This is a genomic window from Streptomyces sp. SID8374 (genome assembly GCF_009865135.1).
In the GTDB taxonomy this organism is placed as follows: Bacteria; Actinomycetota; Actinomycetes; order Streptomycetales; family Streptomycetaceae; genus Streptomyces.
The window spans coordinates 1,779,545-2,009,570 of the sequence record NZ_WWGH01000002.1; the positions used below are offsets into that span (position 1 = coordinate 1,779,545).

Genomic DNA, 230,026 nt, shown 5'->3' on the forward strand with positions numbered 1-230,026 from the left:
TCTACCTGCTCTTCATGGTGGCGGGTGCCGAGTAGGCCGTCAGCCCTGGTCGAGGAGCCGCTCGCGCAGCCGCTCCCGGGTCTCGGGGGAGACGTTCAGCCCTTCGGACAGATAGCGGTCCGTCGTGCCCCAGGTCTCGTCGATGGCCGCGAACGCCGCCTCCAGGTAGGAGGACTGCGCCCCGAAGAGCGGGTTGAGGAGCTCCATCACCTCGGCGGACATCCCGACCTCGGACATGTCCGTGCGCTTCACCTTGTACCGGCGGTGGGGGTCGTTGGACTTGAGGTAGTCCGCCTCGATCGCCTCGCGCTCCACACCGACCGCGAGCAGCGAGACCGCGATCGACAGCCCTGCCCGGTCCTTGCCCGCCGCGCAGTGCATCAGCGCGGGCACACTGTCCTCCGCCAGCGCGTGCAGCACCCGGCTGTGCTCGGCGGTGCGGTCCACGATGGTCGACCGGTACATGGTGATCATGCGCTCGGTGCCCTTGCCGTTGGCGAGGATGGAGCGCAGCTGCTGGATGTTCCCGTCGCGCACCAGCCGCCAGAACTCGGCTCCGTCGGCCGGGTCGGAGAGCGGAATGCTGACATTGCGGACACCGGCCAGCTCGATGTCGTACCCGTCGAGTTTGTGGTCGGCGGAGTTGCGGAAGTCGAAGACGGTGTGCAGCCCGAGCCCGCCGAGGAAGAGCGCGTCCTCGGCGGTGGCGTGCGCCAGGTGGCCGCTGCGGTAGAGCCTGCCGAAGGCGGTGCGCCGCCCGTCCGTGGTGGGGAGCCCGCCCACGTCGCGGAAGTTGCGGACTCCGGTCAGTGCGGTCTCGGTCGGCGGGACCTGCGGCACCTGCTGCGTCACGGTGGCTCCTGGAATCTCTGGCGTCGGCGCGGCTCTCCGGCGAGGGCGCTCCTGCGACGATACGACATCGGTGCACGGGGAAATCAATGGTCTGCTGACGGCGCGTCAGGGATGGCGTCCACGCCATGTCCGTATTGGTGTATTTCGCAGAACATGCCCCGCTAATGGGGGAGATGGGATTCCGCAGGTGAGCGGGATCATATCCGTGACGGACCGTGGCGGTGGCGCCCGGCCGTTTTCCCGGGATCCGTACGGAAAGCCAAGATCCGTAATCCACGGAGTGTGACGGGAAATCCGAACCGGAATTGAATCGATGTTTCCGGCGTGCAACCGACGGCTTGTTCCTGTCGTCCTGACTCGTTTACGGTCACCGTCAATCCGGACGGACCGCCTAATCCTGCCGCCGCCCGGAATTCGCACCCACCCACTCACGTGTGGCAGGAGCGGGGGAACCAGGTAAGCCGCCGGCCCGGAGCGATCCGGACCGGCTCGGGGTGAAGTCGCCATCCGGCGGCCGGGCATCTCCAGCCCGAACCCGACAGCTCACCTCGCAGGCGCCGGAGAGGAACTTCCCCATGCCCGCAAAGGGTAAGCACCGCCGTCCCAAGTCCGGCCCGATCCACCGCGGCGTCCTCGCCGCGGGCACCGGCGGCGCCGTACTCGCCCTCCCGCTGATGGGTGCCACCGGCGCCCACGCCGCGGAGAAGGCGGCCCCCGCCGTCAAGCCCGCCGCCGCGCAGAGCGCGCAGCAGCAGGCCGCACCGCAGACCGCGCCCGCCACGGCGAAGAAGGCCGCCCCGAAGACGTACTCCGTCGTCTCCGGCGACTACCTCGCCAAGATCGCGGCCGAGCACCAGGTCAAGGGCGGCTGGCAGAAGCTGTACCAGGACAACCGCTCCACCGTCGGCGGGAACCCCAGCCTGATCTTCCCGGGCATGAAGCTGACCCTCGGCGCCAAGGCGTCCGGCTCCGCCGCGCCTTCCGAGGCCAAGAAGTCCGCCCCGGCGCCCAAGGCGGCCGCCCCGAAGGCCGCGCCGAAGAAGGCCGAGCCGGCCCCGAAGGGCGACACCCTCTCGGCCGACGAGTCCGACGCCGCCGCGCAGACCGGCACCTCCGCGCAGACCGGCTCTTCGCAGTCCACCGGCTCCGGCTGGACCGCCCCGCTGGACAACCCCAACGTCACCACCCAGTACCGCGCTTCCGGCTCCAGCTGGTCCAGCGGCTACCACACCGGCTCCGACTTCCAGGCCGCCTCCGGCACCCCCGTCAAGGCCATCGGCCCGGGCACCGTGGTCTCGGCCGGCTGGAGCGGTTCGTACGGCAACGAGGTCGTCATCAAGCACGAGGACGGCATGTACTCCCAGTACGCCCACCAGTCCTCACTGAGCGTCTCCGCCGGCCAGACCGTCACCGCCGGCCAGCAGATCGGCCTCTCCGGCTCCACCGGCAACTCCACCGGCCCGCACCTCCACTTCGAGGTCCGCACCGGCCCGAGCTACGGCTCGGACGTCGACCCGGTCGCCTACCTGCGGCAGCACGGCGTCTCCCTCTGACCCGAGGGCAACACGAAGTGATCGAGGGGCGGTGCGCGGCGGCGCACCGCCCCTCCGCTTATTCCGGGTTTACCAAAACCTGACCGGGTGGTCTATCTCACCACCCGTCAACCCCATATTACGGTCGCGTAGGTCACATTGAACGGTGCAGGATAAGTGCTTGTGGCAGACGATTCGAGAACCCAGCAGCAGAACATCATCGGGTCGTACGCGGCGATCGGGGACAGTTTCACCGAGGGCGTCGGCGATCCCGGTCCCGACGGCACCTTCGTCGGCTGGGCGGACCGGTTCGCGGTTCTGCTCGCCGACCGGCTCCCGGCCCCCGACGACGCGGCGACGAACCCGGACGAGACCCGGCACGGCAATTTCCGTTACGCCAATCTCGCCGTACGCGGACGCCTCCTCGACCAGATCGTCGAGGAGCAGCTCCCCCGCGCCAAGGAGCTGGCTCCCGACCTGGTCAGCTTCTGCGCGGGCGGCAACGACATCATCCGGCCCGGCACCGACCCCGACGATCTGGCCGAGCGCTTCGAGCGGGCCGTCGCGGACCTGACCAACGCCGTCGGCACCGTCATGGTCACCACCGGGTTCGACACCCGGGGCGTCCCGGTGCTGCGCCATATGCGCGGCAAGATCGCCACGTACAACGTCCACCTGCGGGCCATCGCCGACCGCTACCAGTGCCCCGTACTCGACCTGTGGTCGCTGCGCTCGGTCCAGGACCGGCGCGCCTGGGACGCCGACCGGCTCCACCTCTCGCCCGAGGGCCACACCCGTGTCGCCCTGCGCGCCGCCCAGGTCCTCGGCCACGACGTGCCCGCCGACCCGGACCAGCCCTGGCCGCCGCAGGCCCAGCGCCGCCCCTTCGACGAGCGGCGCGACAACATCCAGTGGGCCAGGGAGTACCTGGTGCCGTGGATCGGGCGGCGGCTGCGCGGCGAGTCGTCCGGCGACCACGTCGAGGCGAAGCGGCCGGACCTGCTGCCGCTGTAGCGGTCAGGGCTCCAGCAGCGGAAGCGCACGCCGGGACGGGCCCCTGGGGATGGGCCCGGTCGGCGGCGTGCCCGCGCCGAACCCGGCGGGTATCCGCTCCAGGACACCGCCCGCGAACACGTCGTACAGCGGCAGCGTCTCCAGGTGCACATAGCCGATGTGGCAGTCGCACACGGCGAGCGGGCAAGCCCGGGGGCCGAGCGCCGCGCGGTAGCTGCCGTCGTAGAGGTTGCCCAGCTCCGCCTTGACGAAGTGGCAGCGGCGCACCGTGCCGTCACCGTCCACCGAGATCACCGACTCACCCGTCCGGCAGGGCAGCCCCGCCGAGGTGTGCGGATGTCTGCTGTAGGGGAAGAGCGGGTCCAGCTCCGTCCACCGCTCGGCCTCCTCGTCGGTGTACGTATGGCCCTCGGCGGCGTTCACCCAGAGGTAGACCTCGGAGGGCAGCGCGGCGCGCAGCCGCCGCGCCTCGTCGAGGTGCTCGTCGAACCCCACCACGCCCACGCTGTAGCGGATGCCCCGGGCGGACAGCTCCTGGCACTTCCCGAGGAACCGCTCGTACGGTGTCTGCCCCGGGTGGTACGTGCACCAGAGCGCGACCCGCTCCGGATCGGCGTCCGCCAGCCATGCGGTGCGGCCGCTGAGGTTCGTCTGGATGGCGACCCGGCCGATGTGCGGCAGATGGGAGAGCTCGGTCAGCGCGCGCCGGTACCAGGAGCGCACCAGGCCCTCGCCCCACGGCGTGAACAGCACCGAGAGCCGGTCACCGGTCTGCGCCGCCGCCCACGCGGTGAACCGCTCCAGCGCCTCCCGGTCCGCCGTCAACTGGGCCCTGCTGTCACGCCGTTTGGCGAACGGGCAGTACGGACAGTCGTAGTCGCACGAGGCCAGCGGGCCCCGGTAGAGGATGGTCAGGTCCATGGCCCGCTCACTTCCGCTCGTACGCGGCCATCGCGGCCCGCACCCCGGGGGAGAACAGCGCCGGACCCAGCGCGTCCGAGTGGGCCAGCCCCAGCGGGGAGAGCCGCAGCAGACCCTCCGGAGCCTGGCCGTCCAGCCAGCCCCGGTCCGCGAACCGCTCCAGCTCGGCGGGGAAGTCCTCCGACGGGTCCGTGCCGAAGCGGGCGCGGTAGTCGGCCACGGGCAGACCGGCTGCCTGGAGCAGCGACTGGAGGAGGTGGCGCCTGCGGGCCTCATCCGCGTCGACGTATCTGCCGACCTCGGCCCGGGAGAAGTCCTCGGTGGTGGTGAAGCGGTCGATGATGGAGCGGATCTCCCGCATCTCCACCGCGTAGTCGAAGGAGTAGTGCAGGGCCGCCGTGTAGGAACGGGCCCCGCAGCCGAGCCCGATCATGCCGTCCGTCTGGCACGCGTAGTCCTCGGGGCCGTCCTGCGACTCGCGGGGGGCGTCGGCGCGCCGGAACATCCGCATCGACACCTGCTCGTAGCCGTACGCCAGCAGATGGTCCCGGCCCACCGCGTACAGCCGCAGCCGCTGCTCGTCCCAGGCGGCCTGCTCCAGGGCCTCCGCCTCCGGGCCGCTCCCGCTTGCACCCAGACGGTGCAGACCGGTCAGCGGGCGGACGTACAGCGGGTAGAGATACAGCTCCTCGGGCCGCCAGGCCAGCGCGGCGTCCAGCGAGGTGAGCCAGGTCCGCTCGGTCTGGCCGTCGATGCCGTAGATCAGGTCGATGTTCAGCACCGGTATCCGGGCGTCCCGGATCCGGCCGAGCGCCCCCTCCACCTCTGCCCGGCGCTGCGGCCGGACGGCGGCCCGCGCCTCTTCGTCCACGAAGCTCTGTACGCCGATGCTGACCCGGGTCGTCCCCCGGTCCGCCAGCACGGCCAGCCGGTCGGCGGTCGCGGTGGACGGGGACGTCTCCACCGACAGCGGGACCGCGAGCAGGTCGGCGCCCATCCGCTTCTCCGCTATGTCGCAGAGCCGCTCCAGCTCACCCGCGGTCAGGAAGGTCGGGGTGCCGCCGCCGAACGCCGCCGCCGCGAACCGCACCGGCTCGTCGTCGCCGAGCGCGTCCCGTACGGCTGCGGCCTGCCGGTCCAGGGCGTCGAGATAGCGGGTCGTCAGCTCCTCGGGCGCGCCGATGCGGGTGAAGAGGTTGCAGAAGCCGCAGCGGACCTCGCAGAACGGTATGTGGAGGTAGAGGGAGAGGGCATCCTTGGGCTCCGCCGCCCACAGCTCGCGCAGTGCGGGCCGGTCCGCCAGGGGGCGGTAGGCGGTCTTGTGCGGGTAGGCGTAGACGTAACTCTCGTACGGCCTCACGGCGGGCGTGCCCGTCGCCGTGGCGGTGCTGGTGGTCATCAGGAGGCCCCCGGTTCGAGGAAGAAGTGGGCGTACGGCACGGTCCAGACGGCTTCGTGGCCGAGCCGGTGGCCGGTGTAGCCGTCGTCGCCGTACGTCGTGCCGTGGTCGGAGCAGACGATGGCGAAGCAGCGGCGGCGGCTGCTCGCGGCGGCGAAGAGCCGGCCGATGTGCCGGTCGACGTACTCCAGGGCGGCCGCGTGCGTGGCCCGGGAGTCGCCCGCCTCACGGGTCGCGCCCGGGGTGTGGAACCAGTTCGGCTGGTGGAGCGCGGACACGTTGACGAAGAGGAAGAGCCGCTGCTCCCGCGGAAGTTCCGCCACCACCTTCTCGGCGCGGGTCACCTGCTCCTCGAACGAGGTCGGGGAGGCGACACCGAACTCCGGCTCCCAGTGGCTCTCCTGGAACATCCCGGGCAGCACCGACCCCAGCGCCCCCTGCCGGTTGAAGAACCCGACACCGCCGATGCACACCGTGCGGTAGCCCTCGGCGGCCAGACCCGACACCAGGTCCGGGGTGTCGAAGACGAACGTGCCGTCCGCCGTCGTCTCGCTGCCCGCGAAACGCGCCGCGAACAGCCGCGGATGCGGGCCGGGGGCGGCGGGCGTCGGCAGGAACCCGGCGAACATCGCCTGGTGCGAGGCGTAGGTGAAGCTGCCCGGCGCGTGCCGCTTCTCCCAGACCCCGCCGGGGAGATGGGCGGCCAGATTGGGGATGCGCCCGGCGGCGGCCAGCTCGGCGGCGACATCGTGGCGCAGGGTGTCCAGGGTGACCAGCAGCAGGTCATGGGTGCCCACGACCTCGGCCATATCGGGGCGTGGGGGGTCAGGCAGACGTGACGGCATGGTCGTTCCTCGTTCGGTCCAGTACGGCGGCGACCTGCGCCGCATAGGTGTCCAGCCCCTCGGCACCGCTGCCCGGCAGGCCGGTGAGCCCGGGCAGCAGATCACCGAAGGCGTTGACCTCGCCGACGGCGAAGCGCCGCCAGCCGGCCGCGGGCAGCAGGTCCACGCCCACACAGAGCGTCCCGGGGAAGCAGGCGGCGGCCCGCTCGCACATCGCCAGCGCCTCGCGCCAGCAGCCGCCCACCGCCGACACGGCGGCCCGGACCTCGTCGAGATCGCCGCGGGCGCCCCCCAGGTGGAGGTTGGTCATGGGGGAGAGGCTGGTGCGCACGACGGCATGGGTGGCCCGGCCGCCGACCACCACGATCCGCAGATCGGCGGCCCGCCCCCGCTGCGACGCCTTCGGCAGCCAGCGTTCGATGTGCAGCCCGTCCGGGGCGAGCGCGTCCACGAGTGCGCCCACCTCCTGCTCCGTGGTGTACCGGCGGACCCGCAGCGAGTTGAACAGCCGCCCCTCGGCGTCCCGTTCCACCGAGGTGCTCGCCCGGACCCGGCCAGGCCCTGCCGTCTCCACCGCCAGCACCCCCGAGGCGGAGGAGCCGTGGGCGAGCTTCACGAACGCCCGGGGCATCCGGTGCTCCCGCATCAGCGCCCGTACGTCGGACCAGCCCCGCACCTCCGCCGCGTCCGGGCCGGACGTGGGCGAGGGCGGAACCGGCACCTCCGCGGCCGCCAGGAGGCCGTGGCAGAGCCGCTTGTCGAAGAGCGCGGCGAGGTCACCGGGGGAGGTGAGCACCTCGGCACCGGCCGCCGAGGCCGCCCGCGCCACCTCGCCGACCGCCGTGCGGAACCCGGCGTACCACCGTGCGGACCCCTCCACCCGGGTCGGATCGTCGACCCCGCGCAGCCGCCGCTCCACCTCCGCGTTCTCGCCGGGCGAGTCGATCCGTACGGTCTCGCCCGGCTCGAACGCCGCCTCGCCGCGCAGCACCTGGAGCCAGGGCACCACCCGGGCCGGCTCCAGCCCGGCGGCCCGCACGGCCTCCCGGAAGAAGGCGACCCGGCGGTTCTCCGGGTTGCCGACGACCGCGAAGCGCGGGGCCGCAAGGCTCCCGGGGCTACTCGCTGACGGCGACATAGCGCTCCGGTTCCTCGTCCTCGTCCTCGTAGTCCTCCTCGGCCTCGCCTGCCTCGACCACGGCCGGAGCACACGCGGCCCTGATCCGCTCCAGCACCGGGCCGGTGAGGTAGTGGTGGCGCAGGTCGAGAGCGGAGAGGTGGTTCAGGGGCTGCCCGTTCAGCAGGGCCTCCCCGCCCGCGTCGCTGAGGGTGCCCATGGAGAGCGCGAGGGTCTCCAGCTGGGCGACGACGGGCGCCGACGCCACGGCCACCGCTATCTCGTCCTGGAGCTCGCTGTTCTGCAGGCCCAGGTGGCGCAGCCGGGGGAACGTGCCGCCCGACAGGACCGGCCCGATGTCCTCGACGGTGGCGTCCGCTCCGTACCACGAGCTGCCGAACCACAGGTCCAGCCGCTCCAGCGCGGGCAGTTCACTCGCGGCGACCGCCCGCACCAGATCGCCGGGCAGCCCGCCGGACTCGAAGCGCAGCGACTTCAGCGCCGTATGGCGGACGGGCCGCAGCGCCAGCCCCTCCTGGCCGCAGCCGCGCACCGTGAACTCCTCCAGCAGTGGGAACGCTTCGAGCACCGGCGTGATGTCACACATGCGCAGCCACGACACCTCGCACTCCTCGCCCACCACATCGGCGAGGAAGAGCCCCCGCAGGGCCGGGAAGCGGTCCGCGTGGGCGACGATCAGCTCCATCACCGGGGCGAACGGCGTGTACTCCTGATGCCACCAGGGGCCGATCAGGAGCGCCCGGACCCGCGTGGTGTCGACCGTGTCGAGGAACCGCTGCCACACGGCGGCGAAGTCCGTCCGCTCGTCGTAGCCGCACCCCAGCAGCCAGGCCACCACGTCGGCGTCGGGAAGCGCCGGGGAGGTGTCCGCTCCGGACGGCGGCGCCAGGAAGTGGACCGGCAAGCCGTGGAACCGGTCGGGATGTTGGATGTGGACGGGGGTCATGACACCTCACTCCGACACGGCGGTGTAGCGGCCCTCGGCGCCGCGGTTGTCCCACGGCTCGTTCCGCTCGGAGAGGTCGACACGCACCCCGTGCGGCTCCAGGGCCGAGCGGACCCGCTGCTCCATCGCCTCGGTGAGGAAGTGGTGGTGGAGGTCCAGCAGGTCGAGATGGGTGAGCGGCTGCCCTTCGAGGAGCGCGGCCGCCCCCTCGTCCCCCAGCGTGCCGTTCGACAGGTCGAGGGTCTTGAGCTGGGCCACGACCGGGGCGGACGCGAGGGCCGCCGCGATCTCGTTCTGCACCTCGCTGTTGCGCAGGCCGAGGTGGTGCAGGCGGGGGAACCGGGTGCCCGAGAGCAGCGGTGCCAGGTCCGCCACATCGGTGTCGCCGCCGTAGGCAGAGATGCCGAGCCAGAGGTCCAGCCGCTCCAGCGCGGGCAGTTCGCTGTCCTGCACCCCGCGGACCACCTGCACGGGCAGGCCGCCCGCCTGGATGGTCAGCGACCGCAGCCGCTCGTGCTTCGTCGGCGGGAACAGCAGGTCGGTGCCGCCCCGGACCCCGAACTCGGTCAGCGCGGGGAAGGCGGCCAACAGCGCCGTCACATCGGACTGTTCGATCCAGGTGATCTCGGCCTGCTCCGCCTCCAGATCCCCGACGAACACGGCCTCCAGCGAGGTCAGCCGGTCGGCGGCGGCGATCACCAGATTGATCGGCACCGAGGAGTCCTCCTCGTACGCCTCGCCCCACTGGCCGATGATCAGTACCTTGGCCCCGGCCGGGTCGACCGCGTCCAGGAAGCCGGCGAACTCCTGCTCCCAGCTCCGGTCGTCGTCGCCGTACGGATCGACGGAGATCCGCCAGGCCACATCATCGGCGGCGGGCCGGTCGGCCGGACGGTCCTTGTGCTGGAAGTCGACGGCCGGAAGGCCGCCGAACGCTTGCAGATGCTGCGCACCGTACATCGCACTGAGCTCCTGGTCCTGGGGACGGCTGATGTCCGCAAGGTTTATCAAGCCCCACTGACAACGCCGCGACCGGGACCGCTCCGAGGCTGCCGCGGGGCCGCTGCGAACCTGCTGCGGCACCTCTCCGGACCTGCCGGAGAGGCCCGTTGTCAGACCCTGCCCGTAGCGTTTTTCCCGTGGCCGGCACAGCGGGTGCCGCGACCGAGGGGAGACGTCTGTGTACCGGCAGGGCGATGTACTGATCATGGCGCTGGAGGAGTCGGCGGTGCCCGCCCCCTTCCTCAAGGCTTCGGGCGAACTGCGCGACGGGCGGGGGCGGCTGGTGCTGGCGCTGGGTGAGGTGACCGGGCACGCGCACGCCGTGCAGGGACCCGGCCGGCTGATCCGGGAGGCGGGACCGTTCGGCCCGATGCTGCTCCATCTCCCCGAGGGCGGGCGGGTGGTGCACGAGGAGCACGCCACGATCGCGCTGCCGCAGGGCTGGTTCCGGGTGGTGCGCCAGAGGGAGTACGCGCCCGGCGCGATCCGCATCGTCGCGGACTGACGTACGTACGGACACCAGCAGCACACCGAGCACGACCAGCAGATACGAAGCAGACATGAACTGGGGACGGGACAACCGATGCAGCACGTGAATTCCTGGCGGGACGTGGCGGCGGCGACCGGTGCGGCGGACCGGGTGGCCGCCGAGGAGGGCGTACGGCGCGCCTACCGCACCGCCGGGCTCGCCGAGCCCGAGCGGATCGTCTGGGCCGAATCGCCCCGGGCGGCCGTCGAAGCCGTCGAGAAGCTGGCCGACGCCGGGCGTTCGGTGCGCGAAGAGGTCCGCACCCGGCCGTGGGCCGAGGAGCGCCGCCGGATGTACGACGAGCTGGGCCCGGCCGGCTGGTCCGCCCTCTGGTCCGCCACCGGGGCCCAGCTGTGGGAGACCACGGCCGCGCTCGCCGAGCGCATCCGGTCCGGTGTCGTCGCCGATCTGGCGCCCAGGCCGGAGGACGAGGGCGGTTTGCGGCTGGTCCTCCTCGACGCGGTGCTCGGGCAGCACGACGCCGCCTGGCTCGCCGCCTTCGACGGGCGCGGTGACCGGCTCACCGGCCTGGCCGAGGTCGCGCGGAACGCTGGCTGGTGGTGGCCGTACGAGAAGGCCGTGGTCATCAGCGAACGGCCCGAGGTCCTGCACCGCGACGAGGCGGGCAGACTCGACCACGGGGCCGGGCCCGCCCTCGCCTACCCGGACGGATTCGCCCTGTACGCCTGGCGCGGTATGCCGGTGCCCGCCGCCTTCCTGGCGGAGCTGGCGTCGCTGACCCCGCAACGCATACGGGAGGAGGAGAACGCGGAGCTGCGCCGCGTGATGCTGGAGTTCTACGGCTACGACCGCTACCTCACGGAGTCGGGGGCCGAGCCCGTCCACCGCGACGAGACGGGCATCCTCTGGCGCATCGCGCTCGAAGGCGACGAGGACGTGGTGATGGTCGAGGTGGTCAACTCCACCCCGGAACCCGACGGCACACACCGCACCTACTGGCTCCGCGTACCCCCGGCGACCCGGACCGCGAAGGACGGGGTCGCCTGGACGTTCGGACTGGACGGTGCCGCCTACGCGCCGGTACGTCAGACCTGACGCGCCGGGGCCGATCCGACGGACGCGTCAGCCGGTCAGCGCGGCGTGGTCGATGCCCAGCTCACGGGCGAGCGCGTCGTCGGTCCAGCGCAGCATCGTGGTCCGGGAGAGCGGACCGGCGTACGAGGTCATCTGCACGGCCAGGCCGTCCAGCAGGGCGGTCAGCCGCCAGGCCGCCGACTCCGGGTCCTCGCACCGGAACTCACCGGCGGCGGCGCCCTCCGCGATGACCTCGGCCAGCTCCGCCTTCCACCGCTGGTCGAGGTGGCCCGCCACCTCGCGCAGGGCGGGCTCGCGCAGGGAGGCCGCCCACCCCTCGATCCACAGCCGCCACCCCTTGGCCTGCCCGGTCGGCGCGTACCACCGCACGGCGGCCCGCAGGCGCCGTACGGCGGTGGTGCGGCGGGCCAGCAGCTTTCGCAGCTGGGCGAGGTCGGCCTCGGCCGCGTACGAGAAGGCGGCGGAGACCAGCTTCTCCTTGGTCGAGAAGTGGTAGAGCACCAGCGCGTTGCTCACCCCCAGCGCGGACGCCACATCGGCGATCCGTACGGAGGAGGCCCCGCGGATCTCGATCTGTTCGACCGTCGCCTTCAACAGCTCCTCGCGCCGTTCCGCCACGTTCAACCGGACTCTTGCCACCCGACCACCCTAGTCAATCTTCCGGTCACTGCCGGTCACCGAAGATCACGCCCTCATGGGGATGACGCGATGGGGGCACCCGTATGTGACACCTCCTGCGGGAGCCGCCGGCCCGGAATCCCTGGGGCGGCAGGCACGTTGGACCGTTCATGACGTCATTCGAACCGGCACAGGAAGCGCTGCTCCGTCTCTTCGGCGAGCACGACGGGGGAGTGCTGGTCACTCTCAAGCGGGACGGGCGGCCCCAGCTGTCCAACGTCAATCACGCCTATTACCCCGACGAGCGGGTGATCCGGGTGTCGATCACCGAGGGCCGGGCGAAGACCCGCAACCTGCGGCGTGACCCCCGCGCGAGCTACCACGTCACCAGCGACGACCGCTGGGCCTGGACCGTCGCGGACGGCACCGCCGAGCTGACCCCGCCCGCCGCCGAACGGGACGACGCCACGGTGGAGGCCCTGATCACGCTGTACCGCGATGTGAAGGGCGAGCACCCGGACTGGGAGGACTACCGGCGGGCCATGGTCGAGGACGGCAGGGTGCTGCTCACACTCCGCATCGACCACGTCTACGGACAGCCGCGTGGCTGAACCGCCACCGAACGGATCGCGGCGGGGTCCCGGTGGGGGTCCCGCCCGCCGTGTGCCGGGTTCCGGCGGCCGCGTGCCGGGTCCCGCCGTCCGGGGCGGCTGCCCCGTTCACCTTCCTCTTCTCGCCCTGTCGGACAGTCCGACGATAATGAGACGACACCGACTCCCCCAGGAGATGTTGTGACCGGCGCCGACTACTTTGTCCCCTTCCGTACGAAACTGCGTTCGATGCGCTCCGAACCCTTCGGGGCCGATCCCGCCGGAGCGCGGATGCAGCGCATCCTCAGCTCGCCGAACTTCGCCGACGGAGTGTTCCAGAACCCGCTGGGGGCCCGCACCAGGCCGTCCGGGTCCGGGCTGGAGTTCGCCAAGGTCTACTTCCAGAAGGAGCAGCGGATCCGCAGGGCGCCGGCGGGCCCTGTCCCGGTCCATGCCACCACCCTCGCGGACCTGGCCGCACCGCCCGCCACCGGGCTGCGGCTGACCTGGATGGGCCACTCCAGCGTCCTCGCCGAGATCGACGGCCGCCGGGTCCTGTTCGACCCGGTGTGGGGCGACCGGTGTTCCCCGTTCCCGTTCGCCGGACCCAAGCGCCTGCACCCGGTGCCGGTGCCGCTGGCCGCGCTCGGCTCCGTCGACGTGGTGGTGATCTCGCACGACCACTACGACCACCTCGACCTGCCGACGATCCGCGCGCTGGCGGGCACGGACACCGTCTTCGCCGTGCCGCTCGGGGTCGGCGCCCATCTGGAGCGCTGGGGAGTGGCACCCGCCCGGCTGCGCGAGCTGGACTGGAACGAGACCGCCGAGGTCAACGGCATCAGCCTCACCGCCACGCCCGCCCGCCACTTCTGCGGCCGCGGCCTGCGGAACAACCAGCACACCCTGTGGGCCTCCTGGGCGGTCTCCGGCCCGGAGCACCGGATCTACCACAGCGGCGACACCGGCTACTTCCCCGGCTTCCGGGACATCGGCGCCGAGCACGGCCCCTTCGACGCCACGATGATCCAGATCGGCGCCTATTCGGAGTACTGGCCGGACATCCACATGACCCCCGCCGAGGGGATGCGGGCGCATCTGGACCTCCAGGGCGGACGCCCGCACGGGGTGATGCTGCCGATCCACTGGGGCACCTTCAACCTCGCCCCGCACGCCTGGGCCGAGCCCGGCGAGTGGACCAAGGACGCGGCCGAGGAGGCCGAGCAGGCGGCGGCGTTCCCCCGCCCGGGCGAACCCTTCGAACCTGCCGGAACGCTCCCGGTGGAGCCCTGGTGGCGGGCCGTCTCCGCACCGATGGCCGCCCCGCAGTGGCGTACGGCGGCACCGGACGCGGTCCCGGGCGGCGCACCGGTCGCGCGGCGCGACCTCGATGTGGCCGGGGAGCGCTGACGGCGGGAGCCGGAGAGCAGTGACAGCGGGAAGCCGGGGGTGTGGTGACCGTTCGGGAGCCGGGCGGGCACCCGCCCCCGGCTCCCGAACGGACCAAGCCCTAGCCGCTCTCCGCCGGCGCAGGCTTGCGGGCCGGTTCGCGCTCGTCGGTGAGTGCGGGCGGCATGGGCGAGGGTCCGCCCGCCGAGGTGCAGGTCTCCTCGCCCCTGATCACTCCGCAGGCCCGCGCGGAAGCCGGGTAGGGCGCCTCCACCATGGGGGAGTAGGTGTCGTTCTCGTACGTCACCGAGCGCTCGTTGCGGGCTCCTCGGGGCCCCTCCACCCTGGCGGTGTCATCGACATGGGCATCGGTGATGCGGGCCCAGGCGGACCGGCAGCGAGGGCTGTAGCGCAGTTCGATGTAGGTGCGGCCCGACCAGGTCGCGGCAGCCGTCCAGGCCCCGATATGGCAGCCCGTCCGCTGGGAATCCTTGTCGCGGCATTCGAATTCCAGGCATTGGGGTTCGCCCGCCGCCTTCTCCCGGTTCTGCCCCTCCGCCTCGGTCCCGCCGAATATCCAGCCGCCGATCAGTATTCCGGCCACCAGCGCCGTGCAGGCGGAAATCGTGGAGACGAGGGTCGTTCGCGTGCCGAATGCCCGGGACCTCGGAGGCTTGTCCACCGGCGGAGCCGCCTCCGCCGACCCCTCTCGCCCTGAGGTCTCCGGCGGTACGTCCTTATCGGGGGCAGCCGTCTCACGGGTGGGCGGGGTGCTCCCCGTCTCGGGTCTCCGGCCGTCCTGCTCCTGCTCCCGCTGTCTCAACAGGGCGGCCGCGGGGACCCCGACGGCGGCCGCGAATTCGGTGATCGCCGTTGCCGGCGGGAGGGCCTTTCCGTTGAGATAACGCTCCCAGGAGGACCGGCTGTAGGAAGTGCGTTTGGCCAATGCGCTGAGGGTCAGACCGCGGCGCATACGCAGGGAACGTAACTGCGCTGCCAGGGAACCGCGGTCTCCATGCAATTCATCCATATCATGCCTGTCTGTCATGAAATTGGGCTTCCTTGCGCTCAGGAATGGTGTGGACGGAGCCCCCATTCTTTCCCGAAGGGGCGGCCGAACACGAGCGGGCCGGCGCCCCGGGGCAGGGGCGCCGGCCCGCGAGGCCGTGCTGTGAGGCCGCCCCGTCACGGAGGGGCGGCCCTGTCGAGTGTCAGACGGCCGGGGCCGGGTACGTCGGGTACTCCACGCCGGAGACGTGCTGGACGACCCGGATGACCTGGCACGAGTAGCCGAACTCGTTGTCGTACCAGAGGTAGAGGATCGCGTTGTCGCCGTCGACCTTGGTGGCGCCCGCGTCGACGATCGAGGCGTGGCGCGAGCCGATGAAGTCGCTGGAGACCGCGTCGGGGGCGCTGATGAAGTCGATCTGGCGCTTGAGCGGCGAGGCCAGCGACACGTTGCGGAGGTAGTCGAGGACCTCCTCGCGGTTGGTCTCGCGGCCCAGGCGCAGGCTCAGGATGGCGATCGAGACGTCCGGCACCGGGACGCGGATGGAGCTGCCGGTGATCGGCGCGTCCAGGTCCGGGAGTGCCTTGGCGACGGCGGAGGCCGCACCGGTCTCGGTGATGACCATGTTGAGCGCCGCCGAGCGGCCGCGCCGGTCGGAGCTGTGGTAATTGTCCAGCAGGTTCTGGTCGTTGGTGTACGAGTGGACGGTCTCCACGTGGCCGCGCAGCACGCCGTACTCGTCCGCCATCGCCTTGAGCGGCGGGACGATCGCGTTGGTGGTGCAGGACGCGCAGGACAGGATCTGCTCGTCGTCCTTGATCGTGTCGTGGTTGACCCCGTGCACGATGTTGGGGACGTCGCCCTTGCCCGGCGCCGTCAGGACGACCTTGGCGATGCCCGGGCGCAGGTGGTTCGAGAGCCCCTCGCGGTCGCGCCACCGGCCGGTGTTGTCGATCAGGATGGCGTCCTTGATCCCGTACTCGGTGTAGTCCACCGACGTCGGGTCGTCCGAGTAGATCACCTTGATCTCGTTGCCGTTGGCGACGATCTTGCTGTTCGCCTCGTCGACGGTGATCGTGCCGGAGAACTGGCCGTGGATCGAGTCGCGCCGCAGCAGTGAGGCGCGCTTGACGATGTCCTGGCCGGAGCCCTTGCGTACGACGATGGCGCGCAGCCGCAGTCCGTTGCCGGAACCGGCCTTCTCGATGAGGAGACGGGCGATGAGGCGGCCGATGCGGCCGAAGCCGTAGAGGACGACATCCCGGGAGTCGCGGCGCTCGATCTTGTTGGCGCCGGTCGCCCCGGCGACGGCCTCGGCGGTGAACTCCTCCACCGTCAGACCGCGGTCGTCGGCGCGGAACGTCGCGGCCAGCATGCCTATGTCGATCTGGGAGGGGCCGAGGTCGAGTGTCGTCAGCGCCCGCAGGAACGGCATCGTCTCGGTGACGGAGAGTTCCTCACCGGCTATCTGCCGGGCGAAGCGGTGGGTCTTGAGGATGCTGACCACCGACTTGTTCACCAGGGAGCGGCTGTGCAGCAGGACGTTCACGTCCTGCTCGCGGTGCAGCTTCCCGATGATCGGGATCATCGACTCCGCGATCTCCTCGCGGTGCATCCAGTTGGTGAACGAGTCGTCATTGACAGTCACGTGTTTATCTTTCGAGCTAGGCGGCGCTCATATGGTAGCCGCCCCGGTCTGCTCATCCTTCAGGTGGTCCCGTCCGGAGATCCGGGACGCGGACGCTCCGGTGTCAATGCGGCGTAATCGGGCGCCCGTGCGAGAGGTCATACCAGAGCGGGACGGATGGCGGGCAAGTTCCACAACTGCCCGTCGCACACAGGTCGGTGGCGACTACCGTGTGTGCTCGGTGATCAACGGGGGGCTCCCGGCTTCGGGTCCGCCCGGCCGATGCCCCCAGCCCGACCGACCACCGTAGGTGCCACCGCATGAACGCCGACAGGAACGCCGATTCCTGGTGCCCCCTGTACCGAGGACGCTGATGTCTCAACTTCGCGCACCCGCCGCGCGACCGGACCGCCGTGAGGGCGGGCGGCACGGCCGCCCCGGCGCACGCACCCACTCGGCCCCGAGCAGGCCGCGCGCCGCTCAGCCGACCCCCGAGGGGCGCATACGCCCCCAGTTGTTGCGCACCGCCCTGCTCCCCACCATCGCAGCCCTGCTCAGCGGCGCGGCAGCCGTCATCTTCACCGTCCGGGACGGCGCCGTCGACCCGTCCCCGAGCCTGTGGGCCGCGCTCGGCGGATCGGCAGCCCTGGCCGTCGCCGCCGTCGCGGCCGCCTACCTCGGCGCCCACCGCGTGGCCGGTGCCGTGCTGGACAGGGCCCTGACGCTCCGCCGCGCCAGCGCCCAGGGCCAGGCCGAACTCCAGCGGGTGGTGGAGCAGCTCCGGGCCGGGGAACCCGTCGGCCCCCGGCGGCCCCCGCCGCCGCCCACCCCCGACGGCGACGCCTTCGACCTGCTCGCCCAGGAGATGGGACGGGCCCAGGACGCCGCGGTCACCGCCGTCGTCCAGGCCTCGCAGCTCTTCAGCTCCACCGGCAACGAACAGAAGGTCGAGGTCTTCGTCAACCTCGCCCGGCGGCTCCAGTCCCTGGTCCACCGCGAGATCCAGATCCTCGACGAGCTGGAGCACGAGGTCGAGGACCCCGACCTGCTCAAGGGCCTCTTCCACGTCGACCACCTGGCCACCCGCATCCGCCGCCACGCGGAGAACCTCGCCGTCCTCGGCGGGGCCGTCTCCCGGCGCCAGTGGAGCAACCCGGTCACCATGACCGAGGTGCTGCGCTCGGCCATCGCGGAGGTGGAGCAGTACCCCCGGGTCAAGCTGGTCCCCCCGATGGAGGGCACCCTGCGCGGCCACGCCGTCGCCGATGTGATCCACCTCCTGGCCGAACTGGTCGAGAACGCCACGGTGTTCTCCGCCCCCCACACCCAGGTCCTGCTGCGCGTCCAGCGCGTCACCGCCGGACTCGCGCTGGAGGTGGAGGACCGCGGCCTCGGGATGCCGGACCACGAGCAGAACCGGATGAACGCCCTCCTCTCCGACCCGGACCAAGTCAACGTCGCCCATCTCCTCCAGGACGGCCGGATCGGCCTGTTCGTCGTCTCCGCCCTGGCCCGCCGCCACGGCATCGCGGTCCGCCTCCAGAGCAACATCTACGGCGGCACCCAGGCGGTCCTCGTCCTGCCGCAGACCCTCCTCGGAGCCGACCCGGACACCGCGACAGCGCCCGGCGCCGCCCCCGTACCGCCGCCCGGAGCCGTACACCGGCCGCCCGCCGACGGTGGACGCACGGCCCCGCCCGCACCGCCGCAGGTCCAGGCCGCCCAGCCGCAGGCCGTCCCCGGACCGCCCGCCCAGGCGCCCGCCGGCCACCCGCGCGACGCCCAGGCACCCGGCTCGCACGCGCACGCCGCACCGGAGAGCCGCGCGCCGGGACCACGCGGCGAGGCCCCGCCCCTCCCGCTGCGCGCCGAACGGGTCGACCGCCCCGCACCGCCCGCGTCCGCCCCCGACCGGCCCGCACCGGCGGCCTTCACGCCGGAGCACACGGAGCGCCCCGCCCCGGCCGCCTTCACACCGGAGCGCGCCGACCACTCCGCACCGGCCGCCTTCGTTCCCGAGCGGGTCGACCGGCCCACGCCACCCGCCGCCCGCCCCGAACTGCCCAAGCGGGCCAACCAGGAGAGCCTCGTCCCGCAGTTGCGGGAGGCCCCCGCCCCCCGGGTCGAGGACGAGCACGCCCTGCACGACCCGGGCCTCATGGCCGCCTTCCGGCGCGGTGTCGACCTCGCTGAGGCGCAGACCGCACAGGAGGAAGGGACCGGCACCGGATACGGCGATGCCATCGGTGCGCCGACCGCACTCGACGCCCCCCTGGAGACCCTCGCCCCCCTCCCCGTACGCGGAACAGGCGAAGCGCCCACGCCCGCCGGCCGCCCGCAGACCGGGCACGACACCTTCCTGCCGGGCCACGCCGTGCCGGAACCCCGTAAAGACACGACCTTCAAGGAGTAGACACGATGCCGAGCGACATGCAGGCCGGTCAGGTCTCGGACCTGGACTGGCTGCTGAGCGGACTGGTCCAACGCGTGCCCTACACGCGCAGCGCGGTGCTCCTCTCCGCCGACGGACTGGTGAAATCCGTCCACGGCATGGACCCCGACAGCGCCGACCACATGGCCGCCCTGGCCGCCGGGCTGTACTCCCTGGGCCGCAGCGCCGGTGCCCGCTTCGGGGACAACGGCGACGTCCGGCAGGTGGTCGTCGAACTCGACTCCACGCTCCTGTTCGTCTCCACCGCCGGATCCGGCACCTGTCTCGCCGTCCTCGCCGGACGCGAGGCGGACGCCGCGGTGCTCGGCTACGAGATGGCGATGCTGGTCAAGAGTGTCCGTCCCTATCTGATGACCCCGCTGCGGCAGCCGGCCGGGGCGCCGTTCACCCCGGGGCTGTGAGGATGCCGGCCCCGCAGGACGGGCCCCTGCTCGACGACGCGGCCGGCCGGCTGATCCGCCCGTACACCGTCAGCAACGGCCGCACCCGGCCGTCCACCGGATTCGACCTGCTCTCCCTGGTCATGGCCACGGGCATCGAACCCGACATCCACCTCGGCCCCGAACACACCGTGGCGCTCGGACTGTGCGAGGGCCCCATGTCCGTCGCCGAGATCGCCGCACACCTCCGGCTGCCCGCGGTCGTCACCAAGGTCCTCCTCTCCGACCTGGTCGACTGCGGAGCGGTCACCGCGCACGCCCCCGCTTTCCATGACACACCCACCGACCGATCCCTGCTGGAGGCAGTGCTCGATGGTTTACGACGACAGCTCTGACCGCACCGGAACCACCGAGTTCTTCCCCGTGGCCCTCAAGGTCCTGGTCGCGGGCGGATTCGGCGTCGGCAAGACGACCTTCGTCGGTGCGGTCAGCGAGATCGCCCCGCTGAGTACGGAGGAGCTGCTGACCCAGGTCAGCGTGGGGACCGACAACCTGGACGGCGTCGAGTCCAAGACGGCCACCACCGTCGCCATGGACTTCGGCCGCATCACCCTCTCCGAACAGCACGTCCTGTATCTGTTCGGCACGCCGGGCCAGGAGCGGTTCTGGTTCATGTGGGACGAACTCTCCCAGGGCGCGCTCGGCGCCGTGGTGCTCGCCGACACCCGGCGGCTGGCGGAGTGCTTCGCCGCCGTGGACTTCTTCGAGCGGCGCGGCATCGGATTCATCGTCGCCGTCAACGAGTTCGACGGCGCCTACCGCTACGAGCCCGACGAGGTGCGCTCCGCACTCGACCTCGGGCCCGAGGTGCCCGTCGTCCTGTGCGACGCGCGGATCGCCAGCTCCGGTACGGGAGCGCTGGTCACCCTCGTACAGCATCTGATCAACGCCACCTCCGCGCCCGCTCCGCTCCAGGCCTTCGGGGCCCACCAGTGACGTCCTTCGCCACCGGCCGGATGCTGCTCACCCCCGCCGACCGGGACGGCCCGGCCCGCGCGGAGCGGCTGCGGAGGCTGGATCTCGGTGAACGGGCCGACGCCTCGTTCGACAGCTTCGACGCCTTCGCCGACAAGGTGGCCGAAGTGACCGCATCGCCCTTCTCGATGGTCAACTTCATCGACGAGAACCGGCAGTTCTTCGCGGGGCTGCACACCCCGGCGGGCAACCGGGGCGGGCAGGAGCTCGGTGCGGTCGCGGCGGGCAGCAGTCGCAGCGCCCGCTACATGGCCCGGGACCACGGCTACTGCCCGCACGTCGTCGTGCGGCGCAAGGCGCTCGTCCTGGACGACGTCTGCGACTACCCCCGGTTCGCCGGAAATCCGGTCGTCGACGACATAGGCGTGCGCTCCTACCTCGGAGCCCCGCTCATCGACCGCACGGGCATCGCGCTGGGGACGGTCTGCGCCGTCGACACCGTGCCGCGCCCCTGGGGCCGGGCCGGCCTGGACACCATCAAGTCCCTCGCCCAGGAGCTCGTCCAGCAGATCGACCACCGGGAGGGCTACCGTCACCCCTGAGCGCCGAGAGCGGCCGCCTCAACTCCCGGGCGGAGCAGCCGTACTGCCCCGCAGCACCACCTCCCCGTCGATCCGCACCACCCGCGACCTCCCCGCCCCCGACGGTGTGCGCAGGGCCAGCGCCATCACGCGCTCGCCCATCTCGGTGAGCGGCAGCGCCACCGTGGTCAGCGGCGGCGACAACTCCCGTACGACGGGGATGTCGTCGAACCCCGCCAGCGACATGTCCTCCGGCACCCGCACCCCCGCCTCGCGCAGCGCGGCCAGCGCCCCGACCGCCATCACATCGGTCACCGCGAAGACACAGGTGGGCCGGGGGCCGCCGGACGCCAGTAACCGCTGCGCCGCCAGATGACCGCCCTCCCGGGTGAACGCCCCCCGCACCACCCGGTCGAGGACGATGCCCGCCCCGGCGAGACCCTCACGGAATCCGGCCAACCGGTCGGCCACCGTGGTCAGTTCGGGCGGCCCGGTCAGCACGGCGAACTCCCGGTGCCCGAGCGCCACCAAGGCCTTCGCCAGCTCCGCCGCCCCGGCCCGGTTCTCCGGCTGCACGGTGTCCACCCGCAGCGACCGGTGCCGGCTGACCACCGCGACCCGGCCGCCGGCGCGCACGTACGGGTCCAGCTCCGCGTCCATCGCCCGCTCCCAGGCCCGGTCCTGGAACCCGGAGCCGATCAGCAGGATGGCCCGCGCCCGCTGGGCCCGCAGCATCGAGACGTACGCGATCTCCCGGGCCGGCTCACGGAAGGTGGAGGCGAGCATCACCAGCAGGTCCTGTTCCGCCGCCGCCCGCATCACCCCGCTGGCGATGCCCGCGAAGTAGGGGTCGCTGACGTCGTGGCAGATCAGCCCCACCGTACGGTTGCCCTCGGAGCTGGCGAGGGCCTGGGCATGGGCGTTGGGGATGTAGCCGAGGAGATCGGCCGCGGCGTGGACCCGGCTGCGCAGATCGTCGCGGACCCGGGTGGTGCCGTTCAGCGCCCGGGACGCGGTGGCCAGGGAGACGCCCGCCTCGCGGGCCACGGCGTCGAGGGTCACATGGGGGGCCGGGACGCGGCGACGCGTATCGGGGTGGAGAGGTGTTTCCCGTTCACTCAACTCGACCCCCAGGGGTGCGGTGGTGGCAGGGCCCCGAAACTTCGGGACGACCTATTGACCGTGTGCGCGAACAGTCATTAGCGTGGCGGCACCTTATCAGAAAGCGCTTTCTGAAAGCGCCTTCAGCTAGCCGCCGCCAGGATCCGCCTGGATCACAGAATCGCACAGCTCGTCACAACTGCCCCCGGAGTCCAGGGAGTTCACCGTGAGTGAGAGCGCGTTGGCCAAGAGGCCCGCAGAGCCGGCGGGGGTCGCCCGCCGGGCCGGCCCCACGGCGGGGGAGCGGCTGGCCCGGGCCGCGGAACAGAGCTGGCGGCCCGTGGCGCTGCTGCTGGCCTGCTTCGCGCTCTGGTGGGTGATCGCGGCGGCCGAGCTGGTGGAGCCGTATCTCGTACCGTCGCCCGGCGCGACCCTCGACGTCCTTACGGGCAAGGCGGGTTACCTCTGGGAGCACAGCTGGGTGACGACGTACGAGACGCTCCTCGGCTTCGTCATCGCGGTCGCCGTCGGGGTGTTCGCGGCGGTGGTGATGGTGTACTCCTCCACCGTGGAGCGCACGCTCTACCCCATCCTCCTCTTCGCCCAGGTGGTGCCGAAGATCGCCATCGCCCCGCTCTTCGTGGTGTGGCTCGGCTTCGGCATCGCGCCCAAGATCCTCATCGCCGTCCTCATCGCCTTCTTCCCGGTGGTGATCTCGATGGTCACCGGGCTCAAGGCCGTCGACCCGGAGATGCTCCAACTCTCCGCCACGATGGGCGCGAAGCCCTGGCAGACCTTCCTGAAGATCCGCTTCCCGGCCTCGCTCCCGCACCTGTTCTCGGGCCTCAAGGTCGCCGTCACCCTCGCCGTGACCGGTGCCGTGGTGGGCGAGTTCGTCGGGGCGAACGAAGGCCTGGGCTTCGTCATCCTCCAGGCCAACGGCAACCTCGACACCCCGATGCTCTTCGCCGGACTGCTGGTGATGTCGCTGATCGGCGTCGTGCTCTTCGTCGTCGTCGAGATCGCCGAGAAGCTGCTGCTGCCGTGGCACGCCAGCCGCCGGGAGACCTCGGCGACCACCACGTACTGACCGCTCACGTCGCCCCACGTACCGACCCGTTGCGAGAAGGGCAAGCCCATGCACGCGCGCAGACTCCTGATCGGTGCCGTACCCCTCGTCCTGGTGGCGACCGCCTGCGGCGGCAACGATGCGTCGACCACCACCAGCGACTCCGGAAAGAAGCTGGACCGGGTCACGCTGACGCTCAACTGGTATCCGTACGGCGAACACGCCCCGTTCTACTACGGAAAGCAGCAGAAGATCTTCGAGAAGCACGGCATCGACCTGGACGTCCGGGCGGGCCAGGGCTCGCAGAAGACCGTCCAGGCGACCGCCGCCGGGCAGACCGACTTCGGCTGGGCGGACACCCCGGCGCTGCTCGCGGGGGTGGACCAGGGCGTCAAGGTCAAGAGCCTCGGTGTCTTCCTCCAGACCACGCCCGCCTCCGTGCAGTCCTTCGACGCGAAGGGCATCGACGCGCCCGGCGACCTCAAGGGCCGCACGATCGCCGGGACCGCCGGGGACGCGCTCTCCAAGACCTTCCCGATCTTCCTGAAGAAGAACGGCATCGGCGAGTCCGACGTCAAGGTCCAGAACACCGACCCGGCGGGCAAGATCGCCGCCGTGATCTCCGGGAAGACCGACGGGCTGCTCGGTTACGCCAGTGACCAGGGGCCCACCATGCAGGACAAGGCCAAGAAGCCGGTCTCGTACCTCCGGTTCTCCGAACACGGCCTGAACTTCTACTCCAACGGGCTCCTCGCCGGGCAGAAGATCCTCACCGCCAAGCCGGAGCTGGCCGAGCGCATGGTGCGGGCGGTCAGCGAGGCGTGGGCGGCAGCGGCGAAGGAGCCGGGGCCGGCGATCGAGGCGATGGAGGGCGCGTCCGAACAACTGCCGCCGAAGACCGTCCTGTCGGAGCAGTTCGCCACGACGCTCACCCTGCTGCACACGGAGGCCACCGAGGGCAAGGCACCCGGCGTCAACACCGAGGCCGACTGGCAGCAGACGATCGATGTGTTCGCCGAGGCGGGCATGGTGGCCTCGCCGAAGGCCGTGGCCGACTACTGGGACACGAAGACGGCGTTGAAGGGATGACGGCGATGTCGAAGGAGCAGACGACCACAGTGCCCTTGCCGTCCAAGGGTGTTGGTGCTGCGGCGGTCCAACTGGCTGACGTGGCCGTCCGGTTCCGCAGCAAGAAGCGCGATGTCACGGCGCTCAGCGAGGTCTCGCTGGATGTGGCGCCGGGCGAGTTCGTCGCCATCGTCGGCCCGTCGGGGTGCGGCAAGTCCACGCTGCTGAAGCTGGTCGCCGGGCTGCTCACGGCCTCCTCGGGCGAGGTCCTGCTCGGTGGCGAGCGGGTCGACGGGCCGCGCCACGACATCGGTTACGTCTTCCAGCGCGCGGCCCTGCTGGAGTGGCGCTCCGCGCTGCGCAACATCCTGCTCCAGGCCGAGATCCGCCGGATGCCGGCGGCACAAGCGCGCGGACGTGCCGACGAGCTGATCCGGATGACGGGGCTGACCGGGTTCGAGGACGCCTACCCGCACGAGCTCTCCGGCGGGATGCAGCAACGGGTCGCGCTCTGCCGGGCGTTGCTCCACGAACCGCCCGTCCTGCTGATGGACGAGCCGTTCGGCGCGCTGGACGCCCTGACCCGCGAGCAGATGAACACCGAGCTGAACCGGATCTGGCGGTCCACCGGCACCACGGTGCTGCTGGTCACCCACTCGATCTCGGAGGCCGTCTATCTGGCCGACCGGGTGGTGGTGATGAGCCCGCGTCCCGGCACCATCACGGAGATCATCGAGGTGGGGCTGCCCGCCGAGCGCGACTACAGCGAGACGCTGGGCCGCCCGGAGTTCCGCGCGGCCGCGGCCCACATCCGGGACCTGCTGGGGGCGGTGTCGGCGCAGGACTGAGGGGCGGGGTGCGCTTGCCGGATGAGGCGCACAGGGGGCGGGCCCATGGTGTGAGGCGCACAGGGGCGCGCCCATCGGAGGCGTACGGGCGCGCTCATCGACGAGGCGTACGGGGGCGGGCCCATCGTTGAGGCGTACGGCGGGCGCCCGCCCCTCCCTCACTCCAGCCCGAACGCGTCCGCCAGCATCTCCATGTGGGCGCCCAGCAGCGTGCCGCCCCGGTGCGCCATCCCGGCGAACTGACCGGCCACCTCCAGGCTCACCGAGCCGTGCAGCTGGGTCCAGGCCAGCACCGCGCCCGCCAGCGCCGAGGCCGCGCGGGGCTCCCCGGCCGGAGCGCCCGCCGCCTCCGGTGCGTACCGGGCCACCCACGCCCCCACCGTGCCGTCCGCCGCGAGCCAGGCGGTCATCTCGTCCACCGTGGACGCCACCGCGGGTCCGGGGTTCCCGGTGGCGAAGAGCGGCAGGAACGGGCCCAGCACCGCGCGGGCCCGCTCCAATGTGTCGGCCGGGGCCACATAGCCGGGCACGGGGGCGCCCTGGATCAGCAGATAGCGGTGGGGCTCGGCGATCGCCCAGGCGCGGTACGCCTCGGCCAGGTCGTGCAGCCGACCGCGTACGCCCCGAGAGCCCTTGGCCGAGCGGACCGCGGCCCGGGCCATCGCGGCCGCCGCATCGTCGTACGCGTCCCTGATCAGGGCGTTGAGCAGATCGTCGCGGCTGGTGAAGTAGCGGTAGAGGGCGGGGCCGGAGAGGCCCATCTCCTTGGCGATCCGCGTCAGCGCGAGGGCGGTGCCGCCGCCTTCGGCGAGCTGCCGCAGCGCCACGTCCTTGATCTCCGCGCGGGTCTGCTCCCGGTACCGGGCGCGCGGCCCCTGCTGGGCCCGGTCCATCACGGTCCCCTCTCGCCGGCCGAGCTCGCTTCCGTTACAGAGTCTAACAAGCGCTATTGCGATGAGCTATCGCGAGAGTTATGGTCTCTAACAGAAGTGACGAACTGTTCTGGCGGTGTGCTGGCAGCGCTGCCCGGGCGGACCCATCCCGAAGGGGCACACCATGACCACCGCACCCGCTCTCCACACCGTCCTCGGCTCCGGACCCGCCGGTACGGCCCTGGCCACGGAGCTGGTCCGCCGGGGCCACCCGGTCCGGCTCGTCGACCGGTCGGGCGGCGGACCGGAGATCGAGGGCGTCCAGCGGTACGCCGCCGATGTCGCCACCGCCGAGGGGGCCCGGGCGGCCGTGGCCGGAGCCGCCGTCGTGTACCACTGCGTCAACGTCGGCTACCACCTCCAGGTGGAGGTCATGCCGAAGATCCAGGAGGCGGTGCTCGGCGCGGCCGAGCGGGAGGGCGCCCGGCTCGTCGTCCTGGACACGCTCTACCCGTACGGCGAGACGCACGGCGCGGTGATGACCGAGGAGTCGCCGTGGAACGCGACCACCCGCAAGGGCCGGATGCGCGCCGACCTCGACGCCCGCTACCTCGCCGCCCACCGCGAGGGCCGGCTCTCCGTCGTCCTCGGCCGCTCCGCCGACTTCGTCGGGCCCGGGGTCCTCAACTCCACGCTCGGCGGCGCCGTCTTCCCCGCCGCCCTCACCGGGCAGCCGGTGCCCGCTCTCGGCGACATCGACCTGCCGCACAGCTACACGTACATCGAGGATGTCGCCACCGGCCTCGCCACCCTCGGGGAGCGCCCGGAGGGCGACGGCCGGGTCTGGCACCTGCCCACCGCCCCGGCGCGCACCACCCGCCAGATCCTCGCCCTCGTCGAGGAGCGCACCGGCCGCCCGCTGGAGCTGACCGTGATCCCCGAGCCCCGCCCTTTCGGCCCCTTCGACGAAACCTTCATGGCGGAGTACGCGGAGATGTTCTACCAGCACACCGAGGCGCAGATCCTCGACTCCTCGGCCATCGAGAAGGCCTTCGGACTCACCCCCACCCCGCTGGAGGAGGCAGTCGGTGCCACCCTCGCCTGGTACGGCGAACTCCTCACCGCGCAGCGCTGAGCGCGTTCCGGCCCGGCCGGGCCCGTGGTCCGGCCCCGGGCGCAGAACCGCACACCCGGGGCCGGACCGCACCCACCACCGCTCCGCGGCCGCCGTCAGTAGCGCAGCCTCGACAGATACCGATAACTGGTCCGGGCCGAGGCGAACGGGTCCGCCGGGGCGTCATGCTCCACCAGCCACTGCCGCACCCCGCCCTGCCGCGCGGTGTGGAACATATCGGGGAAGTCCAGCACCCCCGACCCGACGTCCGCGAAGTCCCCGTTCGGTGCCATGTCCTTCACATGGAGCGCCGGGAACCGCCCGGGATGCCGGACGAACAGCTCGCCGGGGGCGGAGGAGCCCCCCTTGGCGGCCCAGTACACATCCAGCTCGAAGCCGACCAGCTCAGGATCGGTCTCGGCGAGGAGGATGTCGTACAGGCTGACCCCGTCCACCACTTCATGGTCGCCGCCGTGGTTGTGGTAGAGCAGCTTCAGCCCGGACTCCCGGGCGGCGAGCCCCGCCCGGTTGAACTGCCGTGCCACTTCCCGGTATCCGGCCGGGGAGTGCAGGGACCCCGGCAGGCTCGGCACCACGATCCACCTGCCGCCGAGGGTGTGGACGTCCTCCAGGGCCTGCGGGAGTCCGGAGCCGGTCACGATGTCGTAGCCGACGTGTTCCAGGACGGCCTTGAGTCGCACTCTGTCCAGCATCTGCCGTATCGCGGCTGGGGAGTTGCCGTGGCGGCCGCTGACCCCGACCGTGGCGTACCCGATCTCGGCGAGCTGCTCCAGCGTCCCCGCGAAGTCCGCCGCGAGCGGTGTCCGCATCGTGTACAGGTGCATCCCGATCCCGGACGGCGGGATGCGCCGGCAGCCCCGCCGTCCGGCCGCCGAAGCCGGTGCGGCGCCGATGCCGACGGCGGCGGCCGCACCGACCGCCGTACCGAGAAAGGCTCTTCGTGTGCTCTTCACGCGCTCTCCGCCCCTCACTTCACGTCGATGCGCACGGCACCGGTGGTCGTGTCGCCCTTGTCGTCGGTGACCGTCAGATGCGCGGTGTAGGCGCCCTTGCGCTCGTAACGGTGGGTCGCTGTCGCACCTTCGGGCCCGGCCGCCTTCACGTTGTCGCCGAAGTCCCAGTGGTACGAGGTGATCGTCCGGCCTTCCGCCGGTGCGACCGTGCTGCTCAGCGCCACGGTCAACGGGGCTGTACCGGAAGCCGGTTCGGCCTTCACCGCCACCTCCGTACCGCCCGCCTTCTCCACGCCCGGCCCGTTGAAGTGCAGCCAGTCGACCGAGAGCAGGTCGGCCTTGTCGGCGCTCCACTCCGGGTTGGTGAAGACCGCGTACAGCGTGGTCGTGGAGCCGGGGTCCTTCAGCTCCGTCGTCGGTGAGACCAGCCTCTCCCAGCCGCCGGTGTTCGGAACGGTCACCGAACCGAGCAGCTCGCCGGTGGGGGAGCCGGCCCGGAACTCCACCGTGCCGCCGAGCCCGCCCGACGACGCCCCGACCGTCACGGAGTCGACCCCCTTCAGGTGCACCGGATCGAAGGTGACCCAGTCGCCGTCCTCGATCTCGATCAGCCGCTTCCCGCCCGAAGCGTCGGCCCGACTACCCACCTCCGCACCGCCGTTGCGGCCACCTGTCGCGGTGAAGTGCTCGGCCTCGCGGTAGGAGGTGCGCAGGGTCAGTGAGGTGGAACCGGTCAGCGCGGGGGCGTCCGGGGCGCCCTTGTCCTCGTACTGGGCGGTGATCCCGTAGTAGAGGTTCTGTCCCGGACCGTGGCTGTCGCCCGCGTCCGTGACGATCTCCCCTGTGCAGCCGGTGTAGTTGTCCAGCGGATGCAGATGGGTGTCATGGCCGAGCTGCGACTGCACCACGACCCGCGAGCAGTCGATCGGACCGCTCTGCCCGTCCTCCTCGTCGGTCACCTCGACCGTGAAGGGGATGGTGTCGCCGAAGCTGAACGTCCCGCCGTCCGGCGGCTGTTGGATGGTCACCTCGGGCCGGGTGTTGCCCACGGTGATGTCCTGTACCGCCAGTGCCGTCAGCTCGTCGGGTCCCGTGACGGTGAGGCGGGCCGTGTGGAGCCCCTTGGCGGTGTACGTGTGCGAAGGGTTGGCCTCGGTCGAGTCCGTGGTGCCGTCCCCGTCGAAGTCCCAGGCATAGGTGACCGGTTGGTCGCCGGGCAGCCCTGATCCCTCGCTGGAGAACTCCACCGTGAGCGGGGCCGGGCCGCTGTCCCGGTCGACGGAGAGCCTGGCGTCGGGCAGCCGGCCGTCACCCACGTAGTCGATCCGGTAGATGCCCGCACCCTCGTTGCCGCCGCCCCGCCCGGTCCCGCTGCCGAGCCCGAAGTCGATGACGTACAGCGCCCCGTCGGGACCGAAGTCCGCGTCGAAGGGCTGGTTCCACTCCATGTCCTCGAAGATGCCGTTGATGGAGTGGAGGTCACCAGCCTGCACCGGGTCGAACCGGGGGTCGGTGAAGCTCTGGTCCTCGCTCTGGAACGAGAACGTCTTGAACCACTGCCGGGTCAACTCGTAGTTGAACGCCTTCCCTTCGAAGTAGGCCGGGAACTTGGTCCGGTAGGTGTTGTTCGGGTCGTAGGCGTAGACCGGACCGGCCATCGGCCCGCCGCCCCCGGTGCCCAGCTCCGGGAACTCGGCCGAGGCGGAGTACGCGTACCAGACCGTGGCGGGCTGGGCGGGCGGCAGTTCACGCAGCCCGGTGTTGTTCGGCGAGTCGTTGACCAGTGCGGCGCAGTCGAACTTCGGGCCGGACTTCTTCGCCGCGAAGTCGTAGTCGTTGAAAGGGGTGTTGTTCCCGATGCAGTACGGCCACCCGAAGTTCCCCGCCTCGGTGATACGGGTGAACTCGACGGTCCCCTCGGGCCCCCGGTCCGCCACCGCCTCCCGCGCGTCCGGACCGTAGTCCGCGACCATCAGCGCCCCGCTGAGCGGATCGGTGGTGATCCGGAACGGGTTGCGCATCCCCATCGCGTAGATCTCCGCACGCGTCTTCTCCGTTCCCGGGGCGAAGAGGTTCCCCTCCGGAACGGTGTACGTCCCGTCGTCCTGCGGCGTGATCCGCAGGATCTTTCCCCGCAGGTCGTTCGTGTTGCCCGCGGTCATCTGCGCGTCCCAGGCGCGCCGCCCCTCGGTCTCGTCGATGGGGGTGAAGCCGTCCGAGGCGAACGGGTCGGTGTTGTCGCCGGTCGCCGCGTACAGGTTGCCGTCCTTGTCGAAGGCGAGCGAACCGGCCATGTGCGAGTTGGCCCGCCCCTCGCCGCGCAGCGTCGGAACGGTCAGCAGCCGCTTCTCGGAAGCCGGGTCGACGGTGTTGCCGTCCACGGTGAAGCGCGACAGGTTCAGCCGTTTCTCGACCTTGTCGGAGTGGAGCAGATAGAGCCAGTTGTTCTCCGCGAACCCCGGGTCCAGGGCCAGCCCCAGCAGGCCGTCGGACTGGCTGGTCATCTCCGGCGTGTACGCGAAGTCCAGCGCGGTCGACACCTTCATCGTCTCCTGGTCGATCACCTTCAGCTTCCCGGTCCGCTGGGCGAAGAAGACCCGCCGGTCGGGGGCGATCGCCAGCTCGAACGGGTCCGCCAGATCGCTCGTCGCGAGCGCCGTACGCTGGAACGAACCGGTACGGGTCGCGGTGCAGTCGCCCTCCGCCGCGCCCGCCGCCCACTGGATGCCGCCGAGGAGGTGCTGGACGAAGGCCTCCTCCTGGAAGGCCGCCTTGTCGTGCCCGCCCGCGGTGAACCAGGAACGCCCGCCGTCGTAGTTCTGGCACCAGGACCACGGGTGGTCCACGCCCTCGTCGAGGCCGGTGACCCCGTCGCGCACCTTGATCTGGGCGAGCGTGTGCACCTTGGAGGTCGGATTGGAGCGCCAGTTGTACCACTCCTCCGTCCGCTCCCAGAGGTCCGGCAGATGCTCGGTGGAGGGGTGGGCGCGGTCCAGGACCTTGACCCGGCCCGTCTGGACCTCGGGGTGCTGGTCGAAGATCGCGCCGACCAGGCCCTCGTACCAGTCCCAGTCCCGCTCACTGGCGGACGCGGCGTGCACGCCCACCCAGCCGCCGCCCGCGCGGATGAACCGCTGGAACGCGGCGCGTTCGTCGGCGGTCAGCAAGTCACCCTTCTCCGGCGTGGAGTTGGTGTTGTTGAAGACGACGGCCTGGAAGCGGCCGAGATCGGTGTCGTTGAAGACGGCGGAGTCCTCGGTCGCCTCCACCTCGAAGCCGTGCTCGGCCCCGAGCTTCTCCACCGCCTCGATCCCGGCCGGAATGGAGTCATGGGCGAAGTTCGTGACCTCGGAGTAGACGAGCACCCGGTACGGGGCCGCCGCCCGCGCCTCCGGCGGCGCCGCCACCAGCAGAGCCAGGACCAGCGCCAAAAGCGAGGTGACGGCGACGAGGGGGGACGGGGCGCCGGGGGAACGGCCGACGCGGCCGGCCCGGCGTAACGAAGGGCGTTTCATGGGGCGCTCCCTGTGCGGTAGATGCCGACTGTGGGGTGTAGAAAGCGCTTTCTGAAGTACGCCGCTCAGCGTAGGTTCACCGCTCCGACGGGGTCAATGGGTCTGCGGGGCCCACCGGTCCGGGTGCGACGGGGCTTCCGGCCGGGGGCGGATGCCGGTCCCGGGCGCTACGGCCGAATCCCGGTCCGGGCGTTACGGTCGAATCCCGGCAACGGCCGCCGGGGCGCAAGCGATCGGAGCACCGGGAATGACCGCCAGGAGCAAGGCCCCCCTCACCGCAGCCGACGTCCGCTCGGCCGCGCTGTCCCTGCCCGACACCGCCGAGAAGCTCGCGTGGGGCCGGCCCACGTTCCGGGTGGCGGGCAAGATCTTCGCCTCGCTGGGCGACGACGACACGGCGATGGGGGTGAAGTGCCCCAAGGAGGACCGGGACGAGCTGATCGCCACCGAGCCCGAGAAGTTCTTCCTCAAGGAGGGCCACGACGACAACTACGCCTGGCTCCGGGTCCGGCTGGCCGCCCTGGAGGACGCGGGGGAGCTCGCCGCCATCCTCACGGACGCCTGGCGCCAGGTCGCCCCACGCCGGCTGCTGGCCGCGCATCCGGAGCTGGAGGGGCCGGGCGAGGGGTGAGGGCGGCTGCCGCCGCCCGTCCGGTTTCCGCCCGCCTCACCCCGGCAGAAACCCGGTGATCCGCTCCCGCAGCCCCCGCGCGTCCAGCCCGTGCGCCGCCAGGTGCTCCTCCATCTGCCCGTACCGCCGGAGCTCGGCGCGCCCCACCCCCAGGCCGAGGACCCGGTGCGGCAGCTCCACGAGCGCCTCGTTCGCCCGGGCCGTCGAAGTGCCCGCCAGATAGGGCTCCACGATCACCACATCGGCACCCGGACCGGCGCCCACGGCGCGGCGCAGGCCCGCCGCGTCGAACGGCCGCACGGTGCTCGCGTACAGCACGCTCACATCCAGCCCCCCGGTCGCCGCGAGGACGTCGTCCAGCATCGGGCCGACCGCGACGACGGTCCCGCCCCGTCCCTCACGTACGACGGAGAAGCCGCCGTCACCGCCCACCGGCCGCGCCTCCCGGTTCGCCTGGAGGGAGAGGCGTACGTACACACGGTCATCCCCGTCCACCGCCCCCCGCAGCAGCGCCTCGGCCTCGTCGGGGTGGCCCGGCACATGGACCGTCCAGCCGTCCAGCGTGTCCAGGAGCGCCACATCGCCCGGCGCCATATGGGTGAAGCCCCCGGCGGGCCAGTCGTACGAGCCCCCGGCGCTGACCAGGATCCCGCCCACCCCCTGGTGGCCGAAGTCCAGCTTGACCTGCTCGAACGGCCGCTCCACCAGGAAGCTGGCGAAGGTGTGCACGATCGGCCGCATCCCGGTGAGCGCCATCCCGGCCCCGGCTCCGATGAGCAACTGCTCCCTGATGCCGACGTTGATCACCCGGTCCGGGTGGGCCCGCCGGGCGGGTGCGAAGCCGTCGGCGCTGATGTCGGCGAGCACGACGGCCAGCCGGGGCTCCTCGGCCAGGAGCTGCGAGGTGGTGGCGATGAAGCGGTCACGCATGGTGTCCATGAAGGGGTCCTCCTGGGAATCGGCCGGTCGCGGACCGGCCTGGGCTGCGGATCTACGGGGGCGGGTCAGGCCTTGGGTTCGACCCGGGCGACCACGGCCCGGGGCCGGCCGGGGTGGGGCGCCGTGAACGCCGCGTACAGGGCGTCGTGGTCGCGGCCGTCCACCGTCGCCGCCGACCACCCGGCGGCCTCGAACCGGGAGGCGATGCCGCCGGGCCAGCCGTGGGTGGCGGAGGCGTTGTCGATCACCACCGTGTGGAGCTGCTCCAGGCCGGCCGGCCCGGCGTGGGCGATGGCCTCGTGGTTGCTGCCCTCGTCCAGCTCGGCGTCGCCGACCAGCACCCAGACCCGGGGATCGGTGAGCCCCTGGGCCCGGAGCCCGAGGGCGGTCCCGACGGCCAGCGGCAGTCCGTGCCCCAGCGAGCCGCTGCCGATCTCCGCACCCGGGACGAGCAGCCGGTCCGGGTGGTGGCCGAGCGGCGAACCGTACGTTCCGAAGCCGCGCAGCAACTCCTCGTCGAAGAACCCGTGGGCCGCCAGGACGGCGTAGTAGGCCATGGGACCGTGCCCCTTGGAGAGGAGGAAGCGGTCGCGCCCGGGGTCGTCGGCGGTGGCGGGCGTCACACGCAGCACCCTGTTGTAGAGCACCCACAGCACGTCCGTCGTGGAGTGTGCGGCGGGGGCATGCTTCTCGGCGCCGGTCATCAGGGAGATCAGGCGGCCGAGGTCGTGGAAGTCGGGGGAGTGGCGGAGGCCGCGTACCGGTGCGGCGGTCGTGTTCGTCATGACACCGAGCGTTCAACATCAACCAAGGTTGAGGTCAAGCGCGGAAAGCGGTTCGTGACCACCTGCTCGAGTGCGGTATTGTTCTCATGCGCGTTCGGCCAGGGGAAACCCCAGGTCAGACGGGCACCGGGACGTGGCGCAGCTTGGTAGCGCACTTGACTGGGGGTCAAGGGGTCGCAGGTTCAAATCCTGTCGTCCCGACTCGTGAGAGTCGTGGATCAAGGGCCGGTTCGGAGAAATCCGAACCGGCCCTTGACCGTTTCCGGGGGCTGTTCGATCCCGTTACCGCCTTCGGGGAGTCCTGGGCCACATCGGGGTGAGGCCGGAATGCCCTGAGTGCGCCGGGACGTTGGCGAGGGGTGACGCATGATCCAGCCGATGAACAGGACTTGATGTGACCGACCTCGATGTGACCGCCCCCGGAACCGGCCGCGCGGCCGCCGCGCTCTCCCGCCCCTTCGCGGTCCGCGGGCTCACCTCGCCCAACCGGATCGCCATGGCCCCCATGACCAGGCAGTTCTCCCCGGACGGCGTCCCCGGCCGGGACGTGGCGGACTACTACGCCCGGCGGGCCGCGGGCGGTGTGGGGCTGATCATCACCGAGGGCACCTACATCGGCCATGACTCCGCCGGGACCAGCGACCGGGTCCCGCGCTTCCACGGCGAGGACGCGTTGGCAGGCTGGGCCGATGTGGTGGACTCCGTGCACGGGGCGGGCGGCACGATCATCCCGCAGCTGTGGCACGTGGGCGTCACCCGCACCGAGGGCGCGCCCCCGGTGGCGGACGCCGAGCCGGTCGGCCCCTCCGGCGTCGATCTGGCCGGCGAGCCCAAGGGGCGCGCGATGACGCGGCAGGACCTCGACGACGTCATCGCCGCGTTCGCCGACGGGGCGGCCGCCGCCGAGCGCCTCGGCTTCGACGGCGTCGAACTGCACGGAGCCCACGGCTACTTGATCGACCAGTTCCTGTGGGCCGGCAGCAACCGCCGTACCGACGCCTACGGCGGCGACCTGGTCGCCCGCACCCGGTTCGCCGCCGAGATCGTCGCGGCCTGCCGGGCCGCGGTCTCCGACTCGTTCCCGATCTTCTTCCGCATGTCCCAGTGGAAGATGAACGCTTACGAGGCCAAGCTCGCGCAGACGCCCGCCGAACTGGACGCCCTGCTCACGCCGTTGGCCGAGGCGGGCGTCGACGTCTTCCACGCCTCCACCCGCCGCTACTGGCTCCCGGAGTTCGACGGTTCCGATCTGAACCTCGCCGGCTGGGTGAAGAAGATCAGCGGCAGGCCGACGGTCACGGTCGGCTCGGTCGGCCTGGACGGCGACTTCTTCAGCGCCTTCGCGGGCAACGGCTCGGCCGTCACCGGCGTCGACCAGCTCCTGGACCGCATGGAGCGCGACGAGTTCGACCTGGTCGCCGTCGGCCGCGCGCTGATCGCCGACCCGGAGTGGGCGGCCAAGACCCTGGGCGGACGGACCGGGGACATCACGCCGTTCGACGCGGAGATGCTGAAGACGCTGCGCTGAGCGGGGTGTGACGGGCTCGGCGACGGCGGGCGGACGCGGACCCGCCTTTGGCGGGCCGTACCGCCCGCATTCACCGGCCCGTCACGACCCCTTCCCTTCTCCTGGGTTCTCTTGGAGCATTCTGTTCGCTTCTGTTCCCCACTCCTAGAGGCCCCCACACATGACTGAGATGAATCGGCGCAGGTTTCTCCAGATCGCCGGTGCGACCGCCGGGTTCGGTGCCCTGGCGGGCAGCATCGACCGGGCTGCCGCCATCCCCGCCCACCGGGCCAGCGGGACGATCCAGGATGTCGAGCACATCGTCGTCCTGATGCAGGAGAACCGTTCCTTCGACCACTACTTCGGGGCGATGAAAGGGGTCCGCGGGTTCGGGGACCCGCGGCCCGTGACCCTGCCGAGCGGGAAGCCGGTGTGGCACCAGGAGGACGCCGCGGGCAAGGTGACGCTGCCGTTCCACCCGACCGCCGACGACCTCGGCATGCAGTTCCTCCAGGGCCTCAACCACGACTGGCCCGGCGGCCACCGGGCGTACAACGGCGGGCGCTACGACCGGTGGATACCGGCCAAGACCCCCACGACCATGGCCTATCTGACCCGCGAGGACATCCCCTTCCACTACGCGCTCGCCGACCGCTTCACCATCTGCGACGCCTACCACTGCTCCTTCATCGGGGCCACCGACCCCAACCGCTACTACCTCTGGTCCGGTTACACCGGCAACGACGGGGCGGGCGGCGGTCCGGTGCTCGGGAACGAGGAGCAGGGGTACGGCTGGCGTACGTACCCCGAGCGGCTGGAAGCGGCGGGGGTCTCCTGGAAGATCTACCAGGACATCGGTGACGGGCTGGACGCGGCGGGCCGCTGGGGCTGGATCGACGACGCCTACCGGGGCAACTACGGCTGCAACTCGCTCCTCTACTTCCACAACTACCGCAACGCCAAGCCCGGCGACCCGCTGTACGACAAGGCGCGCACCGGCACCGACGTCTCGGCCGGCGGCGGCTACTTCGACGCGATCGCCGCCGACGTACAGGCCGGGAAGCTGCCCCAGATCTCCTGGGTCGCCGCCCCCGAGGCCTTCAGCGAGCACTCCAACTTCCCCTCCAACTACGGCGCCTGGTACATCGCCGGGCTGCTGGACGCCCTCACCTCCGACCCCGAGGTGTGGAGCCGTACCGCCCTGTTCATCACGTACGACGAGAACGACGGCTTCTTCGACCACGTCGTCCCGCCCTACCCGCCGGCCTCCGCCGCCCAGGGCCTCTCGACGGCCGACACCACCACGGAGATCTACCCGGGCGGCCCCTCGTACGGACCCGGCCCCTTCGGGCTCGGCCCGCGCGTGCCGATGTTCGTCGTCTCGCCCTGGAGCACCGGCGGCTACGCCTGCTCCGAGGTCTTCGACCACACCTCCGTACTGCGGTTCATGGAACAGCGCTTCGGCGTGCACGAGCCGAACATCTCGCCCTGGCGGCGGGCGGTCTGCGGCGACCTCACCTCCGCCTTCGACTTCGGCCGGTCCGCGCCCGCCCCCGACGACCTGCCGGACACCTCCGCGTACGAGCCACCGGACCGCGAGCGCCACCCCGACTACCGGCCCACCCCGCCGGCCGTCGGCGCCATGCCCGCCCAGGAACCGGGCAGCCGGCCCACCAGGCCGCTCCCCTACGAGCCCTACGTCGACGGTGCGGTCGACACCGGCACCGGGAAGATCGCCCTCACCTTCAGCCCGGGGACGGCGGCCGGGGCGCAGTTCTACGTCACCTCCGGCAACCGCACCGACGCCCCGTGGACGTACACCGCGGGCGCGAGCCGGACGCTCACCGACAGCTGGAACTCCGCCTACTCCGGCGGCAGCCACGACCTCACCGTGCACGGCCCGAACGGCTTCCTGCGTACGTTCCGGAGCCCGGGCGCCACGGCAGGACCCGAGGCCACCGCCCGCCACAACGCCACCAGCGGCAACCTGGACCTCACGCTCACCAACTCCGGCGCCACGGACGCCGTACTGACGATCGCCAACGCCTACGGGGGAGCGGAACAGGCCGTCACGGTACGGCCGGGTACCACGGTCTCGCGCACGGTGGACCTCCGGGCGGGCAAGCGCTGGTACGACGTGTCCGTCACCGCCGACGGAGAGCCGGGGTTCCTGCGCCGGTTCGCGGGCCACGTCGAGACGGGGGCCGCCGGGGTCAGCGATCCCGCGATCGTGACGGGCTGAGCCCTTCCCGGAAGCCGCTGAACGTGGTGGGAGCCGGGCCGGACCCATCGGTCCCGCCCGGCTCCCGTGCGTCTTTCGCCGCTGCCGTACGGGGTGGGGTCAGGCGGCTCCGCCGTTGCCCGCGCCCGCACCCGAGGCGGCCTTGATCCCCTTGACGATCTCGTCCAGGACGGACAGCTTCGGCGCGTCCTTGTTGATGTCGAAGCCGGACCGGACCACCACGAGCATGTCCTTGGAGGCGGGGGAGGGGAACACGAGCGACTCCACGTACCCGTCGTCGCCCTTCTCCGTCACCACCTTCCACCGCACCGCGTAGCCCTTCTGGCCCGCCACGGTGACCGCGGCCGACTTGATCTCCTCGTGGGAGGTGATCTTCCCGTAGGAGTCCCCGCCGTAGGACTGCTCGGCGTTGACGGCGATGTCCTTCTTGGCCGCCTCCTCCGGCGTCCCCGCAGTGATCTTCAGGGCCACCGCAGGGGCCGAGAACACCCCTCCGCGTACACACGTCTGGGCAGAGCCGCCCGGGCAGGCGTGCTCACCCGTCGTCAGACCGGCGCCGACCGGTGCGGACTTGCCCGTCCACCCCTTGGGGACCGGCAGGCTGATCCCGGCGGCCAGGTCCGTGGCGTAACCCGGCTCCGTCGGCGGGAGCTGCTCGCCGGGGCTCCGGGGGCCGCCGTCCTCGCCGTCCTTGTCGTCGCCGTTCCCGCTGTCCGGTGCGCCGGACCCGTCAGGGACGGGCGGGGTCGCGGACGGCGAGGCGACCGCGATGCCCGGGCGGCCGCCGTCGTCCTCGCGCAGCATGTACATCCCGCCCCCGATCGCGGCGAGGACCACAGCGCCTACGGTCACACCGACGCCGATACGGAGTCCACGGCGGCGTACCGCGGCGGGCGACGGGCGGACGTGGCCGGTCCACTGCGCTCCGTCCCACCAGCGTTCCTGATCGGGGCCTTTACCTGAATGCCCGGGGTCTGGGTGCCAGCCGGGCGGGGTCATCTGGGTCACGGGGGCACCTTATGCGGGCAGGGTGAGAATCACATGAACTGCCCGCCGCGCGAGGGCGAGGTGGGCGGTCACGGTTCGATCAGGCCCGCGCGGATCGCGTACCGGGTCAGCTCCAGGCGATCGCGCAGCCCGAGCTTCTGGAGCAGGTTGGCGCGGTGCCGCTCCACGGTCTTGACGCTGATGACGAGCAACTCGGCGATCTCCTTGGAGGAGTGCCCCTCGGCGACCAGCTTCAGGATCTCCTCCTCGCGCTCGGTGATCGCGCGCGCCGGAAGGTCCTCGCCGTCCTTGGCCCGGTCGAGGAAGTTCCGGATGAGGGCGGTGACCGCGCCCGGGTAGAGGAACGGCTCGTCGCGCATGGCCGCCCGGCAGGCCTCCACCAGGTCCCGGTCGGCGACCGACTTGAGGACGTATCCGGCCGCCCCCGCCTTCAACGCCTCGAAGAAATACTGCTCGTTGTCGTACATCGTCAGCATCAGGATGCGCAGGTCCGGCAGGACCCGGGACAGCTCACGCGCCGCCTGCAACCCTGTCAGCCGGGGCATCGCGATGTCCAGGATGGCCAGATCCGGCCGTTCGACGCGGGCCATCTCGATGGCCTCGGCACCGTCGCCCGCCTCGGCCACGACCGTGAGATCCGGTTCGCCGTCGAGGATCAGCCGGACCCCCCGGCGTACCAGGGCGTGATCGTCCGCCAGCAGGATCCGCGTCGGTGCGGCGGTGCCCCGGGAGGGGGACGGGGAGGAGAGGGGCATGGTCACCGGCTTCCGTTCCGGACGGGCACATCGAGTCGTACTTCGGTACCGCCCTGCGGCCCGGGGCCGAGGAACAGCTCGGCCCCGATCAGCAGGGCGCGCTCGCGCATGCCGCGCAGGCCCGCGCCCTCGGGGGTGTCGCCGAGGCCCCGGCCGTCGTCGCGGATACGCAGCTCCACCCCGCAGGGGCTGCGGAGCAAGGAGAGTTCGAGCTGTGACGCGCGGGCGTGGCGGACCGTGTTGGTGAGCGCCTCCTGCGCGATCCGGTAGATGACCAGCTCGGCCTCGGCGTCCAGTTCGGGCAGGTCCTTGCCCATCCGGCGGCGGATCGTCAGCCCGTCGGGCGTCGGCGTCTCGGTGATGAGAGCCGTGAGCGCGCTGACCAGACCCAGCTCCTCCAGCACCCCGGGGCGCAGCCGCCGGGCGATCCGGCGGATCTCGTCCAGTGAGCCACGGGTGATCTCCTGGACCTGCCGGAGCTCGCCGCGGAGCGGCTCGGGCGCGTGGTCGGCGACGCGCTTCAGTTCGAGCAGGACGGCGGTGAGGGTCTGCCCGACCTCGTCGTGGAGCTCCTGGGCCACCCGGCGGCGCTCGGCCTCCTGGGCGGAGAGCGCGCGGGCGCTGCTGGTGGCGCGTTCGGCCTCCAGCCGGTCCAGCATCGTGTTGAAGGTCTCGATCAGGGCGGCGATCTCGCCGTGCCCGGCCACCTCGGGACGCGGGCTGGGGCGCAGCAGGTCGGTCGTGGTCATCGCGCGGGTCACCCGCTGGAGAGGGAAGAGGCCGAGCCGGAGCAGGGCCGCGTTGGCCGCGAGCATGAAGGCGATCCCGCCGGTCAGGATCATCGCCTCGGTCAGCAGGACCGGGGTGGAAATGGTGATCGGGCCGAGCAGCAGCAGAGCCCCCGCGGCGACGAGCACAGCGGCGTTGAGCAGAAAGATCCGCCAGAACAGGGACAAGGGAGCACGGCCTCCATCGGGCGTCGGAACGATTGCGGGCGTCGGTGCGGGCATCGCGCGTGTTGGCGGGCGTTGACGTGGGCGTCGACAGCCTCCACTATCGTCGCTGCGCGCGGGAAACACGCCGTCGCCCCGGAGCCCCCGCCCGCCGGTGGGCGGCCGTCACGGTTCATCGCGCGTCTACATGGTGCACGCCCCCGGATATGGGTGCTGCCCCCGATAGCCCTTCCGAACGCGCCCGCCGATCATGAAATCAGGGCCCGGGGGGCCCTGCCCGTGCCGCATCACCGGGCCGGCGCCGGAGGGGCCGAGAGGCCTCCGTACCGGGAGGGAGACACCATGCCCACGTACGACGAACGGCTGCGCGCCCTTGAGGAGCAGCTGCATCGCGACGACCCCGGTTTCGCGGCGGCGATGTCCGACGGCACCCCGCGCAGCCCCCGCGAGTACCGACGCCGCAACGCCTGGCTGGCGATGGCCTTCGGCCTCACCGCCCTGGGCATGGGCATCGCCATCGGCCACGGCCTCCTGATCGCCACCGGACTCGTGGTGTCGGGAGCGGCCGCCCATCTCTTCGACCCGCAGCGCGGCCGTCTGCACGGCAAGGACATCCCGGGAACGCCCGGAAACCCACGAACCCACTGACGCGCGGCGCCCGCACCGCCGCACCCCGGCCCCTCCGCACGGGCCGACCGAGGCCCCGACCGCCGAACCGGTCGGGGCCTTGGTGTGCCTGGGGAATGGGACCTCTGTTTGATCCTACCTCTGAAGGGTGAAAGGTCCGACCACAGCGAATGTGTGACATAGGCTGAACGTCCCGGAACCGGCCGAGGCAGGGAGTGGCGGATGTCCGTCGAATGGCAGCCTGTGCAGCAGTCCCGTACGCACGAACTGGTGCTGCGCTCCATCGAGGAGCGGGTCTTCGCCGGTGAGCTGAAAGCGGGCGACCGGCTCCCGCCCGAGCGGGAACTGGCCCCCGTGCTCGGGGTGAGCCGCTCCGCCCTGCGCGAGGCGCTGCGGGTGCTGGAGACGATCGGCGTCCTGGTGGCCCAGCCCGGCCGGGGCCCGGACGCCGGGGCCCGGATCGTACGCAACCCGGACGACGCCCTGGGCCGGCTGCTGCGGCTCCACTTCGCCCTCGGCAGTTACAGCCTCCAGGACGTCCTGGAGGCCCGGGTCGTCCTGGAGCGGTCCAGCTTCGAGGCCGCCGCCGGCCACGCGTCGTCCGAGGACCTAGACGAGGCGGAGGAGCTGGTACGGGGGATGGCGGCGCCGGGCGTCGGAGTGAGCGCGTTCAACGACCTGGACACCCGCTTCCACGTGCTGATCGCCCGCAGTTCCGGCAACGCCCTGACCTCCACCCTCACCTCCGCCGTACGGGAGTCGGTGCGCCCGCTGATCCTGCGCGCCCTGGAGGGGGTCGAGGACTGGCCCGCCACCGCCGACGCTCTCAACGCGCAGCACCGCGCCCTTCTGGCGCTGGTGCGCGAGGGGCGGGGTGCCGAGGCCGCCGATCTGGTGGAGCGGCACATCCGGGGTCTGCACGGGACGCTCGTGGACGAGCCGTTCGGGGTCTAGCGGCGAGGGATGGATGGGCTCGGCGTCGGCCTGTGCGGCGTGGCCCATTCCTCCAACGGACCGAGCCTAGTATGGTCCGACCATAGAAGCATCATGGTGAACCGAGGACCTGACCGGGGAGGCCCCATGCGCATCGGACTCTTCGCCACCTGCCTGGGCGACACGCTCTTCCCCGACGCGGTGCGCTCCACCGCCATCCTGCTCACGCGGCTGGGCCACGAGGTGGTGTTCCCGCCGGGGCAGACATGCTGCGGGCAGATGCACATCAACACCGGCTACCAGCGCGAACCCGTCCCCCTGGTCCGCGACTTCGCCGAACAGTTCGGCGACACCTCCATCGAAGCGGTCGTCATGCCGTCGGGCTCGTGCGCCGGTTCGGTCCGCCACCAGCACGCGACCGTCGCCGACCGCTACGGGGACAGCGCCCTGCGCGCCGGGGTGGCCACCGTCGCGGCGAAGACGTACGAACTCTCCGAACTCCTCGTCGACGTCCTCGGAGTGACCGGGGTGGGCGCCTACTTCCCGCACCGGGTGACGTACCACCCGACCTGCCATTCACTGCGGATGCTGCGCGTCGGCGACAGACCGCTCAGGCTGCTGCGCGCCGTGGACTCCATCGACCTCGTGGAGCTGCCCGGCGCCGACTCCTGCTGCGGGTTCGGCGGTACCTTCGCCCTGAAGAACGCCGAGACCTCCACCGCGATGCTCCACGACAAGCTGGACAGCATCGCCACCACAGGGGCCGAGGTCTGCACCGCCGGTGACTCCTCCTGCCTGATGCACATCGGCGGCGGGCTCTCCCGTATCCGGTCCGGGACCCGCACCCTCCACCTCGCCCGCATCCTCGCCGCCACCCGCACCACCCCCGACGTCCTGACGGAGGCCGCCGCATGAGCACCTTCCTCGGCATGCCCGCCCGGCCGCCCCGCTCCCCGTACGGCACCGGCAACCTGCGCGGCGACGAGGCGTTCCCCCGCGCCGCCCACCACGAGCTGGGCAACGGACAACTGCGCCGCAACCTCGGCAGGGCCACGACCACCATCCGCGCCAAACGCCTCGACGTCACCGGCGAACTCCCCGACTGGGAGGCCCTGCGCGACGCCGGCTCCGCCATCAAGACCGACGCGATGAACCGGCTGCCCGAACTCCTGGAACAGCTGGAGCACAAGGTCACCGAGCACGGCGGCACCGTCCACTGGGCGCGCGACAGCGCCGAGGCGAACGAGATCGTCGCCCGGCTGGTGAAGGCCACCGGCAGCAGCGAGGTCATCAAGGTCAAGTCGATGGCCACCCAGGAGATCGGGCTCAACGAGCACCTGGAGTCGGTCGGCATCACCCCGTACGAGACCGACCTCGCCGAACTCATCGTGCAGCTCGCCCACGACAGGCCGTCCCACATCCTGGTGCCCGCGATCCACCGCAACCGGGACGAGATCCGGCAGATCTTCCTCGACCGCATCCCCGGCGTCGACCCGGAACTGGACAACGTCCCGGCCCATCTCGCGGCCGCCGCCCGGGCCTATCTGCGGCAGAAATTCATGACGACGAAGGTCGCCGTGTCCGGTGCCAACTTCGGCATCGCCGAGACCGGCACCCTCTCCGTCGTCGAGTCCGAGGGCAACGGCCGCATGTGCCTCACCCTCCCCGACACCCTGATCACGGTGATGGGCATCGAGAAGGTGCTGCCGCGCTACCAGGACCTGGAGGTGTTCCTCCAACTGCTGCCGCGCTCCTCCACAGGTGAACGCATGAACCCTTACACCTCGTTGTGGACCGGAGTGACCCCCGGCGACGGCCCCCAGGGCTTCCATCTGGTGCTGCTGGACAACGGGCGCACGGCCGCCCTCGCCGACGCGATCGGACGGGCGGCGCTCAACTGCATCCGCTGCTCGGCCTGTCTCAACGTCTGCCCGGTCTACGAGCGGACCGGCGGCCACGCCTACGGTTCGACCTATCCCGGTCCGATCGGCGCCGTCCTCACCCCGCAGCTCGCCGGGATGCATGCGGCCGCCGACGACCCCAACAGCTCGCTGCCGTACGCCTCCAGCCTCTGCGGAGCCTGCTTCGACGCCTGCCCCGTGAAGATCGACATTCCCTCGCTGCTGGTGGAGCTGCGCCACCAGCACACCGAGCAGACCGGCACCACACCGGAGAAGCTGGCGATGAAGGCGGCCGCCACCGTGATGAAGCGGCCCGCGCTCTACCGGGGCGCACAGAAGGCGGCCGGTCTCGGCCGGGCCGTCGCAGGACGCGACGGGACGATCTCCCGGCTGCCCCCGCCGTTCAGCGGCTGGAGCGACAGCCGTGACACGGCGGCCCCGCCCCGGCAGACCTTCCGCGCCTGGTTCGCCTCCGACGAAGGCCGGGCCGCGCTCCGAGCGGCCGCCGACGAACACGACCGGGGCCGGACGAGGGAAGAACCCGACCGGAGCCAGGACGAATCCGACCGGAGCCGAGCAGAAGACCACAGGAACCACGGAGAGGACGGGACGGCATGACGACTGCCCGCGACACCGTGCTCGGCCGGGTCCGCGACGCCCTGGCCCTCGCCCCGACGCCCGCCACCGTCGTACCGCGCGCCTACCGCACCGGCCGGGTCCTCCCCGACGCCGAACGCCTCGCCCTCTTCACCGACCGGCTCCTCGACTACAAGGCCGAGGTCCACCCCTGCACCGCCGACCGCACGGCGCAGGTCGTCGCCGAGGTGCTGCGCGACCGCGGCGCCCGCCGGATCGGTGTGCCGACCGGGCTGGATCCGCGCTGGGTCGATGCGTACGACGGGGAGGTGTGCCCGGACTCGGCGGACATCCCCGCACCCGAACTGGATGCCCTGGACGCGGTGGTGACCGCGTCCGCCGCCGGCTGCGCCGAGACCGGCACGATCTTCCTGGACGGCTCGCCCGACCAGGGGCGCCGCGCGCTGTCCCTCGTCCCCGATCTGCACCTCTGCGTGGTCGACCTCTCCGCCGTCGAGGCCGGGGTGCCCGAGGCGTTGGCCCGGCTCGTGCCCGAGCGGCCGACGACGCTGATCAGCGGCCCTTCGGCCACCTCGGACATCGAACTGGAACGGGTGGAGGGCGTGCACGGCCCTCGTACCTTGGTCGTGGTGATCCGTACCGACAGGTGACCGAACTGTGGTCGGACCGAAGGAACTGTGGTCGGACCGAAGCGAGCTGTGGCCGGGTCGAAACGAGTTGTGGTCGGACCAAAAGCGGTCTGTGGTCCGACCTAAAAGTGCTCCACCGCGACAGACCCCCGACCGAAGACGATCCGCGTCAGCTTCCTCGTACCGTCCTCCGCCCACCCCACCTCGACTTCGGTCTCGGCCGCGCCTGCGTCACCGTCCGGACCGGGCCGTACGTCTACCTCGTCAACGACCGGCTCCAGCGGACCGGCCCCCGGCTCCGCCGTGAGCGACGCGAGCGCCACCAGTACCACGTTCCCCGCCGCATCGGGGGCGGTCAGCCGGGGCAGCACCGCCCAGCGGGTGAACGCCGTGCCCTGCGGGGCCCGTACGTCCTCCAGGGCCTCCCAGCCGTGGAGTCCGTACAGCTGGGAGCACACAGGGCCCCCTGGCTCCGCCGCCCAGCCGGTCAGCTCGGCCCGTGCACCGTCCGGCGCCCCCAGAATCCGGTGCACCCGCAGCTCGTAGCGGCCCCGCGCCACGGTCACGCCCTCCACCCGGAGTCCCGGAACGGTGGAAGGGCCGGCAGGGAAGACGGGCAGGTGCCAGGACCCCGCCCACCCCCAGCCCTCGCCGTGTCCGGCCCCGAGCGGATGGATACGGCGCCGGGTGCTGCGTACTCCGCCGACCGTCACCGACAGGTGGTTGTCCGCGGGGTTCGCAGCCGAGGTCGGTCCGGTCGCGGTGGAGTAGGCGAGCCGGGCGTAGTGCGGGTCCGCGTCGGCCGCCGACTCGGCCTCGTCCGGGCGGACATGGTCGCTGCCGTGGTTGTGCAGCCGCACCACACCGTCCGCCCGGGTCGACTGCAACAGAAAGCCCGGGGCCGGTACGGACAGCACCCGGTCGGGGCCTTCACTCGGTGCCGCCTCCTCCACCGATGTCCACAGGGGATGCCCGGCGGGGGCCAGCAGCGCGACGAACGCCTTCGATGCCCAATAGGGCGACGCGGGACCGGAATAGGATTGCAGTGTCGCCGGGTGGGGGCCGTGCCAGCCGAGGCTCAGCAGTCCGTCGGCGCCGCTCGCGCCCCGCTCCAGGAAGTACCGCAGCGACCCGTTGACCAGCCGCCGTGACACCCCCGGCGCGAGCGGGGTGTGCCCGGAGACCGCGCCCAGGCCCACGGCCGCGCTCGCGGCGAAGCGGTAGGTGAGCGAGCGCCCGAAGTGCAGCGGGGCCCCGTCGCCGCCGAACATCAGCGAGAAGCTCTCCAGATGCTCCCGCAGCCGCGCCCCGTGGTACGCGGACGCACTGTCGTCGCCCGCCAGATGGGCGTCCAGCACCGGATACAGGTGCAGCGCCCAGCCGTTGTAGTGGTCGAAGGCGCGCCCGTCCCCGTCGGCGTACCAGCCGTCGCCCCGGTACCAGCCCTCCAGCAGCTCCAGCGCCCGCTCCCGTGCCCGGGCCGTTTCCACGTCCCCGCGCCCCACCGACTCCAGGAAACCGGCGACCGTGTACGGGAAGAGGTACCAGTTGTTGCCCGCCGGAAGGTGGCGCAACGCACCCCGGAGCCACTGCTCCACCCGGTCCTGCACCCCGGAGTCCAGCCGGTCCCAGAGCCAGGGCCGGGTCAGCCGCAGCCCGAGCGCGACGGAGGCGGACTCCACCATGGGCTGCCCTTGTACATGGTGGTCCAGGATGACGGGCCAGGACTCCGCGTCGTCCCGGCCGGGCGTACGGGTCCCGGACGCGAGCCCCCGGGCGTAACGTTCCAGCCATTCGTGCGGGTCCTTCCCCTCGGCCCCCGCGACCCGGAAGGCGGCCGCGAGGAAGGTGCGCGCGTACCCCTCGAGGCCGTCGGAGCGCACTCCGGAGTGCGAGGGGGCCCCGGGCAGGTCGAGGAGCGCCCCGCCAGGGGTGGCCCACCGCCAGGCCGCGTGCAGCAGCCCGTCGGCGGCGGCCTCCCAGTGCTCTCGGGTGTACCCGGTGAACGGGCTCGACGCCCGGTCCTCCGAGGGAAGTTCGAAGGAGGGGGAGCGGAAGGTCGACATACGGGAAGGCCAGGCCCTTCATGGGGGACACGGTCGGCACCGGAAATCCTGATCGAGTGATCGCAAGCGGTCAAGAGGTCGACCGGAAGCCCGCGAAAGCGATCAAACGATCAGGTGGGAAGCTGTTCTCGGAGTCGCCCCGCCCACACGTGAAGCCATAGGACTCAGGGGAGCAGCAGCCAGTCCGCACCGACGGCGGCCACCAGGCCGACTGCGAGCAGCCAGCTGCCGAGCCTGGTGCGGCCGTTCCTGCTCAGTTCGATCACCAGACCGCACAGGATGAGTGCGAGCCCGTAGACACCCACCACCAGCACCGACGACCGGCTCGCGATCCGCAGGGCGAGGACCACGCCCATCGCGACCATGCCCACGGAGGAGAGGACGATCCGCAGCCGCCGCGCCTGACGTGGCGTCAGTCTCCTCTCGGGGTCGGTCCCGGCCCCGGCGTAGGGGTGGGGCGCGGCCTCGGTGTCGTACGCGTCCTCGGCGGGCTCCGCCGCCGCGGCCTCGGCTATCGGGGCGTCGATGTCGGTGTCCCGGTCCCGGCTCTTGCGCTGGTCCCGGTCCTGGTCCTGGTCAGAAGTGCTCATGGAGCCGGATCGTAATGGCTGCGCGGCAGGCCCGTTCCCCGAGCCGGACGTTCCGCCCCGGGCCCGGAGCGCCGGAGCCTCACCGGCTACCCCAGGAGCCGGGGTGCCTCGGCCCCCGCGTCCACCGTGGGGTCGCTCTCCACGCGGCCGGCCAACTCCTGGGCCCAGTCGACCAGTCCGCCGATCCCGATGCCGTGCGGCCGGGCCTCGCCGTACGAGGTGAGCGCGCCCGCGCCACGGCGCAGCAGCCGCGCCCCGCCCGCCGTGTTGCCGCGCGCGGCATGGGTCAGCCCCACGGCCACCTGTGCCAGCCCCCGCCACAGCTCGCGCTCGCTCTCCGGCCCCGACTTCCAGGCGTCCTCGAAGACCTCGTGGGCGTGGAACGGCATCCCCGCGTCCAGCAGCCGCTGGGCCTCCCGGAGCGTCTCGTCCGGCGCGCGGACGACCCCCTCGGGCTGCCGTTCCACTCCGGGCGTTCCGTAGGGCAGCGGGCGCCCCAGCCCGTCCCGGGGGCGCGCATTGCGCGCCCGGCCCTCGGGGTCGCGGTCCCTGTGCGTCTCGTTCACTCCCCGATTGTGCCTCGTACCTGCGGGGAATCGGCCGAACCCTGTCGATGAGCACCCGCGCACGACTAGGCTCGTCCGTCGTCACTGCATGCCATTTGGGGAAGGGTGGGCATGAAGCCGTCCCGGCCGTTGTACGAGCGTGAACCGGAACTCGCCGCTGCCGCGAGGGCGGTGGACGATCTGTGCGGAGCGCAGGCCGTCGGCGGGCTGCTGGTCTTCAGCGGGGAGGCGGGGCTCGGGAAGACCGCCCTGCTCGCCGAGATCCGGGCGATGGCCGCCGACCGCTGCACGGTCTGGTCCGCCCGTGGCGGCGAGACCGTCACCTCCGTACCGTTCCATGTCGTACGTCAGTTGCTTCAGCCCGCACTCGACCAGTTCCCGGCCGACGAGAAGCGGTCCCTGTTCGGCGACTGGTACGACACCACGGCACCCGCACTCGGACTGGCCGAGCCCAGCGGGCCGCAGCCCGACCCGCAGGGTGTCCGGGACGGCCTCGACTACGTCGTCTCCCGGCTCGCCTCCCGCCTCAGCCACCGGCCGTTACTGCTCCTGGTCGACGACGCCCACTGGGCGGACGGCGAATCCCTCTCCTGGCTCTCCTCGTTCACGGCCCGCCTCGGCGAACTGCCGCTCCTCGTCGTCCAGGCGTACCGGCCGCAGGAGATGGCCGAGCGCAATGCGAGCTACGTCGCCGACCGCGAGGCCGAGCGTGGTTCCGACGGGCCGAGTTCGGTCACCCGGGTCGCCCTGCGGGCGCTGACCCCGGACGCCACCGCCGAACTGGCCCGCGCGGCCCTGGGTGAGCACGCCGACGACCCGTTCTGCCGCGAGGTCTGGGCCGTCACCGGCGGCAACCCGTACGAGGCCGTCGAGTTGGTCGCCAAGGTGCAGGACCAGGAGCTGGCACCGGTCGAGGAGTCGGCCGGGCAGCTGCGGGAGCTGGGCGCCTCCGCCCGGGGCAGCGGGCTCGTCGCCCGGCTGGAGCGGCTCGGCACCAACGCCAACCGGTTCGCCTGGGCGGCCGCCGTGCTCGGCACCGACATCTCCCAGGAGCTGGCCGCCACCCTCGCCGGGATGAGTTCGGCGGAGGCCGCCGACTGCACGGCCCGGCTGCGCGACGCCCGTATCGTCAGCGGCTTCGACCCGTTGGAGTTCGTCCACCCGCTGATCGCGACCGCCGTCTACCGCTCCATCCCGCCGGCCACCCGTACCGCGATGCACGGACGCGCCGCCTGGGCGATCACCCGGGCCGGCCTCGGCGCCGCGGCCGCCTCCCGGCACCTGCTGGAGGTCCACCCGGACGACGACCAGGAACTGGTCGCCCAGCTCCGCGAGGCCGCGGGCCAGCACCTCGCCGTCGGCGCCCCCGAAGCGGCCAGGCGCTGTCTGGAACGTGCCCTGGAGGAGCCGCCCCGCCCGAAGGACCGCGCGGTCCTGCTGTACGAGCTCGGCTGCGCCACCCTGCTCAGCTCCCCGCCCACCACCGTGCAGCATCTGCGGGCGGCCCTCGACATGCCCGGCCTCGACGACGGCCTGCGGGTCGACGCCACGTTCCGGCTCGCCGCCGCGCTCGCCCACAACAACCAGCTCAAGGACGCGGCGCTCTCGCTGGCCGCCGAGGCGGCCCGTACGGCACCGGGCCCCGGCCTGATGCGGCTGCAAGCCGCGCACTTCATGTGGGAGGGCATGCAGGCCACCGAGGACGACGGCCCGGCCCGCTCCCGCCGCCTCACCCGCAACGCCGACCACCTCAAGGGCCGCGACAACGCGGAGCGGGCGCTGCTCACCCTGCGGGCCTTCGACGCCATGCTGCGCGGCGAGAACGCCCAGCTCATCGTCGACCTGTGCGAACGGGCCCTGGTCGACGGCAGCCCCGCCCGGGGCCTGGGCTGGACCGACTCCGAGTGGGGCTTCGAGCTGCCCACCATGGTCGGCATCACCTACACCTTCACCGACCAGCTGGACCGGGCCGAGAGCCTCTTCGGCGAGGCGGTACGGGCCTTCGAGATCTCCGGCTGGAGCGGCGCCCACCTGGCGTTCGCACACACCCTGCTCGGCATGGTCCACCGCCGTCGCGGACGTCTCGCGGAGGCCGAGGGCTTCCTGCGCGAAGGGCTCCGGCTCGCCGACCGGGTCGGCTCCGGGCTGCCCGTCCACTGGGACGCGGCGTGCCTGCTCATCGACACGCTGCTGGCCCGCGGCCGCACCGCCGAGGCCCGCAAGATCGCCGACCGCTACAACTTCGGACCGCCCTACCCCAGCGCCATGGTGCTGCCGGACGGCCCGTGCGTCCTGGGCCGCCTGCTGCTGGCCGAAGGCCGCAAGGAGGAGGCGATCGCCGAGCTCGAAGCGGCCGGTGCCGCCCTGGAGCCCCGCGAACGCTTCAACGGCATCTGGGCACCCTGGGCCGGCGACCTCGCCCGAGCCGTGGCCCAGGACGACCCGGGCCGGGCCGCGCACCTCGCGGCCCGCGCACGGGTGCACGCCGAACGGTTCGGTACGGACACCGCGATCGGCGAAGCCCTGCGCTGCGTCGCGCTCTTCGCCCCGCCCGAGGAGGCGGAGCAGCTCCTCGCCGACGCCGTACGCCACCTGGAGAGGTCCTCCTCCGCCTACGAGCACGCGCTCGCCCGCGTCGACTACGGCATCGCGATCGGCTCGCACCGCGAACTGGCCCGGGCCCAGAAGCAGGCCATGGCCTGCGGAGCCGAAGGGCTGGCGGCCCGCGCCCAGCAGGCACGGACGTCGATCCGGTCCTCGGAGTGAGGTAATGTTTGTCCTGCGCGGCCGCCCTGGGGAACCAGGCGGAAACGCATCGGGACGTGGCGCAGCTTGGTAGCGCACTTGACTGGGGGTCAAGGGGTCGCAGGTTCAAATCCTGTCGTCCCGACTGGAAGCAGTCGCAGATCAGGGCCGGTCTCGGAGAAATCCGAGACCGGCCCTGACTTGTTGTGGCGCTCATGCCCCGGCGGGCCGGGGCATCGCCGCGAGGTAGGCGCCGAAGCCGTCCCGGGCGCGGGCCTGGAGCCGGGGCGAGGTGAGGACCGGACACCGGGCGGTGCGCAGCACGCGGTGGCCCCGGCGTTCGAGGGCCTCGACCAAGGCGTGGTCCTCGCCGGTGGCCAGGCCGGGGAAGCCGCCGACATCCAGGTAGGCGGTGGTGGCCACCCCGAGGTTGGCGCCGTGTACGTGAGGGTGCGCCCAGGGGGTTCCGGTCGGCGGGCGGGTGGCCTCGTAACGTATCCGGTGGGGTGTGGCCAGCGGTGAGGTGGACGGCAGGACGACGGTGCCGACGACCGCCTCCCAGCCTTCCCGGGCCCTGGCCAGCTGGTGGACCAGCCAGTCGTGCGGGACCACGCTGTCGGCGTCGGTCGTCGCGATCCAGGTGACCGGCGCCGCCGCGTCGGCCCGGGCCAGGGCGTGGCGGACGCCTGCGGCCCTGGCCCGGCCGGGGTTGCGGAAGCGGGTGCCGACCACGAGCGCCCCCGCGTCGCGGGCCACGGCGGACGTACGGTCGCGGCAGTCGTCCGCCACCACGACGGTCAGCACCCGCGTCCCGGCGAGCCCGGGGTGGCGGGCCGCCCGGCCGACCGCGGCGAGCGCCGCGGGCAGCAACGCCTCCTCGTCGTGGGCGGGGACGACCACGGCGACGGTCCCGGCGCTCACACCAGTCCCTCGCGGGCGGCGACACCGGCGGGCCGTTCACCGTTCGCGGTGGTCCGCCGGTGGACCTGGAGGACGAAGTCCTCCTCACGGTGGTCGGCGGCAAGGACGAGGCCGGGCTGGGCGGCGACGCGTCGTGCGATCCCGTCGCCGGTGGTCAGATGCTCCTCCACCGGGTGGTTCCAGTGGACGGTGACCAGGGTGCCCTCCGGTTCCAGGGACGACACCGTCCGCTCCAGCACCGTACCGAGTGTCATCTCGTCCAGGTAGTAGAGGAGTTCGGAGAGGACGACCAGGTCGAAGGAGCCCTCGGGCCACTCCTCGGGCAGCAGCATGTGCCGCACCGACACCTGGGGGAGTGCGGCGGTGCGCCGGCGGGCCGTCTCGACGGCGGACTCCACCCGGTCGCACGCGAGCACGGTGTCGCAGCGGTCCGCCAGACGGCGGGTGAGTTCTCCGACGGAGCAGCCGGGTTCGAAGGCCCGGCGGTAGCGCGGCAGCGGCAGGGCCGCGACGGTCAGGTCGTACTTGCGGCGCTCGTACCACCGCTCGGCCAGGCTCCAGGGGTCCTCGGCGGAGCCGTACATCGCGTCGAAGTACGTGGCCGGGGTGCGGGGACGGCTCATACGAAGACCACCTCCCAGCCGCGCAGATGGTGGGTCAGCTCATCCGGAGGCAGTACGGCCGCGTCCTGCGGAGCGGGTCCGAGCGGCCGGATCTGCGTGGCGAACCGGCTGACGGCGGCACGCTTGAGCGCCTGCGCCGCCGACGGCAGGACGACGCGGGCGGCCCGCTCCCACGGGACGCGGCTGTCACCGGGCTCGGCCCAGTGCCACATCCAGACCGGATACAGCCCGCACGGCACGGCCGTTGCCCGAGCGGCGGCCAGGGCGGCGCGTCCGGCCGCCTCGTGGTCGCCGTGCACGTCCCCGGTCCACGGCGCCAGGCACAGTGCCGCACCGGACAGCAGAGGGGTCAGTGCGCGGGCCAGTGCGTCCTCGTGCTCGCCCACCCCGGTGTCGGGCAGCCTCAGCCGCACGATCTCGGCTCCGGCCGCCCCCAGCTCGGCCAGCGCCTCCTCCAGCTCCCGGGCCCGCAGCCCGGCGAGTTCGGCGGGGGAGAGGACGAGCGAGTCCGGGTGGGAGCCCTCGCCGTCGGTGACCGACACCACGGTCACGGCGAGACCGGCCGCCGCCAGCCGGGCGATGGTGCCGCCCACGCCCAGCACCTCGTCGTCGGGATGGGCGGCGACCACCACCACCCGCCCCTCCTCCGGGAGCGTGTAGTCCGGGAGCCGGTCCCAGCCGTGCCACGCACGCCAGAGCGCCTCATCGGTGCCGGGTGCCTGGATCGCGTCCGCGTGGCCCTCGGGCGTCCGGCCCTCCACCGTGCTCATCGGCCCTCCTCCGGACCCCGTGCGACCAGCCCGCCCAGGGCCGCCAGGTCCCGTTCCGCGTGGTGCTGGCGTACATAGACGCCCAGGTCGGCGACGGCCCGGGCATGCCGCTCGTCGTGGCACAGCGGCCCCGCGCCGGTCGCCCGGCCCACATGGTCCAGGACCTCGGAGCACACCTCCGCCACCAGGGCCCGTACCCGCAGGGCACGCAGCCCGGCCTCGCCCGCCTTGTCGAGCGGGTCGAGGTCGATCTCCTCGGCCGCCCGGCGCAGCACCGTACCGGCCGTGTACAGCCGCAGGTCCACCGCACCGGCGTGGGCGTCGGTGAACGGATCGGCGCGCTGCTCCGCCCGGGTGAACAGCACGCGGGCCACCGCTCGCGCCCCGCCGTACCAGCACGCGGCGACACCGACCCCGCCGTGGTGGAAGCCGGGGCGGCGCACGTACGCCTCCACCCCGCCGACCGGGGTGGCGGGAACGTCGGTGAAGCGGACGTCGGGGCTGTCGCTGCCGGCCATGCCGATCGCGCGCCAGGTGCCCGGCACCGGCGTGCATCCCTGGCCCGCCTCGGCCGCCGGGAGGCCTTCCGGGACGCCGGTACGGACGGCGAAGAGCCGCCGGCCGTCCTCCGCCGTGGCGGTGACCAGGGCGTGGGTGCAGCTGTGCGCTCCGGAGCAGTACCGCTTGAGGCCGTTGAGCACCCAGCCGTCCGGGCCGCGCGTCGCCGTCAGCCCCGAGCCGGGCGGTTCGGCGGCCCACACGCCCCAGCGCCGGCCCGGCGCCACCGGCTCGCCGTCCAGTTCGGCCAGGATCGCCACGGCGTCGAGGTGGCCCTCCGCCAGCCGGGCGACGCACAGATCGTCCTCCGCCACCTCGGACAGCACATCGAAGCGGGTGGCGGTCCGGCCGCCGCCGGGCAGGGGCGCCTCGACGGAGCCCGCCGTCACGGCGTCGACGAAGCGGGTGAACCCGTCCGCCGTCCGGCGGACCGCGGCGGTGGTCGGACCTCCGCCGTCCGCGGGCGCTGCACCGCCGACGGAGGTCTCCACGCCCGTCGGCAGAGGGGTCGCATCATGCATCGGCGGCACTCCTTGCTCCATCGCTCGCCGGCCATCGGCTGTCAGGGGCCCACCGCCCCTGGAGAAGTCGGGGCCGGGGGTGCGCTTCCACGATCACCCTTTCCGGCGGCCCGCGCTTCTGGGTGCCCCGGGATCGCGGCACTACACCTGATGGCGGGGGCGGGCCGTCCGGAGCCCCGAGGTCAGGCGGCCGGAGGTACGCGCAGGGCGAGCAGGGCGGTGTCGTCGCTGGCCCAGCCGTCGTGGTGGTCGGCCAGGGCCGCGCCGATGGCCTTCACCGTCGCTTCCGCCTCCAGCCCGCGCGTCCCCGACAGGACGGCCGCCAGCTCGGCGTCGCCGAACACCTGCTGCCGGTCCCCGGAGGGTGTGCCGGGGCGGGGGCGGGCCTCGCAGGCGCCGTCGGTGTAGAGCAGCAGCAGATCACCGGAGACCAGCCGGAAGCGGACATCGGCGAGCCTGACGTGCTCCACGACCCCGAGCAGGGTCCCGGGTGAGCCGACCTGGTGCACGCGCCCGTCGGCCCGGCGGATCAGGGCGGGCGGGTGCCCGGCGAGGCTGACCCGGCCCGCGAGCCCGCCCGGGGTGAGCCGGAAGGAGGCGTAGACGGCCGTCAGGAACCGGGGGGCGCGCTGGGCGAGCATGGCGGTGTTCAGCCCGCCCAGGAGGGCCGCGGGGGAGAGGACCTGGGAGGCGGTGGCCCGTACGGTGTAGCGCGCCATGGCGGTGACCTTGGCGGCTTCCACGCCCTTGCCGCACACATCGCCCAGTACGGCGGCGTACGAGGACCCCCGGGTGGCGAAGAGGTCGTAGAAGTCGCCGCCGACCTCGACCCCGGAGCTGCCGCTCGCCGATGCCGGATGGTAGGAGGCGGCCACCTCCAGTCCGGGGATCGGGTGGAGGGACGGCGGGAGGAGCCCCTGCTGGAGGGAGTGGGCGAGATCGGCGGAGAGCCGGTGCGCCTGCCGGGCCGCCTCCAGCGACTGGCGCAGGTGTATCTCGGCGGAGACCGAGCGGGCCAGGGTCTCCAGCGTCGTCAGATCGGCGGCGGACCAGGTACGGGGGGAGTCGTCGATGACGCAGAAGCTCCCCAGCACCTCGCCGTCGGGTGCCAGCAGCGGAAAACCGGCCCAGGCGCCGATGCGCATCGGTCCGACCGAGGGGTGGTCGCGGGTCCGGTGGTCGGTCGCCGCGTCGTCCACGATGAAGGGGGCACCGCCCAGGCCGACCAGGAAGTAGCAGAAGCTCTCCCGTACGGGGTTCTGGCGGGCGGCGATCTCGGTGACGTCCACGCCCACGCAGGACTTCCAGAAGGAGCGGTCCTCGTCGACCAGGGTCACGAACGCCCGGCCGGAGCCGGTCACCCGCGCGGCCAGTGAGGCGAGGTCCTCGAAGACCTCCTCCGGGCCGGTGTCCAGGAGCCCGGTCGCGGCCACCGCCGCCAGCCGGGCCGGGTCCGACAGGGCAGCCGGAAGACCGTCCGCGCGGGTACCCGCGTCGAAAACCAGACCTGCTGCCACCGGGCCGCCCACTTTCCTCATGCCATTGCTCCACAAGGAAACCACGCTCGCGGACCGGCCCGCGGCCCTGTCCCGCCGGCCGCTTCCTCAGGCGAGGAGCTTGGCCTTGGCCCGCTCGTACTCCTCGGCGTTGAGCGCGCCCTTGTCCTTGAGCTCGGCGAGCTTCGCCAGATCGCTCACATGGCTGGTGGAGCCGGATGGGCCGCCGCTGTTGGCCGCCTCCCGCACGTACTGCCGGAACGCGGCTTCCGAGTCCTTGACCGCCTTGGCGTCGCGCTCGTGCATGCTGCGGCCCCGCACGATCAGGTAGATCAGCACGCCCAGGTAGGGCAGCAGGATGACGAAGATCAGCCAGCCCGCCTTGGCCCAGCCGTTCAGGGTGTGGTCGCGGAACAGGTCCGTCACCACCTTGAACAGCAGGAAGAACCACATGACCCAGAGGAACAGGTACAGCATGGTCAGGAAGAGGTTGAGGAGCGGGTAATCGTCCATGGGGGCCAACTCCGTTCGCGCGGATGGTCCCTCATTCATACGTCCGGCCCCTTTTGCCCGCATCTGCACCCGCGTACGCGCCTGGAGCGGCAGCCGTGTCAGCGGCCCGGCACCGTACGGCGTAGTCCAACGTCGCGTGAGCGGCCAACCCGGAGTCTCCTGGGTGGGACACCTCCTGAGCGCAGACCCACACCGCAGGGACGGGCCCGGTCGCCCTGCCCTCTCCTCGAATGCCGGAGCCGTTCGTGCCCGTCGCTGAACCGGACATCATCCGAAAACTGCAGAAACGCGAGCCTTTCGGCTTCCTTCTGGCCTCGGTGCGCGGGGTGGGACAGGTCGACCTCCAGCCCCTCCTCTGGACCGGCCTCCTCATCCTCGCCGCACTGTGGAGCGCCGGCTGGGAGATCGGCCTCTTCGCGACCCTGGGCACCCTGGTCTCCACGGCCACCGCCTACGCCCTGGGCGTGGACCGGTCCGGCATCGTCCTCGGCCTCCAGGGCTACAGCGGCTGCCTCACCGGCATCGCGCTGGTCACCTCGCTGGGGCACCACCCCGCCACGTACGTCCTCGCCGTCGTCGGCGCGGTCATCTGCACCCTGCTCACCGCGTCGCTGACCACGCTGCTCACCCCGTTCGGCCTGACCGCGCTCACCGCGCCCTTCTGCCTGGTGTCGGGTGTCATGGTGCTCGGCGCCCCCTCCTTCAGCCGGATCTGGAACGACGCTCCCAAGCCCGTCTCCTCGCCCACATCGGGGGACACGGCCATCTCCTGGGACGACCTCTGGCACGCCTTCTTCACCAACGTGTCGCAGGTCTTCCTGGTGGACGAGTGGTACGTCGGGCTCATCATGCTCGCCGGGCTGGCCTGCGCCGGAATGCGGGTCTTCCTGTTCGCGGCGGCCGGCAGCGTCATGGGCATCGTGGCCGGCTGGGCCCTCGGCGCTCCGACCGAGCTGATCAGGAACGGCATCTACGGATACAACGCCGTCCTGGTCGCCATCGCCCTGGGGGCCGTCTTCCTCAGCGGCACCGTCGCCAACGGCGCCTACGCGCTCTTCGGAGCCGCCGCCAGCACGGGGCTCACCGCCTCGCTGACCTCCTTCTTCAAGCCTTTCGGCGGCCACACCTTCACCTGGCCGTTCATCCTCACGACCTGGGCACTCATGGCCGCGGTCCCCCTGCTGCCACGCCTCCGCCGGAGCGACTGACCTGCCTCCCCTGCCACTCCCCCCGCCTCCCGGCACGACATCCTCAGGAAGGTACCGACGATGAACCTCGCCCCCCGCGAGATCGACAAGCTGCTGGTGTACGTGGTCGCCGACCTGGCCCGCAAGCGCCAGGGCCGTGGCCTCAAGCTCAACTACAGCGAGGCCGTCGCGCTGATCACCGAGGCGATCCTCGAAGCGGCCCGGGACGGAAAGAGCGTCGCGGACTGCATGGAGCTGGGCCGTCAGATCGTCTCCGAGGACGACACCATGCCGGGCGTACGGGAGATGCTCGGGCTGCTCCAGGTCGAGGCGTCGTTCATGGACGGCACCAAGCTGGTCTCCTGCCACGACCCCATCGGCGGCTGAGCCGTGGCCGACCGCTGCCGCCCGGTCGCCGTGTGCGGCCACGAAGCCGGTTACGGCGAAGCCCTGCGCGACCTCGTCGGCCCCGACGTGCTCGTCGTCACCGGCGGGCGCGGACTGATCCGCGCCCTGGCCCGCCTCCGGCGCTCGGGCGAACAGGCCTGCGTCGTCCCGATGACCCTCGGCCGGGACCCGGAACTCGTCGCGGACACCGCACGCACGCTCCGGGCGCTGCCCGCCGTACAGAATGCCGTGCAGACCTTCGGGACCCTGCTCGCCGAACCGTTCGGCACCGACCGCCATCTGATCGCCTGGCTGCGGGCGGCGGCGAACCGGGTCCCGGCGACGTCGGCCCTGCTCGTCACCGCCCCGGCCGGAGGGCTGTTCGAGGACGCCGAGCTGTACCGGATCGCGCGACTCGTACGGGGCCACGGCGCACATCGGCTCGTCGAGGTGGCGTTCACCGGCGGTGATCCGGACCCGGCCGAGGGGGTGCGGCGCTGCGGGCGCCTCGGCGCGACGGAAGTGGCGCTGCTGACCGCCGGGTTCGCCCCCGCCGACCCGCCCGGCGTGCCGGGCGTCACGGTGGCCTCCGTCGGCCCGACGGTCTCGCGCGCCGCCCTGGCCCGGGTCCTGGCGGAGCGGGTGGCCGACGCCCGGCAGCGGTGGAGCGAGCGCCAGGACGACGGGATCGCGGCCGGACTGACCGCCGCCGACGACCACGGCCACGGCCACACGCACCCGCCCGGTGAGGGACACGGCCACCACCACACCCACCCGCCCGGCGAGGGACACGGCCACCACCGCGGTCACCCGGCGGCCGACGAGCACGGCCACCACCACGCCCACGCGTCGGGCGAGGGGCACGAACACATCCACCTCCCGGGCGTGGGTCCCCACGACCACGGGCGCCCGCACGTCCACAGCGCGGGACACGTCATCAGGAGCACCGCATGACTTTCCGTCAGAAGTACCTGTACGGCGAGGAGCCGATCGAGATCAACGCCGGTCGCCGGACCGTCCGGCTCACGGTCGAGAACACCGGTGACCGGGCGATCCAGATCGGATCGCACTACCACTTCTTCGAGGTCAACTCCGCGTTGTCGTTCGACCGGCAGCGGGCGCTCGGCATGCACCTCAACATCCCGGCCGGCACCTCCGTACGGGTCGAACCCGGCGGCACCCGCGAGGTGGAGCTGTGCGAGTACGCCGGGACCGGGCGGCTGGTCGGCTTCAGCGGCCTGCTCAACGGCAGCCTCGTCTCCCACCCGGCCAAGGTCGAGGCGGTCCGCAAGGCGATCGAGCGGGGCTTCGCCGGTGCGCAGAACAGCGGGCAGGAAGAGACGCCGGAACGGAAGAGGCCCGCGCAGGGGAAGCCCGACCAGAAGAACCCCGAGCCGAAGAAGCCCGAGCAGAAGCGTTCCCAGCAGAAGAAGCCGAAGAGTTCCCAGAAGAAGGGGTCGCGCTGATGCCCATCCTGCCGCGCAAGCAGTACACCGACATGTTCGGCCCGACCGTCGGCGACCGTTTCCACCTGGGCGACACCAACCTCGTCGTCGAGGTCGAGAAGGACTACAGCGAGGGGCAGTACGGGGACGAGGTCCTCTACGGCGGCGGAAAGACGATGCGCGACGGCATGGCGGCGGACCCGCAGGCCACCAGCGCGCAGGGGGCACTCGACACCGTGATCACCAACGTGGTGGTCATCGACCCCGTCGTCGGCGTCGTGAAGTGCGACATCGGCATCAAGGACGGCTTCATCGTCGGCATCGGCAAGTCCGGCAACCCGCAGACCCAGGACCGGGTCGACGCGGGCCTCATCATCGGCCCGGGCACCGAGGCCATCGCGGGCGAGCACCTGGTCGCCACGGCGGGCGCCATCGACACCCACGTCCACCTCATCGCCCCGCAACAGGCCGAGCAGGCCCTCACCAACGGCATCACCACCCTCATCGGCGGCGGCACCGGCCCCTCGGACGGTTCGAACGGGACCACCTGCACCCCGGGCCCGTACAACATCTCCCGGCTCCTCCAGGCCGCGGAGAGCATCCCGGTCAACCTCGGCATCATGGCCAAGGGCAACGGGAGCCTGCCGGAGGCGCTGAACGAACAGGTCGTCGCCGGTGCCTGTGCCCTCAAGGTCCACGAGGACTGGGGGGCCACCCCCGCCGTGATCGACAACGCGCTGAACGTCGCTGACGAGCACGACGTCCAGGTCGCCATCCACACCGACAGCCTCAACGAGAGCGGGTTCTTCGAGGACACCCGCTCCGCGATCGACGGCCGCACCATCCACACCTTCCACAGCGAGGGCGCGGGCGGCGGACACGCCCCCGACATCCTCCGGGTGGCGGGCGAGCCGAACATCCTGCCGTCCTCGACCAATCCGACCCTCCCGTACACCAAGAACTCGGTGGACGAGCTGCTGGACATGGTCATGGTCTGCCACCACCTCAGCCACGACATCCCCGAGGACGTCTCCTTCGCCGACAGCCGCGTCCGCGCGGAGACCATCGCCGCCGAGACCGTGCTGCACGACCTCGGGGTGATCAGCATGTTCTCCTCCGACTCCCAGGCCATGGGGCGCGTCGGGGAGTCGTTCACCCGTGCTTTCCAGACCGCCCACCACTGCAAGGACAAGCTCGGTGTGCTGGAGGGCGACTCGGCGCGCAACGACAACCAGCGGGTGCTGCGCTACCTCGCCAAGGTGACCATCAACCCCGCCATCGCGACCGGCATCGCCGACCATGTGGGGTCGATCGAGAAGGGCAAGATCGCCGACATCGTGCTCTGGCCCATCCACTCCTTCGGCGCCAAGCCCAAGATGGTCATCAAGGGCGGCATCATCTCCTGGGCGCAGATGGGCGACCCCAACGCCTCGCTCCCCACCCCGCAACCGGTGATCTACCGCCCGATGTTCGGGCAGTACGGCAAGGCGCAGCAGGCCACGCACGTCACGTTCATGTCGCAGGCGGGCATCGCGGCGGGGGTTCCGGCCGCACTGGGCCTGGAGCGCAGGGTCCTGCCCGTCCGCCGCACCCGGACCATCGGCAAGCACAACATGGTCCGCAACGACGCGCTGCCGGACATCAAGGTCGACCCGGAGACGTTCAAGGTCACGCTCAACGGCAAGGTCGCCACCATCGACCCGGCCGAGGAACTGCCCCTCAACCACCTGTACTTCCTGGTCTAGGCGATGTACCAGGAAGAGCGGGACACCACCGGGCCCGGCACGCGGGCACCCGGCCCCGGCGTGTGGGCGGTGGCCGCCGAGCCGCCGCTCGCCCACCTGCTGGTCGGCCTCCAGCTGACCGACTCGGCCTTCCCGAGCGGCTTCTACACCCTGTCGCACAGCCTGGAGGGGTTCGCCCAGGCGCGGGCGGTGGACTCCGGGACCCTGCCCGCACTGCTGGAGTCGCTGCTGCTCCACGGGGTCGGCCCCGCCGACGCCACCGCGCTCGCGCTCGCCCACCGCGCCACCCGGGAGGGTCGGCCGGAGGCCGTGGCCGCGGTGGACGAGCACCTCTTCGCCACCAAGCTGGGGCAGGAGATGCGCCGGGCCGCCACCCGGACCGGCAGACAGCTCCTCGACCTCGCCGCCGAGGTCTACGGCCGGCCGGAGATCGAGGCGTACTTCGGCCGCGTCGTACGCCGCGAGGTGCCCGGCACCCAGGCCGTGGCCGCCGGGGTCGTCCACGCCGCGACGGGCGTGCCGGTCCGCCAGGCCGTCGCCTGCGACCTGTTCGCGTTCTGCGCGAGCTTCGCGGGGGCGGCCCTGCGGCTGCGGCTGACCGACCACCGCCGGGCCCAGACCATGCTCCACGCGGTGGCGCCCGTCATCGAGAGGACCGTCGAAGCGGCGCTGCGGCGCGAACTCGCCGACGTCGGCGCAACCGCCTTCGCCTCCGACATCATGTCGGGCCGTCACGAACGGGCCGAAGCCCGCCTCTTCGCCAGCTGAGCAGGCCTGCCCCGCCCCCCCAACCACCCGCGAGCCAGGGAGAAGAAACCATGGACGACAACGTACTGCGCATCGGTATCGGTGGACCCGTCGGATCCGGCAAGACCGCGCTCATCGAGGCGCTGGTGCCGCTGATGATCGCGGAGGGCCGCCGCCCCTGCGTCGTCACCAACGACATCTACACCCAGGAGGACGCCCAGCACATCCGGCGCACCCTGGCGGGGGTCCTGGAACCGGAGCGGATCGTGGGCGTCGAGACCGGTGCCTGCCCGCACACCGCCGTCCGCGACGACCCGACGATGAACCTCGCGGCCGGCGCCGAGCTGCTGGAGCGCTTCCCCGACACGGACACCCTCTTCTACGAGTCCGGCGGCGACAACCTCACCCTGACGTTCAGCCCGGCCCTCGCCGATGTCTTCGTCTTCGTGCTGGACACGGCGGAGGGCGAGAAGATGCCGCGCAAGCGGGGCCCGGGCATCACCGAATCGGATCTGCTCATCATCAACAAGACGGACATCGCGCAGTACGTCCGTACCGACCTCGGTGTCATGGAGTCCGACGCCCACCGGGTCCGGGAGGACCGTCCGGTGCTCCTGACCGACTGTCTGACGGGTGCCGGTGTGGCCGATGTGGCGGGCTTCCTCGAATCCCGCCGCAAGGTGCTGATCTGACATGACGGCCCTGCCGACGGCGAACGGGCCGGACCGACTCGACGAGCGGTACTACGGCATCGACCGGCTGCCTCCCGAGGTCGCGGCGCTCAGCTCCGCGCCGGACACGCTCGCCCCCGGCTCCCCGGCCAAGGTCGGCATCCTCGACCTCGGCTTCGCGGTCCGGGGCGGGCGCACCGAACTGGTCGAGCGGTACCAGAAGTCGCCGCTCCAGATCATCCGCCCGCTCTGGACCGACCCCGCCATGCCCGGCATGACGTACGTCTGCCTGATGGCCACCGGGGGCGGTGTGGCGCAGGCCGACCGCTACCGGATGGACTTCCGGTGCGGCCCCGGCACCCAGGTGCACCTGACGACCCAGGCCGCGACCAAGGTCTTCCGGATGGAACACGACTACGCCGCCCAGCGGGTCCACCTGACGGCCGAGGAGGGCTCCTACGTGGAGTACCTGCCGGACCCCCTGATCCCGTTCGAGGGGTCGCGCTTCTACCAGCGCACCGAGGTCACCGTCGCCCCCGGCGCCACCGTCGTCCTGGGCGACACCGTGACGGCCGGCCGGCTCGCGCGGGGCGAGCGGCACGCCTACCGGGTGCTCGCGGCCGATCTCCGCATCAGCCGGCCCGACGGCACGCTCCTGGCCGTGGACACCCAGCGGCTGTGTCCGGACACGGACCGGGCCGGGGTCCTCGGCCCGGCCGTGTTCGCCGGGCACGACCACGTCAGCTCGCTCTACGCCGTCACCGACCGGGCCCCGGCCGCCGAGGTCGCCGATGCCCTGCACGAGGCGGTGGCCGGCCACGGAGTCACGTACGGCGTGAGTGTGCTGCCCCGGGAGTGCGGCGCCTGGCTGCGGCTCCTGGACGACAGCCCCGTCCGGGTCGCCGCCGCGCACACGGCTGCCTGGTCCGCCGTGCACCGGCTCCTCACCGGCTGCCCGGCCCCGCCGGTGCGCAAGCCGTAGCGCGCGCCGCCATCCGCCCCCGCTCCGTCGAGACCTTCAGCGAGGTATCCCGCCGATGATCACCGCACCCGCACCGATGCCACCCGCGTACGACTCCGGCGACACGGCCTGGCTGCTCGCCGCCACGGCCATGGTGCTGCTGATGACGCCGGCACTGGCGTTCTTCTACGGCGGCATGGTACGCACCAAGCACGTCCTGATGATGATCAAGATGAGCTTCGCCGCGCTGGCCTTCGGGACGCTGGTGTGGTGGGCCGTCGGCTACACCCTGGCCTTCGGCCCCGATGTCGGGGGAGCGGGGCTCATCGGCAATCTCGACCACGCCTTCATGAACGGCATCGGGCTCACCACGCTGACCGGCTCCATCCCCACCTACGTCTACGCCACGTTCCAGATGGGGTTCGCGATCATCACCGTGGCCCTGATCAGCGGATCGATCGCCGACCGGGCCACGATGAAGGGATGGCTGGTCTTCGTCGTCCTGTGGCTGCTGATCGTCTATGTGCCGCTGGCCCACTGGGTGTTCGACGAGGACGGCTGGATCGTCAAGCACCTGGGCGCCCTGGACTTCGCGGGCGGGCTGCCGGTGGAGCTCAACTCCGGGGTCGCCGGTCTGGCCGTGGCCCTGGTGCTGCGGGCGCCGCGCGACTTCGCGCGCCGCGAGGACCGGCCCAACAACATCCCGCTGGTCGTCATCGGCGCGGGGCTCCTCTGGTTCGGCTGGTTCGGGTTCAACTCGGGCTCCGCGCTGACCGACCAGGGGACCGCCGCCGCGGCCTTCCTCAACACGCAGCTGGGCGCGGCGGGCGCCATGGTGACCTGGCCGCTGGTCGAGAAGTGGCGTACGGGCAGTGTCAGCACGATGGGCGTCGTCTCGTCCGCCATCGCGGGCATGGTGGCCATCACGCCCGCCTGCGGTGAGATCAACACCCTGGGCGCGGTCGTCACCGGCCTGGTCGTGGGCGCGGTGAGCGCCTTCGCGGTCACCCTGAAATACCGCTTCGGCGTGGATGACACCCTCGACGTGGTCGGCGTGCACGGGGTGGGCGGCTTCATCGGGCTGATCATGGTCGGCCTGTTCGCGACCGCGCGGATCAGCGGCCGGAAGGGGCTCTTCGAGGGCGGCGGCTGGGGTCTGCTGGGCAAGCAGCTCGTGGCGATCGTCGCCGTGATGGCGTTCTCGTTCGTGCTGACGTGGCTCATCGCCAAGGCCGTCGACCTGACCGTCGGATTCCGGGCCTCCGAGCAGTACGACCATGTGCCCGGCCAGGAGGCGGAGCGCGCCTACGACTTCCTGACCACCGACCGGCTCCACGACCTCGTTTCCGGGAAGGCCGCAACCGCCGCGAGCGACGAGGAGATCGTCCAGCACATCACCAAGCTGCTGCGGGACCGGGAGGCATCGCGCTGACCGGGCCGGCGGACCACGAAGCCCGTCGGCCCGAGGGTTCTTCATGGGCCCTGCGACCCTCCCTCATCGCCCCGGGCGCTCCTCAGCGGCCCCGGCGATCCGCAGCAGGTGCGCGGGCGGGTGGCTGATGCCGAGGTCCGGGCGCCAGGCCGCCAGGATCTGCGCCGACGGCTCGAACAGCGGCGTGGGCAGCTCCTCGGGGGCGGTCCACCGCCAGGCGCTGATCAGATGCGGTTCGGTGACCTCGGGGATCCCGGAGTGCAAGCGTACGAGGGCGCCCATGCTGATCCGGTTGATCCCCCCGATCACGTCGTGGAGCATCGCGAAGACGTCCACCGCGCCCTCGTCCACGGCGAGACCGGTCTCCTCGCTCAGCTCACGCGCGGCGGCCGCCGCGACCGACTCGTGCGTCGGATCGACCTTGCCGCCGGGCAGCTCCCACGTACCGCTGTGGTGCCGCCCCAGGAGCACGCGCCCCTGTCCGTCCTCGACGATCACGCCGACCCCGAGGGCCGCCTGTGCCGTGGGCGGTCGTGTGTTGCGGGCGGGGCGGGTCTCGGTGGTCATGGTGCTGGGTCTCCGCTCTCCGGGGCTTCTGCTGGGCCGGTGGTACCGCAACACCGTAACGACATCGAGGTGCCGGCCCCGCTCAGACCACCAGTCGCAGCGCGGTCGCCGAGATGCCCAGCCGTACGCTCTGACCCCAGGTCAGCTCCAGGGCGTCCGACTCCATGCCGTCCCCGAAGACCACGATCCGGTCCGACTCCACGGTGAGCCGCAGCCCTTGGCCCCGGCCCAGTTCGCCGGAGACCAGCGATGTGCCGGTGGCGGGTGAGGGCCAGGCCTCGCGGACGAACCAGAGGAGCCGGGGGTCGCTCGGCGCGGGCAGCGGGGTGGTGCTGCCGCGCTCCAGCCACAGGGAGCGCAGCCAGCCGGTGGCGCCCGTGCCCGTGCCGACCAGGACCCCGGAGGAGGCCTGTGCCTCGCCGGGGGCCGGGGCGCCGTCGGGGCCCAGGCGGTAGCGGGCCGTCTGGTGGCCGGGCGGGCCCAGGTAGATCTCGTTGAGCGCGACCAGCCGCTGGGTGTCGTCGGCGACCGCCTCGACCATGGTCAGCGCGTCGACGGTGGATCCGGTGGCCGTCGCCGCGCGGAGCAGCGCGGCCGCGTCGGCGCAGCGGTGGCGGACCAGGACGCCGGGGTTGCGCCCGGGGTCGGTGTCGATGCCCACGACCGGCTGCCCGGACAGGTACTTCGCGGCGTTGGCGACCAGCCCGTCCTGGCCGACCACGACCACCACGTCCTCCGGCGCGAAGAGGAACCGGTCCAGGTCCGCCCGCTCCACCCGGGTGGAGCGCCAGGTGAGCGGCACGGCGGCCGCCACGTCCCGTAGGGCCTGTTGCGTACGTTCGTGGCGCCGGGCCACGTCGTCGATCGCGCGGCCCCGGCTGGACAGGAAGAACGCGGCCTGCCCGTGCGTCCCGTGGCGCGCGAGCAGCTCCTCGTACTCGGTACGCCGGTGCACCAGCACCGCCCGGGGTGCCAGGCTCACGCCCCCGCCCCGCCTTCCGCACGGCCGAGCTTGGCCAGCAGCCCGGTGAGCACGTCGGGGGAGAGGGTGAGGCTCTCGATGCGCGGTACGTTCTCCGCGAGCCGGGTCGCCGCCAGGGCGTGCAGCGTGGCCGGGTCGACCTCGCCGTGCACCCGCAGCCAGGCGGCCTGCGCCTCGGCGCGCGCCGAACCCGTCTCGCGCGCCGCCTCGGCCTCCGCCCGGGCCAGACGCACCTTGCGGGACGCCTCCGCCTCCGTGCGTACGCCGTCGGCCGCGGCCTTCTCCTCCGCCTCCCGGCGGGCGTTGGTGCCGCGCTGGTCGACCAACTGCTCCTCGCGCCGGGCCAGTTCGATCTGGCTGGCCAGCTCGTTCTCGGCGATGGTGCGCTCCCGCTCCACGGCCACCGCCCGGCGCTCGTAGGTGGCCCGGTCCGCCTCCTGCTGGATCTGCTCACGCGCCGGGGTGCGCAGGGCGCGCTCCACCTCGGCCTCGGGGCGGATCGCGACGACGCGCACGGCCACCACGTCGATCCCGGTGGCGGGGAGCCTCGGCTCGGCGGCGAGACCGATGGCGACCCGTTCACGTACCGAGGCGACCCCGTCCACCAGGGCCTGCGCCAGCGGGGTGCGGGCCAGGACGTCCAGCGTGTGCTGCTGCGCGGTCTCGGTGAGCAGGGTGGCGATCTGCTCCAGGGGCGCGCCGCGCCAGCTCCCGGTGTCCGGGTCCACGGAGAAGTCCAGCCGGTCGGCCGCCAGCGCCGGGTCGCTCACCCGGTAGGTGACGGTGGCCTGCACGGTGACGTCCTGGAAGTCCGCCGTACGGGCGTGGAACGCCATGGCCAGCTCCCGGTCGTCGACCGGCACTTCGGAGAGCGCCGCCGACAGCGACCGGTACCAGAAGCTGAGCCCCCGCCCGTCGTGGGCGAGCTCGCCGCGCTTGTGGTGGCGGATGTGGGCGGTGGGCGCGGAGCGCAGATGGCGCCAGCCGAAGCGCCGGGTGATGTCGGCCATGGGGTCCCCCCTCGAACGTGATGTCGTCATGAAGACGATAAAGGGCGAGGGGCTAAATAGTCAAGGTGACGATAAGGGGGGTTGCGGGGCTCGGCGGGCCAGGTCCCTGGCCGGGATCTCCCCGCCGCCGTGCACGGCCAGGTCGGCCCCGTTGACGTACGAGGAATGCGGCCCGGCGAGCCAGAGGCAGGCGTGCGCCACGTCCGCCGGAACCGCCAGCCGCCCCATGGGGATGATGTCCGCCACCCCCGCCCCGTCGTCCTCTCCGTACAGCTCGGCGGCGCTCGCGGTGCGGATGAGTCCTGCGGTGATGTGGTTCACCCGGACCTTGGGTGCCCACTCCAGGGCCAGGGCCCGGGTGAGGCCGAGCAGGCCCGCCTTCGCCGCCGAGTAGGCGGCGGTGCCCGGTTGCGGGTCGTGGGCGGAGACGCTGCCGATGTTGATCACGCTGCCGCCCTCGGGCTGCTCCCGCATGACGAGGTTGGCGGCCTGGGCCACGTAGAAGGGGGCGAGGAGGTTGAGGGCGACGACCTTCTCGACGAAACGGGGGGAGACCGTGGCCGCGTCGGCGTCGGGGGAGCCGCCCGCGTTGTTGACGAGGACGTCGAGTCGGCCGAATCGTTCGGCCGTCGCCGCCACCAGCTGGGCCGCCGCCGTCGGGTCCCGGACGTCCGTGGGGCGGAAGGCGGCGTGCCGCGCGCCTGACGAGGGCAGCGTGGCGGGGGTGGTGCGGCCGCAGACCATGACCTCCGCGCCCGCCGCGAGGAAGGCGTCCGCGATCACGGCGCCGATGCCCTGGGTGCCGCCGGTGACGATCGCCACCCGTCCGGTGAAGTCGATCGGATTGCCCAGTTCCATGGTCCGCCTCCCGCGTGCGTGGACGCGGAATCTACCAATCGTTTGTTAGGTGCGATAGGGGCTGCGGGCGTCCGGAAACACGGGCGGCCGGTGAGCTCCGAAGAGTTCACCGGCCGGCCGGGCGTTGCGCCGCCCCCGTCCCCACGGTGCGGCGCCGGGTGGACCGTCCCCATCCGCTGGGACGGGCGGTCCACGTCTGTCAGGATCCGGGCGTGCCCGAGTCCATGTCTGTGAGGGTCACGGTGTGCCCGCGTCCCCGTCCCCGCAGGGCTCCGGCGTTCCCGCCGTGAGTCCGAGTCCGGGCAGGATCGCCTTCTCGACGAACCTGGTGAGGTATGCCGCGTCCGCGTACCGCCCCTCCAGCAGCGGCCGCGCGCGCATCACGCCCAGCAGCTGGGCCGCCACGTACTCCGCCCCCGGCAGGTCCGCCGCGATCTCGCCGCGCGCCTGGGCCCGCCGGACCATCGCGTCGATCGCCGCGATCTCCGGCACGATCAGCGCCTCGCGCAGGGCGCACAGCAGCTCGGGGCTCTGGAGCGCCGCATGGCTGAGCGCGTGCATCAGCGGGGTGTCACGCCCCGAAGCCTCACCGATCGTCCGGGCCGCCTCCAGCAGGTCCCCGGCCAGCGTCCCGGTGTCGATGTCCGGGAGCCGCATTCGCCGGGTGCCGTGCAGCGCGGCGACGACCAGCTCAGGCTTGGACCCCCACTGCCGGTACAGCGTCGACTTGCCGCAGCGGGTGCGGGCGGCGACGCCCTCCATGGTCAGCGACTCGTAACCGCTCTCCCGCAAGAGGTCCAGCACCGCCGTGTAGAGCTCCTGCGCGCGCTCCGGTGTGATCTTCGACCGGCGGGAAGCGGGGGCTGACTCCGGTACGGAATCGGGCGACGGCATGGACGGTCCCTCCTGCGGCGGTGCGGCGAGGCTCTCGATACGCCAGTGTACCGATACGCGCGTGTACCGATACGCCAACGTATCGGTACACTGGCGTATCGATTCGGCATGGGTTCGCCATGCCGTCCTGACACCGCTTCGCATCCAAGGGGGCACCGGGTGACGTACGCCCGCACCGAGCCCGCGGACCAGGAGCCGGACATACGTGCCCGACCGCCCCTCGTCCGCGAGTTCCTTCTCGTGGCCGGACTCTTCCTGGCCTACAAGTTCGGCCGCCAGGCGGCCAACGGCCATGTCGAGGAGGCGTTCCGCAACGCCGGGAACGTCTGGGACCTCGAACGGGCGCTGCACCTCCCGGGCGAAGGAGCCGTCCAGGGCGTGCTGCTGCACAGCCAGACACTGATCCACGCCGCGAACACGTACTACGCCACCGTGCACTTCCCCGCCACGGTCCTCTTCCTGGTCTGGCTCTACTGGCGCCGCCCGCTCCACTACCTCTGGTCACGGCGCGTCCTCGCCGTACTCACCGGCTCCGCCCTCGTGCTCCACCTGCTCTTCCCGCTCGCCCCGCCCCGGATGCTCCCGGCCGCCGCGCTGGTCGACACCGGCCAGGTCTACGGGCCGACGGTGTACGGGGCGACGCCCGCGACCGACACGATGGCGAACCAGTTCGCCGCGATGCCCTCGCTGCACGTCGGCTGGGCCGTGATGGTGGCCGTCGGCCTCATCGCCGCCACCCGCTCCCGGTGGCGCTGGCTCTGGCTGTTGCACCCGGCGATCACCCTCCTCGTCGTCGTGGGCACCGCCAACCACTACTGGCTGGACGCGATCGTCGTGGTGGCACTGCTGGCGGTGGCGCTCGCCGCGCTGCGGCTGCCACGCGCGGCCAGGAACGTACCGGCGCACCTGCCGTGGGCGGCGGGTGGCGGGGCGGTGCCCGGCGGGGGTGCGCGCGTACCGGCGTACGCCGTCCCGGGTGCGGACATGGCGGTGGACTCGTACGTCACCGGCGCCCCGCACCCCGCACGCACCCCCGCCGGATCCGGAGCCGGCCGATGAACGCCACGCTGATCGCCGTCGCGCTCTCCCTCGTCTCCGCCGGTGCCTACGCCTCCGCCGCCGTCGCCCAGTCCCGGCTGGCCGGGCGTACCGAACCCTCCACCGGCGTTCTGCGGCTGCTGGGCCGGGGCGCCTGGTGGTCGGCGGTCGGCCTCAACGCCGGGGGAGCGCTCCTCCATGTCGCCGCGCTCAACTACGGCCCGCTCACCCTGGTCCAGCCGCTCGGCGCTCTCACGCTCGTCGCCGCCGTACCGCTCGGGGCACGCGCCGCCGGACGCCGGGTCGGGCGCACCGAGTGGCGGGGCACGGTCCTCACCCTGCTCGGCCTCGGCGCGCTGCTCCTGACGGCGGGCGGCACCGCCCCGCACGAGACCCTCACCCTTCCCGAGGCGCTCGGCGTCGGCGCGGCCACCATGGCGGTCGTCGCCGGGCTCAGCCGGCCGGGCGCCCGCCCCGGACTGCGGCACGCGGCGGCGTCCGGCATCACGTCGGGCGTCGCCTCCGCGCTCACCCAGACCCTGACCGTCGCCGTCACCGACCACTCCGGCGGCCCGCTGTTCAGCTGGCGGCTGCTGACGGTGGCGCTCCTCGTCTCCGCCTTCGCGATGGGCGGCCTGCTGCTCTCCCAGACCGCCTACCGGGGCGGCCTCGGCGCACCGCTCGCGGTCGTCACCCTCGCCAACCCGGTGGCCGCCGCCGCGATCGGCCTGGCCCTCCTCGGCGAACGCCTCCAGGGCGGGCCGGTCAGCCTGGTCCTGGCGCTGCTCGGTACGGCGGCCGCCGTACGCGGCGTGATCCTGCTGAGCCGGGCCCAGGCACGCCGCACGGACCCGGGCGAAGCGCCTACGGCCGCCCCTGAGCCGGTGCCGGATCCGGTGCCCTCCCGGGTGGTCATCGGCAGCCCACGGCGCGCGGACGGTACGCAGCTCGGCGCGGAACCCCTCGCCGTACCGGCGGGCGGGCGGCCCCACCCGTGACGCTCGGCCGCCCCCGTAGCGAGCAGCCCCATGCCCCACCCGTGACGAGCGGCCGCCGCCGTCAAGGGTGGCCCTCGGCCCCACCCGTGCCGCAGGCCGTCGGCCCCACCTCGTACGTAACCCTCAGTCGTCCAGGTCGCCGATGGCGCGGGTCAGCCAGTCGATCCAGAACGTCTCCAAGTCGATGCCGCCGCGCAGCACCAGGTGGCGCAGCCGGTCCGCATCGGCCTCGGGCGCGGGGGTGAAGTCCCGCTCCTCGATCTCCCGGTACTCCGCCAACTGCCGCTCGTGCAGGGAAAGATGGCGGCGCAGCTCCGCCCCCATCCCGTTCACCCCGACGACCGCCGCCGCCCGCATCCGCAGCAGCAGCGGATCGCGGACCGGGCGCGGGTCCTCGGGGAGCGCCACCCAGGCCGCCAGCTCCTCGCGGCCCGCGGGCAGGACCTCGTACTCCTTCTTCTGGCCCCGGGCCGGAGCCGCCGTGGGCAGCGCCCTGATCCGTCCCGCCTGCTCCAGTTTTCCCAGCTCGCGATAGATCTGCTGGTGCGTGGAGGACCAGAAGTAGCCGATCGACCGGTCGAACCTGCGGGTCAGCTCCAGGCCCGAGGACGGCTTCTCCAGCAGAGCGGTGAGAATCGCGTGCGGCAGTGACATGACGTGCATCCTAAGGACGAGCTCACAGCGGGACAGGACGAGCTCACAGCGGGACGCGACCTACAGCGCCGCGGCCAGCTCCGTGCCCTGGCGGATCGCCCGCTTCGCGTCCAGCTCGGCCGCCACGTCCGCGCCGCCGATCAGATGGACCGGGCCGCCCGCCGCGCGCAGCTCCTCGTACAGCTCGCGGCGCGGTTCCTGGCCCGCGCAGAGCACCACGGTGTCCACCTCCAGCACCCGCCGCTCGCCGTCGACCGTGAGGTGCAGGCCCTCGTCGTCGATCAGGTCGTAGGAGGCGCCCGCGATCATCTCGACGCCCCGGTGACGCAGTTCGGTGCGGTGGATCCAGCCCGTCGTCTTGCCGAGGCCCGCGCCGACCTTCGTGGTCTTGCGCTGGATCAGGTGGACGGTACGGGGGGTCTTGGGGCGCTCGGGGGCCCGCAGGCCGCCGCGCTCCTGGTAGGCCGTGTCCACGCCCCACTGCCGGAAGAAGGTGTCCGCGTCCAGGCTCGCCGCGTCACCGCTGTCGGTGAGGAACTCCGCGACGTCGAAGCCGATGCCGCCCGCGCCCACGATCGCGACCCGGTCGCCGACCGGGGCCCCGTCGCGCAGCACGTCCAGGTAGCTGACCACGTTCGGGTGGTCGGTACCGGGGATCGCGGGGGTGCGCGGCTCCACCCCGGTGGCGAGCACGATCTCGTCGAAGCCGTCCAGCGTTCCGGCGTCCGCCCGGGTGGAGAGGCGCACCTCGACGTCCAGCTCGGCCAGTCGCGTACGGAAGTAGCGCAGGGTCTCGTTGAACTCCTCCTTGCCCGGCACCCGGCGGGCCACGTTCAGCTGCCCGCCGATCTCGTCCGCCGAGTCGAACAGCGTCACCGCGTGACCCCGCTCGGCCGCCGTCACCGAGCACGCCAGACCCGCCGGACCGGCACCGACCACGGCGACGCGTTTACGGGTCCGGGTGGGGCTCAGGACCAGCTCCGTTTCGTGGCACGCGCGCGGATTGACCAGGCAGGAGGTGATCTGGAGGCTGAAGACGTGGTCCAGGCAGGCCTGGTTGCAGCCGATGCAGGTGTTGATCGCGTCCGCCCGGCCCGCCGCCGCCTTGGCGACGAACTCCGGGTCGGCGAGGAAGGGCCGCGCCATCGAGACCATGTCCGCCCGGCCCGAGGCGAGGACCTCCTCGGCGACCTCGGGGGTGTTGATGCGGTTGCTCGTCACCAGCGGTACGGAGACGGCCCCGCGCACCTTCTCGGTCACCCAGGTGAAGGCCGCGCGGGGCACGGAGGTGGCGATGGTGGGGATGCGCGCCTCGTGCCAGCCGATGCCGGTGTTGATGATCGTCGCGCCCGCCGCCTCGATCTCCCTGGCCAGCGTCACGACCTCCTCCAGCGTGGAGCCGCCCGGCACCAGGTCCAGCATGGAGAGCCGGTAGATCAGGATGAAGTCGCTGCCGACCCGCTCGCGTACCCGGCGCACGATCTCGACGGGGAACCGGATGCGGTTCTCGTACGAGCCGCCCCAGCGGTCGGTGCGGTGGTTGGTGGCGGAGACGATGAACTCGTTGATCAGGTAGCCCTCGGAGCCCATGATCTCGACGCCGTCGTACCCGGCGAGCCGCGCCAGCTCCGCCGCCCGGACGAACTCCTCGATGGTCTCCTCGACCTCCTCGTCCGTCAGGGCGTTCGGGGTGAACCCGCTGATGGGGGCCTTGAGCGCGCTCGGTGCCACCAGGTCCGGGTGGTGTGCGTACCGGCCGAAGTGCAGGATCTGCATCGCGATCCGGCCGCCCGCCGCGTGCACCGCCGAGGTGATCTCGCGGTGCTGCTCCGCCTCGGCCTCGGTCGTCATCTTCGCCCCGCCGGGGAAGGAGCAGGCCCGCTCGCTGGGGGCGATGCCGCCGGTGACCATCAGGCCGACGCCGCCCCGGGCGCGCTCGGCGTAGAAGGCCGCCATCCGCTCGAAGCCGCGCTCGGCCTCCTCCAGGCCGATGTGCATCGACCCCATGAGGACCCGGTTGGGGAGGGTGGTGAACCCGAGGTCCAGCGGGCTCAGCAAGGTCGGGTACAGGCTCATCCGGGTCTCCTCCGCACAGGGTCGTCGCGTCCTCATCCGGGTCTCTCGGCATGGGGGCGTCGCGTCAGTTGTAGACCACCGCGAGCCACTTATGCAACAAGTTGCACAATGATCTGCATCGCATGCCCGGTCTCCGCCCGGCCTTGCGGCGCCCGGCCCGTGCCACGTACGGCGTACTCGGCCGGGCCCGCCCGGCACCGGCCGACGAGAGTGGGATCCACAGCGCGTCCCCTCATCCCGGGAGTCCCCATGGTCAGCGTCAACCGGCGTGATCTCGGCCTGCTCGCCCTGCGCGTCGGTACCGGCGCGGTGCTCGCCGCCCACGGCAGCCAGAAGCTGGCCGGATGGTTCGGCGGCGGAGGTATCCAGGGCACCACGGCCGCGATGGAGGCCATGGGCTTTCATCCGCCCAAGCACAGCGCCGTGGCCGCCGGACTCGGTGAGGCGGGCGGCGGGGTGCTGCTGGCCCTCGGGCTCGCCACCCCCGCCGCCGGTGCCGCGGCCGCCGGGGCGATGGCCGGTGCGGTGGCCGTGCACGCGCCCGCGGGCTTCTTCGCGCAGGGCGGCGGCTACGAGTACCCGGCGTTCCTCGGCTTCACCGCGGCCGCCGTCGGCCTGACCGGCCCCGGCCGCTACTCCGTGGACCACGTCACCTGCCACATCTTCGACCGGCCCTGGATGGTCGCCCTCGCCTTCGCGGGCAGCGCGGCCGCCGCCGTCGCGGTGGTCGGCAAGCGGGCCAAGGGGCAGGCGGGCGGGGAGCAGGAGACGGGGCGATGAGCGAGGACCCGCGCCTCTACGACGGTTCCTCCGGCCCCCCTCCGGTGCCCGACCCGGGGAGCGCCTGGGTCACCGGAGGAGTGCTGTTCGCCGGGGTGCTGATGCTCTGCCAGGGCGTCGTCGCGGCGCTGCAAGGCATCGCGGCCCTGGGCGACAGCGACGTCTACGGCACCGTCGGCGACTACCTCTACCGGTTCAGCCTCACCAGCTGGGGCTGGATCCACCTGGTGGTCGGCGTCTGTGCCGCGATCACCGGTGCCGGGCTCCTCAAGGGCGCCGGATGGGCCCGGGTGGCCGGTGTCGTCATCGCCTCCCTCGCCCTGTTCGCGCAGTTCCTCTTCCTGCCGTACGCGCCGGTCTGGTCGGTGCTCATGATCGGGCTGGACATCTTCGTGATCTGGGCGCTGTGCGCCTACCGGCCCGCGGCCCCCGGCGTCGCCCCGCGCTGACCGTCCCCGCTCTCGCGGCTCAGCGCACCCGGCCACCAGGCTTTCGGCCCGATGTCCCGCACCAGCGCCGGGACGAGGAGCGAGCGGACGACCAGGGTGTCCAGCAGGACACCGAAGGCGACGATGAAGGCGATCTGGACGAGGAACGCCAGCGGGATGACGCCCAGGGCGGCGAACGTGGCCGCGAGGACGACACCGGCCGACGTGATGACCCCGCCGGTCGTGGTCAGCCCGCGCAGGATGCCCTCCCGGGTGCCGTGCCGCAGGGACTCCTCGCGGACCCGGGACATCAGGAAGATGTTGTAGTCGACGCCGAGGGCGACCAGGAACACGAACCCGTACAGCGGCACCGAGGAATCCGTACCGCTGAAGCCGAACACATGGGTGAAGACCAGCGACGAGATCCCCAGCGTGGCCAGGAAGTTCAGCGCGACCGTGGTCACCAGCAGCACCGGCATCAGCAGCGACCGCAGCAGGAAGACCAGGATCACCAGGATGATCGCCAGCACCACCGGCACGATCAGCGTGCGGTCGTCCTCGGCCGTGCGCTGGGTGTCGTACTGCTGCGCCGTGTAGCCGCCGACCAGGGCGTCCGAGCCCGGCACCGTGTGCACCGCCTCGCGCAGGGCGGCGACCGTCGCCTTGGCGGCGTCGCTGTCGGCCGCGTCCTTGAGGGTCGCGTCGATCCGGACCTTGCCGTCGACGACCAGCGGTTCGCCGCCGGGCCGCCCGCCCTCGCTCACCGGCGCGACCGAGGCCACCCCGTCGGTACGGGTCGCGGCCTCGCTCACCTCGTCCAGCCTGTCGGCCGCAGCGATGATCACCGCCGGGTTGCCGGAGCCGCCGGGGAAGTGCTCGCCCAGCGTCTGCTGGGCGGCCACGGACGGGGCGTCGTTGACGAAGATCTCGTCCAGCGGCACGCCCTTGGAGGTGAGCGTGGGGGCGAAGGCGGCACAGGCGATCAGGGCGGCCAGCGTGATCGCCCAGACCTTGCGGGGCGCCCGGTCGACCAGCGCGGCGACCTTGCTCCAGATGCCGTGGCCGCCGGTCCCGTCCTCGGCCGGCCGGGGCTTCGCCGGCCAGTACGCCCTGCGGCCCAGCAGCACCAGGGCGGCGGGCAGGAAGGTGAGCGCGCTCAGGACCGAGCAGACGATGCCGATCGCGCCCACCGGACCGAGCGCCCGGTTGTTGGTGAGGTCGCTGAGCAGCAGGGCGAGCAGGCCCACGGCCACCGTCGCGGCGCTGGCCGTGATCGGGCCGAAGGACTCGCGCAGCGCGACCCGCATCGCGGCGAACCGGTCGCCCTGGACGGCGAGTTCCTCCCGGAACCGGGCGGTCAGCAGCAGCGCGTAGTCCGTCGCGGCGCCGATCACCAGGATCGACAGGATGCCCTGCACCTGGCCGTCCACCCGGACGATGTCGTGGTCGGCCAGCACATAGACGATCGCGCAGGCCAGCCCCAGGGCGAACACCGCACCCAGGATGATCAGGAAGGGCAGCAGCACACTCCGGTACACCAGCAGCAGGATGACCAGCACGGTGATCAGGGCCACCCCGAGGAGCAGCCCGTCGATGCCCGCGAAGGCGTCGGAGAGATCGGCCTGACTCGCGGCGGGACCCGCGAGCTGCACGGTCGTGTCCGGTACGCCCGCACCGGCCTTCTCGACCTCCGCCAGCACCGTCGGCAGCTCGTCCCCCAGGTCGGGGCTCAGCTGCACGATGCCCTGGAGCGCGAGGCCGTCCTCGGAAGGCAGCGCGGGGGAGGCCTTCCCCACGACGCCCTCGGTGCCCGAGAGCGAGGCCAGGGCGCCGGTGGCCGTTTCCCGCTGGGCCGCGCTCACCGGGGTGCCCTCGGTCTTCGACGTCCATACGAGGATGACCGGGAGGCTCTCGTTCTGCTGGAACGCCTTCTGCGCGTCGATGACTTGAGTGGACTCGGCGTTCTGGGGCAGGAAGGACGCCTGATCGTTGGTGGCGACCTCGCCGAGCTTGCCCGCGTACGGACCGAGCCCGCCGCCGATACCGAGCCAGGCGATCAGCAGGACGACGGGGATCAGCCGGCGGGCCGACCGTGCAGGGGTGAACATGCCTCTCCCGGGGTGCGAGAAGTGCCTCAACGATGAACAATCTCAATCGTTGAAATACATTAGCGGAGGGCTGCGGTGGGAACGGTCCGGCCCCTTCGGGGGGTGCCGGTCGGGAGCGTACGGGGAGGGCTTCGGCGGGCCATCCCCTCATGGATGCACCCGGCGGCGGAAAATCTCGGCGACGCGCTCAGTGACGCGCCGGAGGGGACCCGGGCGGCGTGCCGAAGGGGCTCAGCGGCGCGCCGCGGAAGCCTCGGACAGCTCCTCGTTCATCGCCGCGAGGAAGCGCAGAACGGTCGTGAGTTCCGCCTCGCTGAAGCGTGCCCGCGCCCGGGCCGTGGCCTCGGCGAGCGGCATGAAGTAGTCGCGGGCGGCCATCCGGGCGCTCGCCTCGTAGTGGATGTGCACCACCCGGCGATCGGCGCTCTCGCGGGCCCGCCGGATGTGGCCGGCCCGCTCCAGCCGGTCGAGGCAGGCGGTCACCGCGCCCGACGTGAGCCCCAGATGCTCGCGCAGCGCGCCCGGGGTGAGGGGGGCGGGGGCATCGAGGATGGCCGCCAGGGCGGTGACATCCGTGGGGTGGAGCTGCTGGTGAGCCGCGAAGCCGTGGGTCATCCGGTTGATCTCGCCGTTCATCCGGCGGAGCTCCACCGCGAACGCCTGGAGACCGGTCGCGGGTCCGGGGTCCGGGGCCGCGGCGGGGTCCGAGGCGCCGCTCCGGGTCGGTCGGCTGTCAGCGCTGGTCACGTACTCAGCGTATAGAACCCATGGCCGTGGCCGGTGCCCGGACCGTCACCAGGTCCGGGCACCGGCCATGTCCCGTGGGCGCCGTCACACCGGCGGCCCGGCCGCGGTCATGACGTCGGCATGAGCACCGTGTCGACCAGGTTGACCGTGGCGTTGGCCGTCGGCACATTGCCACAGACGATCTTCGAGGAGTCGTTCACCGTGAAGTCGGAACCGGACCCCTTCACCGTGAGATCGGTGCCCTGAAGGGTCTTGTAGGTGCCGTCCTCCAGCTGCTTCGTCGTCAGCTTCTCGTCCACCACGTGGTACGTCAGCACCTTGGTGAGCTCCTCCTTGTCGTTGAGGAGCGCGTTGAGGTCGGCCTGCGGGATCTTCTCGAAGGCGTCGTTCGTCGGCGCGAACACCGTGATGTTCTCGGCGTTGTTGAGCGTGTCCACCAGGCCGGCCTTCTGTATCGCGCTGACCAGGGTGGAGAGTTCGGGGTTGTTGGAGGCGGCGGTGGCGACCGGATCCTTCGCCATGCCCTCAAGGCTGCCCGCCCCCTCCTTGGGGACGGAGGCGCAAGCCGGACCGAACGGTTCCGCCGGAGCCTGCGCCTGTGCCTGCGGCGCGAAGAACGCCATGGAGGCGGGAAAGGCGAGAGCGGCGGCGGCCGCGGCGGTGCGCTGAAGGCGGGTGATGGTCATGATGTCTCCTCCGGCGGGTGGGGGGTGAGATATTCACGCCGTACGGCCATGGAGTGCCGTAGATCCAGTAGCCCATAGAAGGAGTTCCGGGTCAAATGCGGAGCCCCGAAAAGGGAATTCGGTAGGCAATTTTCCGAGACGGAAAACTGTGTGAAGGGAGGGTCGGGGGAGAGCCCCTGCTGTCGTCGCCTCGGCCCCCGACACCCGCCCCACGTGCGGTTGTGCCCGGTTTCGACGCAGAACCGACGCGGCAGGACCGGCGGGACGGCGTGTCGCAGGGTGGATACGGGAGTACGCCCTGCCGTAAGGAGAATCAATTGACCTCTGGTGCGGGAAGCCGCTGATCGATCGGCTGGTGGTCAGCCGTGAGGTTAATCGTTCGCGCATATGAATAAAAGGTGTGCGGATCGATTTTTCTGTGCCGCGCGCATTTCCTTCCCTTTCCGGGGCGCATTCCGTGAATGCGCCCCGAAGTGGCGTACACGGTCCTGCTCCCGTCGCCCGCCCCCTCCCGGCAGGAGTTGATCCGCCGGACCGGGGCAACCGGCATGACATGAATACCCGTTCAGTAGCAGCTCAGGGGCGCGGCCAGGCAAGGCGAGCCGCCAACAGCACTGCGGTGGAGGTCGGAGCCCGTGCCGGGTTCGGCGCCCGCGGAGTCATCTACGTCCTCGTGGGCGCCCTCGCCCTGCAGATCGCGCTCTCCGGAGGCGGCAAGCAGGCGGACCGGGGCGGCGCGATCGCGGAGATAGCCGAGAAGCCGTTCGGCAAGGTCGTGTTGTGGCTGCTGGGCATAGCCCTGGTGGGCATGGCGCTCTGGCGGCTGTCCGAGGCCTTCTTCGGCTCGGCGGGTCCCGACGGCGACAAGCCCACCAAGCGGGCGATGGCCGGGGGACGGTTCGTCTTCTACAGCTTCGTCGCCTACTCCGTCCTCTCCTTCGCCGCGGGTGACTCGGGCAGCGGTGGCGGCTCGTCCGACCAGCAGTCCCAGGACGTCACCGCCAAGGTGCTGGGCTGGCCCGGTGGCCAGTGGATCGTCGGCATCGGAGGCGTGGCGATCGCCTGTGCCGGTATCTGGATCGCGGTCCGGGCCATCATGCGGAAGTACCACAAGCACCTGAAGATGGCGGAGATGTCGCAGAAGGTGCGCCGCGCGGTCGACTTCACCGGGGTGTTCGGCGGCTCGGCGCGCGGTGCCGTCTTCGCCACCGCGGGCGGCTTCGCCGTCGCCGCGGCGGTCAAGCACAACCCCGATCAGTCCAAGGGGATGGACGACACCCTGCGCTCCTTCACCGATACCCCCGTCGGTCCGTGGCTCCTGGTGGTCATCGCCCTCGGCCTGGTCGCCTTCGGCGTCTTCTCCTGGTTCAACGCCCGCTACCGCAAGGTCTGACGGGCTAGCGCCAGGTCTGACCGGCGCCGCCCCCGGTGACCCGGGGCGGTCCGGCAGCCGTCGCACCCCGGCGGGCCGCGTCCTCACGGGCGGCCTGCTCGGGGTGCCTGCCGCGCCAGTACGGATTGTCGTGCGGCAGCCCGCCGGTGACCCGGCCGTACATCCCGAACGTCAGGATCAGCAGCCCCATCACGAAGCTGAAGATCACGTTGGACATGCCGAAGTCCAGGATGTTGGCGCCCTTGTCCAGGATGAAGATGTGGACGAACCCGCTCAGCAGGAAGAGTGAACCGACCGTCATGTTCACCATCGACGCGACGTTCCCGCCGATCGCCGCCCCGGCGATGAGCACCGAACCGACGACGACGGAGATCAGGCTCAGCAGGCCGTTGGTGGAGAGCCCGGCCACCTGGGAGCCGCTGGTGTCGAAGAAGCCGAGCTGGTTGGTGAAGCCGAGGATGCCGAAGACCAGAAGGATGACTCCGCAGAGCCCCGCTCCGATCCGGTACACGGTCGCGAGCCGGTGGTCCACGGGGAGTTCGTCGCTCAGTTTCATTGCCGTCTCCTGTCGGTGGCTGGTGCGGGGCCCGGGCGGGCCCTGATCGTCCGCCCCCTCTTCCTGCGGCCCCCCTCCCGTCACGCCACTCCGTCGGGACAGCCCTCCGCGACGGAGCGCCGGATGCGCAATATCGCGCGCCGGGCGTGACTCTTCACTGTGCCCAGCGGCAGGCCGGTCCGCTCGGCGATCTGGACATGGGTGAGGTCGTCGAAGAACGCCAGGCAGAGGATGTGCCGCTGGACCGGGGGCAGCTTGCGCAGCTCCTGCGTCACGAGCACACGGTCCAGCGCCGCCTCCGGCCGCTCGGCCGTTCCGGGGGCGCCGGACCCCTCGCGCGCCGCGTGGGCGGCGGCCAGCTCCGTACGCCGGGAACGGGCCGCATGCGCGTCGGCGATCTTGCGGCGGGCGATGCCGACCAGCCAGCCCGGAAGGGGGCCGCGCACCGCGTGGTAGCCGTGGCGGCCGCGCCACGCGGCGAGGAAGGTCTGCTGCGCCACGTCCTCGGCCTCCCGGGCATCCCCCAGGGACCGGGCGGCCAGCGAGTACACCAGGGCACCCCAGCGGCGGTACACCAGCGCGAAGCTGTCCTCGTCGCCGCGTACGAAGCCGGCGGCCAGCCGTTCCGACTCCACCCGGTCGTCGGACGGATTCCCGGCCCGGTCCTCGTGCCGGTTCCCGGCCGGGGCGGGCAGCGCGGCCACCGTGCCGACCGGGCTCAGGAGTGCCGTCATGTCCGTCCGTCCTCTCCGCTGCGCCGCACGTCCGCTGCTCGAACCGCGACGGCCGACGCGGGATGCCGCGCAGGGCGGGCCGTCTTCCGGGCACCCCCGTGGCCCCGCTGATCACCAGGCAACCGGGCGGTGCCGCACCGGGCAACATGCATCGTTTCTGCGTCGTATGGTGGGCCGTATGGACGATGCGGTCTCCACGCTCACCAGAGACCCCGCCGTCGGTGGCCTGACCACCGGGGCGGTGGCCCGGCTGCTGGGGGTGGCGCCGACGACGCTGCGCTCGTGGGACCGCCGTTACGGAATCGGCCCGGCCTCCCGCGAGGGCGGCCGCCACCGGCGGTGGACGGCGGCCGACATTCGGCTGCTGGAGTGCATGTGCGGCCTGACGAACGCGGGACTGCCCCCGGCCGAAGCCGCCCGCGCGGCCCTGGCGAGCGCCTCCCAGGAGGCCCCCGCACGACCGGAAGAGCACAAGAGCGGTAGCGAGCAGGAGACCCGCGACGGGCGGAACCCCCGAGGCGAGCGGAAGAGCCCCGACGGGCACCCCGCCTCCCGCGCCCCCGGGGCGCTCCCGATCGGCCGGGCCCGCCGGGAGTGCCGAGGCCTCGCCAGGGCGGCCGTCCGCCTCGACGCGCAGGCCATGGACGAACTGCTGGCCGAGGCGATCGACCGGCACGGGCTGCTCGCCGCCTGGGAGTCGGTCATCATGCCGACGCTGCACGCCGTCGGCCGTAAATGGGAGACGGCGGGGGAGCGGTACGTCGAGGTCGAACACCTCCTGTCCTGGCACGTCTCCAGCGCACTGCGCAGGGCCGCGTCGCAGCGCGCGCCCGCGGCCGGCTCCGGGGTCTCGCTCCTGGCCTGCACCCCGGGCGAGAGTCATACGCTGGCCCTGGAGGCGCTCGCCGCCGGACTGGCCCAACAGGGGCTGCCGGTAAGGATGTTCGGCGCGGCCCTGCCGGTGGAGGCGATGGAGGAGGCGGTACGGCGAACCGGGCCCGCCGCCGTCGTGCTCTGGGCCCAGTCCCGGTCCACCGCGAGCCGTGCGCTGGTGGCGCGGGTGGAATCCATCGAGTGGGGCGTACGGGGCGCCCGCCGGCGGCCGGTCGTGCTGGCCGCCGGACCGGGCTGGGCCGGGCAGCTGCCGCCCGGTGCCCGCCATCCGTCCGGTCTCGCCGAGGCGTTGGACGCCCTCGCGGCCATCAGCCGCCGCTGACCTCCGGCGGACCGCCCGCCCCTCAGCGCAGGAAGTCCGCCAGCCCCGTCAGCAGCCGCTCCACATCGTCCGTGTCGTTGTACGGGGACAGCCCCACGCGCAGGCCGCCCGCGTCGCCGAGGCCCAAGTGGCGGGAGGCTTCCAGGGCGTAGAAGGAACCGGCCGGGGCGTGGACGCCGGAACGGGCGAGGAAGCGGTACGCGTCGGAGGCGTCCCGGCCCTCGAAGGTGAGCAGCAGCGTGGGCGTCCGCTCGGCCGCCCGGGAGTGCACCGTCACCCCGCCGAGCTCGCCGAGCGCCTTCTCGGCCACCTCCAGCAGGGCGGTCTCGTGGGCCTCGATCGCCGCGTACGCGGACCGCAGCCGCTCCCGCCGCCCGCCCGCCGCGTCGCCGGAACCCAGGTCCGCGATGAAGTCGACGGCCGCGCGGGTGGCCGCCAGCGACTCGTAGGGGAGGGTGCCGAGTTCGAAGCGCTCGGGGACGGCGTCGCTGGACGGCACCAGCTTGTCGGGCCGCAGGGACTCCAGCAGCTCCGGGCGGGCGGCGAGCACACCGTGGTGGGGGCCGAAGAACTTGTACGGCGAGCAGACGAAGAAGTCGGCGCCGAGACGTTCCACATCCACGAAGTCGTGCGCCGTCAGGTGCACCCCGTCGACGTGGAACAGGGCACCGGCCCGGTGGACCAGCTCACCGATCGCGGTGACATCGGGGCGGGTGCCGATCAGGTTGGAGGCCCCGGTCACCGCGACCAGCCGGGTCCGCTCGGTCAGCAGTGAGCCGACGGCCTCCGTGGGCAGCTCACCGGTGGCCGGGTCGAACTCCGCCCACCGCACCACCGCGCCGGCCCGCTCGGCCGCCTGCACCCACGGGCGGATGTTGGCGTCGTGGTCCAGCCGGCTGACCACCACCTCGTCGCCCGGCGCCCAACTCCTCGACAGGACGCGGGAGATGTCGTACGTGAGCTGGGTGGAGCCGCGTCCGTGGACGATCCCGCCCGGGTCCGCCCCCAGCAGATCGGCCAGCGCCTGTCTGAACTCGCCGACGATCGTCTCCGCGTGCACCTCCCCGGGCAGCGTGGCGCCCCGGATCGACAGCGGCCGGCTCAGCGCCTCGGTGAAGGCCGCGATGACGGGCGCCGGGGTCTGTGTGCCGCCGGGGCCGTCGAAGTGGGCCGTACCGGCCCGGAGGGCGGGAAACTGCGCGCGCACCGTGCTGATGTCGTAACTCAAGGAGACTCCCTCGCTCGTGGGCGCCCGGCCCGGGTCACGGTCATGGCGCCGACAGTCCGTCGCCGCAGCGCCGCCCGAGGGCGGGCGCGCGGTTCGGCGCCGATCATCGCAGGGTGTCCCCACCCGTGAAAGGACGCCTCACACCGCCCCGTACGCGGGCGCACGGCCCCCGGTCAGGAGTGCGCCGCAGCGTACGCACGCACATCACGGCGCGCATTCATGCGCCCGTCACACGGCACAGGGATGATCCTATGAGGAAATTCCTCGTACAAATTGACTCACGCAGCCGTCGCGCAGGATTTCCCGCATTCTCCCCGCCCCGGTAAACGTGTTCACCGGTGGTGCGCGGCGAACGCCCGTGAAGAGGCCGTCAATTCGGTGGCGAGGTGGTGGTTAAAGCCGTGGGATTCGGAAATGAATGATCTGGGCCGATGGAGTTGGGGGGCATCGGTTCACGCCACGGTCCGTTTCGCCGGAGCCGGGTGTCCGGAATTGGTCGGTGCATGAGTGATCCGCTCGCACCCCGAGGTGCCCATCGACTTCTCGGGCTCCCTTGAGCTGCACCGATGCGATGTTCTCTCCTAGATCACATCTCCTGTGGAGGGTCGCGGATGGACGAGTGCGAACGGTCCGCCGATGGCGAGATCGATTCGGTTGGATATTCGGACGGCGGGAAGGGCCCGGTCGGAATCTCCCTGGCTTCCGTCCTCCGTGCGGTCGCCTATCCGCTCCTATTGCTGGCCGTCGTCCTTGTCGGCGCGTCAGCATTGGCCCTGCGCTGGGATCCGGCCATCGTGAGCCCGCTTTTCCTCGTCGGAACTCTCGTGTATCTGGCCGTTCTCGAACAACTGATTCCCTATGACCGGAGCTGGCATCCGGGAAAGGACGAGTGGCGCTGGTACGGCATCTACTTCCTGCTCACCATGGCCGGAAGTGGACTGGCGCAACTTCTGGTCACGGCCGCCGTGGGGTGGATCTCGGCCGACGAGCGGGGCCACCACCTCTGGGCCGAGATCCCGGGCGCCCTGCTGGCCGGATCGCTCGTCAGCTACCTGGTGCACCGCCTCGGCCACACCAGCGCCCTCCTGTGGCGGCTGCACGGGGTGCACCACGTCCCGCAGAAGGTCAACGTCGCCAACAACGGCGTCAACCACGTGCTGGACATCGTGCTCGCCCAGAGCCTCGTCCAGCTGACCCTGGCCCTGGCCGGATTCTCCCGCTCGGCCGTGCTGGTGACCGGGCTCTTCGTCGTCGCCCAGGGCTATTTCGTGCACGCCAACATCGACGTCCGCATCGGCCGCTTCAACCATCTGCTGGCCAGCCCCGAACAGCACCGCCTGCACCACAGCACCGACCTGTCCGAAGCCGGTCACTACGGCTCCGACCTCTCGTGCTGGGACCACCTCTTCGGCAGCTTCACCTGGCACCCCGGCCGCGAACCCGCCGCCGTCGGCCTCCACGACCCGGCCTCCTTCCCCGGCACCGGAGAGATCGTCGCCGGCTTCCTGCACCCGTGGCGGCGCCGGCCGGAACCGGAAACCCCGGCCGGACCGGCAGCCAACACCTGATGCTCCACCACGACTTGAGGAGTTCGACCATGGCCGACGCGAACAACCGGGCATTACGCGACAAGGTGGCGATCGTCGGGATGGGCTGCCGCCTCCCCGGTGGCGCCTCGGACCACCGGACGTTCTGGCGCAACCTGATGGCGGGCAAGGACTGCATCACGCCCACCCCGCCCGACCGGTACGACGTGACCACACTCGGCAGCCGGTTCCGGGACAAACCAGGGCGCCTCGTCGGCAGCCGCGGCGGATACATCGACGGCTTCGACGAGTTCGACCCCGCGTTCTTCGGCATCAGCCCCCGAGAGGCCGACCACATGGACCCCCAGCAGCGAAAGCTGCTGGAGGTGGCCTGGGAGACCCTGGAGGACGGCGGCCAGCGCCCCGCCGACCTGGCCGGGGAGAACGTCGCCGTGTACGTCGGCGCGTTCACCCTGGACTACAAGATCCTCCAGTTCGCGGACCTGGGCTTCACCTCGCTGGCCGCCCACACTGCGACCGGCACCATGATGACGATGGTGTCGAACCGGATCTCGTACTGCTTCGACTTCCGCGGCCCCAGCCTCTCCATCGACACCGCGTGCAGCTCCTCCCTGGTCGCCGTCCACCTCGCCTGCCAGGCCCTCGGCCGGGGCGAGACCGATCTCGCGCTCGCGGGCGGCACCCTGCTGAACCTGGCCCCGCAGTACACGATCGCCGAGACGAAGGGCGGCTTCCTGTCGCCCGAGGGCCGCTCCCGTACGTTCGACGCGGGCGCCGACGGCTATGTACGGGCCGAGGGCGTCGGCCTGGTCGCGCTGAAGCGCCTGGAGGACGCCGTCCGCGACGGGGACCGCATCCACGCGGTCATCCTCGGCAGCGGGGTCAACCAGGACGGCCACACCAACGGCATCACCGTGCCCAACCCCGACGCACAGGTCTCCCTCATCCGCCGCGTCTGCGCCGAGGCGGGCATCGCCCCCGGCGAGCTCCAGTACATGGAGGCGCACGGCACCTCCACCCCCGTCGGCGACCCGATCGAGGCGGGCGCCCTCGCCCGCGCCCTGGCCATCGGACGCAAGCCGGGCACCCGCGCCTACGTCGGCTCCGTGAAGACCAACATCGGGCACACCGAGTCCGCCGCCGGGATCGCCGGGCTGATCAAGACCGTCCTCTGCCTCAAGCACGGAACGATCCCGCCCCACATCAACCTGGAGCGCCTCAACCCCGCCATCGACCAGGCCTCACTGCCGTACGAGATCCCCACCCGGCCGACCCCCTGGCCCGACCACGACGGACCCGCCCGGGCAGGCGTCAACTCGTTCGGGTTCGGCGGCACCAACGCCCATGTCGTCCTGGAGGAGGCCCCACCGCTCCCGCAGGACAGCGCCCCTTCCACCGAACGGGCCTGGAGCATCCTGCCGTTGAGCGCCCGGCACCCGGAAGCGCTCCCGGAGCTGGCCGCCGGCATCCGCGCCGAACTGGCCGGTGAGAACGGCCCCGCCGTCGCCCTGCCCGACCTCGGCCACACCCTGGCCCACCGCCGCCAGCACCTCCCGCACCGGCTCTCCGTCGTCCACTCCTCCCGCGCCTCCCTCGACGAGGCGCTCGCCGCCCTCCAGCGCGGCGAGGCCCACCCCCGGGTCGTCCAGGACCGCGCGCGGGACGCCGAAGCGCGGCGCCTGGTCTGGGTCTTCACCGGCATGGGCCCCCAGTGGTGGGGCATGGGCCGCCAACTCCTCCACGACGAACCGGTGTTCCGCGACGCGGTCACCGCATGCGACCACGCCCTGCGGGAGTTCGCCGACTGGTCCCTGATCGAGGAGCTGACCGCCGAGGAGTCCGCCTCGCGCATGGCCGAGACCTGGCTCGCGCAGCCCGCCAACTTCGCCCTCCAGGTCGGTCTCGCCGCCCTGTGGAGGTCGTACGGCGTGCGCCCGGACGCCGTCGTCGGACACAGCACCGGCGAGATCGCCGCCTTCCACGAGGCGGGCGTCTACTCCCTCCGGGACGCGGCCCGGATCGCGGTGCACCGCAGCCGCCTCCAGCAGACCCTCGCCGGGACGGGCACCATGCTCGCGGTGAGCCTGACGGAGGAGGAGGCCGAGCGCCGGGTGCGGCCCTACCGGGACCGGGTCTCGGTCGCCGCCGTCAACAGCCCCACCTCCATCACGCTGGCCGGGGAGGCGGACGCCCTGGCGCTGCTGGCCGAGGAGTTGCGGGCCGAGCAGCTGTTCGCCAAGTTCCTCACCGTACAAGTTCCCTACCACAGCGTCGGAATGGAGCGGATCAAGGACGAACTGCTCACGGCACTGGCCCCCTTGGAGCCGCGCCCGGCTCACCTCCCGCTCTACCTCACGGGCAGCGAAGGGGTGGCCGAGGGAAGCGAGTTGGACGCCGACTACTGGTGGCGGAACGTCCGCGACCGGGTGAGGTTCCGGTCCGCCGTGGACCGCCTCGCGGGCGACGGGCACCAGGTGTTCCTGGAGATCGGCCCGCACCCGGTCCTCGGCCATGCCATCCGCGAGTGCCTGGAGGCCACCGGGGCGGCCGGGCTGACCCTGCCCTCGATCCGCCGCCAGGAGGACGAGAGCGAGCGGTTCGCGCTCTCCCTCGCCTCCCTGCACAACCTGGGCGCCGACATCGACTGGGACGTCCTCCAACCCTCCGGCCGGCCCGTCACCCTGCCCCCTCACCCCTTCCGGCGCGACCGGCACTGGACCGAGCCCCCGGCCGTCGCGAAGGTCCGCCTGGGCCGGATCGACCACCCCCTCCTCGGCCGCCGCACCGACCGCACCGAACCGGCCTGGCAGGCCCGCCTGGACACCGAGTCCCTGCCCTACCTGGCCGACCACCGCATCCAGGACACCGTGGTGTTCCCCGCCGCCGGATACATCGAGATGGCGACCCAGGCCGTCCTGCGGCTCACCGGTGGCACGGCAGCCGTCCTCGCCGACATCGACCTGCGCAAGGCGCTCTTCCTGCCCGACGGCGAGGACCGGACCGTGGAGGTGTCGCTCTCCCTGGAGGACGCGGCCTTCACGATCGCCTCGCCCGCGACCGGGGACGACGGGGAGCGGACCGTCCACGCGAGCGGCATCGTCCGCACCGGGCAGCGCCGCAGGACCGGCGCCCCTCTGGACGCCGCCGCGATCCGGGCCCGTACCGTACGCCGACTCGCCGGCCCCGACTGCTACACCGCGCTGGCCGGGCTCGGCTACCACTACGGCCCCGCCTTCCGGGCCATCGAGGAGGTGTGGATCGGCGCCGGGGAAGTCCTCGCCAGGATCCGCCCGCCCGAGGGGGTCGACGCCTCCGGCCACCACCTCCACCCGGTCCTCCTCGACGCCTGCTTCCAGGCGCTGCTGACCCCGCAACTCCTCCAGGACCCGGCACCGGGGGCAGGCATCAGGCTGCCGCTCTCGCTGGCCGAGGTCGCCCTCGGCCCCATCGGCGACCAGCCGCTCTGGGTGCACGCCACCCTGCGCCCCGCCGACGCGGACACCACGCTCGGGGACATCACCCTGTACGCCGACGACGGCACCCCGTTCGGCCGGATCGAGGGGTTCCGCGCCGCCGACGTGGAGAAGGCGGCGACCGCCGTCGCCCGGACCACCATCGACTCCTGGCTCGCGGAGACGGTCTGGACGGAGGTCCCGGAGCTGGGGGAGGAAGACCCGCTCGCGCCCGCAGGGATAGCGGCCCGGGACCACGGCTGGCTGGTCCTCGCCGACACCCAGGGCGTCGCCGACGCCTTCTCCACCCTCGCCGCCGCCCGGGGCGAGCGCTGCCACCTGGTGCGCCGGGGCGAGGCGTACGCCGGAGCGGGCCCGGACGGCTCGTTCACCGTGAACCCCGGGTCCACCGCCGACCTGGAGCGCCTCTTCGCCGACCTGGACCGGGACGGCGAGCCGTTCCGCGGGGCCGTCCTGCACCTGTGGAACCTGGACCGGCCCTCCCTCGCCGCCTGCGACCGGCAGGCCGTCCGCGACCACGCGGGCCCGGGCTCGTACTCCCTGATCGCCCTGGCCCGGACCCTGCTCGCCCGGGGCCTCGGCGGCAGGCTGCACATCGTCACCCGGGGCGCCCAGCCCGTCCTGCCCGACGAACCCGTCGAACCCCTCGGGGCCCCCGCATGGGGCGTCGGCCGCGTCCTGCGCCACCAGGAATTGACCGACCACCGGGGCAAGTTGATCGACCTCGACCCCGAGCGGCGGCCCGGTCCGGAAGGTGCCCTCGCCGAAGCGGAGGCGCTCCTGCGCGAGGTGCTGACCGACGACGAGGAGGAGATCGCCCTACGTGAGGGCGTACGCCGCACCAGCCGCCTCCGCCAGGCCGAAGGCCTGACCCGGCCGCTGCCGCTGCGGCTGCGGGCCGACGGGAGCTATCTGGTGACCGGGGCCTTCGGCGCGCTCGGCCGGCTGCTCTGCCGCACCCTCGTCCAACGCGGGGCGCGCAGGCTCATCCTGGTGGGGCGTACGCCGGTGCCCGCCCGCGAGAAGTGGGGCTCCACCGACCCCGCCACCGCCGAGGGCCGGGCGGTGGAACTGCTCCGTGAGCTGGAGACGCTCGGCGCCCAGGCCGTCCTGGCCCCCCTCGACATCACCGACGAGGACGCCCTGACCACCTGGCTGGACGCCTACCGGCGCGCCGGCTCCCCTCCCGTACGCGGGGTTTTCCATCTCGCCGGACAGGTCCGCGACACCCTGGTCACCGACCTGGACCGGCCCGCCTTCGACGCCGTCCACGACCCCAAGACCGTCGGCGCCCACCTCCTCCACCGCCACCTGCGGGACGAACCCCTCGACCACTTCGTCCTCTTCGCCTCCATCGCCTCCCTGCTCACCACCGCCGGCCAGACCAACTACGCGGCGGGCAACGCCTTCCTGGACGCGCTGGCCCACCACCGCCGGGCCCAGGGCCTGCCCGCGCTCAGCCTGGACTGGGGCCCCTGGGCCACCGGCATGATCGAGGAACTCGGCCTGGTCGACCACTACCTGCACAGCCGGGGCATGAGCTCCCTGGCCCCCGACGCGGGCATGGCCGTCCTGGAACGCGTCATCGGCCAGGACCACGCCCAACTCGTCGTCGCCACCGTCGTCAACTGGCCCACCTTCCTGGCCTGGTACCCCTCCCCGCCCCCGCTCGTCACCGCCCTCGCAGCAGCGGCCGCCCCACCCCCGGCCGCCGAGCGGGCCGGCGGCTTCCTCGACACCTTCCGTACCGCCGACGAAGCAACCCGCCGCTCCCTGGTGGCCGAGCGCTTCGCCACCCTCTCCGGCGCCGTCCTGCGCACCGGCACCGACCGCATCGACCCCGCCGAAGGCCTCGGCCAACTGGGACTCGACTCCCTGCTCGCCATGGAGCTGCGCGCCCGCATCCACGCCGAGCTCGGCGTCGCCCTGCCCGTGGTCGCCCTGCTCAGCGGGACCCCGGCCGGAGAGCTGGCCGCACAGCTCCACGACGGCCTGGCGGAACTCGCCGCGGCCGACGGCTCCCACACCACCGGCCGGGCCGTCGAACTCCACGACGACCCCGCGTGCTACCCGCTGACCCAGAACCAGAAGGCCCTCTGGTTCCTCAAGCACCTCAACCCCGACGGGTACGCCTACAACATCGGCGGAGCCGTCGAGGTGCATGTCGCCCTCGAACCGGACCTGATGTTCGAGGCCGTCCGCCGCCTCATCGCCCGCCACCCCGCTCTGCGCACCAACTTCCTGCTGGAGGACGGGCAGGCCGTGCAGCGGGTCTCCGAGGACACCGAACCGGACCTCGCTCTCTTCGACGTCCAGGGCGAGGAGTGGGAGACCATCCACGCCACCATCGTCGCCGAGTACCGCAAGCCCTACGACCTGGCCCACGACCCCCTGGTCCGCTTCCGCCTCTTCAAGCGCGGGCACGACCGCTGGGTCATCATGAAGGCCGTCCACCACATCGTCTCGGACGCCATCTCCACGTTCACCTTCATCGAGGAACTCTTCCAGGTCTACGAGGACCTGCGGCAGGGCCGGGAACCCCAACTGCCGCCCGTGGAAGCCCGCTACCTCGACTTCCTCAACCAGCAGAACACCTTCCTCGCCGGACGCGAGGCCGCCGGGATGCTGGACTACTGGCGCTCGCACCTCCCCGCCGAGGTCCCCCTCCTGGACCTCCCCACCGACAAGCCGCGCCCGGCCGTCCAGACGCACAACGGAGCCTCCGAGTTCTTCGTGCTGGACGCCGAACTCAGCGCCCGCGTGCACGCCTTGGCCCGCGCCCAGAACGTCACGCCGTTCATGGTGCTGCTGAGCGCGTACTACCTGCTGCTCCACCGCTACTCGGGTCAGGACCACATCGTCGTCGGCTCCCCGGTGACCGGCCGCACCCGGCAGGACTTCGCCTCCGTCTACGGCTACTTCGTCAACCCGCTCCCGCTCCACGCCGACCTCACCGGCGAGCCCACGGTCGCCGAACTCCTGGAGCAGGTCCGCCGGACGGTGCTCGGCGGCCTGGACAACCAGGAGTACCCGTTCGTCCTGCTCGTCGACGAGCTGGGCCTCCAGCACGACCCCAGCCGCTCGGCCGTCTTCCAGGCGATGTTCATCCTCCTCACCCACAAGGTCGCCACCGAGCAGTACGGCTACCGGCTGGAGTACATCGAACTACCGGAGGAGGAAGGCCAGTTCGACATCACCCTCTCGGCCTACGAGGACGAGGCGGAGAACCGCTTCCACTGCGTCTTCAAGTACAACACCGACCTCTTCCTCCCCCAGACCATGCGCCGCATGGCCGCCCACTACACCCGCCTCCTCGACCACATGACCCGGGCGCCCGGCGAACACCCCGCCTCACGGCTGGAGATGCTGGACGCGGAGGAACGCGAACAGCTGGTGGGGGAGTGGAGCCGCCCCGCCCTGCCTGCCGCCGCCGCGGATTCGCCGTTCACCCCGGTCCACGGGCTGATCGGCGCGGTCGCCACCGCCCACCCCTCGTCGGTCGCCGTCACCATGCCGCTCCCGGGCGGCGGCGCCCGCCGGCTGACCTACGGGGAGCTGGAGCGGCGGGCCGCCGACGTGGCCGCCCGGCTGCGCACCCTGGGCGTCACGGCCGGGTCGGTGGTCGTCGTCTGCCTGGACAAGTCGCCGGAGCTGATCGTCACCCTGCTCGCCGTGCTGAAGGCGGGCGGCGCCTATCTGCCGCTGCGGCCCGACCAGCCCGCCGACCGCATCGCCCACCTCGTCCGGGCCACCGGAGCGGGCCTCGTCATCGTCTCCGGCGAGCCCGCCCGCGAGGGAACCGCCGCGCTGCCCGTCATCACCCTGACCCTCGACGCCCTGCACGCGACCGAGCCGCACCCGGAGGGCCCCGGGCAGAACACGGCACCGGACTCGACCGCGTACGTCATCACCACCTCCGGCTCCACCGGCCGCCCCAAGGCCGTCCGGGTCAGCCACCGCAACCTCGCTTCCGCGTACGGGGCCTGGCTTCAGGAGTACCGGCTGGAGACCGACGTCCGGGTGCACCTCCAGATGGCCGAGCCGTCGTTCGACGTGTTCACCGGCGACCTGGTCCGCACGCTCTGCTCGGGCGGCAACCTCGTCCTGGCCGACCGGGACCTCCTCTTCGACACCGCACGCCTGTACCGGACGATGCGTCAGGAGCGGGTCGACTGCGCGGAGTTCGTTCCGGCGGTGGTGCGTGGGCTGATGGACCACTGCGTACGGGAGCGGCTGCGGCTGGACTTCCTGCGGCTGCTGGTGGTCGGCTCGGACGCCTGGAAGGTGGGGGAGTACCAGAGGCTGAGCGAGCTGTGCGGTCCGGCGACGCGGCTCGTCAACTCCTACGGCCTCACCGAGGCGACCATCGACAGCGCCTACTTCGAGGGGCCCGTCGACGACCTGGAACCAGGCCTGATGGTCCCGATCGGCCGCCCCCTGCCCAACAGCACCCTCCACGTCCTGGACGCCCACGGCGAACCCGTCCCGCCCGGCGTCCCCGGCGAGCTGTGGATCGGCGGCGACGGGGTCGCGCTCGGCTATGCCGGAGACCCCGAGCAGACGGCGGACCGCTTCGTCACCCGTACGCTCAGCAAGGCGCGGGCCGCCCGGCCCGAACGGCTCTACCGGACCGGCGACATCGCCCGCTGGGACGCCCACGGCCGCGTCCATCTGCTGGGCCGCACCGACGGCCAGGTCAAACTGCGCGGCCACCGCATCGAGATCGGCGAGATCGAGGCCCACCTCGCCCAGTGGCCCCCGCTCGCCCGGGCCGTCGTCACCGTCGCCACCGACACCGGGGGAGAGGCCGCGCTCTGCGCCTACTGCGTACCGGCGACCCCGGGCACCGCACTCGACCGGCGGGCCCTGCGCCGCCACCTGGCCGGCTCGCTGCCCTCGTACATGATCCCGTCGTACTTCGTCGAACTGCCCGCCCTGCCGCTCACCGCCAACGGCAAGATCGACACCGCCGCGCTGCCCGCACCCCGGGCCGAGACCGGGGAGCGCCCCCACGAGGAGCCGGTGACGCTCTACGAGACCAGCGTGGCCCGGCACTGGAAGGCGCTGCTGCGGCTCGAACAGGTGGGTCTGGAGGACGACTTCTTCGAGGTCGGCGGCTCCTCCATCAAGCTCATCGAACTCCTCCACCTGCTGCGCACCGAGTTCGGCGTCAGCGTCCCCGTCAGCCGCCTCTACCAGGTCACCACCCTCCACGGCATGGCCGCCACCGTGGAGGAGGTCCTGCACAGCACCAGCACCGACGAACTGCCGTATCTGACCTTCAACTCCGGCCAGTCGCCGCACCTCTTCTGCTTCCCGCCCGCCGGCGGCCACGGACTCGTCTACCGGGGCCTCGCCGCGCAGCTCCCGGAGTACGCCGTCATCGGCTTCAACTACCTCCCCGGCGACGACAAGGTGGCCCGCTACGCCGACCTCGTCGAAGCCGCCCGGCCCGAGGGCGCCATCCTGCTCCTCGGCTACTCCCTCGGCGGCAACCTCGCCTTCGAGACAGCGAAGGAGCTGGAGCGGCGCGGACGGCGGGTGGGCCATGTCGTCATCCTCGACTCCCGGCGCATCATGGAGCGTTACGAGCCCGGGGACGAGGGCATCCGCGCCTTCGAGGCCGAACTCGCCGACCACCTGCGCAAACACACCGGGTCGGAAGCCGTCACCCGCGAGACCCTCGCGCATGCCGCGGAGTACCTCACCTTCTGCGGCCGTACGCCCAACACCGGGACGGTGGACGCCCCGGTCAGCGTGATCACCGACGAGGAGAAGACCGCCCTGTACGCGGCCGGTGAGCACGGCACCTGGCACGGCAGCTCCACCGCCACCACCGTGGTGCTGCGCGGCTCCGGCGTCCACGCCGACATGCTGGACCCCAAGCACCTCGCCCGCAACGCCGCCCTGGTCCGCACCGTACTGACGGGAGACGCGGCCCATGGCGGATGACCCGAGCACCGTCGAAACCGCGCCCGACGACTGGAGCAGCCGCGAGCGCATCCCCGGCACCCCGCCCCGCGTCATCGTCATCGGCGCGGGCGTGGCCGGCCTCTCCACCGGCTGCTACGCCCAGATGAGCGGCGCAAGGACCCGGATCTTCGAGAAGCACGTACTGCCCGGGGGCTGCTGCACCGCCTGGTCGCGGGACGGCTACCTCTTCGACTACTGCATCGAGTGGCTGATCGGCACCGCGCCCGGCAACGACGCCCACCAGGTGTGGCGGGAGCTGGGCGCCCTCGACGGCAAGACCGTCACCAACTTCGAGCTGTTCAACAAGGCCGAGGACGAGAGCGGCCGTTCGGTCACCTTCTACAACGACCCGGACCGGCTGGAAGCGCATCTGCTGGCGATCTCACCGGCCGACGCACCCCTGATCCGGGCCTTCACCCGTGACCTGAGGCGGTTCATCGCCATCGAGTTGTACCCGTTCCTGACGGCACCCGCCCTGCGGACCGTACGGGAGCGGGCGGCGACCCTGCGCACGGTGCTGCCGGCCTTCCGCCTCTTCTGGCGGACGGCCGCCACCCCGATGCACGTCTTCGCCGACAAGTTCCAGGACCCGCTGCTGCGCCGGGCCTTCCGCAACATCTTCTTCCAGGACCCGGAGGGCTTCCCGCTCCTGCCGTACCTGTTCAACATGGCGGCGGCTTACCACCTCAACGCCGGTTTCCCGCAAGGCGGTTCGCTCGGCCTCTCGCGCTCCATCGAAGAGCGCTACCTGAGCCTGGGCGGACACGTCACCTACCGGGCCCGCACGGAGAAGATCCTGGTCGAGAACGACCGGGCGATCGGCGTCGAACTCCGCAACGGGCAGAGGTACTTCGCCGAGCACGTCGTCTCCGCCGCCGACGGGCACACCACCGTCCACGGGCTGCTCGGCGGGCGGTACACCGGACCCAGGATCGACAAGCTCTACACCGACCTCCTCCAGCGCCCCGGCACCCTCTTCCCCGCGGTCGTCTCCGCCTTCGTCGGCCTGCGCGGCGACTTCGACCCCGGCGAGGCCCACAGCACCACCCACCTCCTGGCCGACGAGGAAGGCAAGCGGCTCCCCGGCGCCCTCCAGAACAGCCTGGTCGTCCAGGCGCGCTCCCGCTACTCCGACGGCTTCGCGCCCCCCGGCCACTCCGTCCTGCACTGCACCTACTTCAGCGACTACACCTACTGGAAGGAGCTGCGCACCCGGAACCGCAAGGAGTACCGCCAACGCAAGCACGAGGTCGCCGACTTCGTCCGCACCTTCCTGGAGCGCCGCCACCCCGGCATCAACGACCGCATCGACCTCGTCGACGTGGCCTCACCCGCCACCACCCACCGCTACACCGGCAACCACAACGGCTCCATCCTCGCCTGGAAGGCCTTCTCCGACGCCGACGACGTCTCCGCCCGCCTGGTCGGGAAGGACCGGATGCGGCTCCCCGGCCTCACCGGCTTCTCCATGGCCGGGCAGTGGGTCGGCATGGGCGGCCTGATCCGCGCCGCCTCCACCGGCCGCTTCGCCGTCCAGTACCTCTGCCGCGAACTCGGCCTGGAATTCCGGGCGTGGGAGAGCGAGGCCACCGAGCCCTGGCACACCGGAAAGCTGGGAAAGCTGCCCCAGCTGGACCGGTGGTCAGCACGGGAGGACACCAGTTCATGACCACGTCCACGACCGGCAGGACCCGGCGGCCCCGCGAGTCGATGATCATCATCGGGGGCGGCCTCGGCGGCCTCTCCACCGGCTGCTACGCCCGGATGAACGGCTACCGCACCCACATCCTGGAGATGCACGAACTGCCCGGCGGCTGCTGCACCGCCTGGGAGCGCGGCGGCTTCACCCTGGACGCCTGCGTCAGCTGGCTCCTCGGCAGCGGCCCGGGCAACGAGATGCACCAGATCTGGCTGGAGCTGGGCGCGTTGCAGGGCAAGGAGATCCGCCACTTCGACGTGTTCAACATCGTGCGCGGACAGGACGGGCGGGCCGTCCACTTCTACTCCGACCCGGACCGGCTGGAGGCCCACCTCATCGGGATCTCGCCCGCCGACGCCCGTACCGTACGCAAGTTCTGCGCCCAACTCCGCAGCTTCCGCAAGGCCCTTGCGGTCTACCCGTTCCTCAAACCCGTCGGGCTGATGGGACGTGTGGAGCGGTGGCGGATGCTCGCCTCGTTCGTGCCGTACTTCAACGCCGTCCGCACCACGATCACCGTCCTGATGGCTGACTACTCGGCGAAGTTCAAGGACCCGCTCCTGCGGGAGGCGTTCAACTTCATCCTGTACGAGAAGCACCCGAACTTCCCCGTCCTACCCTTCCACTTCCAACTCGCCTCCCACGCTAACCTTTCGGCGGGCGTACCCGAAGGCGGATCCCTCGGCCTCGCCCGGTCGATCGAGGCCCGCTACCGGCGGCTCGGCGGGGAGATCTCGTACAACACGAAGGTCGAGACGGTGATCGTCGAGGACGACCGCGCGGTGGGCGTCCGGCTCAGCGACGGCAGCGAACTGCGGGCGGACATCGTGGTGTCGGCCTGTGACGGCTACACGACGACCATGAAGTTCCTGGAGGGGAAGTACCTGGGCGAGGAGTACCGCAAGCTCTACACGCGGACCATCCATGAACCCGGCATGGTCTTCCCCGGCTACTTCACCCTCTTCCTCGGCCTCTCCCGCCCCTTCCCGGAAGGGGACCCCTGCACGACCTACCTCCTCGACGAAGCGACAGCCGCGAAGCTCACCGGCATCCGCCACGCCAGCATCAACGTCCAGTTCCGCAACCGGCATTACCCCGAGCTCTCCCCGGACGGCACCACCGTCGTCTACGCCACCTACTTCTGCGACATCGCCCCCTGGCGGGCCCTGGACGAAGGCCCCGAGCAGGTCACCCGCACCCGCGGCGGCCAGGAGCTGCACACCCTGCCCGTCCGCCACGGCCGCGGCTACTACGCGGCGAAACGACGGGCACGCGAGACGCTCGTGGACTTCCTGGAGCAGCGCTTCCCGGGCATCCGGGACGCCATCGTCGTACGCGATGTCTCCAGCCCGCTCACCCAGGTCCGCTACACCGGCAACTACGACGGCACGGTGCTGGGCTGGCAGCCGTTCGTGGAGAGCGGCGAAACCCTGGAAGAGCTGGTCAAGAAGCACGGCCCGGGGCTGCCGGGGCTGGCGGACTTCTACCAGTCCGGCGTCTGGGCCACCACCGGCGGGCTGATCCGGGCGGCCGCCGCCGGACGCCACGTCATGCAGTTCATCTGCCGCGACGACGGCAAACCCTTCACCGCGTCGGTCGACCTCACCGCGCCCCCGCCCACCCACCGCGTCATCCCCGTACCGGCCGGCCGAGGGGCCACCGCCGTACCCACGACAGGGAAGAGCACATGAAGATCGAGAAATGGGTGGTCCGCGAGCACGTCGAGGGCGTGCCCGACGTGGACCGCGTCTACGAGAAGGTCGTCGAGAACGTCGACGTGTCCCTGGCCCCCGACGAGATGCTGCTGCGGACGCTGTACGTCTCCGTCGACCCCTACCTCCAGGGCATCGCCCTGGACACCCCGATCGGGTCCCACATGGGCGCCGACTCGATCATGGAGGTGGTCGAGGCCGGGCCGCGCGCCGCCCATGCCGTCGGCGACCTGGTCCAGGGCTTCGGCGGCTGGCGCTCCCACGTCGTCTCCACCGGGGAGGCCGAGCTCTGGCAGACCGGCACGTTCCCCATGGTCTTCCCGGCCTACCGCAGGCTGGACCCCCGGTGGTACGACGATGCCTTGCCGCTCCCGACCGCGCTGAGCGTGATGGGCGGCCCGGGCATGACGGCCTGGGGGACTCTCGCCAAGTACATGACGGTGACGCCCGGGGACACCTTCGTCATCAGCGGGGCCTCCGGCGCGGTCGGCGCCCTCGTCGGCCAGCTCGCCGCGCTCGCGGGCGCCCGCGTCATCGGGACCACCTCGTCCCCGGAGAAGGCGGAGTACCTCCTCGGCCTCGGCTTCGACACGGTCGTCGTCTACCGGCACACCGACAGCGCCGGCACCGTCCGCGAGGCGCTGGCCCGGGCCGCCCCCGACGGGGTCGACCGCTACTTCGACAACCTCGGCGGCACGGTCACCGACGTGGTGTTCTCCATGCTCAACGTCGGCAGCCAGGTGGCCGTGTGCTGGCAGTGGGCGACCCAGGTCGGCAACGAGGACACCGGCCCGCGCCTGCTGCCCTATCTGATGTTCCCGCGCGCCACGGTCCGGGGGATCTTCTCCCTGGAGTGGTTCACCGAGCAGAACTGGAAGGACCTCCACGCGGAGCTGGGCGGCCGGGTCCGGCGCGGAGAGGTCGTCTGCGACCACACCCTCCACCACGGCTTCGACGCCATCCCCACCGCGTACGGAAGCCTCTACCGCGACCGGGCGGAGCACCGGGGCAAGGTGCTGGTCGCGCTGTGAGGACCGCCGGCACTCGACGCCTCCTCCGCCGAAGGAGTTCACGATGACCACCACCGACCCGTCCTCCCTGGTCCCCCTGCACCGCCTGCGGTTCGAGGAACCCGGCCCGCCCCGCCTCGGCGAACTGCCGGGCGGCGCGCCCGCCTGGCTGGTCAGCCGGTACGCCGACGTCCGCCAGGTGCTCTCCGACCCGCGCTTCGGCCGGGCCCAGCTGTACGCCGACGACGCCCCGCCCCTCTCCGACGTACCGGACCTCGTGAACAACCCCGACCTGATGTTCAACCAGGACGGCCCCGACCACCTGCGGCTGCGCCGGACGCTGCGCCGCGCCTTCACCCCGAGAGCGGTCGCCCGCTGGCAGCCGTGGATCACCGCCATCGTGGAGGAGCTACTGGACCGGCTGGAGGCAGAGCGCGGACCGGTCGACGTGGTCGAGGAGTTCACGCTGCCCCTCCCCGTGGCGGTGATCAGCCGGCTGATGGGCCTGGACGCGTCCGCCCACGGCCGGATGCGGCACTGGAGCGAGCACGCCTTCTCCGACGGCTCGCACTCCGGGGAGGAGGTGGAGTCCGTGCTGAAGGAGTTCAGCGCGTTCGGCGCCGAACTCCTCGCCGAGCGGCGGCGCGACCCCGGCGACGACCTGATCAGCAGTCTGGTGCGGGCCGCCGACGAGGAGGGCGGCCTCCCCGAGGCGCAGTTGGTGAGCCTGGTGTGCGGGCTCGTCGTCGGCGGCCACGACAGCACCATGACCATGCTGGGCAACGCGCTGCTCTACCTCCTCGGCGAACGCCCGGAGAGCTGGCCCCGGATCGGCGCGGACGAGGAGGCGGCCGGAAGGGTGGCGGACCGGCTCATCCACCTCGTCCCGCTGGGCGACGACCGGGGAACGGCACGCCACGCGGCCGAGGACGTCGAGGTCGGCGGGGTGGTGATCCCGGCCGGCGCGGTCGTCCTGGCGGACTGCGGCGCCGCCAACCGGGATCCGGAGGTCTTCCCCCGCCACACCCGCAACGACCTGTTCGCCCCGCTGGAGGCCCCCACGCTCTCCTTCGGTGCCGGGGCCCACTACTGCCTGGGCGCCTGGCTGGCCCGTACCGAGCTCCAGACCGCCCTGCACCGGCTGGCCGCCCGCCTCCCGGAGCTGCGCCTGGCGGAGCCCACGGAGGCGGTCGTCTGGCGGACCGGAACGACCTCACGCAGCCCGCGCAGGCTCCTGGTGAGCTGGTGAGGCGGTGGTGCTAGCGGACCTGTTCGAAACTCGGTCCGTAGGGGCCGGCCTTGACGCGCAGCGTCTCGTACCCGCCGTCGCCCTGGTTGCCGTACTTGCTCCAGAACTGGCAGGTCAGACCGGAGTCGGCATCGAAGTCGACGGCCGTGGCGGCGGGGAACTCCTCGCAGGCGAGCTTGGACGCGTCGGAGCGGCCGGACCCGCTGCCGTACTGCTCGAACAGCTGGTTGTAGACGACCTTCGCGACGAGCAGTCCCTTGAGGGGCTTGGCGTTGTAGAAGGTCATGAAGCTGCCTTCCTTGTACGAGTCGCTGATCTTGACCTCGTACGGGATGACAGCGCCCTCGTAGGTGACGTTGCAGGTGCTGACGGCACCGGCCTTCTGCGTCACCCCGTCCGGGCATTCGGCGCTGGTCTTGCCGGGCACCTTGACCCGGCCGAGGACCTGCTCCTGGAGCTTGTGCTCCACCCGCTCGGTGAAGGGGGCGCTGTTCTCCGGCTTGGGCAGGACCTTGAGCTGCCCGTCGGAGGAGCTGTCGAGTACGTCCTTCTGCGGGCCGTCCACGGCCACGGGCAGCGGCGCGGCCTGCGGGGCGGCGGTCGTCTCCTCCACGGCGTCGGGCTTGGAGTCGGCGGCGGGGGTCGCGGCGGTGCCGGAGGAATCCCCGGAGCCGCAGCCGACCGCGAGGATGCCGACGGCGGCCAGTCCGATGAGCTTCTTGGTGTAGTGCATAAGCGCAGCCTAAAAGTCGCCACGGACTGCACCGGGGCCTGCGGGAGGGCATGGAGACGGCCCGACCGCCCTCCGAAAGCGGGACATTGTGGAGGGAAACCTTCCACTTCGCAGCGCCCCACCGGCCTCACAGGCACCTGACGGTGGCCCAGACGAGAAGGGGTCGTAGCGCGACTGTGACGCCCGGGGTGCCACCGGCCGGCCCCTGCCGCCATCCGGCAGGTCTGTCCGGCGGCTGTGCGGGAAGACGGCGTAACGCCGGAGGAGAACAGGCTCCACCGGCGCCGCCGTCAGGCGGAGGACCCGGGGGACCCGATGCCGACCACCACGCCCGCGAGAGCGACCGAACCGTCAGGAACTGCGGCTCCGCCACGCCTGGGCCACTCGCCGGCCCTGAGCAGCGGCGCCGGCCGGGCGGTGGCCCGGATCGCGGCCTTCGCGGTCTGCCAGGCGGCGATGATCGCGGGCCTCGGGCTGCTGATCACCGGGCCCGCACGGAACATCTGGCCGCTGTCCGCCGAGGACGCGGTGAACGAGGCCTTCGAACGCGTACGCACCGATACGCTCACCACCGTCTCGGCGGTCGTCTCCGGCGCGGGGGACACCTCCGCCGTCGTCGGCCTCACCGTCCTGTGCTGCCTGGGCCTCCTCCTGGTGCCGCCGTTCCCCCGGTGGCGCGCGGCGCTCTTCCTGGCCCTGGGCGTCTGGCTCCAGTCCCTGGTCTTCCTGGTCATCACGGAGTCCGTGGACCGGACGCGTCCGGACGTGGAGCGCCTGGACGCCTCGCCGCCGACGTCCAGCTACACCTCCGGGCACACCGGAGCGGCCACCGCGCTCTACGCCGGGCTGGCCGTCCTGGTGCTGTCCCGGGTCCGCAGCCGCTGGGGCAAGGCCCTCGCCGTGCTCCTGCTGCTGATCCCGCTGCTGGTGGGGCTGGCCCGGCTCTACCGAGGCATGCACCACCCCAGCGATGTGGTGGGCGGGCTGCTCAACGGCGCGCTCTCGCTGCTCGTCGTCGGCCGTGCCGTGCTCGCCGACGACGCCTGGGCCGCGCGGCCCCCGGCCGACGCGGTCGACATCGCCGTGGCCGCCGCCGAGAGCCGGCCGGGCCCGTCGCGCGAATCAGCCGTGGTGATCGTCAACCCGACGGTCACCGACACCGCCACCCGTGACCGGCTGCGGCTCGTCCTCGCACAACGGGGCCATACGGACGTGACGTTCGTGGAGACCACCGAACAGGACACCGGGGGCGGCCAGGCGGCCGACGCGGTCCGTGGCGGAGCGGGTCTCGTGGTGGCGAGCGGCGGCGACGGCACCATCCGCGCGGTCGCCGACGCACTGGCCGGAACCGGTGTCGCGCTGGCCGTCGTGCCCTGCGGTACGGGCAACCTCCTGGCCCGGAGCCTGGGGCTGCCCCTCGACCCCGCCGACGCGCTGGCCGCCGGACTCACCGGCGAACGCCGCGCGCTGGACCTCGGCACCATCAGCGGCGACGGGACCGCCCGTACGCACTTCACGGCCATGGCGGGAGCCGGACTCGACGCGGCGGTGATGGAGTCCACCTCCGACCGCGCCAAGTCGGCGCTCGGCTGGCCCGCCTACGTCCTGAGCGGGCTCGGCCAACTGCGGGGCCCCCGCATCCGGTTGGCGGTCGCACTCGACGGCGGACCGGCGCTGCACCGCACCGCCCGCATGGTCCTCATCGCCAACATCGGCACCGTCCAGGGCGGTACGGCCCTCGTCCCCGGCGCCCGCCCCGACGACGGGCTCCTGGACCTCGCCCTCTTCGACCCCCGTGGCGCGGGCGGCTGGCTGCGGACGGCGGGCGTGCTGCTGGGCGGCTCACGGCCCACCGGGAGCGCCACCGCCCCCGGTGCGCACGGGGGCCCGGTCGAGTTCTTCACCTTCCGCCACGCCGAACTCACCTTCACCCGGCCCCAGCCCCGCGAAGTGGACGGCGACCCGGTGGCCCCCGGCCGGCGGATCACCGCGGAGGTCAGGCCCGGCGCCCTCACCGTCCTGCTGCCCGCCGGGGAGAAGTGATGGCCACCACCGTCCAGCCGCCCGCACGGGAGAAGTGATGGGAACCGCGACCCGGGTGCCGGTCACCCAGGACATGACCGGCGACGAACTCTCCGCCGACGAAGCCCTCGTGGCGCTGCGCCGGTACGGCCGCTGGCCCCTGCTGCGCGACGCCTTCGTACGCTTCCGCTACGCCGACGGCTTCAGCCACTCCCGCGCGCTGGCCCTCCAGACGATCCTGGCGATCATCCCCCTGGTCATCGCGTTCGTCGGACTCTCCACCGCGCTGCACACCGAGAACATAGGGAGACTCGCCGAGCTGACGATCCGCAGCTTGAGCGAAGGGCCGAGCGCCCCCGTGGTGGACGAGGCCCTGGACCGCGGCCGGCGAGGGGGCGGTGACGGGGCCGAGCTCGCCCTCTGGTTCGGCCTGCTCTTCTCCCTGGTCAACGTCACGACGGCGATGTGCCAGATAGAGCGCGGCGCCAACCGGATCTACGGGGTGGAGCGCGACCGGGTCTTCCACCTCAAGTATCTGCGGGGCCTGATCATGTCGTTGAGCGCCGGGATACCGCTCGGCATCGCCTCGATCATGATCGTGGCGGGCGGGGACCTCGTGACGGCCGCCACCACCGTCTACGCACTCGGCGACGGTGCCCGGACGGCCTGGGACCTGCTCCGCATCCCGCTCGGCCTGCTGCTGGCCCTGATCTCCGCCAGTGCGGTCTTCCGGCGCTCGCCGCGCCGCAGACAGCCCGGGTACACCTGGCTCGCCTTCGGCGCCGCCGTCTACCTGGTGCTGTGGACGCTGCTGACCTGGCTGCTCGGCCTCTACCTCGAACTCAGCGGCTCCTTCGACACGGTCTACGGACCGCTGAGCCTCTTCATGGCCCTGCTCCTGTGGTCCTACCTCACCTCCCTGTCCCTCTTCCTCGGACTGTCCTTCGCCGCCCAGCTGGAAGCCGTGCGCGCGGGGAAGCCCGGCCCGATCACCGCCGATCCAGGAACCTGACATGCCGACACGCCCCGCCACCCCGCACACCCAGGAGCAGCGCACCCGCCGCGCCGACCGCCGGTTCGGTATCCGCCTGCTGGGAGCCGTGGCCGCCGCGGCCGCCGCCGCGATCCCCTTCGCCCTGCTGCTCGTCCTCGTCGAGGCGCGCTGGCCCCCGCTGCGGCGCGTCGACGCGGGGGCGGCCCGCCGACTGCACGACCTCGCCCTCGAACACCCGGCGTGGACCGGCACGTTGCGGATCCTGTCCGACTGGGTGTGGGACCCGGCGACCCTGCGCATCGCCGTGGCGCTGCTCACGCTCTGGCTCCTGTACCGGCGGGCCTGGCGCCTCGCCGCCTGGGCGGCGGTGACGGCGAGCGGCGGGGCGCTGACCGGCGTGCTCGTCAAGGTGGTCGTGGAGCGGGCGAGGCCCTCGCTGGAGGACCCGGTCGCCCAGGCGCCCGGCTACTCCTTCCCCTCCGGCCACGCGATGACGGCGACCACCTCGTTCGCCGTACTGCTCCTGGTGCTGCTGCCGATGGTGCCGCGCGCCTGGCGTGCGCTCTGCTGGGGCGTGGCGGGGGTGTCGGTCCTGGGTGTTGGCTTCACCCGGATCGCGCTCGGTGTGCACTGGTTCAGCGACGTCATCGGCGGCTGGCTGCTGGGCGCCGCCGTCGTGGTCCTGACCGGCTGGGCCTTCGAGGCGTGGCGGGCGGATTCCGGCCGCCGCCCGAGCGGCGTGGCCGAGGGCCTGGAACCGGAGCTCACCGACGAGGAGCCGGAGCCGTCGGACCCGGCGGCCCGCCAGGGGTGAGCGCCCGGCGCCGTACCGCTCAGCGGCCGGGCGCCCCCGCGCGCAGCCCGTCCATCACGAAGTCCAGCAGCCGGGCGGCCCTCGGCTCCCAGTCCTCCCGCGGATCCAGCTGCCAGAGACCGGCGATGGCCAGGAAGAAGTCGTCCGGCGTCACCCCCGGGCGGATGGTGCCGGCCTCCTCGTTGGCGCGGAGCAGGGTTCCGGCCGCCTCCATCACCGGCGCGGGGCCGGGCTTGGCCGGTCCGCCCGGCGCGCTGGTGACCAGCCGGATCGCGTCCGCCAGCCCCGCCTTGGTCATGGCGAACCCGGCGAGCCGGTCCATCCACTCGCGCAGGGCCGCCTCGGGGGCGCGGGTGCAGAGCAACTCGGCCGCCGCGTCCGACACTTGCTGCATCTCGTAGCGGTAGATCTCCAGGACGAGCGCTTCGCGGTGCGGGAAGTTGCGGTAGAACGTGCCCTGCCCGACGCCCGCCTTCCTGGCGATCGTGCTCAGCGGGACGTCCGGGCGCACCGTCAGTTCGGCCATGGCGACGTGCAGGATGCGCTCACGGTTGCGCACCGCGTCCGAACGCGCGGGCGTGTCCTTCTTCGGCTGGGACACACATCCTCCTCACGGGTTCGTGGCCGAATCCCGTCCTTGTTAAGCGGACAACTGTCCGTTACGTTGGCCAGTGAAGCGGACAGCAGTCCGGTTAGGTCTACCTTAGCGCGGCCCGGCACCCCCACGCACCGGTCGCGGACCCCGGACTCCTGCCACAGCGCCTGTCTCCTGTCACCGGACACCGAAGAAGGCTGATGATGGCCCCAGCACCCTCGTCGACCACCAGCGCGATCACCCTGAACATCAACGGCGAGAAGCACCACCTGTCCGTCGACCACCGCACCACCCTGCTCGACGCCCTGCGCGAGCGCCTCGACCTCACCGGCACCAAGAAGGGCTGCGACCAGGGACAGTGCGGGGCCTGCACCGTCCTGGTCGACCGGCGCCGTGTCGTCTCCTGCCTCAACCTGGCGGTGGCGGCCGAGGGCCGCGAGATCACCACCATCGAAGGCGTCGCCGACGGCGACGAGCTGCACCCCGTCCAGCAGGCCTTCCTCGACCTCGACGGCTACCAGTGCGGCTACTGCACACCCGGCCAGATCTGCTCGGCCATCGCCGTCATCGAGGAGCACGCGGCCGGCTGGCCCAGCGCCGCCACCGACGACGTGGCCGCCCAGGCGCCGCCACCCCTGACGCCCGAGGAGATCCGCGAACGGATGAGCGGCAACCTGTGCCGCTGCGGCGCGTACGTCTCCATCGTCCAGGCCGTCTCCCGTGGCGCCCAGGCCCACGAAGAGGCCCGTACGGCAGCAGCCGAGGAGGCCGCAGCGTGAAAGAGTTCGACTACCGGCGCGCCCATGACGTCACCGGCGCCGTCGCCCTGCTCGCGGCCGCCCCGGACGCACGGTTCCTCGGCGGCGGCACCAACCTCGTCGACCTGATGAAGACCGGCGTCGAACGGCCCGCCCTCCTCGTCGACGTACGCGAACTGCCGCTGGACCGCGTCGAGTCCACGGCCGACGGCGGTCTGCGCATCGGGGCGACCGTCACCAACAGCGACCTCGCCGCCCACCCCGAAGTCCGCCGCCGCTACCCGGCGTTGACCCAGGCCGTCCTGGCCGGGGCCTCCGGGCAGCTGCGCAACATGGCCACCGTCGGCGGCAATCTGCTCCAGCGCACCCGCTGCGGCTACTTCACCGACGTCGGCGGACCGTGCAACAAGCGTGTCCCCGGCAGCGGTTGCCCGGCCGTCGCCGGTGAGCACCACAACCACGCGGTCCTCGGCGCCTCCGACCACTGTGTGGCCGTGTACCCCTCCGACATGGGCGTGGCGCTGACGGCCTTCGACGCCCAGGTCGCGTACGAGACCCTCGACGGGCCTGGCGAGGTCCCGCTCACCGACCTCTACCTCCCCGTCGGTGACACCCCGCACCGCGAAACCGCCCTGCCGCCCGGCGCGTTGATCACCCACATCACGCTCCCTGCCGCCCCCGTCGCCGCCGACTCCCGCTACCGCAAGGTGCGCGAACGCGCCTCGTACGCCTTCGCCATCGGCTCCGTCGCCGCCGCGCTGGACATCGAGGGCGGGCGCATACGCGAAGCTCGGCTCGCCCTCGGAGCCGTGGCCTCCCGGCCCTGGCGTGCCCGCGCCGCCGAAGCCGTCCTGACCGGCGCACCGGCCACCGGCGCGACCTTCGCGGCTGCCGCGGACGCCGAACTCGCCGCCGCAAGGCCGCTGCCCGACAACGGATACAAGGTGACCCTCATGCGCAACCTCGTGGTCTCCGTCCTGACCGAACTGGCGGAAGGGGACGCCCGATGACCACCACCACACCGGGCCCCCGCGCGCTGCACACGGCCGTCGGCACCGCCCGCACCCGGGTCGAGGGCCGGGAGAAGGTCACCGGCGCCGCGCGCTACGCGGGCGAGATCCCCTTCGCCGACCTGGCCCACGGCTGGCTAGTGCTCTCCACCGTCACCCGGGGCCGTATCCGTACGATCGACACCGCATCCGTCCTCGCCATGCCGGGCGTCCTCACCGTGCTCCACCACGGCAACGCCCCGCGCCTGCACACCGATTACCTCGGCATGCTCGGCACCCCGCCGGACCCGGCCGCCGCCGTCTTCCAGGACGACAAGGTGCCGTTCGCGGGCTGGCCGGTCGCTCTGGTCGTCGCCGAGACCCCCGAGGAGGCCAGGGAGGCGGCCGAGGCGCTGGTGGTGACGTACGACGAGGAGCCGCACACCACCGTGCTGGCGGCCGACGACCCCGGCGCCTACCCGGGTGCCGGTCACATGCCCGCCGAGACCGAGAAGGGCGACCTGGACGCCCAACTCGCCGCATCCGCCGTCGTGCTGGACGAGGAGTACACCACTCCCGAGGAACAGCACAGCATGATGGAGCCGCACGCGGCGACCGCCCTGTGGGACGGCGGACGGCTGGAGGTCGTCGACTCCAACCAGGGCGCCGGGTGGGTCCAGTCCGAGCTGGCCACGATGTTCTCCCTCGACGCGTCCTCGGTGCGGGTGCGCTCCGAACACATCGGCGGCGGCTTCGGCAGCAAGGGCCTCCGCGCCCACCAGGTGTCCGCCGTCATGGCCGCCACCGCACTCCAGCGGCCGGTACGCGTGGTATTGACGAGGCGTCAGACGTTCTCGCTGGCCGGCTACCGCAGCCCCACCGCCCAGCGGGTCAGGCTCGGCGCGTACCCCGACGGCAGGCTCCGCGCCCTGGAGCACCGCTCGCTCAACCAGACCTCGACCGTGTACGAGTTCGTGGAGCCGAGCGCGGGCGTCGCCCGGGTCATGTACGACGCCGACGCCCACCGCACGGCCAACCACGTCGTACGCCTCGACGTGCCGTCCCCCACCTGGATGCGGGCCCCGGGGGAGGCACCGGGGTCGTTCGCGATCGAGGCCGCCCTCGACGAACTCGCAGAACGCGCCGGTATCGACCCGGTCGAACTCCGCCTGCGCAACGAGCCCGAGGTCGGCCCCGTCTCCGGCCTCCCCTTCAGCAGCCACAACCTGGCCGCCTGCCTCCGCGAGGGCGCCCGCAGGTTCGGCTGGGCGGACCGCGACCCGCGCCCCGGGATCCGCCGCGACGGCCGCTGGCTGCTCGGTACGGGAATGGCGGCAGCCTCCTTCGGTGCCGGGGCCATGCCCTCCACGGCCCTGGTCACGGCGGAGGCGGACGGCTCCTACACCGTACGGATCACCGCGGCCGACATCGGCACCGGCGCCCGCACCGCGCTCACCCTGATCGCCGCCGACGCCCTGGAGACCACACCGGAACGGGTCCACGTACGCATCGGCGACAGCGACTTCGGCCCCGCCATGATCGCCGGCGGTTCCATGGGCACCCGCTCCTGGGCCTGGGCCGTCACGGCGGCCGCCGCCGAACTCCGGGAGCGGCTCGCGACGGGCCCGGACATCCCGCCGGAGGGGATCACCGTGCGCTCCGACACCACAGCGGCGCTCGGCGCCCTCGCACAGAAGGAACGGCACTCCTTCGGCGCCCAGTTCGCGGAGGTCGCCGTCGACACCGCCACCGGCGAGGTCCGGGTCCGCCGCATGCTGGGCATCTTCGCCGCGGGCCGGATCGTCAACCCGCTCACCGCACGCAACCAGCTGGTCGGCGGGATGACCTGGGGCATCTCCATGGCCCTGCACGAGGAGGCGGTCCGCGACCGGAACACCGGCCGCCATTACAGCCCCGACCTCGCCGGCTACCACGTGGCCACGCACGCCGACGTCCCGGACATCGAGGCGGACTGGGTGGACGACCACGACCCGGACGACCCGGTCGGCATCAAGGGCGTGGGGGAGATCGGCATCGTGGGCGCGGCGGCGGCCGTCGCCAACGCGGTCTGGCACGCCACCGGCGTACGCCATCGGCACCTGCCGATCCGCCCCGACCGGATCCTCGCGGCGTCGGCACCGGAGCCCCGCAAGGGAGCGGCGGATGCTTGACATCGCCGACGCGCTGCACCGCTGGACGGCCGAGGGCCGGGAGTTCGCGGTCGCCACCGTCGTCTCCGTCGACGGCAGCGCCCCACGCGGGCCCGGCGCCGCCCTGGCCGTCGACAGCGAGGGCACGGCGATCGGCTCGGTCTCCGGCGGCTGTGTGGAGGGCGCGGTCTACGAACTGTGCGCCCAGGCACTCCAGGACGGCCGGACCGTGCGCGAACGCTTCGGCTACAGCGACGAGGACGCCTTCGCGGTCGGCCTGACCTGCGGCGGGGTCCTCGACATCCTGATCACACCGGTCCGTACGGACACTCCGGAGCGGGCGGTGCTGGCGTCCGCACTGGCCGCCGCCACCTCCGGCGAGGCGGCGGCCCTCGCCCGGGTCGTACGCGGCCCGGCAGAGCTGCTCGGGCGGGCCCTGCTGGTCCGCCCCGACGGCAGCAGCGAGGGCGGGCTCGGCGGCCACGTGGAGCTGGACCGTACGGCGGCGGCCGAGGCCCGGGCCCTCCTGGACACCGGCCGGACCGGCACGGTCACCCTCTCCGAGGACGGCTCGCACTGCCCCGGCGGGCTCACCCTGCTCGTCGAGTGCAGCGTGGAACCGCCCCGCATGATCGTGTTCGGTGCCGTCGACTTCGCCGCGGCCCTGGTGCGGGCGGGCAAGTTCCTGGGCCACCACGTCACGGTGTGCGACGCCCGGCCGGTCTTCGCCACCAGGGCCCGCTTCCCCGAGGCGGACGAGGTCGTCGTCGACTGGCCGCACCGCTATCTGCGAAGCACCCGCACCGACGGGCGTACGGTGCTGTGCGTCCTCACCCACGAGGCCCGGTTCGACGTGCCGCTGCTCACGGAGGCGCTGCGCAGGCCGGTCGCGTTCGTCGGCGCGATGGGCTCACGCCGGACCCACGAGGACCGGCTGCGGCGGCTGCGCGAGGCGGGGCTGGACGAACGCGAGCTGGCGCGGCTGCGGTCACCCATCGGCCTGGACCTCGGAGCCCGTACGCCCGAGGAGACGGCCCTGTCCATCGCGGCGGAGATCATCGCGGCGAGGCGCGGCGGGACGGGCCTGCCGCTGACCGGCGGAGCGGAGCCCATCCACCGCGACCTGGCACGGACGGCGGCCTGAGGGCAGCTTCCGGCCGGAACGAGGCCTCAGCGCACGCGGCGAATGCGGATCGGGCCGCGTGCCTCGCCAGGGTCCACGGGGCGTCCACCCTGGGTGATCTCCACCTCCCCGGCCGCCACCAGTCGCCGCGCGGCCTGACGGGCCGGCTCCATGAGCGCTCGCCAGCCGTCCCCCTCACCGTCATAGGCGGCTCGTGCGGCGTCGGAAGGGCAGATGGTCGCGGCGGGGGAGCGTGCGTCCAGCAACTCCAGGATGGTCTGTTCGAGCTGCTGGTCCTGCTGCTGCCCGTTCTTCGTCATGGCTTCAGTGTCGCATCCGCCCGGAAAGGTCCCCTTTCGAAGGGCTTTGGGGTCACGTCCATGGTGGGGCCAGGCGTACCTGGGACTCGGAGGCCAGCCCCAGTGATCTTCGCGCCGGATCCCGACATCGTTGTGGTGTCGATCCGCAAGCAGAAGGAGCCTCTCGATGCACCGGAAGAAGATCTCGACGAAGCTGCGCAGGGTCCTGCTGGCGGTGACGGTGACGGGGCTCGCGGGCGCCTTCGTGACCAACGCCGCGCCGGCCCAGTCGCCGACGATGGACACCACGGCCGCCTCCACGCCCAAGAACAAGGCCACGTCTCTCCAGAAGAGCCTCGACGCCCTGGTCGGCCAGGAGAAGTTTCCGGCCGCGCTCGCCCATGTGGACAAGAACGGCCGGTCGGCCTCCCTGGTCGCCGGCTCGTCCCGGCTGGGCAGGCAGGTCCCGGTGCCACGCGACGGCCAGGTCCGGGCCGGGAGCAACACGAAGACCTTCACGGCCATCGTGGTCCTGCAACTGGTGGCCGAGGGCAGGGTCCGGCTGGACGAGCCGGTGGAGACCTATCTGCCCGGCCTCGTGCGCGGCGACGGCATCGACGGCCGCAGGATCACCGTCCGCCAGCTGCTCCAGCACACCAGCGGCCTGCCCAACTACACCGAACACATCGGCCTGGAGGACTTCGAGAAGATCCAGCACAAGTTCTTCCACCCCCACGACCTGCTCGAAGCCGCGCTCGCCCATCCGGCGAAGTTCGCTCCCGGCGCCAAGTGGGAGTACAGCAACACCAACTACCTCCTCGCGGGCCTGCTGGTCGAGAGGGTGACGGAGCGTCCGGTCCAGGAAGAGATAACGCGACGCGTGATCAAAAAGGCGGGCCTGCGCCACACCTACTGGCCCCAGCCGGGCGACCGCACCCTCCGCGCCCCGCACCCGCACGGCTACGCGCTCAGCAGCGCGGAGAACGGCAAGGTCATCGACGTGACGACCATGGACCCGTCCTGGGGAGGGGCGGCCGGACAGATGATCTCGACCCCGAGCGACCTCGCCAGGTTCGCCCGCGTCCTGCTCGACGGAGAGCTGCTTCCGCCCCGGCAGCTGGCCGAGATGCGCAAGACCGTGGACGCACCGCTGCTGCCCGGCTGGCGGTACGGGCTCGGTGTGTTCAGCATCCCGCTGAGCTGCGGAGGCGTCTACTGGGGGCACGGCGGGGACATCGACGGCTACGAGACACGTGGCGGCGCCACCGACGACGGCCGCTCGGTCGGGGTCGCCGTGACGGCTCTGCCGGGTACGTTCGGCGACGCGGAGAAGGGGGCGTTGGCGGTCATGTCGGCCACGGACACGGCGTTCTGCACGTGACGTGGATGCCCTGCGGCGTGCGGGACCGGCCGACAGCACAATCCCTCGGTCAACCGGTCATGGGGACACCAGACGGCGCAGGGCACGACGAGCCAACGGCGCGTACACGACGACGACCGCCGCCGGCCCCTCGATGCGCAGCTCGGTCTCCGTGCCGGACGGCGTGAGGACCCGCACGGCATGCCACAGCCGCATCCGTACGGGCCCCACCCGGACCCGCCAGCACCAGGTGCGCGCCTCGTGGTCGACGGCCTCGACGACGAAGCCGACGCCCGGCCCCACCACGGGCACCACCCGCCCCCGCATCCCGGCCCGCAGCTCGGCCTCCGCCTCCACGGCCCGGATCTGCGGGGCCCACGTCGGCCAGGCGGACGTCCGTACGTACCGCTGCCAGGCCCTCTCCACGCTCGCCCCGCCCACGGCGCGTACCGTTCGTCTCACGTCCTCACCCTGCTCGCGACGACGATTTGCGGCAAGCCGGGCACGCTGCCTGGACAGCCGACTCGTTGTAAAGTAGGGGCCGCACTTGACCTGCAAAAACGCAGGCAGGTAGCTGAATTCGGGAGTTGTTCGATGTTGCGCACCATGTTCAAGTCCAAGATCCACCGGGCCACCGTCACCCAGGCCGACCTGCACTACGTCGGTTCCGTGACGGTCGACGCCGACCTGATGGACGCCGCCGACCTGCTGCCCGGCGAGCTGGTCCATATCGTTGACATCGACAACGGCGCCCGCCTGGAGACGTACGTCATCGAGGGCGAGCGCGGCTCCGGTGTCATCGGCATCAACGGCGCTGCCGCACACCTCGTGCACCCCGGCGATCTGGTCATCCTGATCAGCTACGCGCAGGTCGAGGACGCGGAGGCGCGGGCGCTCACCCCGAAGGTCGTCCATGTCGACGTGGACAACCGGATCGTGGCGCTCGGGAGCGACGCGTCGGCGCCGGTGCCCGGGAGCCGTACGGAGCGGAGCCCGCAGGCGGTCGTCGCGGGCGGCTGAGTCTGCCGCTCGTGCCACACGGAAGTGCGCCACACGGAACGAGGAGAGCGGAAGCCCATGGCGGAGAACGGTGCCGTAGAGATCAGCGATGACCGGGAGCGCGGTGTGCTCACGGCCTACGAGGGCGGGAAGGCGGCCGGAACCATCGCCTACTTCGTCATGGAGCCCGCTCCGGGCGCCCTCGTGGCCGTTCACACGGTCGTCCGGCCCGAGCACGAGGGCAAGGGCATCGCCGGTGCGCTCGTCCGGAAGTTCTACGGCCTCGCCGCTCAGGAGGGCGTCCCCGTCGTGCCGCTGTGCCCGTACGCGGCGAAGTGGGCGCAGCGCCACCCCGACGAGGCGCCCGCGGCTCCGGAGCAGCTCGTACGGGAGGCGGAGCGGCAGCTCAAGGACCACCCCGAGCTGTTCTGACCCGAGCTGTTCCGAGGAGCGGCGGACGCCCGGGAGCGGTCGGGCGTCCGCCGCCTCACGCGGTCAGTGACGTGTCCGCCGCACCCCGGGGCGTGAGGTCCTGGCGGATGTACCACTCGGTGCTCAGCACCTGGTGCTGAACGTCCGGTGGCAGAGCGGCGATCCGGCCGGGGGCGGCTCCCCGTTCCACCTCGCTGCGGTGGGCGAGGATCGCCGCCAGCTTCTGGGGGAGCCAGGGGGCGACATCGACCGTGGTGGTGATCCACGCGTCGTCGGAGACGTGGAACGCGTCGGCGGGGGTGCCCGGCCGGCCCAGGCGCCTGCCCACCTGCTCCGCGGCCGAACGCGGGTGCGTGGCCAGGTAGAGGGCGCTCGGCTGCCAGGGGGCACCCGCTGCGGGGAAGAGCCGGGGGAGCCCCGCCGCCCGGGCGGCCAGAGCGGTGACCCGGTGGGCGTGTACGTGGTCGGGGTGGCCGGTCATGCCGCCGTAGGGGTCGGGGGCGATCACGACCTGCGGCCGTACGGCACGGATGTGGCCCACCACGGCGCCCACCGCCTCGTCCAGTGGCGCGTCCAGGAACCTGGGCCGCCCCGGGGCGGACTCCGGGACGCGGGCGTCCGCGTAGCCGAGGAGCCGGGGCGCTCCCGCACCCAGGATCTCCAGGGCCCGCGCCAGCTCGGCGGCCCGGTGGCTTCCCGCCCCCCCCCAGGTCGCGGTGACCACCGCGGTCCGCGCACCGGCGGCCGCGTGCTGGGCCAGTACGCCGCCCGAGAAGAGGGACTCGTCGTCCGGGTGGGCGTGGACGGCAAGCACGCTCGGCAGGGACATGGTGGACGCCTTCCTGTCGGTGTACGGGGCGGGTGGGCGGCCCGGTGGGGCGGCGCCTCACACCCTCCGTATTCCCTCATGCGTCGTACGTGTGGACTCGACAGGCGCGGGCAGCCGCACCGGGAGACGGTGGAGGAAAGCTCCATCTGTCCGTTTCATGTCGTTGTGGAGGATCGAAATGACCCACCCGTACCCCGACCCCGTACCGCCGTCGCCGACGCCTCCGCCCGTGCCGGGTCCGCCCACCCCCGTCCCGAGCCCGCCGCCTGTGCCGCCGGGGCCCGCCCCGGTGCCTCCCGGCCCGGCCCCGGACCCGATTCCGCAGCCCCCGGCGCCCGGCCCGGACCCCGTACCGGACCCGGAGCCGCAGCCCGAGCCCGCCGGGCCGTAGGGGGGCGTGAGGCGACGTGGGGACGTGCGCGGGGCGGCCGCCGGAGCCGCCCCGCGCCGGGCTGTAGCCACGGTGGGCAGGGGACCGCTCAGCCGAGGCCCGTCAGCGTGTTCGCGTGTGCCAGGCCGCTCTCCGCGGCGATCGCGTCCATCGTCTGGGCCTCCCGTACCGTCGCGAACACCACCTCGCCGGCCGGGGCCGAGGAGCGGAAGCCGTACACCGCGGGGCGCGGCAGGCTGTTGTACGCCCACGGGGTGGAGAAGTAGTACGCCCCGGTGTCGTAGAGGACGACGAAATCACCCTCGGCCAGCTCCGGCAGCTCCCGGCCGTGCGCCACCACATCGCCCGCGAAGCAGCAGGGCCCCGCGATGTCCTGCGCCAGCCCCGGTCCCTGCTTGGGGGAGCCGTCCTCCGTGAACGCCCCGATGCGCAGGGGCCAGGAGCCGGGCATGAAGACCGTACGGGTGGCGGTCTGCGCCCCCGCGTGGGTGAGCGCGATCCGGCGGCCGCCCGCGTCCTTCGTGTACTCCACCCGCGCCCCGATGAAGCCGTTCTTCGCCAGCAGTGATCTGCCGAACTCCGTCACGAGTCCGTACCGGCCGGAGAAGAGCCCGGGGGCTGCGGCCGTCAGCGCGTCCACGTAGGCGGCGTAGGTGGGGTGCACGGTGTCGTCGGTGAAGTTGACCGGCAGCCCGCCGCCGATGTCCAGGCTGGTGACCTGCCGGGTGCCGAGGCGTTCGTTGATCTCCTCGGCCAGCTCGTACGTCCGCGCCACGCCCGCCGCGATCAGCTCCAACGGGCAGCCCTGGGAGCCGACATGGGCGTGCAGACGGGTCAGCCACGGGCGCGCCTCGAAGGCCCGTACGACCGCCTCGCGGGCGCCCGGGTCCCGTAGCGCCACCCCGAACTTCGAGGTGTCCGTCGCCGTGGACATCGGGCCGATCGCTCCGCCGCCCACCTGCGGATTGACCCGCAGCCCGAGGACGGAGGGGGCATCGCGATGCCGCAGTGCGTCGATGCGGCGGAGTTCGTCGATGCTGTCGGCGTTGACGGCCACCCCGAGGGCGAGCGCCAGCCGGATCTCCTCGCGGGTCTTGGCGGGGGAGTCCAGGACGATCGTCCCCGGCGCGAAACCCGCCTCGACGGCGAGCCGCAGCTCACCCGGGCTCGCCACCTCGCACCCCATCCCGCAGGCGGCGAGCAGCCGCAGGACCGGGACGAGGGAGGAGGCCTTGGCCGCGAAGGTGTGCAGCACACCGGGGCTGTGGGCGAACGCCTCCCGCAGCTCGGCGACGGACGAGCGCACCCCGTCCGTGTCGATGAACCCGGCGACCGGCCGGGACTCGCTCAGCAGCCCCTGCCCGACGGCCGCCCGGACGGCCGCGTCGAAACGGACGGCGGGCCGCCGCCCCAGGGGTGCGGAAGGTGTCTGTGTCTGTGTCGTGCGGCCGGAGTCGGTGATGGCTGCCCCCACAGGTCTCGGCCCTTCGGTTCTTCGGCGGATGGCTCGGGAACGGCCCGCCACTCAGGCGATGAGCCCCACCACCGCCTCCGGTGTCAGCATCCGGAACGTGAACGCCTGCTGGAAGTAGAGGTGGACGCTGGTGGCGTCGTGGTCCGCGTAGCCGATCGACAGGTCCTGGCCCAGGCAGAGTTCGAAGTCCCCGCCCCGGGCCGACAGCAGCACCCCGCCCTTCACCGCGGGCGCCCACAGGATCTCGTCGTCCACGATACGGGCCAGATGGGTCTTGACCGGATACCCGTGGTCGGAGGTCTCGGCGGCCTCGGTGAACGCGTCCGCGCCGAGCAGCAGCCGGTACGGTCCCTCGACACCGGCCAGCCGCAGCCGTGTCACCGCCTGACCGACCGCCACCGGATAGTCCCGGGCGTCGGCGGGCAGCGGCAGCGGGTCGTGCGAGGAGCCGTCCCGCAGACCGGTGATCCCGGCCGCCGCGTACCCGTCGATGACCGCCATGTCCTCCGCGAACGCGCAGGTGCGCGCGGCGTCCTTGACGGGCTGCCAGTCGCTGTCGGCGGAGCCGCGCTCCACGTCGTCCACGGCCTGCCTGCTCACCGTGAACGGCACCCGCCACTCGATGACCGGCATCGACGTACGCGCCCGGGCCACCACGTCCGGGGTGGGCGGGTCGATGTCGCGCAGATGCCCGTCACCGACCGCGGCCGACGTCGGGCCGTCCGGATCGGAGACGTCGACGACGCGCCGGCCCGCCACATGGCGGCGGAACGTACGCCGGGCCTCCTCCTCGATCTCGTCCCAGGCGGCGGGGGTGACCGGTGCGAGTTCGCGGTGCAGATTGTTCATCACTGGGCGCTTTCTTGCAGGCTGCCGATGCGCAGCGAACCGTGGTCCGACCCGGCGGCGGCGGGCTCCTGCCGGACCGGTGCGGACACCGGTTCCGGCCGGTCCCCGGCACTGGCCCGGTCGGGCGGGGGCGGCGGGTCGTCGAGGAAGTCGGCGCGGGGGGCGAAGAAGAGGGAGCCGGTGACCGCCGTGGAGAAGTCGAGGATGCGGTCGTGGGTGCCGGGCGGGTCGCCGAGGAACATGTTGCGGAGCATGCGTTCGGTGACGTCGGGGTCGGCCGCGTACCCGATGAAGTACGTGCCGAACTCGCCCTGGCCGAAGTTGCCGAACGGCATGTTCGCCCGCAGGATGTCGCGTTCGGTGCCGTCCGGGTCGGTGATCGTGTTGAGCGCGAGATGGGAGTCGGCGGGCTTCTCCTCGTCGGGGAACTCCACGTCGTTGAGCTTGGTGCGGCCGATGACGCGTTCCTGCTCCTCCACGGAGAGCGCGTTCCACGAGGTCAGGTCATGCAGATACTTCTGTACGACGACATAGCTGCCGCCCTCGAACTCCGGGTCCTCCGCGCCCACGAGCGCCGCCGCGCGGGCGTCGTCGCCCACCGGGTTCTCCGTACCGTCCACGAAGCCGAGCAGGTCCCGGTGGTCCAGATAGCGGAAGCCGTGCGTCTCGTCGACGACGCGCAGCGCCCCGCCGAGCTTGGTGAGCAGCTGCGCCGCCCACTCGTAGCAGACGTCCATCCGGTCGGCCCGGATGTGCAGCAGCACATCGCCCGGGGTCGACGGGGCGTGGTGGAGCCGGCCCCGCAGCTCCTGGAACGGGTGGAGGTGGGCGGGGCGCTCCCCGCCGAACAGGCGGTCCCAGGCGGTGGAGCCGAACCCCGTCACACAGGCGAGTCCGGCGTCCGGGTAGCGGAAGCCCAGGGAGCGGGCGACGGCCGCCAGATCCGGCAGCACCTCCCGTACGGCGTCCTCGCCGCCCGGCTCGATCGTGCCGACCAGGAAGAGCGCCGCGCTGGTCAGCGGGGCCACGACCGGCTGGACGGAGACAGGCTCGGGGACGGTTGCGGACATGCGCGGCACTCCAGGCGTCGGGTGGATCGCGTGAGATCGCGTGTACAGGGCTCGCTGCCCACTAAGCCATGCCCCGCGGACGCCCGCACCCGGGGTGGCCCGGCCGACTGACACCCCACCCCGGGCGTACGCCTCAGCCCGCCTCGACCTCCGACCGGTCCCCGCCCCACAGCGTGTGGAACGAACCCTCCCGGTCCGTACGCCGGTAGGTGTGCGCCCCGAAGAAGTCCCGCTGCCCCTGCGTGAGCGCCGCAGGCAGCCGGTCCGCGCGCAGCCCGTCGTAGTAGGACAGCGCGGCGGCGAAACCGGGCGTCGGCACGCCCTGGCGCGCCGCCTCCGCCACCACCGCGCGCCAGTCGTCCTGCGCGGCCCCGATCTCCCGCCCGAACTCCTCGTCTGACAGCAGGCTCACCAGTTCGGGCCGGGAGTCGTAGGCGGCCCGGATCCGGTCCAGGAACGCCGCCCGGATGATGCAGCCGGCCCGCCAGATCGCCGCCACGGAACCGAGGTCGATGTCCCAGTCGTACGCCTGGCTGCCGGCCCGGATCTGGTGGAAGCCCTGCGTGTACGAGACGACCTTCGAGGCGTACAGGGCCTGTTCGACCCGGTCCGCGAACGCCGACGCGTCCGCCCCCTCCAGCGGCTTCGCCACCGGGCCCGGCAGCTCCCGCGACGCCTCGCGCAGGTCGGCGTGGCCCGACAGCGAGCGGGCGAAGACCGCCTCGGCGATCCCGGAGACCGGAACGCCCAGGTCGAGTGCGATCTGCACCGTCCACCGCCCGGTGCCCTTCTGCTCCGCCCGGTCCTGCACGATGTCGACGAACGGCTTGCCGGTGGCCGCGTCCGTATGGGCGAGGACCTCGGCGGTGATCTCGATCAGATACGAGTCCAGCCGACCGGTGTTCCAGCTGCGGAAGGTGTCGGCGATCTGAGCGGGGGAGTACCCGGCGACCCGGCGCAGCAGGTCGTACGCCTCCGCGATGAGCTGCATGTCCGCGTACTCGATGCCGTTGTGCACCATCTTCACGAAATGACCGGCGCCGTCGGGGCCGATGTGCGCGGTGCACGGGGTGCCGTCCTTCGCCTTCGCGGCGATCTTCTCCAGCATCGGGCCCAGCGACTCGTAGGACTCGGCCGACCCGCCCGGCATGATGCTCGGGCCGTGGAGCGCGCCCTCTTCGCCGCCGGAGATGCCCGCACCGACGAAGTGGATTCCGCGCTCGCGCAGCTCCTTCTCCCGGCGGCGGGTGTCCTCGAAGTGGGCGTTGCCGCCGTCGATGATGACGTCGCCGTCCTCCAGGAGCGGCGCGAACTCCTGGATCACCGCGTCCGTGGGGTCCCCGGCCTTGACCATGATCACCAGGCGCCTGGGCCGCTCCAGAGCAGCGACGAACTCCTCGGGGGTGTGCGCGGCGACGAACGTGCCCTCGTCGCCGAACTCCTTCACCAGGGCGTCGGTCCGGGAGGTCGTGCGGTTGTGCACGGCGACGGTGAAGCCGTTGCGGGCGAAGTTCCGGGCCAGGTTGCGGCCCATGACCGCGAGTCCGGTGACGCCGATCTGGGCGGTGCCGCTCATCTGTGTGCTCCTGCGATTCCGGGGACGTTCGTTCGGTCAGGGGAGTACGGGACGGGGGACGGGCGCGTTCACGTGCCGTCGGCGGAGGAGCCTTCGGCGGGGGAGCTGTCGACACGAGAGCCGCCGTCCTGGGAAGCCCCGTCGACGAGCGCGCCGTCCGGCAGCGAACCGTCCAGCAGGGCGTCGTCGTCCCCGTCCTCGGGGATCACATGCATCGCGGCCTCCTCGGCCGACGCCGCCGCGCCGTCGATGCCCACGTCGCTGGCGGTGAGTGTGGCCGGGACACTGCCGTCCGCCTGCTGGGTCAGCCGCCCGGCGCGGGCGACACCGACCTTGCCGTCCCAGAGCTCGCCGTCCCCGCCCGCCAGGTCTCCCACACCGTCGCCGGTGAACCCGGGCGTCTCGGGAAGTTCCCTGGTCAGCCGGGCCTCCAGGGACTCGCCCGTGAGGCTCTCGGCGGCTGTGGTGCCGAGGCCCTCGACCACCCAGGGCCGGTCCGGCGGTGAGTAGCCCTCGTCGAGGGGGTCGCCCGTGCCCGAGGGGTCCAGCAGCGTGTCCTCGGCGCCGAGCTGTTCATCGGGGTCGGAAGCCTCCGGCTCCTGGGGCTGGTAGACGTCGTCCCCCCAGTCGGTGTCGCTCATGGCGCGTCCTTTCCTCGGGAGAACCACTGTCCCCTGTACGCAATTCCACTCCGGTACCGCTCCGGCCGCAAAGGGAAGATCGGAATCCGGCGCTCCGCCGTGGTGCGCCGGCCGGGTCCGTACGGAGGTCGCGGCCCCCTGCCGTACGGGGGCCGAAAGCCCCGGCACTGGGGGCACACACTGTCCAACTGGGCCCGTGCATAGGGTTGCCTCCCATGACGAACGGAGCGCAGTCGCCCGGCGGCGAACACCCCCACCCCCAGCAGTACGCAGGGCCCGTGCCCCCTCCGTGGGCGGCACCGACCGTCCCGTCCGGGATGCCGGCGCACCCGCTGCCGTCACCCCCGCGGGGCGGCGGACGCCGGACCGCGGTCGTCGCCGTGTGCGCGGCCGCAGCCGTGGTGGCGGCCGCCGGGATCGCGGCCTTTCTGGTGTTCGGCGGGGGCGACGGGGAGAAGCCCGCGGTCGGCCCGACACCCGCGGACTCCCTCGCCCCGTCCGACGCGCCCGCTGAGGCGGCGGGCCCCCTCGTCTCCGGCTGGAAGACCGTGGTCAACGCCAAGCGCGACATCGCCTTCGATGTACCGGTCGAGTGGGCGCCGAAGCCGACCACCTGGGTGAGTTACGTCGCCGACGACAGCGACCCCGATGAGATGCCGCTCGTCGGGTTCTCCGCCCCGGCGATCCTCAAGGAGAAGTGGTGCCTCTCCGACGAGGACCGCGACGGCACCAAGGAGGAGACCGCGCTCGCCGCCGCCGGCTCCCGGGGCGAGAGCGGTGCCCGGAGCACCGGGGAGGCGGCCCGGGAGAACGCGAGGCTGTGGGTGTACGGCAACTACGCCCAGCCGCACAAGGACAAGGTCACCACCGGACCCGCCGAGCCCTTCACGACGGAGTCGGGCCTCACCGGCAGCGTCGCGACGGCCACCTCGTCCGGCGTCGAGGTGAAGGACCGGTGCGACTTCGACGGCACGGCGACCGCGTTCGCCTTCAAGGACGCGAAGGGGGAGATCGTGTCCTGGACGTTCGTCGGGGTACGCGGTGTCCCCGGCGAAGTACCCGATCCGACCGTGCGGAAGATCCTCTCCACGGTCCGGCTCGTCGAGAAGGCCTCCTGACCCGTACGCCTGGCCGCCCCGCCCGCCGACGGCCCTGACGTGCCTTGACGTGCCCCGGTCCGCCCCCGCGAGGGCCGGGGCACCCCGGGCCGGACGTACACTCGGCTCATGGGTCGTAGCGCCGAACCGAGGAAGTGCCCGCACCGGGCAGCCTCCGCGCTGCCCCCGGCCGCGGCCCCCGCCGCCGCACCGGCGCCCGCCGACGCGGCGCCCGGAACGGGCCGTACCGCGCTGCACGGCCACGGCTAGCGATCTTCGGCGTCCGCAGGGCCCGGCCCGCCACCCTCCCACGAACGACTCCGGCCTCTCCGCGCCGGAGGGAGCCACCTCCCCCGGCATGCGCCGGACCCGCGATCGTCCGTCGGCTCCCCGGCACCACCGATCACGCGCACCACACCTGGCTGATCGCGTCACGCATCTGACTGATGACGTCACGCACCACGCCTGACCGCTTACATCACGCATCACGCATCACGCATCACGCATCACGCATCACGCATCACGCATCACGCGGCACACGGCGCTCCCGCCCGTGCCGCTGCCCGGCGACGGCCGCAGAGACGGGCCCGAGCCGCACTCGAAGGGACCACCGTGAAGCTGAGCGACCTACTGGCCGGGCAGGACCACCACGTACTACAGGGAAGCCCCGAGCGCACGCGGATCACCGCCGGGACGACGTTCGACGCGGACCGGGTCACCCCCGGCTCGGTCTTCGTCGCGGTACCCGACCACGCGGCCGGCGGTCCCGACGCCGTCGCACCGGCCGTCGCCCGCGGCGCCGCAGCCGTCGTCGTCGACGCCCAGGCCCCACCCCTCCCCGCGTCGGCGGGCGACGTGTGCGCGATCCGGGTGCCGGACGCCCGCAAGGCCGCTGCCGTCATCGCCTCGCGCTACTTCGGTGAGCCGGGCCGCGCGATGGACCTGATCGCGATCACCGGGACCAACGGCAAGACCTCCGTCTCGTACATGGTCGAGTCGGTGCTGCGGCTCGCCGAGGGCGCCCGGGTCGGGGTGATCGGCACGGCGGGGAGCCGGATCGGGGACGAACCGATCCCGATGCCGCCCTCCGCGCTCTCCACCCCCGAATCGCCCGACCTCCAGTACCTGTTGAGCCGGATGCGTGACAGCGCGGCCGGCAGCGTCGTCCTGGAAGCCACCTCGATGGGCCTGCTGACCCACCGTCTGGACCGGACCTTCATCGACGTGGGGGTCTTCACCAACCTGTCGCAGGACCACCTCGACGACCACGGCACCATGGAGCACTACCGGGACGCCAAACTCCGCCTCTTCCAGGGGCTGTGCAAGCGCGCCGTCATCAACGCGGACGACCCGGTCGGCGCCGGCATCCGGGAGCTGATGCCCGACGCGGTGACCACGTACGCGCTGGACGTCCCGGCGGACTACCGCGCCACCGACCTGGTGGTGGACGCCGCGGGGACCCGGTTCACCCTGCACCACGACGGCCGGAAGTACCCGGCGGCGATCCCGTCCCCGGGCCGGTTCTCGGTCTCCAACGCCCTGGCGACGGTGGCCGCCTGCCATCTGCTCGGCCACAGCCTGGCCGGGCTGGTCGACGCGCTGGACCGCATGCCGCAGATCCCCGGCCGCTTCGAGCGCCTCCACACCCCCGAGGGCACCTCGGTGATCGTGGACTACGCCCACTCGCCGGACTCCCTCAACAAGGTCCTGAGCACGATCAGGGGCTTCGCCGACGGACGGGTCATCACGGTCTTCGGCTGCGGCGGCGACCGCGACACCACCAAGCGCGCCGAGATGGGCACCATCGCCGGTACCCACTCCGACCTGTGCGTCCTCACCTCGGACAATCCCCGGTACGAGGACCCCGAGGCCATCCTCGACGAGATCGCACCGGGCATCACCGCGACCGGCACGCCGTTCGAACGGTTCACGGACCGCCGTGAGGCGATCGCCTGCGCCCTCGCCTCGGCGGGCCCGGCCGACATCGTGCTCATCGCCGGAAAGGGCAGCGAGCCCCACCAGATCGTCGGTGACGAGCTGCTGCCCTTCAGCGACATGGCCACGGTGCGCGAACTGATCGGCCAGTAAGCGGGCCGGACATCCGGCACGCCTTGCCGGAAAGCCGCTGGCCCGACGGGCGGCCCGGCTGACATCCTGCCACCGCACGCCCGACCACCGGGCGGGCGGAGCAGGGCGGGGGAGCGGCAGCGGTGGACGTGTTCACCACGCGGGCGGGACGGGTACGGGGCCGGCGCTCCGAGCGGGACCCGGGGATCGTCACCGTACGCGGACTCCCTTACGCAGCACCGCCGTTCGGCGCCGACCGGTTCCGGGAGCCACGTCCGGCGCAGCCCTGGGACGGCGTACGGGAGTGCACCGCGTACGGCCCCGTGGCGCCCCAGTCCGCCGAACTGCCCGGCTCCCCGGCCTGGTCGCCCGGGGGCGAGGACATCCTCACGCTGAACATCTGGTCACCGGCCCACGGGCCCGGCGGTCTGCCGGTGCTCGTGTGGATCCACGGCGGTGCGTACGTCTTCGGCTCCTCCGCCCAGCCCGACTTCGACGGCACCGCCCTCGCCGCCCGGGGGCTCGTCGTCGTCACGCTCAACTACCGCCTGGGCTTCGAAGGGTTCGGCCATGTCCCCGCCGATGGCGTGGGGCCCGCCTGCCCCGACAACCGGGGGCTGCTGGACCAGATCGCCGCCCTGGAATGGGTACCGGACGACATCGCCGCCTTCGGCGGCTCACCCGGGCGCGTCACCCTGGCCGGACAGTCCTCCGGGGCCACCTCCGTGGCCTGCCTGATGGCGGCCGACCGGGCGCGCGGGCTCTTCCACCGCGCCATCGTGCACAGCGCCGTGAACGCCTGCGCCACGGTCGGACAGGCCGCCCGCACCACCGCCGAGGTCGCGGCGGCGGCCGGGGTGCCCGCCACCCGCGCGGGGCTGCTCGCCGCCCCGCCGCAGACGCTGGTGACGGCCTCGGACCAGGTCGCCGACCGGTACCGGCAGGACCCCCGATCCGGGCAGCGCCACTACGATCCGGCGATCTACGGGCCCGTCGCCGACGGGGTTCTCCTGCCCTCCGACCCGCTGGAGGCGTGGGCCGCCGGAGCCGGCGCGGAGGTGGAGCTGCTGGTCTGCCACACCACGGAGGAATACTGGCTCCTGGACGCGGTGGGCAGCAGCGCCAAGGTCACCACGGAACAGCAACTCGGTTCCTTCGCCCAGGACTTCGGCCTGCCACCGCAGCTCGTCGACGCCTACCGCGACCGCCTGCCGGGCCCCGCTCCCGTCCTCGACGTCTATCTCGCCCTGTACGGAGACCTCCTTTTCGCCGAGTACAGCAGCCGGCTCGCCGAGGCCCACGCCCGGTCAGGCGGACGGACCTTCCTCTCCCGCTTCGACCGCCGGTGCGGCGGGGACGGCGGACGGGTCCGGGCCTGGCACTGCGCGGACATCCCCTTCGCCTTCGGGAACCTCCACGACGAGAACCTCCACTTCCTGATCGGCGGCCCGCCGGGCCCGGCCGACCACGAGCTGTCGCACCGCATGACGGGCGCCTGGGCCGCGTTCGCCGCCGAGGGGGACCCGGGCTGGGCCCCGCTGGACGGCGGCGGAGACGTAACCGGGGTGCGGGTGTGGCGTACGGCCGGGGAGGAAGCCCGGGAGACCGGCGCGTTCCGTGATCTGTGGGATGCGGCCGGCCTGCCCCTGCCGGCCCCCTGACGCGCCTCAGTACGGCGGCAGCCGCAGCGCCCCCTTGCCCTCCCGTACGTCGTGCACGATGCGGATCTTCCCCACCGGGTTGCCGTGCTCGTCCGCCGTGACCAGGACCGCGTCGTCGCTGTTGACGCAGCGTCCCCGCTCGCCCGGCTCGGGGCAGAAGAGCAGATAGCCGGTCTGCCGGTCGATCCGGCCCGGCTCCAGGCGCCACACCCACTGATAGTCGCTCATGACCACGTTCGGGTACGTGGCGCGCAGCTCCTCCCGTACGGCGTCCTGGACCGTCTTCCCGAACGCCTCGCTCTCTTTGAACGGCCGTACCACCCGGGCGCTGCCCACCGTGTCCACCCGCCCGTCCACGATGTCGTAACTGGCCGAGTGATAGGTGTGCTTGGTGAGCGAGGCGAGCAGGTTGCTCCGGGTCAGGCGCAGCAGGGTGGGCCAGGAGTCCTTGCCCCGGTTGCGCTTCTCGGCGACGGCGGGGGAGATCACGTTCACGTACGAGGCCTTTGCCTTCGCGAGCGGGCTGCCGGGTGCGCTCGCCGTGACCCAGCGCTGGATACAGCCGCCGATGTCGGCCAGCACCCGCTGCACGGTGGCGTTGGTCAGTTCGGCCACCACGTACGGCGGCGTCCCGGTGGGGCCGAGGGCGATGACTTCGTAGCCGCACGCGTCGAACGTGTCCCGCAGGGTGCGGTACGCGGCCGCGTCCGCCCGTCCGCGCGCCACCGCCTCCGTGAGGACCCCGGCGCACTCCTTGCCGTCGCAGGTGCCCTTGTCCGCGTCGATGTTCAGCCGGACCACGGCGTCCCGGTCGTCGGCCACCGCGAAGGTGACCTCGGAGCCTCCGGTGCCCGGGAAGAGCGTGCGTGCCCCGATCGCCTTGATCTGGCCGGGGAAGTGCTTGTCGGCCAGTTCCTCAGCCGCCCGGCGGTCCTCCTTGGTGGTGACCACCCCGCAGGCACCGAGCAGGCCCACCAGTGAACCTGCCAGTACGCAGGTGACGGCCGCTCTCCACTGGCTGCGGCGTGATCCGGCCATGGTCTGCTCCTCGGGGTGGTGCTGCCCTGTGTTCCTGTGACAGTAGGACCGGAAGCCGTGAGGCCGGATGAGTACGCCTACTCAAAGTCGGTGTGCGGCACCTTCGCGGACGGTCCGTACGCCCTCCGCACCTCCCCTCCGCACCGCCTCCGTCATTGGCATGGACCTGACTATCGAACTCCGCTACAGTCCGGGACGACGCATCTGAGAGCGCTCTCAAAGACTCGATCCGGATGTGCTCCCGGATGCCTCCCGTTCCACCCCCACGTCGCTGGAACAACAGGAAGGGTCACTCCCTTGAGACACGCAACCGTCCTGCGGACCGGTCTGTCCGCGCTCCTGGTCCTCGGTGCCTGGACCGCCGCAGGTCCGTCGACCGCATCCGCCGCCCCCACCGACTCCGCGGAGCTCCCCGCCTCCGCCGCCCTGCTCTCCGCCATGCAGCGCGACCTCGGCCTGACCGAGGGCCAGGCCCGCACCCGGCTGGCGCAGGAGAAGGCGGCGACCGCCCTGGAACCGAAGGCGCAGCGCGTCGCGGGCTCCGCCTACGGCGGGTCCTGGTTCGACCCGGCGACCGGCAAGCTGACCGTGGCGGTCACGGACGCCGCCAAGGCCGGTGCCGTACGGGCCGCCGGCGCGCAGACCCGGATCGTCGAGAACTCGGCGGCCCGACTCGACGCCACCATGAAGCGCATCGACGCCCTGAGCGCGCCGGAGGGCGTGGCCGGCTGGCGCGTCGACCCCGCCACCAGCCGCGTCGTCGTGAACGTCGTCGACTCCGCGCAGAGTGACAACGATGTCCGCGCCTTCGTCGCCAAGGCCCGCAAGGCCGGGCCCGTCACCGTGGAGCGGACGGCCGAGGCCCCGCAGACCTTCGCCGCGGGCACCGTCGGCGGCGACCCGTACTACACCGGCAACGTCCGCTGTTCGATCGGCTTCTCGGTGCACGGCGGCTTCGTCACCGCCGGGCACTGCGGGGGCACCGGGCAGCAGGTCCGCGGCTGGGACAACTCGTACATCGGCAACTTCCAGGGCTCGTCCTTCCCCGGCGACGACTACGCCTGGGTGAACGTCGGCAGCGGCTGGTGGACCGTTCCGGTCGTCCTCGGCTGGGGCACCGTCTCCGACCAGCTGGTCCGGGGCTCCAACGAGGCCCCGATCGGCGCCTCGATCTGCCGCTCCGGCTCCACCACGCGCTGGCACTGCGGCCGGGTCCTCGCCAAGAACGAGACCGTCAACTACAGCCAGGGCGCCGTGCACCAGATGACCAAGACCAGCGTCTGCGCCGAGGGCGGCGACTCCGGTGGTTCCTTCATCAGCGGCGACCAGGCCCAGGGCGTCACCTCGGGTGGCTGGGGCAACTGCTCCAGCGGCGGTGAGACCTGGTACCAGCCGATCAACGAGATCCTCAACCGGTACGGGCTGAGGCTGCACACCGCGTGATCCGGGGGAGCCGGCCGCCCGGCGGGACGGCCGGCTCCCCTCGATGCGTACGACAGGTGCCCGAGCGGCCCCGCCCACGTGCGGGGCCGCTTCCGCGTGCGGGGCGTCCTCAGGCTTCCGCTTCCCGGGCAATTCGGTATCCACCGCCGCATCCGCGCGTTACCCCAACGCCCTTTGCGCAGCGCATCGTTCACAAGCTATTGACACCCTCTCAGCCTCGACGCAACACTGACACCGCCTTGGAGAGCGCTCTCCCAGTCAGTCCCCGGCCGCTTCCCGGCCTCGTGGACGCCCTGGGCCGGCGGCTCTTCCCGGCTGCACCGCCCAGCTCAACTCTCCCCCCACCGTGCACCCGATGTGCATGGATGCAGAGCGGCATGGAGGTCCGCATGGCGACAAGACTCAACAGAACGACCCTGGTGTCCGCGCTGATCGTGGCGACCGCCCTGGCCCTGGTGGCCCTGGGGCTGACCGCGATCACGAACGCCGGGGCCACCACGGCCGCCGCCTCTCCGGCCGCGGCCGATCAGCCCGCTGCGGCGTCCCACGTGATGCAGGGGCACAAGATGGCGGCCGCCCAGCCCGTCGCCTTCGGGGACGACCCCGACGGCGACGGCTACATCCCGGCGAATCCGCCGGTAACCGGTGTGGAACCGTCCCAGGAGATACCGCCGCACCGCTACTTCCACGAGTTCCAGGCGAACTGTTCGGTCAGCCACACCGCCCCGGACGACCCGATCGTCTACCCGGGCCAGGCCGGCGCGTCGCACGACCACACGTTCATGGGGAACGACACCACCAACGCGAGCAGCACCACCGCCTCGCTGGGTGCGGGCGGCACGGCCTGCGTGGCGCCGGGTGACCTCTCCGCGTACTGGATGCCGACCCTCTACAACGGGAACGAGGAGATCCGCCCGATCGGACCGCAGACCATCTACTACAAGGCCGGAGTCACCGACTACCGCACCGTCCGCCCCTTCCCCAAGGGGCTGCGGTTCGTCGTCGGGAGCCCGACCCAGACCGCCGAGCAGTTCCGCAACCACCCCGGCATGGTCGAGGGGTACGAGTGCGGGGAGAGCTACCACAACTACGACTTCCCGGCGGCCTGCCCCACCAGTCCGGACACCCAGCTCAACCTGCGTATGCAGGCGCCCAGTTGCTGGGACGGGAAGTACCTGGACACCCCCGACCACAAGGCCCACATGGCCTATCCGGTCGTGATGGGGGCCAACCAGGACGTCTGCCCGGCGAGCCACCCGGTCGCCCTGCCGATGATCGAGTTCAAGATGGCGTGGCCGGTCAACGGGGACATGTCGCAGGTGAGACTGGCCAGCGGCACCGGCTACTCCTTCCACTACGACTTCTTCAACGCCTGGGACGACGCCACCCTGAAGGCCTTGGTCGACCACTGCGTCGTCGGCGGCCTCCAGTGCAACGCCCGGGGTTACGACGAGAACAACCCCGGCCGGGGCGCGGCTCTGGACGAGAACTACGAGCTGCCCTGACGGGGTCGGCCGTCCGGGTCGACCGCCTGACCGACCTCTGAGCGCTCTCCCTCGTGGGCGCACCCTGCCTACGGGGGAGAGCGCTCTCCCATCTCTCCTTTCCCCCAGCCCCTTCCCCACTGAGGAGCACTCCCCCCATGAACCTCCCCCCTCCCCGACGGTCACCCCGCATGCGGCGCCGGGCCACCGCGCGCCTTGCCGCGGCCGCTCTCCTGGCCGGAGCCGTGGCCGCCCTCCCGGTGCCCGCCGCCCATGCGGCGGGCAGCGTCGTCAAGGTGACCGGGTCCCAGGGCGACTGGCAGTTGACCGTGGACGGTTCCCCGTACACCGTGAAGGGCCTGACCTGGGGCCCGTCCGTCGCGGACGCCGATCGGTACATGCCCGATGTGAAGTCGATGGGCGTCAACACGATCCGTACGTGGGGCACCGACGCCACCACGAAGCCCCTCCTCGACAGCGCGGCGGCCAACGGCATCAAGGTGATCGCCGGGTTCTGGCTCCAGCCCGGCGGCGGCCCCGGCAGCGGCGGCTGTGTGAACTACCTGACGGACACCGCCTACAAGAACGACATGCTCGCCGAGTTCCCCCGGTGGGTGGAGACGTACAAGGACCATGAGGGCGTCCTCATGTGGAACGTGGGCAACGAGTCGGTGCTCGGGCTCCAGAACTGCTACAGCGGCGAGGCCCTGGAGCAGCAGCGCGACGCGTACACCTCGTTCGTCAACGAGATCGCCAAGAAGATCCATGACGTCGACCCGAACCACCCGGTCACCTCGACCGACGCCTGGACCGGTGCCTGGCCGTACTACAAGAAGAACGCGCCCGACCTCGACCTGTACGCCGTCAACTCCTACGACGCCGTCTGCGACATCCGCTCCACCTGGGAGCAGGGCGGGTACGACAAGCCCTACATCGTCACCGAGGGCGGTCCCGCCGGCGAGTGGGAGGTGCCGGACGACGCCAACGGCGTACCGGAGGAGCCCACCGACGTGGAGAAGGCGGCGGGGTACAAGAGCGCCTGGGACTGCGTCCAGGGCCACCCGGGCGTCTCGCTCGGGGCGACGCTCTTCCACTACGGCACCGAGTACGACTTCGGGGGCGTCTGGTTCAACCTGCTCCCCGCGGGCCAGAAGCGGCTCTCGTACTACGCGGTGAAGGAGGCGTACGGCGCCTCCACCTCCGGTGACAACACCCCGCCCGTCATCAGCGGGTTCACCGTCGACAACGCCACCGCCGTGCCGGCCGGCCGGACCTTCCGGGTGAGCGCCTCCGTCACCGACCCGGACGGCGACGCGCTCAGCCACCAGGTGCTGTTCAGCTCCAAGTACCTCGACGACAACGGCAGCCTGACGGAGGCGGAGTTCACCGACCGGGGCGACGGCACCTTCGACGTGACCGCCCCGGACCGGCTCGGCGTCTGGAAGGTCTACCTCAAGTCGACCGACGGGCAGGGCAACGTCGGCATCGAGACCACGTCCTTCAAGGTGGTCCCGCCGCAGGTGGACGGGGACAACCTGGCGCTCGGCAGGACCGCCACGGCCTCGACCTTCCAGGCGGACAGCACCGGCTGCCCCTGCCCGGCGGCCAACGCCGTCGACGGGTCCTTCGACACCCGCTGGGCCAGTGAGTGGGCCGACCAGCAGTGGATCCAGGTCGACCTGGGCACCACCACCTCCTTCGACCACGTCCAGCTGGCCTGGGAGGCCGCCTACGCCAAGGGCTACACCGTCCAGACCTCTGAGAACGGCGAGGACTGGACCACTGTCCACACCGAGACCGCGGGCAACGGCGGCATCGACGACATCGAAGTCGCCGCAAGCGGCCGGTACGTCCGTGTGAACACCTCCGAGCGCGGCACCCCGTGGGGCAACTCGCTCTACGAGTTCGGCGTCTACCGCAGCTGACCCCGCCGGACGGCGAGACCTGCCGCACCGTTTCTCCCCGCTGCCGGTGCGGTGGGACAGGCCGTGGCGGCCACGGAAATCCGTGGCCGCCACGGCCTTCCCCTTTGTAGCGTGGGCCCCTTCCGGCTCCGACAAGATCACTGCCTTCCGCCGGACGGAGAAGACGATGACCGACAGGACGCCCGTACGCACGGGTCTGCTCACGGTGGACGGTGCCACCCTCCACCACGAGGTGCGCGGCGAGGGGCCGTTGCTGGTGATGATGCCCGGCGGGAGCGCCGACGCGGGGATCTACGACGCGATCGCGGCGGACCTGGCGGACCGCTGGACGGTGGCCACCTTCGACCCCCGGGGCTACTCGCGCAGCCCGCTGGACGGCCCGGTGACGGACCAGTCGCCCGCGACGCACGCGGATGACATCATCCGGCTGATCGGCCTGCTGTCGCCGGACGGGGCTCCCGCCGCGGTCTTCGGCTCCAGTTCGAGCGCCGTCGTCGCGCTGGCCGCCCTGGCCCGCCACCCCGGCCGGCTGAGCCGGGTCGTCGCGCACGAACCGCCCGTGGTCGCGCTGCTGCCCGACCCGGACGCGGGACGCGCGCTCTTCGCGGCCGTACGGGAGGCGTTCCGGCGGGACGGGGTGGCGGCGGCGATGGCCACGATGGCGGCGGGGCTGGCGCCGGAGGAGGAGTCCTCATCGGGCCCGGAGGGGGAGGCCGCCTCAGACCCGGAGGGGGAGGCCCTCGGCCCGGAGGAGGCGGCCGCAGCCGAACAGGCTCCCGCCTCGGAACAGACCCCGACCCCGCACCAGGTCACGACCTTGGAACAGGCTCCCGCCCCGGAGCACGCGGCCGACCCGCGACGAGCCCCCACCCGGGAGCAGAACCCCGACCCGGAACGAGCCCCCGCCCCCACCCCGGCCCAGGCCGCCACCTTCCAGCGGATGCACGCCAACCTGCCCGTCTTCCTGGAGCACGTGCTCTGCCCCTTCAGCGGTTACGTCCCCGACCTCGTGGCCCTCAAGGCCGCCTCCGCCCAGCTGGTCGTCGGCGTCGGGCGGGACTCCCGCGCCCTCCTGCCCGCCGTCGCGGCCGAGCGGCTGGCCCGGCACGTGGACGCCGGGGTGGTGGAGTTCCCCGGCGGGCACATCGGCCTCACCGAGGACCCCCGGGCGTTCGCAGCCCGCCTGCGGAAGGTCCTCCTCGCCACATGAAAACTCCCGGCCGTGGCGGCGTACCACCACGGTCGGGAGCCTCGTGCGTAGGGAGCGGGTTCAGACGGCCAGCCCCGCGCGGCGCCCCGCGTGTTCCCGGACCAGCTCCGCGTACCGCCGTCCGCTGCTCTTGACCGTACGGCGCTGGGTCGCGTAGTCCACGTGGACCAGGCCGAACCGCTTGTCGTAGCCGTACGCCCACTCGAAGTTGTCCAGCAGCGACCAGGCGAAGTACCCGGCCAGCGGCGCGCCCTTGGCGACGGCGCGGGCGCAGGCGGCGAGGTGCTCCTCCAGGTAGCGCACGCGCTCCGGGTCGTGGACCGAGCCGTCGGCCGCCACGGTGTCCTGGTAGGCCGAGCCGTTCTCGGTGACGTAGATGCGCTCCACGCCGTACTCCTCGGTCAGCCGCAGCAGCAGCTGCTCCAGCCCGTCCGCGTACACCTCCCAGTCCATGTACGTGTGGCGCCCGCCAGTCACGGGGACCTGCGTGAAACCCGGCGCCGGGCCCGAGGGATCGGCGGTGACGATCTGCCGGAAGTAGTAATTGAGCCCCAGCCAGTCCAGCGGTGCCGCGATGGTCTCCAGGTCGCCCGGCCGTACGGGGAGTTCGACCCCGTACGTCTCGACCATGTCCTGCGGGTAGCCCCGCCCCAGGACCGGGTCCAGCCACCAGCGGTTGATGTGGCCGTCGGCGCGGCGGGCGGCGGCCAGGTCGGCCTCGCTCGTGCTCGCCGGCACGATCGGGCTGAGGTTGTTCACGATGCCGACCCGGGCGTCCGGGGAGGCGGCGCGGATCGCCTGCACGGCCAGGCCGTGGCCCAGGTGCAGGTGGTACGAGGCGCGTACGGCGGCGGTGAGGTCGGTGAGGCCCGGGGCCATCCGGCCCTCCAGGTGCCCGATCCACGCCGAGCAGAGCGGCTCGTTGAGCGTCGCCCAGTCCTTGACCCGGTCGCCCAGGCGGTCGACGACATGGGAGGCGTACGCGGCGAAGTGCTCCGAGGTCTCCCGTACGGTCCAGCCGCCCCGGTCCTGGAGCACCTGCGGCAGGTCCCAGTGGTAGAGCGTGGCGAACGGGGTGACCCCGGCCTCCAGGAGCCCGTCCACCAGCCGGTCGTAGAAGTCCAGGCCCGCCTTGTTGACCGGTCCGTCGCCGCCCGGCACGACGCGCGGCCAGGCGATGGAGAACCGGTAGGCGTCGGCGCCGACCTGCTTGATCAGGCCGATGTCCTCGGGGACCCGGTGGTAGTGGTCGCAGGCCACATCGCCGGTGTCACCGCCGTCGATCTTGCCGGGGGTGTGCGAGAACGTGTCCCAGATGGAGGGGGAGCGGCCGTCCTCGGCCACGGCTCCCTCGATCTGGTACGAGGCGGTGGCGACGCCCCAGGTGAAGTCGGCGGGGAGGGCGTTGAGGTCGGTCACGTGCTGCCCTTCTGCGGAGGTCACTTGACGGCTCCCGCGGTGAGTCCGGCGACGAGGTAGCGCTGAAGCAGCAGGAATCCGGCGACGATCGGCACGCTCACCACGAGCGAGGCGGCCATGACCTGGTTCCAGTAGACGTCGTTCTGCGTCGCGTACCCCTGGAGGCCGACGGAGAGGGTGCGGGTCGCGTCGTTGGTCATCACGGAGGCGAAGAGGACTTCGCCCCAGGCCGTCATGAACGAGTAGACGGAGACGGCGACGATGCCCGGTACGGCGGCCGGCACGACGACCCGGAAGAGGGCGCCGACCGGTCCGCAGCCGTCCACCAGGGCGGCCTCGTCGAGGTCCTTGGGGATGGAGTCGAAGTACCCGATCAGCATCCAGATGGAGAACGGCAGCGAGAACGTCAGATAGGTGAGTATCAGGCCGCCGCGTGAACCATAAAGGGCGACGCCGGTGGAGCTGCCGATGTTGACGAAGATGAGGAACAGCGGCAGCAGGAAGAGGATGCCCGGGAACATCTGTGTGGAGAGCACGGTGACGGTGAAGACCCGCTTGCCCCGGAACTTGTAGCGGCTCACCGCATAGGCGGAGAACACCGCGATCGTCACCGAGAGCACCGTCGCCGAACCCGCCACGATCAGCGAGTTGACGAAATACTTCGCCAGCGGAACGGTCTTCCAGATGTCGAAGTACGGCTGGACCGTCAGCGTGGACGGGATCCACTGGAACTTCCCCGACACGTCCTGGAGCGGCTTCAGCGAGCTGCTGACCATCACGTAGACCGGCAGCAGGACGAAGCCGGCCAGCAGCGTGAGGACGATGCGGCGGGTCCAGAGGAAGGACTGCGGCGCGGCCATGGGGGAGCGGGAGCGCGAGCGGGCGGCGCCCGGGGTCCGCGTGAGGCTAGACATCGGCGCCCTTCCTTCCGCGCGAGGTGAGGATCAGATAGACGGCCGTCACCAGCAGCAGGAAGAGCAGCAGCAGGACGGACATCGCCGAGCCGGTGCCGAAGTTCCAGGTGACGAACGAGGACTGGTAGATGTGGATCGAGATGAGGTCCGCGCTCTCCGGCGCCGACTTCCCGAACAGCACGTACGGGGTGTTGAAGTCGTTGAACGTCCAGAGGAAGAGCACGAGGACCAGCACCTGGTTGACGGGGCGCAGCGAGGGCAGCGTGATCTTGCGGATCTGCTGCCAGATGCCGGCGCCGTCGATCGAGGCGGCCTCGTACAGTTCACGCGGGATGTTCTGAAGGCCCGCCATCAGCATGAGGAAGGCGAACGGCCAACCCTTCCAGACCGAGACGATGATCAGCGTGTAGATGCTGTTGTCACCGATCAGCCAGAAGGACGGCTCGTCGGTGATCCCCAGCTGGTCGTGGAGCACATGGTTGATCAGGCCGTTGTCCCGCTGGAACATGAACGCCCAGGTGATGACGGCGGCGTAGACCGGCAGGGCGTACGGCACGAGGAAGATCGCCCGCAGAACGCCCCGGCCCCGGAAGCTCTCCTGGAGGAGGATCGCCGCCGCCGTCCCCAGCAGCCAGGCGAACCCGACCGAGAAGAACGTGAACACGCAGGTCACGAAGAACGAGTGGAGCAGGGCCTCACCGATCGGCGCGTCGAAGTCGACGGCGATACGGTAGTTGTCGAGGCCGATCCAGGGCGCCGCACCCCAGTTGTTGATGAAGAACTGAGTGAGCTGACGAAAGCTCATCACGATCCCGATGACCATCGGGATGATGTGGATGAGGAGTTCCAGCAGCACGGCGGGCAGGAGCAGGAGATAGGGCAGTCCGCCTTGGCGGATCCGGTCGGGGATGCGCGGCAGTCTCCTGCGCGCACCCCCGGTGCCCCGGCTCGTACCCCCGTCGGTCGACTTGTCGACCTCGGGGTTGGTGACGGTGGCGGTCATGGATCAGGGCCTCACTGCTGCATCGTCTGCTGGGCCTTTTCGAGGCGCGCCTTGACGGACGCCTCCGTCACCGGACGTCCGGCGGCGGCGTCCGCCCACAGCTCCTTGACCGCGGTGCCCACGGCCGTCTCGAACTGCGACTCGTTGGGGACCTGGGGGAGCGGGGCGGCGCTGGTGGCCAGGGTGTCGCGCAGCACCGTGAGGTCAGGCGCGCCGAAGGCCTCGTCCGCCTGGGCCGTCTTGACCGGCGGGATCGACCCGTAGGTCTTGTTGAGGTGCTTCTGCTCCTCGTCGCTGGTCATGAACTTCACGAACTTCTTCGCGCCGTCGATGTTCTTGGTGTTCTTGAACACCGCGATGTTGATGCCCGCGACCATCGAGTTGACCTGCTTGCCCGTGCCCGGGGTGCCCGAGGGGACCGGCACCGGGGCCGCGCCCCAGTCCTCCGGCTTCATGCCCTGGGCGGCGAAGGTGGAGGCGGCCGCCTGCCACAGCACCATCGCGGTCTTGCCCTTGGCGAAGTCGGTGAGCGACTGGTTCTGGGCGTACTCCGCGTTGCCCGGAGCGATGATCTTGTCCTTGGCCATGAAGTCGATGTACTGCTTCACGGCGGCGACGGCACCGTCCGAGGTGAAGGTCGCCTTGCCGTCCTTGTCGAAGAAGTCGGCACCGTGCTGCTGGCCCAGGACGAAGGTCTGGTGGATGTTGTTGGAGAGGTTGCCGCCCTCGGCGCCCAGCCCCCACTTGCCGCCCTTGGATATCTTCTTACCCGTGGCGACGAGGTCGTCCCAGGTCGCCGGAGGCCCGTCGATGCCCGCCTCGGCGAACATCTTCTTGTTGTAGTAGAGCGCGTACGCCAGCGAGTACAGCGGCACGGCGGCGGGCGGTTCGCCCTCCTTGCCGGCCGAGGCGACCGCCGAGTCGACGAAGCGGTCCCGGCCGCCGATCGCCTCGAAGTTCTTGTCGTCCCACGGCAGGAGCGCGCCGGTCGCCTGGAGCGAGGCCGACCAGGTGTTGCCGATGTTCAGCACGTCCGGGCCCTGACCGGAGGCGGTGGCGGCGAGGATCCGGTTCAGCAGGTCGGCCCACGGCACGACCTCCAGCTTCACCTTGATCCCGGTCTCCTTCTCGAACTTCTTCAGCTCGGGAGTGAGGATCTCCTTGTCGGCCTCGATGCTGGGGCCCTGGTTGGAGGCCCAGTACGTGAGGGTCTTCGGGGACTCGTTGCTGCCCGAGTCGGTGGTCCCGCCGCCGCAGCCGGTGGCGGCTGCGGCGATGGCGATCGCGAGGGTGACGGCGCTTGCGGCTCTGAGGTGACGCATGTGAGGTGGCCCCTTTCCGGGGATGGCTGCGTTCGGGAACCGAACGGCCTCCATGACTTAATTTATGCCGTGATTTAAGAGGTGAGAGAAGGTCGCGTCAAGGTCTGGGACCAGGTATGTTCCTGGACGGGAAGGAGCACCATGGCCGAGCGCAACAGACGAACCGTGCGTGACCTGCGGCGGGGCAACCGGGCGAGGGTATTGCAACGGTTGTATTTCGACGGTCCGCTGAGCCGCCAGGAGCTCGGACCCGCCACCGGGCTGAGTTCGGGCTCCATCAGCAACGTCGTCGCCGAACTGGCCGCCGAGGGGCTCCTCCAGGAGGCCGGCATCGTCGACTCCGACGGCGGCCGCCCCCGTACGCTGCTGAAAGTCGCCCCGGACGGCGGACTGCTGGTCGGCATCGACATCGGGGAGACCCGGGTGCGGGTGGAGCTCTTCGACCTCTCCCTGACCGAACTGGCCCGTACCGAAAGGCTGCTGGCCCAGCACGGGTACGACGTCGACCGCATCGTCGCCCACGTCCGTACGGGCGTCGCCGACGTCCTGCGCGACGCGGGCGCCGACCCGCACCGGCTGCTCGGCATCGGCGTCGGGGTCCCCGGCATCATCGAACGGGAAGGCCCCGAAGGCCCCGACGGGAAGCGCACCGCCGTCGTCCACGGCCAGACCATCGGCTGGCAGGCGGTCCCCTTCGAGCAGCTGCTCCGGGAGGCCGTCGACGTACCGCCCGAGGTACCCCTCTTCATCGACAACGGCGCCAAGACGCTCGGCCGCGCCGAGATGTGGTTCGGCGGCGGGCGGGGTGCGGGCGCCGCCGCCATCGCCCTCATCGGCTCCGGGGTGGGCGCCTGCGTCGACCACGGCGACATCCTCGCCGAGGACCGCACCAGCCTCGCCCTCGAATGGGGCCACACCACCGTCCAGCTGCGCGGCCGCCGGTGCCGCTGCGGCTCCATCGGCTGCCTGGAGGCGTACGCCGGCGCGGAGGCGCTCCGTGAGCGCTGGCGCGAGGCGGGCGGCCCGCTCCCCGAGGACGCCGACGACGAGACCGCCCTGGCCGCCCTCCTCGCCGCCGCCTACCCCCCGCCCGGCGGACCCGCCCCGGACCGGATCGCGCTCTCCCTCCTCGACGAGACCGCCGAATGCCTGGGCGCCGCCCTCGCCGACCTGGTCAACCTCTTCCTGCCCGAACGCATCCTGCTCGGCGGCTGGGCGGGCCTGCTGCTCGGCCCCCACCTGCTCCCCGAGATCCGCCGGTACGCCGGCGAGTACGCCCTGCGCCACGCGGCGGCCCGCACCACCATCGAGATGGGCCGCCTCGGCCCGGACGCGGTCACGGTCGGCGCGGCCACGCTCCCGCTGGCCGACTTCCTGACCCGCGGCGGCAGCCGTCCGGCCTCCGGCACCCGGCCGGACGGCACCGGCACCCCACCGCGGACGGCGACGGAGACCGTACGCAATCGGAGCCGTACGAAGGCGGGTTGAGGGCGGCGGGCGTACTCAGGCCCAGTGCGGGTCGGCCAGTCCGAGCCACGCGTCCTGGGCATCGGCCAGGGGCTGCGCCAAGGGGAGGGGGACGAACCGGCAGGCGAACCGCATCCCGGCGTCGGCCCCGTCGCCGCCGACCGTGTGCTCCCAGGCCTCCGGCCCGTCCGGCGGCGCGTCGAGCAGGAAGAAGGTGGTCCTGCGCGGCTGCCCGGTCACCGGATGCGGCCGGTCCTCCACCGCGAGCCGCCGGACGACCGTGCCGCCCGTCAGCCCGGTCTCCTCGGCGGCTTCGCGCAGCACGGCCCGTTCCAGGTCCTCACCCGCCCCGACGCCGCCCGCGGGCACCTGCGTACCGGCTTCGGGCGCGTCCATGTGGTCGAACACCAGCAGGGCGGGGGAGGGGTGACGCCGGATCACATAGGCGGCGACCCGGATGCGGGGTGAGGTCATACCGCCATCCTCGCCCGGGGGCGCGCCCGAGCGCGGGCGGACCGGGCCCGAGCGCGGCGGGACCGGGACCGAGCGCTGTCGAAGCGCGGCAGAGCCCCCCGGCGTGCGCGCCCTACGCCGACCCCCGTACCACCAGCTCCGGTTCGAAGATGACCGAGGTGGCGGGGGAGGACGGGCGGGCCATCCGGTCCAGGAGCAGGCGGGTCATCTCGGCGGCCATCTCCTCCACCGGCTGGCGGACCGTGGTCAGCGGCGGGCGGCATGCCAGGGCCGCGCTGCTGTCGTCGAAGCCGACCACCGCCACGTCCTCGGGCACCCGGCGGCCGTGCTCCCGCAGCACATGGCAGGCCCCCATCGCCATCAGGTCGTTGGCGGCGAAGACCCCGTCCAGATCGGGATGCTCCGTCAGCAGCCGCTCCATCGCCGCCTCACCGCTCTCCTGGGTGAACTGCCCCTCGACGATGGGGGTGTACGGGTGCCCGTGGCGCGCCATGGTGTCCCGGAAGCCGGCCAGTCGCGCCTGGCCCGCCGGCACGTCCAGCGGGCCGCTGATCGTCGCGATGCGGCGGCAGTCCCGAGCGAGCAGGTGCTCGGCCGCCAGCCGGGCACCGTCCTGGTGGGCGAGGTCGACGTAGCTGATGGGTACGGGGCGGGCGGGGCGCGCGTAGAGGACCGCCGCGAGCCCCGCCTCCGTGAGCAGGCCCGGCAGCGGGTCCTCGGCGTGCGTGGAGACGACGAGCGCCCCGTCCGCGCTGCCCTGCCGGAGGTACGCCACCACCTCGTCGCGGGCCCGCGAGGTCTCCGCGAACATCAGCACCGGATGCATCCCGCGCGGCCGCAGGTAGTTGACCACCCCGGTCACCACCCGGCCGAAGAACGGGTCGGCGAAGACCTGCGCGGTGAACGAGCCGTCGTCCCCGGCCGCCCGTGAGCCCGAGCCCTCCGACCCCGACTCGACGCCCGCCCCCGACACCACCAGCGCCACGGCGTCGGCCCGCCGGGTGACCAGGGAGCGGGCCGCCCGGTTCGGCGCGTAGCCCGTGACGGAGACCGCCTGCCGTACGACCTCCTGGATCGCCGGATCGACGTTGCGCACACCGTTGATGACCCGGGAGACGGTGGCGCGCGAGACACCGGCCGCGCGCGCCACGTCCTCCAGGGTTGGTGCTCCGGCCGACCGCAGATCATCCGTCATGAGCGCCTTTATAGCACTTGCGGAGAGCGCTCTCCATCGCAACTGCCCGCGCTTTCCGCCCCCTTGCACATGAGGCGGGCGAGGGGGCCCTGTCGGGCCCAGGGGCGGAATCCGGCCACAGACCCGGCCAAGGCGGCCGACTATCACGATTCCCTTGTGATCAGCCTTCGCGCCGCCCTACGTTTGCCGCTTGCGACGTGTCCCAACGCCAGTGGGGGAGCCCAGTCATGGCCGCAAACGGTCGGCATCGCAGATACCAGCCCAGCCGGATCAACCGTGCCTCGCTCACGGTGACCGCGGGCGGTGCGGGCATAGCGCTCCCGCTCATCACCGCAGCCTCGGCGGGAGCCGCCTCGGGGGACGTCTGGGAGAAGGTCGCCGCCTGTGAGTCCAGCGGCAACTGGGCCATCAACACGGGCAACGGCTACTACGGCGGACTGCAGTTCAGCGGTCCGACCTGGGCGGCCTTCGGCGGTGGGCAGTACGCGCCGCGCGCCGACCTCGCCACCCGGGACCAGCAGATCGCCATCGCCGAGCGGGTCCTCGACGGACAGGGGCCCGGAGCGTGGCCCGCCTGCTCCGTGAAGGCGGGTCTCACCCGGGGCGGGGACGCGCCCGACACCACCCCGCAGAGCGCGGGCACCCGGCCCGTCCAGGCCGCGGCGCCGCAGAGTGCCCTGCCCCGGCAGCCGAGGACGTTACCCGCCGCGGCGACACCGACCCACGTACCGGGCAAGCGCGACGCGTACACCGTCGCGAGCGGCGACTCGCTCTCCGGCATCGCCGACGCCCAGCGGGTCCGCGGCGGCTGGCAGAAGCTGTACGCGGCCAACCGCACGGTCGTCGGCGACAACCCCGATCTGATCTTCCCCGGCCAGCGGCTGAGCCTCATACCGCGCGGCGGGGACGGGGCGAGCGCACGGAAGCCCGCACCAGCGCCCGAGCCGCAGAAGCGGCAGGCCGCACCCCAGCCCAAGCCCTCCGAGCGGCAGGCCGCGGGGTCCCGGGCCGATGAGGCGAAGAAGGCCGAGCAGCGCAAGGCCGAGCAGCTGGCGGCCGCGTCGAAGGCCGAACAGAAGCGGGCCGAACAGAAGCGAGCCGAGGAGAGAAGGGCCGAGGAAAGGCGGGCCGAGCAGAAGCGGGCGGAGCAGAAGAAGGCCGAGCAGAAGCGGGCCGAAGAGAAAAAGGCCCAGCAGAAGCAGGCGTCGGCGGAACGCGCCGTGAAGCGCTCCGGCATGAGCGCCCCCGTCGCCGCCGCCACCGGCACCGCCTACCGCCAGGCCGGCTCCTGGTCCAGCGGCTACCACACGGGCGTCGACTTCCCCGTGCCGACCGGGACCTCCGTGAAGTCCGTGGCCCCGGGCCGGGTCGTCTCGGCCGGCTGGGCGGGGGCGTACGGCTACGAGGTCGTCATCCGCCACGAGGACGGCAGGTACAGCCAGTACGCCCACCTCTCCGCGCTCCATGTGAAGGAGGGGCAGTCGGTCTCGGGCGGTCAGCGGATCGCCCGCTCCGGCTCCACCGGCAACAGCACCGGCCCGCACCTGCACTTCGAGGTCCGCCTCGGCCCCGGCTACGGGTCGGACATCGACCCGCTGGCCTATCTCAGGGCGGGCGGCGTCAGCGTCTGAACCGTCCGGTCGGACCGCGGGGCCGCGGCCGACGCCGCACCCCGCCGGTCGTGCCCGGGCCGCCGAGGACCGCCGAACCCCACGCGCGGCACCGCGCCGCCCGGCACGAGGTGCCGCGGCGGAACGTACGTCGCCCCGACGGCGACCGGCGCCTCCTCGGGCGGCCCGACGGGAACCGGTACGCCTTCGGGGGAACCCACCGCGACCGGTGCCCCTTCGGGCCGCGCCGTCGCACCCTCCGTACCGCTGCCGTCCTCCGGCGCCGGGTTCACCGCGTCCCGGGGCCTCAGGCGCCCCTCCCCGGCCTGCTCCGCGCTCAGCCGCTCCTTCGTCAGCAGGACCAGGCCGGCCGCCGCCAGCGCCCCGCAGGAGAGCGCCAGGACCGTGCCCGTCACGCCGTGGCGGAAGTGCTCGCCGAAGAGCGTGATCCCGATCGCGGCGGCCACCACGGGGTTGACCACCGTCACCGTCGCCAGCGGGGCGGCGAGCCCCGCGCCCCGGTAGGCGGCCTGGGAGAGCAGCAGGCCCGCCGCCGCGAGCCCGGCGATCACCAGCAGTGTCGGCAGCCCCGAGCGCACCGCGCCGGACGTCCACTCCATGGCCACGGTCTTGGTGAACACCGAGGCCATGCCGAACGCCCCACCTGCGGCCGTGGCCAGCACCGCGCTGCGCAGCACCGGCCGCCGCAGCGCCCGGGCGAGCAGCATGAGCGCGCCCACCGCCCCGAACGTCACCGTGGCCAGGGCCAGCTGCTCGGGACCGCGCAGGGTGTGCGGCTCGGCGCTGCCCGTGAGGGCCAGCAGCCCGACGAGACCGGCCGTCGCCATGAGCGCACCGCGCCAGGCCGTCGCCCTGGCCCGGCGCCCGACGAAGAGGGCGGCCATCGGCAGGGCGAAGACGATGGTGAGCGCACCCAGGGGCTGGACCAGGCTGAGGGGACCGTAGGCGAGGGCCACCACGTGCAGGACCGCGCCGACCCCGTTGAGCAGCACCGCCACCCACCAGACCGCGTTGCGCACCAGGGCGTGCGGGGAGTTGTCGCCGCGCGCGGCCACTCGCTCCTGGACGATCGCCCCGGCCGCGTAGGCGACCGCGGAGATCAGTGACAGCAGCACAGACAGCGCGAGGGAGCTCATGTACACCACCCTGTCCCTGTCCGGGGTGCCGCGTCATCGTCCTTGAGACGTCACTTGCGCGTACTGCCCCAGTAGTACGGACGTCGGACCGAGGTCCTCCCCTCGACGGTAGTCCTGCCGGGCCCGGCCGTCAGAAGTTGTGCACCGGCGGATACGGTGAGCCGCGAAGCCGGTACGCGCGGTCGCCGGTCCCCGGCCGCGCTCCGGCGCCGACGCGGTGACCGTGGCGAGTGAGGAGCGGGGCATGGACCTGGCACAGGCGGCGTCGGTGGGCGGCTTCTTCGCGCTGCGGACGACGCCGGTGCCCGGGGGTGGCCACCGGCCGCTGGCGGAGCTGTACGAGGGTGGCACGGCGCCCCTGACCGCGCGGGTCGACAGGGTCGCGGAGAGACTGGGCGCCCCCGAGCGCCGGGTCGCCGCCTCCATCGCCCACCTCGGCCTCGCCGCCCGGCTCTGGTCCATCGCGCTGGGCCCGGCCGCGCTCTTCGGACGGTTCCCCGGCCTCGTACCGGACACCCTGCACTGGGACCCGCTCAGCACCTCGCCGGACGATCTGTGGCTCGCGGACCCCGAGGAGCTGCCCGGGACGGCCGACCGGATCCGCGAGCAGGTCCAGTACGGGCATCTGGTGCCGCTGGCCGAGGCCGTCCGGCGCGACGGGAACATCTCCCCGCAGCTGCTGTGGGGCAACGCCGGGTCCGCGCTCGCCGGGGCCGTGCGCGAGCTGGTCGCCTGGTCGCGCGGGCAGGACCGACCGGATGTGGCGCGGCGGGCCCGCGCCCTGGGGGCCGAGCTGTTCGACCACCCCGACCTGCGCTCCACCGGCGCCCCGCACGGCCCGGCGTTCCGGCGGCGGAGCTGTTGCCTGTACTGGCGCTGTCCGGGCGGCGGGCTCTGCGGCGACTGCGTCTTCGACCACGCGCCGGGGGCGGCCGGGGCGGCCCGGTAGCCGCAGGGGCAGGGCCGCCCCGGCCCGGCCGGGCCGCGGGTGTCAGGAAGGCTGGGCCGCGTCTATGGCCTCGTCGACGTCCCGCAGGACGGGGATCGCGCTGTCGAGGCCGATCATTCCGATCAGCCGCTGGACGAACGGGGAGGGCGCGGCGAGCCGCAGCCGGCCGCCCAGCGCGGCCTGACCCTGGAGCAGCACGTTGACCGTGGTGGAGTCCGCGAAGCCCACCCCCGAGAGGTCCACGACGACGGGACCGGAGCCCTCCGTGGTCGCTGTCTCAAGTGCTCGGCCGAGCGGCGGGACGCTGTCGATATCGAGGTCACCCGACACGGTGAGGACCAGAGCACCCCGTTCCTGACGGGTGATGATTCTGACTGCTCTGTCTTCGCTGGGCGGTGGTTGCACGGAAGGCACCTCGGGCGGTTCGGGCGGACGTCGGGAGCCGGTCTGCCGGACGGGTCGGCCTCGTTCCGTCCCTGCTCACGGCGGGGTACGAGGATAACGATAGAAGGAACAGTTGCCATTTGACAACATTCTCCATTGGGTAACAATCTGATCCGCAACGGTTGAAGGACCAGCCGTCGGCGGTGACGTACCGAGAGAAGCGGAAGCAGGGGCTGGATGAGGCTAGGCGCTGTCGGCGACATCATCGCGGAGCAGGGGGTCCGTCGCACCCGTTTCCGGCGAGAGCCTCTCCGAAGCCGCCACGTGGAAGGCCGCCAGGCCCTCCGCGAGCGCGGCCACCGCGGCCGGTTCCATCCGCTCCAGCACGGCGCTCAGCTCCCGGGCACGCAGCGCCCGGTACTCTTCGAGGAGGGCCCGGCCGCGCAGACTCAGCCGCAGCACCACCTCGCGCCGGCTCGTCGGGCTCGGTGCCCGCTGCACGAGCCCCATCGCCTCCATGCGGTCGCACAGCCGGCTGACCGACGGCGCACGCGAGCCCAGTGCCTCGCCCAACGAGCGCAGATTGGTGCCCTCCTGCTTCTCGATCACGAGCAGGGCCCGGAGCTGGGAGGGGGATACCGTTCCCGAAGCGGCCGCTTCCTGACCACGGCCCCAGAGCACTTCCAGCAGCTCCGAGGCTGCGGAGGCGTCGGCGGACACCTCTGCGCGGGTGCGCGGGCGGCGGGCACGGTGGGGCATCCGTCCACTCTGTCATCCGCCAGCCCTACTTGTCAGCCCGGCTTCGGCCCCTACCACGTCGCAGGACGAAGAATGCACGAGAGACCGTGAAAAGAAGACCGGACATCGAGACGGCCGTCAGGGCCGCCGCTCCGCACGCGCTGCTGACCACGCTGCGCACCCTGCTCGCCGACGCCTACGGGGCGCTGGCGGTGGAGCTGCATCTGGCCGACTACGGTCTCAGGGTCCTCAAGCGCCTGGACCAGCCCGACGGCGAGGAGGAGCCGCTCTCCCTGCACAACAGCGCGGAGGGCCGGGCCTTCGGCAGCCAGGAGCCCCGGGAGCAGCAGGTCCGGCACGGCGACGCGGTCGACCACTACCTCCCGGTGACCGTACGCGGCGAACGTCTCGGCATCCTCACCGTCCGGCTGCCCGCCGCACGGTCCGCTCCCGACATGGTGGGCGAGCTGACCCACGTGGCCGACCTGCTGGGCCACGAGATCCTGGTCGCCGAACGGGACACCGACGTCTACCAGCGCGCCCGGCGCACCACCCGGCTCACTCTCGCCGCCGAGATGCAGTGGCAGCTGCTGCCCGCCCGGGCCTGCACCGCCGCCGAGTTCGCCATCGGAGCCCAGCTGGAGCCGGCCTACTCCATCCACGGCGACAACTTCGACTGGGCGGCGGACGCCGACGAGCTGACCCTCGCGGTGACCAACGGCATGGGCGAGGGCATACAGGCCTCGCTGCTCACCAACCTCGCGGTCAACGCCCTGCGCAACGCCCGCCGGGCCGGTATCGGCATCGCGGACCAGGCGGCCCTCGCCGACCAGGCGCTCTACGACCAGCACCGAGGCGCCTCCCATGTCTCCACGCTGCTGCTCCGCTTCGAGCTGGCGACCGGCCGGGTCGGCGTCGTCGACGCGGGATCGCCGCAGCTGTGGATGCAGCGCGGCCGCACGGTCCGGCGCATGGAGCTGGAGGCCCAGCTCCCGCTAGGCATGTTCGAGGAGTCGCACTACACGGTCCAGGAGTTCCACGTGGAGCCCGGCGACCGGCTGCTGCTGCTCAGCGACGGCGTGTACGAGGCCGTGTCCCCGGCGGGGGAGATGTACGGCGAGAAGGCGCTGGCCCGGGCCATCCAGTCGACCCGGCTGCTTCCGGCCGCGACCGTCCCGCGCGCCATCCTCGGCGAATTGGCCGAATACCGCGTCACGGAGACACTCGACGACGCGTTGGTGGTCTGCCTGGACTGGTTCGGCCGCCAGGACGACGACAGCTGAGACCGGAACCGCGGCGGCCGGGAGACACGATGCCCCCGTGGACGCGTCACGCGTCCACGGGGGCATCGTCGTGTCCGGGTCAGGTGGAGAGCTGGAACTCCGCGCGGATCCGCTTGCCGACCGGCACCCGCTCGGCGGTGAGCCGGTCGCACAGGGCCACGACGATCTCCATGCCGTGCCCGCCCAGCCGGGACGGGTCGGGGCCGTACAGCACGGGCATCGCCGTACTGCTGTCGTACACCGTGACGCTCATGACCTCGGCGTTCCCCTCCAGCTCCAGGAGGTACGGGCCGTGGCTGTAGCGGTCGGCGTTGGTGACCAGCTCGCTCACGGCCAGCATCAGATCGCTGCGGGTGTGCTCGCCGATCGGGGCCAGGCACTCCACCGCGAGCCGCGTGAGGAAACGGTCCGCCAGGGCGCGCGCGAGCGCGATGCAGCCGGGTTCGCCGTCGAAGACCTCGGCGCTGAGCAGTACCTCCGGGGACCGCAGACCCTGGCCGGGGTCTTCCGGTGGTGAGGTGACCTCTTTGTTCATGTGCTCCAGCCAGGCGCCGCAGTAAGGCCGTCGAAGACCCTATTCCGCCATTCGTCTACCCGCGTCGAGGGATCCCACTCCAGGCGATCCGGACCGATCCTACGCACGGCCGGGCAGCCGCACCACGGTCACGAAGAATTCGTCGATCTGGCGCACCGCCGCGATGAACTGGTCCAGGTCCACCGGCTTGGTCACATACGCGTTGGCGTGCAGCTTGTAGCTTCGCAGGATGTCCTCCTCGGCCGAGGAGGTGGTGAGGACGACCACCGGGATGAGCGACAGCTCGGGGTCGCCCTTGATCTGCTCCAGGACCTGCCGCCCGTCGTACTTGGGCAGGTTCAGGTCGAGGAGCACGAGGTCGGGGCGGGGGGCGTCGGTGTACTCGCCGCGCCGGTAGAGGAAGTCCAGCGCCTCCTGGCCGTCGCGGACGACGTGCAGGGTGTTGCGGATCTTGTTGTCCTCGAACGCCTCACGGGTCATGAGCTCGTCGCCGGGATCGTCCTCGACCAGGAGGACCTCGATGGGCTGTACGGGGCTGTTCACGAAGGGTCTCCCGGCTGGCTGACGGTCAGGGCCGGAGCGAGGAGCTCCGCCGTGGTGTGCTGGGGCGCCTCGGGCGCCGCAGGCAGGGTGAAGTGTATGCGGGTGCCTTCGCCCGGTTCGGCGTCCAGCCAGATCCGGCCACCGTGGAACTCGATGATCTTCCGGCAGAGCGCCAGGCCGATGCCCGTTCCCTCGTACTCGTCGCGCGCGTGCAGCCGCTGGAAGATCACGAAGACCTTGTCGGCGAACTCGGGCGCGATCCCGATCCCGTTGTCCGAGACGGTCAGGTGCCAGTCCTCGTCCTCGCGTACGCAGCCGACGGTGATCCGGCACTCCACGTCCGCGCGGCGGAACTTGACCGCGTTGCCGATGAGGTTCTGCCAGACCATCGTGAGGGCCGTGGAGTCGCCGAGCAGCTCGGGCAGCTCCTCGGGCCGCTCGATCACGGCCCCGGACTCCTCGACGGCCAGCGTCAGGTTGCCGAGCGCACGGTCCAGGGCCCGGTCCAGATCGACCGGCTTCCACCCCTCGTGGACCCGGCCCACCCGCGAGAAGGTCAGCAGATCGTTGATGAGCACCTGCATCCGTTTGGCGCCGTCCACCGCGAAGGCGATGTACTGCTTGCCCCGGTCGTCCAGCTCCTCGCCGTACCGCTTCTCCAGGAGCTGGCAGAAGGAGGCGACCTTGCGCAGCGGCTCCTGGAGGTCGTGCGAGGCGACGTACGCGAACTGCTCCAGCTCGGAGTTGGAGCGGCGCAGCTCCTCCGTCTGCTCCGCGAGCAGCGTCTCGCGGCTCCGCGCCCCGTCCAGCTCGTCGACCAGCCGCCGCCGCATGTCCTCGACCGCGCTCGCCACGGCCTGGACGTCGGAGGGGCCCTTGATCTCGATCCGCTGGGCGAAGGCGCCCGACCGTACGTGCTCGGAGGCGGCGCGCAGCCGGTTCAGCGGAACGCCGACCACGCGGTGGAGCAGCACGCTGAGCGCCACCACCGTCAGGACGAAGACGGCCACCAGGGCGAACAGCACCTGGTCACGGGTGGTGCGGGCGTCGTTCAGCTCGGCCCGGACGGTGTCCCGGGCCTCGGAGAGATGGGTCTGCTGTGCGCCGTAGGCCCGCCGCAGTGCGTCGAAGTCCGCCTTGCTGCTCTGCAGTTGCGCCGAGGCGCCGGCCTCGTTGGGCCCCTGCTCGCGGACCATCTTCAGCAGCGGCTCGGCCTTGGTCTCGCGCCACTGCCGTGCGGCGGTCTCGATCGCGTCGAGATCCTCGGCGAACTGCTTCTGCCCGCCGATCAGCTGCCGGGCCCGGGTCAGCCGCTCCCGCTCGGCGGCCTTGCCGGCCTCGTACGGTTCGAGGAACGAGTCGTCCCCCGTCAGGGCGAAACCGCGGACCCCGGTCTCCTGGTCCAGCAGGGCGTTCTGCAGCTGGAAGGAGACCGACCGCGCGGGCTGTATTCGGTCCACCAGATCGGTGGTGCGGTCGGACATCCGGGCCAGCACCAGCCCGCCGACCACCAGACAGCCGCAGACGACCACGATGAATCCGCCGAGGATCAGATGGACCCAGTTCTGCACCGAGAGCCGTGAGGCCACGCCCGAGGGCGCCGGGTCCTTCCCCGTGTCCGTACGCGTGGAGTGTTCCGTGCTCATGAAAGTTCCGATCCCCAGCCCAGATGCAGGACGGCCACATCGTCCGCAAGACCGCCGTAGGGGGCGGCTCCCTCGGCGGCTCCGGCCACCAGTGCGTCGACGAACCTGCGGCCCGGCAGCCGCCCGTGGGCCCGGGCCATCTCCAGCAGCCCCTCCTCACCGAGGCGGCTGTCGGGGCCGTCGCGCCCCTCGAAGAGTCCGTCGGTGAAGAGTACGAGACCGTCACCGGGCTCCAGCGGCAGGTCGACCGTCGTCCATCTGCCCATGCCGGGCAGCAGCCCGAGCGCCATGCCGCCCTCCGGCTCCACCCAGCGGACCTCCTCACCCCGGCGCAGCAGCAGGCCGGGGTGGCCCGCCCGGACGATCTGCACACTCCGTCCGTCGGGAGCGAAGGACAGGGAGGTCATCGTGGCGAAGACGTGCGAGTCCGAGCGCTCGGCGACCAGGATCTCCTCCAGCAGTTCGATCTGCTCCAGGTGGGAGGTCCCGCACAGCACGGCGGTCCGCCATGCCACCCGGAGGCAGACCCCCAGCGCGGCCTCCGCCGCACCGTGCCCCGAGACATCGCCGATCACCGCGTGGACGGCGCCGTCGGCGGTCTGCACGACATCGTAGAAGTCACCGCTCAGCAGCCCGTGGACGCGCCCCGGCTCGTACCGGGCGCGCGCCTGGAACCGGTCGTCCCGCAGCAGCGGCACGGGCAGCAGACCGCGCTCCAGCCGGGCGTTCTCCTGGGCGATCAGCTGGTTGGACCGCAGCGCGGCGGCCGCCCGCTCCACCGCCTTGCGCTGGAGGGCGTAACGGATCGCGCGCGAGAGCACCTCGGGGTCCAGCCGCCCCTTGACCAGGTAGTCCTGGGCGCCTCCGGCGACCGCGCGCAGCCCCGTGCCCGACTCGTCGAGACCGGTCAGCACGACGATCGCGGCGTCGCTGTCGGACTCCAGGATCTGGCGTACGGCGTCCAGGCCGTGTACGTCCGGGAGGTGCAGGTCCAGCAGGACGCAGACCGGGGTGGCGCAGGTGCGCAGGAAGGCGCGGGCCTCGGCGAGGGTCTTGCGCCAGGTGAGCGCGGAGTCCAGCTCGCTGTCGGTGAGCATCTCCTCCACCAGCAGCGCGTCGCCCGCGTCGTCCTCCACCAGGAGGATGGTGGCGTCGACGTTCCACAGGAGGGTGCTGGGGGAGGAGTCGCCGGTGAGGTCCTGCTGTGCGGGGATGCCGGCGGTGCCCACAGGTTTGAGAGACATGCCCATGGGTGACTCGGCCAACCCCTCCACCCCCTCGAAAGACCGGCATCAGACCATCCGGCCGATCGTCGGGAAGCATATGTGATCGGCGGCCCCGGCAGATGCCACGGGCCGCCGCTCGGACAGTAAGCGGCCGGGCACCCAGGAGGGGTGCCCGACCGGTCGAACGGCGGGTGCCGGGGGAGACCCCGATCAGGTCAGGAAGTGTGCGGGCTCACGCCTCGACGCTCATGCCCTTGCGCAGTTGCTTGACGATCCGGGTCAGCAGCCGCGACACATGCATCTGGGAGACGCCCAGCTCCGCGCCGATCTGTGCCTGGGTCATCTCGGCCCCGAACCGCATCTGCACGATCCGGCGCTCCCGGTCGTCCAGCTGCTCCAGCAGCGGTGCCAGGGTGTGCAGGTTCTCGACGGTCTCCATGGCCGGGTCGGCCTCGCCGAGCACATCGGCGTACGCGCGCTGCTCCTGGCCGGAGTCGCTGTCGGCCGAGGGGGTGTCGAGGGAGCCGGCGGAGTAGCCGTTGGCGGCCACGAGCCCCTCGATGATCTCCTCCTCGGGCAGGTCCAGGTGGGCGGCGAGCTCCTTGACCGTGGGGTCGCGGTCCAGCTCGGCGGAGAGCTGCTCCTTCGCCTTGGCGAGGTCGACCCGCAGCTCCTGGAGGCGGCGCGGCACATGCACGGACCAGGTGGTGTCCCGGAAGAAGCGCTTGATCTCGCCCACGATGTAGGGGACGGCGAAGGTCGCGAACTCGACCTCGCGGGACAGGTCGAAGCGGTCGATCGCCTTGATCAGCCCGATCGTGCCGACCTGGATGATGTCCTCGGTGTCGTCGCCGCCGCGGTTGCGGAACCGGGACGCGGCGAAGCGGACCAGCGAGAGGTTCATCTCGATCAGGGTGTTGCGGGCGTACTGGTACTCGTGGGTGCCCTCCTCCAGAACCTGGAGGCGGTCGAAGAAGACCTTGGACAGGGCCCGCGCGTCCTTGGGGGCGACCTTTCCGGCGTCCTCGACCCAGGGCAGCTCCTCGGCGCCGACGTCGGTCCGCGTGCCCGCCAGGTCGTCGCTCAGAGGCGCCGTCGCTCCGGTGGCTCGCACAGACATCGCCGTCATGGTGTCACCCTCCCTGTCACCCAATGTGTCGGACGGTCGCCTTCCCGGTCGTTCCGAAGTCATGCGTGCCTTTTCGAGAAAGTTTTCCGGCCCCTGTTTTCCGGTCCTCGTCCGGGCCGTCACCCGCGCCGCCCGCCCGACCGGAGCAGCCTCGCGCGCATGGCAGACTTGAGCGGGGTGTTTCGGCCCGCGGTGTCCCCTGACCCGCGGGGATGAAGATGACAGAGGAACGGCAATGACGGTGACAGAGGACAGCCCGGAGCTCGCTCCCGGAATCGACGAGTTCGGTCCCGGTATCGACCCGGAGCGGCTGGCCGTCTGCCTGAGCGTGCTGGACGAACTCGACCGCATCGAGGTCGACCACCCGGACGCCGTCGCCGTCCGCCGGGCCACCGCCGGGATCTACCGCACGGTGAAGCAGCGCCGCCGCCAGGAGCGCCGGGCCGCCAAGACCGCCCACGACCGGGCCGTCACCGAGGCGACCGCGACCGGCTCGGCCGAGCGCATCGACGACGAGACACAGGGCGTCCTGCCGTCCTCCTCCGCCCAGGCCGAGATCGCGGGGATACTCCAGCGCCCCCGCTCCTGCTACATCTGCAAGACCCGGTACGTCGAGGTGGACGCGTTCTACCACCAGCTCTGCCAGCCCTGCGCCAAGGAGAACCGCGCCCGCCGCGACGCCCGCACCGACCTCACCGGCCGCCGGGCGCTGCTCACCGGCGGCCGGGCGAAGATCGGCATGTACATCGCGCTGCGGCTGCTGCGCGACGGGGCGCACACCACCATCACCACCCGCTTCCCCAACGACGCGATCCGCCGCTTCAAGGCGATGGAGGACAGCGACGAGTGGATCCACCGGCTGAAGATCGTCGGCATCGACCTCCGCGACCCGGCCCAGGTGGTCGCGCTGGCCGACTCCGTCGCCGCCGAGGGCCCGCTGGACATCCTGATCAACAACGCGGCCCAGACGGTACGCCGCTCGCCGGGGGCCTACAGCGAGCTCGTGGCCGCCGAGTCCGCCCCGCTGCCGGCGGGTGAGCTGCCCGCCGCCGAGGTCATCGGCACCTTCGGCAGCGGCACGGTCGACCGGGTGGCCGCCCTGCCCGCCGCCCGCAAGGAGGGCCTCAGCGCCCAGGAGGTCACCGACCTCGCCCTGGTCACCGGCTCCGCCTCCCCGGCCCGGATCGCCGCGGGCACCGCGATCGACGCGGGCGGGCTCGTCCCGGACCTGCACGACACCAACAGCTGGGTCCAGACGGTCGAGGACGTGGAGCCGATCGAGTTGCTGGAGGTCCAGCTCTGCAACTCCACCGCGCCGTTCATCCTGATCAGCCGGCTCCGCCCGGCGATGGCCAGGGCCGCGGCCAAGCACGCGTACGTCGTCAACGTCTCCGCGATGGAGGGCGTCTTCAGCCGGGGCTACAAGGGCGCGGGCCACCCGCACACCAACATGGCCAAGGCCGCGCTCAACATGCTCACGCGCACCAGCGCCCAGGAGATGTACGAGAAGGACAGCATCCTGATGACGGCGGTGGACACCGGCTGGATCACCGACGAGCGGCCGCACCCGGACAAGATGCGGCTGGCCGAGGAGGGCTTCCACGCCCCGCTGGACCTCGTCGACGGCGCGGCCCGGGTCTACGACCCGATCGTGCGCGGCGAGGGCGGCGAGGCGCTCTACGGCTGCTTCCTCAAGGACTACGCCCCCGCGAACTGGTAAACCCGGCCTCCGCCGGCGTAACCCGACCGGCTCAATCGGAGCCGCATCTTCCGTGCGGCGGCCGAAAACCCGGCCCAGGATGGATTCTGGGCCGGGTTTTTGCTGCTCGAAGTGGCCGAAAGTGACCCACTGCACACGTTCTATAGAGCGCGGAGCCGCTCATTTGGTTACTCTGAGGCGAACGGACGCCATCGAGGAGCCCACGAAGGTTCCCCGACCGTCCCGGGACAGGTCTGCAACCCGACCGCCGTCCCGCCCCGACACGGCGCCACCGCGACCGACATATCTCAAGCCCCTGCCCCACTCCGGGGCGGTCGATCTCCGGCGCCGCACCCGGAGCGTCGGCGCCGCCCCGGGTGACGCGACACAGAGGAGTGCGCGGTGACGACACCAGAACTGACGATGCGCGAGAAGCGACCCGCCGAACGGTACGGGGAGCGGACCGCACGCCCCGAGAAGCTCCGGAACATCGAGGTGTGGGCCAGGTCCGCACCGATCCGGCTGGCCGGCTACGAGGACGACCTCGCCGAGCCGCACATCCTGCCCGGCATCGACTGACCGATTGGGCACGCCTCTTCCGCAGGCTGCCTCAGCGCGACCCACGGCCCGTGTCCCGGCCCTCCCGCTCCGGCGGGAGCGGCCGGGACACGGGCCGCATGAATTCCCGGACGTAGGTGCGGTCCCACCAGGCGCCGGTGGCCCGCAGCTCCCGGAGGCCGGTGAACCAGTAGTGGAAGACCCGGGCGCGCACATGCAGGGGCGGGGCGTCGGGGAACGGGTTGTGCGCGAGCAGCCGGAGCATGTCCCGGTCGCCGCGCAGCAGCCGCTCGGTGAACGGGCCGAACCAGGAGCGCGCGTACGCCGGGGAGAGTGCCGCGAACCACATCATCCAGTCGAGTCGCAGGTGGTACGGGGCGAACAGGCGCGGCAGCCGCCGTACATCGCCCGGTTTGCCGCGGAAGCCGTACTCCCGCCAGTCGGCGCCCTCGTCCGCGACCGGATCGGCCGTGCCCTCCACCACCACTTCCAGCCGCATCCTGCTGATGGAGCCGAACGCCCCGTAGGTGTTGACCAGGTGCAGGGGGTCGAAGGACCGGTTCATCACCTGGCGGCGCGAGAGCATATTGCGCGCGGGGCGGTAGCTGAGGACCAGGACCAGGGCCGTCACCGCGATGACGAGCACCTCGTACCAGAGCGGGGGCGCGGCCAGGGCGGGCGGCTGCCCGGTGAGCGGGGTCCAGTCGATGACGGAGAGCGCCAGCGCGATGGTCAGCCAGTTCAGCCAGGCGAAGTTGCCCGACGCGACCAGCCAGAGCTGGGTGAGCACCATCAGGGCGGCGGCCGCGCTCGCCACCGGCTGCGGGGTGAACAGCAGGAAGGGGACCAGCAGCTGGGTGACGTGGTTGGCGGCCACCTCGACCCGGTGGACCGGCCGCGGCAGATGGTGGAAGAACCAGCTGAGCGGCCCCGGCATCGGCTGGGTCTCATGGTGGAAGTCGAGGCAGGTCAGCTTCCGCCAGCACGCGTCGCCGCGCATCTTGATGAGCCCGGCGCCGAATTCCAGCCGGAACAGCAGCCACCGCAGCAGCCAGAGCACCAGGACGGGCGGCGCGGTGTCCCCCGTACCGAGAAAGACCGCGAGGAACCCGGTCTCCAGGAGCAGCGACTCCCAGCCGAATCCGTACCAGACCTGCCCGACCTGGACGATCGACAGGTACAGCACCCAGGGCAGCGCCCACAGGAGCATCCCGCCCCAGAGCGGCAGGCGGCCGTCCAGACCGGCGATCAGGGCCACCGAGACCGCGCAGCCGCCCCAGGCGACGGCGGCGAAGAAGCGGTCGGAGTAGTGCAGCCGGAACAGCCCCGGTGCCGCCTTCCAGGGGGTGCGCCGGAGCAGGTCCGGTACGGGCAGGATGCCGCGCTCGCCGATCAGCGCGCGGAACTGGAGGGCAGCGGAGAGGAAGGCGACCAGGTAGATCACGGCCAGCGTCCGCTGGAAGACCAGCCTGCTCAGCCAGTAGCCGTCGGCGGAGAACCACTCCATCCCTGCCAGTATCGGTCCGGCGGTGGTGTTCAGCCCGCCGCTACGAGCCGGCGCAGCGTCCGGCCCAGCCGGCGCGCGTACCAGAGCTGCACGTGGGGCACGAGCGGCCCCGCGAGCCGTGCGTACCAGACGGCGGGGCGCGAGAACGCCGTGACGGTGAACCAGACCGTGCCGTCGTCCGCCAGGTCGACCACGAAGCACTCCTCGCCGTTCTCCGGGTGGCCGGTGAGGGTGCCGTAGCCGAACCCGGTGCGGCCCTCCTCCCCGTACGCCGTCCAGATCACCTCGCACGGGGCGGCCAGGCGCAGCGGCCCCACGCCGAGCGACACCCGTACGGAGGCTCCGGGCTCCGCGCGTGCGGCCGAGGCCTCGATCCCGGCCCCCGAGGCCCGGTGCATCCGCCACTCTGTCACCGCCGCGCCCGCCACCGCGAAGTCGTCCGGGCCCCGGCCGACCCGGGTGCGGTGGTGCAGGTGGTGGTAGCCCTGGGGGAGCGGGCCGAGGCGGGTGGCCCCGACCTCGGGGTAGGTGAGCGTGCTCATGCGGTCCTGCTTTCCGGGTGGGTGGTGGTGCGGATGCGCTGCCAGGCGAGGAGTGCGCACAGGGCGAAGCCCAGGGCGTTGCCGAGGCCATGGGTGGCGGCCATCCAGGTCAGGGTGGGGTGGGGCAGTCCGGTCGCCTCGCCGACCGCCCAGCTCAGGGCGAGCAGCATGGTCGCCACCAGGACGGCGGCGGAGGTGAGGAGCAGCAGCCGGGTCGTCCTGTCGCGGCCCTCCGCGCGCCCCAGGCGCCAGGTGAGCAGGCCGACGGTCCACATGCCGGCCGTCAGGACCACGGCCCCGGCCAGTTCGGCCCAATCGCCGATGAAGTAGCCGACGAGGACGAGCAGCGTGCCCAGCGGCACGCTCAGCGCGGCGAACCGGCCCGCAGGACTCCCGGCGACCTGGCAGACGAGCCCGGCGACCAGGGCGGCGGCGAAACCGGCGAAGTGGAAGTGCGGCACGGTCAGGGCGAGGATGCCCAGCTCGAAGCCGAACAGCTCGTGGCCCCACCGCTCCGCGACCAGGGCGAGCGCGGCGACGGCCGGGGTGGTGAGCGCGGTGAGCAGGGCGATCCCGGCAGGGGAGAGGTCCCTGCCCCGCACCGCCCGGCGGGCGCCGTACAGGGCGAGAAGGACGGTGCCCAGTGCGTAGCACGAGGCGAGCGCGGTGGCGGTAGGGCCACGCGGCAGCCATAGGGCCACCGCGCCGGGGACGGCGAAGAGGGGCCAGAGCCTCCGGATCCCGTCCAGCTCCCGCAGCCCGGTGAGCCGCAGCCCTGCCGGGACGACCAGGAGCATCCCCAGCATCACGATCACGTTGACCAGTACGGTCACGGCCCCACCCCCACATTTGAACGCGTTCAACTCCTAAGAGGAGAGTAGAGGTTTTATTGAACGCGTTCAAGAAAGCTGTTCCCGGGCCGGTGTCCGCTTGCGGGCCGTCGTCCGGTGCGGCACAGATGGTGACGGACCCATCCGTTCGCCATGGACAGGCAGGAGAGCTCTGTGCGCTCACCCAGACGTTCCCGACGCGCCGCGCTCGCCGCACTGGCCGCCGGGGTCCTGCTCGCCGCCACCGGCTGCGACAGCGCCGCCGACCGCACCACGAAGGGCACCACCGGCACCGCGGAGGCCGAGGACGTCCTCCTCCAGCCGCTCGGCGAGCCCGGCCCCGGGCCCTTCACGAAGTCGACGGCGCGGCCGGCGCCCTCCCCGTCGGCCACCCGTTCGCCGCAGGAGGACGGCGGATCCGCCACCCGGACGGTGCATCGCGTCTCGGGAGCCGTTCCCGGGCTCTACGGCGGCGTCCGGTCCGAGGCGTCCTGCGACGTGGCACAGCAGGCCCGCCTGCTCACCGCCGACCAGGACAAGGCGCGCGCCTTCGCGGAGAAGGCGGGCATCGAGGCCGTGCAGATCCCCGGCTATCTGCGCTCGCTCACCCCGGTGGTCCTGCGCGCCGACACCCAGGTCACCAACCACGGCTACAGCTCCGGCTCCGTCACCGCCTTCCAGGCCGTGCTCCAGGCGGGCACCGCCGTCCTGGTCGACAGCAGGGGGCTGCCGAAGGTCCGCTGCACCTGCGGCAATCCGCTGGACCGGCCGGTGGTCGCGAAGGGGCAGGTCACCCACCGGGGCGAGCGCTGGGCCGGGTACGACCCCGCGCGGATCCTGGCGATCGACGCGGGCGTGCGGCCGGTGAGCAGCCTGATCATCGTGAACACCGCCGACAACACCTGGATCGAACGGGCCGTCGGCGACGATGTCGGACGCGACCGCGACCCGGAGGGCCCGCCGCCCTTCGAGCCGAGCCAGGACCTGCTCTTCCCGTCCCCGGCCCGCCCCTCCGATCCCGAACCCACGGAGACCGCCCCGTCGGCCCCGGCCCCCGCCGAACCGGAGAGCTCGCCGTGCCCGGACCCCTCGGGCGACCCCGCCGAGCTGCCTCCCGGCTGCCCGCCGCCCATGGAGCCCGACCCCGGCACCGAGGCGCCGGACGACTTCGACGGCATGCCGACCGACGAGCCCTGGGAGATGGAGGAGGACGGGTCCGGCGTGGTGCCGGAGCCGACCCAGGTCTTCCCCGGCGACCCCGACGGTCTCGACGAGCCGGCGGACGACGCCGTTCCGGAGCCGTTCGCCGGCTGACCGGCCGCGCCCGGACCCCCTCCAGCCCGTGCGGCGACCGCTCCGGTCCACGGAACGGATCACTCGAAGAATCGGACAAATGGTGGCAGAGTGGCCCACATGGATGATCGGGTAGCGGGTGCCCTGTCACTCCCGGACGACTGGCCCGCCCACCCGGACCTCAGCCTCGCCCTGAACCGTATGGGCAGCTTCGACTGGGATCTGGACACCGGCCTCATGCACATGGACCAGGCCGCCCTCGACGTGTTCGACCTGGCCGCCGAGGAGTACGACGACCGGCCGGCCTCCCTCGCACAGCGCGTACCGACCGATGAGGCCGTACGCCTGGACGGGTTGGTCTCGCAGGCGCTCAAGAGCGGGCTGACCAACTACGGCGCCTACTTCCGGATCCAGCGCCGCGACGGCACCCTGCGCTGGACCCACACCCAGGGGTTCGTCCGCCGGGACGGGACCGGCCGGCCCCGCCGCATCATCGGGATCGTCCGCGACGCCACCCAGGAGCTGGCGGACTCCTCCGCCCGGCAGGAGCTGGACCTGGAGCGGCGCCAGCGCACGAGCCTGGTGGAGGGCACCACGGCGGCCCTGGCCCACGCCCGTACGGTCAAGGACGTCATCGCCGTCCTCAAGAACTCCCAGGGCCTCGCCCACCTGGGCGCCACCAGCCTCGTCATGGGCCTGCTGGAGTCCGGCCGCATCCACCTCGTGGCCGACGGGCCCGAAGGCGCCTACGTCCCCGGCACCCGGTTCACCCGGGTGGACGAGCAGTACCCGATGAGTGAGGTCGTCCGCACCCTCACCCCGCGCTTCATCGAGTCTGCCGAGGACTTCGCCACCTCCTACCCGATCCTCTGGCCCAACATCAGCCACCTGGGGATCACCTCGGCCGCCTACATGCCGCTGATCGCGCAGGCCCGCCCGATCGGCGCACTCGGCCTGCTCTACCGCGACAAGGCGGGCTTCACCCCCGACGAGCGCAACCTCCTCATGGCGCTCGGCACCTCGATCGCCCAGAGCCTCCAGCGGGCCATGCTCTACGAGCAGGAGCACGACCTCGCCGAAGGGCTCCAGCAGGCGATGCTGCCGCGCCGGATCCCCGCCGTGCCGGGGGCGCAGGTCGCCGTCCGCTACCGCTCGGCCCGGCTCGGCCGGGACATCGGCGGCGACTGGTACGACCTGATCCCGCTGCCCGGCGGCCGGGTCGGCGCCGTCATCGGCGACGTCCAGGGGCACGACACCCACGCCGCCGCCGTCATGGGGCAGCTGCGGATCGTGCTGCGGGCGTACGCCGCCGAGGGGCACAGCCCCGCCACCGTCATGGCGCGCGCCTCCGTCTTCCTCCACGAGCTGGACACCGACCGCTTCGCCACCTGCACCTACGCCGAGGTCGACCTCACCACCGGGGTCGTCCAGGCGGTCCGGGCCGGCCATGTCGACCCGCTGGTACGCGACGTGGACGGCAGCTGCCGCCGCATGCCGGCCGAGGGCGGACTGCCGCTGGGGCTCTCCGCGGAGTTCGGGCGGCTGGAGTACCCGGTCTCCACGGCGGAGCTGGACCCGGGCCAGACGATGATCCTGTTCACCGACGGACTGGTGGAGATGCCGGGCTCCGACCTCGACGAGGGCATGCAGCTGCTGACCACGCTGGTCTCCAACGGCCCCCAGAACCTCCAGAAGCTGGCCGACGAACTCTGCGACGCCGTCGACGTGCGCGGCGGCCAGGACGACGTGGCGCTCCTGCTGCTCCGCCGCCGCGCCGCCCAGGCGCCCCAGCCCGGCGGCAGGCTCCGCCAGCATGTCGCCCAGAACGACCCCGAGGCGCTCAGCTCGGCCCGGCACATGATCCGGGCGGCGGTACGCGCCTGGGGGGCGAAGGAGCGGGCCGACGAGATCGAACTGGCCGCCGACGAGCTGACCACCAACGCCCTGATGCACACCGACGGCGGGGCCGTGGTGACGATCCGGGTGATGGCCGGCTCCGAGCGGCGGCTCCGCGTCGACGTGGAGGACCGCTCCAGCGCCCTGCCCCGCCGACGGGACGCGGGGGAGGACGGGGTCTCCGGGCGCGGGCTGATGCTCGTCGACCGGCTGGCCGACGTCTGGGGTGTGGAGTCCCGGGGCAGCGGCAAGTGCGTGTGGTGCGAGTTCCTGATCCCCGAACGGTCGTGATGAGCGGAAGCCGTGTGCTGTAACAGTACGTAACATGTCCGTGCTTGACCGTAACCGACCGCAAACGATTGACTGCGGGGGTAACGGCCGTTCCGCCCCCCCCAAGACATGAGGCCCCTGTTGGGTACCGAACTCCTGGCCCCTCTCGATCTGGCCTTCTGGCACCTCGAATCCGACGCCCACCCCATGCACCTGGGCGCGCTCGCCGTCTTCGCCCCGGCGCCCGGCGTCACCCCGCCGCACATCCTGGACCTCCTCCGCACCCGGGCCGCCGCGATCCCCCGGCTGCGGATGTGCGTACGGGACGTCCTGCTGCCCGTCGGCGGCGCGGCCTGGACCGTCGACAAGGACTTCGACGTGCACCGCCATGTCCGCCGCGTCGCCGTGGAGGACGGGGACTTCATGGCGGAGGCCACCCGGCTGGCCGGGGAGCTGATGGAGCAGCCGCTGGGGCGCGGGCTGCCGCCCTGGCAGATGTACCTGATCGGCGGCGCCGACGACGGGCCCTTCGCCGTCCTGGTCAAGCTCCACCACGCCCTGGCCGACGGGATGCGGGCGGTCGCCATCGGGGCCGGGATCTTCGACGAGATCGCCGCCGCCGCGGCCCGGCCCACCCCACGCGGCCGCTCCGCCGTGCCGCCCCGCTCCTGGCTCCCCGACCCCCGCGAGATGGCGGGGATGGCGCTCGGCCGGATCGGCGAGGTCGGCCGGGCCCTGGGCGTCGGCGCCTCCGTCGTCCGCGCGGGCCGCCTCGACCTGCGCTCCACCGCCTTCACCGCGCCCTCCAGCGGCACCCGGCGCCTGGCCACCGCCGACCTGGACGCCACGGCCCTCCAGCGCATCCGCCGCGCCGAGGGCGGCACCGCCAACGACATCCTGCTCGCCGTGGTCGCCGGGGCCCTGCGCCGCTGGATGGCCGGGCGCGGCGAGGTGCCCGCCGCCACCGACCCGCGCGCCCTGGTCCCCGTCTCCCGGCGCAGGCCCGGCGGCGCGGTGAGCGGGAACCGGCTCTCCGCCTACCTCCTCGACCTGCCCGTCGGCGCGGCCGACCCCCGGGAGCGGCTCAGGACGGTCCGGGCCGCGATGGACCGTAACAAGGCGGCCGGACCGCTCAAGGGCGCCGGAGCCGTCGCCGTACTCGCCGACCAACTCCACCCGCTGGCCCACCGGTTCGGCGCACCCCTCGCGGCCAACGCCGCCCGGATGCTCTTCGACCTCCTCGTCACCAGCGTCCCGCTGCCGCGCTCCGCGCTCTCGCTCGGCGGCTGCCCGCTGACCGCGCTGTACCCGATGGCACCCCTGGCCCGAGGACAGTCGCTGGCCGTCGCCCTGTCGACGTACGGCGGCCGGGTGCATGTGGGCCTGGTGGCGGACGGCAAGGCGCTGCCGGACCTGGACCGGCTGGCGGAGGCGGTGCAGGAGGAGTTCGAGGAGCTCCGCGAGCTGGTGGCCGGCGGCCGGGTGGCCACGCCGGAACCGGTCGCCTGACAGGCAGCCGTACGCGCCCTGCGGCAGGCTGGACCCATGCCCGAGCTGCCCGAAGTCGAAGCCCTGCGGGTCTTCCTCGACGACCACCTGGTCGGCAGGGAGATCGCCCGCGTCCTCCCGCTGGCGATCAGCGTCCTGAAGACGTACGACCCGCCGCTGGCCGCCCTCGACGGCACCACCGTCACCTCGGTGGCCCGCCACGGCAAGTTCCTCGACATCGAGGCGGGCGGGCTGCACCTCTGCACCCACCTGGCACGCGCGGGCTGGCTCCGCTGGAAGGACTCCTTCCCGGCCGCCCCGCCGCGCCCCGGCAAGGGCCCGCTCGCCCTGCGCCTGGTGACCGCCGACGGCGACGGCTTCGACCTCACCGAGATGGGCACCAAGAAGCGCCTCTCCGTCCACCTCGTCCGCGACCCCATGGACGTCCCGGGCATCGCCCGCCTCGGCCCCGACCCGCTCGCCGACACCTTCGACCGGGACGCGTTCGCCGCGATCGTCGCCGGGGCGCGCCGCCAGATCAAGGGCGCGCTGCGCGACCAGTCGCTCATCGCGGGCATCGGCAACGCCTACAGCGACGAGATCCTGCACGTGGCGAAGATGTCCCCGTTCAAACGGACCGCAGACCTCGACGAGGACGACATCACCCGCCTGTACACGGCGCTGCGCACCACCCTCAAGGACGCGGTGGCTCGCTCCAGCGGGGTGGAGGCCGGAAAGCTCAAGTCCGAGAAGAAGAGCGGGATGCGGGTCCACGGCCGCACCGGCGAGGCCTGCCCGGTCTGCGGTGACACCATCCTGGAGGTCTCCTTCAGCGACTCCTCGCTCCAGTACTGCCCGACCTGCCAGACGGGCGGCAAACCGCTGGCCGACCGGCGGCTGTCGAAGTTCCTGAAGTGACCCCCGGGCGTTCCTGACGTGAAACCCGGGCGCTCACCGCTCCACCGTCACCAGCCGCCGCCCGTCCGCCGTCCGCACCTCGAAGTGGTCGATGCCCTCCGGCCGCAGCGCCGCCCCGCCGGACACCTCCACCAGGCCGTCCCCCGCACCCCCGGCCGACCAGCTGCTCACCGTCTCCTCGCTGCCGTCCCGGCCCACCGCGATCAGCGCGCACACCCCGACCGCCGGCACCCGGACGGCCTCCAGCGCCACCGACGTACCCCACTCATGGCCCGCCGCCGTCACCACCGCGGCCGCCCCCGACGCCTGGTCCGCCCCCACCCACCGCTGCACCCCCACCACGCGCCCCGGACCCTCCGGCGCCCCGGCCACCGCCAACGGCCCGCCCACCGCCAGCACCACCGCGGCCGCCACCAGCGCGAGCCGCCGCCTGCCCGCCCTGCGCCGCCCGGCCGCCACCGCCTCCATGAGCCGGTCCGCGAGCCCGGGGGAGGGCCGCACCACCGGCCTGGCCACCGCGAGTCGGGCCGCCACCGGGGCCAGCTCCCGGGCCCGGACACGGCACTGCGGACACTCCTCCAGATGCTCCTCGAACCGGAAGGCGTCGGCCCTCCCGAGGACGCCCAGGGCGTAGGCCCCCACCCGGATGTGGGGCTCGGTCGTCTGCATGTACTGCGGTACGGGAACAAGCCGGGATTCACTCAAGCCATGCGGCCTCGAAGCACCTAAACTCCGGGCTCATGCTGCGCGTACTCGCCGTCGACGACGAACCACCCGCCCTGGAGGAGCTCCTCTACCTCCTGCGCGCCGACCCCCGTATCCGCAGCGCCGAAGGAGCCACCGGGGCGACCGAGGCGCTGCGCCGCATCGGCAGCGCCGTGGACGCGGGCCCCGACGACCCGACCGCGATCGACGTCGTCTTCCTGGACATCCACATGGCGGGCCTCACCGGCCTCGACGTCGCCCAGCTGCTCGCCGGGTTCGCCTCGCCCCCGCTCATCGTCTTCGTCACCGCGCACGAGGGCTTCGCCGTGCACGCCTTCGACCTCAAGGCCGTCGACTACGTCCTCAAACCGGTCCGCCGCGAACGCCTCGCCGAGGCCGTACGCCGCGTCGCCGAACAGGTGGGGGAGCGGGCCGCCCCGGTCAACGACACCGCCACCGACCAGATCCCGGTGGAGCTCGGCGGCGTCATCCGCTTCATCCCGATCGACGAGATCGCGTACGCCGAGGCGCAGGGCGACTACGCCCGGCTGCACACCGCGTCCGGCAGCCACCTCGTCCGCATCCCGCTCACCACCCTGGAGGAGCGCTGGCGCTCGCGCGGCTTCGTCCGGATCCACCGCCGCCACCTCGTGGCGCTGGGCCGGATCGACGAGCTGCGGCTGGACGCGGGGAGCATGAGCGTACGGATCGGGGAGGCGGAGCTGGCCGTCAGCCGCCGCCACACCCGGGCCCTGCGCGATCTGCTGATGCGCCAGGGCGGCCGCTGACCTGGGGCGACCTTCCCCGAAACCTTCCCAGCGCCACCCCCCGCCGCCTACACTCCGAGCCCATGTCACAGGAGACCGCACCCCGGCGCGAAGTCGTCACGGGAGAGCCCCGCCGGGTGCGTCCGCTGCCCCGCTACCGGACCCAGTCGGAGATCGAGGAGCAGACCGCCCTCGGCGGCGCCTACGTCCGCTCGCTGATGCGCAGCCAGCTCCGCGCCGGGCTCACCGTCTTCGCCGTGCTGGCCCTCGTCACGGGCACCCTGCCGCTCCTGTTCGCCGCTCTGAACAGCGCAGCCCTGGTCTGGGCGGTGCTCGGCTTCGCCACCTACCCGCCGCTCACCCTGGCCGCCTGGTGGTACGTGCGCAGGGCCGAGCGCAACGAACGCGACTTCGCCCGGCTGGTGGAGGGCCGCCCGACGCCGTGAGCACCCCCGACCACACGGCGTCCTGGGTGGCGGTCGCCCTCGTCGTCCTCGCCACCGTCCTCGTCGGCGGCTTCGGCCTGCGCATCTCCCGTACGACCTCCGACTTCTACGTCGCCTCGCGCACCGTGCGGCCCCGGCTCAACGCGGCCGCGATCAGCGGCGAATACCTCTCCGCCGCCTCCTTCCTCGGCGTCGCGGGCCTGGTCCTGCTGCACGGCCCGGACATGCTCTGGTACCCGGTCGGCTACACCGCCGGATATCTGGTGCTGCTGGTCTTCGTCGCGGCACCGCTGCGCCGCTCGGGGGCGTACACCCTGCCGGACTTCGCCGAGGGGCGGCTCGAATCGCTCCATGTCCGGCGCCTGGTCAGCATCCTCGTGGTCGGGGCGGGGTGGCTCTACCTGGTCCCGCAGCTCCAGGGCGCCGGGCTGACGCTGAAGATCCTCACCGGGGCGCCCGGGTGGCTCGGCGACGTGCTCGTCGCGACCGTGGTGATGGTGGCGGTGGCGGCGGGCGGGATGCGGTCCATCACCTTCGTCCAGGTCTTCCAATATTGGCTGAAGCTCACCGCGCTCCTGGTCCCCGCGCTCTTCCTGATCCTCGCCTGGCAGGGAGACGGCCGGCCCCGGGTCAGCTTCGACGACCAGTTCGCCGTCTTCCGCGCCGACCACCCGCTCTACGCCACGTACGGACTCATCGTGGCGACCTTCCTCGGCACGATGGGCCTGCCGCATGTCGTCGTCCGCTTCTACACCAGCCCCAACGGCCGCGACGCCCGCCGCACCACCGTCGCCGTCCTCGCCCTGGTCGGCCTCTTCTATCTGCTGCCGCCCATCTACGGAGCCCTCGGCCGGCTGTACGCCCCCGAGCTGCGGCACGGCGGCGACGCCGACGCGGCTGTTCTCCTGCTGCCCGCCCGGGTCATCGGCGGGCTCGGCGGCGATCTGCTGGGCGCGCTGATCGCGGGCGGGGCCTTCGCCGCGTTCCTCTCCACCGCGTCCGGGCTCACCATGGCGGTCGCCGGGGTCATCACCCAGGACGTGCTGCCCTCGCGCGGGGTGCGGTACTTCCGGCTCGCCACCGTCCTCGCCATCGCCGTGCCGCTCGCCGGTTCGCTGCTGGTCAGCCGGGTGCCGGTGGCCGACGCGGTGGGCATGGCGTTCGCCGTCTCCGCCTCCTCCTTCTGCCCGCTGCTGGTCCTCGGCATCTGGTGGCGCCGCCTCACCCCGCCGGGCGCGATAGCGGGGCTGCTGCTCGGCGGCGGGTCCGCGCTCCTCGCCGTCGCGATCACGGTGAGCGGTGCCGTACGCCCGCCCGGCTGGCCGCACGCGCTGCTCGCCTGGCCCGCCGTCTGGTCCGTCCCTGTGGGGTTCCTCGCGATGATCCTCGTCTCGCTCGCGACGCCGGGCCGGATACCGCCGGGCACCAACGCGGCCATGACCCGCTTCCACCTCCCCGAGGCGCTCACCTCGGCACGGGCCGCCGGGAGGGAGCGATGACCGGGGCCGGGATCGCCGTGCTCGTGGTCCTGGTGGCGCTGCTGTTCGGCATGGGGTTCCTCGTGGGGCGACGTACCGCCCGGCCGCTCCGGCCCAGCGATGTCGGCACCCCCGTCGAACACGCCACCTTCGAGACCCTGCACACCGCATCGCTCGCCGCGCCGCCGCTGCGCGCCGGGCTCACCGAGGAGAGCGCCCGGCGCTCGGCCCGCCGGCTGCGCTCCCTGCTCGGCACCGACGCCCTCTGCCTCACCGACCGGGAACGTGTCCTGGTCTGGGACGGCGCCGGACACCATCACGGCAAGGACGTGATGGGCCACATCCAGGAGCTGCTGGAGGGCGGGCGCGGCACCGCCTTCGACAGCGGCTGCGCCGACCTCGACTGCCCGCTGCGCTGGGCGGTCGCCGTCCCGCTCACCGTGGAGAACCGGGTCCTGGGCGCACTCGTCGCCTACGCCCCGCGCGAGTCGGCGGTGCTGGCCCGGGCGGCGGGCGAGGTGGCCCGCTGGGTCTGCGTACAGCTGGAGCTGGCCGAGCTGGACCGCTCCCGTACGCAGCTGATCGAGGCCGAGATCAAGGCGCTACGGGCCCAGATCTCCCCGCACTTCATCTTCAACTCCCTCGCCGCCATCGCCTCGTTCGTCCGCACCGACCCCGAGCAGGCGCGCGAACTGCTCCTGGAGTTCGCCGACTTCACCCGCTACTCGTTCCGGCGGCACGGCGAGTTCACCACCCTGGCCGACGAACTCCACTCCATCGACCAGTATCTGGCCCTGGTCCGCGCCCGCTTCGGCAAACGCCTCTCCGTCACCCTCCAGGTCGCCCCCGAGGTACTGCCGGTCGCCCTGCCCTTCCTCTGCCTCCAGCCGCTGGTGGAGAACGCCGTGAAGCACGGCCTGGAGGGAGCCGGCGCCCCGCCCGGAGAACGGGCGGCGGACACCCCCTTCCGGATCACCATCAGCGCGCTGGACGCCGGATCGGAGGCGGAGGTCGTGATCGAGGACAACGGCACCGGCATGGACCCCGAACGGCTGCGCCGCATCCTGCGCGGCGAGGCCACCACGCCTTCCACCGGCATCGGCCTGCTCAACGTGGACGAGAGGCTGCGCCAGGTGTACGGGGACGGGTACGGGCTCGTCATCGAGACCGGGCTCGGCGCGGGCATGAAGATCACGCTCCGGCTGCCCAAGTACCGCGCAGGCGTGCACGGTTCCTGAGCCACGCCCGGCGTCCCGACCGGATCAGCACAGATGCACGGCCAAGTGGCCCAGCGGCAGCCCCAGTTGCCACGCCGGAGTCCACACCTGGACCTCCCCCTCGCCCTCGTGCGCGCCCCCGGCCACCGGCTCCCAGGGCGCCGGCACGATCGCGTCGAGGTCGGCGGCGAGCAGTTCGGTCTCCTCCAGCCACCGCCAGGCCGCCCGGGCCAGTGCCAGATCGGGGTCGCCGGGTCCGGCCCGCCGCTGCGACTCCACGAGCCGCTCGCAGACCCAGCTCCGCCAGGTCGCGCCGTACGCCGTGAGCAGCCGCAGCTCGTCGACCCGTGCCTCGGACAGCGCACCGGGGACCGGGGTCTCCCCGAGGAGGCCGGAGAGGAATATCGTGAGCGCGAGCGCGTCGCGCCCGGCCCGGAACTCCAGGGTCGTCGGCTCCATCAGATCGCCGGTGCGCAACAGCTCGTCCGCGATGTACTCCGTGTACAGCCAGGCCATCGGCACCGGCAGCCCGCCCCCACCGGTTCCATCCGTATCCTCGGGACGCATCCCGTCTCGCCTCTTCCCTTGCTCGGTACCGGGCTTCACGCAGCATTGAACCGGGGGCGGACGCCCCGCGTGGGCAGAAGCGGAGGATCGCCCAGGAGATGCGAGGCTGTGAATGAGTGCCGACCCCGGCGACGACCCGCATGTGCGCCTGCTGCTGGGCGCGTACGTCCTGGACGCGCTGGACGCGGAGGAGACCTGCCGGGTCGCGCGCCACCTCCAGCTCTGCGACGGCTGTGCCCGGGACTACGTGGAGGTGGCGGAGGCCTCGGCCCTGCTCGCGCTGTTGCGGGCGGAGGACCTCCGTGAGTAGCCGGGCAGATTGCGCGAGAGCAGCCGCAGGGCGTAGTACGAACGGGACTTGACGGTCCCGGCGGGGATGCCGAGCACCTCGGCGGTCTCGCCGACGCTCAGCCCGCGGAAGTAGATCTGCACCAGCACCGCGCGGTGTTCGGGGCTGAGCGTGCGCACCGCCTCGCGGACGTCCAGGGCGCGGACGGCCGAGTCCGCGGTGTCCTGGTCGGCCGGGGTGCTCTCCAGCACCAGATCGCTGACCTCGGCGGGGCGCGCCTGGCGGGAGCGCCGGGCGTCGATGGCGAGGCGGCGGCCGACGGTGAAGAGCCAGGGCCGCATCGAGTCGTACGGGGCGTCGAAGGCCTCGGGGTGCTGCCAGGCGCGTACCAGGGTCTCCTGCACCAGGTCCTCGGCCCGCTGCCGGTCCCCGAAGGTCAGGCCCAGCAGGAAGTGGAAGAGGGCGGGGCCGTGTTCCCGCTGCAACTCCGCGATGGCCCGCTCATCGGTCGTCGTCGTGGTCTTCATGAACGTCCTTTCCCGCGGGAGGCCCCCGACGGCCTCGCTGCCGCCTGGCGTATACGAACGCATTCGGCGGCGCAGGAACAGGCGGTGCACCGAGGCGTGCGACGAGCGGTCGCTCAGTGCGGCGAATGGTGCGGCGAACGGTCAAGGGGCCGTCGGGGTCGGACGGTACGACCAGTTCAGCTAGGTATGCGGCAATGCTCCTTGCCTCAGCGGTATGACGATATGTGTAGTCGGATGGTCGTAATCATCCGAACATGGAGTCGAGCAGATGACGCAGCGCATCCGACCGGGCACCGTGGCCGCCCTCGCCCTCCTGCTCGCTGCGGCCACCGGCTGTGCCGGGCAGCAGCCGCCCCAGGCGCCCACCCCGAGCGCTTCCCCCACCGCCTCCCCGAGTGCCGCCCGGGGTGCGGGTGCCCAGCACCCCGACGCACCGCGCCCCTTCACCCTCCTGGCCTCGGGCGACGTCCTGCCGCACTCCTCGGTCATCGACCGGGCGGCAGCCGACGCGGGCGGGCAGGGGTACGACTTCACCCCGATGCTCAAGGGCGCCGCCCCGCTCGTCTCCCGCGCCGACCTGGCCATCTGCCATATGGAGACGGTGTACGGGAAGGAGGGCGGCCCCTACACCGGCTACCCGAGCTTCAAGTCGCCGCCCGAGGTCGCCACCGCTCTCCGCGCCACCGGCTACGACTCCTGCTCCACCGCCTCCAACCACACCCTCGACGCCGGGGCCGCGGGTGTCGACCGCACCCTCGGCGCCCTGGACGCGGCAGGCATCCGCCACGCCGGATCCGCCCGTTCCGCCGCCGAGGCCGCCCGCCCCACGATCCTGCCGACCGGCCCGGGCAAGCGGGCGGCCAAGGTCGCCCACCTCGCGTACACCTACGGCACCAACAACATCCCGCTGCCCGCCGGGAAGCCGTGGACGGTCAACGTGATCGACGCGGGGAAGATCGTGGCGGAGGCGCGGAAGGCGCGGCGGGCGGGCGCCGACGTCGTTGTACTCTCCGTGCACTGGGGCACCGAATGGCAGGACGAACCGGACGCCCGGCAGCTGGATCTGGCCCGGCGGCTCACCGCCTCCCAGGACCGCGGCCGCCCCGACATCGACCTGATCATCGGCACCCACGCCCACGTCCCGCAGGCGTACGAGAAGGTCAACGGCACCTGGGTGATCTACGGCATGGGCGACCAGATCGCCGGCGCGATGATCAACTACCAGGGCGTCCAGGACCCGCGCGGCAACCAGAGTTCGATGGGCCGCTTCACCTTCGCGCCGCCCGCACGGGAGGGCGGGCGCTGGACGGTGCAGAAGGCCGAGTTCGTCCCGCAGTGGTACGACACCGGCACCGGGCGTGTCGTCGACCTCAACACCTCGATCAAGGCCGGTGCCGACCACCACCGCCAGGTCCGCGACCGGATCCGGAACGTGGTGCTGGGGCGGGGCGCGGCGGCCGACGGCCTGGTGATGGGGGAGTAGCCGGGAAGGGTTACGGCACCACGGTGACCGGCCAGCGGCCCGCCTTCACCAGCCGGACCGCCACCGAACCGATGAACCGGTGCCCCGCCGACTCCGACGCCCCCACCACCACGGCGTCGGCGGTGAGTTCGTCGGCCGCCGTCACCAGCCCGTTGTACGGGTCGCCGCGGAAGGTGTGGAACTCCCAGCGCACGTCCCAGGTGTCCTTCAGCCGCTCCGCCGACTCCCGGATCTCGTCGACCAGCTCCTGGGCGACCTCGCCCGTCGTGTCGCCGACGGGCACGCCCAGGGCGGCCCCCGAGGGGATCACGGGCTGGACGTAGACCAGGGCCAGCATGGCGTTCTGCCGCCGGGCGAGACCGGCGGCGTAGGCGGCCGCGCGCATGGACGAGTCGGAGCCGTCGACGCCCGCGACGATCACCTTGGGCCCGTCCGTACCGCGTTCGAACTGATGAGGCTGCTGCTCTGTCACGGCTCCGAGGCTATCGGCTCGCCCGGAGGGTGCGGAGGAGGGCCTGCGTCCCGGGCCGACCGCTGCGTCGAATGGGTACAAAACGGTCAGGCCTCGGTGTCGTCGGCCGACGGGAGGGCCCGGCCGTGCGAGCAGTTGGCCATGAGAAGTGATCACCTCCGGCCCGACCGCCGCACCCTGCTGAAGGTCGCCCTCGGCCTCGGGACCGCCACCGCCGTGCATCTGATCGCCGCCGATCCGGCGTCGACGCCCACCCGCCCCGCACGGGCCGCGGGCACCCCGCCCGCCGCGGCCGCCGGGCCGCCCGCCGGGCTACCGGGCAGGCCGCCCGCGTACCGCCTCCAGCCCATGACGGCGGGCTCCCCGCCCCGCTTCCGGCCGGCCAGACCCCCGGTGCGCACCCGCCCCTTCGAGGAGCTCCCCGACCTCGGCCACTCGATCGTCCTCAGCTTCGACGACGGCCCCGACGCCCGCTACACCCCGGACATCCTGGCCACCCTGCGCAAGCACCAGGTCCGCGCGATGTTCTTCGTCTGCGGCGAGATGGCCGACGCCCACCCCGACCTGCTGCGCGAGATGGCGGACGACGGCCATGTCGTGGGCAACCACTCCTGGTCGCACCCCCTGATCCCGGGCCTCTCCCGCGCCGGGATCCGCAGCGAACTCGGCCGCACCAGCGAGGTGGTCGAGACGGTGCTCGGCGCCGCGCCGCTCTGGTACCGGGCCCCGTACGGCGCATGGAACCGCAACTCCTTCGAGATCGGCGCCGACCTGGGCATGGAGCCGATGGCCTGGACCGTCGACACCCTCGACTGGACCACCCCGGGGACGGGGACCATCGTCCGCCGGGTGCTGGACGGGGCGGCGCCCGGTGTCGTCGTCCTCTCGCACGACGCGGGCGGCAACCGGTCCCAGAGCGTCGAGGCGCTGCGCCGCTATCTGCCCCGGCTGCTGGACGAGGGCTACCGCGTCACGGTGCCGCACCGCGTCTGAGGCGTACGACGGTGCCCCCGGCGTCCAACGGATGCCGGGGGCACGGACGTACGGACTCCGCCGAGGTCAGCGGGTCTCGACGAGCCGGGCGAAGACCACCACGTTCCCGTCGTAGCCGCCCGCCTTGGAGTAACCGCCGCCGCAGGTGATCACCCGCAGCTCCGCGTGGCCCGTGTCGCCGTAGACCCGGGAGCCGGGGAAGTCGTTCTTGGAGAAGACCTCGACCCCGTACACCTCGAAGACGCCGACCCGGCCGTCGTACCGCTCCACCTCGACGCGGTGGCCCTTCTGGAGCGAGCCGAGGCCGTAGAAGACCGCGGGCCCGGAGTTGTTGTCGACATGGCCGACGACCACGGAGGTGCCGCGCTGCCCGGGGGCGATGCCGTTCTGGTACCAGCCGGCGAGGTTGGGGTCCTCGGCCGGCGGGGCGTCGATCCAGCCGTCGGCGTCCAGGTTGACGTCGATGATCGGGGCGTCCACGTTGATGGTGGAGATCTTCACCCGGGAGGCGGGGGCGTACGGCAGCGGCTGCACCGGCTCGCCCTCCACCGGCGGCCCGGCGGTGTCGCTGCCCAGGTCCAGCGAGGCGGCGGCCGCAGGCTGCGGCGGGCCCTCGTCCCCGAACTCCGCCCCGTTGCGCAGCAGGGCGAGGCCCGTGAGCATGACCAGGGCGACGGCACCCCACGGCACGCGTCTGGTCCGCTCGGCGCCAGCGTAGTCCCGGCCCATGGTGCTCCCTTCGTCGCGACGCTTGGAACGTTAGGGGTGCCGCGGCCGGGCGGCGATCAGGGAGAGGCGAACGGGTGGCGGGCGGAACCCGGGCCTCCGGGCCGACCGCGCCGGGGCCTTGAGGCCGACCTCACCGGGGCTCCGGCGTGACTGCCCTTCGGAGTAATGAGCAGATAAAAATTCTGACGGCCTGTGACCTGCGGCTCCGTCGGACGCAGGGGTTTTCGTACGGCGTGTCGTGTCACCGGGGTGGAGCAGTGCCGAAGTGCGAGCCGTCGACCGGCTGGTGAGTGTTCGTCATGGGAGGCGTTCACGTCGATCCATTCCCGGAGGACAGGACTCCGGGGCGTTTCCCGCTGGAGGTCCACACGATGCGTGCTTCACGCGCTCTCGCGGTCACCGTGACCGCTTTCGCAGCTGTCGGGCTCGCCGCCCCCATGGCCGCGGCCACCAACGGTCCGGTCAACGTCGCCGTCAACCCGCAGTCGGTCCACCAGGGCGGCACGCTGAAGATCACGGCTCGCGGCTGCGGTCACGGCGGCACGGTCTGGTCGAACGCGTTCCCGACGACCAGCCTCTCGGCGGGTGACGGCACCAACTACGCCCACGCCCGCGTCCGCGACAACACCACGCCGGGTCACTACCACCTCTCCGTGAAGTGCAGCGACAACGACCGGATCGCGACGCACAAGTTCACCGTGCTCGCCGGCAACGGCGCGCAGGGCGGGCTCGGCGGCTCCATGGGCCCGAACTCCACCGAGATGCAGGTCGGCGGCGGACTGGTGGCCGCGGCGGCCGTCGGTGGCGCGGTCTTCCTCGTCCGGCGCCGGCGGACGAGCCATGCGGCCTTCTAGGACGTCGGACCTCCCGCCTGGCCCGATACGCCCGTCGCCCCGAGTCCTGCGGTCAGGACCCGGGGCGACTGTCGTGCGTTCCACCTCGGACCTCGCGCCTTCAGTGCCGGCGGCCGGCGCCGCGGCGCCGTACGAAGTAGAGGGTGCCGGTGGCGGCCGCGAGCACGAGGGCCGCGCCCGCCGTGACCTCCGCCGTGTTCATGGCGCCGGAGCTGCCGCCGAGTCCGCCGCGTACCCCGCTCGGCGCGATGGCCGTGGAGCTGACGGTCGGGGCCGTGGTCGGAGCGGTCGTGGGCGTCGGCGTGCTGGTGGCGCCCCCGGTGATGGTCAGGTTGACGTTGCGGGTGGTGCCGGTGGAGCCGCAGGCGAACGTCACCGCGTAGACCGCGCCCCGCCGGGCGTCCGTGTCGACGGTGGCGGTGGCCGTGGTGCTGCCGCTCGGGATGACGGTCGTGTCGAAGATGCCCGAGGTGACGGTCGTCTCGCCGGTGCACCCGCCGCCGCCGAGGGTCACCCGGCCGCCCGGAGCGATCACCGAGGGGGAGATCGTCGGGTTGAACGTGTTGATGGCCCCGTCCGGCGCGGCGTGGGCGGCGGACGGAGCCAGCAGGGTGAGGGCGGTGGCGCCCAGGAGTGCGAGGGGTGCGACACGTATCGCGCGCATGGTGGATCCTCCGGGTTCCCCGAGGGGCAGCTGCGGAATGAATTTCCACATAGCAGGAAAAATGCACCTCGATGCGCGACACGCTAGGAGGGGTGCGGACCCACCGCTATCGGGGTCCGGCGAACGGGTCATTCCGTCCCCCGGCCGGCGCACTCGGCGGTCCGCCGGCCGGGGAGAGCGGGTATCAGCGGGCGGCCTGCGGGAACAGGTCGAGGAACGGTTCCGCGGTGGCCGAGATGCCCCGGCCGAAGGGCGCGTCGAAGTCCCAGATCAGGAAGAGCAGGAACGCGATCAGCACGCTGAAGAGCCCCGCCAGCAGCAGCTCCCGGAACGTTCTGCGGATCTGCAGGGTGAAGATCAGCCCGACCGTCACCAGCGCCCCGATGATCAGGCCGAACCACACCACCCCGGGCATCGTCGCCCCCGCGTTCTGCCCCCGCGAGCTGCGGGCGTCGTCCGCCGCCGCCACCTGGTCCACCAGCGGCTGGTAGGCCTGTCCCTCCAGTTCCGTCTGCGGTTCGAACTCGGTGACGTCCGCCCGCACCCGGGCCAGCAGCTCCGTGCCGCGTTCGGTGAGGGTGCCCTTCTCCGACATCACCTTCCACTCGGCGTCGAGGACATGGGCGACGTACGCGTCCACGTCCGCGCGGATGCGGTCGCGGACCTCGGCCGGGTAGACCGAGGACCGGGCCTGCACCTCGTGCAGCGCCTGCGCCTCCAGCCGTACGGACTCCTGGGCGGCGCTGCGGCCCTCCCAGACCCCGGCGATGGCCAGACCCAGCACGATCGCGTAGACCACGCCGATCATCATCGTCATGTACTCGATGACGTCGGGCGTCTCGGAGGGATCGTCGTCATCGGCGATCCGGCGGTTGTTGAGGATCGCGATGGTGAGCACGACCGCACAGGCCGACGCCATGGCAATGCTCAGGACGAGCCATTCGGACATGGGTAACTCCTCGTCAGCGGGACGATCGGGGCCGCAGCACGGCGACGGCGAACACCGCCGGGGCGGTGATCAGCAGGGTCGTGGACACCAGCGAGGGTCCGCTCCGCGGCTCCTTGCGGGTCGCTTTGCGGTACGTCGGAAGCGCCACGGGCCGCGCCTCCGGCGGCTTCGGCCGCACCGAGGGGGTCGGTGACGGCTTCGGCGCCGGCCTGGGTGCGGGCGCGGCCTTCCGCACGGGCGCGGCCTTAGGCACGGGTGGTGGTGGCGGCTCCGCTGGAGGTGGTGGCGGAGGAGGCGGCGGGGGCGGTGGTTCCGGCGCCGGGGGCGGTGGGGGAGGCGGAGGTGGGGGCGGTGGCTCCGGTGGCGGTGGCGGAGGAGGCGGTGGTGGCGGGGGAGGGGGCGGTGGTGGCTTCGGGGGCGGCGGGGGTGGTGGGGGCTCCGGAGGGGTGACCACCACGCACTTTCCGCTGCCCGCCACGGCGACCGCCGTGCTGCCGTCGTCCTGCCCGATGGTGGCCACCGCGCAGGCGTCGGCGGTCGCGGGCTGCGGTACGGCTATCAGCCAGACGAGTGCGGCGGCTGTCGAGAGCCGCCCGATGCGGGATCCGTACACGAGCGGGAGCATGATCCAGGTCGTCCGGCGACACGCGCGACTCCGCGGGGATTCGCCTGATGGTGGGACAATGAGCCGTTCATGTTTGCGCACGGTTGACGCTTCCGCAGCTGTCCGGCCCCCTGGCCCGATGCGTGCTCCGCCGAATTCTTCTCGGCCCGCTTTGAACGCCACCCCCGTGACGCCGCGTACCTAGGGCCATGAACGGCGCGGACTCGCGCCGCCATCGGAGCGATACGACGACGTACTACGGGAGTCGACATGAATACCTGGCGCAACGCCTCGCTCGCGGTCACCGCCGCGGCCCTTTTGACGCTGACGACGGCGTGCGGTCAGGAGCAGGGCACGGCATCGCCCAACGGCCAGGCGGTCGGCAACGCGGCCCCGGCGCAGCAGCCGGCGGAGAGCGGCTACGGCTCGGAGAGCGGCGGTTACGGCTCCGGCGCGGATGCGGCGGCCCCCAAGGCGGCGGGTCGACTCGCCGTGCAGAACAGCAAGAAGCTCGGGAAGGTGCTCACCGACAGCGAGGGGTTCACCCTCTACCGCTTCGACAAGGACACGGCCAAGCCGCCGAAGTCGAACTGCGACGGCGACTGCGAGAAGGCGTGGCCCGTGGTGCCCGCGGACGATGCCACCGCCGCCGCCGGGACCGATGCCTCGCTGCTCGGCGAGGTCGTGCGGACCGACGGCTCCAAGCAGCTGACCGTCGGCGGCTGGCCGATGTACCGGTTCGCGAAGGACACCGCGCCGGGGCAGACCAACGGCCAGGGCGTCGGGGGCACCTGGTTCGCCTCCGCCCCCGACGGGAAGAAGGCGGCCGCCAACGCCGACAGCACGGACGGCGCCGAACCGGCCGACGCGGCGGGGCTTTCGGTCCGCAAGGACCCGGAACTCGGCGACATCGTGGTGGACAAGCGCGGTATGACGGTTTACCGGTTCACCAAGGACTCCGCATGGCCGATGAAGACGGCCTGCACCGGTGAGTGCCTCAAGAAGTGGCCGGTAGTCGCCCCCGTGTCCAAAAACTCGGTGGAAGGCGTGACGAAGAAGGGATTTGTCACTTTCGACCGGCCCGACGGGATCAAGCAGCAGACCATCGACTGCTGGCCGATCTATACGTTCGCCGGGGACGAGAAGCCGGGTGACGTGAACGGCCAGGGAGTCGGCGGCACATGGTTCGCGGTCTCGCCCGACTCCAAGCTCGTCGGTGCCGAGAAGTAACCGTCCAGTAGCTCTCAAGTAGCCCCGAACCACCGGGAATCGGCGGGTGAAGCTCCGGTCCGTCGCCGCATGTGTACGCGCAGCGACGGACCGGCCGTTGTTGCCACCGGAGTGTGACCAATAACGGATCGCTAATTTCCGTTTCCACTCGCTCTCTTGGCGGTCGATCAGTAGCCTCTGGTCAACACTGACCATGAACATGGCCGGATCGCCGTGGCGAACTTGTTGGAGACATCGATGGAGCGTCCCGCCTGGGCACCGCAAGGCATAGATATCTCGGTGCCGAGCGTGTCCCGCATGTACGACTTCTATCTGGGCGGATCGCACAATTTCGAGGTCGACCGGGAAGCCGCGCGGAAGGCCATGGAGTTCCTGCCGGGCCTTCCCAAGATCATGCAGGCCAATCGGGCCTTTATGCGCCGGACCGTGCGGTACGCCGTCGACGCGGGGATCGACCAGTTCCTGGACATCGGCTCCGGCATCCCGACCTTCGGCAACGTCCACGAGGTCGCCCAGGCCGCCGACCCGCAGGCCAAGGTGGCCTACGTCGACCACGACCCGGTCGCCGTCGCGCACAGCCAGGCGGTGCTGGAGGGCAACGACCGCGCCGTCATCGCCGCCGCCGATCTGCGCCGCCCCCAGGAGATCCTGGAGAACCCGGCGGTCACCGGACTCCTCGACCTGGACCGCCCGGTGGCCCTGCTGCTCGTCGCGGTGCTCCACTTCATCGAGGACGCCGACGACCCGCGCGGCGCGGTCGCCGAACTGCGCGAGGCACTGGCCCCCGGCAGCCTCCTCATCCTGACCCACGCCTCGTACGAGGGCATCCCGCTCTCCAAGGAGGAGGCGGACGGCACGGTCGGCGTCTACCGGAACATCCGCAACCCGCTCATCATGCGGACGCACGAGGAGATCGGCGCGTTCTTCGACGGGTACGAGATGGTGGAGCCCGGCCTCGTGTCGATGCCCGAGTGGCGGCCGGACACCCCGCAGTCCCCGGAGCAGGAAGACCCGTACGCCTTCTCGGGCTTCGGCGGGGTTGGGCGTAAGGCGTGAGCATTCCCGCCCAGGCCTCCGGTGAGCAGGACGCGGAACCGGACGGACCCGAAGGCCGGCTCCGGAGATTCGCCACGATCTGGAGCCGGGCCATCTTCCCCCTGACGGCCACCTCCCTGACCCGGCCCGAGTTCGAACAGCACCTGCTGCCGCTGGCCCGCGAGCTCAGCCTCACCCTGCACGCCCACCCGTTCGACGCCTCGCCCGCCGCCCGGATCGGCGCGGCACTGGTCGACGCGCACTGCACCGACCCGGACGCCCTCAGCTCCACCCTCGGCGTCGTCGACTCCTACCTCGTGCTGTACTGCGGCGGCAACGGCCCCGGCGAACTCTCCACCGAGGACGCCCGCGCCCGGTGCGCCCGCATCCAGCACACCCTCGCCTCCGGCTTCTCCCAGGCCCTGCGCGAGCGGACCCTCGCCGAGCAGGAGGCCATCGCCCGCTCGGCGCTCACCGCCCGCTCGAACGCCGAACAGGCCCTCCACGCCACCGAGGCCCGCTTCCGCGCGGTCTTCAAGGACGCCGCCGTCGGCATCGGCATCGCCGACCTCGACGGCAACATCCTGGAGATCAACGACACCCTCACCCGGATGTTCGGCGGACTGGAGCACCACGTCCGCAGCCACAAGGTGAACGAGTGGGTCCACCCCGAGGACTCGCCGCAGGTGTGGAAGTTCTACAACGAGCTGGTACGGGGGGAGCGCGACCACTACCGGGTCGAGAAGGCGTACTACCGCAACGACGGCACGGTCCTGTGGACCAACCTCACCGTCTCCCTGCTGCGCGACCCCGAAGGACGCCCGCAGTACCAGCTCGCGCTCATGGAGGACACCACCGAGCGCCGCCTGCTCAACCTGCGGCTGCGGTACGAGGCCACCCACGACGCGCTCACCGGACTGCCCAACCGGACCCTGTTCTTCGAGCGTCTGGAGAAGGTGCTCTCCGCCAAGGACGGCGCCCGCTTCGGCCTCTGCTACCTGGACCTCGACGGCTTCAAGGCCATCAACGACAGCCTCGGCCACGCGGCCGGCGACCGGCTCCTGGTCGAGGTCGCCGACCGGCTCCAGAGCTGCGCCACCGCGCCCGGTGAGATGGTCGCCCGGCTCGGCGGCGACGAGTTCGTGGCCCTGACCACCGGCCCCGGGACCGCCGACGCGGTGGACGAGCTGGCCGGCCGCATCCTCAACGTGCTCGCGACCCCGATCCGGCTGGACGGCCGCGAGCTGACCGTCCGCGGTTCGATCGGCGTCGTCGAGGGCCCGGCCGGGGAGCGCAGCGCCGCCGAGGTGCTGCGCAGCGCCGACATCACCATGTATCGGGCCAAGGCGGCGGGCGGCAACCGCTTCGAACTCGCCGACGCCGAGGCCGACGCCCGCGCCATCACCCGCCACGGGCTCACCACCGCACTGCCCGCCGCCCTGGACCGGGGCGAGTTCTTCATCGAGTACCAGCCGCTCGTCCACCTGGGCGACGGCACGGTGCACGGCGCCGAGGCGCTCGTACGGTGGTGCCATCCGCAGCACGGGGTGCTCGGCCCCGACCGGTTCATCCCGCTCGCCGAGCACACCGGGCTGATCGTGCCGCTGGGGCGCTGGGTGCTGGAGGAGTCCGTCCGGCAGGCCAACTTCTGGCAGGAGCGGCACAGCGACGGAGGCCCGCTGCGGATCAACGTCAACCTCTCGCCGACCCAGCTGCACCACCCCCGGCTGGTCGCCGAGACCGTCGACGTACTGGAACGCTCGGGCCTCGAACCCGGTGCGCTCTGCCTGGAGGTGACGGAGTCCGCCCTGATCGGCGCCGACGACGATCTCCTCAAGCCGCTGCGGCAGCTCGCGGAGATGGGCGTCGACATCGCGCTGGACGACTTCGGCACCGGCTACTCGAACCTGGCCAACCTGCGGCGGCTGCCGGTGAGCGTCCTCAAGCTGGACCGTTCCTTCACCCGGGGCATGCAGCAGCACCCGGCGGACCCGGTCGACCTGAAGATCGTCGAGGGGATCGTCTCGCTGGCCCACAGCCTGGAGCTGGCCGTCACGGTGGAGGGCGTGGAGACGGGGGCGCAGGCCGAGCAGCTGCGTCGGCTGGGCTGCGACACCGCCCAGGGCTGGTACTACGCCCGCCCCGGCGCCCCGGACCGCATCCACTCGCTGCTGCTGGCCGACGCGGTCTGAGGCGTACGGGGACCGGGAGCGGGGGAGCCCCGCCCGGGCCTCCGGAGGGTTGGGGGGGGAGCCCTCCCCGGGGCCTCCGGCGGGTGCGGGGGAGTCAGCCGACCCCCGGCCCGTGCTCCAGCAGCATCCGCTGGAGCTCCCGGGCCGCCCGGGGCGGCGCCACGTCGCTGCGGTGCGCGAGAGCGATCGTGCGCCGCAGCCCCGGTCCGGCCAGCGGGGTCTTCCGCAGGTCAGGGCCCGCCCGGCCGGCGGCCATGCTCGGCACCACCGCGATCCCGAGCCCCGCCCGTACGAAACCGAGCACCGCGTCCATCTCGCCGCCCTCCACCGTGAACGAGGGCTCGAACCCTTCGGCCCGGCAGGCGGCGAGCGTCAGCTCCCGCAGGTTGTAGCCGTGCCGGAACATCACCAGCGGCGCCCCTTCGAGATCGGCGATCCGCACCCGGCCACCGCGCCCCGGCGCGCGTTCGGCGGCGGACGACACCACCACCAGGTCCTCCCGCAGCAGCTCCACCGTGGTCAGAGCAGGCGACGCGGCGGGCAGTGGCAGCACCACCAGGGCGAGGTCGAGGGCGCCGCGCGCCAGCTGCCGTACGAGATCGTGCGAACCGCCCTCCTCCAGCAGCAGCCGCACCCCCGGATGGCGGTCGTGGAAGGCGCGCAGCACATCGGGCAGCAGCCCCGTGCAGAGGCTCGGCGTCGCCCCCAGCCGCACCCGCCCGCTGCGCAACTGCACCAGCTCCTGCACCTCCTGGCGCGCGGTCTCCGCGTCCGCCAGGATCCGCCGGGCCAGCGGCAGCAACGCCTCACCCGCGTCGGTCAGTGCGATGTTGCCCCGCGCCCGGCTGAACAGCTCGGCGCCCAGCTCCGTCTCCAGGGCCCGGATCTGCTGGGAGAGCGAGGGCTGCGAGACATGCACGGCCTCGGCGGCCCGGGTGAAGTGCAGGGTCTCGGCGACGGCCACGAAATAGGTGAGCTGCTGGAAGTGCATGAACCGAGGCTACCGTCGTCCGATAGGCAGAGCCTATGAAGATCAGCCACTCCATGTCTTGGACTGATCAGCTTGCGGCCCCTACCGTCAGCTCCATGGCATTGGCAACGCGGACGGACCGACGGCCGTCGATGACGCGTACGCTCTGGGACTCGACCGTCGGCAAGAAAACCATCATGGCCGTCACCGGTCTGATCATGCTCGGGTATCTCGTCGCCCATATGGCCGGGAACCTGAAGATCTTCTTCGGACCCGGTGAGTTCGACGGCTACGCCCACTGGCTGCGCACCATGGGCGAACCGATCCTGCACTACGAGTGGGCGCTGTGGATCGTCCGCGTCGGGCTGGTCGCCGCCGTCGTGCTGCACGGCATCTCCGCGTACCAGCTGAGCCGCCGCGACATCAGAGCGCGCCCGGCGAAGTACGTCCACAAGCGGCCCCGCGCCAGCTACGCCACCCGGACCATGCGCTGGGGCGGCATCATCCTCGCGCTCTTCATCGTCTGGCACATCCTCGACCTGACCACCGGCACGGTCCACACCAGCTTCGAGGCCGGGCACCCGTACCAGAACGTCATCGACACCTTCTCCACCTGGTACGGCAACGTCATCTACATCGTCGCCGTGCTCGCCATGGGCCTGCACGTCCAGCACGGCTTCTGGAGCGCCGCGCAGACACTCGGCGTCGGCAACGCGACCCGCGACCGCGTCCTGAAGACCCTCGCCAACGTCCTCGCGGCGGTGCTGACGCTGGGCTTCATCTCCGTACCCGTCGCCGTCATGACCGGAGTGGTGAGCTGACATGCCCGACTACACGCACTACGCAACGGGCGAGCCCGTCGTCGACACCAAGGCCCCCGAGGGCCCCGTCGCCGAGCGCTGGGACACCCGCCGCTTCCAAGCCAAACTCGTGAACCCGGCCAACCGGCGTAAACATACGGTCATCGTCGTCGGCACCGGACTGGCCGGCGGATCGGCCGGCGCGACGCTCGCCGAACAGGGCTACCACGTCGTCCAGTTCTGCTTCCAGGACTCGCCCCGCCGCGCCCACTCGGTCGCCGCGCAGGGCGGTATCAACGCGGCGAAGAACTACCGCAACGACGGCGACTCGATCCACCGACTCTTCTACGACACCGTCAAGGGCGGTGACTTCCGCGCCCGCGAGTCCAACGTCCACCGGCTGGCGCAGATCTCGGTCGAGATCATCGACCAGTGCGTCGCCCAGGGCGTCCCCTTCGCCCGCGAGTACGGCGGCCTCCTCGACAACCGGTCCTTCGGCGGCGTCCAGGTCTCCCGTACGTTCTACGCGCGCGGCCAGACCGGGCAGCAACTGCTCCTCGGCGCCTACCAGGCACTCTCCCGGCAGATCGCCACGGGCGGCGTCGAACTCCACGCCCGTACCGAGATGCTGGACCTCATCGTGGTCGACGGCAAAGCGCGCGGGATCGTCGCCCGCGACCTCGTCACCGGGAAGATCGACACCTACTTCGCCGACGCGGTCGTCCTGGCCACCGGCGGCTACGGCAACGTCTTCTACCTGTCGACCAACGCCATGAACTCCAACGCCACCGCCATCTGGCGGGCCCACCGGCGCGGCGCCTACATGGCCAACCCCTGCTTCACCCAGATCCACCCCACCTGCATCCCGCGCACCGGCGAGCACCAGTCCAAGCTGACGCTGATGAGCGAGTCGCTCCGCAACGACGGCCGCATCTGGGTTCCCAAGGCCAAGGGCGACGACCGCCCGGCCGACCAGATCCCCGAGGACGAGCGCGACTACTACCTGGAGCGCATCTACCCGGCCTTCGGCAACCTGGTGCCCCGCGACATCGCCTCCCGCGCCGCAAAGAACGTCTGCGACGAGGGGCGCGGCGTCGGCCCCGGCGGGCAGGGCGTCTACCTGGACTTCGCCGAGGCCATCGGACGGATGGGCCGCAAGGCGGTCGAGGCGAAGTACGGCAACCTCTTCGACATGTACCAGCGGATCACCGACGAGGACCCCTACACGGTCCCGATGCGGATCTACCCCGCCGTGCACTACACGATGGGCGGCCTCTGGGTCGACTACGACCTCTCGACCACCATCCCCGGCCTCTTCGCCATCGGCGAGGCCAACTTCTCCGACCACGGGGCCAACAGGCTCGGCGCCTCCGCGCTGATGCAGGGCCTCGCCGACGGCTACTTCGTCCTGCCCTCCACCATCAACGACTACCTCGCCCGCAACCCGCACACCGAGAAGGTCGACGCCGAACACCCCGCCGTCGCCGAGGTGGTGGCGGAGACCGAGGACCGCATCAACCTGCTGCTCTCCGTCGACGGCGACCGCACCCCCGACTCCTTCCACCGTGAGATCGGTGAACTCATGTGGGAGTACTGCGGGATGGCCCGCACCGAGGACGGACTGCGCAAGGCGCTCGCCAAGATCCCGGAGATTCGGGAGGAGTTCTGGCGCCGCATCAAGGTGCCGGGCACCGGCGAGCAGTTCAACCAGTCGCTGGAGAAGGCGAATCGCATCGTCGACTACCTGGAGCTGGCCGAGCTGATGTGCCTGGATGCCCTGCACCGGGCCGAGTCCTGCGGCGGCCACTTCCGCGAGGAGTCCCAGACCCCCGAGGGCGAGGCCGAGCGGCGCGACGAGGAGTTCTCGTACGCCGCCGCCTGGGAGTTCACCACCACCGGCGCCGCCCCCGTCCTGCACAAGGAAGACCTCGTCTTCGAGTACGTCCACCCCACTCAGCGGAGCTACGCATGAAGCTCACCCTGCGCGTCTGGCGCCAGCAGAATGCCGAGACGCCCGGCGCCATGGCCACCTACGAAGTCGACGGTATCTCTCAGGACATGTCGTTCCTGGAGATGCTGGACACCCTCAACGAGGAGCTGATCCTCGCCGGGGACGAGCCCGTCGCCTTCGACCACGACTGCCGCGAGGGCATCTGCGGCGCGTGCAGCCTCGTCATCAACGGCGACGCCCACGGCCCGGAGCGCACCACCACCTGCCAGCTCCACATGCGGTCCTTCGCCGACGGCGACACGATCGACATCGAACCCTGGCGGGCCTCCGCCTTCCCGGTGGTCAAGGACCTGGTCGTGGACCGCTCCTCCTTCGACCGGATCATCCAGTCCGGCGGCTACATCTCCGCCCCCACCGGCACCGCGCCCGACGCCCACGCCACCCCGGTGCCCAAGCCGGACGCCGAACTCGCCTTCGAGAACGCCGAGTGCATCGGCTGCGGCGCCTGCGTCGCCGCCTGCCCCAACGGCTCGGCGATGCTGTTCACGGCGGCCAAGGTCAACCACCTCAATGTCCTGCCGCAGGGTGCCCCGGAGCGCGAGACCCGGGTGCTGGACATGGTGGCCCAGATGGACGAGGAGGGGTTCGGCGGCTGCACCCTGACCGGCGAGTGCGCGACCGCCTGCCCGAAGGGCATCCCGCTGCCGTCGATCGCGGCGATGAACAAGGAGTGGCTGCGGGCGACCCGCAAGGTCCGCCGCTGACAAGGGAGTTGATCCCGTACGGCCGTGAACTCCGGGCCGTACGGGATCAGCTGCCCAGAGCCTCCGCCAGATACGGCGCCGTACGGCTCTCCGCCGCCCGCGCCACCTCCTGCGGCGCACCCGTCGCCACGATCCGCCCGCCCCGGTCGCCGCCCCCGGGTCCCAGGTCGATGACATGGTCCGCGCCCGCCACCACGGCCATGTCGTGCTCCACGACCACCACCGTGTTGTGCGCGTCCACCAGACCGTGCAACTGCCGCATCAGCACCTCGACATCGGCCGGATGCAGACCGGTCGTCGGCTCGTCCAGCAGATACAGGGTGTGCCCGCGCCGGGTGCGCTGGAGCTCCGAGGCGAGCTTGATCCGCTGGGCCTCGCCACCGGACAGCTCGGTGGCGGGCTGCCCGAGCCGCAGATAGCCGAGCCCCACATCCAGCAGAGTCGTCAGCGCGCGCTCGGCGGCCGGGGTCCCGGAGAAGAAGTCCGCCGCCGACTCCACGGTGAGATCGAGGACTTGAGCGATCGTCAGCCCGCGCAGCGTGACCTCCAGGGTCTCCGGGTTGTACCGCGCGCCATGGCAGTCCGGGCAGGGCGCGTACGTACTCGGCAGGAAGAGCAGCTCCACCGAGACGAACCCCTCGCCCTGGCACGTCTCGCACCGCCCGCCGCTCACGTTGAACGAGAACCGCCCCGCCGTGTAGCCCCGCTCCCGCGCCGTCCCGGTCTGCGCGAACAACTTGCGTACGGTGTCGAAGAGGCCGGTGTACGTGGCCAGGTTGGACCGGGGCGTCCGCCCGATCGGCTTCTGGTCCACCTGGACGAGCCGGTCCACCGCCTCAAGACCGGAGACCGAGGCGCAGAACCGCTCGCCCGCCCCGGCAGCCTCCTCGCCCGCCTGCCGGTCCGCCAGCACCCCGGCGAGCACCTGGCCCACCAGCGTCGACTTGCCCGACCCGGACACCCCGGTCACCGCCGTGAACACCCCGAGCGGGAAGGCCGCGTCGACCCCGCGCACATTGTGCCGCTCCACCCCGGAGAGCCGGATCCACCCGGAAGGGGTGCGCGGCTCCCGTACCGGCGTCGGGCCCTGGTCGAAGAGGAACCGCCGCGTCGCCGACTCCGGCACCTCGGCCAGCCCCTGGGGCGGCCCGCTGTGCAGCACCCGCCCACCGTGCTCCCCGGCCAGCGGCCCCACGTCCACCAGCCAGTCCGCCCGCCGCACCACATCCATCTGGTGCTCCACCACGAAGACCGAGTTCCCGGCCTCCTTGAGCCGGCCGAGCACCCCGAGCAGGGACTCCGTATCGGCGGGGTGCAGCCCGGCCGACGGCTCGTCCAGGACGTAGACCACCCCGAAGAGCCCCGAACGCAGCTGGGTCGCCAGCCGCAGCCGCTGCAACTCGCCCGAGGAGAGCGTCGGGGCCGTCCGGTCCAGGCTCAGATAGCCGAGCCCCAGCTCGGTCACCGTCCCGATCCGGGCCAGCAGATCGCCGGTCAGCACCCGGGCCGTCTCCTCACCGCCCGCCCCGGCGCCGCCCAGCACCTCCGCCAGTGCGGACAGCGGAAGCGCGGCCAGCTCCGCGATGGTCCGCCCGGCGAAGGTCACCGCCATCGCCTCCGGCCGCAGCCTGCTCCCGCCGCACACCGGACACGGCACACTCGTCAGGAAGCGCTCCGCCTTCGCCCGCAGGGTGCGGCTCTTGGTGTCGGCGAAGGTGTGCAGCACATAGCGCCGGGCACTCATGTACGTTCCCTGGTACGGGCGTTGGATCCTCCCCGCGTCCCGCACCGGATGCACGGTGACCACCGGCTGCTCGTCCGTGAACAGGATCCACTCGCGGTCCTTCGCCTCCAGCTCACGCCACGGGCGGTCCACGTCGTACCCCAGGGCGTCCAGCACATCGCGCAGGTTCTTGCCCTGCCAGGCCCCCGGCCACGCGGCGATCGCGCCCTGCCGGATCGACAGCGACGGGTCGGGGACCAACAGCTCCTCGTCCGTCCGGTGGATCCGCCCCAGGCCGTGGCACTCGGGGCAGGCCCCGGCCGCCGTGTTGGGGGAGAAGGCGTCGGAGTCGAGGCGCTCCGCGCCCGGCGGATACTCACCGGCCCGGGAGAACAGCATCCGCAGCGAGTTGGAGAGCGTGGTCACCGTCCCCACCGACGAGCGGGCCCCGGGCGCCGAACGCCGCTGCTCCAGGGATACGGCGGGCGGCAGCCCGGTGATCTCCCCGACGGCGGGGGCGCCCACCTTGTGGATGAGCCGGCGCGCGTACGGAGCGACCGACTCGAAGTAGCGGCGCTGGGCCTCGGCGTAGATCGTGCCGAACGCCAGCGAGGACTTGCCGGACCCGGAGACCCCGGTGAAGACCGTGAGGGTGTCGCGCGGGATGTCGACGTTCACGTCCTGGAGGTTGTGCTCGCGCGCGCCGCGCACCCGGACGTACGGATCGTGGGGGGAGTGCATGGGGTTCGGCTCCGTACGTGAGGGGGACAAACGGTTCGATTCTAGGTGCGGGCGGGGCCGGGGGCGGGGAGGGCCGGGGCGACCGGCGGTCCGGTCGGCCGCCCGGTCCACCGCCTGTCCGCTGTGCGGTGAGCAGCGCGGCAGGGGCCGAGCGCGACGGCCGCCGGGAGCAGCAAGGGAGTGCCGGGCAGGAGTGGGCCGCCGACGCGGCTGCCGGAAGTTCTCTGGGCGCGAACCGGGCGGACGCGGAGACTCGCAGGTGCCGGAGCCGGTCCCAGGCCCGGACGTGACCGCATCCATGGAGGCGACCGGTGGACAGCGCAGATGCCCGGACGGCGGATTCCGGACGGCCGATGTCGTTCGCACAGCGACGGCTGTGGTTTCTGGACAGCCTGCGCCCCGGGACGCCGGGTGACCTGCTGCCGCTGGCACTGCGCGTTCGGGGGGACCTCGACGAGAAGGCCCTGACCGGGGCCTTCGAGGCCGTACTCGCCCGGCACGAAGTGCTCCGGACCCGGTACCCGTCCGTGGACGGGGAGCCGGTCGCGGTGGTGGAGCCTGCCGTGGAGGTGCCGTGGGACCACCGGGACCTGCGGAGCCTGCCTTCCCTGGAGCGCGAGTCACGCCTCACCGGGCTGATCGCCGCCGAACTGGTCAGGCCGCTGCCGCTGGACACCGCGCCGCCGCTGCGGCTGACGCTGGTGCGGCTCGGCGATCAGGAGCACCTGCTCCTGATCGTGGTCCACCACATCGCCTTCGACTTCTTCTCCTGGCCCGTCCTCACCCGGGAACTGGCGGCCGGGTACCAGGCCCGTACGGGAGGTGCGGGAGCGGAGCCCGAGCCGCTGCCCCTCCAGTACGCGGACGCCGCCGTTCAGCAGGCCGCGCGCCTCACCGGCCCCCGGGGCGAGCGCCAACTCGCCTACTGGCGTGAGCGGCTGGCCGGACTCGAACCCCTGGAACTGCCCGCCGACCGGCCGCGGCCGGCCATCTGGGACGGCGCCGCCGACATCGCCCGCTTCACCGTTCCGGCCGAACTCGCCGCCAAGGTGGACCGGCTGGCCAGAGAACACCGGGCCACGCGCTTCATGGTGCTGCTCGCCGCCTTCCAGGCCACACTGGGACGGCTGGCCGACCGCGACGACGTGGCCGTCGGCACCCCGGTCAGTGGCCGGGGGCGGCCCCCGCTCGGTGAGCTGATCGGGCTGTTCGTCAACTCGGTGGTGCTGCGCACCAGCCTGGCCGGTTCCCCGTCCTTCGCCGAGCTGCTCGGCCGGGTACGGACGGACACCCTGGCCGCGCTCAGCCATGCCGAGCTGCCGTTCGAGCGGGTCGTCACCGAACTGGCCCACCGGCGTGACCTGTCCCGCAACCCCCTCTTCCAGGTCTCCTTCCAGCTGCTTCCCCTCCCCGAGGAGCCGGACCACCTGCCCGGCCTGGACACCAGGATGGTCTCCACCCCGGCGTCGGGCACCGCCTTCGACCTGGCACTCGACCTCCTCTCCCAGCCCGACGGCCGGATCTCCGGCCGGATGCAGTACGCCACCGCACTGTTCGACCCCGACACCGCCGAGCGGATCGGCGCCGCCTTCGTCACCCTGCTGGCGGCCGCCATGGCCGAACCGGACGCCCCGCTCGCCCGGCTCACCGGGGGGATCGAGGGACTGCCCGGCCGCGAGCGGCGCAGACTGCTGGCCCAGGGCAACGACACGGCGCTGGACGTGCCCGACGTCCCCTGGACGGAGCTGTTCGCCCGGCAGGTGTCCCGCGCCCCCGGCGCGGTGGCGGTCAGCGGCTCCGGCGGCTCCCTCACGTACGGCGAACTGGACGCCCGGGCCGACCGGCTGGCACACCGTCTCGCCGCCCTCGGTGCCGGACCGGGCGTTCCGGTCGGCGTCTTCCTGGAGCGGGGCCCCGGTCTGGTGACGGCCCTGCTGGCGGTCCACCGGGCCGGCGCCGTCTACCTTCCACTCGACCCGGACTACCCGCCCGCCAGGATCGGCTATCTGCTCCAGGACTCCGGCGCCGGGATCATCATCAGCGAAAGGGCCCTCACCGGCCGTCTGGCGGAGACGGGAGGCGGCGGCCGTCAGCCCGAGCCGCGCACCCTGCTCCTCGACGACGCCGACGAGAGCTCCCGGGCGACCGGGGCCCCGGGCCCGAGGCCACCGCACCGTCCGCGCCCGGACGAACTCGCCTACATCTTCTACACCTCCGGCTCCACCGGGCAGCCGAAGGGCGTGCTCGTCGAACACCGGTCGCTCACGCACTTCCTGGCGGCCATGGCCGGCCGTCTGCCGATCGGCCCCGGTACCACGTTCCTGGGCATCACCACGGTCTCGTTCGACCCGTCCCTCATGGAACTGTGCCTCCCGCTGACCACCGGGGCGCGGCTGCTGCTGGCCGACCGCGAACAGGCCCGCGACCCGCAGCGGATGGCGGCCCTGATCGACAGCGCCGGCACCGCCCTGGTCCAGGCCACCCCGGTGACCTTGCGGATGCTGCTGGACTGCGGCTGGCGGCCGGGCGCCGGACTCGACATCCTCAGCGGTGGCGAGAAGCTGCACACCGAACTCGCGGTACGGCTGGCGGACGGCGGTGCGCGGGTGTGGGACCTCTACGGCCCGACCGAGACCACCGTCTGGTCCACCACTTCCCGCCTCGACCCCCGAGGGCGCCCGGAGGACTGGCAACTGCGGGGCAACACCCGCCTCGTGCTGCTCGACGCCCGCGGGGAACCCGTAGCCGAAGGGGCCGTCGGGGAGATCTGCATCGGGGGCACCGGCCTGGGCTGGGGCTACCACGGCAGGCCGGCCCAGAGCGCCGCGGCCTTCGTCCCCGACCCCTTCGCCGACCGCCCCGGCGCTCGGCTGTACCGCACGGGTGATCTCGCCCGCCGGCGTTCCGACGGCTCCTTGGAGATCCTGGGCCGGGCCGACCACCAGGTGAAGATCCGGGGGCACCGGATCGAGCCGGGTGAGATCGAGTCCGCGCTCCTGGCCCTCGGCCACATCCGGGCCGTGGTGGTCCGTGCGGTTCAGCACCCGGACGGTGACCAGCGGCTGGCCGCCTATCTCGTCATGAAGGAGGCGGCCGCGGCGGCCGCCCATGACGAGCTGAGGACGGCCCTGCTGGCCACCCTGCCCGACTACATGGTGCCCGAGGCCTTCGTGACCCTGGAGGCGCTGCCCCGGACACCGAACGGCAAGGTCGACCGCCGGGCGCTGCCGCCGGTGGCCGACTGGGGCGCCGTGGGCGGCTCCACGGGCGCACCACCCCGCACGGACCGCGAACGCGCGGTGGCCGCGGTCTGGGAGGACGTGCTCGGCATCCGGGAGATCGGTGTCGACCACGACTTCTTCCAGCTCGGCGGGCACTCCCTGCTCGCCACCCGTGTCTCGGTACGGCTCAGGTCCGCCCTCGGGATCGACGTACCGGTCCGGGCGCTCTTCGAGCACCCCACCGTGGCCGCGCTGGCCACCGCTCTGCCCGGCTATCCGACCGTCGCCTCCGCGGCGTCCGCGCCCGTGCTGGGAGCCAGGCGGCGCACACGCCGCCCGGTGGCGGACGCCCGCCCCTGAGGGCCCCCGTCCGACCGCCTTCCGCAATCCACCGGGCGCCGGAGCCGGCCGTCGCCACCGCACACCGTCGCCAGTCGCCTCACGCAGCCGTCCTGCCGGGGCGTGTCGTCCCGGACCAGGACCGGCACGAGGGGCGAGAACCGAAAGGACCACCGACCACCATGACCATCGCCTTCACCCCTCCCCCCGTCGTCGTTCCGTCCCTCGGCGAGGCCGGGGCGCCCGACGTGGACGTCTTCGAGCGGTACGAGTCCCACGTCCGCAGCTACTGCCGCAAGTTCCCGGCGGTCTTCGTCCGGGCCAAGGGCGCCCGGCTGTACGCCGAGGACGGACGGGTCTTCACCGACTTCTTCTGCGGCGCGGGCTCCCTCAACTACGGCCACAACCCGGACCCGATCAAGGCGCGGATCACCGACTACCTCGCCTCCGACGGCATGATGCACGGCCTCGACATGTACACCGCGGCGAAGCGGTCCTTCCTGGCCGCGCTGACCGAGCACATCCTGCGCCCCCGAGGCCTGGACTACACCGTGCAGTTCTCCGGCCCGACCGGAGCCGACGCCGTCGAGGCCGCCCTCAAACTGGCCCGCAAGGCCACCGGCCGCCGGGGGGTCTTCGCCTTCAGCGGGGGCTACCACGGGATGACCCGGGGGTCGCTCGCCGTCACCGGCAACGGACGCGCCCGCCGGGCCGGGGGAGTGCACGGCCAGGACGAGGTCACCTTCATCCCCTACGAGGACGGTCCCCAGGGCCCGTTCGACTCCGTCGCCCTCATCGAACGGCTGCTGGCCGACTCCTCCTCCGGGGTCGAGGCGCCCGCCGCGGTGATCGTCGAGCCCTTGCAGATGGAGGGCGGCGTGTACCCGGCCTCCGCCGACTGGCTGCGGCGGCTGCGCGCCGTCACCGAACGGCACGGCATCCTGCTGATCTGCGACGAGATCCAGTCCGGATGCGGCCGCACCGGCACCTTCTTCGCCTTCGAGGAGTCCGGCATCGTCCCGGACATGGTGACCGTCTCCAAGTCCATCAGCGGCTACGGCCTCCCGCTGGCCCTCACCCTCTTCCGGCCCGGGCTGGACGTCTGGGAGCCCGGGGAGCACACCGGCACCTTCCGCGGCAACCAGCTCGCCTTCGTCGCCGCGACCGCCGCCGCCGAGCTGTGGAGCGACCCGGAGTTCGTGGAGCGGCTGCCCGTACCGGCCCGCTCCCTGGCCGGCCTCGGCGCCGAACTGACCGCCGCCGAACCGGAGATCACCGTCCGGGGGCGCGGCATGGTGCTCGGCATCGACCTCGGCCGGGCCGGCGGCGGCAAGCGCGCCGAGGAGGTCCAGCGGTACGCCTTCGAGCACGGGCTCATCGTCGAACTCTCCGGCCGTGACGACGAGGTCATCAAGGTGCTGCCGCCGCTGACCGTCACCCCCGAGGAACTGGACCACGGCATCGGCGTGCTCCGCGCCGCACTGCTCGGCCGCTGAGACCGCACCGACCGCTCCATCCAGGAGGAAGCACCATGCCCCAGGCCGAACGCCGCCATCTGATCTCCATCGACGACCTCTCCGACGACGAACTGCTGCACATCGCCCGGCGCGGCGCCGAGTTCTCCGCGGGCGCCGCCGACGACGCGCGCCCCCTGGCGGACACCGTCGTCGGCGTGCTGTTCCGCAAGACCTCCACCCGCACCCGTACCGCCTTCTCCGCCGGAGCGCTGAGGCTGGGCGCGCGGCTGATCACCTACGGCCCCGGGGACCTCCAGGAGAACACCGGGGAGACCGTGGAGGACAGCGCGGCCGTACTCTCCCGCATGATCGACGTCCTGGTGGCGCGCACCGCCGGGCCCGAGCGGGAGCTGCGCGCCTACGCCGACCAGCGGCGGATGGCCGTGATCAACGCGATGAGCCAGGGGGAGCACCCCACCCAGGCGCTGGCCGACCTGACCACGCTGCTCCGCAGGTTCGGGCGCATCGAGGACCTCCACGTGGTCTACGTGGGCGAGGGCAACAACACCGCCTCCGCCCTGGCCCTGGCGCTCTCCCGCTTCCCGGGCACGCGGCTCACGCTGCGCACCCCGCCCGGGTACGGACTGGCCCCCGCCTATCTGGAGCGGGCGGCGGCCCATGCCCGGCGGAGCGGCGCCCGGATCGAGGAGCGTCACGACATGGCGGACCTGCCGGCCGCCGACGTCGTCTACACCACCCGCTGGCAGACCACCGGCACCGCCAAACCGACCCCCGACTGGCGCGAGGTGTTCGCGCCCTTCCAGGTCGACGAGAAAACCATGGCAAGCAGCCCCGACGCGGTCTTCATGCACGACCTCCCCGCCCACCGGGGCGAAGAGGTGACCGCGGACGTGCTCGACGGTCCGGCGAGCATCGCCTTCGACCAGGCCGAGAACAAATACCACAGCGCCCGCGCCGTTCTCGAATGGTGCGCGGCCGACCGGAGCTCCGAGAGGTAGAGCGTCATGGGCGCGGAAAAGCACGCGGAAGACCAGGAAGCCGTTTATCTGCCCGGTGGGCGTTGGCGGTTGTGGGAGCAGTTTTCGTTGCGTGGGCCGGGTTTTCCGGTGGGGGGTGTGTTGGATCTGGCTCCGGTGGATGTGTCGGTGTATGCGGACAAGTTTGCCGGTGGGGTGTTGTCGGGTCCTGATTGGGATGAGTTCGAGGGGGTGTTCGGGGAGGTTGCGGCGCGTACTGCGGTGAGGTTGCAGGGTGTTGCGGGTTCTTCGGATTTCACTGCGGCGGTGGCGTGGCAGAACCGGACGGTGTTGCGGACGGGTTTGCGGCCGTTTCTGGGGTGGGTTCCTTCGGCGTCGGGGCGGTCGAGTATGCCGCGTCAGCGTGAGGAGTTGGTGGCGCATTATTGGCAGCGGTTCTGTGTGAAGAACGACACGATCGGGTTTTTCGGTCCGGTGGGCTGGGGTCGTGTGGATGGTTCGGTGGGGGGTGTGGAGATTGATCCGGGGGAGGGGTTGACGGCGTCGTCGTCGGTGTTCTTCTCGAGTTGGTCGATCGACGCGCTGGCGAGGACGTTGTCGGCGGACGAGCGGCTGATGGCCTGGATACCCCCACGACGCATCCCGTTCGCCCGCATCGGACGGGGCGGCGCCGGGACATTCGTACGGCTCCCGGGGCGGCCCGAACAGCCCGTCCCCGGCGAGCTGCTGCCGATGCTCGAACTGGTCGACGGCCGCCGTACCCTCGGCGACCTCGCCCGCGACCTCTCACTCCCCGCCGGCCTGGCCGAGGAGCACCTGCGCGAGCTGGTGGGTCGTCGTTGGGTGAGCTGGCGGTTGGAGGTGCCTTCGGGTGCGCGTCCGGACCGGGAGCTGCGTGCGGTTCTGGAGCGGGTGGGGGATGCGGAGCTGCGGCGTGGTGCGCTGGAGCCGTTGGAGGTCTTGGAGCGGGGTCGTGAGCGGGTGGAGGCGGCCGGGCGTGACGCGGAGGCGTTGTGCGAGGCGCTGGCGGCGCTGGAGGAGGACTTCACCCGGATCACCGACACCGCGTCCCAGCGTGCCAAGGGCAGCCGTACGGCGCCCAACAGGTCGCTCGTCTACTCCGACACCCGGCGCTCGGCCACCGCACGGCTCAGCCCCGCCGTCCTGGACGAACTCACCCCGCTCTCCCTGTGCCTGACGGCCGTGGGCTGGCTGACCAGCCGGTACGCGGAGTCCATGCGCGCACACATCCGGCAGAGCTTCGACCAGGTGCGCGGCGACCGGCCCACCACCGACCTCGCCTCGCTCTGGTTCGCCTGCCTGCCCGCCCCGCACGCCGCGTCCATGCCGGAGGCCGACCGGATCGGTGCCGAACTGCGGGAGCGCTGGGCCCGGATCATCGACGCCCCGGAAGGCGCACGCCGCGTACAGCTGTCCTCCGCGGACATCGCCGACCGGGTCCACGAGGAGTTCGACGGACCGCGCGACGGCTGGTCGCTCTCCCGCTATGTGAGCCCCGACGTGCTCATCATGGCCAAGGACGCCGCCGCCGTCGAACGGGGCGACTTCGAACTCGTCCTAGGCGAACTGCACATCGCCATGAACACCGTGGCCGCCTCGCTCTTCGTCAACCAGCACCCCGCCGTCGAGGAGCTGATCGCCGAGACCGACCGCGACTTCCCCGGGCCCCGGCTGATGCCGATGCTGCCCAAGGAACTGCCGCTGAAGTGGTCGGCCCGCAGCCGCCCCGCCCTGGACCGCCCGGAGGACTACTTCGTCGCCATCGCCGAACACACCAGCGACCCGCACCGGGACCGCACCGTGCTCAGCGCCGACGTCACGGTGACCGACCGCGACGGCCGGCTGACCGCCGTCCTGCCCGACGGCAGTGAGTTCGACGTACTCGACGTCTTCAGCCACGCCCTGACCAACCGCGTCATGGACCGCTTCGCCCTGCGCCCCGACGCGGATCATGTGCCGCGGGTGATGGTGGACAAGCTGGTGGTGAGTCGTGAGTCGTGGCGGTTCACGGGTGGGGAGTTGGGGTTCGCGGAGGAGAAGAGTGAGGCCCGGCGGTATGTGCGGGCGCGGAACTGGCGTGGTGAGCGGGGGTTGCCGCGGTATGTGTTCGTGGTGTCGCCGACGGAGCCGCGTCCGTTCTATGTGGATTTCGATGCTCCGGTGTATGTGAACATCCTGGCCAAGGCTGCTCGTCGGCTGGCGCGGAAGGATCCGGAGGCGAAGCTCACGGTCACGGAGATGCTGCCGAGTCCCGAGCACGCGTGGCTGACCGACGACCGGGGCAACACCTACACCTCCGAACTCCGCTTCGTCGCCGTCGACCAGGAACACCAGCAGGGAGGCGTCCCCTCATGGTGAGCCTCCTCGACGCCGTCCGGGACCACGCCGCCCGCACCCCGGAGGCCACCGCGCTGCGCGCCCCCGGCAGCGTCGTCAGCTACCGGCAGTTCGATACCTGGACCGACCGGCTGGCCCACCTCCTGACCGCCCACGGGGTCGGGCCCGAGCGGGTCTGCGCCCTGGCCCTGGAACCGGGCCCGGAGAGCGTGGTCGCGGTGGCGGCCGTCCTCCGTGCCGGAGGAGCCTTCCTCACGCTGGACGTCACCCAGCCGCCGCCCCGGCTGGCCGCCATGGTCCGCAGCGGCGGCGCCACCGTCCTGATCACCCGGAGCGCGGTGCGGAAGAAGACGGGGCTGACCGTCGACGGGCCGGTGATCGACCTCGACGACGTCGCAGAGCCGGACGGACCGGGCGGTCCGGGCCCTCAGGGCGGCACACCCGCCGGCTCCGGGCGGCAGCTCGCCTACGTCAGCCACACCTCCGGCTCCACCGGCACCCCCAACGCCGTCCTGATCGAGCGCGCGGGCCTCGACTCGTACCTCGGGTTCATCGCCCGGGACTACGGCCTGGGCCCCGACACCGTGGCGCTCCAGGTCGCACCCCTCGGCTACGACGCCTCCATCCGCGACACCTTCGCCCCGCTGGTCGCCGGAGGCACCGTGGTCCTGGCGGAACGCGGCACCCTGCTGCGCGCCGACAGCTTCGCGGAGACCCTGCGCCGCGAAGGCGTCAACACCCTGCTGAGCGTCACCCCGTCCTTCCTCACCTTCCTGGCCCAGCAGGACCTGGCCGAGGAGCATCTGCGCGGACTGCGCCTCGCCGTGACCAGCGGGGAGTCGCTGCTGCCCTTCCTCCGCTCCGGTGCGCGCCGCCTGCTGCCCGGCAGCCTGGTCAACCAGTACGGCCCCACCGAATGCACCATGACGGCCACCCGTTACGCGGTGCCCCCCGAGCCGGACACCACCCGCGACCTGGTCGGGACACCCATCGACGGGATGACGGTCCGTCTGACCGGCCCCGGCGGTGACGAGGTGCCCCCGGGCGGCACCGGTGAGATCGTCCTCGGCGGCATCGGCGTGGCGCGCGGCTACCTGGGGCGCCCCGGGCTCACCGCCGACCGCTTCCGCCCCGACCCCGGGGGACCGCCGGGCGCCCGCGCCTACCGCACCGGAGACCTGGCACGGGCCGGTGAGGACGGCGTTCTGGAGTACCTGGGCCGCTCCGACCGGCAGGTGAAGATCCGGGGCTACCGGGTCGACCCGGCCGAGATCGAGGGCGTCCTGCTCGGCCACCCCCGCGTCACCGGCGCCGTGGTCACGGCCGAACCGGACGAGCAGGGGCGGGTGTTCCTGTACGCCCATGTCACCGGCCCTCTCGACGAGGTGACCGACGCGGAGCTGCGCCGGCACCTCGCTAAGGTCCTGCCGCCGCACATGATGCCCCGCAGGTTCCACCGCATCGCGCGGCTGCCCACCACCCGTACGGGCAAGACGGACCGGGCGGCCCTGCGCCGCACCATCGCCCCGATCCCGGACCGCACACCATGACCGCCGCCGGAACCCGCCTCGGAGCGGGGGACGTGCGGGCGGCCGCCGAACGGATCCGCGGCCCGGTGCGCCGAACGCCTCTGCTGGCCGCCGACGCACTGCCGGGACTGGCGGCGGCCGGACTCCGCGGAGTGCTGCTCAAGGCCGAACACCTGCAACGGGGCGGTTCGTTCAAGGCCAGAGGCGCCGCCAACGCGCTCCTGGGCCGGGACACCGCGGCCGTCGTCGCCGGGTCCTCCGGCAACCACGGCATCGCCGTGGCCGCGCTGGCGCGCCGGACCGGCGCCGCGGCCACCGTGGTGATGGCCGCGGGAGCGGGCCGGGCGAAGGCCGACGCCATCCGCCGGCTGGGCGCCCGGGTGGTGACGGCGGACGGCGGTGTGGCCGCCCGCGACCAGCTGGCCCGGCGGCTGGCGGCGGACACCGGCGCGCTGCTGGTGCACTCCTCCGACGACGAGCGGGTCATCGCGGGCCAGGGCACCGTCGCCCTGGAGATCCTGGAGGAGGCGCCCGACCTCGATCTGCTCTTCGTCCCGGTCGGCGGCGGCGGACTGCTGGCGGGCTGCTGCCTCGCGGCCGGTCTCGCCGTACGCCCTCCGCGCGTGATCGGGGTGGAACCCCAGGAGGCGTGCCGCTACGCCGTGTCGCTCGCGGCCGGGAACCCGGTGGAGCTGCCCGCGTCGAGGACCGTCGCCGACGGGCTGCGCGGCCAGCGGCCCGGCGAGATCACCTTTCCCATCGTCCGAGGACGGGTCGACGAGCTGATCGCCGTGGGGGACGACGAGGTCCTCCGGGCCATGGAGCTGCTGCACCGGGCCGGCCTGCCCGCCGAACCGAGCGGCAGCGTGGCCCTGGCCGGCGCGCTCCGGCGCGGCTTCCACGGGCGTACGGCCGTGGTGGTCTCCGGCGGCAACTCGCCGTCCGCGCTGGCCGCCATCGGCGCGGAGGCGGGGAGGGACACGGCCGCCGCGGCCGGTCAGGCTCCGCCGTCCCCCATGCCGCCTGTCTCCGTCCTGTCGTGACGCCCGTCCCCGTCCACCCCGCTGCTTCCGACATCACTTTCCCCCTACCCGAAGGAGTCACCATGACCGTCCAGGACCAGACCCTCGCGCGCGACCTCCGGAGCGTCGCCGGGCTGACCGAACTCATCACCGTCCTCTACCAGGAGGCGCTGGCCGACGAAGGGCTCGACGAGCACGCCGACTTCTTCGAGTCCGGCGGCGACTCGCTGACGGCTTTCCAGATCACCGGGCGCATCCAGGAGGCGGTGGGCACGGAGATCGCCATCGCCCTCGTCTTCACCTACCCGACCCCCGCGGAACTGGCCGAGGTCGTCGCCGAGGAACTCGCCGAACTCCCGGCGGGTGCGACCCATGAGTGACGACGGCGCGCTGCTGCTGGGCCGCCGTTGGCGGTTGTGGGAGCAGTTTTCGTTGCGTGGGCCGGGTTTTCCGGTGGGGGGTGTGTTGGATCTGGCTCCGGTGGATGTGTCGGTGTATGCGGACAAGTTTGCCGGTGGGGTGTTGTCGGGTCCTGATTGGGATGAGTTCGAGGGGGTGTTCGGGGAGGTTGCGGCGCGTACTGCGGTGAGGTTGCAGGGTGTTGCGGGTTCTTCGGATTTCACTGCGGCGGTGGCGTGGCAGAACCGGACGGTGTTGCGGACGGGTTTGCGGCCGTTTCTGGGGTGGGTTCCTTCGGCGTCGGGGCGGTCGAGTATGCCGCGTCAGCGTGAGGAGTTGGTGGCGCATTATTGGCAGCGGTTCTGTGTGAAGAACGACACGATCGGGTTTTTCGGTCCGGTGGGCTGGGGTCGTGTGGATGGTTCGGTGGGGGGTGTGGAGATCGATCCGGGGGAGGGGTTGACGGCGTCGTCGTCGGTGTTCTTCTCGAGCTGGTCGATCGACGCGCTGGCGAGGACGTTGTCGGCGGACGAGCGGCTGATGGCCTGGATACCCCCACGACGGCTGCCCTACATCCGTGCCGAGTCCGACGAGGGACCCGTCCACGTCCCCGGCCGTCGCCCGCAGCAGGCGCCGCCCCATCTGGTGGCCCTGCTGCGGCTGGCGGACGGCCGCCGCTCACCGCACGAACTCGCCCGGATCCTCGGCACCTCACTCGACGAGGTCACCTCCCGTCTCACCGAGCTGGTGGGTCGTCGTTGGGTGAGCTGGCGGTTGGAGGTGCCTTCGGGTGCGCGTCCGGACCGGGAGTTGCGTGCGGTTCTGGAGCGGGTGGGGGATGCGGAGCTGCGGCGTGGTGCGCTGGAGCCGTTGGAGGTCTTGGAGCGGGGTCGTGAGCGGGTGGAGGCGGCCGGGCGTGACGCGGAGGCGTTGTGCGAGGCGCTGGCGGCGCTGGAGGAGGACTTCACCCGGATCACCGACACGGCCTCCCAGCGTGCCAAGGGCAGCCGTACGGCGCCCAACAGGTCGCTCGTCCACTCCGACACCCGGCGCTCCGCCACCGCACGGATCGGCGGCACCGTCCTGGACGCCATGGCGCCCCTGGACCCGCTGATGACCAGCGCCGCGTGGCTCATGGCCCAGCTCGGCGCCCGGGTGGAGCGGCGGGCCGTCGAGGTCTACGAGAAGCTGTCCGCCGCCTCCGGCGAGGAACGGGTCAACCTCGCCGACTTCTGGTTCGCCTCCATGCCGATCCTGCACGGAGGCGCGGTCACCGACGTACAGGAGGTGCTGGCGGAGTTCCAGCGCCGCTGGGCACGGATCATCCCGCTGCCGGAGGGGGCCGGGCGGGTGCGGGCGACCCACTCGTCCGTCGCGTCCCAGGTGGCCGAGGCGTTCCCCCCGGCCCCCGTGGCCTGGACCGCCGCCCGCTACCTCAGCCCCGATGTGCTGATCGCCGCCCGCGACACCGAGGCGATCGGCAGGGGCGACTTCGAACTCGTCCTCGGCGAACTGCACCTGGCGTCCAACACCATGGGCGCCTCGCTGTTCGTCAGCCAGCACCCCGAGCCGGCGGAACTCCTCCGGCTCACCGGCCAGGACCACCCCGGCCCCCGCCTGCTGCCCCTGCTGCCCAAGGAGCACAAGGCGCGGCTCTCCACCCGGGTGCGCAATGTGCTGGTCAGGCCGGAGGACTACTACGTCGCCCTGATGGAACTCACCGCCGACCCGCACCGGGACCGTACCGTGCTCAGCGCCGACGCCCACGTCGTCCGGCGCGAGGGCCGACCGGTCGTCGTGCTGCCCGGCGGAGCGGAGTTCCCCGTCACCGATGTGTTCGGCCACGTGCTGACCACCCTGGCCATGGACCTGTTCCGGCTGTTCCCCGACGCGGATCATGTGCCGCGGGTGATGGTGGACAAGCTGGTGGTGAGTCGTGAGTCGTGGCGGTTCACGGGTGGGGAGTTGGGGTTCGCGGAGGAGAAGAGTGAGGCCCGGCGGTATGTGCGGGCGCGGAACTGGCGTGGTGAGCGGGGGTTGCCGCGGTATGTGTTCGTGGTGTCGCCGACGGAGCCGCGTCCGTTCTATGTGGATTTCGATGCTCCGGTGTATGTGAACATCCTGGCCAAGGCTGCTCGTCGGCTGGCGCGGAAGGATCCGGAGGCGAAGCTCACGGTCACGGAGATGCTGCCGAGTCCCGAGCACGCGTGGCTGACCGACGACCGGGGCAACACCTACACCTCCGAACTCCGCTTCGTCGCCGTCGACCAGCACGGCTGAGAACACCGAAGACCCTCGCACGGGGTGTCCGGCCGCACCGGCCGGGCACCCCGTCGTCATGTCCGGGGCCGGATCGAGGTACGGGGAGCCGGCCGGGACGCCGCCCGCCGACGGAGTGGGCCGCCGAGCCCCCCGCGTCCTCCGCCTCCGCCGGGCGCGGGCGACAGCACGGAGCCCGGCCGGAGCGTGTGCTCCGGCCGGGCTCTGTCCGGTCCTCCTCCCCGGGACGTCAGTCCAGCACCGAGGCCAGGGTCGAGGCCAGGGACGTGACGTGGGGCAGGCGCATGACGCCGAAGTGGTCGCCGGGGACCCGGTGGACCTCGACGCCGGAGTTCAGCTCCCGCCAGCGGCTCAGGTACTCCTCGTAGGACTGGCCGAGGGCCACCTCGTGCTCACCGCGGGCGAGTTCGTCGCTGATGATCAGATGCAGCGTGCCGGGGACGTGGTGGTGCCGGTAGGTGAGCGTCATCTCCATCACCTCGCGCCAGATCCGGGCCGACGGAAGCCAGACACCGGCCCCGTTCCGCTCGGGGAGCACGATCCCGGTCTCCGGGTCGGCATCGTCCACCAGGTGGTCCAGCAGCTTCAGGATCTCCTCGCGCAGCGCACCCGTGTCCTCCTCCGGGCCGGCGGCGGCCAGCTCCTCCAGCTTGGCGGTGCAGCTCTCGATCAGGCGGAACTCCTCCCACAGGCCCTGCCGTTCGTGGCTGTCGAGGCCCGGATCGAGCAGGACGAAGGTCACCTCCTCCCCGTCCGCCCGCAGCCGGTCCGCCATCTCGGCGGTGATGCCGCTGCCGCCGCACCAGCCCAGCAGGCGGTACGGGCCGTGCGGACGGGCCGCGCGGATCTCGGCGACGTACCGCTGTGCCATCTCCGCGGCGGTGGGCACCGGCAGCCCCGGACCGGACTGGAGGCCGGGCCACTCCAGGGCGGCCACCGGCAGATCCGGTGCCAGGTGCGGGAGCAGCCGCTGGTACCAGTGGGCGCTGCCGCCGCCGGGGTGGACGCAGAAGAGCGGCGGCCGGTCGCCCTCCGCGCGCAGCCACATCAGGGCGGTGCGCGAGGTGTCCCCGTAGTCGCCGCGCTCCGCCGCGGCGGCGATGGCGTCCAGGGTGTGGTGCTCCACGAAGGCCCGTACGGTCAGCTCCAGGCCATGGCGTTCACGGAGCAGTGCGATGGCCCGCAGAATCAGCAGGGAGTGCCCGCCGAGCAGGAAGAAGTCGTCGTGGACTCCTACCTGTTCGAGGCCGAGGACCTCCGCCCACACCTCTGCCAGGGCCCGTTCGGCCGCGGTGCGCGGGGCGACCACCTCGCCACCGGTGGCGCCGCCCGGCGCCGGGAGCGCCGCGCGGTCCAGCTTCCCGTTGGCGTTGAGCGGCAGCTCGTCCAGCCGGACCCAGGCGCTCGGCACCAGGAAACCGGGGACCTTCGCACGGAGCGCGGAACGCAGGAGCGCCGGGTCGAAACCGCCGTGCTCCGCCGGGACGATGTAACCGACGAGCTGCTTGTCGCCGTCCGGGCCCGGACGCACGGCCGCCGCCGCCTCGCGCACACCCGGCAGACCACCCAGACCCGCCTCGACCTCGCCCAGCTCGATACGGTGGCCGCGCACCTTGACCTGGTGGTCGCGGCGGCCCAGGAAGTGCAGGACGCCGTCCGGGTCCTGGCGCACCAGGTCGCCGGTGCGGTAGAGCCTGCCACCGGGCCAGGTGCCGGTGGGGTCGGGCACGAACCGGTCGGCGGTCAGCTCCGGGCGGCCCAGGTAGCCACGGGCCACCCCAGGTCCGCCGAGCAGCAGTTCGCCGGCGACACCGTACGGAACGGGGTGGAGGTCCTCGTCGGCGACCAGCGCGGTGGTGTGCGCGATCGGCGGGCCGATGGGGATGGGCCGGTCCGTCTGCTCCAGGGTGAGCGCGTGCTGCCCGGTGGCGAAGGTGGTGCACTCGGTCGGCCCGTACATGTTGCTGACCCGCAGCCCGTGGCCGAGCGCGGCCCGTACCCGGCTCGCGGAAAGCACATCCCCGCCGGTCAGCAGCGTACGCAGACCGGTCAGCGTGTCCGGGCAGCTCTCCACCATCAGATGGAAGAGGCTGGTCGTCAGGAACGCCACGGTCACCCCGTGCTCGCGCAGCACCTCGGCGATGCCCGCGGTGGTGGGGGTGCCGGGCGGGGCGAACGCCAGCCGGCCGCCGTTGGCGAGCGTGCCCCACAGCTCGAAGGCGGAGGCGTCGAAGGCCAGCGGAGAGACCACCAGGACGGTGTCTTGCGGCCCGATCTCCGCGTGGTTCTCGTCGTGCACCAGACGCACGACATTGCGGTGGGTGACCTGGACGCCCTTGGGGCGACCGGTGGATCCGGAGGTGTAGATGACGTACGCGGTGTTGTCGGCGGAGATGCCCGCGTCCGGGGCGGTGGGAGGCTGTGCCTCCAACTCGTCCCGCGCGGTGTCCAGGAGCACCGTCGGGACATCTCCGGGGAGCCGGTCCGCCAGGCCGGAGCGGGTGACCAGCAGCCGGGCACCGGAGTCGGAGAGCAGATAGCCGATCCGCTCCTCGGGGTACTCCGGGTCGACCGGTACGTAGCAGCCGCCCGCCTTGACCACGCCGAGCAGGGCGACCGCCGTCTCCGCGCCGCGCTCCAGGCAGACCGCCACGGGGTCCTCGGCGCGCACCCCGCGGGCCCGCAGCAGGTGGGCGAACCTGTTGGCGCGCTCCTCCAACTGGCCGTAGGTCACGGTCGATCCCCCGTCGGCCAGGGCCACCGCCCCCGGGTCGGCGCCCCGGCCGATCAGCTCCGGCAGGGTCACCTCGGGCGGCAGCCGGCGGGGCACCGGACCGGAGGCGCCTGCGGTCAGGCCGGCGGCACGGAAGGACGCGGGGGAGGACCCCGGCCGCTCGGCCATGGTCCGCAGCACCTCCACGAACGTGGCGGCCATCGTCTCCAGCCGGGCCCGGCCGGCCCAGCCCGGCCGGCAGGTCATCCGCAGCTCGCCCGGGAAGGTCCACACGTCGAAGGTGAACTCGTTGGGGCTGCTGTCGGTGACCGCCTCGGGGGCGGAGCCGGACTGGTCCAGCACATGGAAGTCGAGGTAGCCGAAGATCACGTCGACCAGCGGGACCCCTGTGCCCCATTCCCGCTGCATGGCGGGCAGGGGGTACCGGCGGTGCGGCCAGATGGCGGCCTCCTCCGCGAAGACCGCGCGCAGCAGCTCCTCCCAGCTCGGTGCCTCCAGATCGACCGCGAACGGCACGGTGTTGAGGTACATGCCGCGCACCTCGTCGCCGTCCGGGAGTTCGGGTCGGCCGTTGCAGACGGCTCCGGCGAAGAAGCGGCGCTGTCCGGAGATCAGGCCCAGCAGCTTGAGATGGGCGGTGTAGAGCACCGTCTTGAGCGAGGTGCCGGTACGGGCCGCCAGGGCGCGCAGCTCCGGGTCCAGCCCGGCCCAGGAGACCCGGACCTCGTGGGCGGGCCCGCCCGACTCCGTCGGCGCGGTGGGCGCGGGCAGCTCCAGGCGCGGGAAGGCGTCGATCCTGCTCTGCCAGAAAGCCCGGTCCCTAGAGGACTGCGACGCCTGCCGTTCCAGGGCGATGAAGTCGGCGTAGCGGGCGCGCGGCGGGGGTGTGACGGCGCAGTCGGAGTCCTCGCGGATACGGCCGTAGTCGGCGCGGATCTCCTGGATCACCGAGTGGTGGCTCCAGCCGTCCAGGATCGCGTGGCACTCCGTGTGGGTGAGCGTCCAGGTGCGTTCACCGGTGCGGTGCACGTGGTAGCGCAGCAGGGGGGCGCGTTCCAGGTCGAACGGTACGCGCTGCTCGGCGGCGCGGAACTCCGCGACGGCGGCGCGCTGTCCGGCCCGGTCCAGCTCCCGCAGATCGGTGAACCCGACCTCCGCCTCGGCCTTCTCGTGCACGAGCTGGAGCGGTTCGGAGAAACCGGACAGCCGGAAGGAGGTACGGAGGATCTCGTGCCGGTCGACGAGGCGCCGGATCGCCTCCCGCAGCGCCGGCAGGTCGAAGGGGCCGTCGTCGGTGAAGTGGAAACTGCTGACGTTCTGGTAGGTGTTGGCGTCCGGATCGGCCAACAGCTCGTAGACCATCCCGGCCTGGACCTCGCCCAGCGGGTAGGCGTCGGCCAGCCCGTCCGGCAGCCGCTCGCGGTCGGCCGGTGTCAGCTGGCTGAACGGGGCGACCAGCTCGTGCCCCCGCCCGCCGCCGCTGGTCCCGGTGGCGACGGTGGCGAGCTGGGCGACCGTGGGGTGGGTGAAGAGGTGCTGTACGGACAGGGCCAGGCCGCGGGCCGTCAGCGCCCCCACCGCGCGGATCGCCCGGATGGAGTCGCCGCCCAGGTCGAAGAACCGGTCGTGGACACCCACCCGGTCGAGGTCCAGTGCGGCGGCCAGTTCCTCGGCGATGGTCCGCTCCACCGGAGTGCGGGGCGCGGTGTACTCACCGGCCCGGCTCTCCCGGCTGCGGTCCGGGGCGGGCAGCGCCTTGCGGTCGGTCTTTCCGCTCGCGGTCAGCGGCAGGGCGTCGAGTACCGTCCAGTCGCCGGGCACCATGGCGTCCGGCAGCCGCTCGCGGAGCCAGGCCCGGACGGCGCCGGTGTCCGGAGACCCGGCCTCCGGGGCGCCCGGTGCGGGGTGGCCGACGAGATGGGCCACCAGCCGCCCGTCGTGCACCGTGACGGCGGCGGCGGTGACCGAGGGGTGCTCGTGCAGGACCGCCTCGATCTCGCCCAGCTCGATGCGCTGGCCGCGGATCTTCACCTGGTGGTCCATCCGGCCCAGGTAGTCGATGGAGCCGTCCGGCAGATGGCGGGCCAGGTCGCCGGTGCGGTAGAGCCGCCCGCCCGGCTCCCCGCCGAAGGGGTCGGGGACGAACCGGTCGGCGGTCAGCGCGGGCCGTCCCGGGTAGCCCCGGGCCAGCTGGACACCGCCCAGCAGCAGCTCTCCCGGCACCCCGACCGGGACCGGCCGCAGGGCCGAGTCCACGATGTAGGTACGGGTGTTGGCGATGGGCCTGCCGATGGTGACGCGTTGTCCGGGCACGCAGGGGGCGTGGGTCACGTCCACGGCCGCCTCGGTCGGCCCGTACAGGTTGTGCGGAGCGATCCCGAGGCGCTCCGCCGACGCGGTGACCAGGTCTCCCGGCAGTGCCTCGCCGCTGCATACGATGCGCCGTACCGAGGGCAGAGCCGGCACGGAGCCCGCCAGGAACGCGCGCAGCATCGACGGGACGAAGTGCAGGGTGGTGATGGACTGCTCGGCGATGGTCCGGGCGAGGTACGCCGGATCCCGGTGACCTCCGGGGCGTGCCATCACCAGGGTGGCGCCCGTGATCACCGGCCAGAAGAACTCCCAGACCGAGACGTCGAAGCCCATCGGGGTCTTCTGGAGCACCCGGTCGGTCGCGTCGAGGCCGAACTCCCGCTGCATCCAGTGCAGCCGGTTGACGATCGCCCGGTGCTCCACCAGCACACCCTTGGGGCGGCCGGTGGACCCGGAGGTGTAGATGACGTACGCGGCGTCGTCCGGGCCGCAGGAGCGTCCGGGAAGGGCCCGGGCCCCGTCGGGCAGCATTCCGCCGCGCGCCAGGGGGACGACCGCGACCTCCTCCGGCACACCGTCCGGGGCGGCCCCGGTATCGGTGAGCACGACCCGGGCGCCGGAGTCGGAGAGCATGTACCGGCGGCGCTCCGCAGGGAGATCCGGCTCCAGCGGGAGGTAGGCGCTGCCCGCCTTGAGCACACCGAGGAGGGCCACCAGCAGCCCCCGGGAGCGCTCCAGGCACACCCCCGTCACGGTGCCGGGACCGGCCCCCCGGGCCCGGAGCGCGTCGGCCACCGCCTCCGCGCGGCGGTCCAGCTCCGCGTAGCCGAGCGTGCCGTCCTCGTCGGCCACCGCCACCGCGTCCGGGGTCGCCGCGGCCTGGGCCTCGAACAGCCCGTGCAGCGTGCCGGTGGGGAACGGGACGGCGGTGTCGTTCCACCGGTGCACCACTTGCTCCAGCTCCGCCGGGGACATCAGCTCCAGCTCGGCCACCGGGACGTCGGGCTCGGCCACTGCGGCGGTGAGCAGCCGGACGAAGTGATCGGCCATGCGGGCGGCCGTCGCCGCGTCGAACAGCGCGGTGGCGTAGTTGAGTCCGCCGGAGAGCGAGCCGTCCGGCTGCTCGGTGACACCGAGCGTCAGATCGAACTTGGCGGTGGTCTCACCGACCGCGAGCCGCTCCACCACGAGCGTCTCCGCACTCCCGGCGTTCGCCTCCGAGGCCTGACCGTCGGCGCCCTCCCAGAGGAACATGGCGCCGAACAGCGGTGTACGGGAGGGATCGCGCTCCGGAGCCAGCGCGTCCACCAGCCGTTCGAAGGGCACCTCCTGGTGGCCGTAGTCGTCCAGCGAGCCTTCCCGCACCCGGTCCAGCACCTCGCCGAAGCCGGGGGCTCCCGAGAGGTCGGTGCGCAGGACCAGGGTGTTGAGGAAGAGTCCCAGCATGTTCTGGGTCTCGGTCCGGTCCCGGCCGGACACAGGGGTGCCGACGGCGATGTCGGTGCTGCCCGAGTACCGGCCGAGCAGCACCTGGAACGCGGCGAGAGCGGCCATGAACGGGGTGGCGCCGCGTTCGCGGGCCAGCCGGGAGAGCCGGCCGGCGACGTCGGCCGGCACGGTGAAGGGCGCCACGGCCCCGCTCTCGTCCCGGACCGCGGGCCGCGGCCGGTCGGTGGGCAGCTCCAGCGGCGTGAGCCCCGCCAGCCGCCCGCGCCAGTGGGCGAGGCCCTCCCGGAGCTTCTCCTCGGTGAGCCGGGCCCGCTGCCAGACGGCGAAGTCCGCGTACTGGAGAGCCGGCGGGACAGGTTCCGGATACTCCTCCCCGGCACTCGACCGGCGGTAGTCCGCCATCAGCTCACGCACCATCAGCTCTTCGGACCGGCCGTCCGCCGCGATGTGGTGCACGGTCAGGAAGAGGGCGTGCTCCTCGGCCGAGCAGCGGGCCAGGACGGCCCGGAACACGGGTCCCTCGGCCAGGTCCACCGGCCGCCGCCCCGAGGTGCCCAGCACCGCCAGCCGGCGTGCGCGCTCCGCCGGGGCCAGCCCGGTCAGATCCTCCTCGGCGAGGTCCACCGGCGCGGGCGCGTCCACGATCTGGACCGGGTCGCCGTCGACGACCCCGTAGCGGGTGCGCAGCACTTCGTGCCGTGCCACCAGCGCGTCCAGCGCACCCCGCAGCGCCCCGGGGTCCAGAGGGCCGCGCAGCCGCAGCGCGGCCGTCATGAGGTAGGTGGTGGAACCGGGGCTCAGCCGGTCCAGCACCCACAGCCGCTGCTGGGCGGAGGAGAGCGGCAGCGGACCGCCGCGTTCGGCGCGGGGGATGCCGTCGGACGGGGCGGGGGCGGCCGCGCCGCGCAGCCGCTGCCTGAGCAGGCGGGCGCGGAGGTCCGCGGGGGCGAGTGTCTGGTGGGTCATCGTGCGCCTTCCGGGTTCAGCAGTTCCGCGACCTCTGCGTCGGAGAGCTGGGCGATAGCGGCCTCGACGGCCTCGGTGACGGCCGCCGCGAGGGCGGAGACAGTGGTGTGTTCGAAGAGGCGGCGCAGCGGAAGTTCCACCGCGAAGGCCTCCCGCAGCCGGGCCAGGACCCGGGTGGCCAGCAGCGAGTGCCCGCCCAGGGCGAAGAAGTCGTCCTCGGCGCCGACCCGGTCGACCCCGAGCGCCTCCGCCCAGATGGCGGCGACCGCCTCCTCGACCGGGTCCCGGGGCGCCACATAGGCGCGTTCGAGAGTGGTGGCGGGGGCGGGCAGGGCCTTGCGGTCGATCTTCTGGCTGGCGGTCATCGGCAGGGAGTCCAGCACGGTCCACAGCGCCGGAACCATGTAGTCGGGCAGCCCCTCCCGCAGATGCTCACGGAGCGTCTCCGGGTCAGGAGCGGGGGCGCCGTCCAGGCCGGTCACGTAGGCGGCCAGCCGGCGGTTGCCCGGGGTGATCTCGGGCGCGGTCACCGCCGCCGCGCCGACGCCTGGGTGGCCGGTGAGGGCCGCCTCGATCTCCCCGAGTTCGATGCGCAGCCCGCGGATCTTCACCTGCTGGTCGATCCGGCCCAGGAACTCCAGGGTGCCGTCCGGCCGGTAGCGCACCAGGTCACCGGTGCGGTACAGCCGCTCGCCCGTGCCGCCGAACGGATCGGGCACGAACTGTGCGGCGGTCAGCTCCGGGCGTTCGTGGTAGCCGCGGGCCAGCCGGACGCCGCCGACACAGAGTTCGCCGGGCACACCGATCGGTACGGGGCGCTGCCCGGCGTCCAGGACGTAGGCCCGGGTGCCCGCGAAGGGGCGGCCCAGTGGCATGGACGCGGTGTCCCGTTCCCCGCTCTGCCCGGCCGGACCGGTGTGCAGCAGGCAGGTGACGGTCGCCTCCGTGGGGCCGTAACAGCAGACGAACCGTCCGGGCAGCCCGCTCGCGGCCCACTGCCGGGCGTCGGCCACGGTGACCACGTCGCTGCTGAGGTTGATCAGCTTCAGCCCGGTGAGCACGCTCGTGTCGTAGTTCATCGCCTCCCGGTAGTAGGCCGGGGTGGTCTCCATGACCGTGACACCGTGTTCGGCCAGCCGGGCGGGGAGTTCGGCCGGGCTCCAGAACAGCGGGTCGGCGATCACCACGGCGGCACCGGTCAGCAGTGGGGCGGCGATCTGCTCCATCGACACGTCGAAGGTCAGCGAGGAGAGCTGGACCACCCGTTCACCCGGGCCGATCCCGTACGCGTCGGCCGCGATGCGGCAGTGGTGGGCGTAGGCGCGGTGGTCGATCATCACCCCCTTGGGGCGCCCGGTGGAGCCGGAGGTGTAGATCACGTAGGCCAGGTTCTCCGGGGCCGCCGGAACGTCCGGCAGCGCCTCGTCGGCGCCGTCGGCGGCCAGGGCGTCCACGGTGAGCACCTGGTGGCCGGCGCCGGTGAGGGTGTCCGCGTGCTCGGACGTGGTGACCAGGAACCGGGCCCCGGCGTCCTCGACGGTCCGCAGGAGGCGCTGGCGGGGATGGCGGGGGTCCAGAGGTACGTAGACCGCACCTGCCCGCAGCACACCGAGCAGGGTGACCACGGCGTCGATGCCGCGTTCCTGGCAGGAGGCCACCGGGGTCTCCGGACCGGCCCCCAGGGCTCGCAGGTGCCGGGCGAAGCGGGCGGAGCGGGCCTCCAGAGCGGCGTAGTCGAGTTCCTCCTCACCGAAGACCAGGGCGGTGGCGTCCGGGGTGCGGGCGGCCTGCCGGACGAACAGCTCCGGCACGGTCAGCCCGCGTTCGTTCCCGGGGACGATCTCCGGCAGCCGGGCGGAGTGCGGATCGGGCCAGACGTCCAGCAACTGCCGGCGCTCGGCGTCCGGCATCAGCTCCAGCTCGGCCACGGCGGTGCCCGGCGCGGCGGTCACCGATTCCAGCAGGCGCAGGTAGTGGGCGGCCAGCCGTTCCACGGTGGAGCGGTCGAAGAGCGCGCTCGCGTACTCGAACCAGCAGTGCATCCGTCCGTCGGGACGCTCCTTCACGGTCAGTGTCAGGTCGAACTTGGCGGTCCGCGGACCCGCGTTGAGCGGTTCGACCGCCAGCCCGCCGAGCGTGGAGGTGAGCCCGCCCATGTGCTGGTGCTCGAACATCACCTGGAACAGCGGGTTGCGGGAGAGGTCGCGGTCCGTCGCCAGCTCGTCCACGAGCTGCTCGAACGGGACGTCCTGGTGGGCGAACGCCTCCAGGCAGACCTCCTTCACCCGCTCCAGCAGTCCGGTGAAGGCCGGGTCCCCGCTCAGATCCGTACGGATGACCAGGCTGTTCACGAAGAGGCCGAGCAACCCCTCCGTCTCCTCCCGGGTCCGGGCCGCCACCGGAACGCCCACCGCGATGTCCGTGCGGCCCGTGTAGTGGTGCAGCAGCACCTGGAACGCGCCGAGCAGCGTCATGAAGGGCGTCGCGCCCGACCGCTCGCCCAGCTCCGTCACCGCGCGGCCCAGGGCGTCGGGGACGTCGACGACGACGGTGTCCCCGGCCGCGTCGCGGGTGGCGCCGCGCGGCCGGTCGGACGGCAGCTCCACCGGGGTGAGACCGCCGAGGCGCTCCAGCCAGTGCTCGAGCTGACGAGAGGTCTCCGGGGTGTCCTCCTGGGCGCGCTGCCATGCGGCGAAGTCCGCGTACTGGACCGGCCCCGGACGGAGCGGCGCCTCCCGGCCCGCGGCGAACGCGGTGTACGCGGTGTCCAGGTCACGCAGGAACACCTTGGTCGACCAGGCGTCGAAGGCGATGTGGTGGGCGGCCAGGGCCACCCAGTGGTCCTCGGGAGCGGCGCGGATCACCGTGACCCGCAAGGGGTGTTCGGCCGCCAGGTCGAAGGGGACGCGCAGGACCTCCTCCAGCAGCTCCCGGGCACGGACGGGCCCGTCCCCGGCGCCGGAGAGGTCCACCTCCCGGTACGCCACCGGGCCCGGTGGGTCGATGAGCTGCACCGGGCTGCCGTCCCGGTCCGCGTACCGGGTGCGGAGCACCTCGTGGACCCGTGCCACCTCGTCCAGAGCCTGCCGGAAGGCCCCGGTGTCCAGCGGGCCGTGCAGTCGAAGGGCCAGCGGGATCAGGTACTCCTGGCTCCCCGGCTCCAGCCGGTCCAGGAACCACATGCGCTGCTGGCCGAAGGAGAGCGGCAGCACACCGTCCCGCTCCACCGGAACGATCCCGCCCGGCCCCTGGCCGGGCTCCTCCGCCTGCGCGGCTCCGGCGGCCCGGTCGATGCGGGCGGCCAGGGCGGCGGCGGTGCGGTCGGCGAAGAGGTCGGCGACCGTCATCTCGATGCCGAAGGCACGGCGCAGCCCGAGAACCAGCCGGATGGCGAGCAGCGAGTGGCCGCCCAGTCCGAAGAAGTCGTCGTCGGGCCCCGGTTCGGGGATCTCCAGGACCGAGGCCATGGCTGCCACGACGGCCTGTTCCGTCGCCGTACGGGGAGTGGCGCGGTCCGGCCCGGTCGCGGCGGACGGTGCCACGTCCTCCTCGGGGCCGGGCAGCGCTCCCCGGTCCACCTTTCCGCTGGCGGTCAGCGGGAGGGCGTCCAGCAGTACCAGCCGGGAGGGCACGACCGCGGCGGGCAGACGCGCGGCGAGGTGGGCCAGCAGCTCCGACCGCAGCTCGGCCGGGTCAGATCCGGCGGCAGGGACGGCGTAGGCGGTCAGCTCCAGCTGGCCGTGCGCCCCGGGCCGGGCCACGACCGCCGAAGCGGTCGCCGAGGGATGGGCCAGCAGCACAGCCTCGATCTCGGCCGGTTCGACCCGGACACCGTGGATCTTCACCTGGTCGTCGCTCCGGCCCAGGAACTCCAGGGTCCCGTCGGCCCGCCAGCGGACCAGGTCGCCCGTGCGGTACCAGCGCCCGCCGGGCACCGTGGCGTACGGGTCGGCGCCGAACCGCTCGGCCGTCTGCCCGGGGCGGCCGAGATACCCGCGGGCCAGCCCCGCTCCCCGTACGCACAGCTCACCGGGGACCCCGACCGGGACCAGCAGGTCGCCCCGGTCCACCACGGAGACACCCACACCGGTCAGGGGAGCGCCGATGGCGACCGTGCCGGATCCGGGCAGCCCCTCGCCCGTGTAGCGGTGGGCGGTCGAGTCGATGGAGCACTCGGTGGGGCCGTAGGTGTTGGAGACCTCCACCCCGGGCACCGCCGCGCGCAGCCGCTCGCACAGCCGGGCGGGCAGCGGTTCCCCCGCCGAGCTGACCAGCCGCAGCGCGGTGCAGCGGGAGAGGGCCGGCTCCTGCACCAGCAGCCGCAGCACCGAGGGCACCAGCTGGAGGAGGGTGACCCGGTGGCGGGCCATGGCGGCGGCCATCACGGACGGGTCCCGGTGCGCGTCCGCCGGGGCCATCACCACGGTGCCGCCGGAGACCAGCGGGGAGAGGAACTCCCAGAGGGAGGCGTCGAACCCGATGGTGGTCTTCTGGAGCAGCCGGTCCGCGGCGGTCATCGCGTACGCCTCCACCGACCACAGCACCCGGTTGCGCAGCCCGCCGTGGGTCACCACCACGCCCTTGGGGGTACCGGTGGATCCGGAGGTGTACACCACGCAGGCCGCCTCGTCCGGACCGGCCTGGTGGGGGAAGTCGGCGGGCGAGGCGTCCGGACCGGTCCCGGCCCACTCGGCGTCCAGCGCACGCACCGGGGTGCCCTCGCCGAAGCCGTCACGCAGCGCCTCCTCGGTGAGCACCAGCGCCGCCCCGGAGTCCGACAGGAGGAACTCCCTCCGGCCTTCCGGGAGATCGGGGGCCAGCGGCACATGGACACCGCCGACGGCCAGCACGGCCAGGATCGCTGTCACCAGCTCCGGGCCGCGGTGCAGACTCACCGCGACGGGGGTGCCGGGGCGGACCCCCTCCTCCCGCAGCCGGACCGCCAGCCCGGTGATCCGGCCGGCCAGCCCGGCGTAGTCCACCGAGCCTCCGTCGTACGCCACAGCCGTCGCATCCGGGGTGGCGGCCGCCCGGTCGAGCACCATCCCGACCAGGCCTTGGCCGGAGCGGTCCTCCGAGGCGGGCCGGGACGCCCCCTGCCCCCAGGCGGTGAGCACGGCCCGCTCCGCCGGTGCGGTCAGCTCCAGCCGGTCCACCGGGGTGCCGGGCGAGGCGACCACCTGGTCCAGCAGATGGAGGAAGTTCTCGGCCATGCGCTCCATCCGGTCCCGGTCGAAGAGCGCGGTCGGATAGATGAACTCGCCGGTGACCGTGGAGTCCGGACGCTCCGTCAGATGGAGGGAGAGGTCGAAGGCGGAGGTGCGTGCGCCCCCGGAGACCCGGGTGACCTCCAGGCCCGGGAGCGCGAACGGGCGGCGGTGCGCGTTGTGCAGCGCGAACCCGGCCTGGAAGACCGGGTTGCGCCCCGGGTCCCGCTCCGGGGCGAGGTCCGCGACCACCCGCTCGAAGGGCACCTCCTGGTGGCTGTAGGCGTCCAGCGTGGTGCTCTTCACCCGGGACAGGAGCTCCCGGAAGTCCGGGGCACCGCCCAGGTCCGTGCGCACCACCACCGTGTTGAGGAACAGGCCGATCAGCCGTTCCAGCCGGGCGTCGTCCCGGTTGGCCAGGGAGACGCCGACCGCGATGTCCTGGGCGCCGGAGTAGCGCCCGAGCAGCAGTTGGTACGCGGCGAGCCCGGCCATGAAGAGCGTGGTGCCCTGCTCCTTGGCGAGCGCCGAGAAGCCTGCCGCGAGGGGCGCCGGCACGGTGAAGGCGACGGTGTCACCCGTGGCGTCCCACCGGGCCGGACGGGGCCGGTCGGTGGGCAGGTCCAGTGGGGTCGTGTCCGTCAGGCGGTCCCGCCAGTAAGCGAGTTGACGGTCCATCAGTTCAGGCTGCGCCGTCCACCAATCGCGCTGCCACTCCGCGTAGTCCGCGTACTGGAGTTCCAGATCCTCCGCCGCCGGGGCGCCACCGGAGGCGAACGCCGCGTACGACTCGCGCAGTTCGTCGGCGAGCAGGCCCCAGGACCAGCCGTCGAAGGCGATGTGGTGGAAGGTGAGCAGCAAGGCCCAGTCCTGCGGTGCCAGCCGGACCACGGCCACGCGCCAGGGATGCTCCCGGCGGATGTCGAGGGGCAGGGCGGCCCAGCTCGCGCCGAACTCCCGCAGGCCCTGCTCGCGCCGCTCGTCCGGGACGTCGCCGAGGTCGACCAGCTCCGGTTTCACCGGCTCCGGTTCGTCGATGATCTGGATGCCGACGCCGTCCTCGTCGGCGTACCGGGTGCGGAGCACCTCGTGCCGGGCGGCTGTCTCGGTGAGCGCGGCGTTCAACGCCTCCGTGTCCAGCGGGCCGCGGATGCGGAAGGTTTCGTGCATCAGATACTCGGCGGCGTCGCCCGACCTGAGCTGGTCGAGCAGCCAGAGCTGTTCCTGTGCGAAGGACAGCGGATAACCGCCGTCGACGGGTGCCATCGGTCGTCTCCCTGGGCAGATGGTGGTGGGGCGGTGGAGCGGTCGGCGTACGGGGGGCCGGGCGGCGGGTCAGCCCTGTTCGACCGGACCGCTGGAGGGCTCGGCCATGGCGACGGCGATCTTGCGGGGGCCGGTGAACGGCTCCCGGGCGTGTGCGGCCAGCATGTTGTCCACGACCAGCACATCGCCCTGCTGCCAGTCGAAGCGCCGCTGCTCGGCGCGGTAGCAGTCCCGCAGGTGTGCCACCACCTCGTCCGGCACCGGGGCGCCGTCGCCGTAGTAGGTGTTGGTCGGCAGGTCCGCTTCGTCGTACATCTCCCGCAGCGCACCGCAGAGGTCCGGCCCCAGGGTGGTGACGTGGAAGAACGTCAGGTGGTTGAACCACACACGCTCCCCGGTCACCGGATGCCGGTGCACCGCCTCGCGGCGTGCCCGGGTCCGCAGGCCCCCCGAAGTCCACTCGGCGACGACACCGTTGCGAGCGCAGTACGCCTCGACCTCGGCCCGGTCCTCGGTGTTGAAGGCGTGCTGCCAGGGGACGCCGAAGCCGTCCGTGAAGTTGCGCACCACCATCCAGCCCCGGGCGGCGAACTCCTCCCGTACCCGCGGGTCGATCGCGGCCAGCACTCGCCGGGTGTCGGCGAGCGGGGTGGAGCCCAGCGTGTCGGGCGGGGTCACGCAGAGGAAGAACAGCGTCAGCGGCCAGGTCGCCTGGTAGGAGTTCTCGTTGTGGAGAAAGATCTCCTCGGAGGGCGGGTAGTCGGTCGAGGTGTAGACCTGGCCCTTGATGGTGGAGCGGGGCGAGGAGCGCTCCGCGTACGTCAGCGGCTCGCCGCCGATGGCGCGGACCGACCGTTCGAAGCCGTCCACGCCGTCGTCGCCGAAACCACGCAGCAGCACGGCACCGTGCTCACGCAGTCGGGCGCGGATCTCCGGCCGGGCGGCGGCCAGCCGGTCCGCCGCGGAGCCCCCGGGGGCGGCCGTCATCAGATGAGGAAGCGTCTGCCCTGACGTCCGGGGCTCGGCCGAGGCCGGCGTGAACAGGGCTGAAGGGTTTGCGGTCATACCGGTCAGGGTCGGCGCCCGGCTCCCGACAGGGCAGAGAACATCCGGCGGAGTCGTCGGCACGGTGGGTGCGCCCCATACTGCGCGTCCTTCCCTGGGCCGGTCCGCCGCCGCGCGGCACGCTGGCGTCACCGTGCGGCCCGGCGGCCCAACCGTCGTGCCGGGTGTCCCGTGCGGCCTTCGAGAGGATTCCCCGTGTCTGAGTGGAGGACAGGTCCATGAGCAGGGTCGTCGACCACGCGGGTGCCGCACCCGCGCCACCGCCCTTGCGGCGCAATCGGGATTTCCTGCTGCTGTGGAGCGGTTCGGCGGTGGCGATCATCGGATCCACGGCGTCCACGGTGGCCTACCCGCTCCTGGTGCTCGCGGTCACGGGGTCGCCCTCCGCCGCGGGGCTGGTCGGGTTCGTGGTGCTGCTGCCCGCCCTGGTCTTCCAGCTGCCGGCCGGGGTCCTGGTCGACAGCTGGAACCGCAAGCGCGTGATGATGTGGTGCGACGGACTGCGTGCGGCCGGCGCGGCGAGTGTGGTGCTGGCCTTGCTCCTGGGCGAACTCCGGCTGGCGCATGTGATGGTGGTCGGGTTCGTGGAGGGCACGCTCACGGTCCTCAACGGTCTGGCCTCCACCGCCGCCGTGCCCAATGTGGTCCACCCCAGCCAGTTGTCGGCGGCTCTCGCCGGGAACGAGGCGCGGAGCCGGGCCGCCACCATGATCGGGACTCCACTGGGGGGCATTCTCTTCGGCGTCGGCCGGGCGGTCCCCTTCGTGCTGGAGACCTTCGCGTATCTCGTCTCGCTGACCACCCTGCTGGGCATCCGGAAGGACTTCCAGACGGCCCGCCCCGGCGAACGGGCCGGGGCCGCTCCGAGCGACGGCGCGGCGCAGGAGAGCCGCGGCACCCGGGTGCGGCGCCAGGCGGGCCGGATGGCCGAGGGGCTCACCTGGCTCTGGAGGCAACCGCTGCTGCGCACCACCGCGCTCCTGGTGGCCGGGAGCAACCTGCTGTTCCGCGCGCTCTTCCTGCTGATGATCGTGCTGCTCGCCGAGGAGGGCGCGGGTCCGGCCGCGATCGGTGTGCTCGTGGGCGTGGCCGGCGGATGCGGAATGCTCGGGGCGCTGGTCGCCGGCAGGATCGGCCGCACCCTCAGGATGAACTCCCTGGTGATCGGGGCCAACTGGGCGTGGGCACTGCTCATGTGTGTACTGGCCTTCGGGGGCGGGCTGTGGCCGGCCGCGATCGCCTACACGGCGATGTGGTTCGTCGGGCCCATCTGGAATGTGGCGGTCGGCACCTATCAGCTGGCCGTCACCCCCGACGGACTGCGTGGCCGGGTGCTGAGTGCGTCCAGCATGCTGGCCAACGGCGCGCTGTCGCTGGGGGCGCTGGCGGGAGGCCTGCTGCTGGACGGCTTCGGGGTGCGGGCCGCGGCGGCGGTGCTCGCCGGGTGGATGGTGCTCATGGCTCTGGCCGCCACCTTCTCCCGCCCGGTGCGCCGGGCCACGATGACCGCGATCACCGCCCCCGCCGAGGCGCCCGCTCCGGCCGAACCCCGCAGGACACCCGCCGGGGCGACCGGGGCGGGCTCCGACGGTCACCACTGAGCAACCCGTTGTCCATCCCCTTCCCGTACGACAGATGCTGGAGACCACGCCATGTTCCGGACCATGTTCAAGTCCAAGATCCACCGAGCCACCGTCACCCAGGCCGATCTGCACTACGTCGGATCGCTGACGATCGACGAGGACCTCATGGACGCCGCCGACCTGCTCCCCGGTGAGCAGGTCCAGATCGTCGACATCACCAACGGCGCCCGCCTGGAGACCTACGTGATCTCCGGGGAACGCGGCAGCGGGATCATCGGCATCAACGGAGCCGCGGCGCGGCTGGTCCAGCCGGGAGACCTGGTCATCATCATCTCGTACGCCTCCGTCGCCGACGCCGAGGCCAAGGCGCTCGTGCCCAGCGTCGTCCACGTGGACCGGCACAACCGGCAGGTCTCGCCGACCGGTTCGGATCTGGCCGAGCCCGCGCCCGGCAGCGGCACCGTCCGCGGGGATGTCGTCCACTGACGCGGCGGAACCGCGTGCGGGCCCCAGGTCACCGACCTCGGGCCCGCACGCGGTTCGCGGCTCCCGCGCGGCCGATGCGTCAGATCAGCCCGGCTCGCACCGCGCGTGCCACCGCATGGGCCCGGTTCCGGACCTGGAGCCGGGCCATCAGCTCGTAGATGACGTTCTTGACGGTGTGCTCCGAGCAGGACAGCGCCCGGGCGATCACCGCGTTGCCATGGCCCTCGGCGACCAGGGTGAGCACCGCCGTCTGGCGCGGGGTCAGCGGAGCTGTCCGGGCGGTACGGGGAGTGTCGGGGAGAGCTGTCGCGGGCTCGGGCCCCGACTGCTGGGAGGCGCCGAGCAGGCGCACCAGCACGCCGTAGGGAAGCCGGCCGTCGCCGTGGTGGGCCGAGTGCACGGCGGCCACCAGTTGCTCCGGAGTGGCGTCGGTGGTCCGCAGGATCGTCCGGGCACCCGCCCGCACCGCCCGCAGCACACCGTCCGGGGAGACCGACTGGGCGGCCACCAGGACCCCGTGCCGGTTCCCGCCGCTGAGCGCGGGGGCGGGGCACGATTCGACCGCCTCGTCCACGGTCCTCCCGGCGGCCAGCACGACCAGATCGGGGCCGGGCCGTCCGCCCTCCACCAGCGGGATTCCCGCCCCGGTCAGCCGCCGGTGCCAGGAGTGCCGCAGGTCGTCGTCCGCGGCGCGCACGTGGACGCGTACCGCGGCCCGGTCCGTGGCGGCACGGTGGGGCGGGGCGGCGCCGGCCAGGGCCCGGGCGGGGAGCGGCGCGGCGCTCACAGGAGACCCGCCCGGAGCGCGTAGGCGACCGCGTGGGCGCGGTTTCTCAGCCGGAAGCGCTGGGTCACGTTGTGCATCACCGTCGTCACCGTCCGGACCGAGTAGGAGAGCCGTCCCGCTATCTCGCTGGTCTCGTGGCCTTCGGCCACCAGCCGGAGCACCGCACGTTCCCTCTCACTGAGCCCCGCTGCCCCCCAGGCATCGGCGACACCGGCCCCCGCATCCTCCGTACGCTGCTCCAGCAGCCCGTCCAGCAGATCGGGCGGCACCGTGCAGTCCCCGCTCGCCGCAGCCAGCACGGCGTGGGCCAGTCTTGGGCCGCTGGTCTCCCGACGGCGCAGCAGACCCCGGGCACCCGTGGCAATGGCGTGCAGCGCCTCCGGCGGGCTCAGCTCGGTGGCGACCAGGACAACCTCCGGGCGGTGGTCGGCGGCCCGGGTGCGGCGCAGCAGGTCCAGAACCGGGTCGGCCACCCGGTCGACCACGACGACCGTCACGTCCGGAAGCCCGCCCCCGACGGCGGGCAGGATCTCCGGGCTGCTCGCCAGGGCGCTCAAGGTGCCTGCCTCCAGCACCGGGTCCTCAGCGACGACGCTCACCCGCACCGTATTCGTCATTGGATCTTCCTCCTCGCTCGGCAACGGCTCTCGCCGGTGTCACCGAGCATCAAGATCGAGGGCGCGCGGGGCATCGGTACACCACCCCCAGATTTCCGCGGTGCCCCCACCTCCGCGTGCCCACGCGAGGTCCATGAGCGCAGAACAGCCCCCGTGCGCGTCCGGAAACGCACGGGGGCCGTGGGTGAGGGCCGGCTCTGACCTGCGAGAAGTCGGTTCCTGGCCAAGAGGTGTGGGGGTGCGGCCGAAATATGGGGGGCCGTTCCCCAGACGCGGCCCGCTCAGACGGTCTCGGTGACCCTGGGTTCCGGGAGGAAGCCGGAGATCTCTTGGCCGACACCGGCCGCGCGAGCCTCGCGCAGTACCAGTCCGGCCAGGGCCAGGTCCAGCACCCCGAGACCGAACGGCGAGAACAGGGTGGTGCGTTCCGGGTCACGCGGACCCGGTTCCGCGTCCCTCAGGAGCTCGCCGAGCGTGGCGCCGATGAACGAGCGGCTGCCCACCCGTGTCTCCGCCAGATGGACCGACGTGGCCGCCCGGCAGACATGGTCGGGGTCGTCCACCACGTTCACCGCGTCCAGGACGCCCTCGACCGTGACGTCCCGGAGGGAGACGTGGAGCACCAGTGTGCCCGGCAGGCACGCGTCGAGATCCAGATGGGGCACGGTGGCCGTGGTCGCCAGACTGACCAGCCGGTGCGCGGAGAGCGCCGCCCCGGCGCTCTCCGCCACACGCACCACCCGGCCGTCCCCGGCCAGTTCGGCGGAGCAGCGGTCCCGGAAGTCCGCAGCCCGCCGGGCATCCAGGTCGTGGACGGTGATGTCGGTGATCTCCGGGCGTACCACCAGGAGGAAGCGGAGCACCTCGAAGTTGATCACACCGCAGCCGATCAGCGACACACCCGTCTCCCGGCCGTCCCCGGACGGCAGAGCGGCCGCGGCGAGAGCGGCGCTCGCCGCGGTGCGGCGAGCGGAGATGGTGGACCCCTCCACGAGAGCCACCGGCCTGCCCGTCCGCATGGAGTTGACGATGATCGCGGCGGAAGCGCGCTCCAGCCCCTCCGCGACGTTCCCGGGAAAGGAGGCGATCCACTTCATTCCGGCCAGCGGCTCGGCCCCGCCCAGGTAAGCGGGCAGTCCGATGATCCGGTTGCCGGGGTCGTCGGGAAAGCGCAGGAACACCGAGTGCGGCAGCGACGTGTCTTCGGCGGCGTGGAGCAGATACGCCTCGCGCACAGCGCTCAGCACTTCCTGCTCACGGCCGTCCAGAAGCCGCCGGACGTCTCCGTTGCCGATCGTCAGCATCCTGCCACCCCGGTCATCCCGCTGTTCTCGGCCACGTCGGCCACCTCGTCCTTCCACAGGTGGGACACCTCGCCGAACTGGCGCTCCACCCACCCGTCGTCGTAGATCGTGTTCAGATAACGTTCGCCGCGGTCCGGCATCATCAGTACGCAGGTGGCACCGTCCGGGATGCGGTCGCCGATCCGTTCCAGGGCCGTGGCCACCGCGCCGGAGGAGCCGCCGAGCAACAGCCCTTCGCGCAGCGCCAGTCGGCGGCATCCCACCAGGCTGTCCAGATCGCTGACGTGCACCACCTCGTCGGCGAGCCCGCCCCGGTAGAGCGGGGGCCGGACCGCCGCGCCATGACCGGGGATCAGCCGGCGCCCGGTCGGCGGCCGGAAGATGGCGCTGCCCTCGGCGTCCACGGTGACCACCCGGGTGGGCAGTCCGCGGTCGCGGATCAGGTCGCCGCAGCCGCGCAGAGTGCCCGAGGAACTGATCGTGCAGAACAGGTAGTCGGGCGCGACGCCCAGGTCCTCGACGATCTCCGCCATGGTGATCCGGTGCGCCCAGGCGTTGCGGGGGTTGGCGTACTGGTTGGGCCAGTAGGCCCCGGGCAGCGCCTCGACCAGCTCCCGCACGCGTGCGATCCGCACCGGCTGGAACTCGCCGGTGACCGGGTCGCCTTCCGTGACCGTGTGCACATCGGCGCCGAGCGCTCGCATGATCGCGATGTTCTGCGGATTGGTGCGTGGGTCCACCACGCAGATGAACCGCAGGTCCATGGCGCGGCAGGCCTGGGCCATGCCGACACCGAGGTTGCCCGAGCTGGACTCGACCACGGTGCCGCTGCCGGGGACCACCGCGCCGGTGACGACAGCGTGGCTCAGCATGGCATAGGCGGAACGGTCCTTGATGCTGCCGCCGGTGCTGACCGACTCCAGCTTGGCCCAGACCCGGAAGCGGGCGCCGGGCACCAGCCGGGTCAGTTCCACCAGAGGCGTCCCGCCGACGGCCGACAGCGCGCCCGCACGGTCCGGGCCGTACCCGGCGGAGGCGGGGGCGGAGGGCTGAATGGTGTCGGACGGTAGGGCTTCCTCGTCCGCAGGCCCGGCAGCCTGCGCCACGAGGGCCGACCGGTATCCCGGCTGGGAGACGGAGTTCATCGCCGGACTTCCCCTCGGTGTCGGTAGGCGGATCAGACCGGGAGGCTCTGGCATCCGGCCCTACCGGCGTCCGCCTCGGCGGCCTCGCTCTCCATCCGGTGGCGCAGACTGGCGGGGCGCATGTCCGTCCACACCCGCCCGATGTGGTCCAGGCACTCCTCCTTGCTGCCCCGGGTTCCCTCGGCCCGCCAGCCCGCGGGCAGCTCGCGCTCGGCCTGCCAGATCGAATACTGCTCCTCGTCGTTGAGTACGACGCGGTAGACGCTCTCGGTGTGGTCGGACATCGCCGTCTCTCCTCGGTCGGTGGTCGCGCCGTGGTCGATACCGGCGCCAGAGTGAGAGTGCCTTCCGGCATCGGCCGGCCGTAGAGACAAACGGGCAGCGGTTACGGCGGCAGCCGCCCGCCGGTCCTTCCCGGCCGGGCCGGGGCGCACCGCGCACCGACAGGGCGGTGAAGGAGAGACAGGCGCACACGGTCCGTGGGCTGTGCCCACCTCCTGGCCCTCCCCTCTGCCACGTGGTGGGTGTCAGCTATCGGGGGCAGGGCCGGGGTGCTTCGGTACGCGGTCGGCGCCGGTCCTTCCTAAGCTGGCCGGATGAACGAAGACGCCCGGCCGCTGGCCGTGTTCGACCTCGACGGCACGCTCGCCGACACCGCCCACCGGCAGCACTTCCTGGAGGGGGCCAAACGCGACTGGGACGGCTTCTTCGCGGCCGCCCCGGACGATCCGCCGCTCGCCGAAGGCGTGGCGCTCGTGCTCGGCAGCGCCGAGGAGTGCGAGGTCGTCTATCTGACCGGGCGGCCCGAGCGCTGCCGCCGGGCCACCGTGGAGTGGCCGGGCCGTCAGGGGCTGCCCGAGGGGCAGCTGTTCATGCGGCGCAACGACGACCGGCGCCCGGCCCGCCGGACGAAGCTGGACATCCTCCGGCGGCTGGGCCGGTCGCGTGAGGTGCGCATGCTCGTCGACGACGACGAGCTGGTCTGCGATGCGGCCGAAGTGGCCGGGTTCCCCGTGGTGCGGGCCCGCTGGTTCGACCCGTCACAGGCGCTGAAGGACGGACAGGAGCGCGAGGGGCGGACCTGATCAGGCGTTGCGGATCTGTCAGGCGTTTTCGTCGAGGCGGAAGCCCACCTTCAGGCCGACTTGGTAGTGCGCGATTCGGCCATCCTCGATATGGCCGCGAACTTGGTTAATCTCGAACCAGTCGAGATTGTGCAACGTTTCCGCGGCTCTTGCGACGCCGTTCCGGATCGCCGCGTCGATGCCCTCCTCGGAGGTTCCTACGATTTCGGTGACCCGATAGGTGTGGTTGGACATGTTTTGTCTCCTCTCTGGTGACCACGGTGCCTCAATCCCGGGTGGAGCGCGAGGGGGCGAGTAGGGCGAATCGGGACGAGGGCACGCCTTGACCTACTCATTGGTCCATACCAAAATTCAGCCAAACGCCCGTGCGAGCGCCGCCCGCAATCCCCCCACACCGGGTCCTGATTTCGTCGTGCCGTTTCGCAGAAGGTGACCACGTGAAGAACCGCATACTCGTCGGAGCCGTCGCGCTCGTTTCGTCCGTCACGCTCAGCGGATGTGGCTATTTCTCCGGTTCGGGTGGCGGAGACCGCACGGTGACGGTCTGGCTGATGAAGGACAGCGTCTCGGCGGGATTCCTGGAGAAGTTCACCAGCACGTACGAGAAGGAGAATCCCTCCGTCAAGCTGGAGTTCAAGATCCAGGAGTGGGGCGGCATCGGCCCCAAGGTCCTGGAAGCCCTGGAGAGCGACGACGCCCCCGATGTGATCGAGGTCGGAAACACCCAGGTCGCGCAGTACGCGGAGAGCGGCAACCTGCGCGACCTCACCCTGGAGTCGATGCGCGACCTGGGCAGCGAGGACTGGCTGCCGGGCCTCGCCCAGCCCGGTCAGATCAGCGGCGTGCAGTACGGCATCCCCTGGTACGCGGCCAACCGCGTGGTGATCTACAACAAGGAGATCTTCAAGGCCGCGGGGGTGGACGACCTCCCCAAGACGCGCGCCGAGTGGATCGAGGACACCGAGAAGCTCAACACCCAGGGCAAGCAGGGTATTTATCTGGCCGGTCAGAACTGGTACGTGCTGGCCGGATTCATCTGGGACGAGGGCGGCGAACTCGCCGAAGGTGGCGGCGGTGACTGGCGCGGCACACTGGACACCCCCGAGGCGCTCGCCGGAATGAACTTCTACAAGGAACTCCAGGCGCTCGGCGACGGGCCCATGGACTCCGACGAGGAGAAGCCCCCGCAGAACGACGTATTCGCCGAGGGAGACGTCGCCCAGATCATCTCGCTCCCCGGAAGCGCCGCGCTCATCGAACAGCAGAACCCCGAACTCAAGGGAAAGCTCGGCTACTTCCCCATTCCCGGCAAGACCGCCAAGGCCCCCGGCTCCGTCTTCACCGGCGGCTCGGACCTCATCGTGCCGAAGAAGGCCGACCAGCGCAGCGCCGGCATTGCCGTCGTCAAGGCGCTGGCGAGCGAGAAGTGGCAGACCGAGCTGGCCCGCACCATGAGCTACGTCCCCAACAAGCCCCGGCTCGCCCATGTCGTCGAGGGCGAGGAGGGCACCGCCGCGATGGCCGAAGGGGCGAGCCAGGGCCGCGCCACGCCCAACTCCTCGCAGTGGGCCAAGGTCGAGGCGGAGAACCCGATCAAGCCGTACATGACGGCGGTGCTCACGGGCGCCGACCCGGCCGCCGAGGCGAAGAAGGCGTCGGAGCGCATCACGGCCATGCTCGCCGGCAGCTGACCGCGCCGCCGGTACTCCCGGACGGCAGGACGGCGTCCCTGGGGATTCAGCCGTCGCACATCCGCGCGCTCCACAGCGGACACGTCGAATCCAGCCGGTGACGGAAGAAGTAAGGGGCCGGGTCTTCGCACCCCGCGAAGCCCGGCAGCCGCCCTAGCTGATCCGTCCCCGGAGACTGCCATGACCGTGCTGCCCACCGCCCCGCCCGTCCCGGCCCGGGCCCCGGCCCCCGTCGCCCCCCGCACCCCGGAACCCGCCGCCTACCGGGTCTCCCTCGCCACCGGCCAGGAGGACGTCCGCGCCGCCCAGCGGCTGCGCCACCAGGTCTTCGCCGGTGAGCTCGGAGCCCGCCTCGAAGGGCCCGAACCCGGCCTCGACAGCGACGCGTTCGACGCGTACTGCGACCACCTCCTGGTCCGCGAGACCGCCACGGACGAGGTCGTCGCCACCTACCGCCTCCTGCCGCCCGACCGGGCCCGGATAGCCGGACGGCTCTACGCGGAGAGCGAGTTCGACCTCAGCCGCCTCGCTCCCATCCGCGACGACCTCGTCGAGGTCGGCCGCTCCTGCGTCCACCCCGCCCACCGCGACGGCGCCGTCATCGCCCTCGTCTGGGCCGGACTCGCCCGCTACATGCAGCGCTCGGGCCACACCTGGCTGGCGGGCTGCTGCTCCCTGCCCCTGGCCGACGGCGGCACCCTCGCCGCCCGCAGCTGGAACACCGTACGCACCGCGCACCTGGCCCCCGAGGAGCACTGGGTCACCCCGCACCGCCTCTGGGACTCCTCCGCCCACCCCGACGCGGGCCCCGGCTCCCGGGCCGACCTGCCGCCCCTGCTCCGCGGCTATCTGCGGCTCGGCGCCTGGGTCTGCGGAGCTCCGGCGTACGACCCCGAGTTCAACGTCGCCGACCTGTACGTCCTGCTCTCGCTGCGCCGCACCGACCCGCGCTACCTGCGCCACTTCCTCTCGCTCGTCCCGCAGGCATGAGCACCCTTCGTACCGGAGGTGTGAGCGCCTGGCTCCCTGTCGCGCCCTGCACCCCGCAGACCTGCGCGCGCCACGCCGGGGCGGTCCGGGCCGCGCTGCCCGCCGTCCTGCGCCTGCTGGCCGGCTGTGCGTGGACGCTGCTGGGCGTGGCCTGCGCGCTGCCGGTCCGGCTGCTCCCGGCGGCTGTGCGGACGCGGCTGGTACGGCGCTGGGCGCGGGGCGTACCGCGTGCCTTCGGCGTACGGGTGACGGTCCCGGCGCAACCGTACGCCCCGGGCCCCGGTGGCGAGCTGGTCGTCGCCAACCACATCTCCTGGCTGGACATCCCGCTCGTCGCCGCCGTACTGCCGGGCCGGATGCTCGCCAAGAGCGAGGTCGGGCGCTGGCCGCTGCTGGGACGGCTCGCCGGGCTCGGCGGCACGCTGTTCATCGACCGGGACCGGCTGCGCGCGCTGCCGGGGGCCGTGGGCACGGTCGCCGATGCCCTGCGCTCCGGCTCCCGCGTCGTGGCCTTCCCCGAGGGCAGCACCTGGTGCGGGCGGGGGAGCGGCGGGGTGTTCCGGCCGGCCGTGTTCCAGGCGGCGATCGACGCGGAGGCCTCCGTACGGCCGGTCCGCATCACCTACCGTCCGGCGGGCGCGGTCGCGTTCGTCGGGGACGACCCGCTCGCCGCCTCCCTGTGGCGGGTGGTGCGGGCGGCCGGGCTCACCGCGCGGGTCGAGATCCTCGCCCCGATCCCGGCGGGCGAGCACGCGGGGATCTCCGCGAGCGGTGAGCCCGGCCGCCGTGCACTGGCGCGTACGGCCGGAGCCGCCGTCGCCGGTACGGACCGGACGACGACGGCTCCCCGAGCGACGCAGGCAGTGGCTCAGACCGCCGTGGCCAGCGACAGGGCGAACCGCCCCGCCGCATCCGTCCACCACTGAGCGAGCTGGAGTCCGGCCGCCGCCAGCTCCTCGCGTACGTCCTCCTGGCGGAACTTGGCCGACACCTCCGTCCGCAGCTCCTCACCGGCCTCGAACGGCACCACCAGGTCCAGCTCCCGGATCTTCACGGTCAACGCGCGGCGGGCGCGCAGCCGCATCTCGATCCAGCGCTGCTCCGGGTTCCAGACCGCGACATGCTCGAAGTCCTCCAGCGGGAAGTCCGCGCCCAGCTCCCGGTTGACGACGTTCAGCACGTTCTTGTTGAAGGCCGCCGTCACCCCCGACGCGTCGTCGTACGCCGCGACCAGCGTCTCCTCGTCCTTCACCAGGTCCGTGCCCAGTAGCAGCGCGTCACCGGGGGAGAGGAGCGAGCGCACCGAGTGCAGGAACCCGGCCCGCTCCTCGGGAAGCAGATTGCCGATCGTGCCGCCGAGGAAGGCCACCAGCCGGGGCCCCGGTGTGCCGGGCAGCGCAAGCCCGCCGGTGAAGTCGGCGATCAGGGCGTGCACCGAGAGCCCGGGGTGCTCGGCGAGCAGCGCCTCGGCCGCCCCCGTCAGCGCGCTCTCGCTCACGTCGACGGGGACGTAACTCTCCAGCCCGCTCAGGGCGTCCAGCAGATGGCGGGTCTTCTCCGAGGAGCCCGAGCCCAACTCGATCACGGTCCGGGCCCCCGAGACGGCGGCGATCTCCTCGGAGCGCTCCTCCAGGATCTCCCGCTCCGCGCGGGTCGGGTAGTACTCGGGCAGCCGGGTGATCTCCTCGAACAGCTCGCTGCCGCGCGCGTCGTAGAACCATTTGGGCGGCAGCGTCTTCGGGTGCCGGGTCAGCCCGCTCAGGACATCGGCGCGCAGCGCCGCGTCCGTCGCGTCCTCCGGCAGGGTGCGGGTCAGCAGGAAAGGGCTCACGCGGCGGGCTCCTTGAGCGGTGTGGGGGTGATCTCGGCGGAGGTCGCGACCAGCAGAGTGCGGTCGGGGACCTCGCGCCAGCGGGGGTCGTCGTCGTACGGCTCCGAGGCCACGACGGTCGACCGGCCCGGGTCGTGGAGGTGCCAGAGGGAGTCGCCCCAGGCGGTGGCCACGATGGCGGTGCCGTCCGTGACCAGCAGATTGAGGCGGGAGCCGGGGGCCGCCTCGGCCACCTCCCGGACGGTCTCCGCGACCGCCGTCGCCGGCTCGTCCCCCGCCGCGACGCGGTGCAGGATCAGCGCCCAGACCAGCGCGGAGTCGTTGCGGGCGGCCAGGGACAGCAGCTCCTGCGCGGGCAGGGCGGCGGCCGGACCCGCGAGGGAGCCCGGCCAGCCCGGCACCGCGCCGTTGTGGCTGAAGAGCAGCCGCCCGGCGGCGTACGGCGCGGCCGCGGCCTCCCCGTCCGCACCCGCCTCGGTGGCGTCCCGTACGGCGGCGAGCAACGCGGTGGTCCGCACCACCCGGGCCAGATCGGTGAAGGTCTGGTCGTGCCAGATCGGCCCCTGGCGCCGGTAGCGCCCGGGCACCGGGTCGCCGTCCGCGTACCAGCCGACGCCGAAGCCGTCCGCGTTGACCGTCCCGTACCGCTGGCGGCGCGGTGCCCAGGACTGGCGCAGCAGGGAGTGCGGCGGCGCGGAGAGCACGGTCCCGAGGGCCACCGGATCGCCCACATAGGCGATATGACGGCACATCAGGCGTCCCTCGCGGTGCGGAACCCGGAGAAGATCTGCCGCCGCACCGGCAGGTCCCAGTTGCGGAACGTGCCCCGGCAGGCGACCTGGTCCACGGCGAACGAACCGCCGCGCAGCACCTTGTGGCCGGGGCCGAAGAACACCTCCGAATACTCCCGGTAGGGGAACGCCACGAACCCCGGGTAGGGCAGGAAGTCGCTGGAGGTCCACTCCCACACGTCCCCGATCAGCTGGCCCGCACCGGACGGTGCCCGGCCCGCCGGATACGCCCCGGCCCGCGCCGGACGCAGATGGCGCTGGCCCAGGTTGGCCTGCCCGGGTGTCGGGTCCGTGTCGCCCCAGGGGTAGCGCAGCGAACGCCCGGTGGCCGGGTCGTGCCGGGCGGCCTTCTCCCACTCGGCCTCGGTGGGCAGCCGCCGCCCCGCCCAGCGCGCGTACGCGTCCGCCTCGTACCAGCTGACGTGCAGCACCGGCTCGTCCTCCGGCACCGGCTCGGTCACCCCGAACCGGCGGCGCAGCCACTGCCCGGCGTCCCGGTGCCAGAACAGCGGTGCGGTCAGGCCGTGTTCGCGGATCAGGTCCCAGCCCTCGGGCGCCCACCAGCGGGGGTCGGTGTACCCGCCGTCCTCGATGAACCGGCGGTACGCCCCGCAGGTGACGGGGGCGGTGTCCAGGTGGAACGCGGCCACCTCCCGCCGGTGCGCGGGCCGTTCGTTGTCCAGGGCCCACGGCTCGGCGGAGGTCCCCATGGTGAACGGGCCCGCCGGGACGAGGACTTCGTCGGGCAGCGCGTCGGCGTCGGTGGGTGCGGGCGGCGCCGGTGCCGTCAGCGCGACCGGGCCCGTCCGCAGCTGATGGGTGATCAGCATGGTCTCGTCGTGCTGCTGTTCGTGCTGGGCGATCATCCCGAAGGCGAATCCGGCCCGCTCCAGCGGACGGCCCCCTTCGTGCAGCGGGGCGCCCTCCAGGATGTCCAGGGCCCTGCCCCGTACATCGGAGGCGTACGTCCGTGCCTCGGCGGGCGCCAGCAGCGGCAGCGAGGGCCGGGCCGCGCGGGGGTGCTCGAAGGCGTCGTACAGCCCGTCTATCTCGGGGCGCAGCGCCTCCCGTCCGCCCACGGCGCGGAGCAGCCACTGCTCCTCCTGGTTGCCGATGTGGGCCAGGTCCCAGACGAGCGGGGACATCAAGGGGGAGTGCTGGGCGGTGAGTTCACCGTCGTCGACGCTGTCGGTGAGGGTGGCGGTCCGCGCGCGGGCGGTCAGCAGCGCGTCCAGGGCGCGCTGCCGCAGCGCCTCGGGGTCATGGCTGCCGGGGCCCGGCGGGAAGCCGTCCGTGGCGATGGCGGAGGGGGCGCGGTCGTCGGTCATGCTGAGGCCACCCTTCCGGTGTGCGGCCCGGCTGCGGGCCCGTCCGCGGTCCCCCTCGGCCGGCCCAGGCGGGCGAGGGCACCCGGTTCGAGCAGATCGTCGGCCGGACATCGGCCCCGGGCCGCATACCGGTCGTTGAAGGCCGCCACGGTGTCCGTCACGGCCTTGCTCGCCCCCATCCGGTCCAGGGCGGTCAGCGCCGTGTCGAAGCAGACGGTGGCCGCCGCCCGCAGCTCCGGATCGGCCAGGCCCTCGCGGGCGGCCGTCGTCCACAGCGGGTTGCGCGGCGAGGGGTCGGACCCCGCCCACTCGGCCAGGGGCTTCACGGTGCGGTACACGGTCTCGGCGGCCTCCGGGTCGTCGAACAGGGCGGTGGCGACGGCGAGCGGCACCAGCCACCCGTCCGCGCCGCTCTGCGCGTCGATCATGCGCAGTTCGAGGTGCCCGCGCGGCCGGACCGGCGGGAAGAGGGTGGTGATGTGGTAGTCGAGATCGGCCCGGACCGGCGGGCGGGGCGCGCCGGTGCGGATCCACTCCCGGAAGGTGAGGCCCTCCGGCACGTCCCAGGGGCCCTCCTCGCGGCGGACGCACATCACGGTCGTGTCCAGGACGTGCGCGGCCCACGCCTCACGCGGCGGCAGCCCGCCGCCCGGCGCCAGCGTCCGTACCGGGTCGAGATCGGCCCACAGGGCCTGCCGGGTGGACTTCCAGCCGGTCGGGCGGCCCTGCTGGAACGGCGAATTGGCGAACGCGGCCACCAGGACGGCCCCGAGCAGATGGGTGAGCTGCCAGCGCCGCCCGTAACCGAGCGGCCCCGGCTCCTCCTCGCCCGCGTCCAGGCAGACCTGCACGGAGGCGGAGGTGCACATCATCGCCCGCCCGGCCGGTCCCGCCCGGTCCAGGGCCGCCTCCATCGCGTCGTACCGCGGCTCGCGCAGCCTGCGGTGCGGCGTCTGCCACGGGTCCACACCGAGCCCGGCCGGTGCCAGCCCGGACAGGCCGAGCGAACCGCGGACGGCGGCCAGATCCGCCGCGGTCGTCTCGATGCACTCCATCAGGGAGCCGGCCGGCTGGGAGCTGAGCTCCAGCTGCCCACCCGGCTCGAACGTCAGTGCGGCGCTCAGCGGCAGCTCG

195 protein-coding genes, 2 tRNA genes and 1 riboswitch (2 of these 198 cut by a window edge) are annotated in these 230,026 nt (G+C 72.3%); of the genes, 104 read left to right on the plus strand and 93 right to left on the minus strand.

Annotated elements, in window-relative coordinates; genetic code table 11:
* Positions 1-35 carry the end of a DUF6126 family protein gene (locus tag GTY67_RS34715; RefSeq protein WP_176727452.1) on the plus strand. 142 nt of this gene lie to the left of the window's left edge, so 35 of the gene's 177 nt are visible here — the last part of the coding sequence; its start codon lies beyond the left edge, outside the window; its stop codon occupies positions 33-35.
* Positions 36-39: 4 nt separating this feature from the next.
* Here GTY67_RS34715 and GTY67_RS31220 read toward each other — a convergent pair whose 3' ends face one another.
* Positions 40-852 carry a tyrosine-protein phosphatase gene (locus tag GTY67_RS31220; protein ID WP_093689626.1) on the minus strand — a complete coding sequence of 271 codons (813 nt, stop codon included), beginning with the start codon at positions 850-852 and terminating at the stop codon, positions 40-42.
* A gap of 411 nt (positions 853-1,263) precedes the next feature.
* Positions 1,264-1,424, plus strand: a riboswitch (cyclic di-AMP (ydaO/yuaA leader).
* Between the two features lie 3 nt (positions 1,425-1,427).
* Between GTY67_RS31220 and GTY67_RS31225 the strand changes: the two genes are divergently transcribed.
* Both GTY67_RS31225 and GTY67_RS31230 read left to right on the plus strand, forming a co-directional pair.
* The gene (locus GTY67_RS31225; protein WP_093689624.1) at positions 1,428-2,405 is read left to right on the plus strand and encodes a LysM peptidoglycan-binding domain-containing M23 family metallopeptidase; all 978 of its coding nucleotides are present in this window, start codon (positions 1,428-1,430) and stop codon (positions 2,403-2,405) included.
* A gap of 162 nt (positions 2,406-2,567) precedes the next feature.
* Positions 2,568-3,398: an SGNH/GDSL hydrolase family protein gene (locus GTY67_RS31230; protein WP_093689622.1), complete on the plus strand. Its 831-nt coding sequence runs from the start codon at positions 2,568-2,570 to the stop codon at positions 3,396-3,398.
* 3 nt (positions 3,399-3,401) lie between these two features.
* Here GTY67_RS31230 and GTY67_RS31235 read toward each other — a convergent pair whose 3' ends face one another.
* From GTY67_RS31235 to GTY67_RS31260, 6 genes are read right to left on the minus strand one after another with little or no spacing between them, the layout of a single operon-like run.
* Complete coding sequence (locus GTY67_RS31235) at positions 3,402-4,319, minus strand: STM4011 family radical SAM protein (RefSeq protein ID WP_161281250.1); 918 nt, start codon at positions 4,317-4,319, stop codon at positions 3,402-3,404.
* Between the two features lie 7 nt (positions 4,320-4,326).
* Complete coding sequence (locus GTY67_RS31240) at positions 4,327-5,718, minus strand: STM4012 family radical SAM protein (protein ID WP_161281251.1); 1,392 nt, start codon at positions 5,716-5,718, stop codon at positions 4,327-4,329.
* Positions 5,718-6,527 (minus strand): STM4013/SEN3800 family hydrolase, encoded by an 810-nt coding sequence (locus GTY67_RS31245; RefSeq protein WP_161281655.1) that lies wholly within the window; start codon positions 6,525-6,527, stop codon positions 5,718-5,720. The genes GTY67_RS31240 and GTY67_RS31245 overlap by 1 nt, the downstream gene beginning before the upstream one ends.
* A 16-nt stretch (positions 6,528-6,543) precedes the next feature.
* Positions 6,544-7,701 carry an STM4014 family protein gene (locus tag GTY67_RS31250; protein ID WP_161281252.1) on the minus strand — a complete coding sequence of 386 codons (1,158 nt, stop codon included), beginning with the start codon at positions 7,699-7,701 and terminating at the stop codon, positions 6,544-6,546.
* On the minus strand, positions 7,682-8,647 hold the full coding sequence (locus GTY67_RS31255; protein ID WP_161281253.1) for an STM4015 family protein: 966 nt from the start codon (positions 8,645-8,647) through the stop codon (positions 7,682-7,684). The genes GTY67_RS31250 and GTY67_RS31255 overlap by 20 nt, the downstream gene beginning before the upstream one ends.
* 6 nt (positions 8,648-8,653) lie before the next feature.
* Positions 8,654-9,607 (minus strand): STM4015 family protein, encoded by a 954-nt coding sequence (locus GTY67_RS31260; protein WP_161281254.1) that lies wholly within the window; start codon positions 9,605-9,607, stop codon positions 8,654-8,656.
* Between the two features lie 220 nt (positions 9,608-9,827).
* Between GTY67_RS31260 and GTY67_RS31265 the strand changes: the two genes are divergently transcribed.
* Positions 9,828-10,154 carry a hypothetical protein gene (locus GTY67_RS31265; RefSeq protein ID WP_015612722.1) on the plus strand — a complete coding sequence of 109 codons (327 nt, stop codon included), beginning with the start codon at positions 9,828-9,830 and terminating at the stop codon, positions 10,152-10,154.
* 78 nt (positions 10,155-10,232) lie between these two features.
* A complete protein-coding gene (locus tag GTY67_RS31270; RefSeq protein ID WP_161281255.1) occupies positions 10,233-11,234 on the plus strand; it encodes a DUF6745 domain-containing protein in 1,002 nt (333 codons plus the stop codon).
* 27 nt (positions 11,235-11,261) lie between these two features.
* Here the strand turns inward: GTY67_RS31270 and GTY67_RS31275 are convergent, their stop codons facing one another.
* Positions 11,262-11,873: a TetR/AcrR family transcriptional regulator gene (locus GTY67_RS31275; protein ID WP_093689606.1), complete on the minus strand. Its 612-nt coding sequence runs from the start codon at positions 11,871-11,873 to the stop codon at positions 11,262-11,264.
* Positions 11,874-12,022: 149 nt separating this feature from the next.
* Here GTY67_RS31275 and GTY67_RS31280 point away from each other — a divergent pair, with 149 nt between their 5' ends.
* Both GTY67_RS31280 and GTY67_RS31285 read left to right on the plus strand, forming a co-directional pair.
* Entirely contained in the window at positions 12,023-12,463 is a 441-nt protein-coding gene (locus GTY67_RS31280) for a PPOX class F420-dependent oxidoreductase (protein ID WP_093689604.1), read from the plus strand.
* A 180-nt stretch (positions 12,464-12,643) separates the two neighbouring features.
* On the plus strand, positions 12,644-13,852 hold the full coding sequence (locus GTY67_RS31285; RefSeq protein ID WP_161281256.1) for an MBL fold metallo-hydrolase: 1,209 nt from the start codon (positions 12,644-12,646) through the stop codon (positions 13,850-13,852).
* A gap of 100 nt (positions 13,853-13,952) precedes the next feature.
* Here GTY67_RS31285 and GTY67_RS31290 read toward each other — a convergent pair whose 3' ends face one another.
* Together GTY67_RS31290 and GTY67_RS31295 are read right to left on the minus strand one after the other, a co-directional pair.
* Entirely contained in the window at positions 13,953-14,927 is a 975-nt protein-coding gene (locus tag GTY67_RS31290) for a helix-turn-helix domain-containing protein (protein ID WP_343238794.1), read from the minus strand.
* A gap of 115 nt (positions 14,928-15,042) precedes the next feature.
* Positions 15,043-16,488: a glyceraldehyde-3-phosphate dehydrogenase gene (locus tag GTY67_RS31295; RefSeq protein ID WP_161281257.1), complete on the minus strand. Its 1,446-nt coding sequence runs from the start codon at positions 16,486-16,488 to the stop codon at positions 15,043-15,045.
* A gap of 352 nt (positions 16,489-16,840) precedes the next feature.
* Here GTY67_RS31295 and GTY67_RS31300 point away from each other — a divergent pair, with 352 nt between their 5' ends.
* From GTY67_RS31300 to GTY67_RS31320, 5 genes are read left to right on the plus strand one after another with little or no spacing between them, the layout of a single operon-like run.
* Positions 16,841-18,880 (plus strand): ATP-binding protein, encoded by a 2,040-nt coding sequence (locus GTY67_RS31300; protein ID WP_161281258.1) that lies wholly within the window; start codon positions 16,841-16,843, stop codon positions 18,878-18,880.
* Positions 18,881-18,885: 5 nt separating this feature from the next.
* Positions 18,886-19,320, plus strand: a complete 435-nt coding sequence (locus GTY67_RS31305) for a roadblock/LC7 domain-containing protein (RefSeq protein ID WP_018513234.1) — start codon at positions 18,886-18,888, stop codon at positions 19,318-19,320.
* Between the two features lie 2 nt (positions 19,321-19,322).
* Complete coding sequence (locus GTY67_RS31310) at positions 19,323-19,694, plus strand: DUF742 domain-containing protein (protein WP_018492059.1); 372 nt, start codon at positions 19,323-19,325, stop codon at positions 19,692-19,694.
* Positions 19,672-20,295 carry an ATP/GTP-binding protein gene (locus tag GTY67_RS31315; protein ID WP_093689137.1) on the plus strand — a complete coding sequence of 208 codons (624 nt, stop codon included), beginning with the start codon at positions 19,672-19,674 and terminating at the stop codon, positions 20,293-20,295. The genes GTY67_RS31310 and GTY67_RS31315 overlap by 23 nt, the downstream gene beginning before the upstream one ends.
* A complete protein-coding gene (locus GTY67_RS31320) occupies positions 20,292-20,876 on the plus strand; it encodes a GAF domain-containing protein (protein WP_093689139.1) in 585 nt (194 codons plus the stop codon). Before GTY67_RS31315 ends, GTY67_RS31320 begins: the two co-directional genes overlap by 4 nt.
* Positions 20,877-20,894: 18 nt before the next feature.
* Here GTY67_RS31320 and GTY67_RS31325 read toward each other — a convergent pair whose 3' ends face one another.
* Positions 20,895-21,917: a LacI family DNA-binding transcriptional regulator gene (locus GTY67_RS31325; RefSeq protein ID WP_093689141.1), complete on the minus strand. Its 1,023-nt coding sequence runs from the start codon at positions 21,915-21,917 to the stop codon at positions 20,895-20,897.
* A 265-nt stretch (positions 21,918-22,182) separates the two neighbouring features.
* On the opposite strand from GTY67_RS31325, the gene GTY67_RS31330 reads away from it, so the two are divergent.
* From GTY67_RS31330 to GTY67_RS31340, 3 genes are read left to right on the plus strand one after another with little or no spacing between them, the layout of a single operon-like run.
* The gene (locus GTY67_RS31330) at positions 22,183-23,046 is read left to right on the plus strand and encodes an ABC transporter permease (RefSeq protein ID WP_093689143.1); all 864 of its coding nucleotides are present in this window, start codon (positions 22,183-22,185) and stop codon (positions 23,044-23,046) included.
* A gap of 48 nt (positions 23,047-23,094) precedes the next feature.
* Positions 23,095-24,114, plus strand: a complete 1,020-nt coding sequence (locus tag GTY67_RS31335) for an ABC transporter substrate-binding protein (RefSeq protein WP_093689145.1) — start codon at positions 23,095-23,097, stop codon at positions 24,112-24,114.
* Between the two features lie 5 nt (positions 24,115-24,119).
* A complete protein-coding gene (locus GTY67_RS31340; protein ID WP_161281259.1) occupies positions 24,120-24,941 on the plus strand; it encodes an ABC transporter ATP-binding protein in 822 nt (273 codons plus the stop codon).
* Between the two features lie 158 nt (positions 24,942-25,099).
* Here GTY67_RS31340 and GTY67_RS31345 read toward each other — a convergent pair whose 3' ends face one another.
* Complete coding sequence (locus GTY67_RS31345) at positions 25,100-25,834, minus strand: TetR/AcrR family transcriptional regulator (protein ID WP_161281260.1); 735 nt, start codon at positions 25,832-25,834, stop codon at positions 25,100-25,102.
* A gap of 163 nt (positions 25,835-25,997) precedes the next feature.
* Between GTY67_RS31345 and GTY67_RS31350 the strand changes: the two genes are divergently transcribed.
* On the plus strand, positions 25,998-26,948 hold the full coding sequence (locus GTY67_RS31350) for an NAD-dependent epimerase/dehydratase family protein (protein WP_161281261.1): 951 nt from the start codon (positions 25,998-26,000) through the stop codon (positions 26,946-26,948).
* A gap of 95 nt (positions 26,949-27,043) precedes the next feature.
* Here GTY67_RS31350 and GTY67_RS31355 read toward each other — a convergent pair whose 3' ends face one another.
* Together GTY67_RS31355 and GTY67_RS31360 are read right to left on the minus strand one after the other, a co-directional pair.
* A complete protein-coding gene (locus tag GTY67_RS31355) occupies positions 27,044-27,772 on the minus strand; it encodes a sugar phosphate isomerase/epimerase (RefSeq protein ID WP_161281656.1) in 729 nt (242 codons plus the stop codon).
* A 143-nt stretch (positions 27,773-27,915) separates the two neighbouring features.
* Entirely contained in the window at positions 27,916-31,416 is a 3,501-nt protein-coding gene (locus GTY67_RS31360; RefSeq protein WP_161281262.1) for a ThuA domain-containing protein, read from the minus strand.
* A gap of 247 nt (positions 31,417-31,663) precedes the next feature.
* On the opposite strand from GTY67_RS31360, the gene GTY67_RS31365 reads away from it, so the two are divergent.
* Complete coding sequence (locus GTY67_RS31365) at positions 31,664-32,047, plus strand: MmcQ/YjbR family DNA-binding protein (RefSeq protein WP_161281263.1); 384 nt, start codon at positions 31,664-31,666, stop codon at positions 32,045-32,047.
* A gap of 36 nt (positions 32,048-32,083) precedes the next feature.
* On the opposite strand, the gene GTY67_RS31370 is transcribed toward GTY67_RS31365, so the two are convergent.
* On the minus strand, positions 32,084-32,986 hold the full coding sequence (locus GTY67_RS31370) for a transketolase (RefSeq protein ID WP_161281264.1): 903 nt from the start codon (positions 32,984-32,986) through the stop codon (positions 32,084-32,086).
* Between the two features lie 65 nt (positions 32,987-33,051).
* The gene (locus GTY67_RS31375) at positions 33,052-33,771 is read right to left on the minus strand and encodes a thiamine pyrophosphate-dependent enzyme (protein ID WP_161281265.1); all 720 of its coding nucleotides are present in this window, start codon (positions 33,769-33,771) and stop codon (positions 33,052-33,054) included.
* A 127-nt stretch (positions 33,772-33,898) separates the two neighbouring features.
* On the opposite strand from GTY67_RS31375, the gene GTY67_RS31380 reads away from it, so the two are divergent.
* The 3 genes from GTY67_RS31380 (at position 33,899) to GTY67_RS31390 (ending at position 37,520) form a co-directional block, all read left to right on the plus strand.
* Positions 33,899-33,972: transfer RNA gene (locus GTY67_RS31380), tRNA-Pro, on the plus strand.
* A 193-nt stretch (positions 33,973-34,165) separates the two neighbouring features.
* A complete protein-coding gene (locus tag GTY67_RS31385) occupies positions 34,166-35,299 on the plus strand; it encodes an NADH:flavin oxidoreductase (protein WP_343238795.1) in 1,134 nt (377 codons plus the stop codon).
* Between the two features lie 160 nt (positions 35,300-35,459).
* Positions 35,460-37,520: a phospholipase C, phosphocholine-specific gene (locus GTY67_RS31390; protein WP_161281266.1), complete on the plus strand. Its 2,061-nt coding sequence runs from the start codon at positions 35,460-35,462 to the stop codon at positions 37,518-37,520.
* Positions 37,521-37,619: 99 nt separating this feature from the next.
* Here the strand turns inward: GTY67_RS31390 and GTY67_RS31395 are convergent, their stop codons facing one another.
* The 3 genes from GTY67_RS31395 to GTY67_RS31405 all read right to left on the minus strand — a co-directional run bounded on the left by GTY67_RS31395 (position 37,620) and on the right by GTY67_RS31405 (position 40,239).
* Entirely contained in the window at positions 37,620-38,519 is a 900-nt protein-coding gene (locus tag GTY67_RS31395; protein WP_093689526.1) for a DUF2510 domain-containing protein, read from the minus strand.
* A gap of 77 nt (positions 38,520-38,596) precedes the next feature.
* Complete coding sequence (locus GTY67_RS31400) at positions 38,597-39,283, minus strand: response regulator transcription factor (protein WP_093689165.1); 687 nt, start codon at positions 39,281-39,283, stop codon at positions 38,597-38,599.
* Between the two features lie 2 nt (positions 39,284-39,285).
* Entirely contained in the window at positions 39,286-40,239 is a 954-nt protein-coding gene (locus tag GTY67_RS31405; RefSeq protein ID WP_161281267.1) for a HAMP domain-containing sensor histidine kinase, read from the minus strand.
* A gap of 339 nt (positions 40,240-40,578) precedes the next feature.
* Between GTY67_RS31405 and GTY67_RS31410 the strand changes: the two genes are divergently transcribed.
* From GTY67_RS31410 to GTY67_RS31430, 5 genes are all read left to right on the plus strand, one after another.
* A complete protein-coding gene (locus GTY67_RS31410) occupies positions 40,579-40,884 on the plus strand; it encodes a DUF3040 domain-containing protein (protein WP_093689169.1) in 306 nt (101 codons plus the stop codon).
* 201 nt (positions 40,885-41,085) lie between these two features.
* Complete coding sequence (locus GTY67_RS31415; protein WP_093689171.1) at positions 41,086-41,817, plus strand: FCD domain-containing protein; 732 nt, start codon at positions 41,086-41,088, stop codon at positions 41,815-41,817.
* A 126-nt stretch (positions 41,818-41,943) separates the two neighbouring features.
* A complete protein-coding gene (locus GTY67_RS31420) occupies positions 41,944-42,711 on the plus strand; it encodes a (Fe-S)-binding protein (protein WP_093689173.1) in 768 nt (255 codons plus the stop codon).
* A complete protein-coding gene (locus GTY67_RS31425) occupies positions 42,708-44,315 on the plus strand; it encodes a lactate utilization protein B (protein WP_161281268.1) in 1,608 nt (535 codons plus the stop codon). Before GTY67_RS31420 ends, GTY67_RS31425 begins: the two co-directional genes overlap by 4 nt.
* Entirely contained in the window at positions 44,312-44,944 is a 633-nt protein-coding gene (locus GTY67_RS31430) for an LUD domain-containing protein (RefSeq protein WP_161281269.1), read from the plus strand. Before GTY67_RS31425 ends, GTY67_RS31430 begins: the two co-directional genes overlap by 4 nt.
* Positions 44,945-45,045: 101 nt before the next feature.
* On the opposite strand, the gene GTY67_RS31435 is transcribed toward GTY67_RS31430, so the two are convergent.
* The 3 genes from GTY67_RS31435 to GTY67_RS31445 form a co-directional block, all read right to left on the minus strand.
* Entirely contained in the window at positions 45,046-46,989 is a 1,944-nt protein-coding gene (locus tag GTY67_RS31435) for a DUF2264 domain-containing protein (RefSeq protein ID WP_161281270.1), read from the minus strand.
* Positions 46,990-47,153: 164 nt separating this feature from the next.
* Entirely contained in the window at positions 47,154-47,579 is a 426-nt protein-coding gene (locus tag GTY67_RS31440) for a hypothetical protein (protein ID WP_161281271.1), read from the minus strand.
* 86 nt (positions 47,580-47,665) lie between these two features.
* Positions 47,666-48,145, minus strand: coding sequence for a DUF309 domain-containing protein (locus GTY67_RS31445; protein ID WP_161281272.1), 480 nt, complete (start codon positions 48,143-48,145; stop codon positions 47,666-47,668).
* A 111-nt stretch (positions 48,146-48,256) separates the two neighbouring features.
* Between GTY67_RS31445 and GTY67_RS31450 the strand changes: the two genes are divergently transcribed.
* On the plus strand, positions 48,257-50,911 hold the full coding sequence (locus tag GTY67_RS31450; protein ID WP_093689185.1) for an AAA family ATPase: 2,655 nt from the start codon (positions 48,257-48,259) through the stop codon (positions 50,909-50,911).
* Between the two features lie 50 nt (positions 50,912-50,961).
* Positions 50,962-51,035: transfer RNA gene (locus tag GTY67_RS31455), tRNA-Pro, on the plus strand.
* Between the two features lie 68 nt (positions 51,036-51,103).
* Here the strand turns inward: GTY67_RS31455 and GTY67_RS31460 are convergent.
* The 6 genes from GTY67_RS31460 to GTY67_RS31485 form a co-directional block, all read right to left on the minus strand.
* The gene (locus GTY67_RS31460; protein ID WP_161281273.1) at positions 51,104-51,811 is read right to left on the minus strand and encodes a glycosyltransferase; all 708 of its coding nucleotides are present in this window, start codon (positions 51,809-51,811) and stop codon (positions 51,104-51,106) included.
* Positions 51,808-52,434 carry an SAM-dependent methyltransferase gene (locus GTY67_RS31465; protein WP_161281274.1) on the minus strand — a complete coding sequence of 209 codons (627 nt, stop codon included), beginning with the start codon at positions 52,432-52,434 and terminating at the stop codon, positions 51,808-51,810. Before GTY67_RS31465 ends, GTY67_RS31460 begins: the two co-directional genes overlap by 4 nt.
* The gene (locus GTY67_RS31470; protein WP_093689191.1) at positions 52,431-53,204 is read right to left on the minus strand and encodes a PIG-L family deacetylase; all 774 of its coding nucleotides are present in this window, start codon (positions 53,202-53,204) and stop codon (positions 52,431-52,433) included. The genes GTY67_RS31465 and GTY67_RS31470 overlap by 4 nt, the downstream gene beginning before the upstream one ends.
* Positions 53,201-54,283: an acyl-CoA dehydrogenase gene (locus GTY67_RS31475; protein WP_176727447.1), complete on the minus strand. Its 1,083-nt coding sequence runs from the start codon at positions 54,281-54,283 to the stop codon at positions 53,201-53,203. The genes GTY67_RS31470 and GTY67_RS31475 overlap by 4 nt, the downstream gene beginning before the upstream one ends.
* 182 nt (positions 54,284-54,465) lie before the next feature.
* Complete coding sequence (locus tag GTY67_RS31480) at positions 54,466-55,821, minus strand: GAF domain-containing SpoIIE family protein phosphatase (protein WP_161281275.1); 1,356 nt, start codon at positions 55,819-55,821, stop codon at positions 54,466-54,468.
* Between the two features lie 66 nt (positions 55,822-55,887).
* The gene (locus tag GTY67_RS31485) at positions 55,888-56,292 is read right to left on the minus strand and encodes an SHOCT domain-containing protein (RefSeq protein ID WP_161281276.1); all 405 of its coding nucleotides are present in this window, start codon (positions 56,290-56,292) and stop codon (positions 55,888-55,890) included.
* 245 nt (positions 56,293-56,537) lie between these two features.
* Here GTY67_RS31485 and GTY67_RS31490 point away from each other — a divergent pair, with 245 nt between their 5' ends.
* Genes GTY67_RS31490 through GTY67_RS31530 form a run of 9 tightly spaced genes read left to right on the plus strand, consistent with a single transcriptional unit; the run spans position 56,538 to position 64,867 of the window.
* Positions 56,538-57,500, plus strand: a complete 963-nt coding sequence (locus GTY67_RS31490; RefSeq protein WP_161281277.1) for an urea transporter — start codon at positions 56,538-56,540, stop codon at positions 57,498-57,500.
* A gap of 60 nt (positions 57,501-57,560) precedes the next feature.
* Positions 57,561-57,866 (plus strand): urease subunit gamma, encoded by a 306-nt coding sequence (locus GTY67_RS31495; RefSeq protein WP_093689197.1) that lies wholly within the window; start codon positions 57,561-57,563, stop codon positions 57,864-57,866.
* 3 nt (positions 57,867-57,869) lie between these two features.
* Positions 57,870-58,820 (plus strand): cobalamin biosynthesis protein CbiX, encoded by a 951-nt coding sequence (locus GTY67_RS31500; protein ID WP_161281278.1) that lies wholly within the window; start codon positions 57,870-57,872, stop codon positions 58,818-58,820.
* Complete coding sequence (locus GTY67_RS31505; protein ID WP_161281279.1) at positions 58,817-59,332, plus strand: urease subunit beta; 516 nt, start codon at positions 58,817-58,819, stop codon at positions 59,330-59,332. Before GTY67_RS31500 ends, GTY67_RS31505 begins: the two co-directional genes overlap by 4 nt.
* A complete protein-coding gene (gene ureC, locus GTY67_RS31510; protein WP_093689203.1) occupies positions 59,332-61,056 on the plus strand; it encodes an urease subunit alpha in 1,725 nt (574 codons plus the stop codon). The genes GTY67_RS31505 and ureC overlap by 1 nt, the downstream gene beginning before the upstream one ends.
* A gap of 3 nt (positions 61,057-61,059) precedes the next feature.
* Positions 61,060-61,824 (plus strand): urease accessory UreF family protein, encoded by a 765-nt coding sequence (locus GTY67_RS31515; RefSeq protein WP_161281280.1) that lies wholly within the window; start codon positions 61,060-61,062, stop codon positions 61,822-61,824.
* A 50-nt stretch (positions 61,825-61,874) separates the two neighbouring features.
* A complete protein-coding gene (ureG, locus tag GTY67_RS31520) occupies positions 61,875-62,495 on the plus strand; it encodes an urease accessory protein UreG (protein ID WP_093689207.1) in 621 nt (206 codons plus the stop codon).
* A 1-nt stretch (position 62,496) separates the two neighbouring features.
* Complete coding sequence (locus GTY67_RS31525) at positions 62,497-63,456, plus strand: urease accessory protein UreD (protein WP_161281281.1); 960 nt, start codon at positions 62,497-62,499, stop codon at positions 63,454-63,456.
* Between the two features lie 55 nt (positions 63,457-63,511).
* The gene (locus tag GTY67_RS31530; protein ID WP_161281282.1) at positions 63,512-64,867 is read left to right on the plus strand and encodes an ammonium transporter; all 1,356 of its coding nucleotides are present in this window, start codon (positions 63,512-63,514) and stop codon (positions 64,865-64,867) included.
* Between the two features lie 63 nt (positions 64,868-64,930).
* Here the strand turns inward: GTY67_RS31530 and GTY67_RS31535 are convergent, their stop codons facing one another.
* From GTY67_RS31535 to GTY67_RS31555, 5 genes are all read right to left on the minus strand, one after another.
* Positions 64,931-65,434 (minus strand): NUDIX domain-containing protein, encoded by a 504-nt coding sequence (locus tag GTY67_RS31535; protein WP_161281283.1) that lies wholly within the window; start codon positions 65,432-65,434, stop codon positions 64,931-64,933.
* Positions 65,435-65,516: 82 nt separating this feature from the next.
* Positions 65,517-66,416: a hypothetical protein gene (locus GTY67_RS31540; protein WP_161281284.1), complete on the minus strand. Its 900-nt coding sequence runs from the start codon at positions 66,414-66,416 to the stop codon at positions 65,517-65,519.
* Positions 66,413-67,426: an SPFH domain-containing protein gene (locus GTY67_RS31545; RefSeq protein ID WP_161281285.1), complete on the minus strand. Its 1,014-nt coding sequence runs from the start codon at positions 67,424-67,426 to the stop codon at positions 66,413-66,415. Before GTY67_RS31545 ends, GTY67_RS31540 begins: the two co-directional genes overlap by 4 nt.
* Positions 67,427-67,486: 60 nt before the next feature.
* A complete protein-coding gene (locus GTY67_RS31550) occupies positions 67,487-68,284 on the minus strand; it encodes an SDR family oxidoreductase (RefSeq protein ID WP_161281286.1) in 798 nt (265 codons plus the stop codon).
* A gap of 237 nt (positions 68,285-68,521) precedes the next feature.
* Positions 68,522-69,178, minus strand: a complete 657-nt coding sequence (locus tag GTY67_RS31555; protein WP_161281287.1) for a TetR/AcrR family transcriptional regulator — start codon at positions 69,176-69,178, stop codon at positions 68,522-68,524.
* Positions 69,179-69,337: 159 nt separating this feature from the next.
* On the opposite strand from GTY67_RS31555, the gene GTY67_RS31560 reads away from it, so the two are divergent.
* Positions 69,338-70,237, plus strand: coding sequence for a phosphatase PAP2 family protein (locus tag GTY67_RS31560; protein ID WP_161281288.1), 900 nt, complete (start codon positions 69,338-69,340; stop codon positions 70,235-70,237).
* Positions 70,234-71,214, plus strand: a complete 981-nt coding sequence (locus GTY67_RS31565; RefSeq protein ID WP_161281289.1) for a hypothetical protein — start codon at positions 70,234-70,236, stop codon at positions 71,212-71,214. Before GTY67_RS31560 ends, GTY67_RS31565 begins: the two co-directional genes overlap by 4 nt.
* 123 nt (positions 71,215-71,337) lie before the next feature.
* Here the strand turns inward: GTY67_RS31565 and GTY67_RS31570 are convergent, their stop codons facing one another.
* On the minus strand, positions 71,338-71,868 hold the full coding sequence (locus tag GTY67_RS31570; RefSeq protein ID WP_161281290.1) for a PadR family transcriptional regulator: 531 nt from the start codon (positions 71,866-71,868) through the stop codon (positions 71,338-71,340).
* Between the two features lie 60 nt (positions 71,869-71,928).
* Positions 71,929-73,944 carry an NADPH-dependent 2,4-dienoyl-CoA reductase gene (locus GTY67_RS31575; protein WP_161281291.1) on the minus strand — a complete coding sequence of 672 codons (2,016 nt, stop codon included), beginning with the start codon at positions 73,942-73,944 and terminating at the stop codon, positions 71,929-71,931.
* Positions 73,945-74,193: 249 nt separating this feature from the next.
* On the opposite strand from GTY67_RS31575, the gene GTY67_RS31580 reads away from it, so the two are divergent.
* Together GTY67_RS31580 and GTY67_RS31585 are read left to right on the plus strand one after the other, a co-directional pair.
* The gene (locus tag GTY67_RS31580) at positions 74,194-74,724 is read left to right on the plus strand and encodes a DoxX family membrane protein (RefSeq protein WP_161281292.1); all 531 of its coding nucleotides are present in this window, start codon (positions 74,194-74,196) and stop codon (positions 74,722-74,724) included.
* Positions 74,721-75,173 carry a hypothetical protein gene (locus GTY67_RS31585; protein ID WP_202462413.1) on the plus strand — a complete coding sequence of 151 codons (453 nt, stop codon included), beginning with the start codon at positions 74,721-74,723 and terminating at the stop codon, positions 75,171-75,173. Before GTY67_RS31580 ends, GTY67_RS31585 begins: the two co-directional genes overlap by 4 nt.
* Here the strand turns inward: GTY67_RS31585 and GTY67_RS31590 are convergent.
* From GTY67_RS31590 to GTY67_RS31600, 3 genes are all read right to left on the minus strand, one after another.
* The gene (locus tag GTY67_RS31590) at positions 75,137-77,260 is read right to left on the minus strand and encodes an MMPL family transporter (protein ID WP_161281293.1); all 2,124 of its coding nucleotides are present in this window, start codon (positions 77,258-77,260) and stop codon (positions 75,137-75,139) included. The two genes, GTY67_RS31585 and GTY67_RS31590, sit on opposite strands and share 37 nt — an antisense overlap.
* A 231-nt stretch (positions 77,261-77,491) precedes the next feature.
* Positions 77,492-78,007 carry a helix-turn-helix domain-containing protein gene (locus GTY67_RS31595; protein WP_161281294.1) on the minus strand — a complete coding sequence of 172 codons (516 nt, stop codon included), beginning with the start codon at positions 78,005-78,007 and terminating at the stop codon, positions 77,492-77,494.
* A gap of 107 nt (positions 78,008-78,114) precedes the next feature.
* A complete protein-coding gene (locus GTY67_RS31600; RefSeq protein ID WP_093689237.1) occupies positions 78,115-78,693 on the minus strand; it encodes a fasciclin domain-containing protein in 579 nt (192 codons plus the stop codon).
* Between the two features lie 553 nt (positions 78,694-79,246).
* Here GTY67_RS31600 and GTY67_RS31605 point away from each other — a divergent pair.
* Positions 79,247-80,086, plus strand: a complete 840-nt coding sequence (locus GTY67_RS31605; RefSeq protein WP_093689239.1) for a DUF1206 domain-containing protein — start codon at positions 79,247-79,249, stop codon at positions 80,084-80,086.
* Between the two features lie 4 nt (positions 80,087-80,090).
* Here the strand turns inward: GTY67_RS31605 and GTY67_RS31610 are convergent, their stop codons facing one another.
* Both GTY67_RS31610 and GTY67_RS31615 read right to left on the minus strand, forming a co-directional pair.
* Entirely contained in the window at positions 80,091-80,642 is a 552-nt protein-coding gene (locus GTY67_RS31610; RefSeq protein ID WP_093689241.1) for a DUF4383 domain-containing protein, read from the minus strand.
* Between the two features lie 80 nt (positions 80,643-80,722).
* Entirely contained in the window at positions 80,723-81,376 is a 654-nt protein-coding gene (locus GTY67_RS31615) for a sigma-70 family RNA polymerase sigma factor (RefSeq protein WP_161281295.1), read from the minus strand.
* A 178-nt stretch (positions 81,377-81,554) separates the two neighbouring features.
* Between GTY67_RS31615 and GTY67_RS31620 the strand changes: the two genes are divergently transcribed.
* Positions 81,555-82,592 carry a MerR family transcriptional regulator gene (locus GTY67_RS31620; protein WP_161281296.1) on the plus strand — a complete coding sequence of 346 codons (1,038 nt, stop codon included), beginning with the start codon at positions 81,555-81,557 and terminating at the stop codon, positions 82,590-82,592.
* A 22-nt stretch (positions 82,593-82,614) separates the two neighbouring features.
* Here GTY67_RS31620 and GTY67_RS31625 read toward each other — a convergent pair whose 3' ends face one another.
* Positions 82,615-83,820 (minus strand): cysteine desulfurase-like protein, encoded by a 1,206-nt coding sequence (locus GTY67_RS31625; protein ID WP_161281297.1) that lies wholly within the window; start codon positions 83,818-83,820, stop codon positions 82,615-82,617.
* Positions 83,821-84,431: 611 nt separating this feature from the next.
* On the opposite strand from GTY67_RS31625, the gene GTY67_RS31630 reads away from it, so the two are divergent.
* Genes GTY67_RS31630 through GTY67_RS31655 form a run of 6 tightly spaced genes read left to right on the plus strand, consistent with a single transcriptional unit; the run spans position 84,432 to position 100,483 of the window.
* Positions 84,432-85,388: a sterol desaturase family protein gene (locus GTY67_RS31630; RefSeq protein WP_093689249.1), complete on the plus strand. Its 957-nt coding sequence runs from the start codon at positions 84,432-84,434 to the stop codon at positions 85,386-85,388.
* Positions 85,389-85,417: 29 nt separating this feature from the next.
* Entirely contained in the window at positions 85,418-94,792 is a 9,375-nt protein-coding gene (locus GTY67_RS31635) for a non-ribosomal peptide synthetase/type I polyketide synthase (protein ID WP_161281298.1), read from the plus strand.
* Entirely contained in the window at positions 94,782-96,482 is a 1,701-nt protein-coding gene (locus GTY67_RS31640) for an NAD(P)/FAD-dependent oxidoreductase (RefSeq protein ID WP_161281299.1), read from the plus strand. Before GTY67_RS31635 ends, GTY67_RS31640 begins: the two co-directional genes overlap by 11 nt.
* Positions 96,479-98,203, plus strand: coding sequence for an NAD(P)/FAD-dependent oxidoreductase (locus GTY67_RS31645; RefSeq protein ID WP_093689253.1), 1,725 nt, complete (start codon positions 96,479-96,481; stop codon positions 98,201-98,203). Before GTY67_RS31640 ends, GTY67_RS31645 begins: the two co-directional genes overlap by 4 nt.
* Positions 98,200-99,255, plus strand: a complete 1,056-nt coding sequence (locus GTY67_RS31650; RefSeq protein ID WP_161281300.1) for an NADP-dependent oxidoreductase — start codon at positions 98,200-98,202, stop codon at positions 99,253-99,255. Before GTY67_RS31645 ends, GTY67_RS31650 begins: the two co-directional genes overlap by 4 nt.
* 43 nt (positions 99,256-99,298) lie before the next feature.
* Positions 99,299-100,483: a cytochrome P450 gene (locus GTY67_RS31655; protein ID WP_161281301.1), complete on the plus strand. Its 1,185-nt coding sequence runs from the start codon at positions 99,299-99,301 to the stop codon at positions 100,481-100,483.
* A 10-nt stretch (positions 100,484-100,493) separates the two neighbouring features.
* Here the strand turns inward: GTY67_RS31655 and GTY67_RS31660 are convergent, their stop codons facing one another.
* On the minus strand, positions 100,494-101,216 hold the full coding sequence (locus tag GTY67_RS31660) for a hypothetical protein (RefSeq protein WP_161281302.1): 723 nt from the start codon (positions 101,214-101,216) through the stop codon (positions 100,494-100,496).
* Between the two features lie 315 nt (positions 101,217-101,531).
* Here GTY67_RS31660 and GTY67_RS31665 point away from each other — a divergent pair, with 315 nt between their 5' ends.
* The 3 genes from GTY67_RS31665 to GTY67_RS31675 are packed head-to-tail and all read left to right on the plus strand — an operon-like array spanning position 101,532 to position 105,046.
* Complete coding sequence (locus tag GTY67_RS31665) at positions 101,532-103,259, plus strand: diacylglycerol kinase family protein (protein ID WP_161281303.1); 1,728 nt, start codon at positions 101,532-101,534, stop codon at positions 103,257-103,259.
* A 37-nt stretch (positions 103,260-103,296) separates the two neighbouring features.
* Entirely contained in the window at positions 103,297-104,250 is a 954-nt protein-coding gene (locus tag GTY67_RS31670; RefSeq protein ID WP_161281304.1) for a YhjD/YihY/BrkB family envelope integrity protein, read from the plus strand.
* Position 104,251: 1 nt separating this feature from the next.
* Positions 104,252-105,046 carry a phosphatase PAP2 family protein gene (locus GTY67_RS31675; protein ID WP_161281305.1) on the plus strand — a complete coding sequence of 265 codons (795 nt, stop codon included), beginning with the start codon at positions 104,252-104,254 and terminating at the stop codon, positions 105,044-105,046.
* Between the two features lie 19 nt (positions 105,047-105,065).
* Here the strand turns inward: GTY67_RS31675 and GTY67_RS31680 are convergent, their stop codons facing one another.
* Positions 105,066-105,647 carry a TetR/AcrR family transcriptional regulator gene (locus GTY67_RS31680; RefSeq protein ID WP_161281306.1) on the minus strand — a complete coding sequence of 194 codons (582 nt, stop codon included), beginning with the start codon at positions 105,645-105,647 and terminating at the stop codon, positions 105,066-105,068.
* Between the two features lie 197 nt (positions 105,648-105,844).
* Between GTY67_RS31680 and GTY67_RS31685 the strand changes: the two genes are divergently transcribed.
* Genes GTY67_RS31685 through GTY67_RS31700 form a run of 4 tightly spaced genes read left to right on the plus strand, consistent with a single transcriptional unit; the run spans position 105,845 to position 110,682 of the window.
* Positions 105,845-106,420 carry a 2Fe-2S iron-sulfur cluster-binding protein gene (locus tag GTY67_RS31685; RefSeq protein ID WP_161281307.1) on the plus strand — a complete coding sequence of 192 codons (576 nt, stop codon included), beginning with the start codon at positions 105,845-105,847 and terminating at the stop codon, positions 106,418-106,420.
* Complete coding sequence (locus GTY67_RS31690; RefSeq protein ID WP_161281308.1) at positions 106,417-107,409, plus strand: xanthine dehydrogenase family protein subunit M; 993 nt, start codon at positions 106,417-106,419, stop codon at positions 107,407-107,409. Before GTY67_RS31685 ends, GTY67_RS31690 begins: the two co-directional genes overlap by 4 nt.
* On the plus strand, positions 107,406-109,559 hold the full coding sequence (locus tag GTY67_RS31695) for a xanthine dehydrogenase family protein molybdopterin-binding subunit (protein ID WP_161281309.1): 2,154 nt from the start codon (positions 107,406-107,408) through the stop codon (positions 109,557-109,559). Before GTY67_RS31690 ends, GTY67_RS31695 begins: the two co-directional genes overlap by 4 nt.
* Complete coding sequence (locus tag GTY67_RS31700) at positions 109,552-110,682, plus strand: XdhC/CoxI family protein (protein WP_161281310.1); 1,131 nt, start codon at positions 109,552-109,554, stop codon at positions 110,680-110,682. The genes GTY67_RS31695 and GTY67_RS31700 overlap by 8 nt, the downstream gene beginning before the upstream one ends.
* Positions 110,683-110,708: 26 nt before the next feature.
* Here GTY67_RS31700 and GTY67_RS31705 read toward each other — a convergent pair whose 3' ends face one another.
* Positions 110,709-110,981, minus strand: a complete 273-nt coding sequence (locus tag GTY67_RS31705) for a DUF3253 domain-containing protein (RefSeq protein WP_161281311.1) — start codon at positions 110,979-110,981, stop codon at positions 110,709-110,711.
* Positions 110,982-111,147: 166 nt separating this feature from the next.
* On the opposite strand from GTY67_RS31705, the gene GTY67_RS31710 reads away from it, so the two are divergent.
* The gene (locus GTY67_RS31710; RefSeq protein ID WP_161281312.1) at positions 111,148-112,341 is read left to right on the plus strand and encodes a serine hydrolase domain-containing protein; all 1,194 of its coding nucleotides are present in this window, start codon (positions 111,148-111,150) and stop codon (positions 112,339-112,341) included.
* A 57-nt stretch (positions 112,342-112,398) separates the two neighbouring features.
* On the opposite strand, the gene GTY67_RS31715 is transcribed toward GTY67_RS31710, so the two are convergent.
* Positions 112,399-112,746 (minus strand): hypothetical protein, encoded by a 348-nt coding sequence (locus GTY67_RS31715; RefSeq protein WP_093689540.1) that lies wholly within the window; start codon positions 112,744-112,746, stop codon positions 112,399-112,401.
* Positions 112,747-112,914: 168 nt separating this feature from the next.
* Here GTY67_RS31715 and panD (GTY67_RS31720) point away from each other — a divergent pair, with 168 nt between their 5' ends.
* A complete protein-coding gene (gene panD / locus GTY67_RS31720) occupies positions 112,915-113,340 on the plus strand; it encodes an aspartate 1-decarboxylase (protein ID WP_093689277.1) in 426 nt (141 codons plus the stop codon).
* A 57-nt stretch (positions 113,341-113,397) separates the two neighbouring features.
* The gene (locus GTY67_RS31725) at positions 113,398-113,751 is read left to right on the plus strand and encodes a GNAT family N-acetyltransferase (protein ID WP_161281313.1); all 354 of its coding nucleotides are present in this window, start codon (positions 113,398-113,400) and stop codon (positions 113,749-113,751) included.
* Positions 113,752-113,806: 55 nt separating this feature from the next.
* On the opposite strand, the gene GTY67_RS31730 is transcribed toward GTY67_RS31725, so the two are convergent.
* From GTY67_RS31730 to GTY67_RS31755, 6 genes are all read right to left on the minus strand, one after another.
* Complete coding sequence (locus GTY67_RS31730; RefSeq protein WP_161281314.1) at positions 113,807-114,580, minus strand: PIG-L family deacetylase; 774 nt, start codon at positions 114,578-114,580, stop codon at positions 113,807-113,809.
* A gap of 479 nt (positions 114,581-115,059) precedes the next feature.
* Positions 115,060-116,445, minus strand: a complete 1,386-nt coding sequence (locus tag GTY67_RS31735; protein WP_343238796.1) for a diaminopimelate decarboxylase — start codon at positions 116,443-116,445, stop codon at positions 115,060-115,062.
* A gap of 51 nt (positions 116,446-116,496) precedes the next feature.
* Positions 116,497-117,294 carry a family 1 encapsulin nanocompartment shell protein gene (locus GTY67_RS31740; protein WP_161281315.1) on the minus strand — a complete coding sequence of 266 codons (798 nt, stop codon included), beginning with the start codon at positions 117,292-117,294 and terminating at the stop codon, positions 116,497-116,499.
* Positions 117,294-118,364, minus strand: coding sequence for a Dyp-type peroxidase (locus GTY67_RS31745; RefSeq protein ID WP_161281316.1), 1,071 nt, complete (start codon positions 118,362-118,364; stop codon positions 117,294-117,296). The genes GTY67_RS31740 and GTY67_RS31745 overlap by 1 nt, the downstream gene beginning before the upstream one ends.
* 133 nt (positions 118,365-118,497) lie before the next feature.
* Entirely contained in the window at positions 118,498-119,940 is a 1,443-nt protein-coding gene (gndA, locus tag GTY67_RS31750) for an NADP-dependent phosphogluconate dehydrogenase (RefSeq protein ID WP_161281317.1), read from the minus strand.
* A gap of 68 nt (positions 119,941-120,008) precedes the next feature.
* Positions 120,009-120,581, minus strand: coding sequence for a DUF5709 domain-containing protein (locus tag GTY67_RS31755; RefSeq protein ID WP_161281318.1), 573 nt, complete (start codon positions 120,579-120,581; stop codon positions 120,009-120,011).
* Positions 120,582-120,796: 215 nt separating this feature from the next.
* Between GTY67_RS31755 and GTY67_RS31760 the strand changes: the two genes are divergently transcribed.
* From GTY67_RS31760 to GTY67_RS31775, 4 genes are all read left to right on the plus strand, one after another.
* Positions 120,797-121,699, plus strand: a complete 903-nt coding sequence (locus GTY67_RS31760; protein WP_161281319.1) for a hypothetical protein — start codon at positions 120,797-120,799, stop codon at positions 121,697-121,699.
* A 108-nt stretch (positions 121,700-121,807) separates the two neighbouring features.
* Complete coding sequence (locus tag GTY67_RS31765) at positions 121,808-121,948, plus strand: hypothetical protein (protein WP_161281320.1); 141 nt, start codon at positions 121,808-121,810, stop codon at positions 121,946-121,948.
* Positions 121,949-122,290: 342 nt separating this feature from the next.
* Positions 122,291-123,766 (plus strand): UDP-N-acetylmuramoyl-L-alanyl-D-glutamate--2,6-diaminopimelate ligase, encoded by a 1,476-nt coding sequence (locus GTY67_RS31770; RefSeq protein WP_161281321.1) that lies wholly within the window; start codon positions 122,291-122,293, stop codon positions 123,764-123,766.
* 122 nt (positions 123,767-123,888) lie between these two features.
* Complete coding sequence (locus GTY67_RS31775; RefSeq protein ID WP_161281322.1) at positions 123,889-125,406, plus strand: carboxylesterase family protein; 1,518 nt, start codon at positions 123,889-123,891, stop codon at positions 125,404-125,406.
* A 6-nt stretch (positions 125,407-125,412) separates the two neighbouring features.
* On the opposite strand, the gene GTY67_RS31780 is transcribed toward GTY67_RS31775, so the two are convergent.
* Positions 125,413-126,444 carry a hypothetical protein gene (locus GTY67_RS31780; protein ID WP_161281323.1) on the minus strand — a complete coding sequence of 344 codons (1,032 nt, stop codon included), beginning with the start codon at positions 126,442-126,444 and terminating at the stop codon, positions 125,413-125,415.
* Between the two features lie 297 nt (positions 126,445-126,741).
* On the opposite strand from GTY67_RS31780, the gene GTY67_RS31785 reads away from it, so the two are divergent.
* The 4 genes from GTY67_RS31785 to GTY67_RS31800 all read left to right on the plus strand — a co-directional run bounded on the left by GTY67_RS31785 (position 126,742) and on the right by GTY67_RS31800 (position 132,506).
* Complete coding sequence (locus GTY67_RS31785) at positions 126,742-127,887, plus strand: S1 family peptidase (protein WP_161281324.1); 1,146 nt, start codon at positions 126,742-126,744, stop codon at positions 127,885-127,887.
* 389 nt (positions 127,888-128,276) lie between these two features.
* Positions 128,277-129,392 carry a DUF1996 domain-containing protein gene (locus GTY67_RS31790; RefSeq protein WP_093689544.1) on the plus strand — a complete coding sequence of 372 codons (1,116 nt, stop codon included), beginning with the start codon at positions 128,277-128,279 and terminating at the stop codon, positions 129,390-129,392.
* Positions 129,393-129,529: 137 nt separating this feature from the next.
* On the plus strand, positions 129,530-131,296 hold the full coding sequence (locus GTY67_RS31795) for a discoidin domain-containing protein (protein ID WP_161281325.1): 1,767 nt from the start codon (positions 129,530-129,532) through the stop codon (positions 131,294-131,296).
* Between the two features lie 166 nt (positions 131,297-131,462).
* Positions 131,463-132,506, plus strand: coding sequence for an alpha/beta hydrolase (locus GTY67_RS31800; RefSeq protein WP_161281326.1), 1,044 nt, complete (start codon positions 131,463-131,465; stop codon positions 132,504-132,506).
* Between the two features lie 60 nt (positions 132,507-132,566).
* Here the strand turns inward: GTY67_RS31800 and GTY67_RS31805 are convergent, their stop codons facing one another.
* The 4 genes from GTY67_RS31805 to GTY67_RS31820 are packed head-to-tail and all read right to left on the minus strand — an operon-like array spanning position 132,567 to position 137,164.
* The gene (locus GTY67_RS31805) at positions 132,567-133,925 is read right to left on the minus strand and encodes a GH1 family beta-glucosidase (protein WP_161281660.1); all 1,359 of its coding nucleotides are present in this window, start codon (positions 133,923-133,925) and stop codon (positions 132,567-132,569) included.
* 20 nt (positions 133,926-133,945) lie between these two features.
* On the minus strand, positions 133,946-134,839 hold the full coding sequence (locus GTY67_RS31810) for a carbohydrate ABC transporter permease (RefSeq protein ID WP_093689303.1): 894 nt from the start codon (positions 134,837-134,839) through the stop codon (positions 133,946-133,948).
* Positions 134,832-135,842, minus strand: a complete 1,011-nt coding sequence (locus tag GTY67_RS31815; RefSeq protein WP_161281327.1) for a sugar ABC transporter permease — start codon at positions 135,840-135,842, stop codon at positions 134,832-134,834. The genes GTY67_RS31810 and GTY67_RS31815 overlap by 8 nt, the downstream gene beginning before the upstream one ends.
* A gap of 11 nt (positions 135,843-135,853) precedes the next feature.
* Complete coding sequence (locus GTY67_RS31820) at positions 135,854-137,164, minus strand: sugar ABC transporter substrate-binding protein (protein WP_161281328.1); 1,311 nt, start codon at positions 137,162-137,164, stop codon at positions 135,854-135,856.
* 141 nt (positions 137,165-137,305) lie between these two features.
* Here GTY67_RS31820 and GTY67_RS31825 point away from each other — a divergent pair, with 141 nt between their 5' ends.
* A complete protein-coding gene (locus GTY67_RS31825) occupies positions 137,306-138,652 on the plus strand; it encodes an ROK family transcriptional regulator (RefSeq protein WP_093689309.1) in 1,347 nt (448 codons plus the stop codon).
* A gap of 15 nt (positions 138,653-138,667) precedes the next feature.
* On the opposite strand, the gene GTY67_RS31830 is transcribed toward GTY67_RS31825, so the two are convergent.
* A complete protein-coding gene (locus GTY67_RS31830) occupies positions 138,668-139,105 on the minus strand; it encodes an NUDIX domain-containing protein (RefSeq protein WP_161281329.1) in 438 nt (145 codons plus the stop codon).
* Between the two features lie 112 nt (positions 139,106-139,217).
* On the minus strand, positions 139,218-140,300 hold the full coding sequence (locus tag GTY67_RS31835; RefSeq protein ID WP_161281330.1) for a LacI family DNA-binding transcriptional regulator: 1,083 nt from the start codon (positions 140,298-140,300) through the stop codon (positions 139,218-139,220).
* Between the two features lie 227 nt (positions 140,301-140,527).
* Between GTY67_RS31835 and GTY67_RS31840 the strand changes: the two genes are divergently transcribed.
* Entirely contained in the window at positions 140,528-141,931 is a 1,404-nt protein-coding gene (locus tag GTY67_RS31840) for a transglycosylase family protein (protein WP_161281331.1), read from the plus strand.
* Here the strand turns inward: GTY67_RS31840 and GTY67_RS31845 are convergent.
* Entirely contained in the window at positions 141,901-143,067 is a 1,167-nt protein-coding gene (locus GTY67_RS31845; protein WP_161281332.1) for a DMT family transporter, read from the minus strand. The genes GTY67_RS31840 and GTY67_RS31845 overlap by 31 nt on opposite strands.
* A gap of 244 nt (positions 143,068-143,311) precedes the next feature.
* Between GTY67_RS31845 and GTY67_RS31850 the strand changes: the two genes are divergently transcribed.
* Entirely contained in the window at positions 143,312-144,016 is a 705-nt protein-coding gene (locus tag GTY67_RS31850; protein ID WP_161281333.1) for a (2Fe-2S)-binding protein, read from the plus strand.
* Between the two features lie 42 nt (positions 144,017-144,058).
* Here the strand turns inward: GTY67_RS31850 and GTY67_RS31855 are convergent, their stop codons facing one another.
* Positions 144,059-144,421 carry an STAS domain-containing protein gene (locus GTY67_RS31855; protein WP_176727449.1) on the minus strand — a complete coding sequence of 121 codons (363 nt, stop codon included), beginning with the start codon at positions 144,419-144,421 and terminating at the stop codon, positions 144,059-144,061.
* Between the two features lie 222 nt (positions 144,422-144,643).
* Positions 144,644-145,159, minus strand: coding sequence for a MarR family transcriptional regulator (locus GTY67_RS31860; protein ID WP_093689319.1), 516 nt, complete (start codon positions 145,157-145,159; stop codon positions 144,644-144,646).
* 86 nt (positions 145,160-145,245) lie between these two features.
* On the opposite strand from GTY67_RS31860, the gene GTY67_RS31865 reads away from it, so the two are divergent.
* Positions 145,246-146,421 carry a PP2C family protein-serine/threonine phosphatase gene (locus GTY67_RS31865; RefSeq protein WP_161281334.1) on the plus strand — a complete coding sequence of 392 codons (1,176 nt, stop codon included), beginning with the start codon at positions 145,246-145,248 and terminating at the stop codon, positions 146,419-146,421.
* A gap of 79 nt (positions 146,422-146,500) precedes the next feature.
* Here the strand turns inward: GTY67_RS31865 and GTY67_RS31870 are convergent, their stop codons facing one another.
* The 5 genes from GTY67_RS31870 to GTY67_RS31890 form a co-directional block, all read right to left on the minus strand.
* The gene (locus GTY67_RS31870; protein WP_093689323.1) at positions 146,501-146,956 is read right to left on the minus strand and encodes an ATP-binding protein; all 456 of its coding nucleotides are present in this window, start codon (positions 146,954-146,956) and stop codon (positions 146,501-146,503) included.
* A gap of 99 nt (positions 146,957-147,055) precedes the next feature.
* A complete protein-coding gene (locus GTY67_RS31875; protein WP_093689325.1) occupies positions 147,056-147,499 on the minus strand; it encodes a response regulator in 444 nt (147 codons plus the stop codon).
* Entirely contained in the window at positions 147,496-149,145 is a 1,650-nt protein-coding gene (locus tag GTY67_RS31880; protein WP_161281335.1) for a sensor histidine kinase, read from the minus strand. Before GTY67_RS31880 ends, GTY67_RS31875 begins: the two co-directional genes overlap by 4 nt.
* Entirely contained in the window at positions 149,142-150,374 is a 1,233-nt protein-coding gene (locus GTY67_RS31885; protein ID WP_161281661.1) for a SpoIIE family protein phosphatase, read from the minus strand. Before GTY67_RS31885 ends, GTY67_RS31880 begins: the two co-directional genes overlap by 4 nt.
* 229 nt (positions 150,375-150,603) lie before the next feature.
* Positions 150,604-151,500 (minus strand): RNA polymerase sigma factor SigF, encoded by an 897-nt coding sequence (locus GTY67_RS31890; protein ID WP_093689329.1) that lies wholly within the window; start codon positions 151,498-151,500, stop codon positions 150,604-150,606.
* 235 nt (positions 151,501-151,735) lie between these two features.
* Here GTY67_RS31890 and GTY67_RS31895 point away from each other — a divergent pair, with 235 nt between their 5' ends.
* Together GTY67_RS31895 and GTY67_RS34720 are read left to right on the plus strand one after the other, a co-directional pair.
* Entirely contained in the window at positions 151,736-153,220 is a 1,485-nt protein-coding gene (locus GTY67_RS31895) for an SDR family NAD(P)-dependent oxidoreductase (RefSeq protein ID WP_161281336.1), read from the plus strand.
* A 381-nt stretch (positions 153,221-153,601) separates the two neighbouring features.
* Positions 153,602-153,778: a hypothetical protein gene (locus GTY67_RS34720; protein ID WP_015612873.1), complete on the plus strand. Its 177-nt coding sequence runs from the start codon at positions 153,602-153,604 to the stop codon at positions 153,776-153,778.
* 31 nt (positions 153,779-153,809) lie between these two features.
* Here the strand turns inward: GTY67_RS34720 and GTY67_RS31900 are convergent, their stop codons facing one another.
* The 3 genes from GTY67_RS31900 to GTY67_RS31910 are packed head-to-tail and all read right to left on the minus strand — an operon-like array spanning position 153,810 to position 156,639.
* Complete coding sequence (locus GTY67_RS31900; RefSeq protein ID WP_161281337.1) at positions 153,810-155,264, minus strand: lipase maturation factor family protein; 1,455 nt, start codon at positions 155,262-155,264, stop codon at positions 153,810-153,812.
* Positions 155,265-155,293: 29 nt separating this feature from the next.
* Positions 155,294-155,806 (minus strand): DUF1990 domain-containing protein, encoded by a 513-nt coding sequence (locus GTY67_RS31905; RefSeq protein WP_161281338.1) that lies wholly within the window; start codon positions 155,804-155,806, stop codon positions 155,294-155,296.
* The gene (locus tag GTY67_RS31910) at positions 155,803-156,639 is read right to left on the minus strand and encodes a YndJ family protein (protein ID WP_161281339.1); all 837 of its coding nucleotides are present in this window, start codon (positions 156,637-156,639) and stop codon (positions 155,803-155,805) included. Before GTY67_RS31910 ends, GTY67_RS31905 begins: the two co-directional genes overlap by 4 nt.
* A gap of 171 nt (positions 156,640-156,810) precedes the next feature.
* On the opposite strand from GTY67_RS31910, the gene GTY67_RS31915 reads away from it, so the two are divergent.
* The 4 genes from GTY67_RS31915 (at position 156,811) to GTY67_RS31930 (ending at position 162,501) form a co-directional block, all read left to right on the plus strand.
* Positions 156,811-157,950: a DUF6777 domain-containing protein gene (locus GTY67_RS31915; protein WP_161281340.1), complete on the plus strand. Its 1,140-nt coding sequence runs from the start codon at positions 156,811-156,813 to the stop codon at positions 157,948-157,950.
* Between the two features lie 99 nt (positions 157,951-158,049).
* Positions 158,050-160,116 (plus strand): SpoIIE family protein phosphatase, encoded by a 2,067-nt coding sequence (locus GTY67_RS31920; RefSeq protein WP_093689552.1) that lies wholly within the window; start codon positions 158,050-158,052, stop codon positions 160,114-160,116.
* Between the two features lie 120 nt (positions 160,117-160,236).
* Positions 160,237-161,604 carry a wax ester/triacylglycerol synthase family O-acyltransferase gene (locus GTY67_RS31925; RefSeq protein ID WP_161281341.1) on the plus strand — a complete coding sequence of 456 codons (1,368 nt, stop codon included), beginning with the start codon at positions 160,237-160,239 and terminating at the stop codon, positions 161,602-161,604.
* A gap of 36 nt (positions 161,605-161,640) precedes the next feature.
* The gene (locus GTY67_RS31930) at positions 161,641-162,501 is read left to right on the plus strand and encodes an Fpg/Nei family DNA glycosylase (RefSeq protein WP_161281342.1); all 861 of its coding nucleotides are present in this window, start codon (positions 161,641-161,643) and stop codon (positions 162,499-162,501) included.
* A gap of 33 nt (positions 162,502-162,534) precedes the next feature.
* On the opposite strand, the gene GTY67_RS31935 is transcribed toward GTY67_RS31930, so the two are convergent.
* Entirely contained in the window at positions 162,535-163,170 is a 636-nt protein-coding gene (locus GTY67_RS31935; RefSeq protein WP_161281343.1) for a zf-HC2 domain-containing protein, read from the minus strand.
* Between the two features lie 71 nt (positions 163,171-163,241).
* Between GTY67_RS31935 and GTY67_RS31940 the strand changes: the two genes are divergently transcribed.
* From GTY67_RS31940 to GTY67_RS31955, 4 genes are all read left to right on the plus strand, one after another.
* Positions 163,242-163,994 (plus strand): LytTR family DNA-binding domain-containing protein, encoded by a 753-nt coding sequence (locus GTY67_RS31940; protein WP_093689347.1) that lies wholly within the window; start codon positions 163,242-163,244, stop codon positions 163,992-163,994.
* A 62-nt stretch (positions 163,995-164,056) separates the two neighbouring features.
* Positions 164,057-164,419 (plus strand): hypothetical protein, encoded by a 363-nt coding sequence (locus tag GTY67_RS31945; protein WP_093689349.1) that lies wholly within the window; start codon positions 164,057-164,059, stop codon positions 164,417-164,419.
* A complete protein-coding gene (locus GTY67_RS31950) occupies positions 164,416-165,918 on the plus strand; it encodes a cation acetate symporter (protein ID WP_161281344.1) in 1,503 nt (500 codons plus the stop codon). The genes GTY67_RS31945 and GTY67_RS31950 overlap by 4 nt, the downstream gene beginning before the upstream one ends.
* Entirely contained in the window at positions 165,915-167,135 is a 1,221-nt protein-coding gene (locus GTY67_RS31955; protein ID WP_161281345.1) for a histidine kinase, read from the plus strand. Before GTY67_RS31950 ends, GTY67_RS31955 begins: the two co-directional genes overlap by 4 nt.
* Before the next feature lie 24 nt (positions 167,136-167,159).
* On the opposite strand, the gene GTY67_RS31960 is transcribed toward GTY67_RS31955, so the two are convergent.
* Positions 167,160-167,681: a hypothetical protein gene (locus GTY67_RS31960; RefSeq protein ID WP_093689355.1), complete on the minus strand. Its 522-nt coding sequence runs from the start codon at positions 167,679-167,681 to the stop codon at positions 167,160-167,162.
* A 112-nt stretch (positions 167,682-167,793) separates the two neighbouring features.
* On the opposite strand from GTY67_RS31960, the gene GTY67_RS31965 reads away from it, so the two are divergent.
* Complete coding sequence (locus tag GTY67_RS31965) at positions 167,794-167,991, plus strand: zf-HC2 domain-containing protein (RefSeq protein WP_093689357.1); 198 nt, start codon at positions 167,794-167,796, stop codon at positions 167,989-167,991.
* Here GTY67_RS31965 and GTY67_RS31970 read toward each other — a convergent pair.
* Complete coding sequence (locus tag GTY67_RS31970; RefSeq protein WP_093689359.1) at positions 167,925-168,497, minus strand: sigma-70 family RNA polymerase sigma factor; 573 nt, start codon at positions 168,495-168,497, stop codon at positions 167,925-167,927. The genes GTY67_RS31965 and GTY67_RS31970 overlap by 67 nt on opposite strands.
* A gap of 268 nt (positions 168,498-168,765) precedes the next feature.
* Here GTY67_RS31970 and GTY67_RS31975 point away from each other — a divergent pair, with 268 nt between their 5' ends.
* Positions 168,766-169,980, plus strand: a complete 1,215-nt coding sequence (locus GTY67_RS31975; protein WP_161281346.1) for a CapA family protein — start codon at positions 168,766-168,768, stop codon at positions 169,978-169,980.
* A gap of 10 nt (positions 169,981-169,990) precedes the next feature.
* On the opposite strand, the gene GTY67_RS31980 is transcribed toward GTY67_RS31975, so the two are convergent.
* Positions 169,991-170,452, minus strand: coding sequence for a universal stress protein (locus GTY67_RS31980; RefSeq protein WP_093689363.1), 462 nt, complete (start codon positions 170,450-170,452; stop codon positions 169,991-169,993).
* A gap of 141 nt (positions 170,453-170,593) precedes the next feature.
* Here GTY67_RS31980 and GTY67_RS31985 point away from each other — a divergent pair, with 141 nt between their 5' ends.
* Positions 170,594-171,445 carry a polysaccharide deacetylase family protein gene (locus GTY67_RS31985; RefSeq protein ID WP_093689365.1) on the plus strand — a complete coding sequence of 284 codons (852 nt, stop codon included), beginning with the start codon at positions 170,594-170,596 and terminating at the stop codon, positions 171,443-171,445.
* A 66-nt stretch (positions 171,446-171,511) separates the two neighbouring features.
* Here GTY67_RS31985 and GTY67_RS31990 read toward each other — a convergent pair whose 3' ends face one another.
* A complete protein-coding gene (locus GTY67_RS31990) occupies positions 171,512-172,174 on the minus strand; it encodes a class F sortase (protein ID WP_161281347.1) in 663 nt (220 codons plus the stop codon).
* A 371-nt stretch (positions 172,175-172,545) separates the two neighbouring features.
* On the opposite strand from GTY67_RS31990, the gene GTY67_RS31995 reads away from it, so the two are divergent.
* Positions 172,546-173,028: a hypothetical protein gene (locus GTY67_RS31995; RefSeq protein ID WP_093689369.1), complete on the plus strand. Its 483-nt coding sequence runs from the start codon at positions 172,546-172,548 to the stop codon at positions 173,026-173,028.
* Between the two features lie 100 nt (positions 173,029-173,128).
* Here the strand turns inward: GTY67_RS31995 and GTY67_RS32000 are convergent, their stop codons facing one another.
* From GTY67_RS32000 to GTY67_RS34725, 4 genes are all read right to left on the minus strand, one after another.
* A complete protein-coding gene (locus tag GTY67_RS32000) occupies positions 173,129-173,692 on the minus strand; it encodes a hypothetical protein (RefSeq protein WP_161281348.1) in 564 nt (187 codons plus the stop codon).
* A gap of 184 nt (positions 173,693-173,876) precedes the next feature.
* Positions 173,877-174,641, minus strand: coding sequence for a DUF4239 domain-containing protein (locus GTY67_RS32005; protein ID WP_093689373.1), 765 nt, complete (start codon positions 174,639-174,641; stop codon positions 173,877-173,879).
* Positions 174,642-174,654: 13 nt separating this feature from the next.
* Complete coding sequence (locus GTY67_RS35390; RefSeq protein ID WP_018487417.1) at positions 174,655-174,789, minus strand: hypothetical protein; 135 nt, start codon at positions 174,787-174,789, stop codon at positions 174,655-174,657.
* Positions 174,790-174,886: 97 nt separating this feature from the next.
* Complete coding sequence (locus tag GTY67_RS34725; RefSeq protein ID WP_202462757.1) at positions 174,887-175,102, minus strand: hypothetical protein; 216 nt, start codon at positions 175,100-175,102, stop codon at positions 174,887-174,889.
* A 413-nt stretch (positions 175,103-175,515) separates the two neighbouring features.
* Between GTY67_RS34725 and GTY67_RS32010 the strand changes: the two genes are divergently transcribed.
* The 3 genes from GTY67_RS32010 (at position 175,516) to GTY67_RS32020 (ending at position 179,702) form a co-directional block, all read left to right on the plus strand.
* The gene (locus GTY67_RS32010) at positions 175,516-176,475 is read left to right on the plus strand and encodes an SCO0930 family lipoprotein (protein WP_161281349.1); all 960 of its coding nucleotides are present in this window, start codon (positions 175,516-175,518) and stop codon (positions 176,473-176,475) included.
* Positions 176,476-176,712: 237 nt separating this feature from the next.
* Positions 176,713-177,531 carry an SAM-dependent methyltransferase gene (locus GTY67_RS32015; RefSeq protein WP_093689376.1) on the plus strand — a complete coding sequence of 273 codons (819 nt, stop codon included), beginning with the start codon at positions 176,713-176,715 and terminating at the stop codon, positions 177,529-177,531.
* A complete protein-coding gene (locus tag GTY67_RS32020) occupies positions 177,528-179,702 on the plus strand; it encodes an EAL domain-containing protein (protein WP_093689378.1) in 2,175 nt (724 codons plus the stop codon). The genes GTY67_RS32015 and GTY67_RS32020 overlap by 4 nt, the downstream gene beginning before the upstream one ends.
* 94 nt (positions 179,703-179,796) lie before the next feature.
* On the opposite strand, the gene GTY67_RS32025 is transcribed toward GTY67_RS32020, so the two are convergent.
* The gene (locus GTY67_RS32025; RefSeq protein ID WP_161281350.1) at positions 179,797-180,693 is read right to left on the minus strand and encodes a LysR substrate-binding domain-containing protein; all 897 of its coding nucleotides are present in this window, start codon (positions 180,691-180,693) and stop codon (positions 179,797-179,799) included.
* A gap of 131 nt (positions 180,694-180,824) precedes the next feature.
* Between GTY67_RS32025 and GTY67_RS32030 the strand changes: the two genes are divergently transcribed.
* Genes GTY67_RS32030 through GTY67_RS32040 form a run of 3 tightly spaced genes read left to right on the plus strand, consistent with a single transcriptional unit; the run spans position 180,825 to position 184,187 of the window.
* Positions 180,825-181,493, plus strand: a complete 669-nt coding sequence (locus GTY67_RS32030; RefSeq protein ID WP_161281662.1) for a succinate dehydrogenase cytochrome b subunit — start codon at positions 180,825-180,827, stop codon at positions 181,491-181,493.
* Position 181,494: 1 nt separating this feature from the next.
* Positions 181,495-183,444: a fumarate reductase/succinate dehydrogenase flavoprotein subunit gene (locus GTY67_RS32035; RefSeq protein WP_161281351.1), complete on the plus strand. Its 1,950-nt coding sequence runs from the start codon at positions 181,495-181,497 to the stop codon at positions 183,442-183,444.
* A complete protein-coding gene (locus tag GTY67_RS32040) occupies positions 183,441-184,187 on the plus strand; it encodes a succinate dehydrogenase/fumarate reductase iron-sulfur subunit (protein ID WP_030575228.1) in 747 nt (248 codons plus the stop codon). Before GTY67_RS32035 ends, GTY67_RS32040 begins: the two co-directional genes overlap by 4 nt.
* Before the next feature lie 46 nt (positions 184,188-184,233).
* Here GTY67_RS32040 and uvrA read toward each other — a convergent pair whose 3' ends face one another.
* On the minus strand, positions 184,234-186,651 hold the full coding sequence (gene uvrA / locus GTY67_RS32045; RefSeq protein WP_161281352.1) for an excinuclease ABC subunit UvrA: 2,418 nt from the start codon (positions 186,649-186,651) through the stop codon (positions 184,234-184,236).
* Positions 186,652-186,962: 311 nt separating this feature from the next.
* Between uvrA and GTY67_RS32050 the strand changes: the two genes are divergently transcribed.
* The 8 genes from GTY67_RS32050 (at position 186,963) to GTY67_RS32085 (ending at position 200,254) form a co-directional block, all read left to right on the plus strand.
* Entirely contained in the window at positions 186,963-190,232 is a 3,270-nt protein-coding gene (locus GTY67_RS32050) for a non-ribosomal peptide synthetase (RefSeq protein WP_161281353.1), read from the plus strand.
* 161 nt (positions 190,233-190,393) lie between these two features.
* The gene (locus tag GTY67_RS32055; protein WP_202462416.1) at positions 190,394-191,707 is read left to right on the plus strand and encodes a diaminobutyrate--2-oxoglutarate transaminase; all 1,314 of its coding nucleotides are present in this window, start codon (positions 190,394-190,396) and stop codon (positions 191,705-191,707) included.
* A 35-nt stretch (positions 191,708-191,742) separates the two neighbouring features.
* Entirely contained in the window at positions 191,743-192,687 is a 945-nt protein-coding gene (locus GTY67_RS32060) for a hypothetical protein (protein ID WP_030575222.1), read from the plus strand.
* A gap of 6 nt (positions 192,688-192,693) precedes the next feature.
* Positions 192,694-195,045: a lantibiotic dehydratase gene (locus tag GTY67_RS32065; protein ID WP_093689392.1), complete on the plus strand. Its 2,352-nt coding sequence runs from the start codon at positions 192,694-192,696 to the stop codon at positions 195,043-195,045.
* Entirely contained in the window at positions 195,039-196,574 is a 1,536-nt protein-coding gene (locus GTY67_RS32070; protein ID WP_161281354.1) for an amino acid adenylation domain-containing protein, read from the plus strand. The genes GTY67_RS32065 and GTY67_RS32070 overlap by 7 nt, the downstream gene beginning before the upstream one ends.
* Positions 196,571-197,596, plus strand: coding sequence for a pyridoxal-phosphate dependent enzyme (locus tag GTY67_RS32075; protein ID WP_161281355.1), 1,026 nt, complete (start codon positions 196,571-196,573; stop codon positions 197,594-197,596). Before GTY67_RS32070 ends, GTY67_RS32075 begins: the two co-directional genes overlap by 4 nt.
* 62 nt (positions 197,597-197,658) lie before the next feature.
* Complete coding sequence (locus GTY67_RS32080) at positions 197,659-197,955, plus strand: acyl carrier protein (RefSeq protein ID WP_093689398.1); 297 nt, start codon at positions 197,659-197,661, stop codon at positions 197,953-197,955.
* The gene (locus tag GTY67_RS32085) at positions 197,948-200,254 is read left to right on the plus strand and encodes a lantibiotic dehydratase (protein WP_161281356.1); all 2,307 of its coding nucleotides are present in this window, start codon (positions 197,948-197,950) and stop codon (positions 200,252-200,254) included. The genes GTY67_RS32080 and GTY67_RS32085 overlap by 8 nt, the downstream gene beginning before the upstream one ends.
* Before the next feature lie 229 nt (positions 200,255-200,483).
* Here the strand turns inward: GTY67_RS32085 and GTY67_RS32090 are convergent, their stop codons facing one another.
* The 3 genes from GTY67_RS32090 to GTY67_RS32100 form a co-directional block, all read right to left on the minus strand.
* The gene (locus GTY67_RS32090; RefSeq protein ID WP_161281357.1) at positions 200,484-207,716 is read right to left on the minus strand and encodes a non-ribosomal peptide synthetase; all 7,233 of its coding nucleotides are present in this window, start codon (positions 207,714-207,716) and stop codon (positions 200,484-200,486) included.
* Complete coding sequence (locus GTY67_RS32095) at positions 207,713-214,189, minus strand: non-ribosomal peptide synthetase (protein ID WP_161281358.1); 6,477 nt, start codon at positions 214,187-214,189, stop codon at positions 207,713-207,715. The genes GTY67_RS32090 and GTY67_RS32095 overlap by 4 nt, the downstream gene beginning before the upstream one ends.
* A 69-nt stretch (positions 214,190-214,258) precedes the next feature.
* A complete protein-coding gene (locus tag GTY67_RS32100) occupies positions 214,259-215,176 on the minus strand; it encodes a TauD/TfdA family dioxygenase (protein WP_202462702.1) in 918 nt (305 codons plus the stop codon).
* Between the two features lie 296 nt (positions 215,177-215,472).
* On the opposite strand from GTY67_RS32100, the gene GTY67_RS32105 reads away from it, so the two are divergent.
* Positions 215,473-216,855, plus strand: coding sequence for an MFS transporter (locus tag GTY67_RS32105; protein ID WP_161281359.1), 1,383 nt, complete (start codon positions 215,473-215,475; stop codon positions 216,853-216,855).
* Positions 216,856-216,906: 51 nt separating this feature from the next.
* Positions 216,907-217,323 (plus strand): aspartate 1-decarboxylase, encoded by a 417-nt coding sequence (panD, locus tag GTY67_RS32110; protein ID WP_093689408.1) that lies wholly within the window; start codon positions 216,907-216,909, stop codon positions 217,321-217,323.
* 79 nt (positions 217,324-217,402) lie between these two features.
* On the opposite strand, the gene GTY67_RS32115 is transcribed toward panD (GTY67_RS32110), so the two are convergent.
* The 5 genes from GTY67_RS32115 to GTY67_RS32135 form a co-directional block, all read right to left on the minus strand.
* Complete coding sequence (locus GTY67_RS32115; protein ID WP_093689410.1) at positions 217,403-218,110, minus strand: LuxR C-terminal-related transcriptional regulator; 708 nt, start codon at positions 218,108-218,110, stop codon at positions 217,403-217,405.
* The gene (locus GTY67_RS32120) at positions 218,107-218,727 is read right to left on the minus strand and encodes a response regulator transcription factor (protein WP_161281360.1); all 621 of its coding nucleotides are present in this window, start codon (positions 218,725-218,727) and stop codon (positions 218,107-218,109) included. Before GTY67_RS32120 ends, GTY67_RS32115 begins: the two co-directional genes overlap by 4 nt.
* Before the next feature lie 281 nt (positions 218,728-219,008).
* Entirely contained in the window at positions 219,009-220,031 is a 1,023-nt protein-coding gene (gene sbnB, locus GTY67_RS32125) for a 2,3-diaminopropionate biosynthesis protein SbnB (protein WP_093689414.1), read from the minus strand.
* The gene (gene sbnA, locus GTY67_RS32130; RefSeq protein WP_161281361.1) at positions 220,025-221,176 is read right to left on the minus strand and encodes a 2,3-diaminopropionate biosynthesis protein SbnA; all 1,152 of its coding nucleotides are present in this window, start codon (positions 221,174-221,176) and stop codon (positions 220,025-220,027) included. Before sbnA ends, sbnB begins: the two co-directional genes overlap by 7 nt.
* A 32-nt stretch (positions 221,177-221,208) precedes the next feature.
* On the minus strand, positions 221,209-221,460 hold the full coding sequence (locus GTY67_RS32135; protein ID WP_161281362.1) for an MbtH family NRPS accessory protein: 252 nt from the start codon (positions 221,458-221,460) through the stop codon (positions 221,209-221,211).
* Positions 221,461-221,772: 312 nt separating this feature from the next.
* Between GTY67_RS32135 and GTY67_RS32140 the strand changes: the two genes are divergently transcribed.
* Positions 221,773-222,261, plus strand: a complete 489-nt coding sequence (locus tag GTY67_RS32140; protein ID WP_161281363.1) for a hypothetical protein — start codon at positions 221,773-221,775, stop codon at positions 222,259-222,261.
* 18 nt (positions 222,262-222,279) lie between these two features.
* Here the strand turns inward: GTY67_RS32140 and GTY67_RS32145 are convergent, their stop codons facing one another.
* Positions 222,280-222,495, minus strand: a complete 216-nt coding sequence (locus tag GTY67_RS32145; protein WP_018513053.1) for a dodecin — start codon at positions 222,493-222,495, stop codon at positions 222,280-222,282.
* Between the two features lie 203 nt (positions 222,496-222,698).
* Here GTY67_RS32145 and GTY67_RS32150 point away from each other — a divergent pair, with 203 nt between their 5' ends.
* From GTY67_RS32150 to GTY67_RS32160, 3 genes are all read left to right on the plus strand, one after another.
* Positions 222,699-223,952 carry an extracellular solute-binding protein gene (locus tag GTY67_RS32150; protein ID WP_161281364.1) on the plus strand — a complete coding sequence of 418 codons (1,254 nt, stop codon included), beginning with the start codon at positions 222,699-222,701 and terminating at the stop codon, positions 223,950-223,952.
* 180 nt (positions 223,953-224,132) lie between these two features.
* The gene (locus GTY67_RS32155) at positions 224,133-224,942 is read left to right on the plus strand and encodes a GNAT family N-acyltransferase (RefSeq protein WP_093689426.1); all 810 of its coding nucleotides are present in this window, start codon (positions 224,133-224,135) and stop codon (positions 224,940-224,942) included.
* A 20-nt stretch (positions 224,943-224,962) separates the two neighbouring features.
* Positions 224,963-225,868 (plus strand): lysophospholipid acyltransferase family protein, encoded by a 906-nt coding sequence (locus GTY67_RS32160; RefSeq protein ID WP_093689428.1) that lies wholly within the window; start codon positions 224,963-224,965, stop codon positions 225,866-225,868.
* On the opposite strand, the gene egtD is transcribed toward GTY67_RS32160, so the two are convergent.
* The 4 genes in view from egtD to egtA are tightly spaced (each overlapping or abutting the next) and all read right to left on the minus strand, a layout consistent with a single transcriptional unit that may run on beyond the window.
* Positions 225,811-226,773, minus strand: a complete 963-nt coding sequence (gene egtD, locus GTY67_RS32165; RefSeq protein ID WP_161281365.1) for an L-histidine N(alpha)-methyltransferase — start codon at positions 226,771-226,773, stop codon at positions 225,811-225,813. The two genes, GTY67_RS32160 and egtD, sit on opposite strands and share 58 nt — an antisense overlap.
* The gene (gene egtC / locus GTY67_RS32170) at positions 226,770-227,525 is read right to left on the minus strand and encodes an ergothioneine biosynthesis protein EgtC (protein ID WP_161281366.1); all 756 of its coding nucleotides are present in this window, start codon (positions 227,523-227,525) and stop codon (positions 226,770-226,772) included. The genes egtD and egtC overlap by 4 nt, the downstream gene beginning before the upstream one ends.
* The gene (gene egtB / locus GTY67_RS32175) at positions 227,525-228,892 is read right to left on the minus strand and encodes an ergothioneine biosynthesis protein EgtB (RefSeq protein ID WP_161281367.1); all 1,368 of its coding nucleotides are present in this window, start codon (positions 228,890-228,892) and stop codon (positions 227,525-227,527) included. Before egtB ends, egtC begins: the two co-directional genes overlap by 1 nt.
* Positions 228,889-230,026, minus strand: partial view of an ergothioneine biosynthesis glutamate--cysteine ligase EgtA gene (gene egtA / locus GTY67_RS32180; protein WP_161281368.1) — the 3' portion only. Its footprint extends 212 nt past the window's final position; only the last 1,138 of its 1,350 coding nucleotides appear in the window; the start codon falls outside the window, past its right edge; the stop codon is at positions 228,889-228,891. Before egtA ends, egtB begins: the two co-directional genes overlap by 4 nt.

Coding starts and splice junctions, on each gene's coding strand:
- GTY67_RS31390 (WP_161281266.1), top strand. CDS start 35,460: ATGACTGAGATGAATCGGCGCAGGTTTCTCCAGATCGCCGGTGCGACC.
- GTY67_RS31575 (WP_161281291.1), bottom strand. CDS start 73,944: ATGAGCCTGTACCCGACCTTGCTGAGCCCGCTGGACCTCGGGTTCACC.
- GTY67_RS31250 (WP_161281252.1), bottom strand. CDS start 7,701: ATGTCGCCGTCAGCGAGTAGCCCCGGGAGCCTTGCGGCCCCGCGCTTC.
- GTY67_RS31635 (WP_161281298.1), top strand. CDS start 85,418: ATGGCCGACGCGAACAACCGGGCATTACGCGACAAGGTGGCGATCGTC.
- GTY67_RS31890 (WP_093689329.1), bottom strand. CDS start 151,500: ATGACGGCGATGTCTGTGCGAGCCACCGGAGCGACGGCGCCTCTGAGC.
- GTY67_RS31360 (WP_161281262.1), bottom strand. CDS start 31,416: ATGAAACGCCCTTCGTTACGCCGGGCCGGCCGCGTCGGCCGTTCCCCC.
- GTY67_RS31800 (WP_161281326.1), top strand. CDS start 131,463: ATGACCGACAGGACGCCCGTACGCACGGGTCTGCTCACGGTGGACGGT.
- GTY67_RS31565 (WP_161281289.1), top strand. CDS start 70,234: ATGAACGCCACGCTGATCGCCGTCGCGCTCTCCCTCGTCTCCGCCGGT.
- GTY67_RS31740 (WP_161281315.1), bottom strand. CDS start 117,294: ATGAACAATCTGCACCGCGAACTCGCACCGGTCACCCCCGCCGCCTGG.
- GTY67_RS31790 (WP_093689544.1), top strand. CDS start 128,277: ATGGCGACAAGACTCAACAGAACGACCCTGGTGTCCGCGCTGATCGTG.
- egtC (WP_161281366.1), bottom strand. CDS start 227,525: ATGTGCCGTCATATCGCCTATGTGGGCGATCCGGTGGCCCTCGGGACC.
- GTY67_RS31610 (WP_093689241.1), bottom strand. CDS start 80,642: ATGAAACTGAGCGACGAACTCCCCGTGGACCACCGGCTCGCGACCGTG.
- GTY67_RS32000 (WP_161281348.1), bottom strand. CDS start 173,692: ATGCGCGCGATACGTGTCGCACCCCTCGCACTCCTGGGCGCCACCGCC.
- GTY67_RS31515 (WP_161281280.1), top strand. CDS start 61,060: ATGTACCAGGAAGAGCGGGACACCACCGGGCCCGGCACGCGGGCACCC.
- GTY67_RS31975 (WP_161281346.1), top strand. CDS start 168,766: ATGACGCAGCGCATCCGACCGGGCACCGTGGCCGCCCTCGCCCTCCTG.
- GTY67_RS31795 (WP_161281325.1), top strand. CDS start 129,530: ATGAACCTCCCCCCTCCCCGACGGTCACCCCGCATGCGGCGCCGGGCC.
- GTY67_RS31895 (WP_161281336.1), top strand. CDS start 151,736: ATGACGGTGACAGAGGACAGCCCGGAGCTCGCTCCCGGAATCGACGAG.
- sbnB (WP_093689414.1), bottom strand. CDS start 220,031: ATGCTGACGATCGGCAACGGAGACGTCCGGCGGCTTCTGGACGGCCGT.
- GTY67_RS31440 (WP_161281271.1), bottom strand. CDS start 47,579: ATGAGCACTTCTGACCAGGACCAGGACCGGGACCAGCGCAAGAGCCGG.
- GTY67_RS31765 (WP_161281320.1), top strand. CDS start 121,808: ATGGGTCGTAGCGCCGAACCGAGGAAGTGCCCGCACCGGGCAGCCTCC.
- GTY67_RS32140 (WP_161281363.1), top strand. CDS start 221,773: ATGAACGAAGACGCCCGGCCGCTGGCCGTGTTCGACCTCGACGGCACG.
- GTY67_RS31485 (WP_161281276.1), bottom strand. CDS start 56,292: ATGGACGATTACCCGCTCCTCAACCTCTTCCTGACCATGCTGTACCTG.
- GTY67_RS31840 (WP_161281331.1), top strand. CDS start 140,528: ATGGCCGCAAACGGTCGGCATCGCAGATACCAGCCCAGCCGGATCAAC.
- GTY67_RS32120 (WP_161281360.1), bottom strand. CDS start 218,727: ATGACGAATACGGTGCGGGTGAGCGTCGTCGCTGAGGACCCGGTGCTG.
- GTY67_RS32085 (WP_161281356.1), top strand. CDS start 197,948: ATGAGTGACGACGGCGCGCTGCTGCTGGGCCGCCGTTGGCGGTTGTGG.
- GTY67_RS31415 (WP_093689171.1), top strand. CDS start 41,086: ATGTCCGTCGAATGGCAGCCTGTGCAGCAGTCCCGTACGCACGAACTG.
- GTY67_RS31685 (WP_161281307.1), top strand. CDS start 105,845: ATGGCCCCAGCACCCTCGTCGACCACCAGCGCGATCACCCTGAACATC.
- GTY67_RS31990 (WP_161281347.1), bottom strand. CDS start 172,174: ATGGGCCGGGACTACGCTGGCGCCGAGCGGACCAGACGCGTGCCGTGG.
- GTY67_RS31235 (WP_161281250.1), bottom strand. CDS start 4,319: ATGGACCTGACCATCCTCTACCGGGGCCCGCTGGCCTCGTGCGACTAC.
- GTY67_RS31410 (WP_093689169.1), top strand. CDS start 40,579: ATGCCCACGTACGACGAACGGCTGCGCGCCCTTGAGGAGCAGCTGCAT.
- GTY67_RS31940 (WP_093689347.1), top strand. CDS start 163,242: ATGCTGCGCGTACTCGCCGTCGACGACGAACCACCCGCCCTGGAGGAG.
- GTY67_RS31825 (WP_093689309.1), top strand. CDS start 137,306: ATGGCCGAGCGCAACAGACGAACCGTGCGTGACCTGCGGCGGGGCAAC.
- GTY67_RS32015 (WP_093689376.1), top strand. CDS start 176,713: ATGGAGCGTCCCGCCTGGGCACCGCAAGGCATAGATATCTCGGTGCCG.
- GTY67_RS31245 (WP_161281655.1), bottom strand. CDS start 6,527: ATGGCCGAGGTCGTGGGCACCCATGACCTGCTGCTGGTCACCCTGGAC.
- GTY67_RS32100 (WP_202462702.1), bottom strand. CDS start 215,176: ATGACGGCCGCCCCCGGGGGCTCCGCGGCGGACCGGCTGGCCGCCGCC.
- GTY67_RS31930 (WP_161281342.1), top strand. CDS start 161,641: ATGCCCGAGCTGCCCGAAGTCGAAGCCCTGCGGGTCTTCCTCGACGAC.
- GTY67_RS31465 (WP_161281274.1), bottom strand. CDS start 52,434: ATGAGCCGTCCCCGCACCCCGGCCACGTACTTCGACGCGATGTACGGC.
- GTY67_RS31240 (WP_161281251.1), bottom strand. CDS start 5,718: ATGACCACCAGCACCGCCACGGCGACGGGCACGCCCGCCGTGAGGCCG.
- GTY67_RS31705 (WP_161281311.1), bottom strand. CDS start 110,981: ATGACGAAGAACGGGCAGCAGCAGGACCAGCAGCTCGAACAGACCATC.
- GTY67_RS31495 (WP_093689197.1), top strand. CDS start 57,561: ATGAACCTCGCCCCCCGCGAGATCGACAAGCTGCTGGTGTACGTGGTC.
- GTY67_RS31550 (WP_161281286.1), bottom strand. CDS start 68,284: ATGGAACTGGGCAATCCGATCGACTTCACCGGACGGGTGGCGATCGTC.
- GTY67_RS31645 (WP_093689253.1), top strand. CDS start 96,479: ATGACCACGTCCACGACCGGCAGGACCCGGCGGCCCCGCGAGTCGATG.
- ureC (WP_093689203.1), top strand. CDS start 59,332: ATGCCCATCCTGCCGCGCAAGCAGTACACCGACATGTTCGGCCCGACC.
- GTY67_RS31525 (WP_161281281.1), top strand. CDS start 62,497: ATGACGGCCCTGCCGACGGCGAACGGGCCGGACCGACTCGACGAGCGG.
- GTY67_RS31880 (WP_161281335.1), bottom strand. CDS start 149,145: ATGAGCACGGAACACTCCACGCGTACGGACACGGGGAAGGACCCGGCG.
- GTY67_RS31505 (WP_161281279.1), top strand. CDS start 58,817: ATGACTTTCCGTCAGAAGTACCTGTACGGCGAGGAGCCGATCGAGATC.
- GTY67_RS31970 (WP_093689359.1), bottom strand. CDS start 168,497: ATGAAGACCACGACGACGACCGATGAGCGGGCCATCGCGGAGTTGCAG.
- GTY67_RS31225 (WP_093689624.1), top strand. CDS start 1,428: ATGCCCGCAAAGGGTAAGCACCGCCGTCCCAAGTCCGGCCCGATCCAC.
- panD (WP_093689277.1), top strand. CDS start 112,915: ATGTTGCGCACCATGTTCAAGTCCAAGATCCACCGGGCCACCGTCACC.
- GTY67_RS31615 (WP_161281295.1), bottom strand. CDS start 81,376: ATGACGGCACTCCTGAGCCCGGTCGGCACGGTGGCCGCGCTGCCCGCC.
- GTY67_RS31725 (WP_161281313.1), top strand. CDS start 113,398: ATGGCGGAGAACGGTGCCGTAGAGATCAGCGATGACCGGGAGCGCGGT.
- GTY67_RS31810 (WP_093689303.1), bottom strand. CDS start 134,839: ATGTCTAGCCTCACGCGGACCCCGGGCGCCGCCCGCTCGCGCTCCCGC.
- GTY67_RS31480 (WP_161281275.1), bottom strand. CDS start 55,821: ATGAGGAAAGTGGGCGGCCCGGTGGCAGCAGGTCTGGTTTTCGACGCG.
- GTY67_RS31640 (WP_161281299.1), top strand. CDS start 94,782: ATGGCGGATGACCCGAGCACCGTCGAAACCGCGCCCGACGACTGGAGC.
- GTY67_RS31335 (WP_093689145.1), top strand. CDS start 23,095: ATGCACGCGCGCAGACTCCTGATCGGTGCCGTACCCCTCGTCCTGGTG.
- GTY67_RS31745 (WP_161281316.1), bottom strand. CDS start 118,364: ATGTCCGCAACCGTCCCCGAGCCTGTCTCCGTCCAGCCGGTCGTGGCC.
- GTY67_RS32145 (WP_018513053.1), bottom strand. CDS start 222,495: ATGTCCAACCACACCTATCGGGTCACCGAAATCGTAGGAACCTCCGAG.
- GTY67_RS32070 (WP_161281354.1), top strand. CDS start 195,039: ATGGTGAGCCTCCTCGACGCCGTCCGGGACCACGCCGCCCGCACCCCG.
- GTY67_RS31395 (WP_093689526.1), bottom strand. CDS start 38,519: ATGACCCCGCCCGGCTGGCACCCAGACCCCGGGCATTCAGGTAAAGGC.
- GTY67_RS32010 (WP_161281349.1), top strand. CDS start 175,516: ATGAATACCTGGCGCAACGCCTCGCTCGCGGTCACCGCCGCGGCCCTT.
- GTY67_RS31965 (WP_093689357.1), top strand. CDS start 167,794: ATGAGTGCCGACCCCGGCGACGACCCGCATGTGCGCCTGCTGCTGGGC.
- GTY67_RS31345 (WP_161281260.1), bottom strand. CDS start 25,834: ATGGACCGGGCCCAGCAGGGGCCGCGCGCCCGGTACCGGGAGCAGACC.
- GTY67_RS31310 (WP_018492059.1), top strand. CDS start 19,323: ATGCCGGCCCCGCAGGACGGGCCCCTGCTCGACGACGCGGCCGGCCGG.
- egtB (WP_161281367.1), bottom strand. CDS start 228,892: ATGACCGACGACCGCGCCCCCTCCGCCATCGCCACGGACGGCTTCCCG.
- GTY67_RS31290 (WP_343238794.1), bottom strand. CDS start 14,927: ATGGGGGCTCCGTCCACACCATTCCTGAGCGCAAGGAAGCCCAATTTC.
- GTY67_RS31270 (WP_161281255.1), top strand. CDS start 10,233: ATGCAGCACGTGAATTCCTGGCGGGACGTGGCGGCGGCGACCGGTGCG.
- GTY67_RS31960 (WP_093689355.1), bottom strand. CDS start 167,681: ATGCGTCCCGAGGATACGGATGGAACCGGTGGGGGCGGGCTGCCGGTG.
- GTY67_RS31860 (WP_093689319.1), bottom strand. CDS start 145,159: ATGCCCCACCGTGCCCGCCGCCCGCGCACCCGCGCAGAGGTGTCCGCC.
- GTY67_RS31830 (WP_161281329.1), bottom strand. CDS start 139,105: ATGACCTCACCCCGCATCCGGGTCGCCGCCTATGTGATCCGGCGTCAC.
- GTY67_RS32040 (WP_030575228.1), top strand. CDS start 183,441: ATGAAGCTCACCCTGCGCGTCTGGCGCCAGCAGAATGCCGAGACGCCC.
- GTY67_RS32090 (WP_161281357.1), bottom strand. CDS start 207,716: ATGACCCACCAGACACTCGCCCCCGCGGACCTCCGCGCCCGCCTGCTC.
- GTY67_RS32055 (WP_202462416.1), top strand. CDS start 190,394: ATGACCATCGCCTTCACCCCTCCCCCCGTCGTCGTTCCGTCCCTCGGC.
- GTY67_RS31675 (WP_161281305.1), top strand. CDS start 104,252: ATGCCGACACGCCCCGCCACCCCGCACACCCAGGAGCAGCGCACCCGC.
- GTY67_RS31375 (WP_161281265.1), bottom strand. CDS start 33,771: ATGACGAACACGACCGCCGCACCGGTACGCGGCCTCCGCCACTCCCCC.
- GTY67_RS31670 (WP_161281304.1), top strand. CDS start 103,297: ATGGGAACCGCGACCCGGGTGCCGGTCACCCAGGACATGACCGGCGAC.
- GTY67_RS32135 (WP_161281362.1), bottom strand. CDS start 221,460: ATGTCCGACCACACCGAGAGCGTCTACCGCGTCGTACTCAACGACGAG.
- GTY67_RS31850 (WP_161281333.1), top strand. CDS start 143,312: ATGGACCTGGCACAGGCGGCGTCGGTGGGCGGCTTCTTCGCGCTGCGG.
- GTY67_RS31530 (WP_161281282.1), top strand. CDS start 63,512: ATGATCACCGCACCCGCACCGATGCCACCCGCGTACGACTCCGGCGAC.
- GTY67_RS31350 (WP_161281261.1), top strand. CDS start 25,998: ATGACCACCGCACCCGCTCTCCACACCGTCCTCGGCTCCGGACCCGCC.
- GTY67_RS31845 (WP_161281332.1), bottom strand. CDS start 143,067: ATGAGCTCCCTCGCGCTGTCTGTGCTGCTGTCACTGATCTCCGCGGTC.
- GTY67_RS31260 (WP_161281254.1), bottom strand. CDS start 9,607: ATGTACGGTGCGCAGCATCTGCAAGCGTTCGGCGGCCTTCCGGCCGTC.
- GTY67_RS31730 (WP_161281314.1), bottom strand. CDS start 114,580: ATGTCCCTGCCGAGCGTGCTTGCCGTCCACGCCCACCCGGACGACGAG.
- GTY67_RS31315 (WP_093689137.1), top strand. CDS start 19,672: ATGGTTTACGACGACAGCTCTGACCGCACCGGAACCACCGAGTTCTTC.
- GTY67_RS31280 (WP_093689604.1), top strand. CDS start 12,023: ATGACGTCATTCGAACCGGCACAGGAAGCGCTGCTCCGTCTCTTCGGC.
- GTY67_RS31900 (WP_161281337.1), bottom strand. CDS start 155,264: ATGGAGTGGTTCTCCGCCGACGGCTACTGGCTGAGCAGGCTGGTCTTC.
- GTY67_RS31665 (WP_161281303.1), top strand. CDS start 101,532: ATGCCGACCACCACGCCCGCGAGAGCGACCGAACCGTCAGGAACTGCG.
- GTY67_RS31815 (WP_161281327.1), bottom strand. CDS start 135,842: ATGACCGCCACCGTCACCAACCCCGAGGTCGACAAGTCGACCGACGGG.
- GTY67_RS31370 (WP_161281264.1), bottom strand. CDS start 32,986: ATGGACACCATGCGTGACCGCTTCATCGCCACCACCTCGCAGCTCCTG.
- GTY67_RS31580 (WP_161281292.1), top strand. CDS start 74,194: ATGGTCAGCGTCAACCGGCGTGATCTCGGCCTGCTCGCCCTGCGCGTC.
- GTY67_RS31400 (WP_093689165.1), bottom strand. CDS start 39,283: ATGCCCCTCTCCTCCCCGTCCCCCTCCCGGGGCACCGCCGCACCGACG.
- GTY67_RS31300 (WP_161281258.1), top strand. CDS start 16,841: ATGTCTCAACTTCGCGCACCCGCCGCGCGACCGGACCGCCGTGAGGGC.
- GTY67_RS31695 (WP_161281309.1), top strand. CDS start 107,406: ATGACCACCACCACACCGGGCCCCCGCGCGCTGCACACGGCCGTCGGC.
- GTY67_RS31920 (WP_093689552.1), top strand. CDS start 158,050: ATGGATGATCGGGTAGCGGGTGCCCTGTCACTCCCGGACGACTGGCCC.
- GTY67_RS31420 (WP_093689173.1), top strand. CDS start 41,944: ATGCGCATCGGACTCTTCGCCACCTGCCTGGGCGACACGCTCTTCCCC.
- GTY67_RS31955 (WP_161281345.1), top strand. CDS start 165,915: ATGACCGGGGCCGGGATCGCCGTGCTCGTGGTCCTGGTGGCGCTGCTG.
- GTY67_RS31820 (WP_161281328.1), bottom strand. CDS start 137,164: ATGCGTCACCTCAGAGCCGCAAGCGCCGTCACCCTCGCGATCGCCATC.
- GTY67_RS31605 (WP_093689239.1), top strand. CDS start 79,247: ATGAATACCCGTTCAGTAGCAGCTCAGGGGCGCGGCCAGGCAAGGCGA.
- GTY67_RS31545 (WP_161281285.1), bottom strand. CDS start 67,426: ATGGCCGACATCACCCGGCGCTTCGGCTGGCGCCATCTGCGCTCCGCG.
- GTY67_RS31475 (WP_176727447.1), bottom strand. CDS start 54,283: ATGCATGATGCGACCCCTCTGCCGACGGGCGTGGAGACCTCCGTCGGC.
- GTY67_RS31365 (WP_161281263.1), top strand. CDS start 31,664: ATGACCGCCAGGAGCAAGGCCCCCCTCACCGCAGCCGACGTCCGCTCG.
- gndA (WP_161281317.1), bottom strand. CDS start 119,940: ATGAGCGGCACCGCCCAGATCGGCGTCACCGGACTCGCGGTCATGGGC.
- GTY67_RS31570 (WP_161281290.1), bottom strand. CDS start 71,868: ATGTCACTGCCGCACGCGATTCTCACCGCTCTGCTGGAGAAGCCGTCC.
- GTY67_RS31355 (WP_161281656.1), bottom strand. CDS start 27,772: ATGCACCTGTACACGATGCGGACACCGCTCGCGGCGGACTTCGCGGGG.
- GTY67_RS31585 (WP_202462413.1), top strand. CDS start 74,721: ATGAGCGAGGACCCGCGCCTCTACGACGGTTCCTCCGGCCCCCCTCCG.
- GTY67_RS32060 (WP_030575222.1), top strand. CDS start 191,743: ATGCCCCAGGCCGAACGCCGCCATCTGATCTCCATCGACGACCTCTCC.
- GTY67_RS31590 (WP_161281293.1), bottom strand. CDS start 77,260: ATGTTCACCCCTGCACGGTCGGCCCGCCGGCTGATCCCCGTCGTCCTG.
- GTY67_RS31780 (WP_161281323.1), bottom strand. CDS start 126,444: ATGGCCGGATCACGCCGCAGCCAGTGGAGAGCGGCCGTCACCTGCGTA.
- GTY67_RS31945 (WP_093689349.1), top strand. CDS start 164,057: ATGTCACAGGAGACCGCACCCCGGCGCGAAGTCGTCACGGGAGAGCCC.
- GTY67_RS32080 (WP_093689398.1), top strand. CDS start 197,659: ATGACCGTCCAGGACCAGACCCTCGCGCGCGACCTCCGGAGCGTCGCC.
- GTY67_RS31600 (WP_093689237.1), bottom strand. CDS start 78,693: ATGACCATCACCCGCCTTCAGCGCACCGCCGCGGCCGCCGCCGCTCTC.
- GTY67_RS31435 (WP_161281270.1), bottom strand. CDS start 46,989: ATGTCGACCTTCCGCTCCCCCTCCTTCGAACTTCCCTCGGAGGACCGG.
- uvrA (WP_161281352.1), bottom strand. CDS start 186,651: ATGCACTCCCCCCACGATCCGTACGTCCGGGTGCGCGGCGCGCGCGAG.
- GTY67_RS31985 (WP_093689365.1), top strand. CDS start 170,594: ATGAGAAGTGATCACCTCCGGCCCGACCGCCGCACCCTGCTGAAGGTC.
- GTY67_RS31760 (WP_161281319.1), top strand. CDS start 120,797: ATGACGAACGGAGCGCAGTCGCCCGGCGGCGAACACCCCCACCCCCAG.
- GTY67_RS31620 (WP_161281296.1), top strand. CDS start 81,555: ATGGACGATGCGGTCTCCACGCTCACCAGAGACCCCGCCGTCGGTGGC.
- GTY67_RS31905 (WP_161281338.1), bottom strand. CDS start 155,806: ATGAGCACGCTCACCTACCCCGAGGTCGGGGCCACCCGCCTCGGCCCG.
- GTY67_RS32035 (WP_161281351.1), top strand. CDS start 181,495: ATGCCCGACTACACGCACTACGCAACGGGCGAGCCCGTCGTCGACACC.
- ureG (WP_093689207.1), top strand. CDS start 61,875: ATGGACGACAACGTACTGCGCATCGGTATCGGTGGACCCGTCGGATCC.
- GTY67_RS31755 (WP_161281318.1), bottom strand. CDS start 120,581: ATGAGCGACACCGACTGGGGGGACGACGTCTACCAGCCCCAGGAGCCG.
- GTY67_RS31835 (WP_161281330.1), bottom strand. CDS start 140,300: ATGACGGATGATCTGCGGTCGGCCGGAGCACCAACCCTGGAGGACGTG.
- GTY67_RS31470 (WP_093689191.1), bottom strand. CDS start 53,204: ATGAGCACGGTGGAGGGCCGGACGCCCGAGGGCCACGCGGACGCGATC.
- GTY67_RS31430 (WP_161281269.1), top strand. CDS start 44,312: ATGACGACTGCCCGCGACACCGTGCTCGGCCGGGTCCGCGACGCCCTG.
- GTY67_RS32065 (WP_093689392.1), top strand. CDS start 192,694: ATGGGCGCGGAAAAGCACGCGGAAGACCAGGAAGCCGTTTATCTGCCC.
- GTY67_RS31870 (WP_093689323.1), bottom strand. CDS start 146,956: ATGAACAAAGAGGTCACCTCACCACCGGAAGACCCCGGCCAGGGTCTG.
- GTY67_RS31305 (WP_018513234.1), top strand. CDS start 18,886: ATGCCGAGCGACATGCAGGCCGGTCAGGTCTCGGACCTGGACTGGCTG.
- sbnA (WP_161281361.1), bottom strand. CDS start 221,176: ATGAACTCCGTCTCCCAGCCGGGATACCGGTCGGCCCTCGTGGCGCAG.
- GTY67_RS31450 (WP_093689185.1), top strand. CDS start 48,257: ATGAAGCCGTCCCGGCCGTTGTACGAGCGTGAACCGGAACTCGCCGCT.
- GTY67_RS31535 (WP_161281283.1), bottom strand. CDS start 65,434: ATGACCACCGAGACCCGCCCCGCCCGCAACACACGACCGCCCACGGCA.
- GTY67_RS32155 (WP_093689426.1), top strand. CDS start 224,133: ATGACCGTGCTGCCCACCGCCCCGCCCGTCCCGGCCCGGGCCCCGGCC.
- GTY67_RS31255 (WP_161281253.1), bottom strand. CDS start 8,647: ATGACCCCCGTCCACATCCAACATCCCGACCGGTTCCACGGCTTGCCG.
- GTY67_RS31630 (WP_093689249.1), top strand. CDS start 84,432: ATGGACGAGTGCGAACGGTCCGCCGATGGCGAGATCGATTCGGTTGGA.
- GTY67_RS32075 (WP_161281355.1), top strand. CDS start 196,571: ATGACCGCCGCCGGAACCCGCCTCGGAGCGGGGGACGTGCGGGCGGCC.
- GTY67_RS32105 (WP_161281359.1), top strand. CDS start 215,473: ATGAGCAGGGTCGTCGACCACGCGGGTGCCGCACCCGCGCCACCGCCC.
- GTY67_RS32005 (WP_093689373.1), bottom strand. CDS start 174,641: ATGTCCGAATGGCTCGTCCTGAGCATTGCCATGGCGTCGGCCTGTGCG.
- GTY67_RS31935 (WP_161281343.1), bottom strand. CDS start 163,170: ATGCAGACGACCGAGCCCCACATCCGGGTGGGGGCCTACGCCCTGGGC.
- GTY67_RS31660 (WP_161281302.1), bottom strand. CDS start 101,216: ATGCACTACACCAAGAAGCTCATCGGACTGGCCGCCGTCGGCATCCTC.
- panD (WP_093689408.1), top strand. CDS start 216,907: ATGTTCCGGACCATGTTCAAGTCCAAGATCCACCGAGCCACCGTCACC.
- GTY67_RS31700 (WP_161281310.1), top strand. CDS start 109,552: ATGCTTGACATCGCCGACGCGCTGCACCGCTGGACGGCCGAGGGCCGG.
- GTY67_RS31655 (WP_161281301.1), top strand. CDS start 99,299: ATGACCACCACCGACCCGTCCTCCCTGGTCCCCCTGCACCGCCTGCGG.
- GTY67_RS32095 (WP_161281358.1), bottom strand. CDS start 214,189: ATGGCACCCGTCGACGGCGGTTATCCGCTGTCCTTCGCACAGGAACAG.
- GTY67_RS31650 (WP_161281300.1), top strand. CDS start 98,200: ATGAAGATCGAGAAATGGGTGGTCCGCGAGCACGTCGAGGGCGTGCCC.
- GTY67_RS31555 (WP_161281287.1), bottom strand. CDS start 69,178: ATGCCGTCGCCCGATTCCGTACCGGAGTCAGCCCCCGCTTCCCGCCGG.
- GTY67_RS32025 (WP_161281350.1), bottom strand. CDS start 180,693: ATGCACTTCCAGCAGCTCACCTATTTCGTGGCCGTCGCCGAGACCCTG.
- GTY67_RS31710 (WP_161281312.1), top strand. CDS start 111,148: ATGCACCGGAAGAAGATCTCGACGAAGCTGCGCAGGGTCCTGCTGGCG.
- GTY67_RS31425 (WP_161281268.1), top strand. CDS start 42,708: ATGAGCACCTTCCTCGGCATGCCCGCCCGGCCGCCCCGCTCCCCGTAC.
- GTY67_RS31995 (WP_093689369.1), top strand. CDS start 172,546: ATGCGTGCTTCACGCGCTCTCGCGGTCACCGTGACCGCTTTCGCAGCT.
- GTY67_RS31340 (WP_161281259.1), top strand. CDS start 24,120: ATGTCGAAGGAGCAGACGACCACAGTGCCCTTGCCGTCCAAGGGTGTT.
- GTY67_RS32030 (WP_161281662.1), top strand. CDS start 180,825: ATGACGCGTACGCTCTGGGACTCGACCGTCGGCAAGAAAACCATCATG.